At 61.2% G+C, this 230,686-nt stretch carries 190 protein-coding genes, 1 pseudogene and 1 riboswitch (2 of these 192 only partly in view); of the genes and pseudogenes, 110 read left to right on the top strand and 81 right to left on the bottom strand.

Annotated elements, in window-relative coordinates; all coding sequences use genetic code 11:
* The 3 genes from K8B33_RS08005 to prlC all read right to left on the bottom strand — a co-directional run.
* A protein-coding gene (locus tag K8B33_RS08005; protein ID WP_223425402.1) for a hypothetical protein crosses the window boundary here: on the bottom strand, window positions 1-120 show its start. It extends 342 nt beyond the left edge of the window; only the first 120 of its 462 coding nucleotides appear in the window; it begins with the start codon at window positions 118-120; the stop codon falls past the left edge of the window.
* A gap of 500 nt (window positions 121-620) precedes the next feature.
* Window positions 621-839 (bottom strand): YheV family putative metal-binding protein, encoded by a 219-nt coding sequence (locus K8B33_RS08000; RefSeq protein WP_223425400.1) that lies wholly within the window; start codon window positions 837-839, stop codon window positions 621-623.
* Entirely contained in the window at window positions 836-2,899 is a 2,064-nt protein-coding gene (gene prlC, locus K8B33_RS07995; RefSeq protein WP_223425398.1) for an oligopeptidase A, read from the bottom strand. Before prlC ends, K8B33_RS08000 begins: the two co-directional genes overlap by 4 nt.
* 118 nt (window positions 2,900-3,017) lie before the next feature.
* Between prlC and K8B33_RS07990 the strand changes: the two genes are divergently transcribed.
* The 3 genes from K8B33_RS07990 to K8B33_RS07980 are packed head-to-tail and all read left to right on the top strand — an operon-like array spanning window position 3,018 to window position 4,698.
* Window positions 3,018-3,548, top strand: coding sequence for a gamma carbonic anhydrase family protein (locus K8B33_RS07990; protein WP_223425396.1), 531 nt, complete (start codon window positions 3,018-3,020; stop codon window positions 3,546-3,548).
* Window positions 3,549-3,575: 27 nt separating this feature from the next.
* Window positions 3,576-4,109: a mobile mystery protein A gene (locus K8B33_RS07985; protein ID WP_317846208.1), complete on the top strand. Its 534-nt coding sequence runs from the start codon at window positions 3,576-3,578 to the stop codon at window positions 4,107-4,109.
* Window positions 4,096-4,698: a mobile mystery protein B gene (locus K8B33_RS07980; protein ID WP_223425391.1), complete on the top strand. Its 603-nt coding sequence runs from the start codon at window positions 4,096-4,098 to the stop codon at window positions 4,696-4,698. Before K8B33_RS07985 ends, K8B33_RS07980 begins: the two co-directional genes overlap by 14 nt.
* A gap of 4 nt (window positions 4,699-4,702) precedes the next feature.
* On the opposite strand, the gene K8B33_RS07975 is transcribed toward K8B33_RS07980, so the two are convergent.
* From K8B33_RS07975 to K8B33_RS07950, 6 genes are all read right to left on the bottom strand, one after another.
* On the bottom strand, window positions 4,703-5,665 hold the full coding sequence (locus K8B33_RS07975; protein ID WP_223425389.1) for a lipid A deacylase LpxR family protein: 963 nt from the start codon (window positions 5,663-5,665) through the stop codon (window positions 4,703-4,705).
* 176 nt (window positions 5,666-5,841) lie between these two features.
* Window positions 5,842-6,675: a shikimate dehydrogenase gene (aroE, locus tag K8B33_RS07970; RefSeq protein WP_223425387.1), complete on the bottom strand. Its 834-nt coding sequence runs from the start codon at window positions 6,673-6,675 to the stop codon at window positions 5,842-5,844.
* Window positions 6,675-7,598 carry an oxygen-dependent coproporphyrinogen oxidase gene (hemF, locus tag K8B33_RS07965; RefSeq protein ID WP_223425385.1) on the bottom strand — a complete coding sequence of 308 codons (924 nt, stop codon included), beginning with the start codon at window positions 7,596-7,598 and terminating at the stop codon, window positions 6,675-6,677. The genes aroE and hemF overlap by 1 nt, the downstream gene beginning before the upstream one ends.
* Window positions 7,599-7,687: 89 nt before the next feature.
* Window positions 7,688-8,311, bottom strand: a complete 624-nt coding sequence (locus K8B33_RS07960; RefSeq protein ID WP_223425382.1) for an L-threonylcarbamoyladenylate synthase — start codon at window positions 8,309-8,311, stop codon at window positions 7,688-7,690.
* Between the two features lie 100 nt (window positions 8,312-8,411).
* Entirely contained in the window at window positions 8,412-9,581 is a 1,170-nt protein-coding gene (gene dprA, locus K8B33_RS07955; RefSeq protein ID WP_223425380.1) for a DNA-processing protein DprA, read from the bottom strand.
* A gap of 88 nt (window positions 9,582-9,669) precedes the next feature.
* Entirely contained in the window at window positions 9,670-10,737 is a 1,068-nt protein-coding gene (locus tag K8B33_RS07950; RefSeq protein WP_223425377.1) for a LysM peptidoglycan-binding domain-containing protein, read from the bottom strand.
* A gap of 181 nt (window positions 10,738-10,918) precedes the next feature.
* On the opposite strand from K8B33_RS07950, the gene def reads away from it, so the two are divergent.
* The 5 genes from def to K8B33_RS07925 are packed head-to-tail and all read left to right on the top strand — an operon-like array spanning window position 10,919 to window position 16,596.
* A complete protein-coding gene (def, locus tag K8B33_RS07945; protein WP_223425375.1) occupies window positions 10,919-11,425 on the top strand; it encodes a peptide deformylase in 507 nt (168 codons plus the stop codon).
* Window positions 11,425-12,387, top strand: coding sequence for a methionyl-tRNA formyltransferase (fmt, locus tag K8B33_RS07940; RefSeq protein WP_223425373.1), 963 nt, complete (start codon window positions 11,425-11,427; stop codon window positions 12,385-12,387). The genes def and fmt overlap by 1 nt, the downstream gene beginning before the upstream one ends.
* Entirely contained in the window at window positions 12,384-13,727 is a 1,344-nt protein-coding gene (gene rsmB, locus K8B33_RS07935; RefSeq protein ID WP_223425370.1) for a 16S rRNA (cytosine(967)-C(5))-methyltransferase RsmB, read from the top strand. Before fmt ends, rsmB begins: the two co-directional genes overlap by 4 nt.
* Window positions 13,728-13,742: 15 nt before the next feature.
* Window positions 13,743-15,116 carry a Trk system potassium transporter TrkA gene (trkA, locus tag K8B33_RS07930; RefSeq protein ID WP_223425368.1) on the top strand — a complete coding sequence of 458 codons (1,374 nt, stop codon included), beginning with the start codon at window positions 13,743-13,745 and terminating at the stop codon, window positions 15,114-15,116.
* A 25-nt stretch (window positions 15,117-15,141) separates the two neighbouring features.
* Window positions 15,142-16,596, top strand: coding sequence for a TrkH family potassium uptake protein (locus K8B33_RS07925; RefSeq protein ID WP_223425366.1), 1,455 nt, complete (start codon window positions 15,142-15,144; stop codon window positions 16,594-16,596).
* A gap of 112 nt (window positions 16,597-16,708) precedes the next feature.
* Here the strand turns inward: K8B33_RS07925 and K8B33_RS07920 are convergent, their stop codons facing one another.
* The 4 genes from K8B33_RS07920 to K8B33_RS07905 all read right to left on the bottom strand — a co-directional run bounded on the left by K8B33_RS07920 (window position 16,709) and on the right by K8B33_RS07905 (window position 28,287).
* Complete coding sequence (locus tag K8B33_RS07920; RefSeq protein ID WP_223425364.1) at window positions 16,709-16,969, bottom strand: hypothetical protein; 261 nt, start codon at window positions 16,967-16,969, stop codon at window positions 16,709-16,711.
* Window positions 16,962-20,072, bottom strand: a complete 3,111-nt coding sequence (locus K8B33_RS07915) for a transglutaminase-like domain-containing protein (protein ID WP_223425362.1) — start codon at window positions 20,070-20,072, stop codon at window positions 16,962-16,964. The genes K8B33_RS07920 and K8B33_RS07915 overlap by 8 nt, the downstream gene beginning before the upstream one ends.
* A gap of 77 nt (window positions 20,073-20,149) precedes the next feature.
* A complete protein-coding gene (locus K8B33_RS07910; protein WP_223425359.1) occupies window positions 20,150-26,470 on the bottom strand; it encodes a carboxypeptidase regulatory-like domain-containing protein in 6,321 nt (2,106 codons plus the stop codon).
* A 665-nt stretch (window positions 26,471-27,135) separates the two neighbouring features.
* On the bottom strand, window positions 27,136-28,287 hold the full coding sequence (locus tag K8B33_RS07905; protein WP_223425357.1) for an alkane 1-monooxygenase: 1,152 nt from the start codon (window positions 28,285-28,287) through the stop codon (window positions 27,136-27,138).
* 143 nt (window positions 28,288-28,430) lie between these two features.
* Here K8B33_RS07905 and K8B33_RS07900 point away from each other — a divergent pair, with 143 nt between their 5' ends.
* Complete coding sequence (locus tag K8B33_RS07900; RefSeq protein WP_223425355.1) at window positions 28,431-29,096, top strand: GntR family transcriptional regulator; 666 nt, start codon at window positions 28,431-28,433, stop codon at window positions 29,094-29,096.
* Window positions 29,097-29,231: 135 nt separating this feature from the next.
* Here the strand turns inward: K8B33_RS07900 and K8B33_RS07895 are convergent, their stop codons facing one another.
* From K8B33_RS07895 to K8B33_RS07845, 11 genes are all read right to left on the bottom strand, one after another.
* Window positions 29,232-30,374 carry an acyl-CoA dehydrogenase family protein gene (locus K8B33_RS07895; protein ID WP_223425353.1) on the bottom strand — a complete coding sequence of 381 codons (1,143 nt, stop codon included), beginning with the start codon at window positions 30,372-30,374 and terminating at the stop codon, window positions 29,232-29,234.
* Between the two features lie 187 nt (window positions 30,375-30,561).
* A complete protein-coding gene (locus tag K8B33_RS07890) occupies window positions 30,562-31,056 on the bottom strand; it encodes an OsmC family protein (protein WP_223425351.1) in 495 nt (164 codons plus the stop codon).
* A gap of 92 nt (window positions 31,057-31,148) precedes the next feature.
* Window positions 31,149-32,051: an esterase/lipase family protein gene (locus K8B33_RS07885; RefSeq protein WP_223425349.1), complete on the bottom strand. Its 903-nt coding sequence runs from the start codon at window positions 32,049-32,051 to the stop codon at window positions 31,149-31,151.
* Window positions 32,052-32,069: 18 nt separating this feature from the next.
* Window positions 32,070-33,227, bottom strand: a complete 1,158-nt coding sequence (locus K8B33_RS07880; protein WP_223425347.1) for an alpha/beta hydrolase — start codon at window positions 33,225-33,227, stop codon at window positions 32,070-32,072.
* Window positions 33,224-33,838: a VOC family protein gene (locus K8B33_RS07875; protein ID WP_223425344.1), complete on the bottom strand. Its 615-nt coding sequence runs from the start codon at window positions 33,836-33,838 to the stop codon at window positions 33,224-33,226. Before K8B33_RS07875 ends, K8B33_RS07880 begins: the two co-directional genes overlap by 4 nt.
* Window positions 33,839-33,952: 114 nt before the next feature.
* The gene (gene uca, locus K8B33_RS07870) at window positions 33,953-37,579 is read right to left on the bottom strand and encodes an urea carboxylase (protein WP_223425342.1); all 3,627 of its coding nucleotides are present in this window, start codon (window positions 37,577-37,579) and stop codon (window positions 33,953-33,955) included.
* A 76-nt stretch (window positions 37,580-37,655) separates the two neighbouring features.
* Window positions 37,656-38,297, bottom strand: coding sequence for an urea amidolyase associated protein UAAP2 (locus K8B33_RS07865; protein ID WP_223425340.1), 642 nt, complete (start codon window positions 38,295-38,297; stop codon window positions 37,656-37,658).
* Window positions 38,281-39,042 carry an urea amidolyase associated protein UAAP1 gene (locus K8B33_RS07860; RefSeq protein ID WP_223425337.1) on the bottom strand — a complete coding sequence of 254 codons (762 nt, stop codon included), beginning with the start codon at window positions 39,040-39,042 and terminating at the stop codon, window positions 38,281-38,283. The genes K8B33_RS07865 and K8B33_RS07860 overlap by 17 nt, the downstream gene beginning before the upstream one ends.
* A gap of 24 nt (window positions 39,043-39,066) precedes the next feature.
* A complete protein-coding gene (locus tag K8B33_RS07855; protein ID WP_223425334.1) occupies window positions 39,067-39,849 on the bottom strand; it encodes an ABC transporter ATP-binding protein in 783 nt (260 codons plus the stop codon).
* Window positions 39,850-39,862: 13 nt separating this feature from the next.
* Complete coding sequence (locus tag K8B33_RS07850) at window positions 39,863-40,681, bottom strand: ABC transporter permease (RefSeq protein ID WP_223425332.1); 819 nt, start codon at window positions 40,679-40,681, stop codon at window positions 39,863-39,865.
* 5 nt (window positions 40,682-40,686) lie between these two features.
* On the bottom strand, window positions 40,687-41,745 hold the full coding sequence (locus tag K8B33_RS07845; RefSeq protein WP_223425330.1) for a putative urea ABC transporter substrate-binding protein: 1,059 nt from the start codon (window positions 41,743-41,745) through the stop codon (window positions 40,687-40,689).
* 61 nt (window positions 41,746-41,806) lie between these two features.
* A riboswitch (guanidine-I (ykkC/yxkD leader) is annotated at window positions 41,807-41,906 on the bottom strand.
* Window positions 41,907-42,184: 278 nt separating this feature from the next.
* Here K8B33_RS07845 and K8B33_RS07840 point away from each other — a divergent pair.
* A complete protein-coding gene (locus K8B33_RS07840) occupies window positions 42,185-43,120 on the top strand; it encodes a hydroxymethylglutaryl-CoA lyase (RefSeq protein WP_223425327.1) in 936 nt (311 codons plus the stop codon).
* Between the two features lie 113 nt (window positions 43,121-43,233).
* Entirely contained in the window at window positions 43,234-44,109 is an 876-nt protein-coding gene (locus tag K8B33_RS07835) for a helix-turn-helix domain-containing protein (RefSeq protein ID WP_223425325.1), read from the top strand.
* Between the two features lie 16 nt (window positions 44,110-44,125).
* Here K8B33_RS07835 and K8B33_RS07830 read toward each other — a convergent pair whose 3' ends face one another.
* The 4 genes from K8B33_RS07830 to K8B33_RS07815 all read right to left on the bottom strand — a co-directional run bounded on the left by K8B33_RS07830 (window position 44,126) and on the right by K8B33_RS07815 (window position 47,678).
* Entirely contained in the window at window positions 44,126-44,560 is a 435-nt protein-coding gene (locus tag K8B33_RS07830) for a hypothetical protein (RefSeq protein ID WP_223425323.1), read from the bottom strand.
* A gap of 94 nt (window positions 44,561-44,654) precedes the next feature.
* The gene (locus K8B33_RS07825) at window positions 44,655-45,086 is read right to left on the bottom strand and encodes a VanZ family protein (protein ID WP_223425320.1); all 432 of its coding nucleotides are present in this window, start codon (window positions 45,084-45,086) and stop codon (window positions 44,655-44,657) included.
* Window positions 45,087-45,159: 73 nt separating this feature from the next.
* Window positions 45,160-47,052, bottom strand: coding sequence for an MFS transporter (locus tag K8B33_RS07820; protein WP_223425318.1), 1,893 nt, complete (start codon window positions 47,050-47,052; stop codon window positions 45,160-45,162).
* Window positions 47,049-47,678 (bottom strand): TetR/AcrR family transcriptional regulator, encoded by a 630-nt coding sequence (locus tag K8B33_RS07815; protein WP_223425315.1) that lies wholly within the window; start codon window positions 47,676-47,678, stop codon window positions 47,049-47,051. Before K8B33_RS07815 ends, K8B33_RS07820 begins: the two co-directional genes overlap by 4 nt.
* Window positions 47,679-47,875: 197 nt before the next feature.
* On the opposite strand from K8B33_RS07815, the gene K8B33_RS07810 reads away from it, so the two are divergent.
* Entirely contained in the window at window positions 47,876-48,589 is a 714-nt protein-coding gene (locus tag K8B33_RS07810) for a DUF4197 domain-containing protein (protein WP_223425313.1), read from the top strand.
* Window positions 48,590-48,620: 31 nt separating this feature from the next.
* On the opposite strand, the gene K8B33_RS07805 is transcribed toward K8B33_RS07810, so the two are convergent.
* Entirely contained in the window at window positions 48,621-49,193 is a 573-nt protein-coding gene (locus K8B33_RS07805; protein ID WP_223426074.1) for a DNA-3-methyladenine glycosylase I, read from the bottom strand.
* 194 nt (window positions 49,194-49,387) lie between these two features.
* On the opposite strand from K8B33_RS07805, the gene glyQ reads away from it, so the two are divergent.
* The 4 genes from glyQ (at window position 49,388) to K8B33_RS07785 (ending at window position 53,678) form a co-directional block, all read left to right on the top strand.
* Entirely contained in the window at window positions 49,388-50,380 is a 993-nt protein-coding gene (gene glyQ / locus K8B33_RS07800; protein ID WP_223425311.1) for a glycine--tRNA ligase subunit alpha, read from the top strand.
* Window positions 50,377-52,461, top strand: coding sequence for a glycine--tRNA ligase subunit beta (gene glyS / locus K8B33_RS07795; protein ID WP_223425308.1), 2,085 nt, complete (start codon window positions 50,377-50,379; stop codon window positions 52,459-52,461). Before glyQ ends, glyS begins: the two co-directional genes overlap by 4 nt.
* Window positions 52,462-52,471: 10 nt before the next feature.
* The gene (locus tag K8B33_RS07790; protein ID WP_223425306.1) at window positions 52,472-53,206 is read left to right on the top strand and encodes a lysophospholipid acyltransferase family protein; all 735 of its coding nucleotides are present in this window, start codon (window positions 52,472-52,474) and stop codon (window positions 53,204-53,206) included.
* 139 nt (window positions 53,207-53,345) lie between these two features.
* Window positions 53,346-53,678 (top strand): H-NS histone family protein, encoded by a 333-nt coding sequence (locus K8B33_RS07785; RefSeq protein ID WP_223425304.1) that lies wholly within the window; start codon window positions 53,346-53,348, stop codon window positions 53,676-53,678.
* A 24-nt stretch (window positions 53,679-53,702) separates the two neighbouring features.
* On the opposite strand, the gene K8B33_RS07780 is transcribed toward K8B33_RS07785, so the two are convergent.
* The 3 genes from K8B33_RS07780 to K8B33_RS07770 form a co-directional block, all read right to left on the bottom strand.
* Window positions 53,703-54,842: a hypothetical protein gene (locus K8B33_RS07780; RefSeq protein ID WP_223425301.1), complete on the bottom strand. Its 1,140-nt coding sequence runs from the start codon at window positions 54,840-54,842 to the stop codon at window positions 53,703-53,705.
* Window positions 54,843-54,867: 25 nt separating this feature from the next.
* Window positions 54,868-55,836 carry a hypothetical protein gene (locus K8B33_RS07775; RefSeq protein ID WP_223425299.1) on the bottom strand — a complete coding sequence of 323 codons (969 nt, stop codon included), beginning with the start codon at window positions 55,834-55,836 and terminating at the stop codon, window positions 54,868-54,870.
* A gap of 120 nt (window positions 55,837-55,956) precedes the next feature.
* Window positions 55,957-56,577: a hypothetical protein gene (locus K8B33_RS07770; RefSeq protein ID WP_223425296.1), complete on the bottom strand. Its 621-nt coding sequence runs from the start codon at window positions 56,575-56,577 to the stop codon at window positions 55,957-55,959.
* 208 nt (window positions 56,578-56,785) lie between these two features.
* Between K8B33_RS07770 and K8B33_RS07765 the strand changes: the two genes are divergently transcribed.
* Window positions 56,786-59,080: an ATP-binding response regulator gene (locus K8B33_RS07765; RefSeq protein ID WP_223425293.1), complete on the top strand. Its 2,295-nt coding sequence runs from the start codon at window positions 56,786-56,788 to the stop codon at window positions 59,078-59,080.
* Window positions 59,081-59,091: 11 nt separating this feature from the next.
* Here the strand turns inward: K8B33_RS07765 and K8B33_RS07760 are convergent, their stop codons facing one another.
* The 11 genes from K8B33_RS07760 to dnaA form a co-directional block, all read right to left on the bottom strand.
* Window positions 59,092-59,745, bottom strand: a complete 654-nt coding sequence (locus tag K8B33_RS07760; RefSeq protein WP_223425291.1) for a response regulator — start codon at window positions 59,743-59,745, stop codon at window positions 59,092-59,094.
* A gap of 237 nt (window positions 59,746-59,982) precedes the next feature.
* The gene (locus K8B33_RS07755) at window positions 59,983-61,479 is read right to left on the bottom strand and encodes a hypothetical protein (RefSeq protein WP_223425288.1); all 1,497 of its coding nucleotides are present in this window, start codon (window positions 61,477-61,479) and stop codon (window positions 59,983-59,985) included.
* Window positions 61,472-66,910, bottom strand: a complete 5,439-nt coding sequence (locus K8B33_RS07750) for an OmpA family protein (RefSeq protein ID WP_223425286.1) — start codon at window positions 66,908-66,910, stop codon at window positions 61,472-61,474. The genes K8B33_RS07755 and K8B33_RS07750 overlap by 8 nt, the downstream gene beginning before the upstream one ends.
* A gap of 7 nt (window positions 66,911-66,917) precedes the next feature.
* Window positions 66,918-68,045, bottom strand: coding sequence for a hypothetical protein (locus tag K8B33_RS07745; protein ID WP_223425284.1), 1,128 nt, complete (start codon window positions 68,043-68,045; stop codon window positions 66,918-66,920).
* A 59-nt stretch (window positions 68,046-68,104) separates the two neighbouring features.
* Complete coding sequence (locus tag K8B33_RS07740) at window positions 68,105-69,343, bottom strand: hypothetical protein (protein ID WP_223425282.1); 1,239 nt, start codon at window positions 69,341-69,343, stop codon at window positions 68,105-68,107.
* Between the two features lie 99 nt (window positions 69,344-69,442).
* Window positions 69,443-69,862 carry a DUF11 domain-containing protein gene (locus tag K8B33_RS07735; protein ID WP_223425280.1) on the bottom strand — a complete coding sequence of 140 codons (420 nt, stop codon included), beginning with the start codon at window positions 69,860-69,862 and terminating at the stop codon, window positions 69,443-69,445.
* Between the two features lie 206 nt (window positions 69,863-70,068).
* Window positions 70,069-70,779 (bottom strand): response regulator transcription factor, encoded by a 711-nt coding sequence (locus K8B33_RS07730; protein ID WP_223425278.1) that lies wholly within the window; start codon window positions 70,777-70,779, stop codon window positions 70,069-70,071.
* Between the two features lie 366 nt (window positions 70,780-71,145).
* Entirely contained in the window at window positions 71,146-73,560 is a 2,415-nt protein-coding gene (gene gyrB / locus K8B33_RS07725; protein ID WP_223425275.1) for a DNA topoisomerase (ATP-hydrolyzing) subunit B, read from the bottom strand.
* A gap of 69 nt (window positions 73,561-73,629) precedes the next feature.
* Entirely contained in the window at window positions 73,630-74,712 is a 1,083-nt protein-coding gene (gene recF / locus K8B33_RS07720; protein WP_223425273.1) for a DNA replication/repair protein RecF, read from the bottom strand.
* A 91-nt stretch (window positions 74,713-74,803) separates the two neighbouring features.
* Window positions 74,804-75,904 (bottom strand): DNA polymerase III subunit beta, encoded by a 1,101-nt coding sequence (gene dnaN, locus K8B33_RS07715; RefSeq protein ID WP_223425271.1) that lies wholly within the window; start codon window positions 75,902-75,904, stop codon window positions 74,804-74,806.
* Between the two features lie 28 nt (window positions 75,905-75,932).
* On the bottom strand, window positions 75,933-77,426 hold the full coding sequence (gene dnaA, locus K8B33_RS07710; protein WP_223425269.1) for a chromosomal replication initiator protein DnaA: 1,494 nt from the start codon (window positions 77,424-77,426) through the stop codon (window positions 75,933-75,935).
* A gap of 494 nt (window positions 77,427-77,920) precedes the next feature.
* Here dnaA and rpmH point away from each other — a divergent pair, with 494 nt between their 5' ends.
* The 19 genes from rpmH (at window position 77,921) to htpG (ending at window position 99,903) form a co-directional block, all read left to right on the top strand.
* The gene (gene rpmH, locus K8B33_RS07705) at window positions 77,921-78,055 is read left to right on the top strand and encodes a 50S ribosomal protein L34 (RefSeq protein WP_223425267.1); all 135 of its coding nucleotides are present in this window, start codon (window positions 77,921-77,923) and stop codon (window positions 78,053-78,055) included.
* A 52-nt stretch (window positions 78,056-78,107) separates the two neighbouring features.
* The gene (gene rnpA, locus K8B33_RS07700; RefSeq protein WP_223425265.1) at window positions 78,108-78,539 is read left to right on the top strand and encodes a ribonuclease P protein component; all 432 of its coding nucleotides are present in this window, start codon (window positions 78,108-78,110) and stop codon (window positions 78,537-78,539) included.
* A gap of 42 nt (window positions 78,540-78,581) precedes the next feature.
* The gene (gene yidC / locus K8B33_RS07695; protein ID WP_223425263.1) at window positions 78,582-80,372 is read left to right on the top strand and encodes a membrane protein insertase YidC; all 1,791 of its coding nucleotides are present in this window, start codon (window positions 78,582-78,584) and stop codon (window positions 80,370-80,372) included.
* 33 nt (window positions 80,373-80,405) lie between these two features.
* Window positions 80,406-81,788 (top strand): tRNA uridine-5-carboxymethylaminomethyl(34) synthesis GTPase MnmE, encoded by a 1,383-nt coding sequence (gene mnmE / locus K8B33_RS07690; protein WP_396020976.1) that lies wholly within the window; start codon window positions 80,406-80,408, stop codon window positions 81,786-81,788.
* A 58-nt stretch (window positions 81,789-81,846) separates the two neighbouring features.
* Entirely contained in the window at window positions 81,847-82,452 is a 606-nt protein-coding gene (locus K8B33_RS07685; protein ID WP_223425259.1) for an RNA polymerase sigma factor, read from the top strand.
* The gene (locus K8B33_RS07680; RefSeq protein ID WP_223425257.1) at window positions 82,439-83,140 is read left to right on the top strand and encodes an anti-sigma factor family protein; all 702 of its coding nucleotides are present in this window, start codon (window positions 82,439-82,441) and stop codon (window positions 83,138-83,140) included. The genes K8B33_RS07685 and K8B33_RS07680 overlap by 14 nt, the downstream gene beginning before the upstream one ends.
* Window positions 83,141-83,169: 29 nt before the next feature.
* On the top strand, window positions 83,170-83,496 hold the full coding sequence (locus K8B33_RS07675) for a hypothetical protein (RefSeq protein ID WP_223425255.1): 327 nt from the start codon (window positions 83,170-83,172) through the stop codon (window positions 83,494-83,496).
* Window positions 83,497-83,532: 36 nt separating this feature from the next.
* Window positions 83,533-84,804 carry a tetratricopeptide repeat protein gene (locus K8B33_RS07670; protein ID WP_223425253.1) on the top strand — a complete coding sequence of 424 codons (1,272 nt, stop codon included), beginning with the start codon at window positions 83,533-83,535 and terminating at the stop codon, window positions 84,802-84,804.
* A 130-nt stretch (window positions 84,805-84,934) separates the two neighbouring features.
* Complete coding sequence (locus tag K8B33_RS07665; RefSeq protein ID WP_223425250.1) at window positions 84,935-85,297, top strand: hypothetical protein; 363 nt, start codon at window positions 84,935-84,937, stop codon at window positions 85,295-85,297.
* 334 nt (window positions 85,298-85,631) lie between these two features.
* Window positions 85,632-87,011, top strand: coding sequence for a class II fumarate hydratase (locus K8B33_RS07660; RefSeq protein WP_223425248.1), 1,380 nt, complete (start codon window positions 85,632-85,634; stop codon window positions 87,009-87,011).
* A gap of 33 nt (window positions 87,012-87,044) precedes the next feature.
* Window positions 87,045-88,688 carry a fatty acid--CoA ligase gene (locus K8B33_RS07655; protein ID WP_223425246.1) on the top strand — a complete coding sequence of 548 codons (1,644 nt, stop codon included), beginning with the start codon at window positions 87,045-87,047 and terminating at the stop codon, window positions 88,686-88,688.
* A 253-nt stretch (window positions 88,689-88,941) separates the two neighbouring features.
* Window positions 88,942-90,324: a sensor histidine kinase gene (locus tag K8B33_RS16205; RefSeq protein ID WP_223425243.1), complete on the top strand. Its 1,383-nt coding sequence runs from the start codon at window positions 88,942-88,944 to the stop codon at window positions 90,322-90,324.
* Window positions 90,293-91,198: a response regulator gene (locus K8B33_RS07645; RefSeq protein ID WP_223425241.1), complete on the top strand. Its 906-nt coding sequence runs from the start codon at window positions 90,293-90,295 to the stop codon at window positions 91,196-91,198. The genes K8B33_RS16205 and K8B33_RS07645 overlap by 32 nt, the downstream gene beginning before the upstream one ends.
* 107 nt (window positions 91,199-91,305) lie before the next feature.
* Window positions 91,306-92,004 carry a M48 family metallopeptidase gene (locus K8B33_RS07640; protein ID WP_223425239.1) on the top strand — a complete coding sequence of 233 codons (699 nt, stop codon included), beginning with the start codon at window positions 91,306-91,308 and terminating at the stop codon, window positions 92,002-92,004.
* A 67-nt stretch (window positions 92,005-92,071) separates the two neighbouring features.
* Window positions 92,072-92,812 carry an ABC transporter ATP-binding protein gene (locus tag K8B33_RS07635; RefSeq protein WP_223425237.1) on the top strand — a complete coding sequence of 247 codons (741 nt, stop codon included), beginning with the start codon at window positions 92,072-92,074 and terminating at the stop codon, window positions 92,810-92,812.
* A 4-nt stretch (window positions 92,813-92,816) separates the two neighbouring features.
* Window positions 92,817-95,177 carry an ABC transporter permease gene (locus tag K8B33_RS07630; RefSeq protein ID WP_223425235.1) on the top strand — a complete coding sequence of 787 codons (2,361 nt, stop codon included), beginning with the start codon at window positions 92,817-92,819 and terminating at the stop codon, window positions 95,175-95,177.
* Window positions 95,178-95,181: 4 nt separating this feature from the next.
* On the top strand, window positions 95,182-96,381 hold the full coding sequence (locus tag K8B33_RS07625; RefSeq protein WP_223425233.1) for an efflux RND transporter periplasmic adaptor subunit: 1,200 nt from the start codon (window positions 95,182-95,184) through the stop codon (window positions 96,379-96,381).
* Window positions 96,382-96,467: 86 nt separating this feature from the next.
* Window positions 96,468-97,808, top strand: a complete 1,341-nt coding sequence (gene gdhA, locus K8B33_RS07620) for an NADP-specific glutamate dehydrogenase (RefSeq protein ID WP_223425231.1) — start codon at window positions 96,468-96,470, stop codon at window positions 97,806-97,808.
* 169 nt (window positions 97,809-97,977) lie between these two features.
* Window positions 97,978-99,903 carry a molecular chaperone HtpG gene (gene htpG, locus K8B33_RS07615; protein WP_223425229.1) on the top strand — a complete coding sequence of 642 codons (1,926 nt, stop codon included), beginning with the start codon at window positions 97,978-97,980 and terminating at the stop codon, window positions 99,901-99,903.
* An 88-nt stretch (window positions 99,904-99,991) separates the two neighbouring features.
* On the opposite strand, the gene pdxH is transcribed toward htpG, so the two are convergent.
* Complete coding sequence (gene pdxH / locus K8B33_RS07610; protein WP_223425227.1) at window positions 99,992-100,627, bottom strand: pyridoxamine 5'-phosphate oxidase; 636 nt, start codon at window positions 100,625-100,627, stop codon at window positions 99,992-99,994.
* Between the two features lie 97 nt (window positions 100,628-100,724).
* Between pdxH and K8B33_RS07605 the strand changes: the two genes are divergently transcribed.
* Window positions 100,725-101,210 (top strand): hypothetical protein, encoded by a 486-nt coding sequence (locus K8B33_RS07605; RefSeq protein ID WP_223425225.1) that lies wholly within the window; start codon window positions 100,725-100,727, stop codon window positions 101,208-101,210.
* Window positions 101,211-101,234: 24 nt separating this feature from the next.
* Here K8B33_RS07605 and K8B33_RS07600 read toward each other — a convergent pair whose 3' ends face one another.
* Window positions 101,235-102,674, bottom strand: a complete 1,440-nt coding sequence (locus K8B33_RS07600) for an AsmA family protein (protein ID WP_223425223.1) — start codon at window positions 102,672-102,674, stop codon at window positions 101,235-101,237.
* 190 nt (window positions 102,675-102,864) lie between these two features.
* On the opposite strand from K8B33_RS07600, the gene K8B33_RS07595 reads away from it, so the two are divergent.
* Window positions 102,865-103,269, top strand: a complete 405-nt coding sequence (locus K8B33_RS07595; protein ID WP_223425221.1) for a DUF2750 domain-containing protein — start codon at window positions 102,865-102,867, stop codon at window positions 103,267-103,269.
* 212 nt (window positions 103,270-103,481) lie between these two features.
* Complete coding sequence (locus tag K8B33_RS07590) at window positions 103,482-104,027, top strand: acyl-CoA thioesterase (RefSeq protein ID WP_223425219.1); 546 nt, start codon at window positions 103,482-103,484, stop codon at window positions 104,025-104,027.
* Window positions 104,028-104,158: 131 nt separating this feature from the next.
* Here K8B33_RS07590 and K8B33_RS07585 read toward each other — a convergent pair whose 3' ends face one another.
* The 7 genes from K8B33_RS07585 to K8B33_RS07555 all read right to left on the bottom strand — a co-directional run bounded on the left by K8B33_RS07585 (window position 104,159) and on the right by K8B33_RS07555 (window position 113,229).
* Window positions 104,159-105,328: a sensor histidine kinase gene (locus K8B33_RS07585; protein ID WP_223425217.1), complete on the bottom strand. Its 1,170-nt coding sequence runs from the start codon at window positions 105,326-105,328 to the stop codon at window positions 104,159-104,161.
* On the bottom strand, window positions 105,325-107,391 hold the full coding sequence (locus tag K8B33_RS07580) for an ATP-binding protein (RefSeq protein ID WP_223425215.1): 2,067 nt from the start codon (window positions 107,389-107,391) through the stop codon (window positions 105,325-105,327). The genes K8B33_RS07585 and K8B33_RS07580 overlap by 4 nt, the downstream gene beginning before the upstream one ends.
* A 168-nt stretch (window positions 107,392-107,559) precedes the next feature.
* Entirely contained in the window at window positions 107,560-108,906 is a 1,347-nt protein-coding gene (locus tag K8B33_RS07575) for a hypothetical protein (protein ID WP_223425213.1), read from the bottom strand.
* Window positions 108,907-109,023: 117 nt separating this feature from the next.
* Window positions 109,024-109,317, bottom strand: coding sequence for a hypothetical protein (locus K8B33_RS07570; RefSeq protein ID WP_223425211.1), 294 nt, complete (start codon window positions 109,315-109,317; stop codon window positions 109,024-109,026).
* Between the two features lie 67 nt (window positions 109,318-109,384).
* A complete protein-coding gene (rapA, locus tag K8B33_RS07565) occupies window positions 109,385-112,288 on the bottom strand; it encodes an RNA polymerase-associated protein RapA (RefSeq protein WP_223425208.1) in 2,904 nt (967 codons plus the stop codon).
* A 120-nt stretch (window positions 112,289-112,408) separates the two neighbouring features.
* A complete protein-coding gene (locus K8B33_RS07560) occupies window positions 112,409-112,834 on the bottom strand; it encodes a HopJ type III effector protein (protein WP_223425206.1) in 426 nt (141 codons plus the stop codon).
* 2 nt (window positions 112,835-112,836) lie between these two features.
* The gene (locus K8B33_RS07555; RefSeq protein WP_223425204.1) at window positions 112,837-113,229 is read right to left on the bottom strand and encodes a hypothetical protein; all 393 of its coding nucleotides are present in this window, start codon (window positions 113,227-113,229) and stop codon (window positions 112,837-112,839) included.
* An 18-nt stretch (window positions 113,230-113,247) separates the two neighbouring features.
* Here K8B33_RS07555 and K8B33_RS07550 point away from each other — a divergent pair, with 18 nt between their 5' ends.
* Window positions 113,248-113,610 carry a GIY-YIG nuclease family protein gene (locus tag K8B33_RS07550; RefSeq protein WP_223425202.1) on the top strand — a complete coding sequence of 121 codons (363 nt, stop codon included), beginning with the start codon at window positions 113,248-113,250 and terminating at the stop codon, window positions 113,608-113,610.
* A 77-nt stretch (window positions 113,611-113,687) separates the two neighbouring features.
* Here K8B33_RS07550 and cspE read toward each other — a convergent pair whose 3' ends face one another.
* Window positions 113,688-113,891, bottom strand: a complete 204-nt coding sequence (gene cspE / locus K8B33_RS07545; protein ID WP_223425199.1) for a transcription antiterminator/RNA stability regulator CspE — start codon at window positions 113,889-113,891, stop codon at window positions 113,688-113,690.
* Between the two features lie 332 nt (window positions 113,892-114,223).
* On the opposite strand from cspE, the gene K8B33_RS07540 reads away from it, so the two are divergent.
* Together K8B33_RS07540 and K8B33_RS07535 are read left to right on the top strand one after the other, a co-directional pair.
* Window positions 114,224-115,654, top strand: coding sequence for an NfeD family protein (locus K8B33_RS07540; protein ID WP_223425197.1), 1,431 nt, complete (start codon window positions 114,224-114,226; stop codon window positions 115,652-115,654).
* Between the two features lie 14 nt (window positions 115,655-115,668).
* On the top strand, window positions 115,669-116,412 hold the full coding sequence (locus tag K8B33_RS07535) for a slipin family protein (RefSeq protein ID WP_223425195.1): 744 nt from the start codon (window positions 115,669-115,671) through the stop codon (window positions 116,410-116,412).
* Window positions 116,413-116,449: 37 nt separating this feature from the next.
* On the opposite strand, the gene K8B33_RS07530 is transcribed toward K8B33_RS07535, so the two are convergent.
* Together K8B33_RS07530 and K8B33_RS07525 are read right to left on the bottom strand one after the other, a co-directional pair.
* Entirely contained in the window at window positions 116,450-117,826 is a 1,377-nt protein-coding gene (locus K8B33_RS07530; RefSeq protein ID WP_223425193.1) for a WS/DGAT/MGAT family O-acyltransferase, read from the bottom strand.
* Window positions 117,827-117,868: 42 nt separating this feature from the next.
* Complete coding sequence (locus tag K8B33_RS07525; protein ID WP_223425190.1) at window positions 117,869-118,675, bottom strand: SDR family NAD(P)-dependent oxidoreductase; 807 nt, start codon at window positions 118,673-118,675, stop codon at window positions 117,869-117,871.
* 252 nt (window positions 118,676-118,927) lie between these two features.
* Between K8B33_RS07525 and K8B33_RS07520 the strand changes: the two genes are divergently transcribed.
* Window positions 118,928-121,309, top strand: a complete 2,382-nt coding sequence (locus K8B33_RS07520) for a hybrid sensor histidine kinase/response regulator (RefSeq protein ID WP_223425187.1) — start codon at window positions 118,928-118,930, stop codon at window positions 121,307-121,309.
* Window positions 121,310-121,333: 24 nt separating this feature from the next.
* On the opposite strand, the gene K8B33_RS07515 is transcribed toward K8B33_RS07520, so the two are convergent.
* A complete protein-coding gene (locus K8B33_RS07515) occupies window positions 121,334-123,151 on the bottom strand; it encodes an acyl-CoA dehydrogenase C-terminal domain-containing protein (RefSeq protein ID WP_223425185.1) in 1,818 nt (605 codons plus the stop codon).
* Window positions 123,152-123,355: 204 nt separating this feature from the next.
* Here K8B33_RS07515 and K8B33_RS16100 point away from each other — a divergent pair.
* Window positions 123,356-124,413, top strand: a pseudogene (locus tag K8B33_RS16100) (linear amide C-N hydrolase).
* Between the two features lie 12 nt (window positions 124,414-124,425).
* Here the strand turns inward: K8B33_RS16100 and K8B33_RS07505 are convergent.
* Together K8B33_RS07505 and K8B33_RS07500 are read right to left on the bottom strand one after the other, a co-directional pair.
* Window positions 124,426-126,129: a potassium/proton antiporter gene (locus tag K8B33_RS07505; RefSeq protein WP_223425183.1), complete on the bottom strand. Its 1,704-nt coding sequence runs from the start codon at window positions 126,127-126,129 to the stop codon at window positions 124,426-124,428.
* 84 nt (window positions 126,130-126,213) lie between these two features.
* The gene (locus K8B33_RS07500; RefSeq protein ID WP_223425181.1) at window positions 126,214-127,116 is read right to left on the bottom strand and encodes a LysR family transcriptional regulator; all 903 of its coding nucleotides are present in this window, start codon (window positions 127,114-127,116) and stop codon (window positions 126,214-126,216) included.
* 104 nt (window positions 127,117-127,220) lie between these two features.
* Here K8B33_RS07500 and K8B33_RS07495 point away from each other — a divergent pair, with 104 nt between their 5' ends.
* The 18 genes from K8B33_RS07495 (at window position 127,221) to mgtE (ending at window position 145,894) form a co-directional block, all read left to right on the top strand.
* The gene (locus K8B33_RS07495; protein WP_223425179.1) at window positions 127,221-128,090 is read left to right on the top strand and encodes a sterol desaturase family protein; all 870 of its coding nucleotides are present in this window, start codon (window positions 127,221-127,223) and stop codon (window positions 128,088-128,090) included.
* A gap of 153 nt (window positions 128,091-128,243) precedes the next feature.
* Window positions 128,244-130,154 carry a tRNA uridine-5-carboxymethylaminomethyl(34) synthesis enzyme MnmG gene (mnmG, locus tag K8B33_RS07490; protein ID WP_223425177.1) on the top strand — a complete coding sequence of 637 codons (1,911 nt, stop codon included), beginning with the start codon at window positions 128,244-128,246 and terminating at the stop codon, window positions 130,152-130,154.
* Window positions 130,151-130,822, top strand: a complete 672-nt coding sequence (rsmG, locus tag K8B33_RS07485; protein ID WP_223425175.1) for a 16S rRNA (guanine(527)-N(7))-methyltransferase RsmG — start codon at window positions 130,151-130,153, stop codon at window positions 130,820-130,822. Before mnmG ends, rsmG begins: the two co-directional genes overlap by 4 nt.
* Window positions 130,819-131,628 carry a ParA family protein gene (locus K8B33_RS07480; RefSeq protein WP_223425173.1) on the top strand — a complete coding sequence of 270 codons (810 nt, stop codon included), beginning with the start codon at window positions 130,819-130,821 and terminating at the stop codon, window positions 131,626-131,628. Before rsmG ends, K8B33_RS07480 begins: the two co-directional genes overlap by 4 nt.
* A gap of 3 nt (window positions 131,629-131,631) precedes the next feature.
* Window positions 131,632-132,546, top strand: a complete 915-nt coding sequence (locus K8B33_RS07475) for a ParB/RepB/Spo0J family partition protein (protein ID WP_223425171.1) — start codon at window positions 131,632-131,634, stop codon at window positions 132,544-132,546.
* A 281-nt stretch (window positions 132,547-132,827) separates the two neighbouring features.
* Window positions 132,828-133,217, top strand: a complete 390-nt coding sequence (locus K8B33_RS07470; protein ID WP_223425169.1) for an ATP synthase subunit I — start codon at window positions 132,828-132,830, stop codon at window positions 133,215-133,217.
* A gap of 16 nt (window positions 133,218-133,233) precedes the next feature.
* Window positions 133,234-134,124 (top strand): F0F1 ATP synthase subunit A, encoded by an 891-nt coding sequence (gene atpB, locus K8B33_RS07465; protein ID WP_223425167.1) that lies wholly within the window; start codon window positions 133,234-133,236, stop codon window positions 134,122-134,124.
* 41 nt (window positions 134,125-134,165) lie between these two features.
* Window positions 134,166-134,384: a F0F1 ATP synthase subunit C gene (atpE, locus tag K8B33_RS07460; protein ID WP_223425165.1), complete on the top strand. Its 219-nt coding sequence runs from the start codon at window positions 134,166-134,168 to the stop codon at window positions 134,382-134,384.
* Window positions 134,385-134,439: 55 nt separating this feature from the next.
* Window positions 134,440-134,910 carry a F0F1 ATP synthase subunit B gene (locus tag K8B33_RS07455; protein ID WP_223425163.1) on the top strand — a complete coding sequence of 157 codons (471 nt, stop codon included), beginning with the start codon at window positions 134,440-134,442 and terminating at the stop codon, window positions 134,908-134,910.
* Window positions 134,911-134,925: 15 nt separating this feature from the next.
* Entirely contained in the window at window positions 134,926-135,465 is a 540-nt protein-coding gene (locus K8B33_RS07450; protein WP_223425161.1) for a F0F1 ATP synthase subunit delta, read from the top strand.
* A gap of 17 nt (window positions 135,466-135,482) precedes the next feature.
* A complete protein-coding gene (atpA, locus tag K8B33_RS07445; RefSeq protein ID WP_223425158.1) occupies window positions 135,483-137,027 on the top strand; it encodes a F0F1 ATP synthase subunit alpha in 1,545 nt (514 codons plus the stop codon).
* A gap of 23 nt (window positions 137,028-137,050) precedes the next feature.
* Window positions 137,051-137,926 (top strand): F0F1 ATP synthase subunit gamma, encoded by an 876-nt coding sequence (gene atpG / locus K8B33_RS07440; RefSeq protein WP_223425156.1) that lies wholly within the window; start codon window positions 137,051-137,053, stop codon window positions 137,924-137,926.
* Window positions 137,927-137,960: 34 nt separating this feature from the next.
* Window positions 137,961-139,346: a F0F1 ATP synthase subunit beta gene (gene atpD / locus K8B33_RS07435; RefSeq protein WP_223425154.1), complete on the top strand. Its 1,386-nt coding sequence runs from the start codon at window positions 137,961-137,963 to the stop codon at window positions 139,344-139,346.
* A gap of 24 nt (window positions 139,347-139,370) precedes the next feature.
* Window positions 139,371-139,805 carry a F0F1 ATP synthase subunit epsilon gene (locus K8B33_RS07430; protein WP_223425152.1) on the top strand — a complete coding sequence of 145 codons (435 nt, stop codon included), beginning with the start codon at window positions 139,371-139,373 and terminating at the stop codon, window positions 139,803-139,805.
* 155 nt (window positions 139,806-139,960) lie between these two features.
* Window positions 139,961-141,406, top strand: a complete 1,446-nt coding sequence (gene glmU / locus K8B33_RS07425) for a bifunctional UDP-N-acetylglucosamine diphosphorylase/glucosamine-1-phosphate N-acetyltransferase GlmU (protein WP_223425150.1) — start codon at window positions 139,961-139,963, stop codon at window positions 141,404-141,406.
* 2 nt (window positions 141,407-141,408) lie between these two features.
* Window positions 141,409-143,235: a glutamine--fructose-6-phosphate transaminase (isomerizing) gene (gene glmS, locus K8B33_RS07420; protein WP_223425147.1), complete on the top strand. Its 1,827-nt coding sequence runs from the start codon at window positions 141,409-141,411 to the stop codon at window positions 143,233-143,235.
* Window positions 143,236-143,398: 163 nt separating this feature from the next.
* Window positions 143,399-144,268: a DNA ligase gene (locus tag K8B33_RS07415; protein WP_223425144.1), complete on the top strand. Its 870-nt coding sequence runs from the start codon at window positions 143,399-143,401 to the stop codon at window positions 144,266-144,268.
* A 276-nt stretch (window positions 144,269-144,544) separates the two neighbouring features.
* Window positions 144,545-145,894 carry a magnesium transporter gene (mgtE, locus tag K8B33_RS07410; RefSeq protein WP_223425142.1) on the top strand — a complete coding sequence of 450 codons (1,350 nt, stop codon included), beginning with the start codon at window positions 144,545-144,547 and terminating at the stop codon, window positions 145,892-145,894.
* 1 nt (window position 145,895) lies between these two features.
* On the opposite strand, the gene K8B33_RS07405 is transcribed toward mgtE, so the two are convergent.
* Window positions 145,896-148,778, bottom strand: a complete 2,883-nt coding sequence (locus K8B33_RS07405; protein WP_223425139.1) for a putative bifunctional diguanylate cyclase/phosphodiesterase — start codon at window positions 148,776-148,778, stop codon at window positions 145,896-145,898.
* Between the two features lie 188 nt (window positions 148,779-148,966).
* Here K8B33_RS07405 and uvrD point away from each other — a divergent pair, with 188 nt between their 5' ends.
* Both uvrD and K8B33_RS07395 read left to right on the top strand, forming a co-directional pair.
* On the top strand, window positions 148,967-151,153 hold the full coding sequence (uvrD, locus tag K8B33_RS07400) for a DNA helicase II (RefSeq protein ID WP_223425136.1): 2,187 nt from the start codon (window positions 148,967-148,969) through the stop codon (window positions 151,151-151,153).
* 20 nt (window positions 151,154-151,173) lie between these two features.
* The gene (locus K8B33_RS07395) at window positions 151,174-152,283 is read left to right on the top strand and encodes a TRAP transporter substrate-binding protein (protein ID WP_223425134.1); all 1,110 of its coding nucleotides are present in this window, start codon (window positions 151,174-151,176) and stop codon (window positions 152,281-152,283) included.
* A gap of 8 nt (window positions 152,284-152,291) precedes the next feature.
* Here K8B33_RS07395 and K8B33_RS07390 read toward each other — a convergent pair whose 3' ends face one another.
* The 3 genes from K8B33_RS07390 to K8B33_RS07380 form a co-directional block, all read right to left on the bottom strand.
* A complete protein-coding gene (locus K8B33_RS07390) occupies window positions 152,292-152,831 on the bottom strand; it encodes a YggT family protein (RefSeq protein WP_223425132.1) in 540 nt (179 codons plus the stop codon).
* A 137-nt stretch (window positions 152,832-152,968) separates the two neighbouring features.
* Entirely contained in the window at window positions 152,969-153,781 is an 813-nt protein-coding gene (gene proC, locus K8B33_RS07385) for a pyrroline-5-carboxylate reductase (protein WP_223425130.1), read from the bottom strand.
* Between the two features lie 14 nt (window positions 153,782-153,795).
* Entirely contained in the window at window positions 153,796-154,497 is a 702-nt protein-coding gene (locus tag K8B33_RS07380) for a YggS family pyridoxal phosphate-dependent enzyme (RefSeq protein WP_223425127.1), read from the bottom strand.
* A gap of 166 nt (window positions 154,498-154,663) precedes the next feature.
* On the opposite strand from K8B33_RS07380, the gene K8B33_RS07375 reads away from it, so the two are divergent.
* Together K8B33_RS07375 and K8B33_RS07370 are read left to right on the top strand one after the other, a co-directional pair.
* A complete protein-coding gene (locus K8B33_RS07375; RefSeq protein WP_223425124.1) occupies window positions 154,664-155,698 on the top strand; it encodes a type IV pilus twitching motility protein PilT in 1,035 nt (344 codons plus the stop codon).
* A gap of 14 nt (window positions 155,699-155,712) precedes the next feature.
* Window positions 155,713-156,834, top strand: a complete 1,122-nt coding sequence (locus tag K8B33_RS07370) for a PilT/PilU family type 4a pilus ATPase (RefSeq protein WP_223425122.1) — start codon at window positions 155,713-155,715, stop codon at window positions 156,832-156,834.
* 45 nt (window positions 156,835-156,879) lie between these two features.
* On the opposite strand, the gene K8B33_RS07365 is transcribed toward K8B33_RS07370, so the two are convergent.
* Window positions 156,880-157,761, bottom strand: coding sequence for a pirin family protein (locus tag K8B33_RS07365; protein ID WP_223425119.1), 882 nt, complete (start codon window positions 157,759-157,761; stop codon window positions 156,880-156,882).
* A 30-nt stretch (window positions 157,762-157,791) separates the two neighbouring features.
* The gene (locus tag K8B33_RS07360; RefSeq protein ID WP_223425116.1) at window positions 157,792-158,784 is read right to left on the bottom strand and encodes a glutathione S-transferase family protein; all 993 of its coding nucleotides are present in this window, start codon (window positions 158,782-158,784) and stop codon (window positions 157,792-157,794) included.
* A gap of 135 nt (window positions 158,785-158,919) precedes the next feature.
* Between K8B33_RS07360 and K8B33_RS07355 the strand changes: the two genes are divergently transcribed.
* The 3 genes from K8B33_RS07355 (at window position 158,920) to K8B33_RS07345 (ending at window position 160,824) form a co-directional block, all read left to right on the top strand.
* Entirely contained in the window at window positions 158,920-159,849 is a 930-nt protein-coding gene (locus K8B33_RS07355) for a LysR family transcriptional regulator (protein WP_223425114.1), read from the top strand.
* Window positions 159,846-160,106, top strand: a complete 261-nt coding sequence (locus K8B33_RS07350; protein ID WP_223425112.1) for a DUF1653 domain-containing protein — start codon at window positions 159,846-159,848, stop codon at window positions 160,104-160,106. Before K8B33_RS07355 ends, K8B33_RS07350 begins: the two co-directional genes overlap by 4 nt.
* A gap of 223 nt (window positions 160,107-160,329) precedes the next feature.
* A complete protein-coding gene (locus K8B33_RS07345; RefSeq protein WP_223425110.1) occupies window positions 160,330-160,824 on the top strand; it encodes a DUF4136 domain-containing protein in 495 nt (164 codons plus the stop codon).
* Here the strand turns inward: K8B33_RS07345 and K8B33_RS07340 are convergent.
* Window positions 160,805-163,711, bottom strand: coding sequence for a PAS domain-containing protein (locus K8B33_RS07340; protein ID WP_223425107.1), 2,907 nt, complete (start codon window positions 163,709-163,711; stop codon window positions 160,805-160,807). The two genes, K8B33_RS07345 and K8B33_RS07340, sit on opposite strands and share 20 nt — an antisense overlap.
* 137 nt (window positions 163,712-163,848) lie before the next feature.
* Window positions 163,849-165,837 carry a metallophosphoesterase family protein gene (locus K8B33_RS07335; protein WP_223425105.1) on the bottom strand — a complete coding sequence of 663 codons (1,989 nt, stop codon included), beginning with the start codon at window positions 165,835-165,837 and terminating at the stop codon, window positions 163,849-163,851.
* A gap of 161 nt (window positions 165,838-165,998) precedes the next feature.
* Here K8B33_RS07335 and K8B33_RS07330 point away from each other — a divergent pair, with 161 nt between their 5' ends.
* Window positions 165,999-167,042, top strand: a complete 1,044-nt coding sequence (locus K8B33_RS07330) for an NAD(P)H-dependent flavin oxidoreductase (RefSeq protein WP_223425102.1) — start codon at window positions 165,999-166,001, stop codon at window positions 167,040-167,042.
* 10 nt (window positions 167,043-167,052) lie between these two features.
* Here K8B33_RS07330 and K8B33_RS07325 read toward each other — a convergent pair whose 3' ends face one another.
* From K8B33_RS07325 to gshB, 7 genes are all read right to left on the bottom strand, one after another.
* A complete protein-coding gene (locus tag K8B33_RS07325) occupies window positions 167,053-168,336 on the bottom strand; it encodes a dihydroorotase (protein ID WP_223425100.1) in 1,284 nt (427 codons plus the stop codon).
* Window positions 168,320-169,345, bottom strand: coding sequence for an aspartate carbamoyltransferase catalytic subunit (locus K8B33_RS07320; RefSeq protein WP_223425098.1), 1,026 nt, complete (start codon window positions 169,343-169,345; stop codon window positions 168,320-168,322). The genes K8B33_RS07325 and K8B33_RS07320 overlap by 17 nt, the downstream gene beginning before the upstream one ends.
* Window positions 169,342-169,875, bottom strand: coding sequence for a bifunctional pyr operon transcriptional regulator/uracil phosphoribosyltransferase PyrR (pyrR, locus tag K8B33_RS07315; protein ID WP_223425096.1), 534 nt, complete (start codon window positions 169,873-169,875; stop codon window positions 169,342-169,344). The genes K8B33_RS07320 and pyrR overlap by 4 nt, the downstream gene beginning before the upstream one ends.
* The gene (gene ruvX / locus K8B33_RS07310; RefSeq protein ID WP_223425094.1) at window positions 169,872-170,324 is read right to left on the bottom strand and encodes a Holliday junction resolvase RuvX; all 453 of its coding nucleotides are present in this window, start codon (window positions 170,322-170,324) and stop codon (window positions 169,872-169,874) included. Before ruvX ends, pyrR begins: the two co-directional genes overlap by 4 nt.
* Complete coding sequence (locus tag K8B33_RS07305; RefSeq protein WP_223425092.1) at window positions 170,317-170,874, bottom strand: YqgE/AlgH family protein; 558 nt, start codon at window positions 170,872-170,874, stop codon at window positions 170,317-170,319. Before K8B33_RS07305 ends, ruvX begins: the two co-directional genes overlap by 8 nt.
* Before the next feature lie 65 nt (window positions 170,875-170,939).
* The gene (locus K8B33_RS07300) at window positions 170,940-171,818 is read right to left on the bottom strand and encodes an energy transducer TonB (RefSeq protein ID WP_223425090.1); all 879 of its coding nucleotides are present in this window, start codon (window positions 171,816-171,818) and stop codon (window positions 170,940-170,942) included.
* A gap of 2 nt (window positions 171,819-171,820) precedes the next feature.
* Window positions 171,821-172,777 (bottom strand): glutathione synthase, encoded by a 957-nt coding sequence (gene gshB / locus K8B33_RS07295; protein ID WP_223425088.1) that lies wholly within the window; start codon window positions 172,775-172,777, stop codon window positions 171,821-171,823.
* A gap of 338 nt (window positions 172,778-173,115) precedes the next feature.
* Here gshB and pilG point away from each other — a divergent pair, with 338 nt between their 5' ends.
* The 11 genes from pilG (at window position 173,116) to K8B33_RS07240 (ending at window position 188,533) form a co-directional block, all read left to right on the top strand.
* Entirely contained in the window at window positions 173,116-173,499 is a 384-nt protein-coding gene (gene pilG / locus K8B33_RS07290; RefSeq protein WP_111657897.1) for a twitching motility response regulator PilG, read from the top strand.
* A gap of 43 nt (window positions 173,500-173,542) precedes the next feature.
* Window positions 173,543-173,911: a twitching motility response regulator PilH gene (gene pilH, locus K8B33_RS07285; RefSeq protein ID WP_223425086.1), complete on the top strand. Its 369-nt coding sequence runs from the start codon at window positions 173,543-173,545 to the stop codon at window positions 173,909-173,911.
* Window positions 173,912-173,937: 26 nt separating this feature from the next.
* Window positions 173,938-174,483, top strand: coding sequence for a chemotaxis protein CheW (locus K8B33_RS07280; RefSeq protein ID WP_223425084.1), 546 nt, complete (start codon window positions 173,938-173,940; stop codon window positions 174,481-174,483).
* A gap of 49 nt (window positions 174,484-174,532) precedes the next feature.
* The gene (locus K8B33_RS07275; RefSeq protein ID WP_223425082.1) at window positions 174,533-176,557 is read left to right on the top strand and encodes a methyl-accepting chemotaxis protein; all 2,025 of its coding nucleotides are present in this window, start codon (window positions 174,533-174,535) and stop codon (window positions 176,555-176,557) included.
* A gap of 32 nt (window positions 176,558-176,589) precedes the next feature.
* Complete coding sequence (locus K8B33_RS07270) at window positions 176,590-177,480, top strand: CheR family methyltransferase (protein ID WP_223425079.1); 891 nt, start codon at window positions 176,590-176,592, stop codon at window positions 177,478-177,480.
* A 23-nt stretch (window positions 177,481-177,503) separates the two neighbouring features.
* Window positions 177,504-184,364: an Hpt domain-containing protein gene (locus tag K8B33_RS07265; RefSeq protein WP_223425077.1), complete on the top strand. Its 6,861-nt coding sequence runs from the start codon at window positions 177,504-177,506 to the stop codon at window positions 184,362-184,364.
* A 39-nt stretch (window positions 184,365-184,403) separates the two neighbouring features.
* On the top strand, window positions 184,404-185,441 hold the full coding sequence (locus tag K8B33_RS07260) for a chemotaxis protein CheB (protein ID WP_223425075.1): 1,038 nt from the start codon (window positions 184,404-184,406) through the stop codon (window positions 185,439-185,441).
* Window positions 185,442-185,454: 13 nt separating this feature from the next.
* On the top strand, window positions 185,455-185,907 hold the full coding sequence (locus K8B33_RS07255) for a chemotaxis protein CheW (RefSeq protein WP_223425073.1): 453 nt from the start codon (window positions 185,455-185,457) through the stop codon (window positions 185,905-185,907).
* A complete protein-coding gene (locus K8B33_RS07250) occupies window positions 185,904-186,899 on the top strand; it encodes an MBL fold metallo-hydrolase (protein WP_223425071.1) in 996 nt (331 codons plus the stop codon). Before K8B33_RS07255 ends, K8B33_RS07250 begins: the two co-directional genes overlap by 4 nt.
* Window positions 186,900-186,926: 27 nt before the next feature.
* On the top strand, window positions 186,927-187,910 hold the full coding sequence (locus K8B33_RS07245) for a lysophospholipid acyltransferase family protein (RefSeq protein ID WP_223425069.1): 984 nt from the start codon (window positions 186,927-186,929) through the stop codon (window positions 187,908-187,910).
* Window positions 187,911-187,993: 83 nt separating this feature from the next.
* Complete coding sequence (locus K8B33_RS07240; protein WP_223425067.1) at window positions 187,994-188,533, top strand: cytochrome b; 540 nt, start codon at window positions 187,994-187,996, stop codon at window positions 188,531-188,533.
* Window positions 188,534-188,540: 7 nt separating this feature from the next.
* Here the strand turns inward: K8B33_RS07240 and K8B33_RS07235 are convergent, their stop codons facing one another.
* Entirely contained in the window at window positions 188,541-188,801 is a 261-nt protein-coding gene (locus K8B33_RS07235; protein WP_223425064.1) for a YebG family protein, read from the bottom strand.
* A gap of 149 nt (window positions 188,802-188,950) precedes the next feature.
* Between K8B33_RS07235 and K8B33_RS07230 the strand changes: the two genes are divergently transcribed.
* The 12 genes from K8B33_RS07230 (at window position 188,951) to K8B33_RS07175 (ending at window position 195,764) form a co-directional block, all read left to right on the top strand.
* Entirely contained in the window at window positions 188,951-189,520 is a 570-nt protein-coding gene (locus K8B33_RS07230; protein WP_223425062.1) for a dihydrofolate reductase family protein, read from the top strand.
* Window positions 189,517-190,239 (top strand): alpha/beta fold hydrolase, encoded by a 723-nt coding sequence (locus K8B33_RS07225; RefSeq protein ID WP_223425059.1) that lies wholly within the window; start codon window positions 189,517-189,519, stop codon window positions 190,237-190,239. The genes K8B33_RS07230 and K8B33_RS07225 overlap by 4 nt, the downstream gene beginning before the upstream one ends.
* Window positions 190,240-190,317: 78 nt before the next feature.
* Complete coding sequence (locus tag K8B33_RS07220; RefSeq protein WP_223425057.1) at window positions 190,318-190,710, top strand: DUF1801 domain-containing protein; 393 nt, start codon at window positions 190,318-190,320, stop codon at window positions 190,708-190,710.
* A gap of 24 nt (window positions 190,711-190,734) precedes the next feature.
* Window positions 190,735-191,376 (top strand): glutathione S-transferase family protein, encoded by a 642-nt coding sequence (locus K8B33_RS07215; RefSeq protein WP_223425054.1) that lies wholly within the window; start codon window positions 190,735-190,737, stop codon window positions 191,374-191,376.
* 117 nt (window positions 191,377-191,493) lie between these two features.
* The gene (locus K8B33_RS07210) at window positions 191,494-191,946 is read left to right on the top strand and encodes a DoxX family protein (RefSeq protein ID WP_223425051.1); all 453 of its coding nucleotides are present in this window, start codon (window positions 191,494-191,496) and stop codon (window positions 191,944-191,946) included.
* Window positions 191,947-191,990: 44 nt separating this feature from the next.
* Window positions 191,991-192,905 carry a pirin family protein gene (locus K8B33_RS07205; RefSeq protein ID WP_223425049.1) on the top strand — a complete coding sequence of 305 codons (915 nt, stop codon included), beginning with the start codon at window positions 191,991-191,993 and terminating at the stop codon, window positions 192,903-192,905.
* A gap of 196 nt (window positions 192,906-193,101) precedes the next feature.
* Complete coding sequence (locus K8B33_RS07200; RefSeq protein WP_223425047.1) at window positions 193,102-193,521, top strand: hypothetical protein; 420 nt, start codon at window positions 193,102-193,104, stop codon at window positions 193,519-193,521.
* Window positions 193,522-193,536: 15 nt separating this feature from the next.
* A complete protein-coding gene (locus K8B33_RS07195; protein ID WP_223425044.1) occupies window positions 193,537-193,899 on the top strand; it encodes a cupin domain-containing protein in 363 nt (120 codons plus the stop codon).
* A gap of 6 nt (window positions 193,900-193,905) precedes the next feature.
* Entirely contained in the window at window positions 193,906-194,457 is a 552-nt protein-coding gene (locus K8B33_RS07190; RefSeq protein ID WP_223425042.1) for a DUF6624 domain-containing protein, read from the top strand.
* A 292-nt stretch (window positions 194,458-194,749) separates the two neighbouring features.
* The gene (locus K8B33_RS07185; RefSeq protein WP_223425039.1) at window positions 194,750-195,178 is read left to right on the top strand and encodes a VOC family protein; all 429 of its coding nucleotides are present in this window, start codon (window positions 194,750-194,752) and stop codon (window positions 195,176-195,178) included.
* A 68-nt stretch (window positions 195,179-195,246) separates the two neighbouring features.
* Window positions 195,247-195,489, top strand: a complete 243-nt coding sequence (locus tag K8B33_RS07180) for a type II toxin-antitoxin system Phd/YefM family antitoxin (RefSeq protein WP_223425037.1) — start codon at window positions 195,247-195,249, stop codon at window positions 195,487-195,489.
* Window positions 195,486-195,764 carry a Txe/YoeB family addiction module toxin gene (locus K8B33_RS07175; RefSeq protein WP_223425035.1) on the top strand — a complete coding sequence of 93 codons (279 nt, stop codon included), beginning with the start codon at window positions 195,486-195,488 and terminating at the stop codon, window positions 195,762-195,764. The genes K8B33_RS07180 and K8B33_RS07175 overlap by 4 nt, the downstream gene beginning before the upstream one ends.
* Before the next feature lie 23 nt (window positions 195,765-195,787).
* On the opposite strand, the gene trmY is transcribed toward K8B33_RS07175, so the two are convergent.
* The gene (trmY, locus tag K8B33_RS07170; RefSeq protein WP_223425032.1) at window positions 195,788-196,384 is read right to left on the bottom strand and encodes a tRNA (pseudouridine(54)-N(1))-methyltransferase TrmY; all 597 of its coding nucleotides are present in this window, start codon (window positions 196,382-196,384) and stop codon (window positions 195,788-195,790) included.
* Window positions 196,385-196,623: 239 nt separating this feature from the next.
* Here trmY and K8B33_RS07165 point away from each other — a divergent pair, with 239 nt between their 5' ends.
* Together K8B33_RS07165 and K8B33_RS07160 are read left to right on the top strand one after the other, a co-directional pair.
* On the top strand, window positions 196,624-199,254 hold the full coding sequence (locus K8B33_RS07165; protein ID WP_223425030.1) for a LuxR C-terminal-related transcriptional regulator: 2,631 nt from the start codon (window positions 196,624-196,626) through the stop codon (window positions 199,252-199,254).
* 155 nt (window positions 199,255-199,409) lie between these two features.
* Window positions 199,410-202,157 carry a peroxidase family protein gene (locus K8B33_RS07160; protein ID WP_223425027.1) on the top strand — a complete coding sequence of 916 codons (2,748 nt, stop codon included), beginning with the start codon at window positions 199,410-199,412 and terminating at the stop codon, window positions 202,155-202,157.
* Between the two features lie 67 nt (window positions 202,158-202,224).
* Here K8B33_RS07160 and K8B33_RS07155 read toward each other — a convergent pair whose 3' ends face one another.
* Together K8B33_RS07155 and K8B33_RS07150 are read right to left on the bottom strand one after the other, a co-directional pair.
* Window positions 202,225-203,316, bottom strand: a complete 1,092-nt coding sequence (locus K8B33_RS07155) for an MBL fold metallo-hydrolase (RefSeq protein ID WP_223425024.1) — start codon at window positions 203,314-203,316, stop codon at window positions 202,225-202,227.
* Between the two features lie 25 nt (window positions 203,317-203,341).
* Window positions 203,342-204,253 (bottom strand): fumarylacetoacetate hydrolase family protein, encoded by a 912-nt coding sequence (locus K8B33_RS07150; RefSeq protein ID WP_223425022.1) that lies wholly within the window; start codon window positions 204,251-204,253, stop codon window positions 203,342-203,344.
* A gap of 100 nt (window positions 204,254-204,353) precedes the next feature.
* Between K8B33_RS07150 and K8B33_RS07145 the strand changes: the two genes are divergently transcribed.
* On the top strand, window positions 204,354-204,965 hold the full coding sequence (locus K8B33_RS07145; protein ID WP_223425019.1) for a TetR/AcrR family transcriptional regulator: 612 nt from the start codon (window positions 204,354-204,356) through the stop codon (window positions 204,963-204,965).
* 14 nt (window positions 204,966-204,979) lie between these two features.
* Here the strand turns inward: K8B33_RS07145 and K8B33_RS07140 are convergent, their stop codons facing one another.
* Window positions 204,980-205,861 carry a LysR family transcriptional regulator gene (locus tag K8B33_RS07140; protein WP_223425016.1) on the bottom strand — a complete coding sequence of 294 codons (882 nt, stop codon included), beginning with the start codon at window positions 205,859-205,861 and terminating at the stop codon, window positions 204,980-204,982.
* A 97-nt stretch (window positions 205,862-205,958) separates the two neighbouring features.
* Here K8B33_RS07140 and K8B33_RS07135 point away from each other — a divergent pair, with 97 nt between their 5' ends.
* Window positions 205,959-206,681: an SDR family oxidoreductase gene (locus K8B33_RS07135; RefSeq protein ID WP_223425014.1), complete on the top strand. Its 723-nt coding sequence runs from the start codon at window positions 205,959-205,961 to the stop codon at window positions 206,679-206,681.
* 153 nt (window positions 206,682-206,834) lie between these two features.
* Window positions 206,835-207,050 carry a DUF4287 domain-containing protein gene (locus K8B33_RS07130; protein WP_223425011.1) on the top strand — a complete coding sequence of 72 codons (216 nt, stop codon included), beginning with the start codon at window positions 206,835-206,837 and terminating at the stop codon, window positions 207,048-207,050.
* A 23-nt stretch (window positions 207,051-207,073) separates the two neighbouring features.
* Here K8B33_RS07130 and K8B33_RS07125 read toward each other — a convergent pair whose 3' ends face one another.
* Together K8B33_RS07125 and K8B33_RS07120 are read right to left on the bottom strand one after the other, a co-directional pair.
* Entirely contained in the window at window positions 207,074-209,296 is a 2,223-nt protein-coding gene (locus K8B33_RS07125; RefSeq protein WP_223425009.1) for a TonB-dependent receptor, read from the bottom strand.
* Between the two features lie 51 nt (window positions 209,297-209,347).
* Window positions 209,348-211,435, bottom strand: a complete 2,088-nt coding sequence (locus K8B33_RS07120; RefSeq protein ID WP_223425007.1) for a sensor histidine kinase — start codon at window positions 211,433-211,435, stop codon at window positions 209,348-209,350.
* 114 nt (window positions 211,436-211,549) lie between these two features.
* Between K8B33_RS07120 and K8B33_RS07115 the strand changes: the two genes are divergently transcribed.
* The 11 genes from K8B33_RS07115 to K8B33_RS07065 all read left to right on the top strand — a co-directional run bounded on the left by K8B33_RS07115 (window position 211,550) and on the right by K8B33_RS07065 (window position 230,137).
* Window positions 211,550-212,239, top strand: coding sequence for a response regulator transcription factor (locus K8B33_RS07115; protein WP_223425004.1), 690 nt, complete (start codon window positions 211,550-211,552; stop codon window positions 212,237-212,239).
* A gap of 216 nt (window positions 212,240-212,455) precedes the next feature.
* Window positions 212,456-220,888: an Ig-like domain-containing protein gene (locus K8B33_RS07110; RefSeq protein WP_223425001.1), complete on the top strand. Its 8,433-nt coding sequence runs from the start codon at window positions 212,456-212,458 to the stop codon at window positions 220,886-220,888.
* A gap of 76 nt (window positions 220,889-220,964) precedes the next feature.
* Window positions 220,965-221,240, top strand: coding sequence for a transposase (locus K8B33_RS07105; RefSeq protein ID WP_223424999.1), 276 nt, complete (start codon window positions 220,965-220,967; stop codon window positions 221,238-221,240).
* 214 nt (window positions 221,241-221,454) lie between these two features.
* Window positions 221,455-224,070: a DUF6351 family protein gene (locus K8B33_RS07100; RefSeq protein WP_223424997.1), complete on the top strand. Its 2,616-nt coding sequence runs from the start codon at window positions 221,455-221,457 to the stop codon at window positions 224,068-224,070.
* Window positions 224,071-224,166: 96 nt separating this feature from the next.
* On the top strand, window positions 224,167-224,568 hold the full coding sequence (locus tag K8B33_RS07095) for a PadR family transcriptional regulator (protein WP_223424995.1): 402 nt from the start codon (window positions 224,167-224,169) through the stop codon (window positions 224,566-224,568).
* 115 nt (window positions 224,569-224,683) lie between these two features.
* Window positions 224,684-225,871, top strand: coding sequence for an MFS transporter (locus tag K8B33_RS07090; protein ID WP_223424992.1), 1,188 nt, complete (start codon window positions 224,684-224,686; stop codon window positions 225,869-225,871).
* Window positions 225,871-226,638, top strand: coding sequence for a phosphodiesterase (locus K8B33_RS07085; RefSeq protein ID WP_223424990.1), 768 nt, complete (start codon window positions 225,871-225,873; stop codon window positions 226,636-226,638). Before K8B33_RS07090 ends, K8B33_RS07085 begins: the two co-directional genes overlap by 1 nt.
* A gap of 88 nt (window positions 226,639-226,726) precedes the next feature.
* A complete protein-coding gene (locus tag K8B33_RS07080) occupies window positions 226,727-227,050 on the top strand; it encodes an ArsR/SmtB family transcription factor (RefSeq protein ID WP_111657921.1) in 324 nt (107 codons plus the stop codon).
* Entirely contained in the window at window positions 227,047-227,493 is a 447-nt protein-coding gene (locus tag K8B33_RS07075) for an SRPBCC family protein (protein ID WP_223424987.1), read from the top strand. Before K8B33_RS07080 ends, K8B33_RS07075 begins: the two co-directional genes overlap by 4 nt.
* Complete coding sequence (locus tag K8B33_RS07070) at window positions 227,490-227,855, top strand: DoxX family protein (protein WP_223424985.1); 366 nt, start codon at window positions 227,490-227,492, stop codon at window positions 227,853-227,855. Before K8B33_RS07075 ends, K8B33_RS07070 begins: the two co-directional genes overlap by 4 nt.
* A 98-nt stretch (window positions 227,856-227,953) precedes the next feature.
* Complete coding sequence (locus K8B33_RS07065; RefSeq protein ID WP_223424984.1) at window positions 227,954-230,137, top strand: OsmC domain/YcaO domain-containing protein; 2,184 nt, start codon at window positions 227,954-227,956, stop codon at window positions 230,135-230,137.
* Between the two features lie 158 nt (window positions 230,138-230,295).
* Here the strand turns inward: K8B33_RS07065 and K8B33_RS07060 are convergent, their stop codons facing one another.
* On the bottom strand, window positions 230,296-230,460 hold the full coding sequence (locus K8B33_RS07060; protein WP_223424982.1) for a hypothetical protein: 165 nt from the start codon (window positions 230,458-230,460) through the stop codon (window positions 230,296-230,298).
* Between the two features lie 198 nt (window positions 230,461-230,658).
* Here K8B33_RS07060 and K8B33_RS07055 point away from each other — a divergent pair, with 198 nt between their 5' ends.
* Window positions 230,659-230,686: the 5' portion of an HNH endonuclease gene (locus K8B33_RS07055; RefSeq protein WP_223424980.1), read on the top strand. 1,115 nt of this gene lie beyond the right edge of the window; 28 of the gene's 1,143 nt are visible here — the first part of the coding sequence; its start codon is at window positions 230,659-230,661; its stop codon lies off the right edge, out of view.

The following is a 230,686-nucleotide window of genomic DNA, read 5'->3' as shown; positions in this document are numbered from 1 at the left end:
ATCTTTTCTTGTGCTCTTTCGCAATCTTCGGATGTAGCTGGCTACATTAAGCCATTTTTCTCTCATAAAGAGATTTCTATCACCTAGATAATCTTTTATGAAGATCGATTCCCAATTCACTTTCTTTGCTCCACTCCGGAAACATAACGCCCGCAATAAACGGCGCAAGGAAGGAGCGTCCGGCGGCCGTAGAGAGCGAATTTAATTGCTTGGTTATGGTGCTAGCTTGTATGACATGCATTAGCACAGTAGTAGCAGCCGTTTATTCTCTTTCCCGGCCAGCGGCGCTTTGCGTCAGAAACGGCCCCATGACATGAACTGTGATAGCCCAAATCAACTTGGTTTTCAGGATTTGGCATATATGAACATCCCGCAGACACGTTGTGAACTTCATGATCTCCATTCGACTGCTGATTCTTATTCACAATGAATCTTTGCATCTTAGTCTCCTTATCTCAATTAGCTGGCTGGGCCAGCGCCATAAATCGCACTCCCCAGCACAATCAGCCCCCATACACGAGCACCACGCCCCAACGTGACGCCCGTCTCATTTCTTATGTGATGTAAGTAATACCGGAAGGAATATTTATTTCAAGTGATAGCACTTTGCCATCATCGGCCTACTTGCCCGATTTCCACACCACCGGGCTGCCCCCTCCGCCTTCACCGCCTTCAGGCGGCGCCGGGGCAGGAGCCGGTTCAGCATCCAGATCCTTCCGCATATCGCAGGCCACACACTCCATCCACAGGCTGTCGCCGTCCTGGACACGCACGATCTTGTCCAGGGCGCCGCACTCGGGGCAGGTGGCGCCGGCAATAAAGCGGCGTAGCACGCTCATGCGGCGATGCCGCAGTGGCGCAGCAGGGGTTCTACGCTGGGTTCGCGGCCGCGGAAGGCCTTGAACAGCTCCATGGGTTCCTTGCTGCCGCCCATGGCCAGGATGTGTTCGCGGAAGGCGCGGCCGGTGTCGGGGTTGAACACACCTTCTTCTTCGAAGCGGGCGTAGGCATCGGCAGAGAGCACTTCGGCCCATTTGTAGCTGTAGTAGCCTGCGGCGTAGCCGCCCGCAAAGATGTGGCCGAAGCCGTTCTGGAAGCGGTTGAAGGCGGGGGGCTTGATCACGGCGACTTCGTCGCGCACTTCGTCGAGCACCTGCTGGATACTCAGGGGGTTGCCGTCGCGGCCATCGGTGTATTCGGCGTGGATGCGCATGTCGAACAGGGAGAATTCGATCTGGCGCAGCATGCCCATGCCGCTCTGGAAGTTCTTGGCGGCGAGCATTTTCTGCAGTTCTTCGGCGGGCAGGGGTTCGCCGGTTTCGTAGTGGCCGGAGATCAGGCGGATGCCTTCTTCGGTCCAGCACCAGTTCTCCATGAACTGGCTGGGCAGCTCCACGGCGTCCCAGGCAACGCCGTTGATGCCGGAGATGCCGCTGACTTCCTGTTCGGTCAGCATGTGGTGCAGGCCGTGGCCGAATTCGTGGAACAGGGTGGTCACTTCGTCGTGGGTCAGCAGGCCGGGCTTGCCGCCGGCAGGCGGGGCAAAGTTGCAGGACAGGTACGCCACGGGCAGTTGCAGGTCGCCGTCGGTGCGGCGGCGGCGTACCAGGCAGTCGTCCATCCAGGCGCCGCCGCGTTTGCCGGTGCGGGCGTACATGTCCAGGTAGAAGCCGGCCATCAGGGTGCCGCTGTCGTCGAACACATCGTAGTAGCGCACGTCGGGGTGCCAGGTATCGACGCCGTCGCGGGCCTTGATGCGGATGGCGAACAGCTTTTCCACCACGGCGAACATGCCGTTGATGACTTTCTCGGCGGGAAACCAGGGGCGCAGGGCTTCTTCGGAGGTGCTGTAGCGGGCTTCGCGCAGGCGTTCGCTCCAGAAGCCGATATCCCAGGGTTGCAGGTCGGCGTCTTCGCCGGCTGCGCCCTGTTCGGCCATGAAGGCTTTCAGCTCGGCCAGTTCTTTCTCGGCCTGGGGCTTGGCGCGGCGGGCGAGGTCGCGCAGGAAGGTCAGCACTTCGTCCACGTCGCGAGCCATTTTGGTGGCGAGGGACTTTTCAGCGTAGCTGTTGAAGCCCAGCAGGCGGGCCTGGGTGTGGCGCAGGCGCAGGATCTCGTCCATCAGGGGGCTGTTGTCGAACTTGCCCTCATCTGGGCCCTGATCGGAGGCACGGGTGCAGTGGGCGCGGTACATTTCTTCGCGCAGGGCGCGATTGGTAGCGTGGCACAGCACCGCGTAGTAGCACGGAAAATCCAGGGTCAGCAGCCAGCCTTCCAGGCCTTCTTCGGCGGCCTTGTCGGCGGCGCCGGCTTTGGCAACGTCGGGCAGGCCGGCCAGTTCGCTCTCGTCGGTGATGTGTTTGCGCCAGCTCTGGGTGGCATCGAGCACATTGTCGGAGAAGCGCGAGGTCAGTTCAGACAGGCGTTTGCTGTTGGCCATGTACTCGGCCTTGCGCTCGGCGGGCAGGTCCACGCCGGAGAGGCGGAAGTCGCGCAGGGTGTCGTCCAGGTCTTTTTGCTGGGCGGGGGTCAGGGTGGCGAATTCGTCGCCGTCGCGCACGCTCTGGTAGGCGGCAAACAACTCGGCGTTCTGGCCCACTTCGGTGCCGTATTCAGACAGCTTGGGCAGGCAGGCGTTGTAGGCGTTGCGCAGGGCGTCGTTCTGGGCCACGGCATTGAGGTGGCCGGCGGGGCCGAAGGCTTTGCCCAGGCGGTCGTCTTCTTCGTCCATGGCCTGCACGAGGTTGGCCCAGGTGTAGGGGCCGCCGCTGGCGAGCAGGGCCTTGATGCGTTCGCGCCCGGCCTCGATCAGGGCTTCCACGGCGGGCTCCACATGCTCGGGCTTGATGGCGGAGAAGGGGGGCAGGCCGGGGTAGTCGATCAGGGGATTGGTGCTCATGAATGCTCCTGGTGTGCGATCGCCGTATAGTGACGGACAGTGTAGTACATGAGATTGGGACGGACGGCGTTCGTTCAAGGTGAATTGATCCGGCAGGGGCCGCAGGGGATACAACGATATGGCAGTTCGGTCGTTTTCAGGCAAGGCGCCGCAGTGTGGGGCAGGGGTATGGGTGGACCCGTCGGCGCAGGTGATCGGCGATGTGACGTTGGGGGCAGATTGTTCGGTGTGGCCAGGGGCGGTGATCCGTGGCGACATGCACTTTATCGAGCTGGGCGCGCGCTGCAGCGTGCAGGACAACGCGGTGCTGCACATCACCCATGACTCCCGGTTCTATCCCGGTGGGTTTGCGCTCACTATCGGGGATGACGTGACGATTGCTCACCAGGCCATGCTGCACGGCTGCCATATCGGCGACCGGGTCATGATCGGCATGCAGGCCATGGTGATGGACGGGGCAAAGATCGGCGACGACGTGATCCTGGCCGCCGGCTCGCTGGTGCCGCCCGGCAAGTCCCTGCGCTCCGGCTACCTGTACCGGGGCCGGCCGGCCCACTCGGTGCGTCCGCTGACGCAGGAGGAGCTGGAGTTCCTGCCGTACGTGGCAGGTAACTATGTGAAGCTGAAAGATCAGTATCTGGCTGAATAGTATCTTTATATATAAACTTTAGGCTGTATGAGTTTGCTCATATGCATACTTTATGGTTTATTAGTTTATATATTTACATACGAAGGGCGTCTCATGGCTTTCCGTCAGGTTGTTCGGGAGCAGGCACAGGAAATGGCCAACCAGGCCATGGGCCTGCAAATCGTCCAACCCAAAGCAGGGTGGATTCATACGTTGCGCACCGCTCTGGGCATGACAGGGCCACAGCTGGGCGCTCGGCTGGGGGTCAAAAAGGCGCGCATCTCCCAAATGGAGAGCATGGAGGCCGAGGGTCGCATTACGGTTCAGCAACTTCGCAAGGCGGCGCATGCCATGGGCTGTGATCTTGTTATCGCCTTCCGGCCCAGAGCGCCTGTAGAGACAATGATAGCCGACCAGGCGCGCAGGAAAGCGTCGCAACTGGTCGCCGAGACCGACCTGCATATGCGCCTGGAGCAACAGGGTCTCGATGAGATACATCTGAAGAAGGAACTTGAGCGATTGACCGATGAGTTCATTCGCGACATGCCAAGGGATTTGTGGGACAAGGATGAGCCATTTTGATACCCCTTATGGGGCAACCCCGCTGGACCCCTCGGAAATCGAGGGCCTGAAAATAAAGAACGTGACAACTCGAGGGCAGCTCGATCAGCTGGAGGCGGCTGGCGTATCCGCCGGGCTGCTCTGGCTGAAGAGGCGAAAGCATCTGGATACTCTCTCGGATGACTTCCTTCGAGAGCTTCATCGGCGACTGTTCGCCAAGGTTTGGGCGTGGGCGGGCACCTATCGCACCACCGAAAAGAACATCGGCATAGATCCTTCTCACATCGCGGTACAGGTCCGGGAACTGGTGGACAACGCACGCTTCTGGATCGACCACAGCACCTATGGCCGGATCGAATTTGCTGCCCGATTTCATCATCAGCTGGTGAAAATACATCCCTTCCCCAACGGCAATGGCAGGCTTGCGCGCATCGCCACTAACGGCATTCTCTCGAATGCAATGGGAATGCCGCCAGTGGTGTGGGCGCGCGGCAAGGCCCATGCAATAGAAGACAACGCGCAACGCCGCGCCTATATCAACGCACTACGCAGTGCAGATGGCCGGGATATCCGTCCACTTATCCATTATCTGGAATCGAACGAGCCATGATCCCTCACAACCGCCAGGTAAACGACAGGGTGCCGAAGCTCATCGGGTCCTTGTTGGTTTCCTGTTGTGAGGAGGTGGCGCGCAGGGTCAGGGCGAACTGGAAGCCCTCGGTGTGGAGGGAGCCGCCGAGGCTGAGGCCGCCGACGAAGTGCCGTTGGCGGAAGGCGTAGTCGCTGCCGCGATCTTCGATGTAGTTGTAGGCAATGCCCTCACCCAGCAGGCCGGCGAAGATGGACCAGCCGCGGCCGGGAATATCCAGCAGGCCGGGCATGCCGATGGTGGAGGACAGGCCGGCGTACTGGGGTACGAAGTTGCCCGGCAGGTTGTGGCCCATGCGCCAGAAGAGGCCGGTTTCGGCGCTGGTGATAAAGTTGCTCAGGCGCGTGCCCGCTGACCACACGAATTCACTCTGCAGACCATTTGCGCCGCTGGCATAGAAGCGGTTGGCATAGAGCGCATGCACGCCACCCACCACGTCCGGACCCAGCTGGTTGTCCCAGCCTTTGGGGTCTGTGCTGCCAGTCACCTTGTGGACCCACTCCTGGCTGCGCTGGGCACCGGAGTCCGGGCCGGTGTGGCCGACCATCAGGCCATAGCCCACCAGATGCTGGCGGTCCCAGGAAAACAGGGTGGTTTCAATGGCGGCCAGGCCGACATAGGGGATGTCATCAAACTGCGGCGCGTCGGCTTCGATGTCTTCCGGGGTCACCATCAGTTGAATCAGCGACATGCTCAGGGCGTGATCGCGGCCGGGATCGCCGATGCCGGGCAGCCAGCCAAAGCTGTCGCGGGCGCGCCGGGGCAGGCATAGGCGGCAGGTGTCGTGCCGCTCGGCAACGTTGCTCAGGTAGGAGATGCGCACGCCGTTGGTGTAGCCCTTGTCTTCGCCGGTGAGCAGGTCATTGTCCCAGGCGATGTTGAGCAAGCTGGCGGGGGTGGGGGCCGAGAGGAGAAAAAGTGCCAGCATGGGGACAAGTAAGGGGGCGAAAACGGCGACAAGGGGTCGTCGGCAGCGGGGGGGAGGGGGAGGCGCTGCGGGCATTTTTTGTGTCTCCTGGGCTGGGTGCCAGCGTGATGGTTCGGGGGTGGCGGTGCGCTTCGCCATGCTCAGCGCACCCTACGCACACCGCAGGCACATCCTTCCTACGCAGGCTCTTGGCGGAGGGTGGTGATGACGGGGGCGGTGGTGGGGCGCCAGCCGTGCCAGCGGGCGAAGGCTTCGGCGGCTTGCTCTACCAGCATGCCCAGTCCGTCGGCGGTGGCGGCGCCGCGTTCGGCGGCCCAGCGCATGAATACGGTGGGCTCGCTGCCATATACCATGTCATAGGCCTGGCCAGCGGCTGTCAGCAGCGTGCCGGGCAGGTCGGGCATGGCGCCGCTGAGGCCGGCGGATGTGCCGTTGATCACCAGATCAAACTCACCCTGCAAAAGATCATAGCCGCAACCGTGAATCGGCGGGGGGGTGCTGCCGGCAGTTTTTGATTTTTTTGCAAGTGCGGCCAGCGTCTCGGCCTTGGCGGCGGTGCGGTTGGCGATGACCAGGCTGGCCGGGCCTTCCGCCAGCAGGGGGCCGAGCACACCGCGCACGGCGCCACCGGCACCGAGAATCAGCACGCGCCGGCCGGCCACAGGCCAGCCGAGATTGTCGCGGATGTCCGCCAGCAAGCCGGCGCCGTCGGTGTTGTCGCCGTGCAGTTGGCCATCCTGTTGCCACAGGGTATTCACGGCGCCCGCCAGTTCGGCGCGGTCCGTGCGCACCGCGCACAGGGCAAAGGCCTGTTCCTTGAAGGGCACGGTGACGTTGGCGCCCGCGCCGTCCTGCGCAAAGAAATCCGCCACGGCGTCAGCGAAGCCATCCAGCGGGGCAGCGATGCGCTCATACACCAGTTCACCGCCACGCTGGGCCGCAAAGGCCTGGTGGATCTGCGGCGATTTCGAGTGGGCAATCGGGTTGCCGAAGACAGCATAGCGGGCCATCAGAGCCACTCCCGGTGAATCAGAAACTGCTCATACAGTGCCGCTTCCGGCGTGCCCGGCTCGGGGTGCCAGTCGTATTCCCAGCGCACCAGCGGCGGCAGGGACATCAGAATGGATTCTGTGCGGCCACCGGATTGCAGGCCGAACAAGGTGCCGCGATCGTAGACCAGATTGAATTCCACATAGCGGCCCCGGCGGTACAGTTGAAAGTCGCGCTCGCGTTCGCCGAAGGGATGATCCTTGCGACGCGCCATGATCGGGCGATAGGCCGGTACGAAAGCATCGCCGACGCTACGCATCAGCGCGAAGCTGTCGTCGTAATTCATGGCGTGCTCGCCATGATCGTTGAGGTCGTCGAAGAACAGGCCGCCAACGCCACGGGGTTCATCGCGGTGTTTGAGATAAAAATACTCGTCACACCATTGTTTGAAGCGCGGGTAGATCTGCTCGCCGAACGGGGCGCAGGCATCGCGGGCCGTGGCGTGCCAGGCGCGCACATCTTCCTCGAAGCCGTAATAGGGTGTCAGGTCGAAGCCGCCGCCGAACCACCACACCGGGGCTTCGCCGGGTTTTTCCGCAATAAAGAAACGTACGTTGGCGTGGCTGGTGGGCACATAGGGATTTTTCGGGTGGATCACCAGGGAGACGCCCATGGCCTGAAAGCTGCGCCCGGCCAGTTCGGGGCGTGCAGCGGTGGCAGACGGCGGCAGGCGCGTGCCGAACACGTGGGAAAAATTGACGCCACCTTTCTCGATGACGGCGCCGTCGGTCAGCACCCGTGAGCGACCACCGCCGCCCTCTTCCCGCTGCCAGCTGTCTTCGACAAACTCCGCGCCGCCATCTTCTGCCGCCAGTTCGGCGCAGATGCGATCCTGCAGATCCAGCAGGTAGGCTTTGACGGCATCAGGGGAAATCTCTGTCATCGGGGGCGGGTCCTTTCTTGGGGGTCGGGCTTTCATCAAGTCCGGCTTTAAAGTCCGGCTTTCAAATCCGGGCTATGCGGAAGCATGCATCAACTGCGCAGCTGGCGGCCGCTGGCGAGGTCGATGATAACAGATGGGCGGCGGGCAATATTGCACTCGCCGCTCACGATCATGTCCAGTTGATCCCCCAGCTGACGCGCCACCTGAAACGCATTGCGCGCCGCGGGGCGGCCGCTGAGGTTCGCGCTGGTGGAAATGATCGGCGTGCCCGCCTGGCGCGCCAGGGCGCGGGCCAGGGGATGTTGGCTGACGCGCACCGCCACCGTGCTGTGGGCGCCGCGCACCCAGGCGGGCACGCGGGCACTGACAGGCACGACCCAGGTGGTCGGCGGCGAGGTGGTTGCTGCGGCATCGGCGGGGGCTTTTTGTGCTGTGCCGGTTTCTGTTTCTGCCTCAGCCGGCCAGCTTGCCTGCATGCGGGCCAGCTCCTCATCGGTGACGTTGATCCAGGGGCGCAGTTGGGCGGTATCGGCCGCCAGCAGGATCAGCCCCTTGGCCACGGGGCGCTGCTTGATCGCCAGCAGGCGCAGCACCGCCTGTTCATTGGCAGGGTCGCAGCCCAGGCCGTACACGGCCTCGGTGGGATAGGCGATAACGCCGCCGGCATGAAGGATGCGCGCGGCAGTGTGCAGGGGCCCGGCGGGTGTGGCCATGGGTCAGATTCCGGTGCTGGACAGTCAGGTGGGGACGGTAGCCAAAGCGCGGGGTACAGGCAAGCGGCATGCGCGTTTGCCGCGCTGTTCATCGCGCTCTTCATCGCAACATGTAGCCCCCCGGCAGCCGCTGCACCCGGCCTTCGATTTCCAGCCGGGCCAGCTCGGCGGCCAGCGCCGGCACGGGCATGCCGGTGGACGCCTGCAAGGTATCCAGGGTGTTGATGCCATCGCGCATGGCGGTCAGCACGGGCGAGACAGGCCGGGACTGTTGCGCGTTTTTTGCCCCGTCCTGTGCCCTGCCCTGTGCCGGATCGCTCTCCGCCTCGCAGCCGTCCACCAGGGCGGTAAATTCATCGAAATGCGCCAGTATGTCGTCCAGGGTTTCCAGCCAGTGGGCGCCGTCGCGCAGCAAGCGGTGGCAGCCACGGCTGAGGGGATTGCGCAGGGAACCGGGCATGGCGAACACGGCGCGGCCCTGTTCAGCCGCCAGCCGGGCGGTAATCAGGGAGCCCGAGCGCAGGGCAGCTTCCACCACAATCGTCCCCAGGGACAGGCCGCTGATAATGCGATTGCGTAGCGGAAAATGCTCCTTGCACGGCGCGGTGCCGGGCGGGTATTCCGTGACCAGTGCGCCGCCGGCGTTGACGATGCGCTCTGCCAGGGCCTTGTTACGCGGCGGGTAGAGCCGGTCCGGGCCGCTGGCCATAACGGCGAGGGTGGTGGCCTGGATGGTGGCTTGAGTGCTGGCATGAGTGGCGTTTTTTGCGGCACTGAGCGCGCCTTCGTGGGCGGCGGCGTCGATACCCAGTGCCAGGCCACTGGTAATCACGAAGCCTTTGCATGCCAATGCGTGGGAAAACGCCCGCGCCTGGTCCAGCCCTTCCGGGGAGGCGCTGCGCGCGCCGACAATCGCCAGCTGGGGCGCCTGCAGCAGTGCCACATCGCCGCGCACGTAAAGCATGCCCGGGGCGTCGGATAGCGTTTCAAGCAAGGGCGGGTAGGCGGGGTCGCCCAGCGCGATCAGTTGCCAGCCATGGGCCGGCAGCCAGGCTGCCCAGCGGGCGACATCCGCCGGCGCGGGCAGGGGCCGCTGGCGCAATCCGGGCGGCAGGGCACGCTGCAATCGTGGCGGATCGGCGGCCAGTTGCTCCACGGATTGCTTGCTGTCACGCAACAGGCGGCCGAGTGCCGGGGCGGCGGTACCGAAATACAGGGATAAAACGAGACGCGCCTGCAGCGACTGCAGGCCGGGGCGGTGTCCGTCCATGGCGATTACCTTCCTTGGTCATTGCCGTTGATCTGGCGTAAACGCCGGCAACGTATCCTTACGTTGCCGGGGAGCGCTACAGCACTTGTTACAGCACTGAGGGATTCTTGACGACGTCATCCATAAAGATCGGGCCGGTGGATTCGATGATCAGGCCGTAGGAGACCTTCTCGAAGACCCGGAACAGGATCATGGTGCCGGACTTGCTGTCTGGCAGGCGGATCATTTCATTGCGGTCCTGATCGCGAACGCGCTCGCCGCGCTGGAACACATCCAGCACATTACCTTCTTTCAGGCCTTCGCGGGCGCCGCGGTTGATCACGACAACATCATTGCGGGCCACGCTGTTCAGACGGCCGAAGAAGCGAATGATGTTGGCGCCGACTTCGGTTTCCGGTGCGGAGGGATAGAAGGTGGACTGCAGCCGACGCTCGGGGCTGGGCAGTACGCGGTCCTGGGCGCGCAGCTCTTCTCTGGAGCTCTGCACGCGCAGGGTCAGCATTTCGCCGTCGTGGGCGGAGACGCGGCCGCTGCCGATATGCAGGGCCTCATAGCCCAGCACTTCGTTGCTTTCCGGGTCCACATAGCGCTCGCCGATGCGGTAGAAGCCGTAATCCTGGATCAGGTTTTCCCACTGGGTGGCCACATCGCGGGCGTAAATGGTATCGCCCTGGCCGTAGATCACACGCCGGTCGGCACCGCCGACGACATAGGGGGAGGCCGCCACTTCGTCGCGGCTGAGCACCAGCCCCTCACGCAGGAAGGTCTGGATGTTGCCCAGCGGAATAGCCGGAATGGCAGTGGCCAGGGGCAGCACGCGGGCCTGGGGCGAGAGGCGCACCACGCCGTCGTCGTCCGGGGCGATGCGCACCGCGCGCTCGACATGGATCTGCGGGCGGCCATCGACCATACGCAGGCGAATCACGTCACCGGGATAAATAAGATGCGGATTATCGATTTCTTCGTTACCGTGCCACAGCTCTGGCCACTGCCACGGGTTGCTCAGAAAGGTGCTGGAGATGTCCCACAGGGTATCCCCGGGCTTCACGTAATAGACCTCGGGGTGGCCGTTCCTGAGTTCCACCTGGGCACTGACTGATCCACACACGGCAAGCAAGACGCCAGCGGACAGAACGCGCAGCAGCGATTTCATCATTGCCTGATTCCTTTTATCATTATCGGACTACTCGCACGCGGATGCAGATGCTGAGGTCGTCCCCCACAGGTTGGCCTGTTGTTTGTAAGACGGCTAGTACGAATTTCAACCGATATTAGCAACCTGATCATAGATTTAGCAACCGTAATTCGAGTAATACTGCAAGAGTTGGATGCACACTATGGCTGTACTGGACATTCTGGAATTTCCTGATCCCCGATTACGCACGGTAGCAAAACCGGTGGCGGTCGTGGATGACGGGCTTCGCAAACTGATCGACGACATGATCGAAACCATGTACGCCGCCTCCGGTATCGGCCTCGCTGCGTCCCAGGTCAACGTACATCAGCGCCTGCTGGTGCTTGATGTGTCGGAAGAGCACAACCAGCCCATGGTGTTCGTCAATCCGGAGATCACGCCGCTGACCGACCAGACCCAGCCCTATGACGAAGGCTGCCTGTCGGTGCCCGGCTTCTATGAAACCGTGGAGCGCCCGGAGCGCATCCGCGTCAAGGCCCAGGACCGGGACGGCAAGCCGTTCGAGATGGAATGCGAGGGCCTGCTGGCCATCTGCCTGCAACACGAGATGGACCACCTCAACGGCAAGCTGTTCGTTGACCATATCTCGCGCCTGAAGCGGGACCGCATCAAGAAGAAGATGGAAAAGCTCCACCGGCAGCAGGCCTGATGCGGATTATTTTTGCAGGGACCCCTGATTTTGCCGCCACCAGCCTGGCCGCCTTGCTGGCCTCCAGCCATGACGTGGTCGCCGTGCTGACCCAGCCCGACCGTCCCGCCGGCCGGGGCCGCAAGCTGGTGGCCAGCGACGTGAAAGCCCTGGCCGAAGCCCATGCGCTGCCGGTGCTCCAGCCTGAACGATTGAAAGACCCCGCCATCCACGATCAGCTGCGCGCCTTCGAGGCCGATGTGATGGTGGTGGTGGCCTATGGCCTGATCATTCCCGCTGCGGTGCTGGACCTGCCCCGTTATGGCTGCATCAATGTACATGGCTCGCTGCTGCCACGCTGGCGCGGTGCGGCGCCGGTGCACCGCGCCATTGCCGCCGGAGACGCAGAAAGCGGCGTCACCATCATGCAGATGGATGTCGGCCTGGATACCGGGCCCATGCTGCACAAGGTCGCCACGCCGATTACCGCCGAGGATACTGGCGGCAGCCTGTACCAGCGCATTGCCACCCTGGGCGCCGAGGCGCTGGTGACGGTGCTGGATGACCTGCCCGCGTATCTGGCCCGGGCGACAGTGCAGCCTGAGGCTGGCGTCACCTATGCCCACAAGCTGACCAAAGATGAAGGCCAGCTGGACTGGTCGCGCCCGGCAGCGGCGCTGCATGATCAGGTGCGCGCCTTCAATCCCTGGCCCGTGGCCTGGAGCCGTATGGACGAGCAGGTGATCCGCGTGTGGGCCAGCGCGCCATTGAGTTCGCCGTTAAAAGACTCTTCGAAACACTCTCCCGGCACCGTCATCGCCGTCAGCCCGGCGGGCATTGATGTCGCCTGCGGCGAAGGCGCCTTGCGCCTGACCACCCTCCAGCTACCGGGCAAGAAAGCCCTGCCGGTCGCCGACCTGTTACGCGGCCGGCCCGACCTGTTCCAACCGGGGCAGCATTTTGACAAGGCCAATCCTTCATGACAGCAGATCCGCGGTGGCAAGCCGTGAAAGCACTCCGGGAAATCCTTCCGGCCAACGGCCAGGGCCACAGCTTGCGTGAAGCCCTGAAGATGCATCGCCAGCCCCTGGAGGGCAGCGCGCGCGGACTCATGGCCGACCTGTGTTTCGGCGTTTGCCGGCATCGCGCCTTGCTGGAGCACTGGCTCAACCAGCAATTGCAGAAGCCGCTCAAGGCCAGCGCCCTGGATGTGCGGCTGGCCTTGCTGTGCGGCATCTATGAACGCTGGTTTACCGACCGCCCGGCCCATGCGGTGGTCAATGCCTACCCGGATTTGTGCCGCACCCTGAAAGCCCCCTGGGCCGCCGGCCTGACCAATGCCGTGTTGCGCAAGGCCGGCAATGTGGACCCGGTGGCCTATGCCGCCGACCTGCCAGTGGAGCTGGCCTGCTCGCTACCGCGCTGGCTCTGGCAGCAGTGGCAAGCCGACTGGCCCGAACAGGCCGAGGCCATCGCTCGCGCCAGCATCACCGAAGCGCCCATGACGCTGCGTGCCAATCGCCGCTACGGCGATCGCGACGGTATGATCACGGCGCTGGCGGCCCAGGACATCAGCGCGCAGCCCGGCACCCGGGCGCCGTTTGCCCTGTATCTGGATCAGGCCGTGTCCGTGGAGCAGTTGCCGGGTTTCCGGGATGGCGTGCTGTCGGTGCAGGACGAAGCCGCCCAGTTGCCCGCAGAGCTGATCGAGGCGCCGGAGCAGGGGCGCATTCTGGATGCCTGCGCCGCGCCCGGCGGCAAGACCGGCCAGTTGGCGGAGCGTTTTCCGCTGGCCACACTGGTGGCGCTGGACCAGGACACCCGCCGTCTGGCGCGGGTCCGGGAGACGCTCAAACGTCTCGGCGCCGAAGCGACCGTGGTCGCGGGCGATGCCGCTGCACCAGACAGCTGGTGGGATGGCGAGCAATTCGATGCCATTCTGCTGGACGCGCCCTGTTCCGCCACCGGCATCCTGCGCCGCCAGCCAGATGTGAAGTGGCATCGCCGCGCCGACGACATCCCGGCACTGGTTGGTTTACAGGCCCGGATGCTGGATGCATTATGGCCGCTGATCAGCCCCGGGGGCATGCTGGTCTACGCCACCTGTTCGACCCTGAAGGCCGAGAACGCGGATCAGGTCAGCGCGTTTCTGGCCCGCCAGGCCGATGCACGGGACGACACACCAGACATACTCGGGCCAGACACACTCGAGCAAGCCACGCTCGGAGATCTGCCGGTCAACGCCGGCGCTCAGTTACTGCCACAGGAAGGCCGGCATGATGGCTTTTATGTTGCCCGTTTGCGCAAGACTGCCATTGCCTGACACAGGCGGCTGCGCATGAAGATCATTATTCTCGGTGCCGGGCAGGTCGGCGGCACGCTGGCGGAAAATCTGGCCGGCGAACGCAACGACATCACCATCATCGACACCGATGCCGCGCGCCTGCGCGAGTTGAGCGACCGCATTGATATCCGCACCGTAGCCGGGCGCGGTTCTTACCCCAGCGTCCTGCGCCAGGCCGGTGCCGAAGATGCCGACATGCTGATTGCCGTCACCAACAGTGACGAGGTCAACATGATTGCCTGCCAGGTGGCCTATTCCCTGTTCCGCACGCCCACCAAGATTGCCCGCATCCGTGCCGCCAGTTACGTACACAAGGAAAAGCTGTTTCGTAACGACGCGATTCCCATTGATGTGATCATCAGCCCGGAACAGGTGGTGACGGACTATATTCGCCGCCTGATCGATCTGCCCGGCGCGCTGCAAGTGGTGAACTTTGCCGGCGGGCGGGTGCAGCTGGTGGCGGTGCGCGCTTATTACGGCGGGCCATTGGTGGGCCACGAGCTGCGCGAACTGCGCAAGCATATGCCCAATGTGGATACCCGCGTGGCGGCCATCTTCCGCGAGAACCGACCGATCCTGCCGGAAGGCGATACCGTGATCGAGGCCGACGACGAGGTGTTCTTCGTCGCCGCGCGCAATGACATTCGCGCGGTGATGAGCGAACTGCGGCGGCTGGAGCATAGCTACAAGCGCATCGTTATCGCTGGCGGAGGCAATATCGGCTACCGCTTGGCGCGGGGCATGGAACACCGCTACAACGTCAAGCTGATCGAACGCTTCCCGGAACGCTGCGCCTGGTTGTCGGAAAACCTGCAACGCTCGGTGGTGCTGCAAGGGCAGGCCACAGACCGCGATCAGTTGCTGAAAGCGAATATCGAAAACACCGATGTGTTCTGTGCGCTGACCAATGATGACGAAGCCAACATCATGTCCTCGCTGCTGGCCAAGCGCCTGGGCGCCCGCAAAGTGATGACCCTGATCAGCAATCCCGCCTACGTGGATCTGGTGCAGGGCCATGACATCGACATCGCCATTTCGCCCCAGCAGGCCACCATCGGCAACCTGTTGACCCATGTGCGCCGCGGCGATGTGGTCAGCGTGCATTCCCTGCGCCGGGGTGCCGCCGAAGCCATCGAGGCGATTGCCCATGGCGATGCGCGCAGCTCGAAAGTGGTAGGGCGCATGATCGAGGATATCGATCTGCCGGAGGGCACCACCATCGGCGCCATCGTGCGCGGTGAGAAAGTGCTGATCGCCCACGACGATATCGTGATCGAGCCCAATGACCATGTGATTCTGTTCCTGATGGATCGCCGCCGCATCATTGATGTGGAAAAACTGTTCCAGGTTGGCTTCACTTTCTTCTGACAAGCTTCTGACGAGCGGGCATTCCATGCATTTTGCACTGATCACCAAAATTCTCGGCATCCTGCTGATGGTGTTCAGCTTTTCCATGGTGCCGCCGGTCGTCGTGGCCTGGTATTTTCAGGACGGCAGCGAGCTGGCGTTTCTCGGCAGCTTCGGCATTATTTTTGTCCTCGGGCTGGCCCTGTGGCTGCCGGTCTGGCGGCAAAAAGCCGAGCTGCAAACCCGTGACGGCTTTCTGGTGGTCACCCTGTTCTGGGCCGTGCTGGGCAGCATCGGCGCCTTGCCCCTGCTATTGAGCCCGGCGCTGGATCTCAGCGTGACGGATGCGGTGTTTGAAGCAATATCCGGGCTGACCACCACGGGCGCCACCGTGCTCACCGGCATCGAAGACCTGCCTAACGCCCTGCGTTACTACCGCCAGCAACTGCAATGGTTTGGCGGCATGGGCATCATCGTACTGGCCATCGCCATTCTGCCCATGCTCGGCGTCGGCGGCATGCAGTTGTTCAAAGCGGAAATTCCCGGCCCCATGAAGGAGGCCAAGCTCACGCCTCGCATTGCCGAAACGGCCAAGGCCCTGTGGATCATCTATGTGGCCTTCACCATCGCCTGCGCCGCGCTGTATCGCTGGGCGGGCATGAGCTGGTTCGACGCCATCGGCCACAGCTTCAGCACCGTGTCCACCGGCGGCTTCGGCATGTACGACGACAGCATGGCGTATTTCGACAGCGGCCTGATCGACATGATTGCCTGCCTGTTCATCTTTCTCGGCGCGGTCAGTTTTGCACTGCACTTTGCGGTATGGCGCGGCAAAAGCCTAGCCGCCTATATCATGGACCCGGAGTTCCGTTTTTTTGCCGGCCTGATCTGCTTGTATGTGATCGTCATCGCCGGCGGCTTGTGGGTCCATAATGTCTTTCAGGGCGATGCCCTGACCACACTGCGGCACTCCCTGTTTCAGGCGCTGTCATTCAGCACCGGGACCGGCCTGACCAGCACCACGGCCTCCGCCTGGCCCAGCTATATTCCCTACCTGCTGGTACTGACCAGCTTCCTCGGCGGCTGCGCCGGCTCCACCGGCGGCGGCATGAAAATCATCCGCTCCGCGCTGGTGTTCCACCACAGCCTGCGCGAACTGCGCCGCCTGATTTACCCCACCGGCGTCTTCGCCGTTCGCTTCGGCCGCCGCGCCGCCGACGACCGCGTCTTGCAGGCCGTGTGGGGATTTGTCGGCGTCTACATCACCCTCGCCGTCATCATCACCATGCTGTTCATGATGACCGGCCTGGATGCCGGCACCGCACTCTCCGCCACCACCGCTTCCCTCAACAACCTCGGCGTCGGCATCGACGGCGTATCCAGCGGCTTCAGCGAAATAAGCACCTTCGCCAAATGGCTGATGTGCTTTGCCATGCTGCTGGGCCGCCTGGAAGTCTTTACCATGCTGGTGCTGTTTATGCCGTTGTTCTGGCGGCAATAAAACGAGGCATTCAGAAGTAATGCTCTGGCTGTACATACTTCATATTTCTTATTCGAAGGCCAAAAAAATAGAGGAAAGTCGACGCGTTTTGTCGCAACATCGGCCGACAGCGTCAAGCATTTGTCAGGCCGCCCATATAAAGAAGAAAAAGCACTAACGCCAATCCTGGCCCTACAATCCACCAGTATACTGCTACCCTGCCTTTCTTTTTGAAATCTGGATAAGCGATGCATACTCCACCAAGCACTGTGGCAGGCAGACAAATCTGGAACTCAGATGAGGCCGCAGAACCTGCCGCCACCATCCAGAAGAAAATAATGAGAATAATTCTTCCAGTGGCTTCAGCTTTTCCCAAAACATGATAATCACTCATTCCTACACGACCATTGAGCACCAAAATAAGAACTGGCAACAGAACCCACAAATAACGCAGACCATAAAGCCAGATGCAAAGACACTATTAATGCAATGAAAGGCAGCAACATAAAGGCAACCCCAATAACAACAAGTATCCCAGCAAAGAATTTGGCCAAGCCATAAGCATAGCCACAACTGCTGATATCCTTAAAGAGATTTACTGCTGTAATTAGTTCACTTAACAAGCCGCCAAACTTTTTCAGCAAGGGGTTTCTACCAAATTCATCCAAAATGCTAAGCAGCCATGATATAATATCCGTTCCTCCTGGCGTTGATAATTCACCTCCATTCTCACCACTCCCAATAAGATAAGCCCCCGCACCTGTCTCCGGGTTAAGCACAATATACCCTGTGGATTCTTTACCAAAGAAATTTACGGGTTTCTCATGTGCCGTCACTTCCATCCCCGCCAACACAGAATTGCGAATATCAGTTTGGGCCTTGCCAGGAAGTTGACTCGCAGCCAGTGCTTCGTTCAAGTTGTCTCGGGTAATGGTCCAGATGCGCTGCCCTTCCACCACCGCAAGTTGAATCGCTTTAACAGCACTGATCCCATGCGCTGGCGCCTCTTCCGTAGAAAACATTTCCTCAGGCACCAGATGCTCCATCGCCGACATCTGTGAACCCATAGCCCGATTGAAGGCCACCCATTGATCGTGATCGTTATTTTCATGCACTCGGTAGCTCTGGTAACGGTCAACATCCATGGTCAGGCCGTTGATTCTCACATTTCGTGGAAGACCAAACCAGTACAAGGGTGCCAGACTGGTCTTGAACAAGCCATAACTCGGCGCACGGTAGTCAATGATGCCAGCCTGCCTTGCAGCAATTTCATTCTGGATATTATTTACCGCAAAGTAGCTCAGAATGGTGCTGTAAAGGACATTGCCCGCAAGGTGCTTCTTGGTCAGACCGGTATACTCCTCGGCCTCTAGCCGCAGCCGGGTCGTTTCCAGCTCCGCTTGCACTGCAGCGGCTTGCTGCGCGCTGATACCTTGCAGATCCAGCGCGACAGCCCGATACTCGCCCGCCACAGGCTGATTTCGAGACATCTGCCAACCTCGGCCAGGTTGCCAATAGCCCTTTTCTGTTATCAGTTCCGTGCCCATAGTCGTATTGCCACTGGCCGTGGCCACGGTTTCACCACCGATGCTGAATTCTCCCGTCAGCCGGACCAGGTAGCCCGGTAGAGTTCTTGGAATATCCTGCGGATCAATCTCCCCGTTTTCATCCGCTTCAGGCAGGAAGCTGGCAAGGGTCTGCTCATCCGCTTCCGTGGCAGGTCGGAAAGACAACGCCAGCGGCTGTCCCACCAAGGAGACCGTCGGCTCGGCAACCCTCAACAAGGTGCTGCCAGGCTGACCATACAGGCTTGTGCTAAGCTGATAGGAGAATTTCCAGCGCAGATTATCCGGCAGTTCGGCGGTCACCAATTGGCGGGTGACCAATTCATAAGGGAGAGAAGCTGCCAGGGTTTCCCGGATAACCGTCTTGATATCCCGCATACCCAGTACATCACCAACACTGGCATCCTCATGCTGGTCATCAAGATACTGTTCCAGCTCCTGACGGTAGTCTTCCAGAGCTTGTTCTACTTCCGCCTGAGGCACGCCCTGTACCCAACCTTGCTGCTCGTTAATAGTGCTTTGCTGCTCGATAATATGTACCAGACCTTCCGCATCAAAAGGCACCGCATCGTCCAGCCCAATGCCTTCGCTATACTCGTACTGCTTGAAACTCGCATCCATCGGCACCCAGGTGTCACCCGCCACATGCGAGGCGCCACGGCTGGGGTGGTAATCTATCCAGGCTTCCACCCAGACATGCTCCAGCTTGAAATGGGAAATATTGCCCCCCGTGGCCAGAGCCACATTGGGGATGCCACCTTGGCCCATCAGATTGCCGGCGGCCTCTGGCACGTTGACACCACCGACCCAGTTCATTACCTGATCAGCGGGAATCTGTACCGTACCGAACGCGTAACGGGCCGGGATATTGGAGGCGCGCAGCAGGGAAATTAGCAAAGAGGCGGTATCGAATGCATTCCCTTTGCCGTTTTGCAGGGTGTAGTCCGAGCCCTGGATGGAGCCGTAGCTGGGGATGAATTCGATGTTGTTACGCACCCACTGATAAATGGCCGCCGGCTCATGGTTCAACTCCTCCGCCAGTGCGATGATGGCGGGCGTAATCTGGGCATCCAGCGTTTCGTCCAGGTCCGCTTGCGTTGGGCCGCCAGGCTGGCCGAGCATGCCGGGGAGGATGACATGGGTGGCTAGCTGCTCGCCTTGCTCAAACAAGGGCAGCCCGGTGCGCGCGCTGAGTTCGGCGGCGGAAAGCGCCGGCTCCGGTGTGAGGCTCGGGTCGGGGGTGCCCCAGGGCAGGTTATTGGGGTCAAACGGGTCACGCGGTTTTTCCTGGGTGAAGCCTTCCATCTGCTGACGCAGCGCATCGGATGCGGAAGACTGCTCTGTTAACGAACGGGCACTGCGCAGCGCTTCCAGACGATGTTGCATGCCATCAAATGCCGCGCTGAAATCGGCCGCTGCCTGGTCGTGTCGGGCCAGGATTTCTTCTGGCAGGCCTTTACCCAGTATATGCTGGCGTGTGGCATTCAGTTCCCGTTCCGCCTTCCCGCGCAGATCACCGGCACGCTCCGCCAGGCGCTGGAGTTCATCGGTCCTCTCCAGTGCCAGCCGACTCAGACCAAACAAGCCAAGTGCGCGTTCCATCAGGCCAGACTCATCGCTGAGGCGCGCCTGTATGATCTCCGCTTTTCCCCTGGCTTCCTGCTGGATATGCAGAAGCACCTGATCCAGATCCCGGTTCTTTGCTTCCCATATTTGCTGTGCCTGCTCTGTGCGCAGGCGGTCAATCTCAATGGCTACCGCCCACGAAGGCCAGATCATCGCATTGAGAAACAGCAACAAGGTCGCGGAAATGGTGATGCGCATCGGGCGCCCGGCGCGGCGCAGGCGCGTCATCACGGGTGGGGGATTATCGTTCAACCCGCCGGGCTGTGTTACGGAAATTGCTGCCTTGTCTTGCGTCATGTCACGCATCGTGTCGTCCCTGTTATGAAGCCTGTTCCCCATGCCCTGCCCGGAATGGGCAGGGGTTCCCTTGTCGTCTGTCATTGTCAGCGGTTGTGCTGCCAGATCAGCCAGCCGACGCGCTCGCGTATTGCAGGGGCATCCGGATGCGAGGCACGCGCCAGCTCCGAGGTCGCCATCAGCGCCGCACGAGTGCCCAGGCGGTTTGCGCCCAGGTGCCATTTCGCCTTGGCATCCAGCATCCAGACAGAGGCGGCCTTCAGGTGCAGGTCATAAGGCCGGCTGGCTATCATTGCGGCGAGGTCATGAATTATCTGGTGGATATCTTCGCTTTCCTGGCCCCCAAGCAGCGTCAGCGTCGCGGTTCTTTCCAATACACCCATGCCGTCCTGCGCACTGCCCCATACTTCCGCGCTGCCATCGACGTAATGCGGTCGCAGCCAGGCCTGCAGCGTCAGCAAGTCGCCTTCATCCATATGCAGTTGCCACTGTGCCAGTGCATCGTTGATATCCGCCTCAGGCATGGCGGACTCGATAACGCCACCCGCAGGCAACACTATCTGGGCAGACAGAGGTGTGGCATTACCTTTATTGTCGATGGTCAACTGTACGGGCACAGCTTCGGCTTCATGGCGCAAACGCGCTTCGTCGGGCAGGGTGTGCGCCAGGCTGTTTTTGAACAACACAGCAAACGGCGATGTATCTGTGCCAGCTTCTGTTGCTTCTGCAAGCAGATCAAATGCGGCATAGACCGCCCGGCCTTTTCCGTAGTCGTGGTAAGAAATCGCCGGGTAATCACCGTTCAGATCGTTATTGAAACCAAACAGCCCGAAGAACAATGGATGCCGGTCAACGCGACGCGGTGCGACAAACATACCAGCGGGCTCTGCCTGGTAGGGCGGCAGTACCGGCACGATGCGATCCAGCCCGAAATCCACCAGCGCATGATCCGGATAAAGCGGTGAAGGCGTCAGGCTGATGCCGTCACTGGTGCCGTAACCCCGGAAGTGATCCCTGCCAAAGAGGTGCCAGTCGAGTAAGTCGGCGCCTCCCCAGCGCAGAGGATGATGACGCAGATAGCTTAGCCCCAGCACTTCGAACAGCGGTTTTTCATCCGGCAATGCGCCGGTAGCATAAACCAGCCCATCGCCACGGAAGACGGCTTCACGCAGTGCCTTGGCGGTCCAGTGATCCAACCGCACTCGCTGCGAGAGCAGCAGGTATTGCTGGTACTGGCCACTGCGAAAGGCGTGGACAAAGTCTGCATAGTTGTCCACCACCGTGGCATCCTGGTCGGCCAGTGCCTGCTGCAGCCATGCGCGTTGCTGCGTCATATCCGGCCTTTCCACCAGCGGCCCGCCATGCGGCCCGGTACGCTGCAACCAGGGGTACGGCCAGTGGGTGCCGGCTACCGGCAGTGCCCGTTCCTCAATTTCCACATCTACGACTGTGAAGTCGCCCAGGGTATCGCCCACAACAGGCGGGTTGCCGCATTCAAACTGCACATAGCCAGTGCGCAGGCTGCCCTGGAAGATGTACAGCAACGGGTATTCCACAACAAAGTTGAATTTTTCGCTGTCCATCTGGGCACCAGTCAGCGTGAGGCGTATCTGCTCACGGTCCAGATGACTGATGGCGATATCCACTTTGTGCCCGCTGTTGTTATTGACGTCGCCATTGAATGTGCCGGGCCTTGCATGCTCCATGTCGTGCAGGAACAGGATATGGCTCAGCGCCTTGGCGTAAATATTGGCGCTATTGGACTGGGTGGACGGGAAATCGCCTTCCAGTGTTACCGAGCGGGTTGCCGCGCAGGTGTCCTGTATTTTATCCACCAGCACCAGGGTGCGTGCCGTGCGCGGTTGCGTGAGCGCAATATCAAATGCCACTGGCGGTTCTTCTACGCGGAAAATGTCACTCGCCAGTACCACGAACGCATCGTTGATTTCGGCTTCAAGCACACAAGCATGGCTGCCGATAGACAGCGTCGCGGTGGATAACGGCTGCTCGAAATCATGCTGTGCATTTTGTGGAAGTGACAAGTTATCCGACCAGACGCCAGAAACCGACTCGGCGTCAATGTCCACCAGCTGCCAGCGCAGCGGCAGGTGCGTGATGCTGTCGTGGCCGGTGTTGGTCAGGGAGAAGGCGCAGCGCTGTGGCTCGCCGCGGAACAATACCGGCGTGGCGGCACTGACGTCGGCGCGCAGTGAAACGGCCAGATTGTTTTCCACCATGAAACTGGTGCTGTCGGAGGCCAGCACAGCGCCGGTATCGGACAACAGTTGACCGGTGATGTCATACAGGCCCGGCTGAACGGCATCCAGCGCGACATCTTGTGGCAATGTGATGGTCTGACCCGCGTACAACATGTACAGCGGTATCTCCATAGTATAGACCGGCACGCTCTGGGCGCTGTGTATTGTCACCTGGTAGACCGCATCCTGCACCAACGTGGTCACCGACAGATTGCGCACCAGATTTTCCAGCCTCACCACATCCGTGGTGTGATACACAGCGCGATCAGTACCCACACGCACATGGGTGATCAGGCCACCGCTGCCATCGCCTTCGCCGATACGGAAAACGGCTGTCGCAGTGTCCAGCAACTGATCGTCGCGGTCGTACAGCTCGGCGACAGCGTGGTAATGACCCGCCAGCACCGCACCGGTATGCCAGGACGCACTGATATCCAGCGACGTGCCGCCAGCAAGCTCGATATCGTCGCGCTCGTGCACCAGAGCAACGATATTGCCTGCGTTGTCTTCGATGCGCAGTGTCGCCCGGTATTCGCCGGCCAACGCACCCGTGTTAGTCACCCGTGCCAGTAGTGGCATGTCGTGGAACGGCGGGTACAGCGTGTCATCCAGATGCAGCGTGATATGACCACGGCGTGCATCCACATCCACTTTCGCGCTGTTATTGTTGTAGTTGCATTCAGAGACTCCGCCATCGATCACCGCTACGGCATGCAAACTGCCATGGCTCAGTGTCGCGGTGTCCACGTCCGCCAGCGTCAGCACTACATGTTCACCAGACACCAGCCCGTCTTCATACAGCAGCGTGCCAATCAGCGTGCCACCCTCCGCCGGGTCGCCGTCATGGAACTGGATTTCAATGCTTTCCGAGATATTCGCCGAACCTGCATTACCCAGTGTTAGGGAGACGGTGGCGGGTGATCCACTACCCTGGTCCGTGAGCACCATCGCGCCCAGGGTCAGATCCGGTACGCGAGTTTCCAATGCAATTTTGCCGGCTATGCCCTCGATATATTCCTCGAAATTGCTGACGGTGATGACAAAGCCACGTTCGCCACCGGGCGGTTGCGGGAACACGATCTGATTCAGCAGGTTCAGGTTGATGCCAGAACCAATGCCGATGGCATTCAGCACATCGATGCCCGCGTTCTGTGCCGCTTGTGAGGCGTTCACCGCAGCCGACAGCGAAGACTGCCCGTCCGTGGATACATCGATCACCTGCAGTGCGGCGGCAGGCTCCGCGTTGCTCAGCAGTCCTGTGGCCTGATTGATGCAAGCGTGAATGGAAGTGCCACCACCACGCCGTCGGATACTGCGAATGGCATCACCAATGTCCGCGACATTATCCTCTTCGATGATGACCGGCTCGATCTCTACAAAGGAGTTGCTGTTAAACTGCAACAGCGACATGCGCACACTGCCGTCACGCGGCACGATATCGGGGTTTTCGATCGCACGGGCCGTGCCCTCCAGTTGCAGCCCGAACTGCGCCACGCTGACGCTGCCCGAGCCATCCAGACACAACCCGAGATCAAGATACGGTTTCTGGGTGCCTCCACACAAACCCGCCGTGCTCTGCAGATTATTGGCGCGGGACAGCTCCACCAACGCCTGCTCCGCATCCAGCAGCACACTGACTGGCGCATCCCGGAAGGATTGCCGGCCCGCCACCGGCACACTGAAGCTGTGACGGCCATCAACCTCAATAATGACGCGCACCCGATGCTCACCGAGCAAGGTATCCACCGCCGGATCAAACATGCCGTCACGGTCAAGGTCTTCAAAGGCAATCACGGTAAAGGGTGTGCTGACCGCTGCATTGCCACGATTCACCACGGTGACACCGATAGCCCCTTCCAGCTCGAACGTGCGCGCATCGGAATGCATTGCGGCAACATCCAGTTGCTGCACCGCGATGTCCGGCAGCAATGCATCAAGCCCCGGCAGACGCAGGCGCACATCACCCAGCGCCAGACGATCACCGGAATAGGCCACCAGCGCGAACTCACTGCTCTGGTAACCCGGTGCGCTGACGCTGACTGCATGCTCGCCAGCGGCCAGCCCGGTCAGCGCAAAGAAGCCATCGATATCCGTCAGCGCTTCACGCAGGACCTGGGACGGTTGATGCCGCGCCCGCACCAGCGCGCCGACAATCACTTCGCCAGTGCGCACATTGATCACTCGGCCGCTGGCGCTGGCGTCGCTGGCCTGGGCCACAGGCATGAGATCCACCTGACCAATGTCGCCCAGAAAACCGGCCTGGATGGTCAGTGCGCCCGTGAGAGGTTCGTATTCATCCGCGCTGATCAGCAGGCTCGCCGGCCCGGGCACCAACGCCTCGAACAGGAACCCTCCATCTTCATCCGTCTGTGTCTGATAAGCCGTGCTGCCATTGCCGTAGTCCAGGCTGACCAGAGCGCCCTGCAGGCCGCGCCCGGAGACCGCGTCCACCACAACGCCACGCAGGCCGCCCAGCACTGGCCCGCCCGGCTCTTCGTCCAACCCGAGCAGGGCCGGGGAGAAGGCGATCCGCACACCCGCCGGTGCGTCGGCGGTGGCCGTGGCCGACTGAAACCCATCGGCCTCTATCACAATGCTCAGTGCGCCCGGCGAAAGATCCGTCAGTGCATAGTGGCCGGCCGCGTCAGTCTGCGTGCTCCACTGATGCGCATCCTGTGTAACGGTGACTGCGGCACCAACCACCGCCGCACCCGTGGCCTGCGCGCTCACCGTGCCGGAGAGGACCACCTTCTCCTCAATGGCTTCAGGGAGCGACGGGGAGAACAGCAGCGTCTGTCCGGCAAGCAGCGTGGCCGTGCCTGTGACGCTGCGATAGCCAGGCGCCGAAACCACCAGACTGAGTGCCCCCGGTTCCACACCGGTCAGCAGATAGGAGCCATCGCTGGCAGAGAGGGCGCCGGGGCCGATACCGGCGATACTGATGGTAGCCCCGGCAACCGGCTCACCGGTACGCTGGTTGGTGATATGCCCACGCACCGTGCCCGTGGTGACAGGCTCGCCAGTATCCGGGTCCGTGCCCAGCGCGGCGAGCAACACATTGCCCAGATCGCGCTTGTCACCCTGTTGCAGCAAGGTGCTCAGCAACAACGCGCCATACCCCTCGCGTGCAATACGGATCTGATACAGACCCGGCGCCAAGTCATTGAACTGGAAACGGCCGTCGGCATCGGTGCCCACGTTGACACTGGCGGCACCAGACAGGGTGATCTCCACATCGGGCAACCCCTGACCGGACGACTCGTCCAGTATCCGCCCGAACAACCGGGTTTCATCAGCGTTTGGCAGCGCGCTGAGTGCAAACACTCGCAACGCCAGCGCGGTAAGGTAGGCATCCTGGCCCATATCACCCGCTGGCGACTGGCGCGCACGCAGCGCCGCGACCGAGGCCAACAGCGGTGTGCGATCCAGCATGTCATCCAACAGTGCGATCAACGCCAGGCTGCTGCGTTCATCATCGCCCCAGAGATCATCCGTATCGCGGCTGGCGAGCAGATAATCCCGTGCCGAGGCCAGCGCCGCGTCTACCGCGAAATGACGCCGGTATTGCCAGAGTGCGTGCATGGCAAGGGCCGTGGTCTGCACCTGTGACAGATTCTCGCCCGGCCCCCAGCCCCCATCGGCCTGTTGCCGTGACAGCAGAAATTGCAACGTACTGCCGGCGCGCTCATCGACAATGCCGTGCGCAGCCAGCGCCTGCAGGGCGAAGGCACTGGAGAGCACATCACTGTCGTAACCCGGGAAGGGCGCGAAACCGGCAAATCGGCGATGGCGCTGCAACAATGCCTGAAGCGTCGCGTTCTGGGCGCCGCCCAGCGCTCGGCTGGCCAGCAGCCGTCGGGCCAGATTTTCCGTGCTGGCATCCGCGTCGGCCTGGTTCAGATAGTCCAGCGCCTCGACCAACACTGACTGCGGCACCTGGCCAACCAGCGCCAGCACGGCCTCTGACGTGGCCTGTAGTGGTGTCGCCCGGGTGCCATCGGTGGTAATCCGCCCGTCACTCGCCTGCTGCGCGGCAAGCCAGCCAGCGCCAGGTTCGCTGGCCCAGCCACCAGAAGGAAAGAAAGAAAAAAGACACAGGAATAAAAACAAAACAGGCCAGACAGAATGTCTGGCAAACGGCTGATCCATGCCGATATCCCCCAGAGATAAAAGTCCCCGATTGGACTCCCTTTGGGGGAAAGATTATGTGCGTCCGTGAAATTGTCAATAATGGCAAAATGCCAGTGTTCATGTTTGTCTGGCATCCCGCTATGCGTTTTCTAACGGGAGCCGGATCTATGGACGAACATCATCGCTCTCGCAAACGAAAGCCGCCATCGCTGATCCACTTATTCGTACTTCCGTCTCATCAGGCGGCACATATCTCGCCCCTGACGCCGCGCATATTTCCCCGTAGACATCCGCCGCCAGATCTTCAGGCTCAAGACGGACAATGGTGTAGGAACCATCATCATTCTCTCTGAGCGTTTGGGTGATGATGGCTTCGCCGCCACTGGGGCGTTCGATGGACACTGTTTGCTCGACTGTATCGCCTGCGTGTAGCAACCCTGCACAGATAAGACCGGGTAACAGAACCCACGCGCGAGCCTTTGGAGTATATGCCGCCATAACGGAATCCTTGCCGTAGAGGTGGAAAAGCAAGCGTAGCAGCCTTTCCGGGCAGGGCAAAAAAAAGCCGGCATAAGCCGGCTTTGACGGAGGGCACCAAAAGGACATCCCTCAATGTCCTGCGGTGCCGAGTACTACAGGCGGAGAGCCTGCCAGTTGTAGTGCTGTGTTCCTTAAACAGAAAATCAGGAAGCAGAAATATTGTTGACGCGACGCCCTTCGCGGAAGAGCTGATCCAGCTCGCCCTGGTAGTAGGCTTCGACGCGCGGGTTCATGACTTTTTTCCACAGCGGCGGCACCAGTGCCAGAACAAACATGGCCGCGTAGCCACCCGGCAATTGCGGACTTTCTTCATAGTGACGCAGTACCTGATACCGACGCTTGGCGTAGGCGTGGTGATCGCTGTGACGCTGCAGGTGGAACAGGAACATGTTGGTCAGCAGGTAGTTGCTGTTCCAGCTGTGGGCTGGAGTGACGCGCTCAAAGCGGCCGTTTTCCAGTTCGCGGCGGTGCAGGCCGTAATGTTCGATGTAGTTGATCACTTCCAGTGTGGCGGAGGCGAAGAAGCTCTGGCCGACGAAGAACAGCAGGCCCATCCAGCCGAACACGGCAAAGAAGGTCAGGGCGAACAGGCCGGAGATGCTGTACCACCAGATCAGCTCGTTATAGACGCTCAGGGGGGATTTGCCCTTGCGCTTCAGGCGCTCGGCTTCCAGGCGCCAGGCGTTGGTGAAGTTGTGCAGGAATGCCTTGGGCAGGAAGTCGTAAACGCTTTGGTTGTAGCGTGACGAGCTGGCGTCGTTCGGGGTGGACACATGCACATGGTGGCCACGCACATGCTCCACCTTGAAGCCGGCATAGGTTACGGAGGCCAGGAACAGGCCGCCCGCCCAGTTCTCGATTTTCGGGTCTTTATGAATCAGTTCGTGGCCGATGTTGATGGCGATGATGCCCCCCATCACGCCCACGGACATGAGCCAGCCCAACTGCGCAAACAGGGACAGCTCGGCATTGACGAAGGCCCAACCGGCGTAGGCCATGACGCCCAGGTGCAGCGGCAGGCACATCAGGGTCAGCACGCGGTAGTAGATTTCGCTGCTCATGGCCGGCACCTGGACTTCCTCGTCCGGGTTGGCGGGGTCCTTGCCGACGATGTAGTCCAGGATCGGCACCAGGCCGAAGGTAAAGAGAATCGGGAAGAAGGCCCAGAAATTGGCGTTCGGTGAGTTCACCAGCAGCCAGGAACAGGCCACGCCCACAGCCGGCACAACCACTACCAGCAGATAACCAAAACGCTTGAAGAGGATCATCAGATCCGAACTCATACGCTCAAACATAATCAGTCTCCCGGCAGGGCCCATCCCTGCCATCACTCACTGTCGAACTCGAGACTAACCATGAAGAATTGAGTTGTCAAACAATTCATGTAATGCGAAAGTAACGGGATACGGCTATACTGCGCACACCTTGAGGAGGACCCATGCCGTTGAAAGCCACCAGCCTGAGTGAACAGATCGCAGAACATCTGGGTGACCGCATTATCCGTGGTGAGCTGGCGCCTGGCGCGAAGCTGCCGGAGAGTGAGCTGGCCAAACAGCTGAATGTAAGCACTAACTCACTCCGAGAGGCTTTCAGGGTGCTGGAAGGGCGCCACCTGATCGAAATTCAGCCACGGCGTGGCGCGCGCGTCTGTGACGTCAATGAAGAACAGGTGCGGGAGTTGTATGACTTCCTGTTTCTGCTGTTGTCGCAGCTCGCAGCCCGCGCCGCCGAGACGTGGCAAGCCGGCGAGGTGGAGGATCTGGCCAAACTGGTGCCGCAGCTGGAGGAGCGTCATGAGAATGGCGATCTGGCGGGCGCCCACCAGCTGGTGTTCCAGTGGTTGCCGGATATGCTGCGCTTTGCGCGCAATACCTACATGGCACGCACCATCAGCGACATGATTCCGTTGTTGCAGCGTTATTCCTTTATCGCGCTGACGGAAGAGACCACCGAGTTTGATGTATCGATCACCATCTTCCAGCGACTGTTGGGCAATGTGCTGATGCGCAAGGCGGACGACGCGGCGGCGGCGATTCAGGAGTATGGGGATAATCAGTGCCGGATTGTGTTGCGGGCGATTGCGAAGCGGTCTGCGGCGGCGTGAAATTTGGGGGGTGTCGGCGGGGTTGGGTTGGTGCGCTTCGCTGCGCTCAGCACACCCTACGTTCTACGAAGCTCCCGTAGGGTGTGCTGAGCATGGCGAAGCGCACCATCTCCCCAATATCACACCACAGCCAAATTACCCACGCCCCAACAAATCGCGGGCAATAATTTCCTTCATCACTTCACTGGTACCGCCATAGATCCGCTGGATGCGGGCATCCACGTAATCGCGGGAAATCGGGTATTCCTGCATATAGCCGTACCCCCCGAACAACTGCAGACACTGATCGGCCACCACGCCTTGCAGCTCAGTGGTGGTGAGCTTGGCAATGGAAGCATTGACGGCGGTCAGTTCGCCGCGGTCCAGTTGATCCGCGCACTGAGCCACAAAGGCCTTGTTCACGGCCACCTGGGCTTGCAGGTCCGCCAGCGTGAAGCGGGTGTTCTGGAACTGGGCGATGGATTTGCCGAACGCCTTGCGCTCCTGCACATATTCCACGGTACGCGCGATCATGCCTTCGCAGGCGCCGATGGCACCCACAGCCAGGATCAGGCGTTCCCGGGGCAGCTCGTTCATCAGATTGGCAAAGCCCTTGCCTTCGCCACCCAGGATCTGGTCGGCGCCCACCTTGACGTTTTCAAAGAACAGCTCGGAGGTATCCGCGCAATGGTGGCCCATCTTTTCCAGGTTACGGCCACGGGCGAAGCCCGGCAGGGACGTGTCCACGGTGAACAGGGTCATGCCTTTGGCGCCGGCGTTCGGGTCGGTCTTGGTCGCCAGCACGATGACGTTGCTGTGCTGGCCATTGGTGATAAAGGTCTTCTGGCCGTTGATGACGAACTGATCGCCGTCGCGCTCAGCGCGGGTCTTCATGCCCTGCAGGTCAGAACCGGCGCCGGGTTCGGTCATGCCGATGGCGCCGATGGCCTCACCGCTCACCATCTTCGGCAACCAGGTCTGTTTCTGCTCTTCGGTGCCCAGATTGAGGATGTAGGGCGCCACGATGTCGGAGTGCACGGAGATGTTCGAGGCCAGGCCGCCAAAGCCCATGCGCGAGGCTTCCTCGACAATGATGGCAGACAGGCGGAACGAGGCGCCGTAGCCGCCGTAGGCCTCCGGCACATCAACGCACAGGAAGCCGTTCTCGCCCAGCCCGGTCCAGACTTCACGGGGCAGGATCTCTTCCTTTTCCCATTTGGCGTAGTGCGGCAGGATCTCTTTTTCCAGATATTTGCGGAAAGTGTCCCGAAAAAGGTCGATTTCGCTCTGATCAAGCATGGTTGGCAGCCCTGAAAGAAGAATGACGGGTGCCGATTGTAGGGAAAAGCGCGCCGCTGGGCGAATTTTCGGACGCACCAGGGGCGGGCGCGCTTATGGCGCGTGATGACAAGGGCGCAGCCGGCATACCGCGCGGGGCGGGGGGCCGTTCCGTCCGCCAGCTGACGCCAGCGGACAAAGCAGCGTGTCAGAGCTGCGGGATTTCCGGCTCCAGGGTCATGCGGGCATTGAGAGTATTGGCGATAAAGCAACGATCATGCGCCTCCTCGTGGAGCGCCTTGAGGGTGGGCTCGTCCGGGCAGGCATCATCGTCAAATACGACGCGCGGCCGCAGGGTGATATCGGTGATCGCCATGCGGCCTTTCTCGTTCTTGCCAAGCACGGCGGTGGCACGGTCCAGGTAGCTGACCACGCGGAACTGCTTCTTTGCCGCCAGCGCGAGGAAGGTCAGCATGTGGCAGCTGGCCAGGGAGGCAATCACGGCCTCTTCCGGGTTCACCCGGCTGGCAGTGCCGTGGTAATGCGGTGAAGAGGATGCAGGCACCACTTCGCCACCGGGGAAGGTCCATTCATGATCCTGGTTGTAATGCTGGGCCGAGAATTCTGCGCGCGGTGCCAGATGCCAGGTCACGGTAGCACCGTGCTGGGCGGCCTGGGGTTGTGCGGTCTTCGGTTCTGACATAGTGGCTCTCCTGCCTGCCATGAGCGTGAGCTTTTATCATCGCCTTATGGGCGCAGATGCTCAAGCACACTACGACTATGGTTTGATCTGCATCAGTCTGTTTCTGCGTCTGTCAGGGCCTGTTCCGCCGTAGCCTCATCCGGACGCTGGGGCTGATGTCTGAGGCAATGCTCTATTTCCCGCAGCACGGCGCCGCTGTAGAGCAGGGCGCAGTGGCCGTGGTAGGGCACATGAATATTGGTGGCGTTGCCCCCCAGCACCGCCGTGCTGCTCGGCAATACAAAATCATCGAAGTTGGAATAGATCGAATAATAGGTCGCGCCGCCCGGTGTCGGGTCCAGCGCATTGAGCTCCTCGATGAACTGGCTGCGATAGCGCATCTGCCCGGCGGCGCCGAACGCGGGGAACAGATTGGCAATACGGGAGCCGGCATGGGGTGAGCCCAGCGTCACCACCTTGTCCAGCTTGTCCGCCAGCCCCAGGTGGTGCACGGCATAGCGGGTCAGAGGACCACCCATGCTGTGACACACCAGATGCGCCTTGCGCGCGCCGGTCACCTGCAACACTTTCTCCACATGGTCGCGCACCTGCGCTGCCAGCTTGCGCGCATCAATGGTGGGCGGCGTGTAGCTGACCGCGTAAACGTTGCGCCAGCCGCGCCGCTTGAGCCGCCATTGCAGCCACAGAAAGTTGGCGCTGTCGCCACCATAACCGTGTACCAGAATCACCGGCGTGGTGCCCGGCGCCCGATCTTTTACCGGCGAGGCATCGTGTAGCAAGCGCAGCGGGTAGCTGAGCACCAGAATCGTCATGGCGGCCCATTCCGCCAGCATGCCGATAAACCCGGGCAGCTTGCGCACTGGCGTCTCGCCAGGCACCACCGCCAACTCGGGAGAGATGCGGCGCTCGTAATACCAGATGGCGTAGAACGCCAGTGTCTGCAGGCCGGTGACCGTGAACAGCAAGGTCAACAGCAGCACAATCAGTTCCATCATCCGTAGTATTCCCCGCGATCAGCCGAAGTCGTGGGCGCGGAGCCAGGCATCACACCGGTCCGCCGCCTGCGCCAGCTTGTCGGGCTGGCCGAAGTAATAGTGGTTGGCCCCGGCGACTTCATGCAACTGTTTGTTGTCATGGCCGATGGCCGCGAACAGCCGTTGGGTGTGCGACGGCGTGCAGGCATCATCAGCGCCGTTGCCGATCACCAGCACCGGCACACTCAACCGTGCCGCGCAGGTCAGCCCGTTGGCGTTGCTCAGGTCATAGCTCCACTGGCTCAACCAGCCGCGCAATGTGTTGAAGCGCGCCAATGCCACCGGGCCGTTGTTGACCTGGCGGGGTTCGCCCAGATAGCACCAGTTCGGGCGTCGTTCGTTGGCGTCCTGTGTGGGGTCGAGCCAGCGCACATCGCACATGGTGCGGTGCGTGATGAAAGCAAATTCTTCCTGATGCAAACCGTCGGCGCGCAATGCGGCCAGCCGATCCTGCACCCAGTGGGTGATGCGGCGGTTGCGCGCAATCTGCGCAGCGCGGAAGCGCTGCACAAAGGCATCGTCGTAAGGCGGCTGGGCGGGGCAGTCCGGGCTGTAGATATCCAGTGCCGGATCGCGCTGTGACGGATCACGCTCATCCAGCACCGACGGGTCCAGCCATTCGGTCAAGGTACCTGCGCGGGAAATATGCGCCGCGAGCAGCATGACACCGTCTGCAGGAATCAGGCCGCGCGCCACCAGATCACAGGGATCGCCTGCTGGCGTGTGGGTGATGCGCGGGTCTTCGGCTTCGGCCTGATAGAACAGGCTCAGCGAGCCACCGCCGGACCAGCCCGCCAGCACCACTTTTTTATAGCCCAGGCGTTCGCGGGCATCGCGGATACATTCGCCCAGATCCGCCACCACCTTTTCCATGATCAGCGCACTGTCGACACCGCGATAGCGGCTGTTGCAATAAATCACGTGATGCCCGGCGCGGGCCATGGCCGAGACCATGGGCAGGTAAGCGCCGCCGCCAATGGGATGCATGAACACGATCACGGTGTCACTGGCACGCTCGGGCTTGAGCAGGTGTGCCTCCAGCGCCACATGATTCATCGGCCCGGCATAGGTGTCCTTGAAGTCGTTCTTTTCGGCAAAGCTGATCAGGTAAGGAATCCGTGTATAGCCGCTGCTCATGAGCCCGCCTTCATCTTGCTGAAATCGGCCTTGCTGGTGTCGATGCCGCGCATATCCAGCGCGTCAGCACCGCAGGCCGCCTCTTTGCGGGCGCGGGTTTTTTCGGTCCAGGCGCGCAGCACCTCGTGGGCCTGCGCGCGGTCGTGCGCGACGAATTCGTCATAGCTTTTATCACGAATGGTGATTTCCACCTGGATGCCGTTGGGGTCGTACATATAGATGGAGTGCAGCAACTCGTGATCAATGGGCCCGAAGCAGGGGCGACCGGCCTGGTTGATGCGCTTGCGCCAGGCTTTCAGTTCTTCGACCGTGTCCACTTCAAACGCCAGATGCAGATCGAAACCATGCTTCGGGCGGAACAGGCTTTCATCCACGTCGTCGGGGGCGTCAAAGAAGGCGATGAAGTTGCCGTCTTCCATCTGGAAGAACAGATGCATGTAATCCACGGGCCGACCGCTGCCGGGTTCCTTGTCGAAGACCATCGCCAATGTCAGCGGCAGGCCGAGAATGTCCTCGTAGAACCAGCGCGTCTGCTCGGCATCGCGGCAACGAAATGCCATGTGGTGAATGTGTTTGAGCGGACGCAGCCCGCCTGTCGCTGATCCATTCATATCCGTGCTCCGGTATAAGCCTGATCTTCCCGAGTCTAGGAAGCCCGGCGGCCGCTCACAAGGACATAACTGTTCAGCGGCCGACGCACCGCCGATCAGGAAACAGTTTCTTTGTTATTGGCTACTTTCCAGCACCATCATGACCTGCCCCGCACTGACCGGATCGCTGGCGGCCCGTGCCAGATGGATGACCCGGCCTGCTTCCGGCGCCATGACTTCAATTTCCATTTTCATGCACTCCAGGATGGCCACCGGCTGACCCGCCGCCACCTGATCCCCTTCCGAGACCAGCAGTTTCCAGATGCTGCCACCAGCAGGGGACTCCACCGGCACACCGTCGGGCAGGGTGCTGTCATCCCGCTCCGTCGACGTTTGCTCGACGGCAAAGTTGATCTGACCACTAGCCTGCCAGCGCGCCAGCTCTTCCTCGAACGCTGTATTGCGTGCGTCGGTGAAAGCCGAAATGCTGTCAGCGTTCTCCCGCAGAAATCCTTCGTAGTCACTGAGGGAAAAGCGGGTCTCCTCGATACGCAGCGGGTAGCCACCACGGGGGAATACGCGCCGTATGTGTTGCAGCTCCTCAGCGCTGACTTCATAGAAGCGGATCTGATCAAAGAATCGCAGCAGATACGGTTCGCTGAACTCAGCAGTACGATGGTAGCGATTCCACATCTGCAAGGTGCGGCCGACGAACTGATAGCCGCCGGGGCCTTCCATACCGTACACACAAAGATAGGCGCCGCCGATGCCGACGGAATTTTCCGCCGTCCAGGTGCGCGCCGGATTGTACTTGGTGGTGACCAGCCGGTGCCGTGGGTCCATAGGGGTGGCCACCGGCGCGCCCAGATAAACATCCCCCAGGCCCATCACCACATAGCTGGCGTCGAAGACAATCCGCTTCACGTCTTCCACACTGTCAAGCCCGTTGATGCGGCGAATAAATTCGATATTGCTCGGGCACCAGGGCGCATCTCGACGCACCGATTGCATGTATTTTTCAATCGCTTCACGGCAGGCCGCATCATCCCAGGACAGCGGCAGCCAGACCACACGGGCGGGCACTTCCGCATCAGCCTGTTGCTGCAGGTGATGTTCCACTTCTTCCAGCAGACTCAAGAGGGTGCAACGGGGCAGGCGCCGGGGATCAAAATGTACCTGCAAGGACCGCACCCCGGGGGTCAGTTCCAGCACGCCATCCAGGTCCTGTTCCTGCAACCACAGCATCAAGGCATGGGCGCGAAAGCGCAGCCGCAGATCCAGCACCTGGGGGCCGTATTCCACCAGCAGATAACGGTCGCCCGCGCTGCGGTACACCACCTCGACGCCGGCCTGCGCGGCGCTGAGCCGTTTCAGCACGGCGTCACCCGGTTTGATCGTCGGCACTTGCAGAGAGAGCGATTCGCTCGCCGCCATCCCGTCGGCATCGGCTTCAAAGGCGGTTTCCTGCGCCAGCGCCAGCTGATCGGCATCCCCCAGCGTCACGCATTCAAAGCGCAGCGTGTCACCGGCCTTGAGCTGACCGAGCTTCCAGCGGTCAGCACGGATCACGGTGACCGGGCAGACAAAGCCGCCCAGGGAGGGACCGTCCGGGCCGAGAATGACCGGCATGTCGCCGGTGAAATCCACACTGCCGACCGCATAGGCATTGTCATGAATATTCGACGGGTGCATGCCCGCTTCGCCGCCATCGCGGCGGGCCCAGTCCGGTTTGGGTCCGATCAGGCGGATGCCGGTGCGGCTGGAGTTGTAATGCACCTGCCACGCACTGGCGAAAAAGGTCTCGATATCCTGACGCGTGAAAAAATCCGGCGCACCGTGAGGCCCATAGGTCACGCGCAAGGTCTGGCATGCTGGCAACGGCGGAGGGATTATCGGGCATTCCGGTACGGTCAGTGCCGATGTAGCGCGTGCCAGGTGCAGCACGTCCCCGGCACGCAGGGCACGGCCGCCGTGGCCGCCGAACTGTCCTAACGTGAAGGTGCTGCGCGAGCCCAGATAAGGCGTGCACTGGATGCCGCCTGCCACCGCCACATAGGTGCGTGCCCCGGCGCCGGACACCTTGCCCAGCTTCAGTGTCTGGCCTGCCGCTACCGGCAACGCCTGGTACGCGGGCACACTTTCACCGTCGAGGGTAGCCGCCATATCGGCGCCGGCAATGGCCACCGTGGTATCGATATTGAAACGCAATGTCGGACCATTGAGGGTGCACTCCAGCGCCGCACAGTCCGGCGCATTACCCAGCAGTCGGTTGGCGAGGCGGAAGCTCACATCATCGAACGGGCCTGACGGTGGAATGCCCACCGGCCAGTAGCCGCCACGCCCGGGGAAATCCTGCACCGTGGTCAAGGTGCCGCCGGACAAGACATCCAGTGTGCAGGGTTGCCACGGCAGCGCATCGAGGCTGCGCGTGGTCATGGCGCCCTCGCGAAACGTCGGGGCGGCCAGCAGTGCGCGAAGCCAGGCACGATTGGTCTCGATGCCTTCCAGTACCGTATCGGTCAGCGCACGATCCAGGGCCTCGCGCGCCGCCTCGCGCGTGTCGGCGTGGACAATCACCTTGGCCAGCATGGGGTCAAACAGAGCTGGCACCTCGAGCCCGGCCTCCACCCAATGGTCGATGCGCAGCGCGGTGCCCTGCTCAGAAGACGCCGAAGGGAAAGAGACCGTGGTCAGCAGCCCGGCGCAGGGACGGAAATCCTTGTTCGGGTCCTCGGCGTACAACCTGGCCTGTATGGCATGACCGCGAGGCACGAGGGCGGCGGCCAGTTCCTTTAACGGCGGCAGGGTTCCCGCTGCCAACTGCACCATCCAGGCGACCAGATCGACGCCATACACCTGCTCCGTCACACCGTGCTCCACCTGGAGGCGCGTATTCACTTCCAGAAAATAGAAGGCATGGGTGTCCTGATCGACAATAAATTCCACGGTGCCCGCATTGCGATAGTTGACGGCTTCCATCAGGCGTCGTGCCGTGTCGTGCAAGGTGTGCCGCACTGTCTCCGGCAGGTTGGGGGCGGGCGCTTCTTCCACGACTTTCTGATGCCGGCGTTGCGCCGAGCAATCGCGTTCGCCCAGCGTCACGGCGTTGCCCTGGCCATCGCCGAACACCTGGACTTCGATGTGCCGGGCCCGGGCGATGTATTTTTCCAGGAAGACGCCGTCGTTGGAAAAATTGTTGGCGCTCAGGCGGCGCACACTGTCCCAGGCCCGCGTCAGCGCCGCCTGGTCAGCACACACCTGCATGCCAATGCCGCCGCCCCCTGCGGTGCTTTTCAGCATCACCGGATAGCCGATCCCGGCGGCGGCGCGGCACGCCTCGTCCCGCGTGGCCAGCAGGCCGGTGCCCGGCAGCAGCGGAACGCCGGTCCGGGTGGCGATGTCTCGCGCCGTATGCTTGAGACCAAATTCCCGCATTTGCGCCGGCGTCGGGCCAATAAAAGCAATCCCTTCGCGCTCGCAGCGTTGAACAAAGTCCGGGTTTTCGCTGAGAAACCCGTAGCCGGGGTGCACCGCTTCAACCCCGGCCTCGTGCATGATGGCAAACAGGGCGTCCTGGTTCAGATACGTGTCCGCAGCGCCCCCTTCACCCAGGGGCCAGCGTTCATCGGCGTGGCGCACATGCAGCGAGTCGGCATCCGCCTCGGCATACACGGCCACGGAGGTCACGCCCAGGGTCTTGAGCGTACGCATGATGCGGCAGGCAATGGCGCCGCGATTGGCAATCAGGATTTTCTGGAACATCGCGCTACCCGAGTGGGCCGTCCCACGGTGTCGGCTTCCCGGCAGGGTCGTCCCTGCGGTGCTGTGGATCGGAAGATCAGTGTGCCCACACCGTCAGTTGAACCGGTGTGGGGTTGTAGCCATTGCAGGGATTGTTGAGCTGCGGACAATTGGACATCAGCACGATGACATCCATGCAGGCGGTCAGCTCCACATACTTGCCCGGTGCAGAAATGCCGTCGGCAAATTGCAGCCCGCCTTCCGCCGTAATCGGCACGTTCATGAAGAAATTGATGTTGTGGGTGATGTCGCGTTTGTCCAGGCCATATTCCTCGTGCTCAGCGATGGCCAGCATCCAGCTGTCTCGGCAGGAGTGCATGCAGCGCCGTGCCAGGTCATAACGCACTGTATTGCTTTCCGATGCACAAGCGCCCCCCACGGTGTCATGACGGCCGCAGGTATCAGCGACGATTTCCAGCATGGCGTTGCCGCGATTGGACATCAGCTTGCTGCCGGCGCCCAGGTAGATGTTGCCCTGTTCGCGGATCGTATCCGTGGCGCTGTAACGCTCGGCCGGATCATCCGCACGGTAGAACAGGGTGTCAGCGGCCTGGTTGCCTTCCAGATCGGTGATGCGCATGGTTTCACCGGCACGCAGGATACCGATGTAATAATCCCCGGCATCCAGGACCTGGCGCAGATGCGCTTCATCGGGTTGACGTTCACTCTGCCTGATCATGTTGGGCTCCCTGGGCAATAAAGGACGGACGCAGGTCCTGGTAATAAAGCCGGTTGTTCTCCAGCGCGCGACGATTTTCTGGACGATAATTCAGGCACACGTCGTCATCGCTGAGCGGGTCACCCGTCAGCAGCTCCACACGCACCCGGCGACGCGGATATTCCTGTGCAGGATTCAGCGGGTGCGGGCAGGTGTGCAGCAACACCAGCGCTTCCATGTCAAAACGCAATGTCACCTGAGCACCGGCCTTGCAGGCACTGTCGTCGTAATGCAGACGGCCACTGTCATCCGTGACCACCTTGCTGAAAAAATTCACGTTGGCGGCCATATCGCGCTCACCCAGCCCGTACTTGCCCAGCTCCACCAGAAAACTTTCTTCGCCGGACAGCGTCCAGCCGTTGCGGTGCGCCTGATAGCTGTTGTGCCCATACTGTGCCCGGCACTGACGCTTGCTCAGGTTGCCGCACACGGTGTCGTGCCAGCCGTGACTGTCTTCGATGATCGACGCAAAGCTGCGGCCCATGTCCGAGTAAAGGCAATTGCCGCGCCCCAGGCGAAAAGTATGCTGGGCTTTCAGCGTATCGGGTGCGTTATAGCGCTCGAGCAAGTTTTCGGGGTTATAGAAAAGCATGCCCACATTGGCGCCACCGGCGACATCGGTGAGCCGCAGCACATTGCCGCGACGCATGCGCAGCGACCAGTGATGCCCCCCCGGCATGGTGTATTCATAAATCAGTGTCTGCATTGTGTTCTCCCTGATCGTGATGCTTCAGCCGCTCAGCACGCGCGCGGTATCCGCCAGTTGCGCGCTGAGCGACGGCAGCATCGGCGGACATTCGCCCACGGCGAGATCGTAGGTAATACGGGCGCCATAGGCGCCGGGCGCCTGCACATCCAGACGCGCCTTGTCGAACACCCAGAGCCGGGTGCCCAGATAGAAACCTTCTTCCAGATCGTGAGTAATCATGAAGACGGTGAGCTTCTGGCTGCGCCACAGCGACAGCACCAGGTCGTGCATATCCCGGCGAATGCCCGGGTCCAGCGCACCGAAAGGCTCATCCAGCAACAGGATGCGCGGCTTCTTGATCAGCGCCTGAGCCAGTGCGAGCCGCTGCTGCATGCCCCCCGACAGCTCATGGGGATACTTGTCGCCCGCCTCACCCAGCCCGACACGCGCCAGCATCGTCTGTGCTTCCTCACGCAGTGCGCGCCGGCGGGCACCGAAGGCCCTTCCCAGAAAGCGGTTGGCCGACAGTTCGCCCGCCAGCATCACGTTCCGTTCTGCCGTCAGGTGCGGCATCACGGAGTAACGCTGAAAGACAATGCCACGCGCCCCGTCCGGCTCTGCCGGCATGGCGGCACCGTCCAGCAGAAGATCACCCCGGGACGCCTGTTCGGTGCCCAGCAGCATTTTCAGAAAGGTGGTCTTGCCACACCCTGAAGCGCCGACGATGGTGACGAATTCGCCCTCCTCAACGCGCACATTGAGGCGCTCCAGTACGACTTCCTTGCCGTATTCCTTCCAGACATTCTTGAGTTCGATAATCGGCATGGTCATCTTCTGCCTATCGCTGTTGGGCGTGGAACCAGGGGTAACGCCAGGTGGAGAATCGTCGCAGCGCCAGGTCCATCAGGAAGGCGAGCAGGGTAATCCAGACGACGTAGGGCAGAATCACATCCATGGACAGGTAACGCCGCACCAGGAAGATGCGATAACCCAGCCCCTCGGTGGCCGCAATCGCTTCGGCGGCAATCAGGAACAGCCACGCAGGGCCCAGCGACAGGCGCACGGCACTGATCAACCGGGGCATCAACTGGGGCAAGCTCAGACGCACAATGATTTGCCAGGTGTTGGCCCCCAGCGTCTGCAATTTGATGATCTGCTCATCCGGGATTTCCAGCGCGCGCGCCTGCAAATCGCGAATAATGAACGGCGTGATACCGATCAGGATCAGCATGACCTTGGCCAGCTCCTCCAGGCCGAACGCAATAAACAGGATCGGTAACAACGCCATGGGCGGCACCAGGGACAGGCCGGTGACCAGCGGCGACAGGGTGGCGCGGATATAGGGCACGGTGCCCGTGGCCACCCCGAACACCAGACCGATCAGCGCCGCCAGCCCCACGCCGATACCGAGCCGTTGCAGGCTCGCTCGCGTATCGGTCCACAGCAAATATTCGCCCGTGCGTCGATTCGGCTCGAACGCCATCCGCTCGAACGCCTCCGCCATGGTGCTGAAGGCAGGCAGCAGACGATCGTCCGGATTTTCCGCCAGCCGCGCCCCCGAGGCCGACAGGTACAGCAGCAGAAACAGTGCGAAGGGCAGCAACCCCAGCAGCACGGCTGTCAGTCTCGACGGTTGGCGGTTGATGAACTTTTTCATCGGAATTACAGCTCGCCCTGCGCGGCCATGTTCATGAAAGCCGGATCAAAGCGCAGACGTACGTTGGCCGCATTGCCGAACACACCGGCCGGCGTTTCGATGCCGACAAAGCCGGCATGGGGTGCACCGTCACCCAGCAGACCGTGGGTGAACGAGAACTCGGCGACACGCTGCATGGTGCTGAGCAGGTCTTCACTGCGGGTAAAGGCCACGGCATCGGCGGCCGCATAGAACAGGCGTGTGCTGTCGAGCTGTGCTTCGTAACCGGCGCGGTCCGTGCCCGAGGCTTCGGCCATCATGTCGCGGGCATTTTTCGCCGCAGCATCATCGCCCTGCATGCGCGCCATGATTTCATACCAGGCGCCGGTCAACGCCTTGCCGAAATCCGGGTAGTCCTTCAGCACCTGGGTATCCACAACCATCAGGTCGATGATCTCGCCGGGAATTTTCGAGGAGTCGAACACCAGTTGCGCGCCGGGCATCTCCAGCATGGTGCTGAGCAAGGGGTTCCAGGTGGCCACCGCCTGCACACGGGGGGTGGCGAACACGGACACCAGATCCGCATCGGAGGTATTCACCACGGTGATATCCCGCTCGCTCAGGCCGACCGTTTCCAGGCCGCGTGCCAGCATGTAATGGGACACCGACAGTTCGACCAGATTGACGCGCTTGCCCTTGATGTCCGCCAGCTTGTCGGTGCCCTTGAGCACCACGCCGTCGTTGCCGTCGGAAAAATCACCGACGATCAGCGCGGTGGAGTCCTTGCCACTGGCCGCCGGAATGGTCAGCGCGTCCATGTTGGTCATGGTGCAGCCGTCGTAGCGGCCTGCGGTGTACTGGTTGATGGATTCGATGTAGTCGTTGATCTGAACGACGTCGATCTCGATGCCGTACTTGTCGGCCCATTTGCTGACAATGCCGGCCTCGTCGCCATAGCCCCAGGGCATCCAGCCGACATAGATCGACCAGCAGACGCTGAACTGTGTGCGCGCCATGGCGGAACCGGGGAATAACAGGGTGAGACTGAGCAGGAACAGGCAACATGCTGTGAGAGAGCGCTTCATGGTCTACCTCCAGATACCAGGATCATCGGTTGAGGAATCAGCTGACGCATGTCAGTGATTGACCTCCCGGGCTTTTATCCCGCCGTGTAACCTTGGATAAGGTCGACCGCTCTCGGACCAGACATCAGCTGACGCTGACCGGAACCCTAGCTGTCCATTTGCCAAATTGTCGGGGTGAGGCGCTACGTCCTCTGACTCCTCGATGAAGATCACCTGCAAGGACGGTGCCAGCCTGCCAAGTCACTGATTCAAGGCGATTGCCAGCGCCCCGGCGAAGCTGGAGGGCGCCCGGCTGCGCCATGGTGGTGCGGATAACGCACCGCGTCAGGGCAGCACACCGGATGCAAAGCCTGCCCGGCGGTGGCAGACTTGATCGCCAGACGCCACTCTCGCCAGGGGCGGCCCGCAGCGACAATACCCAACCGGTAACGAGCACACCATGAGCGACCAGATCATCATCAACGAAGTCGGCCTGCGCGACGGCCTGCAGAACCAGCCGAAGCACGTCAGCACCGAGGACAAGGCACGCATGGCCGAAGCCCTGGTGGCGGCCGGGGTGCGCTATCTGGAGCCGGTGAGCTTCGTGCACCCGAAAGCCGTGCCGCAGATGGCCGATGCCGCCGCCCTGACAGACAGGCTGCCACAGCGCGACGATCTGCATTACACCGCGCTGGTGCCAAATCTGCGGGGCTATGAGATGGCCCGCGACAAGGGTTACCCCACGGTCGGGCTGGTGCTGTCGACAACGGATACCTTTAACCAGCGCAATCTGAACATGTCGCTGGAGCAGGCCAGTGAAAGCTGCGAGCGCATTATTGCGGCGGCCCGTGCTGATGGCGTTGCGACCCGCACCTATATTTCCGGCGCCTTTGCGTGCCCCTATGACGGCACCACCCCTGTGGATGTGACGCTGGCGCTGACCCGGCGCATGATCGAGGCGGGCAGCGATGAAATCGCCATTGCCGACACCATTGGCGGCGGCAATCCGCAGCAAATGAAGGACATCATGGCGCCGTTGGTACAAACCTACGGCGCCGAGCGCTTTTACGTGCACCTGCACGATACCCGGGGGCTGGCCGGTGCCATGGCCTGGGCCGCGTGCGAGCTGGGCATTCGCCGCTTTGATGCCTCCGTAGGCGGGCTGGGCGGCTGCCCGTTTGCGCCGGGCGCCACCGGCAACGTGGCGACGGAAGATCTGGCCTATCTGTTTTCCTCGGCGGGCTTTGATACCGGCATTGATATTCAGGCATTGCGCGCAGTCGTCGCCATCGCCGAAACGGCAACCGGACAGACCCTTGGCGGTCGCATTCTGCGCTGGATGGCCTCCCAGGAAGAGCGAGAGCGCGCCCGGGGCGGGGCCGTCTGCGCCCCCTGAACGTGCGCTAATCAGTCAAACTCTGGCGTACCCGGCTGTCAGGGAGTAACCTGCTGACATCACGTTTTTTGGCCAATGCCATGTTCCATACCTTCAGGGTGCCGGGGCCCCCTTTGTCCCGTTACATCAGCGAACTGTGGATCGCTTCTTCACCCGGCCTGCCGTTCTGCCGTGAGCGCCTGCTGCCCGACGGGCGCATCACGCTGGTGATCCCCCTGACGGCCAACCCGGCAACCCTGTACGAGGGGCCTTACGGGGCGCAGAAGCAGCACTTCAATGGGCCTTTCGTGTGCGGCATCCAGACCCGGGACATCACCATTGATACGGCGACCCAGAAGCATGTCATGGGCGCCAGTTTCCTGCCCGGCGGCAGCCTGCCATTTCTGGGCGGGTCTGCCCGTGTGCTGCATAACGAGACGCTTGATCTCGATGCCTTCTGGGGGGCGCGCAGCCACCAGTTGCACGAGCAGCTGCTGAGCGCCTCGGACGATGCACAGCGCTTCAGCCTGCTGGAATCCGCGCTGCTGCAACAATTGATCGCCAGCCCGCACCCGGCCGTGACCGAAGCCGTGGCGCGGCTCAGTCTGAATCCGGCGCAACGCATTTCACCGCTGGCCAACGAGCTGGGGCTTGGCCAGCGACGCTTCCAGCAGATATTCACCGAAACCGTGGGCGTGCCACCCAAGGTATTCGCACGGATTCAACGCTTCTCGAACCTGCTGTATCGGACCACCAACCTGCAGGAAGCGGACTGGTCATTGCTGGCACTGGATAACGGCTACTACGACCAGGCCCATCTGATCCGGGAGTTCCGGGCCCTGTCCGGGATGACGCCTGAAGCCTACTTACGCAGCGAGCGGCGCATGATCAATCATATGCCGATCCTCCCACCAGTCGGCTGTGCTGCGGCAAAGCAGGCAGAGGCGAAAAGCGATACCCGCGAGGGCACCATCGAGGCAACAAAGTCTTCCGGCAGCAAAGCAGCCTGACGCAAGCCCGGCTTGCTTATTGCTGCCGCCGCTCCAGTTCACCAATCTCTCGATTCACCTGAGTCAGCCGTTGTCGCGCCCGGCTGCGAGACGCTGTTGAGCTGTGCCGCTTGCGCAGATCTCGCTCCAGCCCGTCACGCTCTATTTCCAGCCCACGCAACCTGGCGCGCTCGCCAAAAGACAGTCGCTGCGGGCGCGGTGGTCGGGCGGCGGATGGCGCGGTGGGTGTAGCGCGTGGCGCTGGCGGGGACGCAGTGCGCGGCGGCGCGTTCTTGCCACGGTCGTCCATGCCACTAATGATGCCAATGGCGCCCTCCTGCCGGGCTTCATCGCAGGGCAGATCGCTGAACAGGGTGGCTTCGTCGGTGTCGCTCGGGCAAACGTAGACGGGCTGGGCCGCCAGCGGATTCGCCAACAACAGCAAGCCCGTCAGTAATAACGTGGTGCGCATCCTTGTGCTCCTTACGGCCTGAACGCGGCATGACATCAGGTTTCAGGCCATCTGTCTGTCAGCCATTGCCGTCGATGTCTGTCAGCCCGTGCTCTCAATCCATACGCGTGATGTAGCGCCATAACGGAATCGCAATCAGCACGCCCAGCAGGGCGCCCGAGCCGTTGGCCAGCATATCCAGCCAAGAGAATGTGCGTGTTGGTGCAAAGGACTGGGCAATTTCTATTGCCACACCGCAGCTGAAGGCCACGGTCCATACCAGCCAGCCCGGCAGTCGCGGCCAGCCCCAGCTGAGCAACCAGGCCAGTGCCATATAACCGATGAAGTGCCCGACCTTGTCGTTGACGTAGCGCGCGCCAAGACGCAGCAGGTCATCCGCAGGCCACAGACTCATCACCCATAACGCCAACGCGCAAAGAATCGCCAGCGTCCGCCAGACGGGCATGCCTTTCATCAGGCTATGGAGCAAGCCATGGGAGCCGCTATTGGAGCCATCGGCAGAGCGCTGCTGCGGGTCATCTTTCATCCGTGTTCCTCTGTTTCTGCTGCCGCCCGGCAGGCGACAACGACTGCGCGATGCCAGTATCCACGGTGCGGTGTCAGGCGTGCTCGCCGCGCAACGCTTGTACGGCATCACGCAAACCCACCGCCGTAACCGTTTCCGGCGCCCGGGGCTTGCCTGCCACCAGTGCCACCCGGGCACGCATGCGCCGGGGTATCTTGGCGAGCGCCTTGCCGTCCTTGTGGCTGAAGAAGCTGCCCCACAGACCTTGCAATGCCATAGGTATCACCGGCACCGGGTTACGGGCAATGATTTTCTCGATGCCCGCACGAAATTCAGCGATTTCACCGTCCCGGGTGAGACGACCTTCCGGGAAGATGCATACCACATGGCCCGCATTCAGTTCTTCCTGCACGCGCTCGAACGCCGCATCGTAAATTTGCGGGTTACGTTCGCGGCTATCAATCGGGATGGTTCTGCCGGTACGGAAAATGTAGTTCAGCACCGGCATATCATAGATCTGCTTCTGCATCACGAAACGCACCGGGCGCTGCACGGACCCGGCGATCAACAGCGCGTCCACATAGCTCACATGGTTACAGACCAGCACACAGGCCCCTTGTTCCGGAATATGCACCAGCCCTTCACGTTTGACCCGATACATCACCTTGGTCATCACCCAGATCATGAACCGCATCATGAACTCCGGCACGATGCTGTACACGATCGCGGCCACCACCAGATTCGCCATCGCCAGAATCAGGAAGAAACCGGGAATGCTGATATCCAGCATCCCCACCACCACGATGCCGGCCACGGCGGAGAGCACCATCAACAACGCATTGAGAATATTGCAGGCGGCAATAACCCGGGCCAGGTGAGAACTGCGAGTGCGCTGCTGGATGAAGGAAAACAGCGGCACGATATAGAAACCACCAAACACGCCGATACCAAACAGATCCAGCAGAATGCGTAGCCCGGCCGGTTCTGACAGGAAAGCACCAACCCCCATGAGGCCGTTGACGTTCGCCATCTGATCCGGCAAACCCTGATAGGAAAAGAACAGATCAATGCTGAACAGCGACAGACCGAGCGACCCGATCGGCACCAGCCCCAGCTCCACTTTCTTGCCGGAAAGTTTTTCGCACAGCACCGAGCCCACACCGATGGCAATGGAGAAGGTGGCCAGCAGCAGGGCATACACCATCTCGGTGCCCTGGATATAATCGTCGACATACACTTTCAACTGGGTGGTGTAAGCCGCGCCAAGAAACCAGAACCAGGAAATGGCCAGCACCGAGTACCAGACCGATTTCACCTCGCGGGCGTAACCGATGATGCGGACCGTTTCAGAAAAGATATTCCAGTTGATCTTCAGTGACGGGTCCGCCGGCGGCGCTGCCGGAATCTGCCGTGCGGCAAGCCAGCCCAGCACCGCAATCGTGATCACGCCCGCCGGTGCCCACCAGGCACCGGAGCCTTCCATATTCAGCACGATGCCGGAAATCGAGCCCAGCAGAATCGCGATATAGGTGCCTTGCTGCACCAGCGCATTGCCGCCCACCAATTCAGTGTTTTTCAGGTGCTGGGGCATGATCGAATATTTCAGCGGGCCGAAGCAGGTGGACTGAAACCCCATGCAGAACAACAAAGCCAGCAAGAACCACAGGGCATTGAAGTAAAAGCCGACCGCTGCCACCAGCATGATGACGATCTCGGCCAGTTTGATACGGCGGATCAACAGGGCCTTGTCGAATTTGTCGGCGAATTGACCCGCCAGGGCAGAGAACAGAAAGAAGGGCAGAATGAACAACATCAGGCCGATATTGTTCAGGGTGTTGGGCGCCACGGCTGTGGCCACCACACCGGAAGTGATCAGCAGAATCAGCGCCTGCCGGTACACGTTATCGTTGAACGCGCCGAGAAACTGCGTCATGAAATAGGGCGCGAACCGACGGCTGCCCAGCAGTGACAATAGACCTTCTTTCATGCATCTTCTCCGTGGACACGTTCCTGGTCCCGATCCCGGGCCCAACTGGTCAGATAATGATGTATCAGCGATTGCAGCATCGCCGTTTCATCTACATCGCCTGCAATCGTCAGTTTGTTTTCCACCGCCAGCACACTGATGCCATGCACACTGCTCCAGAGCGTGCGCGCCGCCAGGTGCACTGCCGCCGCATCCCGCTGCGCTGACAAGCGCGCCATCTGCTCCTCCACCAGCCTGAACAGCTGCCCCGTGCGCTGCTGATACCAGGCCGGCACCGCTACCGCCTGCGGCATGCGGTGCATGAACACCAGTTGCCAGAGATGCGGCTCCTCGCGGGCCATGGCCAGGTATTGCCCGGCCATGGCCTGCAGGGCCTCCGCCGGCGGCAGTGCAGACGCTGCCTGCATCCGCTGCAGCAACCCATCCAGCGTCTCGGCATTGGCATGCAGAATCAGCTCATCCAGGCAGGCAAACACATGGTAGAGCATGCCCGGGGTATAGCCGATACGCTCAGCCACTTTACGCACACTGAGCTTTTCCGGCCCGTGCTCAGCGACGATCGCGCGCACCGCCGCTATGGCGAGTGTACGGAGCTGTGCCTTGCTGTGCTCATTGCGACGTGCCATATCCTGCGGCCTCTGTTAAACAGTGTTCAGCATGTTCCACTACAGCTGAACATCGTTCAACAGAGAGGATGTAACCGAATATGTCGCGGCTATGCCACGGCATGTGGCGTCCCAAGATAACGCACACACATCGTCTACAGCGTAGGCAACAGCCTGGCGCTACATTAGGATGCAGACACACAAGGAGGATCACCCCCATGCATCATCGCGCTCTCAAACCCGTTATTAGCCTGTTTGCGGCTTTGTCCCTGCTGACCGCCGTGGGCTGCGCCGGTCTCACTGAATTTCTCGATAACAGCGGGCTGGGGAGTGAACAGCCTCAACTGGTGGCTGGCATCAAGCAGACGCTGGAACTGAGCAGCACACGGGCAGCGGACACCCTTTCCACGCCTGGCGGCTATGCCAACGATCCGCTGCTGCGCATCACCATGCCGGAACAGGCTCAGGCCATTACCAGCACGTTACGTCAGTTCGGCATGGGGCGTTATGTCGACCGGGTGGAGTCGCTGATGAACCAGGGCGCAGAGCAGGCGGCCAGCGAGGCGAAGGACATGTTCATCACCGCCGTGCGCAATATGACCGTAACCGACGCGCTGGATATCGTGCGTGGCGACGACACCGCGGCCACCCGCTATTTCCGCACACAGACAGAAAGCGGGCTGCGTCAGCGCTATCAACCGATCATTCGCAGCAACCTGGAGCAGGTGGGCTTCTATGATCAGTACCGTCTGATGCTGGATGTGTACAACACGCTGCCAGTCCGCAATCGCCCGAATCTGGATCTGGAAGACTATGTGCTCAACCAGAGCCTGGACGGCCTGTTTACCCGCGTTGCCAGCGAGGAAGCCCTGATCCGCCAGGACCCGATCGGCCGCGGCAGCCAACTGATCGGCAGCGTCTTCAACCGCTGATCATCGCACTTGTCATCTCAGGCAGGACAAGTCAGGAGAGCCCGGTGCAGGCCTTGTGCCGGGGGCAGCTGACCAGGTGATCGTTGACCATGCCCACCGCCTGCATGAAGGCGTACATGATGGTGGGGCCGACAAAGTTGAACCCCCGCTTTTTCAGATCCTTGCTCAGCGCCTCCGCCTGGGGGGTCACCGTCGGGCACTCCTTCAGCGTGTGGAAGTGGTTGACGATGGGTTTGCCATCGACAAAGGCCCACAGATAGCGGTCAAAGCTGCCGAACTCCTGCTGCACCGCCAGAAAGGCGTTGGCATTGCGAATGGCTGAGACGATCTTCAGCCGATTGCGAATGATGCCCGGGTCCGCCAGCAGCTTTTCCACCCGTTTGCCGGTGTAGCGCGCCACCTTTGCCGGGTCGAAGCCGTCAAAGACCTCCCGGTAGCGCTCGCGCTTGCGCAGCACCGTGATCCAGCTGAGCCCGGCCTGGGCCCCTTCCAGAATCAGGAATTCGAACAGGGTGTTGTCATCGTGCACCGGCACGCCCCATTCCTCGTCGTGGTAGCGCTGGTAGAGCGGGTCGTCGCTGCACCAGGGGCAGCGGGGCTCCATTGCTGAGTCGATGACGGATGTGCCGGTGGCGGATGTGCTCAGGGTTGTACTCATAGTGCCTCCTTGCGTGATGAACCCGCTTATTTAACTGTCCATAAGGACAGTGTGTCAACAACCCCGGCCTCGCCGGGCCAGCGGTATCACCCGTCCCGCCGGGACGTTATACTTGGCCGCTGTTTTTTTCAGGATTTCTCATGGCTGCAAAATCTCACGTAGACGTCAGCACGTTTCAGGGCCTGATTCTCGCTCTCCAGCAATACTGGGCAGAACAGGGCTGTGTCATTGTTCAGCCGCTGGACATGGAAGTGGGCGCGGGCACCTTTCACCCGGCCACGTTTTTGCGCGCCATTGGCCCGGAAAACTGGAACAGCGCCTACGTGCAACCGTCACGCCGCCCCACCGACGGCCGCTATGGTGAGAACCCCAACCGCCTGCAGCATTACTATCAATTCCAGGTAGTACTCAAGCCGTCCCCGGACAACATCCAGGACCTGTACCTCGGCTCCCTGAAGATGCTGGGCTTCGACACTCTGGTGCATGACATCCGCTTTGTGGAAGACAACTGGGAATCCCCGACGCTGGGGGCCTGGGGCCTGGGCTGGGAGGTCTGGCTCAACGGCATGGAAGTGACCCAGTTCACCTACTTCCAGCAAGTCGGTGGCATCGACTGTTACCCGGTCACCGGCGAGATCACCTACGGCCTGGAGCGCCTGGCCATGTACCTGCAGGGCGTCGACTCGGTCTACGATCTGGTCTGGTCTGACGGCCCCTTCGGCAAGGTCACCTACGGTGATGTGTTTCTGCAGAATGAAGTGGAGATGTCCACCTTCAACTTCGAACATGCCAACGTGCCGGCCCTGTTCGAGCAGTTCGACCTGTTCGAGGCCGAAAGCCAGAAGCTGATCGAAGCCGGGCTGCCGCTGCCGGCTTACGAATATGTTCTCAAGGCGTCCCACACCTTCAATCTGCTGGATGCCCGCAAGGCCATTTCGGTGACAGAGCGCCAGCGCTTTATCCTGCGGGTGCGCGCCCTGGCCCGTGCGGTGGCGGAGGCTTATTTTGCTGCCCGCCAGGCGCTGGGCTTCCCGATGGCCGATGCCGCCCTCCGCGATGAAGTGCTGGCACAGCTGGACCGCAAGGCAAAGAAATCGCAAAGCACGAAATCGAAAGGAACCCGGTCATCATGAGCAGTGCGCCCACCGAATATCAGGATCTGCTGATCGAGCTCGGCACCGAAGAACTGCCACCCAAGTCACTGCAATCGCTGTCTGAGGCGTTCGCTGGCGAAGTGCTGCGGCAGATCGACGACGCGGGCCTGGCCCACGGCGCGCTGACCGTGTTCGCTGCACCGCGTCGGCTGGCGTTCCGCATCGAAGCACTGCAGCTGGCACAGCCGGATCGGGAAACCGAGCGCCGTGGCCCGGCCGTGGCGGCCGCGTTTGACACCGACGGTCAGCCCACCAAAGCCGCCCAGGGTTTCGCCAGTTCTGTCGGCCTGCGTGTGGACCAGTTGCAGACACTGGACACCGACAAGGGCGCCTGGCTGGTAGCGCGGGTGACGGAGCAGGGCAAGCAGGCACAAGCACTGTTGCCGGAATTCCTGGCGCAGTCCGTGCAGCGGCTGCCGATTCCCAAGCGCATGCGCTGGGGCGCGCGCACGGAACAGTTCGTGCGGCCGGTGCACTGGCTGGTGGCCCTGCTCGGCGAAGACGTGCTGCCGTTGTCATTGCTGGGCCTGGAAGCCGGGCGACAGACCCATGGCCATCGCTTCCACGCACCGGCGCCACTGGTGCTGAACACCCCGAAAGAATACGAACAGCGCCTGGAAAGCGAAGGCTTTGTCATTGCCGACTTCGCTCGCCGCCGCGCCATGGTCAATGAGCAGGCAACCGCTGCAGGCACACAGGCCGGTGGTACCGCCGTGATCGACGACGACCTGCTCAATGAAGTCACGGCACTGGTGGAATGGCCGGTCGCCCTGATGGGACGCTTCGATGTCGACTTTCTGCGCGTGCCCCAGGAAGCGCTGATCACCGCCATGCAGGAACATCAGAAATATTTTCCGGTCGTGGATGACAACGGCAAGCTGATGAATGCCTTCATCACCATCAGCAATATCGACAGCACGGACAAGACTGCCGTCATCAGTGGTAACGAAAAAGTCATTCGTCCACGTCTGGCGGATGCGGCTTTTTTCTACGACAACGACTGCCGCAAGACGCTGGCGCAGCATGCCGAACCGTTGCGGCAGGTGGTGTTCCAGCAGCAGCTGGGGACGACCTTCGAGAAGTGCGAACGGGTTGCGCGTCTGGCGGGCATCATTGCGGACAAGATCGGCGGCGACGTCGCTCTGGCAACCCAGGCAGGCCATCTGTGCAAGGCCGATCTGACCTCCGAAATGGTCGGCGAGTTTGACACCATGCAGGGCGTGATGGGCTATTACCTGGCCCGTCACGAGGGCTTGCCGGAGGAGCTGGCGCAGGCGCTGCATGAACAGTATCTGCCGCGCTTTGCCGGTGACACCTTGCCCGCCACACGCACCGGTCAGGCCGTGGCGCTGGCCGACAAGCTGGATACGCTGGTGGGCATTTTCGGCATCGGCCAGAAACCCACCGGTGACAAAGATCCTTACGCATTGCGTCGCGCCACGTTGGGCATTCTGCGCATCATCATCGGCAATGAGCTGCCGCTGGATATCGCTCGTCTGGTAAAAGAAGCGGCGGCCGGGCTGGGCACGCGCATCACCGATGACGCTGCCGGGCAAGCACTGGATTTCATCAACGGACGCTACCGTGCCATGTATCAGGAACTCGGCATCGACACCCAGGTGATCCGTGCGGTGCAGGCCGTGGCGCCAACGCAACCGCTGGACTTCGACCGCCGGGTGCGCGCGGTTGCCGCGTTCCGCGAGCGTCCCGAAGCCGCCGCGCTGGCTGCGGCCAACAAGCGGGTTGCCAATATTCTTGCCAAGCTGGAGAAGGCGCCGGGCGACGAAATCGACGGCGCGCTGCTGGATGGCCCGGCGGAACATGCCCTGACAGATGCCGTGGTCAATGCCTACGCCCAGTCCGAGCCATTGGTGGAGCAGGGCGACTATGTTGCCATCCTGGCGCTGCTGGCCGATCTGCGTGAGCCGGTGGATGCCTTTTTTGATCAGGTCATGGTGATGGCCGACGACCCGGCGGTGCGCGATAACCGCCTGGCGCTGTTGTCCTTCCTGCGCGATCTGTTCCTGCAGGTGGCCGACATCTCGGAGCTCGGTGGCTGAGGGGCGCGTCATGAAACCGGCCTCTGTGTCCGTGTACCTGCGCAGCCTGCTGTTTTTTGTGGCCTATCATCTGATAGGCATCGTCCACAGCATGCTGTGCCTGGCCGCCGCGCCTTTCCTGTCCTTTGAACAGCGTTTCCGTTTCGTCAACCTGTGGACCCACGCCACCATGTGGTTGCTACGCCACCTGAATGGCATCCGGGTCGTGGTGGAAGGGCGGGAAAACCTGCCCGAAGGCGAAGCTGTCGTGGTGGTGGCCAATCATCAGAGCCAGTGGGAAACCTTTTATCTGCAACTACTGATTGCCCCTCAGGCCACGGTGCTCAAACGCGAATTGCTGTGGGTGCCGTTTTTTGGCTGGGGCGTGGCGCTGCTGAAGCCGATTGCCATCAACCGCAGCAAGCCCGGCGGCGCCTTGAAAGCTATCCTGAGGATCGGCAAGGCCCGGCTGAAAGACGGCATCAGCGTCGTCATCTATCCGGAAGGCACGCGGCAAGCGCCAGGTGTGGTGGGGCGCTTCAACCCCGGTGGCGCGATGCTCGCCTGCCATGCCGGCGTGCGGCTGGTGCCCATTGCCCACAACGCGGGGCAATGCTGGCCGGCCCGTTCCATGCTGCGCCACAGCGGCGTTATCACGCTGGTCATCGGCCCGCCCATTGAAACCGTGGGCAAAGCCCCCAAGATCGTAGCTGTTGAAGCGGAAACCTGGATTCGTGAGCAGGCCGCCCGGTTACCCGCAGGCTGATGCCCGACCTTTTGAAACGCAGCCTGAACCGTTATGCACTGGCGCTTTCACCGCGAAGTGGTAGAGTTAGCCCCGTTTTCCATTATCTCCGCGAGCTCCTCTGAGCTCGGCGCGACACTGACACCCTGAAGGACATTGCATGAATATCAATCTCGCCCCCCTGTCGATCCGAGAGCTCGAGCAGCTGATCACCGATGCCACCACTCTGATCGAAAAGAAAAAGGCGGAATCCATCAAGAATGCCAAGGCCGAAGTGGAAAAGATTGCCGCTGATGCCGGTGTGTCCATCGAAGAACTGCTTGGCCTGACCACCAGTGGCAGCGGCGCAGGCGGCAAGGTGCGCAAACCCGCCGCCATCAAGTTCCGCCACCCGGATGATGCATCACTGACCTGGACCGGCCGCGGCAAGCGCCCGAACTGGCTGCAGGCCGAGCTGGCCAAAGGCAAGCAGTTGGAAGATTTCGCGATCTGACATGATGCCGACGCCCCGTCGGCATCAGTTCAACCGACAGCCGCTCCCCGAGAAGGTGCCGCTGATACCGAACACGGTGTTTTGCCAGGTACCATTGAGTGCGCCCGTGTCCCGGTTCAGCGTGCCGCTGATATTGCCCTCGGAATAGGTGGCACTGAGGGTGGTGCCGGTTACGCTGCCGGAGAGGGTGACCAGTTCGTCTTCAAGGATGCTGTAACCCACGCCCTGCACCATTCCGCTCTCGCTGACGTCGAAACTGAACAGGCCCTCGTCATCCCCGGTGAAGGCGCCGGTAAAGCGGAAATCAGCGTTGCTCAAACCGCCTATGCGACGGCCACTGAAAGACCCCCCGGTACTGCCGTCGGCAGCCCACCCACCGGATACACTGTTGGCGTCAGGAAAGCGCCCGTTGAAAAACACATCAGACGAGGTCCTGCTGACAAAAGCAGACTCCTGACTGTACTCAATATTATTGAAGGCACTGAGAATATACTCACCGCCATCGATATCGCTGAATGCCACACCGGAAACACCGCCGGACAGCGCATCCACCAGGAAACCAAAGGTGCCGCGATCGCTGCCCTGGTAGGTGCCTTGATACGCACCCGCACGGACGCAGCGAATGGTGCCCTGAAGATGATCAATCGCCACAGCAGCACTGGGCAGTGAAGCCCCGGGATGCACGGATGCGACGTCGCTGATGATGTCCGCAATATCCCCGGCGAGGTTGCCGCTGGCAAACTCCGGCTGCGTCCAGTCCATGGCCAGGGTGCGCACCTCCTCCGAGATGCTGATGCCATTATCCGGATCACCATCTTCATCCAGCATCAGCATGAAACGCACACGTCCTGTTACGCCGGGTTCAATACTGATGCCGGCTTCTACCATATCGACCGGGAGCACGACGGCTGCGCCCGGTGCACTGCCAATCTCGACATTGCCGACGCGGAAGGTCACCACGTCATTCTTGCGATAACGAAACTCGCCGCGCTCGTTGGTGGTGCCGGTCATGCCGGAAGACGTGCGGTAATCGATCCCGATGACATTACTGTCCTTGAATACGCCTGTGCGTTCACCGCCACCACCACTTCCTCCCCCGCCGCCGCAGGCAACGAGCAAGGCGCTGGAAATCAACAACGGGGTGAGTGCTCTGATACGAAACATGGCGGTGCTCCTTTGGCGTACCGCTTCAGCGAGTACGCGGATTGCAAGGTGACTGTGCGCCGGCGCCGGATGACAGGCTGCACTGGGACAAGGTGCCCGGTGCAAAATTGCCACCGGTGAGTGTCTCGCCGGGAGGATTGCTTTGCGGTACGACAATGACGCCAGACGTTTCCGGCAGGAAATCGAAATTGCCGGACGGCGCAAAGGCAATCTGATGCCGTTCTGTCGGGATCTCACCGCCAGCCGGAATGCAGATCGTCTCTGAGGTAGGCCCGTAACCAGATGCCCAGCAGGTTTCTGCCACGCTCGGACAGCTGCTCACATCACAAACCGTGCCCGATGCGGAGAGCACGGTCATAGAAGGGTCATTATCCGGCCCATGGGTATAGAAGAGGCGCACATACTCCTCCTCGGAGCGAGCAACATCACTCTCACCCGGCCCTATAACGCCGACATTGACCGCAATCGAGCATTGCAGTGCAGCGCTTTCCTGCGCCTCAAAGGTTGACAGGGTGCCACTGCAACTGCGGATGCACGACGCGGCGCGCCAGCAACGCTCCGAGCACCCTGTGCCTTGAACGCTGGCCAGCACATCACACGCATCAATGCTGAATTCGGGACCGGCTTGCGCGCGGGTTGGCGACACAAAGTGCTCGCCCTCGATATCGATATGCAACCGCGTGATCGGGTAAAGACTTTCGATGATAAACTCCATCACCAGCATGCCATCCGGAGACTCAAAGGTTTCTACCCCGCGAATCACCGGTTCCTCTCCGACGGCGGTGCTAACCGGGAAGCCACCACTGCCACGAACGACCTCGGTGATCGCCAGGTCTTCAATCGGCGTATCGAACGTGGCGGTTGCCGCCGGGTCGCCGCCATTGCCGCCACCTCCGCCACCACAAGCCGTCAGCGTAATGGCACTCATCAGCAACGACAGCAGCAGACCAAGGCGCCATACCTGTCGGGGCAGGGGAGAAGATAAAGCTGACATGCGAGGCCTCCATGACCAAGTGTGATAGCGACGTTCAAGTGGTACTACCAAAGCTATTGCCTCGCTGCGGCAGTGGCTATCGACCACATGGACGAGCCAGATGGCCACCGGCCCGCCGGATCACATTTCAAAGGTATAGCCAAGCTGGATACGGTTGGCGCCATCGTCCAGAAAACGTGTCATCGAAAGATAGAAGCGCTTGTAGGCGCCACCGATACGCAAGCTGGGCTGATCAATGAAATCATTCGTGTCGATGCGGAAGATGGCCTCCCCGAGCAGGTCCGGATTAAGCGCGGCCCGCAGCCCCACTTCCAGGCCCAGAGCGATATCCGAATCGCTGTCGCCGCCATCAACATTGAAGGCACGGTAGTTGATGTCGGCGCCGATAAAGCCGAATGCCAGGTCCTGGTCGGGAATGCCCATCTGATAGCCAAGCCCCATAAGCGCACCGCTGGTCAACAGGCCACTGGTATCGAAGCCGCCGAGCTCGAGTTCACCATAGATATAACTACCTTCCCCGGGATTGCTGTTGCTGCTGTGCCTGTTCGAGCCCCAGAAACGCATGAACAGGCCATCAAAACGGTTATCGTCATTGGTGTAGACACCGATAATCATCAGCTCATCCAGCCAGCCAGGGTGGTAACTTGCTTCCTCTGTCGCGTGGCTTTCATTGATGGCAAACAGATTCACAGCAAACAGGCTGCATGCGGCGAGCAGCCCGACAGTGGTGTTCTTCTTCATCCCCGGGATTCCTTTAATCATTGCAAAGCAAGCAAACGCCGGACGCTGCCGGCTAATGTGTTATAACCCTCTGTAGCCTAACTGTGCCCGTATCGGTAAACCATGGGACCTATGGCCGGGCCAAATAGCCGGGCGCATTGCGCGAGGCGACCCGGGCATCATGTTTGCGTACAGTCTGGGTCAGTGCGTGTCAGGGAAGGGAAATGCTATGGGTCGTTGGGGTCTCGGTATTGCTGCGCTGCTGTGGCTGTGTGTCTCACCCCTCAGCATGGCAAACACAGTAGCACTGGCCAACGGCGAGATGACCTGGGCCGACCAGCCGTATGCGCCACACGCCACGAACGTCTGGCAGAGCGTTACCCTGCGTGACATAGGCAGAACCTTCCCGCCCGACGGCGCGCAATATGCCTGGTACCGCTTCGAATTCGATATTCAGGACCCCGGCGCATTGGTCTATGCATTGCGGATGGATCGCATTGGCCGAATCTCGGCCATCTATCTCAATGATGCGCTGATCTATGACCAGGGTAGCCATGCCCGATATTTTCATGTGCGGCACTTTGTTTCCCGCTTTGTGGAGGTGCCCCCGGCACTTGTGCTGGCCGGTCGCAATGCGTTGCTGATCGAGCAGGTGTTCGAACCTGGCACAAAGCCCGGCATGGCGGGCCTGGTCTTCGGACCTGCTGCAGACGTCAGGCCGGGTTATGGCCGGTACGTGTTTCTTACATCCGGCATTCGCGCGGCGCTGAACGTAGCGGCAATGGTGTTCGGGCTGCTGATGCTGCAGATATGGCTGGCCCGTCGCTCCGAAAAAGCGATAGGCGTCTTCGGCCTGCTTTGCGTGCTCAGCTCGATGCGCACGGAACTTTATTTCAGTGAGTACGCGTTGATAGCACGGCCTTTCTTCGACTGGTTCTTTTTCTCGGTCAATGCCGTTACGCCCCTGCTGCTGGCCTTGTTTTCCATGTTGTTCTCCGGACGCCATCGCGCCACCTATCTTGCCGTTACCGTCGGTGTGGCGCTGTTTCTGCCGACCGTCGCCGCCGTATCGCTGTTAACGGGCTATATGGATTATGTCCGGCTTGCTGGATACCCGATCATCATCGCCGCCAGTGTTCCCGCTATATGGCTGATGCTCGATGAAGCCAGGCGGCGTAGCAGCTATACGTTATGGGCATTGGGTTTGTCATTGGCGTTTACCGTCATTGCGGCAGTACATGACTATCTGCTGTCCCGAGGCATGATGCCCATCAAGGATGTCTACTGGTTAGCGTATGCGCTACCGATGGTATTCCTGTCCTATGGCGCCCATCTGATTGGTCATCTGGTGCGTGCCACCAACCAGGTTGAAGAATTGAACCTGTCGCTTGAGAAGCGGGTTCAGGACCGCACCCGCAAACTTGAAGCCGCCAATATGGCCAAGACACGCTTTCTCGCCTCAGCAAGCCATGACCTGCGTCAGCCGATTCACACCGTAAGCCTTCTGGTCGGGTTATTACGCGACAAGGCATCCGAACCGGCATTGCTCGATCTCGTGGGCCGGATTCGCCGCGCGGTGGCCGCAATGGAGGACCTCCTCAAAGGACTGCTGGATATTTCCCGCCTCGATGCCGGCGCCGTGGAGCCGGAGTTTCACGCGGTGCGTATCGAGAGTGTCTTTCAGTCGTTGCGCGTCCACCTCGAGCCGGAGGCAGAAAGCCGTGGGCTTGAGCTCCGCATTCGACATTCTCCGGCCATTGTCAGTACTGACCCGGTCATCTTTGAACGTGTGCTGAGAAACCTGGTCGCCAATGCCCTCAAGTACACCCGCAAGGGTGGCGTTGTCGTAGGCGTGCGCCGGGCCGGCCAGGGGTTTTTGCGCGTCGCCGTCTGTGATACCGGCATTGGTATTCCTGCAGACAAGCAGGAAGAAATTTTTCAGGAGTTCTACCAGATTGATAATGTCCAGCGTGACCGCAGCAAAGGGCTGGGACTGGGCTTGTCGATTGTGCAGCGCTCCGTCGATCTGCTGGGTCACCGCGTGACGCTGTCATCTCGTCCTGGCAAAGGCTCCTGCTTCAGCATCATATTGCCGGGGTTGTCCCACCAGAACACGCGCGAGACGGATTCCTGGTTGCCTGACAAAGTCTTCAGCCTTTCCGGCATGCGGGTAGCTCTCGTGGAAGATGAGGCTGCCGTGCGCGAGAGCATGGCGCAGGTGCTACACCATTTTGGTGCCGAGGTGGTGGCGGCGCCCGGACTTCAGGCGTTGCAGGCGGCGCTCGAGGAAGCGCGTGTCGTGCCCGACCTGTTGATCAGCGACTTTCGTCTCGAGAAGGACAATGGCCTTGCCGTCATCCGTGCGGCCAAGGCCCGCTACGACAATGCCTTACCTTGCCTTCTGGTCACCGGCGATACCGCGCCGGAAGATGTGGAAGATATCCGGCGAGCAAACGTGCCGGTGTTGTTCAAGCCTTTCGGCGCCACAGAATTGCGCGCCGCACTGGAGGCGCTTTTGCGCTGAGCCGTGCCCGCTCACTCCATTGCCGGGTCGTCCCCGGGGAAGCGGATGCCCAGCCGAGCTGCCGCCACCAGGGCCTGCGTGCGGGACGACACGTTAAGCGCCCGGAACACCGCAGACACATGGTTCTTGACCGTCGACGGCGACAGATCAAGCTCTCGGCAGATTTCCTTGTTGCTGTTGCCGCGCAACAGGTGCTCCAGCACCATCGCCTGTCGCGCTGACAGGCCAATGCTCTGCGCTGTCGCTGCCACCGGCGCCGTATCCGCAACCGTAGCAAGCACCAGGGGCGGCAGGTAAACGCCCCCGGCGAGCACCAGGTTCAGGGCTGCCAGCATGACCTGTGTCGTGGACGACTTCGGGATGAATCCCATGGCCCCGGCATCCATCACGGCGGTAACGTTGCTGACCGATTCGTGAGCGGAAACCACAATGACCGGTATATCGGGGTGCTCATGCCGTATCCGCTGCAAGCCCGCCACACCATCAATGCCGGGCAGCTCCAGATCAAGCAGTATCAGGCCGATGTCGGGATGGGCGTTGAGCAGTTCACAGCCTGACGCACACTCTCCCGCTTCCAGAACCGTGGGCTGTACCGGTAATTCAGCAAGCAGTAGCGCCACACCATCGCGGAACAAGGCGTGATCATCGATAAGCAGTATCTTCATTGCTGTCGCGGGTCTCCTCTCCGATCCCACTTCAGTATAACCGGGCAGGGCATGATGTAACGGCCCACGCCCGGTCTCCGACCGGATTAGATGTACAGAAACGGTAAACCGGACGTGACTGACCCCCACATTCGAAGCTTCCGCTGGATGTAAGCACTTACGCACAGTGGCAGCCTGTGCCAGCATTCAGACTCTGCCCGGCGCATGCGGTGGCGCCGCCGGGATGGCATATCATACTCAGTGCCTGATTCTCACGTAGTAGGAAAACGTGAAGCCCCGCCCCGGCAACAACACACCTGGCATCTCGAGCAGGAAATGGGTCACCGCCGGATCTTCCTCCTGCTGCAGCACATAGTCATAGGTCAGGCCATTGTTGTCTGAATAGCTTATTGCGCCAGGCGCCAGGCCCGAGACAGGCTCTCCATCGACAAAGTGAATCGGTGCGCCAGCGCCGTAGCCATCCTCTTTCAACAGAGCGTATCTGGATATCGCGGTATTCAGATAAAGATCTGTTACCTCTACGGTGCCAATATTCTCGACGTGAACCGTGTAGCGTACCAGTTCCCCCGGGTCGGCATTGGGCACTGAAGCCTGTTTGGACACCGCAATCTGTGGCCCGGGAATAACCAGCACCTGGCCCAAGTCCTGGTTGTTATCAGCATTGCTGTCGCGTCCGGTAAAGTCGGCGAACTCAACGAACAGTGTTGCCAGTTGCTCTGCGGTGACGCTGTTTGCCCGTAGCACCAGTTGCAGGACTCTTTCATCTCCCTCCTGCAATAAGGGGATCAACCAGCGATCCGGAACGCCATCACCGTTGCTATCTGTCAACGTAGTACCCGGGGGGGCGGTATGCGCCACATATTCAAGCAGCGGACTCGGTGCTATCTGTACCGCGATATCACTGAAATCATCAAAGTGGATATGCCGCAATTGCACGTCTACCGTAAAGGTGTTGCCCGCGGTGACAGTCGGCGGCATCTGCTCGATGGAAAGCGCCATGTCCGGTGGAAACAGGCCTCCACCACTCTCCCCACCCGGGCCGTCCATGTTGTCTTCGATCTGAGAGGGCAAGTTCATGCCTCGGGAGGAGGAAATGTGAAAACGAAGATTGCGCGGCCCGGACATGCCTAGCTGGGCCCATGCCAGACGCGCCTCCATTTCTGTACCCGTTTGAGCGCCACCCACGACATTGCTGTAAAGCTGTGTGCAATCGCCATTGGAGGAGGTGCCGGGCAGGGTGTAACCATCGCCCGCCCCGGATACAGGGCTCACCAGAGGGTCGCCCGCCGGGTCGTCGGGGTAGTAGGGGCACAGGTAGGCGTTCGTGCGGCGGTTGGAGCCGCTCCAGTCGACTCGCAAGATACGTTCGCCCGCCTCCATGCGGCCATTACTGTTTTCGTCCAGGTAAAAAAGCCAGTTGACGGTATTCGTCGCACTGGCCCAGCGCTCCACATAGAAGTAGAGATACTGCTCGTCCCAGGTATACGAAAACTTGCGCAAATCGCGCCCGGTGCTTCCGACCGGATAATCAAGGTCACAGGATGGAGCGCTGTCTCCCTGACAATCTTCGCTGAACTGTCCCGGGTGCGTGGTGATGTTGGTCGGCGCGTACCAATCCGACATGTTGCCATCAATATTGATAGTGCGCGAAATCAGGGGACTGGCTGACACCTGTATGGGGATCAGCAGCGCACACACCAGCAATGCGATACGGGATAGCATGTGCTCAAACATCAGGGACCTCACGACGCATGCCCTGCGCACGGGTCTGATCGAACTTGATACGGAAATCCAGTACCACCCCCTGCATGCGACCCGCAGCGCCATCAAAATCGTCATCGTAGAAGCCCCGGAAGTTGTAGCCCAGGCTCAACCAGACATCCCGCACCGGGCTGTAGCCTGCCATCACCCCCACACTCTCACGACGAATGCCGCTGTTCCAGCTGTGGCTGTGGCTGCCCCGTGTACCCAGGTCCCAGCGCTCGGTGATGTCGTAGCGGTATTCGTAGCCCACCAGGTCGGTGTAGCCACGGTAACGTGCCTCATCAATGGTATCGACCACGTAACGGGCGCCATACTGCAGCGAAAGCTGGTGCCGCCTCAGCGGACGGAAGTTGGCCACCGTATTATTGGTGATGCGTGTGCCGCGTTGTTCACCAAAGGCGTCCAGCTGCTCGTCCAGCGTCAATCGGGTCCGGTTCAGTACAAACCAGTCGGCATCCATGGGGCGCCGCACGTAGCTGCCTTCGATAGCAGATTCGGTGCGACGCTCGCCGGTCGCGGTGCGCGTGTAGAAGTGCAGCAGCCGACCGGCCAGCGTGTCCGCATCATCCAGACGATGGTGGAAACCACTGATAAAATTCCATCTTTCATCGATATCTGAATCACGATGCTCCAGGCGGCTGGTCACTTGCCAGGCTTCCGTGCGATAGCCCAGGCCAGTGAAGACGGCGGTGTAGTCGCCGGCGCGGGCGGTGCCGCTCGCCGTGGGGCGCTCGTCATCGAAACGTGTTTCTGTGGCGCCACTGTCGCGCACCGTCTGCGCGCGATCAAAGCCGAAATCCGTGCTCCAGCCCGCCCCCAGGTCCAGTACCTGATAGAGCCCGGAGTGGGCAAACAGGCGGGGGCCAAATTCGTCATGGGTCTGCCGCAGTTCCGACGAAATAGTACCGCCTTGCCAGGGAGAAGCACGCAGTCCGGCACGAGTATCGCTGGTGCGGCGCTCCTCATTCCAACTGAACTCCTGGGCACTGAACAGACTGACGCGGCTGGTCAGCCGGTAGTCGGCACCCAGACCCAGACGGGACGGATAATCCGTATTGTCGCCGGCGTCATTGATATTGGTTTCGCCACGAATGCTCAGGCGCAGACGTTGTTCCATCAGATCACGATAGGCGCCAGCCAGCAGTTGATCCGAACGCAGGGTGTCATTGTCGCGGTGGTCTTCCGCGCGCCGGACACCGCCGAACATGCCCCAGAGCTGGCTGTCATATTCAGCACGCGTTTCCAGCAAATCCCGGCGATTGTCGGTACCCAGCACTTCCTGCCGGCTCAGTTCCGTCGCCAGGGAAAGCTGTTCGGTAATCCGGTAACGCACGTCACCGCCACTGATACGTCGGGCATCCTGTGTTGCGGATTGCTGGCCAAGCCCGAAACCCTCGGTTTGTTCGCGACTGTGCAGGCGGGTATCCACCCGTTCAGACGTGTACAGATGCTCCATCAGCCAGGCATCGCCGTCATCGCGACCACCCGGCTGGTCCTGACGTGTCATGGCCCGCTCTGCCCGCAATGTGTGATGGTCATTGGGCTTCCAGGTCAGGTCGGCGCCGGCAAGGCTGCCACGTGCGCCGGTGGTGTCGTCATGCACACCGCTGATGCCCAGCTCGATGCGACGCTCGCTGTCATGCACCGCCACACGCCCACCGGTGATCAGGCTCTGTTCGGACTGGTCGGTTTCATACTCGACAACGATCCGCACCGGATTGAAAGCGCCATCCTGCACCGGCACCGGCTGCCGGAAGAATACCGTGCCGCTCTGGTAGTCGATGCTGTAATCGATAAAACGCGTCTGGCCCTGTTCGTTGAGCAGCTCTGCGGTAAAGCGGTCACGGACTTCAATGGTAATGCGCTCGGAACCGGGAATGATATTGCTGCGTGACAAACGGTACAGGCCCGAGGTGCCATCGCCCGCCATCTCATCGCGGATAAAGCCTTGCCGATTTTCGCTGGCGAAGCCCAGCGCGCTCACATGTCGGCCCTGGTACTCGGTCTTGGCGCCGGTGACTGTACGGCTGTAGCGAGACAACTCTGTCACCGTCATCCCCGTATCAAAATCGCCGTAAAGGGCGTAAAAATCCCGGCGCTCCATGCGCACATAAAGCCGATCGCTGGTTGGCGCATCATGGCGACGAAACGCCTCATCCCCGTACAGGACATACCAGGCTTCCGGATCAATGGACTGCCCCAGAGGCGTATCGCCACGACGGCGGCGGCTGTCGTAGGACGCCGTCAACAACCATTCCCCACTGACGCGCCCTCGCGCAAAGAAGGCCATATCACCGTCGGTGTAGAGGTGCTCTTCTCCTGCGTTCAATTCGGACTGATTGCCGGAAAGCGTGTTGTATCCCACACTGCCTTCTGCAAAACCCACCAGAATCCAGTCGCGCAGATGCGGATCTACCCGCACTTCTATTTCATCCGATATGAACTCACCGGACGCCAGACGAATGCGGTAGGTGCCGGCATTGCCCACCGGCTCGAACCACGCATAGCCATTGGCGTCCACCTCGACAATATCCTGCCGCTGGGTCAACGGATTGTCCTGCTGTCGCTTGCGCAGCGGTACCAGCCCCGAGGATTGTGCCAGGCGCAGTTCGGTCCCCGTTTCTATGGGCCGGTTGCGCTCGTCACTCAATGCCAGTTTTACGCCGACCGGCGTGATGCCGTCGGCGCTATTGGGCGAATGTGCGGCGAAGCGAATATGCCGAACCAGACCGGTCAACGTCACCGTCGCCGTATCGCTGAAGCGAACATTGCCAAAGGTATCCAGGCCTTGCAGCTCGAAGCGGTAGTCGCCCTCGTTGAACAACTGAACGCCGACCCAGACGTAGCGATGGGTGCCGGTTTCCTTGTCTGCCATCTTCATGCCGATGCGGCTGTCCGGCACCGGCTCACCATTGAGCAGCAGGCGTGGCTTGAGACGCGCATCCATCACCGCATTGACGCTGAGCACGGGCTGCGCCAGTGTCATGCCATCGCGGAGGTTGATCATGCCGCGCTGTTTGCCTTCATGGCTTGCGGTATCTCCGGCGTCGCTGCGGGTCATACCACTGTCGCCTTCGACAACCGTGTATTCCGGACCGGACACCCGGCGACTGACGTCGGCATGGATCTCTACCCGGCGGTTCAGCGCGCGGCCTTCGGCGGTCGCATTATCGGCCACCGGCTCATCTTCACCGACACTGCGTATATGAATGTCGGACAGCGGTATGCCCATCTGTGCCGCAATATACTCCGCCACGGATTGCGCGCGCGCGTAACCCAGCGCGCGATTATCCGTCAGCGTGCGACCTGCCCGCGGGCGAATGGGCACGTTATCACTGTGCCCGGTGACGGTAATTTTTAACTGTTCGTATTCCATCAGCGCGGCAATGGTGTCATCCAGTTCCGCCTGATCGCTTACCGGCAGGCGCCAGTCCATCACACCAAACTGTGGCCGCAATACAAACTGGCGACTTTCTGCACGCGGCGGCGCAACGGATACCCGATTGCGAGTCTGCAGCACGACCTGCTCGCCACCGGGCAAGGTGCCTCGAGTGATCACCGTCAATGTCTTCTCAGCCTCGGTGACCGCTTCTCGCACGGCTGTAATCGGCAGCGTCAGCTGGTGTCGCCAGTAGCTGCCACGTACCGGAATCCGGAACACAAAATGGTTGGCGTGCTGCATGGGATCGGCAATCAGCTCGCCATCCAGGCGCGCACGGCCTGGCAGCGGCGCCAGGTCCGCAGACAGATAGACTTCCGTGGTGACACTGTCAAAGCGGGTATCTCCTGTGGCGAGATCCAGTGTCATGATGTAGCTGTTCTCACCCGCAACGTCGTCCGTGCGAAGGCGTTGCTGCAGGCGGTCTTTGACTTCCGGTTTGGCATCCAGATAAAAATCTTCGCGCCACAGGGTGCCGCCTTGCACGTTCACAAAGCGCGATATGTCATTGCCCGCAGTGCGACTCGTTCCCGGGCAGGCACGCAGGGTATAGCGCTCGCTCAATGTCTCGGTGTCCAGCTGCAATACATGGGTGCCCGGGCGCACGCCTTCCAGGTGCCAGCGGCCCTGGCTGTCTGTCACCACGTTGGTGCCATCTTGCAGATACAAGCGCACACCGGCCACGCCCTGACCAGCGCGCTCATTGCACTCACCGGCGATCACGCGACCCATGAGAAAAGCACTGTCGTCAAAGAATGCGCGCGCCACCGAGGCGGTCGCTTCAGCCCGATTCGATGACAGGGCACCCGCGCGCGCAACGGCGCTGTTGACCGCAAGGCCGGGGCGAGCCGCGACCGTCACTTCGGTGACATAACGCACGCTACGCGAAGCGCCATCCGGTAGCGGGCCGAGTTCGATACGCAGGTTGCGACCGCCCGGGCCGATGGCCGGGTCCGGGGCGTTTACGCCATCAACGTAGAGTGATCCGCGTTGATAGCGGAAGCCTGGCGGCAGATCATCCTCGATGGTGACTGCCGGCATCAGGGCACCGGAGGCATTTTCTGCGCGCACTCGGTAGGCAACAAAGTCGCCGACCATCACATTGGGGCGCAGGATCTCCTTGGTCAGGAACAAGCCACTTTCCGGCACCACCGCAGCCTGGCCGATAACGGCTGTCTTGCGCGCCTCGCGCTGCGCCAGCTCCGCCATGCTGACGCGCGCTGGCGCCTGGGCAGTCAGTGAGTCCGGCATATCGCCGTAGTCGTCATAGCGTAGCGTCAGGCGCGTCAGATCAGGCAGCGGGGTATCCGCTGACGGTGTCAGATAGCCGATATATCGCTCGCTGGTCGGGGATTCCTGGATCAAGGTGATAATGAACGTATTGGTATTGCCCGCAGCATCTTCGGTATCGACGGTGACAGCCATGAAACGCCGGCCATCTTGCCGCGTGCCGCGTGCCGGCACGCGCGATGGCGCCGTCAGCGGGGGCACCTCCAGCACGACGAACAGGGTTTCGCCCGCTGAAACATTTTCCGCTGGTAGCAGCGGCACCAGCGCACCCGCAGGAATCACCTCGCCGCCCGGGCGGCGTGCCGGGGGCAATGCAGCAAGCGCTTGCGGTGGCAGACCACTGAGGCTGTCCGGGGATGCCGCATTTCCGGGCCATATCCGGTAGGTCGTCGTGGCTTCCGGCGCATAGCGATAGAAGCCGATTTGTTCAAACCGCGTGACAACCGTATTGGCACGCGCACTTGTTGCAGCGCCTTGCCATTGCAGCTGTGCTGCATCACCTGTCACGAGATAGGCACTGCGCGCCACGCCGGGCAGCAGTGCCAGCACCAGAAATATCACTGACAGAAGCAGCGCACAGACACACAACCACGCGGCAACATTGCCCACCGGCCGGTTCACCGGCTGGCGGGCAATTGTTGCTGCCGCATGGCTGTACATTGGCGCTGTCATGTCGGTGTTACTCGACCGTCACACGGAAGAGTACTACCGCACTTTCACCATCCAGAATCTGACCCGTCGCGCCACCGGGGCTGTTGATCGCCGCACCGGTTCCCGCAAACGGGAAGGTGCCGCTGTCCGGTGCGCCAAACGCAGTGCCATTCAGGTTAGTGCTGTCTTCGACATAGCGACTGTATTGCGGGATCTGATCCGTCAGCACCGCACCCGTGACATCTTCGCCGGGAATGGTCGACGCGGTAATGCGGTACTCCAGCACGTCACCCGGGCGAGCTGTTACTCCACTGGTGGCGAAGGCACCGCCCAATGTGACGTTGCGGACTTCCTTGGTCAGCGTGGCTTCGCCAGATAGTACGGCGACACTACCCGAGGTGTCGGTGAATACCACCACGTCACCCGGGCCGCCCGGGCCTGGTGCGGTAGTGCTGCCCTGAACTTCAATCTCGTGGCTGCCGCCGGTACCCGGCACGGTGATTGCCCCTGCATCCAGCGTTACCGTGAAGCTGCCCACTTCGCCGATCTGCGTGCCTACCGGAATGTTCCCGGCGATGATGGCGGGCGCACTGCCGACCGGCGCCAGTTGTAGCGCCGTCGCTACTTCCGGTGTCGTCGTGTTGCCGGACGTCGTCGCCGGCGTGCCGGGTGTGACACTGCTCAAAGTGTAGAAGTAATCCGTACCGCCGATGTTCAGGCGTACGCGATCTCCCGGTGCCAGATGTGTTTCCGACCCGGCTGGAATGAATACCGTGCCGGCCGAGGAGGGCAGGGAGGTGATAGAAGCACCCAGTACCAGGGATGCCGGTGCAACAGCCAGATTGGCTGGCGCGGCAACGCCTGTGTCATTGGTGGAAACCTGAAGATCAAACGTATCTGCGCCGTTACTGGTGTTGGTGACGCTGTAGGTCACAACAACGGTATCGCCGGAGAAGGCTTGTTCAGAAGTGGAAACGATCGTCGGTGTGGACCCGACGGTCAGCACCTGCACATTGACATGCGCCGAGATCTGGCCGCCGTCAAAGTTCATGGTCGCGACATTATGAATCGTGGCGCCGCCGCCAACCGATGCAAGCACCGGCCCGGCAACAACTGACAGGGCCAACCCCGCCAGACAGCGTTTGAAGTAAGACATTTGTATCCCCCTGACAGATCGGAGCATGGCGTGCCATGCCCCGATCTTTTTTCTTATTGTCAGTTATCGATCCGGACCTGGAATTTCACAAAGCTGAATTCGTCCGCATCCAGGGAACCACCTTCGGCGGTTGCGTCATCACCACCGGCACCGGCATAGAAAATGACGGTTTCGTTAGCGCTGTCGTAGGTCCCCGCATCATTGTCACTGCTGCCGTCTGCAACGACCTGCCAGGTCCCCGAACCATTGGCATCCGCCGTCGCGGGGTCGATACGCAAGGAGCCCGACTCATAGGTGATGAACTGCGGGATCGGATCCGTGATGATAATGTCCGTGGCTTCGACCGCACCGGCGGCGGTGTTGTCGACCACAATCAGATACTCCATCAGGTCACCCGGGTTGCCACCCACACCGGCGGTGTAATAGGTCGCGCTGTTGACCGTCCGTGCGCCCGTTCCCGTCACGGCGTTGTCGACGTTGCGGACATACTTGAGAACCGTCAGCACAGGACGCACTACCGTTATCGTGGTCTCGTCACCGTCCACCGTTACAGCACCATCTTCCTGGGAGGTAAAGGTTGTGGTGACAACGTGTGTACCGCTGGTTGCCGGCAACGTCGTGGAGGCTGTCAGTACCGTTACGGTTACCGTACGTTGCTGCCCGATGATCGACCCGATTGCGTGTGACTCATTAAGGGCCGTCTCCAGTGTCAGCGTAACGACGTTGGTGCTTGCGCCGGTGCTTTCATCAATGCCGCCCGCTGCAATAACAACGGATTCTTCGTTCGGCATGCCAGGGTTAAGGATGATGGTGTCACCGGCAGCCAGGCCATTGACGGAACCGTCGGCAATCGCGTCAAAGGGTACTTCGATGGTGGTGTCACCTGCAGAAGCCGGATTGGCAACCGTGGTAGCACCCAGCGCAACAGATGCCGCACCGCTAAAGGCGGGCGCGCCGTTCATATCGGTATTGACTGACGCAGATGAGATCAGATACAGGTCCGGGCCATTGGCGGTTGCCGTTACCGTGTAATCGATATCATAGGAGGTGTTACCGGTTGCCGGATTGATGCTGGTCGGATCCACGCTAACCAGGGGCGCAGAGGCGACCAGGTTGACGGTGATACTGACACTGGCGGTGACGTCCGGTTGCGCATTGTTTGCCGCATCGCTGAAGCTGACCGTGACACTGTTCTGAATCACTGTGTTTGCTGCGGTACTGGCCAGTGCTGGTGTCGCCATGAACGCCACCCCCGCCAGCAACACCGTCGCAATCTGACGATGGATCAATGTTTTCATCTTGCTTCCCCTGTACTTGGTACGCCTTTTTTTATAACTAAAGCCCGCCTGGCGTGATCAACGGGCAGTTCCGTAAGCCAGCAGATGCCGGGGCCGGAATTACTCAACCATCACTGAAAAGCCCACAGAACCGGAGCGGCCCGCAGGGATTTCCGACACCTGCCACCGAACAGCCGTCAGCTGACCTGTCTCAGTGTTGGTGTCGAGAGATATTTCTGTGCCATCGCCCCATGCACTGTCCGGGACGTAGCGCGTGCCGGCGGGCACAGGATTATCGAGGCGGATATCGCGGGCATCGGATGTGCCGTCGTTGCGGTAGGTCAGTGTGTAGAAGATTTCATCGCCTGGCAGTGCATCTTCAGCGACAACGCGCTGAACGGTTTCGGCACCTTGCTCGTCTGTCACAATGATTTCTTTCTCTGCCACCATTTGTACTGACATGTTCGGTGCAGCATGAAGCCCTGCGGACAACAGACTGCTCAGCAATGCCATCGCGAAGATCAGATTGCGATTGATCATTGGTTTCTCCCGTAAACATCATCGCTGGACCCCCCGCATGCGGGAGTTCCCCCAACCTATGATTGTTTACGAGCAGGCATGGATATGTACTGAACCGCGGATGAACAGCCTATGAACAGGATCGTGATAATGGAGGGTGAAGCGAGGAAAGCAGGGGAAAATACGTCGCGTACAGCCGTATGGGCGTAATGATATTAACGGGTCGTTCAGGCAGGTGACTGAACGACCTCTGGACCCAGGCGATAACCGATGCCGGGTACTGTGACGATGACTTGCTCACCGTCCAGGTCGCTGGTCAGCTTTTTACGCATCCGGTAAATCAGCACGGTGACCGTCTCGGGATTGCTGCCATTGATATTGCGGGACAGCACATCGGCCAACTGCTCGCGGGTCAGCGCAGCGCCCTTGGCTTTGACCAGGGCCAGCAGAATATCCAGCTCCCCGCGGGTCAGCGTCAGCCGATGCCCGTGTTCATCATGCAGGCTCCACTGGTCCGGGAGCAGTGTCCAGGAGCCGAAGCTGATGCGCTGCACTTCTTCTGACGTCCGGTTACGATTACGTTGCCGGGCCAGGAAGTTACGCACGCGCAGCTCGAGCTCGCGGACATTGAAGGGTTTGATAACGTAATCATCCGCACCCAGCTCCAGCGCCGTCAGCCTGCTTTCGTGATCTGCTCTGCCCGACACAACAAACACCGGCACATCAGAGGTCGCACGCAGGCGGCGTAGCAGTACCAGGCCATCCTCGTCCGGTAAATTGAGATCCAGCAGAACAAGATCATGGGCCGGATTAGGCACCTGCTCGAGAAAAGTGGCGCCGCAAGCCGCCTCCGTGACCTCATATCCCTTGAGATTGAATACCTCACGGATTGCGGCACGCAGCATGTCATCGTCTTCCACCATCAGTAGGCGATCCATTCAATTCCCTCAACACAGATTGGTCATCGGAAGGCTGCTGCCAGGCAACAGTGTCCAGCCGGAAGGTGATCGTGGGGGGTCATTCTGCAAGTTCCACGCCACCCGATTGCCAATGCAGGGCTTTCACTCTGCGCAAAAGATGGTACATCGCCGTGCGTCTTATTATAACGCATTGATATATATGATTATTTTTAATTCTGATTCGGCGGTTTATCATGCCGGGGCAGCGCCGACCGTGCCCTGCGCTTTGCGCAGGGCGACGGTCATCGCAGCCTGAAGCTCGTTGTTCAGGCACCCAGTTTGGCAAAAGCCAACAAATTTTGGCGCCTCATACTGCCAACTGTGTCACTAAATCCATAATGCTGCTTAAACGTCCAGGTTCGAGACCTGCAAGGCGTTGGATTCAATGAACTGTCGACGGGGGTCGACGTCATCGCCCATCAATGTAGTGAAGATCTGATCTGCGCCGATCGCATCCTCGATGGTCACCTGGAGCATGCGACGGCTGCCCGGGTCCATGGTCGTTTCCCACAGCTGGTCCGGGTTCATTTCACCCAGCCCTTTGTAGCGCTGAATGCTGGTGCCCTTGCGCGCTTGCACCATAAGCCACTCCAGCGCTTCGGCGAAATGGCGGATCGGACGGCGGCTCTCACCGCGCTCAACCGCTGCATCCTCGGCCAGCAAACCTTCCAGCTTTTCGCCCAACGTGCGGATACGGGCGTAGTCCGGTGAGGCGATAAAATCCGAAGAGATGCGGTATTCGCGGGACACACCGTGAGCAAGTACTTGCACACTTGGTAGCAGCCAGCCACGCTCGGTATCTTTCACCGGCGTGATGACAACGCGCTGGGTCTCGTCACTGTTGCGATTCGAGCGTACGGCCAGGTTTTCACACCACTCTGCCATGAAGCTTTCATCTCTCATGCGGTCTTCATTGAGAGACGGCACGTAGATCAGCTGCTCCAGCACATACGAGGGGAAAATCCGGGATTGGCGGGCAACCACTTTCATGACGCCACGGTACTCGCGAATCAGGCTTTCCAGGCGCTCGCCGGTAATAGGCGGTGCGCCGTTACCCGGAAGCAGGGCACCTTTATCCAGCGCGATATTGGTGAGGTACTCCTCCAGGGCGACATCGTCCTTGAGGTAGTTTTCCTGCTTGCCCTTCTTGATCTTGTACAACGGCGGCTGGGCAATATAGATGTAGCCGCGCTCGATCAGCTCGGGCAACTGGCGGAAGAAGAACGTCAGCAGCAGGGTACGAATATGGGAGCCATCCACGTCAGCATCGGTCATGATGATGATGCGGTGATAACGCAGCTTGTCCACATTGTACTCGTCCCGACCAATGCCGCAGCCCAATGCCGTGATCAGGGTGCCCACTTCCTGGGAAGAAATCATCTTGTCGAAGCGTGCTTTCTCCACATTCAGGATTTTGCCTTTCAGCGGCAGAATCGCCTGGCTCCGGCGATCACGGCCCTGTTTGGCTGAGCCGCCCGCAGAATCACCCTCCACAATGTAGAGTTCGGACAGGGCAGGGTCTTTTTCCTGGCAATCTGCCAGTTTGCCGGGCAGGCCCGCGATATCCAGCGCGCCCTTGCGGCGAGTCATTTCACGCGCTTTACGGGCGGCATCCCGTGCCCGGGCCGCATCAATGATCTTCTGTACGATGATTTTCGCTTCGGACGGGTGCTCCAGCAGGTAATCCTGGAAACGTTCCGCCATGGTCTGTTCGACGGCAGTCTTCACTTCCGAGGACACCAGTTTGTCCTTGGTCTGGCTGGAGAATTTCGGATCCGGCACTTTCACGGAGATCACGGCGGTCAGGCCTTCCCGGGCATCGTCACCGGAGGTCGCCACCTTCTCTTTCTTGAGGAAGCCTTCCGCGTCCATATAGCTGTTCAGGGTACGCGTCAGCGCCGCCCGGAAGCCCGCGAGGTGTGTGCCACCATCCCGCTGGGGGATGTTGTTGGTGAAACAGAACAGGTTTTCGTTGTAGGACTCATTCCACTGGAGCGCCACTTCAACGCCGATGCCGTCTTCGCGGTCTACCTGGAAGTGGAAAACCTTGTTCAGCGGCGTTTTCACGCCATTGAGGTAGGTCACAAAGGCAGCCAGGCCACCCTCGTATTCAAAGATATCTTCGTGGTCTGAACGCTCATCCCGCAGGCGAATACGCACGCCAGAGTTGAGGAAGCTCAGTTCCCGCAGGCGTTTTGCCAGAATATCGAAGTGGAAATTGATGTCGGTGAAGGTTTCCGGGCTGGGGCGGAAGCGCACGGTTGTGCCGGTGCCGTCGGTGTCACCCACCATTTTCAGGGGTTCTGTCGGCACCCCGTGACGATAGATCTGCTCATAGAGCTTGCCGTCACGCCGAATAGACAGCTTGAGTTCTTCTGACAGGGCATTTACCACGGAAACGCCCACGCCATGCAGGCCGCCGGATACTTTGTAGGAGTTGTCATCGAATTTGCCGCCGGCATGCAGCACGGTCATGATCACCTCGGCAGCCGATACCCCTTCTTCTTCGTGGATATCAACCGGGATACCACGGCCATTATCAGAGCAAGTGACGCTTTCATCCGGGTGGATGATGACCTGAATTTCAGAGCAGTGGCCTGCGAGCGCCTCATCGATGGAATTGTCCACCAGCTCGAACACCATGTGGTGCAAGCCAGTGCCGTCGTCCGTATCCCCGATATACATGCCGGGGCGCTTGCGCACCGCATCCAGGCCTTTGAGCACCTTGATATTCGAGGAATCGTACTTTTTCTCGGTCATCGTTTTCCCTTTGCGGTTTGCCGCTCTTTCCGTTCAACGCATCCACCCAGAGGCCATGGTTCCTGGCAATCAGGGCACTTGATCAAGCCTGCCATGTTCCACGTGGAACACTTTGACATCATCTTCCGCTGCCAGATCGGGCAGGGCGTCGGCAGACAATGCCGTAATAATCAGTTGCTGCTTCAAGGCCCTTAGGGCCTTGAGCACCGCGCCGCTGTGGGCGTTATCCAGTTCTGAGGCCAAATCATCCACCAGAATCAGGCATTTTCCCTGACGTCCACGAATCAGAAGATTCAGCTGGGCCAGCAGCAGGGCATAACTCAGGGTCTTCAGCTGGCCGCGGGAAAACACATCCCGAACCGGCCCGGCTACACTACCAAGCCGCAGTTCGGCCCGATGTGCACCCTTGCCGGTATGACCTCGCTCGCAATCCCGAGCAAGGTCGGCACGGAGAAGGTCCGCAAGATCCTCACCTTCTGCCCAGCCCTGATAGAGCGACATGGTCACTTCCGGCAGCTCGCCGATATCAACCAGTACCTCATCCAGGTAGGGCCTGAGAGCCTCCAGGTACCCACTACGCAACTGACTGATTCTAGCAGATGACAACGCAACTTGCTGGTCCCATGGCGCTATTTCTCGGGCATCAGGGCGCCCGTTGCGCAGCAGTCGGTTTCGCTGCTGGAGCGCCACATTGAGGGCACGCCAATCACCGAGGAAAGATTGTTCCACGTGGAACAATCCCCAGTCGAGAAAGCGCCTTCGACCGGATGATGGACCCTCCACGATATCCACCGTACCGGGGTGAAACACCTGAACTGGCAGTAATCGGGCCAGATCACTCAGCCCGCGCACACTGGCGCCATCCAGCTTCAAGCCAGAAAACTGCTGTCTCGTGCGTGCCATACCCAGACGATGCTGCCGCTCATCAGACAGCACTTCCGCATAGAGCACCGTTTCCTGCGCCGCTTCATTCACCAACCGCTGTAATCGACCACTGCGGAAACTCCGGCCTGAACCGAGCAGGTATACCGCCTCGAGCAAGCTGCTCTTGCCCGAACCGTTATCGCCAAACACCAGGTTCACACCAGGGCCGGGTTCGAATTCAACACGGGAATAGTTGCGGAACGCTGTCAGTACGAGGCGCTGCAGCATAGGGGGGAGTATCGAAAGTCAGGGAGGAGGGGGAGGGCACCACAGCCCGACCGGCTAGCCAGCCGAGCTGCGGAACAACACGCTTTCACGATCAGAGGCGCATCGGCATGACGACGTAGAGTGTCGCTGCCACATTAGGATCTGTGACAACAGCGCTGCTGTTGCTGTCGCCCAGCTGTATCTGTACCTCGGTACCGTGCAGGGTGTTCAGCACATCCAGCAGATAGCTCACGTTGAAACCGATCTCGAGCTCGGTGCCCTGGTAGTCCACGGACACTTCTTCTTCTGCTTCTTCCTGCTCGGGGTTATTGGCCTGCAGCTTGAGGCTGGCCTCGGACAACTGGATACGCACGCCCCGATACTTTTCGTTGGACAGAATGGCCACCCGGCTCAGGGCATGTCGCAGGGTTTCCCGATCTGCCAGTATCCGGCGCTGTCCTTCCCGCGGCACCACACGGTCGTACTCGGGGAACTTGCCGTCCACCAGCTTGGAGGTAAACGTCACATCACCGGCGATAACGCGCACATGGTTATTGCCCACGGTCAGTTTGACCGGCTGGCTCACATCACCCAGCAGGCGGGCCAGCTCCATGATGCCTTTGCGCGGCACGATAACCTGACTCTCTGTCGTGATGCCCTCGATCTCCGCATCGGCCATCGCCAGACGGTGACCGTCTGTGGCCACGGTGCGCAGACGTCCTTTACGCAATTCCACCAGCATGCCGTTGAGGTAGTAACGGACATCCTGCTGGGCCATGGAAAAGGCCGTGCTGTCGATCAGCCTGCGCAGCTGGTCCGGCGCCACATCCAGGGCAGCACCGCCGATATCGTCTTCCAGATTCGGGAACTCTGATGCCGGCAGGGTAGACAGGGTGAACCGACTGCGGCCAGAGCGGACGATCATGCGCTCGCCATCCACCTCAAAACGAAGGTCTGCTTCTGCGGGCAGGCTCTTGCAGATATCCAGCAGCTTGCGCGCCGGCACCGTCGTTTCACCACCGAGGACTTCGCCTTCCAGCCCCAGCCGGGCAACCAGTTCCAGTTCCAGATCTGTGCCGGTGATGGCCAGCTGCGAGTCCGTGACTTCAAGCAGGACATTAGAGAGCACCGGCAAAGTCTGGCGCCGCTCGACCACCCCGGCCACCTGTTGCAAGGGCTTCAGCAGCAGCTCGCGGTTGATGGTGAATTTCATATTATTCCCCTACATTCCATATGGTTAATCAGGAGGTCAGACTGCGCAGCAGGTTCTGATAATCTTCTTCGATCTCGGTGCTCCCTTCCCGCAGCTCTTTCATCTTCCGGCAAGCATGCAACACAGTAGTATGATCACGGCCACCAAACGCCGCGCCAATCTCCGGCAGGCTGTGGCTGGTCAACTCTTTCGACAACGCCATGGCCATCTGTCGCGGCCTGGCCACAGACCGACTGCGACGGGGTGACAGCAAGTCCGCTATCTTGATCTTGTAGTACTCCGCCACGGTACGCTGGATGTTGTCCACGCTCACCTGGCGTGCCTGTATGGCCAGCAAATCCCGCAGCGCATCCTTCACCAGGGCGATGTCCAGCTGTGCCCCTGTGAAGCGCACATGGGCGATCACCCGCTTCAACGCACCTTCCAGTTCACGCACATTAGACCGGATACGTTGCGCAATAAAGAAGGCCGCATCGTTGGGCAGCTCGATACGGGCTTCCTCTGCCTTCTTCTTCAGAATCGCGACGCGAGTCTCCAGCTCCGGCGGCTCCATGGGCTGGGACAAGCCCCAGCCGAACCGGCTCTTGAGCCGTTCCTCCAGCCCGTCGATCTCCTTGGGAAACTTGTCGCAGGTCAGGATGATCTGCTGGCCGTTCTCAAGCAAGGCATTGAAGGTATGGAAAAACTCCTCCTGGGATTGCTCCTTGCCGGCAAAGAACTGGATATCATCGATCAGCAGGGCATCTACGGTCCGGTAGAACCGCTTGAACTCATTGATCGTCTTGTTCCGCAGTGCGGAGATCATGTCGGCGACAAAGCGTTCGCTGTGAAGGTAGACCACCTTGGCGTTGGGGTTACGGCGCAGCAGGCCATTGCCCACGGCATGCATCAGGTGCGTCTTGCCCAGGCCCACGCCCCCGTAAAGCAGCAGGGGGTTATAGCCGTGGGTGCCCGGATTCTCAGCCACTTGCTGCGCGGCGGCTGCGGCCATCCGGTTGGACTTGCCTTCCACAAAGTTATCAAACAGAAAGGCACTATTGAGGTTGCTGCGATGTTTGGGCGCTGTGGCTGCCTGGCTGCCCCCCTGCGCCGCTTCCCGGGTGGGCGTCACCGTGGGGGCGCTGGACTGCGAGTAGCTCCCTGGCAACGACGCAACCTGCCCCACGGGGCTACCGGACGGGTTGCTGGCTGCACTGCCCTGTGAACTGCCCGCTGTATTGCCACCGCCAGCGCCTTCTCCGGCAGACAGCACAGACGATACGACCTGCGGCCGCGAAGCGCCGACCTTCATGTTGATGCTGGGCACAGGCCCGGTCTGCAGTTCCCCCATCAGCTCGCCGATACGGTCCAGGTACTTGTCCCGTACCCAGTCGACAATAAAACGGTTCGGGGCAAACAGGATCAGCTCGCCGCCGTCCGCAGACGCGACAACCTGCAGGGGCCGGATCCACATACTGTATTGCTGCGCGGGAAGCTCGTCTTCAAGACGGGCCAGACACCGGTTCCAGAGTTCTTCGGACACGTCCCTGCCTTTCGCTGGTACATACATCTGGTACATACGTAAATGAAGCAGGCATTCTAACCCTGCAGGCAGCCGTTATCCACAGCCATTCCACACCCGGACTGTGCCCCCCGCACCCTCTTTTTTCTGTGGATAACCTTGGGCGCGACAGGGCGCACAAGGTCGGTACAACACTGTGCATGGAACGGTGGACTGTTTTCATCCACCGCCATCCACCGGTTCTCCCCAGCTTCCCGGCCCTTGCCGCACCGGGATACCAACCGTTTACACACAGGTTAACTGTATGTTTTATATTGACTTTTCAAACTTATCCACTGAAATCCGTTTGCCTATTACTATCACTATTACCTTAAAAGACTTAAATATATAAAAGATATAATAATAAGCAGTCCGCACTCCGTAGGCCGCCCGGAAATCGCCGTTTGACACCGGGGAACCGCTCCCCTAGAATTGCCGCCCTTCTCAAGACCAGCTGATCCCGTGGGGATGATGCAATGAAACGTACATTTCAACCGAGCAATCTGAAGCGCAAGCGCACCCATGGTTTCCGTGCCCGCATGGCAACCAAGAACGGCCGTGCGGTCATCAATCGTCGTCGTGCCAAAGGCCGCAAGCGGCTGACTGTCTGACCTCTGTCTGCGTTCTTTTGCCCCGCTTGCTGATCTCCTCGACGCTGCGCTCATGACCGGTATAACTGGCGAGCCCGGCGCAGGTGATCATGAAGCGGGGACGCACGAACTCGACAAACCGCGCCAGGGCTATCGATTTCTTCGTGCCAATCGTCTCCTCCAGCCTGCCGCCTTCCAGCGTGTATTCAACCAGCCTGATTACAAGGTCGGTGGACGCCACTTCCTGTTTCTAGCCCGTGAAAACCAGACCGATCTGCATCGGCTCGGCATGGTCATTGGCCGTAAGCGCGCCAAACGTGCTGTAGACCGTGCGCTGGCCAAACGCCAGCTGCGGGAAAGGTTTCGTCAGCGCCCCGAGCAGCTGGCCGGCCTTGATATCGTAGTTATCCTGCGTGGCAATCTGAAGCATCCTGATGCCGCAATCCTGCGGGCCGAGATCGATAGCCTCTGGGACAAGCTGCTTGCCAAGCGCCATCAGGCTTGAGACACTGCCCGCCGATTTTCTCGCCGCCAAAAAGCCCGAATTATGGAAATCCAGCGCGCTCTGATTCTTACCGCGATTGCCGTGGTCACCTACCTGATGATTCTTGCCTGGCAGGAAGATTACGGCAGGGCTCCGGAAGTCGACCATGCTACCGTTACCCGGGATCAGGGCTCTGTGCCCGGTGATACCCTCGGCGACAGCTTCGACGAAGGGGGCGACCGTCCTGCGGCGGTTGCGGCCAATGCGAATGGTGATGATGACATCCCTTCTGCAGAGGAAGCGCCGCGCGCTTCGTCCGCTGCCGCGGACGAAGCCATCCCTGCCACGGCGAACCAGGCACCCAGTGCCACAGCCGAACGGCTGATTACTGTACGCACCGATATCCTGGAACTGGAAATTGATCGGCTGGGTGGCGATATCGTTCGCATTTCCCTGCTTGATTATCCGCGCCAGGTCGATACGCCTGATGAACCCTTTGTGTTGCTGGAACGCTCCAGCGCCCGGACCTATGTGGCCCAGAGCGGTATTGTTGGGGCTAATGGCACCGACAGTGCAGAAGGTCGCCCTACCTGGCAGGCCGAACAGGCACGCTACACACTCAGCGAGAACGAGCATGAGCTGAATGTCGACCTGTACTATCGCCAGGACAGCGGCGCTGAAATTATCAAGCGATTTACCTTCGAGCGTGGCAGCTACCTCATCCGTCATTCTCACATTGTGCGTAACAACACCAATGAGATCTGGCAGGGCGCGCTTTATGGTCAGATCAAGCGGGACGGTTCCGACGATCCGGGTAAGTCTTCCGCTGGCTTTATTCCCATGCCGACGTATCTGGGCGGTGCATACTGGAGCAGCGATAAGCCCTACAACAAACTGACGCTCTCCAATATGCGCGATGAGAATCTGCGCACCACCCAGGAAGCGGGCTGGGTGGCCATGATCCAGCACTATTTCCTGTCCGCCTGGATTCCTGATCCGAGTGAGCGTCATACCTTCAGTAGCGTCTATCGTAAGAACCAGGATGAATACATCCTGCGCTTCATGTCGCCGACAACGACGGTCGCCCCGAACAGCGAAGGCGTGCTTTATACCGAGTTTTATGCCGGCCCCAAGCAACAGGATAATCTGAGAGCCATCAGTCCCGGTCTGCACATGACGGTGGATTATGGTTGGCTGTGGTTCATCTCCCAGCCGATCTTCGCAGTGCTGGTGTTCCTGCAAAGCGGCCAGATCAGTATTTTCGGTAACCAGTTCGACGTGGGCTTTGGTGTCGGCAACTGGGGTATCGCGATCATTCTGCTGACCCTGCTGATCAAGCTGGCGTTCTTCAAACTGTCCGCAGCCAGCTACCGGTCCATGGCGCGTATGCGCAAGGTGGCGCCGGAGATGCAGCGCATTCGTGAGCAGCACAAGAGCGATCGGCAGAAGCAGTCCCAGGAGCTGATGAAGCTCTACCAGAAAGAGAAGATCAATCCGCTGGGCGGGTGTTTGCCGATCCTGGTGCAGATGCCGGTGTTCATCGCGCTCTACTATGTGTTGCTGGAATCTGTCGAGCTGCGCCAGGCGCCTTTCTTTGGCTGGATTCAGGATCTGTCGCTGATGGACCCCTGGTTTATCCTGCCGTTGTTGATGGGCGCCTCCATGTGGTTCCAGATGCGTCTGAACCCGACCCCGCCGGACCCGACCCAGGCTCAGGTGATGAAATGGATGCCGGTCATCTTCACGGTGTTCTTCCTGTGGTTCCCGGCAGGTCTGGTGCTGTACTGGTTGACCAACAACCTCCTCTCCATCGCGCAGCAGTGGGTCATCACTCGCCGGATCGAGAACGAGTAAGGTGGGCCCTCGGCCCACCTCATGTAATATCTGCTGATGCAGCCGGATCAGGACACCATCGTCGCTATCGCCACCGCCCCGGGTCGGGGCGGTATCGGCGTGGTACGTCTTTCCGGTTCTGACGCACAACGCATCGCCGCGCGCTTGATTCGCCCCGGTCTGTCTCTCAAACCCCGCTTCGCCCACTTCACAGAATTCCACGCGCCGGATGGCGTCGTCATCGATGAGGGCCTGGTGCTCAGCTTTCCGGGGCCACATTCTTTTACCGGAGAGGATGTGGTGGAATTGCAGGGGCACGGTGGCCCGGTGCTGCTGGATCAAGTGGTGCAAACCTGCCTTCATCACGGCGCGCGACAGGCCCGGCCGGGTGAATTTTCCCTGCGCGCCTTTCTCAATGATCGGCTGGACCTGGCACAGGCTGAGGCCATCGCTGATCTGATTGATGCCGGCACGGTCAGTGCTGCCCGGGCAGCCGCAGGGTCCTTGCGGGGCGTATTCTCCCTGGAGGTGAATGCGCTGGTGGAGCAATTGATCCAGCTGCGGATCTATGTTGAAGCAGCGATTGATTTCCCCGAGGAAGAGATCGACTTTCTCAGTGATGGCAAGGTGGCCGGTGATCTGGCGGCACTGATTGCAGCGACGCAACAGGTTCTGGCGAATGCGCGCCAGGGTAGCCTGCTACGGGATGGCATGACGCTGGTGATTGTCGGGCGCCCCAACGCGGGTAAGTCCTCACTTCTCAATGCACTGGCAGGCAATGAGGTAGCGATTGTTACCGACATAGCCGGTACAACCCGGGATCTGTTGCGGGAGACCATCCAGATTGACGGCATGCCGTTGAACATCATCGACACGGCTGGTCTGCGGGAATCTCCAGACCAGGTGGAGCAGGAAGGTATCCGGCGGGCCTGGGCAGCGCTGGAACAGGCAGATCGCATCCTGTTGGTCGTGGATTCCCAGACTGTCACACCGGGCCAGCTGGCGAACACCGATCAATTGTTGCCAGATCAGGAGAAGCGCCTCTCGTCACTGGGTATCCCGATCACGGTGATTCTCAACAAGGCCGATCTTTCCGGACTTGCGCCCGGTATACAGACAGTCGACCACGCCACCCTGGCGATCTCCGCCACCTCGGGCGACGGCCTTCAGGCGCTGCGCCAACATCTCACTCAGGCCGCAGGATTCCACAGCGACGCGGCCAGTCCTTACTCGGCACGGCGGCGCCACCTGGTGGCGCTGGAGCAGGCCCTTGCGGCCATGCATCATGGTACGGCCCAGCTTCACGGTCAGGCGGCCGGAGAGCTGCTGGCAGAGGATTTGCGCGCCGCACAGCAGGCTCTGGAGGGGATCACCGGGGCTTTCAGTGCCGATGACCTGCTGGGCCGCATTTTTTCAAGCTTCTGTATCGGAAAGTAGCCACAATACAGAAAGTGCGCGATGGAACCTTTTCACTGCCCGGGGCGTGTATTTCACTATGGCACTATCTCCAGATGATCTGGCGAGACAGAAGCAGTTCGAGATGCTGCTGGGCCCCTGCCTGCCTGGCTTGTATCGCGTCGCCCGTCGCTTCACGGAAAACAGCCATGATGCGGAAGACCTGCTGCAGACGGTGCTGTTGAAGCTCTACCCGAGACTGGACGAGCTGGCAGGCATTGAAAAGCTGATGCCCTGGCTGACCAAGGTGCTGTTGCGGGAGTTCATAGACGACCAGCGTCGGCAGAACCGCTGGTTGCGTGTCGTGCAGCCGGAGCACGAGATCGAGAACACCCTCAGCTTCCAGACAGCCCTGGAAACAGTCCAGGAAGCACCCGATCAGCTGCTGGATGAATCCCGGACAGCACGCAAGGTCAGAACCGCTCTGGACAGTCTTTCCACCGATCATCGGGTATTGGTCATCATGCACGACATGGAGGGGTATGCTCTGGAGGAGCTCAGCGGAATACTCGATCTGCCGATGGGCACCGTGAAGTCCCGGTTGCACCGAGCCCGGGCCCGCTTGAGAGAATTGCTGGAAAAGGACGCCGCCCCGCCCGGTCCGCGTGTCAAGGTATGGAGGTATTTCCACAATGAAATGCGATGAGCTGAACGATCAGCTCGATGATTACATCGATCATCGGCTCTCGGACAATGCCCGTGCTGAATTCGAAGCGCATATGGAAAGCTGCGCGGCGTGCTGCGGCCGGGTTGCCCGGGCACTGTCATTGCAGAATACCTTGCGCAGTCTGGAAACGCCGCCGATGCCGCAGGACATGGCTGAGCGCCTGTTCCGGCGTGTGGCAGAAGAAGACATGGCCCGGCGAGCTGCCGAAAAACAACCGGACTCGCGGGTGAACCGACTGTTAAAGCCTGGCCTGGCGGCTGCGGTCATGCTGGGGCTGCTGCTGGGCTGGGGGCTTTTCAGCCCCGGGCCGGAGCGCGCTGGGCTGACCGAGTGGGTGCTACTGGATCTGAATGACGTGCGAGAGGTCCAGTTCGCCGTCAATGCACGGGATGCCCTGGAGGGCGTCACGCTGACGCTGCGGATTCCCGACAATACGGAACTGGTAGGGTATCCGGATCAACGGGAGCTTACCTGGACCACGGATCTGCGCCAGGGGCCCAACCTGTTGTCCCTGCCGCTGCGCGGTGCCCGTGCCGGGCAGGGGGAAGTCGTGGTCATGATTGACACCCCATCCGGACGGCAAACCCAGAAAGTGTTGTGGGTGGATACCGCACATCACCAGCGTTCCGATGGCATACCCATGACATTGGAGACACCGGCAACGTGAGCAAGAGCATGCCGGGTGAGGAGAGAAAGATGGCGCTTAGAGCATACCTGGCCGGGTTGGCGATGCTACTGCTTCTGCCGGTAGCGCCGGTTGCATTCGCCCAGGATGTCGAGATCACAATCGATATCATTGATGATCCGACAGGTTCCGCGTCTGCGATCAGCAGTCGCATCGAATTGCCGCGCAATGAAAATACTCCCGCCGGGCGGCAGGGTGGTGATGCAGCACGGCAAGCGTCCGAGCGAGCTCGGGATCGGCAGGACAATCATGGCAGATCCAGGGCAGATGAAGTCCGTGAGCAATTGAATTTGCCGGAGCCGCCCCGTCGGCCCGTTGACCCTCCGGGAAGGCCCTGATTCTTCCCTGCATTTCCTGCTGATTAGTGGAACACTATGCGTACAGTCATCTCACCAGCCTTGTTGTTGCTGGTGCTTTTCGTGGCAGGCATCTCTGACGCGATCGCTCGGGACGATGCAAATACATCCTTTCAGCAAGGTGTAGAGGCATTCCGCAATGATGACTTTCTCGGTGCCAGGGACTATTTTCTGCGTGCCAGAAATCTGGGCATGGAAAGCCCCGGTCTTTACTACAATCTCGGTGTGGCTAGTTACCGGTTGCGTGATTATGCCACGGCGGAGGATGCCTTCCTTTCCCTGCAGGATAACCAGGCCTGGCGTGGGCTTGCGTTCTATAACATTGCGTTGATTGCGGAACGGCAGGCAGATCCGCAGCGCGCGCGCGAATTCTACAGAAACGCCTGGCACACGGGAGACAGCCGTGTCAGCTATCTGGCCGAGCAAGCCCTTGATCGATTGGGTGACAAGCCGCCAGGCTATGCGGTGTTCCTCAGCCTGTCACTGGGCCACGACAGCAATGTGACGTTCTCGCCTGAACAGAGCAGTGCGGATGATGCCGATCAGTTTGCCAATGCCTACGTCAATGCCCGTTATGATCTGAACCCTGACTGGCACCTTGAAGGCAGCGCCTACGGCCGGCGCAATGCGAGCATCAATGAGTTCGATACCTCATTCTATGATGCGGCAATCCGTCGCTCGAAACGTTTCGGCGAGTGGCACGGTGCCGTGGGAGCGAAAGTAACGACGCAGTTTCTCGACGGCGAAAAGTACCAGACCGCGTACGGCAGCGATGCCTTTTTCCTGAGATCCGTTTCCGATAGCACCTTTGTTGGTGCGGGGCTGGATGTTGATCGCGTCCAGGCTGGCAGCAACTTTGAATATCTGGATGGATGGCGCGTGCGGGGGCATATGCGCTGGAGTACCCCGGTGCAGGCGGGCCGGCTTCAGAGTGCCTACCGTATTGAAGCCAACGACCGCAGCGATCTTCGCAGCGAAGATGATTTTGCCAGCTTCTCCCCGCTGCGACACCGGTTACGACTGTCTCTGCGCTACCCCATCAACCTATGGACGGTCACCTCAACGCTCGGCTATGAACACAGCCATTATCAGAGACGCTATCGCATCGGTGATGAGCGCGTGCAGCGCCTGGATGACATGTTGACGGTCAGCCTGCGAGCCGATCGGTATATCCGTACCAACTGGGTGCTGTTTGGCCAGATAGATTACACGGATAACGACAGCACTATCGCGAACAATCGTTACCAACGTCACGAATTTCAGCTCGGCCTGGAAATTCTTGTTCCGTAAGGTGCTCCGGAAAGGAACCTTTCAGGGTTCACAGTCGTGTCACAGATAACAGCATGCTGAATGACAGCGGGTTGCCGCTATGCCGGCATGGCATGAGATCCGGCATCTTTCACCATACGGAGACGTGATGATGGATATGCTCAGAAAGCTGATGATTGGCATACTGCCTTTTGGCATTGTCGCGATGCCGCTCGTGGCCAGTGCTGCAGATGAAGAGGCCACTATCGAAGTGGTTGTCGAGGCGGAAGCCGAGCCGGACATGATTGCAGAGCAACTGTCACTGCCGGAAACGGCCAGCGAAGAAGCGAAGCAGCGTTCAGCGGCTGGCCTGGAAACAGCAAACCAGGCGCGCGAAAGACGGGAAGAGACCGGCCGCGAGACGGCGCGTGGCGCCCGTGAGCGTCGCCAGCTTGGCGCCGGATTTGGTGCAGGTGGAGGCAAGCCTGACGGCACGCCGGGCGGTCCGGATAGCACGCCGCCGGCAGCACCGTAATGGAGCGCTCCTCCGACAACATATCGACGATATAGAAGCTTTCCCTTCACCGGCGTCTGGCCGGTGTTCCCCCCCAGCGGCACCTCCCATTTCCGGTGCCGCTTTTTTATTTGCGCTGCTTGTGCCTGACCCGGTTTCGCCATCACCGCTGCCAGCGGATTCTCCCCCTGCGTCCAGGTCCCATGCGCGTCCGGCGTCGACCCCGAAGCCGTAACGTTGCTGTCGTTCCGTTGCAGCCGTTCTATCTCGGTCGTTGCATCTCAGTCTTTCCATGGCAGGCCTTGAGCCCGGCCTGTGATACCGTTACAACTGTGGGTCGTCAGGGAGATATGTCATGGCTGGAACACGTACAGAAAAGGACTCCATGGGAGAAATGACCCTGCCGGCGCATGCGCTGTGGGGCGCGCAGACGCAGCGGGCGGTGGAGAATTTTCCGGTCTTTGGACCGTTGCCCGCCTCGTTTATTCATGCTGTGACACAGATCAAATGGTGTGCGGCCGAGGCCAATCGAGAGCTGGGTCTGCTGGATGAGCCGCGCGCGGCAGCTATCCGGGCGGCGGCGGACCAGGTGCTCAACGGGGATCATGACGACCAGTTCCCGGTGGATATCTTCCAGACGGGTTCAGGCACCAGCACCAACATGAACGTGAATGAAGTGCTCAGCCACCTCTGCGAAAGAGAGGGCACGCCGGTGCACCCCAATGATCACGTCAATCTGGGTCAGAGCAGTAACGATACGATCCCCACCGCCATTCACCTGTCAGCGACCATGGCGTTGACCGGTGAGCTGCTGCCCGCGATATCGGAACTGGATGACACGCTGGCACGTCGCGCCGAAGAACTGGACCAGGTCGTGAAAACCGGCCGTACTCACCTGATGGATGCCATGCCGGTGACTTTCGGCCAGGAGCTGGGGGGGTGGCGTGCCCAACTGGCTTTTGCTGGCGAAACATTGCGGCAAGCCCGTGACGGTCTGTTATTGATACCCCAGGGGGGCACCGCGGTCGGCAACGGCGTCAATACGCATCCGGATTTTGCGACAGTGTTTGCCCGGCATCTCAGTGAGCGCAGTGGCCATGCCTTCACCCCGCTGGCGAGCGCTTTTGCAGGGCAGAGTGCGATTGATCGGCCACTGGCCCTGTCCGGCGCATTGCGCGGTTATGCTGTGGTGCTGATGAAGCTGGCCAATGATCTGCGCTGGATGAATGCGGGCCCGATTGATGGCCTTTCCGAGATTCGGTTGCCCGCTGTACAGCCGGGCTCCTCCATCATGCCGGGTAAGGTCAATCCGGTTATTTGCGAATCGGCCTGCATGGTGTCCGCGCAAGTCATGGGGCTTGATCAGGCCAACACCATTGCCGCCCAGAGCGGCAACTTCCAGCTGAATGTCATGTTGCCACTGGTGGCAGCAAATCTACTCAATATGACCGGTATGCTGGCCAATGTGACGGGTATCATGGCGAGCAAGGCAGTGGCCGGCTTTACCGTCAACACCGATCGTCTTGCCGATGCGGTAGGACGGAACCCGATTCTGGTAACGGCCCTGAATCCGGTGATCGGTTATGAAAAGGCGGCGGAAATTGCCAAGCAGGCGTACCAGAGCGGGCGGCCGGTTATCGATGTGGCCGAGGAAATGACAGATCTTTCCCGCGAGGCACTGACACGTTACCTTGATCCGTCGCGCTTGACCCGCGGCGGGTTACAGGACAGTTGATTCAACTCTGACAATAAAGAAACGGAGCTTTCCATGACAGCAAAACTGATTGAACGCACGCCGTCTGCGGTTGACCAGCCTCTGGTGATCCACAGCATTCTCGAGGCAGGCGTGCGCAATGCCCCGGAACAAGAGATCGTTTATGCAGACAAGAAGCGCATGAGCTATCGCGAGTTCGGGGAGCGGATACATCGTCTGGCATCGGCGCTGAACAAGGCGGGTGTGAAACCGGGCGATACCGTTGCGGTCATGGATTGGGATAGCCACCGTTACCTGGAATGTTTTTTTGCCGTGCCGATGATGGGGGCGATCCTGCATACCATCAATGTGCGCCTGTCACCGGAACAGATCCTGTACACCATCAATCATGCCGAAGATGACGTGATTCTGGTGAACCGTGAATTCCTGCCGCTGCTGGACGCCATCAAGAATCGCATCGAAACGGTGAAAACCTTTGTGCTGCTGGACGATGGCGAAGGCCCGGAAAGCAGCAAGATCGACACGGCGGGTGAATACGAGGCGCTGCTGGCAGACGCTGACGCCAGCTTTGAATTTCCGCTGCTGGATGAAAACACCCGCGCGACAACCTTCTATACAACCGGTACCACCGGTTTGCCGAAAGGCGTTTACTTCAGCCATCGCCAGCTGGTGCTGCACACCTTTGCTGCCCGTGCAGCGCTGGGCGGCGACGGCCATGGCCGCTTCAACCAGAACGATGTCTACATGCCGATCACGCCGATGTTCCATGTACACGCCTGGGGCATCCCGTTCCTGGCGGTGCTGCTCGGCGTGAAGCAAGTCTATCCTGGCCGCTATCTGCCGGAAGTGCTGCTGAAGCTGTTGATCACGGAAAAAGTCACCTTCTCCCATTGTGTACCGACCATCATGCAGATGCTGTTGGCCAGTGAGGCGGTGAAGAAAGTCGATCTGACAAAGTGGAAGGTGATCATTGGCGGTTCGGCATTGCCGAAACCCATGGCCCGTGCCGCGCTGGATCTGGGCATTGATATCTACACCGGTTACGGCATGAGCGAAACCTGCCCCTTGCTGACATTGAGCCACATGATGCCGCACATGGCGGAATGGGATCTGGATCGCCAGGCAGAAGTGCGCAGCCGCACCGGCCGCGCCGTACCCATGGTCACCCTGCGCATTGTTGACGAAAACATGCAGGACGTTCCCCATGACGGCAAGAGCCAGGGTGAAGTGGTCGCACGCGCGCCCTGGTTGACCCAGGGCTACCTCAAGGATGAAAAGAATTCCGAACAACTGTGGCGGGGCGGTTGGCTGCACACCGGCGATATCGGTGTCATGGATGCGGACGGCTACCTGAAGATCACCGATCGCATCAAGGACGTGATCAAGACCGGCGGCGAGTGGATTTCATCACTGGATCTGGAAGGTCTGGTGCTGCAGCACAGCGGCGTGGCCGAGTGTGCGGTCATCGGCATGCCGGATGCAAAATGGGGCGAGCGCCCGCTGGCGCTGGTAGTGAAGAAGCCGGATAGCACGGCCACCGAAGACGAGATTCGCGAGCTGGTTGCCGGCTATGCCGAGAACGGCGTGATTTCGAAGTACGGCATTCCGGAAAACATCAAGTTTGTCGATGAGCTGCCACGTACCAGTGTGGGCAAACTCGACAAGAAAGCCATGCGTGCCGAACACCTTCCTGCCTGATCACTGAGTGATCCCGCACGTCCCCGCAGGCATCTGCTGCAGCGGGGACGTGTTTCTCGCGCGCATTAATGCGCTTGTCATACTCCCGCTTCATCCTTTGCTTCCCTGACCCGGTACCGGGCGCCGCGACGCTTGCCGACGGCCGATACAGCCCAGATGCGTGCCAGGTACGTGAGTGTACGGGCCGGGACAGGACCAATCATTCAGGGTGGGCCGGTCAGGGATGGACCCGCCGCAGGGGGAGACAGCGATCGTGGAGATTGCAGCAACGCGAGCACGCATCAGCGATCTGGTCATGCGCGTGCACCCGATACCGCCGAGTATGCTTATGGCGGATGTCGCAGATCTGTTTCTGGCAGACGCCTGCCGCGACCTGCTGTGCCTGCCCATCGTGCGCGATGGCGTGCCGCTGGGCACCATCTCGCGCTATGCCATCATGAAAATATTCCTGCGCCAGTTCGGCCGTGAAATATTTGGCACGCGTCCGATTGAACGCTTCATGAACAGCACGCCATTGCTGGTCAACGTGGATGCAGACGTGGAAGCGGCCAGTGCCTATGTGCGCGAGAACATGATTCTGCCGGTGACCGAAGACTTCATTATTGTCGAGCAGGGCATGTACCGTGGCATGGGGATGGTGACGTCACTGCTGGCATTGATGGAGCAGCGTGTCGCCCAGCGCGGTCACGCACTGGTGCAGGCCAATCAGCGTATCAAGGCCTCGCAGGCACACCTGGTGCAGTCAGAAAAAATGGCATCGCTGGGGCAAATGGTGGCCGGTGTGGCCCACGAGATCAACACACCACTGGGCTATGTGCGCAGTAATGTGGAACTGGCCCGGGACTTTGTTGGCCAGACCAGCAGCGCGTTGGTCGCCGCCAGCAATCTGATCCGTTCGTTGCTCGATGACCGCGCCACCGATGACGAAATCGGCGCGCACCTGGCCACCGCTGCCAGCGCGACGGAATCCGTGGCGGAAACCGGCATTCTTGAAGACATCGCCCCGTTATTCGACGACACGCTGCATGGTATCGAGCAGATCAGTGAGCTGGTGGTCAATCTGCGCAACTTCAGCCGACTTGACCGCGCCCGCGTGGACCGGATCAATCTGAACGAAGCACTGGAGAGTGCGCTGACCATCGGCCGCAACCTGATCAAGCACAAGGCCGATGTGATCAGTGATTATGGCGAGTTGCCGCCGGTGGAATGTGCGGCGTCGCAGATCAATCAGGTGTTCCTCAATATTCTCACCAATGCAGCGCAGGCCATCAGTGATTATGGCCAGATTGTCATCACCACGCGCCCGCCCGACGCCATGAGTGATGGGCCGGTAGAAATCCGGATTCGTGACAACGGCTGTGGCATGCCCGAGACAGTGCGCGCGCGGATCTTCGACCCGTTCTTTACCACCAAGCCGGTGGGCGAGGGCACTGGCCTGGGGCTGTCCATCTGCTACCAGATCATAGAACAGCATCATGGCAGCATTGATGTCAGCTCCGTGCCGGGTGAGGGCACCGAATTCGTTATCCGTCTGCCGGTGCATCAGCGCGCTGGCGTGACAGAACCTACCGCCGAATCCGACACCGCTGTATCGGGAGCCAGGCATGAACAGCAAGCCAATACTGCTATTTGTTGATGATGAAGAGCGCATTCTGCGGACGCTGGTGATGGCGTTCCGCAGCCGCTACCGGGTGCTGTCGGCAAGCAGTGGCGAACAGGCACTCGCGCTGCTGCGCGAACATCCGGTGGATGTGGTGATCAGTGACCAGAGAATGCCGCACATGACCGGTGTCGAAGTGCTGCGCCAGGCCCGGGAGATTGCCCCCCGAGCCATGCGCATCCTGCTGACCGGCTATGCCGAGCTGGCGAGCATCGTCGGCTCTATCAATGAAGGCGAAATTTTTCGCTACGTGCAAAAGCCCTGGCGCCTGGACGAACTGCGCGACACGATTGCCGAAGCCGTCGATATCGCCAGAGTGGCGCCGGACACTACCGCTGCACCGGCAACGGCGCCGGCCACCGGCGGCATCATGGTGCTGGATGGTGACCCGGCGCTCCACCAGCTGATTCGCCAGGCGCACCCCGATCTGCATGTGGAACTGGCCGACAACCTGGATCTGGCCCTGACGCGCATGGCGCAACAGGCCCCCGCGGTGCTGGTCACGGATCTGCAATTGCCCGAGGGCGACATTTCCGATGCGCTGCGTCTGCTCAAGGCGAGCCAGCCCGAGCTGGTGACGTTGGTCGTCACGGCGTTTCGTGACACCGGTCATCTGATCCGGTTGATCAATCAGGCGCAGGTGTACCGCGTGCTGCCCCGCCCGGTAAGCCGGAACATGTTGCTGCGCAGTGTGGAAAGCGCGTTGCGGCACCACCAGCTGCTGCAGAATCGGCCGGCCCTGATGCGCCGCCACACCGTAGAGGCAACGCCGGTGGCGGCGGACAATGACGTGGGCCGCCGGGTGCGTGGCTACCTGGATCGTTTGCGGGGACGTACTACACCTGCCTGAGCGGTTCACTTGTCTGTCCCCTTTCTGTCCCTTTTCTGTCCAAGGAACAGCGCCCATGGCACACTGAGCGGCCGTTTATGTGTCGTTCAGTCCGGGGCTTTTTTGTCATGGCAGATCTGCCTTACACCCTCATTCGCAGTCGGCGCCGCTCGCTGGAGTTGCGTGTGCTGGCCGATCAGCGCCTGGAAGTGCGGGCGCCGGAGCGCGCCAGTGAACGGGACATCCGCGCGTTCGTCGAGAGCCGCCGGGGCTGGATTGAGCGCACATTGGCGCGCATGGCCGAGCGGCCCGCGCCGCTGGTGCTGGCGCTGGAACAGGGTGCGCGCCATCCCCTGCTGGGCCAGCCGATACAGCTGGCCATCAGGCCCGGGCCCCGGCGCGCGCCGGAACTCCGGCAGGACCAACTGCACATCCAGATCCCGGATGCCGCACCAGCAAGGGTGGCGACGGTGCTGGACAGCTGGTACCGCGAGCAGGCGCGCACCCATTTCAATGCAGAAATCGATCGCCAGTTTCCCTTTTTTGCAGACCGGGGCCACGCCCGCCCCCTGTTACGCATCAAGCGCATGAAAAGCCGCTGGGGCTCCCTGTCCTCGCGCGGCTATATCAATCTCAATCTGGCCCTGATCCAATTGCCCCGTTCCTGCCTGGAATACGTGGTGGCCCATGAACTCTGCCATCTGGAACACATGGACCACGGCCCTGGCTTTCACCGGCTGATGGATCAGCGCCTGCCGGACTGGCGGGCGCGCAAGGCGCTGCTTAACCGGCTGCCGCTGATTACCCATGCTGATGATCCATCCTGATTAAACTTGATCTGGCGCAACGCGCAGGGATGTACCCTGATGCAGGGTAAAGGCCGGGAGAGTAGCGATGGTTGGCACGGTGGACAGGGCAGCAGATCCCGACAAGACAGTGGTTTTTCGCACCCGGGGGGTCACCCGGGTGTTTGGCGATGGCCCGGCAAAGGTCCAGGCCCTGCGCGGCGTGGACATGGACCTGTATGCCGGCGAATTCGTGGTGTTGCTGGGCGCCTCCGGCAGTGGCAAGTCGACCCTGCTGAATATTCTCGGCGGGCTCGATACGGCCACCGAGGGCGAGGTCTGGTACCGCGACCAGAATCTCAGCCAGGCCAACGAGCGGGCACTGACCCGTTTTCGACGCCACCATGTCGGCTTCGTCTTCCAGTTCTACAACCTGATCCCCAGCCTGACCGCGCGCGAAAATGTGGCCATCGTCACCGAGATCGCCGACGCGCCCATGACCCCGGAAGAGGCGCTGGACCTGGTGGGCCTGACACCGCGCATGGATCATTTTCCCTCCCAGCTTTCCGGTGGCGAACAGCAGCGCGTGGCCATTGCCCGGGCCATCGCCAAGAACCCGGCCGTGTTGCTGTGCGACGAGCCCACGGGCGCGCTGGATTCAAAGACCGGCATTCGTGTGCTGGAGGTGTTGCAGGACATCAACCAACGCCTGGGCACCACCACGGCGGTGATTACCCACAATGCGGTGATTGCCGACATGGCGGACCGCATGATCCGGCTCACCGATGGCCGCGTCAGCGAGGTGCACGAGAATACCCGCCGACTCAGCCCCGCCGAGCTGCACTGGTAGCCCCGTGCGCACCCTGCATATCAAGCTGCGCCGGAACCTGTGGACGCTGCGCGAGCAGGGGCTGGCGATTGCCCTGGTGATTGCCGCCGGGGTGGCCACCTTTGTCATGTCGCTGGCAACCCTGGATTCCCTGCGGCTGACCCAGCAGAGCGTTTATGCCAGCCAGCATTTCGCCAGCGTCTTTGCCGAGCTCAAGCGCGCGCCGGAGGTGACGGCGGACCGGTTGGCAGAGATCCCTGGCGTGGCCCAGGTGGCCACCCGGGTGCAGGCGCCGGTCACGGTGCGCGTGGCGGACTTTCCCGATCCGGTGACCGGGCTGATGATCTCGGTGCCGGATGGCCGCCAACCGGCGCTGAATCGCCTGTTCCTGCGCGCCGGGCAATGGCCGGAGGCTGGCCGCGATGATGAGGTGCTGCTGGCCGAGGCCTTTGCCGACGCCCACGGTCTGGTGGTGGGGGATCGCCTCGCGGTGGTCATCAATGGCCGCTACCAGCGGCTGCGTATCAGCGGCATCGCCCTGTCGCCGGAATACATCTACCAGATTCGCCCCGGCGAGCTGTTTCCGGATTTCGAACGCTTCGCCGTCATGTGGATGAATCGCAGCGCGCTTGGCGCGGCCTTCGGCATGGAGGGCGCCTTCAACAGTGTGGTGCTCAGCCTGGCCCCGGGGCAGGGCACCGCGAGTGTTATCGAGCAGGTGGATGCCTTGCTGGCGCCCTGGGGCGGGCTTGGCGCCCATGATCGCGAAGACCAGATTTCGCACCGTTATCTTGAGGACGAGCTGCAACAGTTGTCCGCCATGGCCCGCTTCATTCCGCTGGTGCTGATCGGCGTCGCCGCCTTTCTGCTCAATGTGGTGGCGGCGCGGCTGATCCGCACCCAGCGCGAGCAGATTGCCGTGCTCAAGGCGTTCGGCTACGACAGCCGCACCGTGGCGCTGCACTACCTGATGCTGGTGATGGTGGTCGTGTTGCTGGGCAGTGTGGCCGGTGTGCTGCTGGGCGTCTGGCTGGCCTCGGGCCTGGCCAGTCTGTATCAGGATTTCTTTCGCTTCCCGTGGCTGGAATTCCGGCTGCGGCCGTCGGTGGCGGTGGCCGCTGTGCTGATTGCCGGGGGCGCTACCGTGCTGGGGACGTTCAGTGCCGTGCGCGCCGCATTGAAGCTGCCGCCGGCGGAGGCCATGCGCCCGGCGCCACCGGCGCGCTATCGGCGCACCGTGATCGAAAGGCTTGGCCTGCAGCGGTTGTCGCAACCCAGCCGCATGATTCTGCGCAATCTGGAACGGCAGCCGGTCAAGGCCGGGCTGTCCATGCTGGGTATCGCCTTTGCGGTGTCGATCCTGATGCTGACCGGTTTTTCCCGGGGCGCCATCAACCACATGGTGGATGTGCAGTACCGCCTGGCGCAGAAACAGGACGTGACCGTGATCTTCAACGAGCCGGTGTCCTGGCGTGCCGTGCATGAGCTGCGCAGCCTGCCCGGCGTGCAGCATGCCGAAGCGTTTCGCGTGGTGCCGGGCATCCTGCGCAACGGCCACCGCAGCTATCGCGGCGCCGTGCACGGCTATCGGGCGGACAGCGCGCTGTTTCATGTCCTGGATCGTGACCTGCAACCCCTGGTTTTGCCGGAGGAAGGCGCGGTCATCACCGATCATCTGGCGCGGCTGCTGGATATCCGCCCGGGCGACACCCTGTATGTGTCCGTGCAGGAAGGCCGTCGCCCGACCCTCGCCATTCCGGTGGCCGGGCTGGTGACCGAGTACATCGGGGTGGGGGTCTATATGCAGCAGCCTGCGCTGGAGCGTTTGTTGCGCGAAGGCGGCTCTGCCAGTGGCGCCTTTCTGGCCGTGGACCCCACGTACCTGGCGGCGCTGCAGCAGGCGCTGGAAGACCGGCCCACCGTGGCGGCCATCAGTCTGCGGGAAACGCTGATCCGCGCCTTTCGCGATCTGATGGAAGACAACATCCTGCTGTTCACGCTGTTCAGCCTGTTCCTGGCGGGGACCATTGCCTTTGCCGTGGTCTACAACAATGCGCGCATCGCCTTTGCCGAGCGCAACCGGGAACTGGCGAGCCTGCGCGTGCTCGGTTTCACGCGCGCGGAAATTACCTTCATTCTGCTTGGCGAACTGGTGCTGCTGACCCTGCTTGCCCTGCCGTTGGGCTTTGCCCTGGGCGCGGGCCTGTGTGCCCTGATGACCATCGCCATGCAGACGGACCTGTACCGCATCCCGCTGGTGCTGACCCCGGCCACCTACGCCTGGGCCGCCGCCGTGGTGCTGGGCGCCACCCTGTTATCGTCACTGATGATCGGCCGGCTGTTGCGCCGCCTGGATATGGTGACGGCATTGAAAGGCATGGAGTGACACGATGAAAAAAATCAACAAGAGCACCCGTCGCACGCTGCTGCTGGCAGCACTGGCTGTGGCGATTGTCGCCGGCCTGCTGCTCGGCTTCCGGGAGCCACCGGCGCTGGTGGATACCGCCGAGGCGCACTGCGATACGTTCCGGGTCACGGTGGAAGAGGAGGGGCGCACCCGGCTGGCGGATCGCTATGAGGTGTCCGCGCCGGTCAGTGGCCACCTGAGTCGCGTGCGGCTGGAGCCGGGCGACACGGTGCAGCGTGGCGACCCCTTGTTCCTCGTGCAGCCGCTGTATTCCGCGCCGCTGGATGCGCGCAGCCGCGCCCAGGCGGAGGCCAGCCTGGGCCGGGCCGAAGCCATGCTGGCGGTGACCCGCAGCCATGTGGAGGCAGAAGAGGCGCGCGCCGAACTGGCCCGCAAGGAACTCGAGCGCGTGCGTCCCCTGGCCCGCGCCGGGCACCTGTCCGCCGAGGTGCTGGATCGCGCGGAAACCGAAGTCCGCCGAGCGGACGCCGCGCTGCGCTCCACCCGCTTTGCCGTCGATGTGGCGCGCCATGAACGGGACAATGCCCGTGCCACCCTGGCGGTCAGTGGCGGTGCCGACGACGTCGCGCCCCTGACCGTACGCGCGCCCCTGGATGCGACGGTGCTGCGGCGCCCGCGACAGAGCGAAGGCGCGGTCCAGGCGGGCGAACCGGTCATGGTGCTGGGTGATCTGAACAGCCTGGAAGTGGAAGTCGATGTGCTGTCCCGCGATGCCGTGCGCATCCGCCCGGGCATGCCGGTGCTGCTGACGCGCTGGGGCGGCGACGGTGAACTCGCGGGCACCGTTCGGCGTGTGGAGCCCGCCGGTTTCACCCGGGTGTCCGCGCTGGGCGTCGAAGAGCAACGCGTCTGGGTGCTGGTGGATATCGACCTCGACCATGCGCTGTCCGCCGGCCTGGGGGACGGCTACCGGGTGGAGGCGGCATTTCTGCTGCGCCACAGCGACGACGTGCTGCAGATTCCGGTCAGCGCGGTGTTCCGCGATGACACCGGCTGGGCGACCTATGTGGCCGATAACGGCCGTGCGCGCCTGCGTCGCCTGGACATCGGTGAGCGCAGCGGCCTGCGTGCCGAAGTGACGGCGGGCCTGGACGCGGGGGAGCGCGTCATTCTGCATCCCGGGCAGGATATTCACGAGGGGCGCCGTCTTCGCACGCGCTGAGTTTGCCTTGCCCCGCAGCAGGTGAAACCGCCATCATGCCCTCATATTTTTCTGACACCGCATACCTCACAGGATAGACGCGCACCATGCAGACTCTTCACGATTTTCTGGATCGCCTGACCCACAGAGATCCCCACGAGAAGGAATTTCATCAGGCCGTGGGCACCGTCTTCACCAGCCTGTGGCCCTATATCGAACAGCACGATGTGTATGTGAAGCAGGCGCTGCTGGAACGCATGACCGAGCCCGAGCGGGTCATCATGTTCCGCGTGCCCTGGACCGACGACAAGGGCCAGGTCCACGTCAACCGGGGCTATCGCGTGCAGATGAACAGCGCCATCGGCCCTTACAAGGGCGGCCTGCGTTTCCACCCCAGCGTCAATCTGGGCGTGCTCAAGTTTCTCGCCTTTGAGCAGACCTTCAAGAATGCCCTGACCACCCTGCCTATGGGCGGCGGCAAGGGCGGCGCCGATTTCAACCCGCGCGGCCGCAGCGATGACGAAGTAATGCGTTTCTGCCAGTCGTTCATGAACGAACTCTATCGCCACATCGGCCCCGATCTGGATGTCCCGGCGGGCGATATCGGCGTTGGCGCCCGCGAGGTCGGCTACCTGTTCGGTCAGTACAAGCGCCTGAAGAACGAATTCACCGGCGTCTTTACCGGCAAGGGCTACAGCTGGGGTGGCAGCCTGCTGCGCCCGGAAGCCACCGGCTACGGCCTGGTCTACTTTCTGGAAGAAATGCTGCGCGCCCGCGCCTGTGGCACCGAAGGCCAGCGCATTGCCATCTCCGGTTCCGGCAATGTTGCCCAGTTTGCGGCGAAGATCCTCATCGTCCAGGGCGCCAAAGTGGTCACCCTGTCCGACTCCGGCGGCACGGTGCATAACCCTGACGGCTTCACCCGCGAGCAGTGGGACTACCTCAGCGACCTGAAGAACAACCGCCGCGGCCGTATCACTGAACTCGCCGAGGAATACTCTCTCGATTACGCCGAAGGCAAGACGCCCTGGCACTTCCCCTGCGATATCGCTTTGCCGTGTGCCACCCAGAACGAACTCGATGAAAAGGCTGCCCACACCCTGATCAACAACGGCTGCTTCGCCGTGGCCGAAGGCTCGAATATGGGCTGTACGCCGCAGGCAGTAAAAACCTTCCGCGACGCGAAAATCCTCTACGCGCCCAGCAAGGCCGCCAACGCCGGCGGCGTCTCCGTGTCCGGCCTGGAAATGAGCCAGAACGCCCTGCGCATTCACTGGAGCGAGGGCGAAGTCGATGAAAAGCTGCACAGCATCATGCGCGCCATCCACACCAACTGCTGCCAGCACGGCCGCGATGGTGACAGTGGCCACATCGACTATGTCCGCGGCGCCAACGTCGCCGGCTTCCTGAAAGTGGCCGACGCCATGCTGGCTCAGGGCGTGGTGTAACAGGCTGCCGAACGCTGAATCTCGCTCCGGCGTTGAGCCGGGGTGACCCACTCCGAGTCACCGCGCTCTTGAATTTTCACACCTGACCCCCAACCTCTGACCCCATAACGCGCCCCTGTACCGGGGCCGAAACCGTTTCTGCAAGACCCCGTAACAGAGGAAGCCCGACATGTCCCAGGCCGCCCAGACGACCGAAAAGCGCGAATTCCAGACCGAAGTCAAACAGCTCCTGCACCTGATGGTGCACTCGCTCTACAGCAACAAGGAAATCTTCCTGCGCGAGCTGATCTCCAATGCCTCGGATGCCGCCGACAAGCTGGCATTTGTGGCCCTGCAGAACAACGACCTGTACGAAGGTGACGGCGACTTGCGCATCACCATCAGCGCCGACAAGGACGCCGGCACCCTGACGATCCGTGATAACGGCGTGGGCATGAACCGCGATGACGTCGTCGCCAATCTGGGCACCATCGCCCGCTCCGGCACCGCAGAGTTTCTCAAGGAAATGAGCGGTGACCAGAAAAAGGATTCCCGCCTGATCGGCCAGTTCGGTGTGGGTTTCTACAGTGCCTTCATTGTTGCCGACCGCGTTGAAGTGCTGACCCGCAAGGCAGGCACCGCCGCCGAAGAGGGCGTCTACTGGGCGAGCGAGGGCACCGGCGAGTTCGAGCTGGGCCAGGTACAACGGCCGGAGCGCGGTACCGAGATCATCCTGCACCTGCGTGACGAGGAAAAAGAGTTCCTTGATCCCTGGCGGCTGAAATCCCTGGTGCGCAAATACTCGGATCATATTTCCGTGCCGGTGATGATGGCCGCAGAAAAGCCCGCCTCCGATGATACCGACGAAGACACCAGCGACAAGAGTGAAACGCCGGCACTGGAGCAGATCAACAGCGCCACCGCCCTCTGGACGCGCAACAAATCCGACGTCTCCGACGAGGAATATCAGGACTTCTATCGGCATGTCTCCCACGATTATGGTGATGCGCTGACCTGGAGCCACAACCGGGTAGAAGGCAAGCTGGATTACACCTCACTGATCTATGTGCCGGAAAAGCCGCCGTTCGATCTGTATCAGCGGGAAGCGCCCCGCGGTCTGAAGCTGTATGTGCAGCGCGTCTTCATCATGGACGATGCCGAGCAGTTCCTGCCGTTGTACCTGCGCTTTATCAAAGGCGTTATCGACACCAATGATCTGTCCCTGAACGTCTCCCGGGAAATTCTTCAGAACGACCGCACAGTGGCGTCGCTGAAGCAGGCACTGACCAAGCGCGCGCTGAGCATGCTGGAAAAGCTGGCTGACAACGATGCGGAAAAGTACCAGACGTTCTGGGATGCCTTCGGCAGCGTATTGAAGGAAGGCCCGGCGGAGGATCACGGGAATCGGGAAATCGTGGCGAAGCTGCTGCGTTTTGCCAGTACGCAGAGCGGCGAAGCCGCGCAAACAGTGGGCTTTGCTGACTATATCGCGCGCATGAAAGAAGGCCAGAAAGCCATCTACTATGTGGTGGCCGATGGCCATCAGAACGCCGCGGGCAGCCCGCATCTCGAGGTGTTCCGCAAGAAAGGCATTGAAGTGCTGCTGTTGTCGGATCGCATAGATGAGTGGCTGATGAGCCACCTGAACGAGTTCGATGGCACGCCGTTGCAGGATATTGCCCGTGGCCAGCTGGATCTGGGCGACCTGGAAGATGCAGAAGAAAAGCAGCAGCAGGAAGAAGCTGACAAGACCTACAGCGATCTCACGGCGCAGATTGCCACCATCCTGAAAGCGGATGTGGCCAGCGTGCGGACCACGCATCGGTTGACGGATTCACCGGCGTGTCTGGTGGTTGCCGAGCATGATATGGGTGCGCAGATGCGCCGGTTGCTCGAGGCCGCCGGGCAACCGGTGCCGGACAGCAAACCGGTGCTCGAGATCAATCCGCAGCATCCGCTGGTGCAGCGGTTGCACCAGGGCGGCAGTGATGCCCACACGGAAGATCTGGTGTCGGTGATCTATGAACAGGCACGTCTGGCTGGCGGCGACAGCCTGCAGGATGCGGCGGGGTATGTCCGCCGTATCAACAAGCTGCTGCTGGAACTGCGTGCCTGAGTTGCGCGCTGGGTTGCGTGCTTGGGTTGCCGCCGGGAAAGCCTGCCGTGGCACAGGCAGATTGTTCACATCTGTGCCACGGTGTTGATCAGGGTTGCAGGCGGTGGACCACCCAGTGGTTGTCGCTGCGCTGGTAGGCCAGCCGGTCATGCAGGCGATTCGGGCGACCCTGCCAGAACTCGATGCGTTCCGGCATCAGCCGGAAGCCGCCCCAAAAGGGCGGCAGCGGTATCGGGCCATCGCCAAAGCGTGCACTGACGTCTGCCAGTTGCTGCTCCAGCGTGTCGCGGGAGTCGATTTCGGCACTCTGCCGTGACGCCCAGGCGCTCAGCTGGCTGCCCCGGGGACGGCTGCTGAAGTAGGCGGCGGATTCTGCCTCCGACACCTGCTGGACCCGACCCTCGACGATGACCTGACGATTGAGCTCGCGCCAGTGAAACAGCATGGTGGCTTGCGGGTGCGCCTGCAGTGCGCGGCCCTTGTTGCTGTCGTAGTTGGTGAAAAACACAAAGCCGCCGTTGCTGACGTCCTTGAGCAGCACGGTGCGCAAGCCGGGCTGGCCATCGGGGCCAACGCTGGCCAGGGCCAGGGCGTTCGCGTCCGCCACACCGGCAGAGTGTGCTTCGTCGAACCAGGTTTCAAATTGCACCAGCGGGTCGGCATGCAGATCCGACCGCCGCAGGCCGCTGCTCTCGTAGTCCCGCCGCATATCACTGATTTTCATAGGCTGATCTTCGCTGGCTGGTGTGCGCTGAACATGCTGTCACGCTTATACTCGAACAGAGTACGCGAAAAGCACGACAAACTGCAGGGAGCGAAGCATGAAGACACTGACACGAATCAATATGCGGGCATTTACGCCCGGTGTAATGCTGGGCATGACGCTGGGCTTGTTGGCGGCATGCGGCGAACCACAGCCTCCGCAGCCTGTGGCGGAGGTCCCCGAAGCATCTTCGGGCCCCTGGGTTGCCGCGCGGGAGCGGGGTGTGGCCTTCCGCGCCATCGGCCAGGAGCCCGGCTGGTATCTGGATATCTATCCCGAAGAGCGCCTGCATCTGGTGCTGGCTTATGGCGAGCGGGAGGTCATTGCACCAGAGCCCGGGGGTGAAGAAACCCGCATCGGCGATGTGTCGGTGGTGACCTACGAGACGGAGGCGACGGAAACCGGCGTTGGCACGGCTGCCCTGAACATCGAAGCGCGACAAACGCCCTGTCAGGACATCATGTCCGGGGAAGCGTTCGATTATCAGGTTGCCGTGCAGTGGGGCGAGGAGCGCTTCGAAGGCTGTGGCCGCGCGCTGCGGTGATGGGTCCGGGTCTGTTTTTTCGGGTCAGTCGTCTGCCGGGGGCGACACTTCGCCGTTGTAGAAGCTGTCGCAATCCTCACGTTTGATGGACAGAGCGTCCAACCCCCGTTGCAGCAATGCCAGTGGTGCGCCTAACAGTGCATCGACGATGGCGGGCTCATCGATATCAGGTGCATCAAAGCTGCCACGGATGCGCTGTTGTATTACCGCACAGCCATCCTGGTTGATGACAGCAACAGCCGCGTCCTGAATGCTGCGAGCGGACAAATCCAGATCAGCCCTGAGCGCAATGCGATTGCGCTCGGTGGCCATGGCCACATCCCGGGCGTGGGCAACGCCGTCTTCTACCGTCCAGTCGGAGAGCAAGTGCGTAATGCGGGTGTCGCCATCAGCGCGATCCAGCAAACGAGCAAACTCGGAACCCTTGGTTGCCGCGAGCCCGATCGGGCCGGCGAAGATGAACGCGCCAGCGTCCACCAGACTGAAGCGCTGGGTGCGCTGGAACCGGGCAAGCTCCTGGTCCAGATCCATACCGTGTAACACCATATCCCGCCCGCTGAGGCGAATGGCGCCATCAAGATGCCGCAGTATGGCATCCGTCTCATTGCCCTGGCTGGTGAGTGACAGGGTGAGTGCGGCACTGCCGGTGGCACCATCGCCGGGCAGCCATGCCTCCGGCAGGGCGGCGGCCTGCAGGGCATCAAACTGCAACGCCAGTGCCCAGCTTGCCGGGCTGCTGCTGAAGTCCATATCGGCTTCGGCGGTGCCCGCGCTGTCGAGGAAGGACATCTGCCAGTCGCTGCTGCGCAGCGCACCGTCGCGCACGGACAGGCCCAGTGAAATATCTGCCAGCGCCAGCGTGTTGTAATGCAGCGTCTCGGCGCGGGCCTCGGCGGACAGATTGAGGCGCGACAGTGGATGGTCGCCGTCCCTGGCCCGGCGCCAGCGCAATGCGGGCAGGGACAGATACAGCGCCGTTACCGATGCACGTTGATCACGCGCCTGGTCATGCCAGTGCAGGGTGCCCTGGCGAATGTGCAAATCGAAAACCGCGGCAGTCTGTGCCGGGGTGGCATCGTCGTCCCGGGGATCAATATTCAGCACGCCGTTTTCATCGCGCACCAGATTCAGTACCGGGGTATCCAGGTAAACAGAGGCGGGAACGAATTGCCCGCGCAGCAGCGGAAGCCAGCGCAGGCTGATGCGTCCTGCCGCCAGGCTGCCATCATCCAGTGACACATCATTGATGCGCAGCGCCGGTCTCGGCCAGAGCCGCACCTGCGCGTCGCCGTCGATGGTCACCGGCACACCCAGGCGGTCGCTTGCCAGATCGGCCAGGCTGCTGCGCAGATGCACTGTCGGCCAGAACAGGGTCAGCGCGGTGGCCAGCAACAATACGGCAACCAGCAAGGCGCACAGCAGGAGCGCTGTGATGCGGAACGGGTGGCGGCTGGCTGGTGGCATGGCGGGGGCCCTTTGGTTTGCGCGCCTGATGGCGCTGTGTGATCTGTCGGCAGTGTACCAGCGCGGTACGGACAGCGTCAGCCGTGCCCCGGGCGCTGTCGCCGGCGTCCCGGCGACCGGATTCACTGTATGGAGACCCCGGGTTTGTGTCATGCTGGTCGGCCCTCTGAGTAAGCCGGGAGGCTGCCCAATGACGTATTCCCTTGATTCCACCCAACTGCGCAAAGCGATGTCGCTGCCTGCAGATGAACGTTACGACTACTTTGTAAAACAGGCAGTCACGCACAATGAAATCTGGAGCCTGGCTCAGGGTGATGACTGGGTGGCGCTGCGCGCGGAAGATGAAGAGTGCCTGCCGGTCTGGCCGCATCCTGATATGGCGGCGGCCTGGGCCGGAGATGACTGGGCGGGGTACAGCCCCGCGGTCATTCATCTGGATGTATGGCTGGAGCGTTGGCTGCCCGGGATGACGGATGACGAAACGTCGGTTGCCATCATGCCGGGGGATGACGACGAAAGCGTGGTCGTGTCACCGGGTGAGCTGCAGCAATCGCTGGTCGCGGCAATGCTGGAGATCAAACCGAAAAAAGGCTGACAGCACTTTTATGAAAACCAGCCGTTAGCAAAATGACTGCTGGCGGCTGAAAACTCATGCCATAGAATGATGGCACTTTGCCATCATTGCCAATATTTTTCGGTTCGTGGCGATTCATTGGCATCAGATGTGCCTGCTTGGACTAACGTTAATGACGGAATTTTCCACATCCGGAATCTTCCGTCATTAATCAATCCAACAGGAGATTCATCATGAACCATCATGTCGCTATTCCTGCCTCATCCTGGCAGCCCGGTACGCGAGAAGATTCGCTGGAGAACTGGCGGGCATTACCCTTCGAGGAAGCGGAAAATACGTATACGCATACGCTGGAAACCTGGCTCAAGGATTCCAATGCGTACGCCAATACCTACTTTTCACGTTACTTTGAATGGCAGGGTATGTGTCGGGAGTCCTGGTTTTTCAAATGCATTTCTGCGGATATGCTGCAGGACCAGGGCGTGTTCATTACCAAGCTGGCACACAACGATTATGTCAATGAAACCTTTCCGTTCCAGAAAATCCGTTGTGAGATGAACGCAGCCTGCGTAAAGCAGGCATCGTTCTATCTGGTGTTTCGTTTTTACAACGCCGAAACGGGTGATCTGGTCTCCGGCGGGTATCAGCAGATCGTGTTCGCCAATCACCAGCGTCGTATCAGCCGGTTGCCGGCATCGATACTGGAAAAAATCCGTGCCTATGAAGTGCCCACCGGCGCTTCTGTAGAACCGGTTCGCGTGATGGAGGCAGCGCGATAAGACCGTGCATCAATGACGACGCGTATCAGCAGGAAAGTCGTCAATAAGTAAGGGTCGTACTTGTCCAGGGAAAGGATTGGTCCGTCCGGGCGTGGGGGCGCTCAGGACAACGGGCGCTCCCGCGTTTTACGTCATTGATCATCAGCCTGGCACACCGGCCAGCGTAGACGAAAGGCCGTATAATGGCCGTGACGTGAACGACATCGAATTTCACCGCCCATCGCGAGCATCGCTCTGCGGCAGAACACCAGGCCGACGCCGGTGCCGACAGCGCGAGTGGTAAAAAAATCATCAAAAATACGTGGCAGGGTTTCGAGTGCAATGCCCGAGCCGCTATCACTGATGGTCAATGCAGCACCGGTGCGGGTTTGCAAGATGTGAATATGAATGCGCCCTTTTCCGGCAGCCTGTATGGCCTGGCAGGCATTCTTGATCAGATTGTAGAGCACAAAGGTCAGCAGCACATCAGAGCCATAGAAGCGTGCGTCGCCATGACGGCAGAAGGTGACCCGCTCGGCCAGGCCAAGGGGGAATGGAAAGTGCGCCAGCGCTTCATCCACGCATTCACGTGCACTGTGTATCGCAAAGGTTGCGGTATCGAACTTCTCCGCGTTCGCTGACGCCAGCAGCATATCAATTACCAGATTCGAGTGATCGACCTCCTGCTGAATGACATCCAGACTGCTTCGCAAGGCATCAAGACGGCGCGCCCGTGGCAAGGGCCCGGACAGGTGCCCACTGCGCAGCGCATCCTGGTACAGCCCCATGAGCGTGGGCCAATGCTCGGCAATGGCTTCTGCGCGCATGCGGATCGAGGCGAGCGGTGTGCGCATCTCGTGGGCAATGCTGGAGGCCAGCGTCATCAGAGTGCTGCGCTTGCCTTCCAGTAAAGTGAGTTCCTGCTGGCGGCTGACAAATGCGCGCAGCGCCTCGTCCAGGCGTTGACGTAAATCCTCGAGTTGCCAGGGTTTGAGAATATAGCCCGCGATGCCGCCATCGTTCACCGCCGCCATGGCTTGCGACAAATGTGCATGGGAGGTTGTCAGCAGGCGCACGGTTTGCGGCGCTTTTTGTCGGGCCCAGGCAAGCACGTCTACGCCGGTGCCGTCCGGTAGATAGTGGTCTGCCAGCAGCACACCAATGCCATGTTCCGGTTCTTGCAGCAGTGCGATGGCCTCCTCAACGGAGCTTGCCGTCATGAGGTCAAATTCGTCATAAGTATGACGAAACAGACGCCGAATGGCGGGTTCATCTTCGACCAGCAGGATGCGGCCTCGCGGGCCGGGCGTTACATGATTCATCCGGCCTCCGATTGCCGTAATGAAGCCAGAGACGGGAAACGGATCTCGACCCGGGTGCCTGTTTCGGCGGGGCTGTCCAGTCGCACCTGGCCAAGATGTTCGGCGGCAACGCGGCGAATCACTTTCAGGCCCAGGCCGCTCCCCCCGGCTTTCGTCGACGCCAGCGGCGCGGTTTGTTCACGCAGCTGTGCCGGTGACATGCCCGCGCCGGTGTCGGCTACGGTCAGGCTCACGGCCCTGCCGCCGTTGAGGCTGCGCGTTGTCACCGTAATCAGATTGGGCTTTTCCGGTACGCTTGCTTCGGCCGCATTCTTCAGCAGGTTGATGCAGAGAATCAGCAGATCATCGGCATCGCCCAGCAACATGGGCTGAGCCGGATCCAGCGCCAGGGAGATCTGGGCCTGACGTGGCGGAAACAGGCGCAGTGCCGTTTGCACTACGGCGTTGAGCGGCACCGGTTTCTCATCGCGCGCGCGATCATCCTGCAAGACACGCAGCATCTGTTCGAGCAACCCGAGCAAACGGTGGCATTGCGTCATGACTTCTTCGCGGAGAATGCCCTCACCCATATCCGATTGCGCATACATGTGCATGATGCTGACCGGTGCTTTCAGTTCATGCTGATACTCGTTCATCAGCGTCATCAGGGATGCGGTCTTGCCCGCGCGTGCAAGACCGGCGCTGACGCGAGCGTAGGCGTGCACCTTGTCGAGCGCCAGCGCCAGTTGTCCTGGCAGCAATTCCAGCAGATTCAGATCTTCGTGGGTGTAGTGTACAAAACCGGCCTGTTTGCCCAGCAGCAGAACAGCCAGGGGCTCACCTTCCAGGCGCACCACGATGGCACACATCGCATCATGCTGTCGCAGTATCGTGCGCGACGCGGCGCTCAGCTCGCGATAATGCCCGATCGGCTGATCAGCGGTCACTTCCTGGAACAACGTGTGGTCTTGTTGCAGCGCGGGTGTTTCCTCCAGCGCGCAGGCGCGCGTGTCCCACAGGAAAAAGCCGGCACGGCCCAGTTCGGTATGGCCCCCGGCGATGCCTTCGCGCACCAGTAGTCGGACGGGTGATATATGCGCTTGTTCCGCCATCACCCGCTCCAGCGTCTCTGCCAGTTGCGAGAGCGTGATATGTCGGCTGAGTCCTTCGGTCAGTGCCTGCACGACATCGCTGTAGCGGTAGCGCTGACGGCTGCCTTGCAGCAGTCGGTCCGGCAAACCCTGCAGCGCGCGCCGCAAGGGTGCGTAGCTTTCGGAGACCAGGATCAGCCACAACACGCCGATAATGGCATCCGCTGCGAAGGGGGCGCCGGGGAACTGCGCGTGTAGCAGGATCAGGCTGCCCAGATACAACAGCGCAAACAGTGACAGGGTCATCAACCGTGCCAACCCCTGACTGACCACAACGGAGACGTCCATCAATTGATGGCGCACTGTCGCCAGCGTCAGTATTCCGAGACTGATGAAGATCAGAAATACGCCGGGCGGATAGAATTCCATGCCGTAGTTGCACAGATAATCCACCGCCGCAAAAAGATAGATCAGCAGGCTGGCGACGCAATAGCGCAAGCGTATGCGTTGGCGCGGCGCGGCGTCTGCCTGGGCGCGCCAGGTAATGTACAGACCGCGCAGTACCACGACGCAGGTTTGCAGCACATGCAACGGATGCAAGAGACCTGCTTTCGGGTAGGGGCCAAAGAAATAATCGTACGTGCCGGACACGATCCAGGGTGTGGTGAACAGCAGCAGCGCCAGCACAGCGGCAACCGCATAGGACAGATAGACCAGGCGGTATTCCTGCTCACGACCGGTAATCGAAACCAGAAAATGATAAAGGCTGGTGGGCAGAAACAGGATCATCAGATAGCCGACATGGGCGAGGCGCAGTGCGATATCAGGATCTGTCACCTGAAACAGCACCGCCCAGGTGGCTTGCCACATGAAGGTGGTAAAGCAGAGGACAAAAAAGCTGCGCGTTACCGGTGTGCTGCCTCGTTGTTTCAACACATAGAGGCCGTAACCGAGAAACAGCACCGCAATGATGGCCGGAAAAAACGAATACACGATCCAGTGACTCCCCGGAGCATTAATGCCGGCGTTGAGGATAGACGTTTCATTCGCTGAAAAACACAGGCTGGAGTAGTGGCAGAATGCCATGTCACTGTGAAATAACGTTATTTTTATAGCGAAGCGGCCGCGCAGGCGGCCGCTTCACGGGTGCTTTCAGGCAGGTCAGTCGTGGTCGAGGGGAATTGGCTCCGGGTTGCGGTCCCAGCCCACCAATAGCAGCGTCGCGGCAATACCCACCAGCAAGCCGATCCAGGGTTCGAAGAATGCCAGCGCTGCACCGATCAGCACCACGGTGCCCCGGGAAATATTTTCTGTGGGAATCGACATGGCGATATAGGCGCAGGCGAAACCGGTAAGCACCAGCGTCAGGGCGAGGGCAACCGGCAGCAGTGGTTGCAGCGCGGTGAGCAGTGGTAGCGTGAAGAAAATGAACGGGATGCCCATGAGATAGTAGGAGTGCAGACCGCTGTGCAAACTGTTCATGGATTTCGGCCCCAGCTTCCAGCGCTGCACGATGATCACATGAACCCCGGTCCAGACAGACCCCTGGGTCGGAAAGAACGGCGCCACGACGCCCATGATCCCGTTGCGGATAGCCAGTGACAGGTGAGAGCGGCCCGGGTTGATGTCGATCTTTTCATCCTTGCGGAACTTGAGGCCGTCACGCAGCACTTCGTTGCCGGTCACCAGATCACCAAACAGTATGATGTAGGCAATCAGCGCCAGCGGTATCCCCTGGATGAACATCTGCGCATCAGGCCAGCCGATGCTGAAGGGCGATACCAGCGCAAAGGTTTCCATGACCGGCGGGATCATGAAACCCCAGCGAATGTCATAGGTGACTTCACCAAAAAACGGGCCAATCAATCCCGCTGCAATAAACCCGGGCAGCAAGCCCAGCGCACCAAGCATGAAGAAGAAGCGATTGCGTGCCTTGAGCTTCTGCATGGGCAGCGAAAATGTGAAGATCAGGCAGACGGCGCACGCCACGCTGATGGCCACGGGCTGGGCGAGAAAGCTGGCAATATCATCGACAAATACCCGCTTCAGTGCGGCCAGTGCCGCGCCGAGAATAATGCCGGCCTTGAGCGTGTTCGGCAGCCAGACGATCAATTGTCGGCCCAACCCGGTAATACCCAGCAAAAAAACCAGCAAGGCGAAATTCAACGATAGCGCGGTCATCGCCTGGAATCGCGCCACCGGTTCGTCGAACCCCGCCACGTAAGCCAGCACCAGCGCCAACGCTGGCGTGATCCAGCCTGCGGCGTAGGGCTCGCCAAATACGATGACGGCGGAGGCGATCAGCACGGTATGGATGAAGGACAGCGCGATGGCCTGCTCGAACGTCAGCCCGAACAGCGCCGTCATGACCGGCACCAGCGCCAGGCCGGTCGCCGCCGCGACGAAGATGCCCTGGAGGAATTCAGGCCAGTACAGCTTGGTGTGGTAGAACGGGAGGCGGAAGGTGAAAGGGCCCCAGCGCCAGCCGGGCAATTCCTGGTGTGACATCAGCAGTTCCTCGTTGTCGTGCGCATTTTGTCGTTATGGTGGCCCTGACAGTGGCACATCCGGACAAGGCTTACATGAATGCAGATGCTACGGTTGAGTCTGATGGTCTTACCGGGCTCAGCGCAGGCGCAGCCAGCGTAGCCAGGGCAGGCGCGCCTGCCGACGGCTGCGTGAGCGATCGAATTCCGCCTCGCCGAGGGCTTTCTGCAATTGTCCGGGGGTGGGGGCAAAGCCGTGCTTCAGGCGCCAGGTGCGTTCGGCTTCGCGGATCAGCCGGGCACACAGAAAGTCATAGGGGTTCATGGCGTCATAGCTGTAGGGCTGGCGCTCCCAGTCAGCATCGGCGCCGGCGGCGTCCAGCTCGCGCTTGAACCAGTTGATCAGCGTGATTTCGCTATAGGGGTTATCCATCATCCCATCATAGCGCGGATCAGCGTCAGTGGCCGGTGACGGCGATCACTGACGCCCGCTGTGCGCGCTACTCGCCGGCCACGATGATCCGGACAGCGGCCAGCTGGCAGCTGGCCTCGTCCAGATGACGCTCAAGCTGCCGGGTCTGCTCGTCGATAAAGTCGATTTCCTCCGGCCGGATGGCGGGGTTTTTCTCCCGCAGCCGGGCCAGCCGATTGCGGGCATGGGCCTGTTCGCGCTGCATGGCCGCCCGGGCCTCGGCAATCACTGTTTCGGCCTGCGCATTGACGCGGGTCTGTTCTGCGGCCAGCAGCTTTTCCAGCAGTGGCTGCTGGCTGTCGACGATCTTGCGCGCCAGCGGCTTGTCGAGCTTGTGGCATTGCTTGCTCAGCCCCTCGTGGCTGATGGCCTGGCTCAGATCCCGGCCCTGGGCGTCGATCAGTGTGCGCAGCACCGTGGTGGGCAGGAACCGGTTGACCTGCAAGGCGCGCGGGGCGACGCAGCTTATGGTGTACACGGCTTCCACCAACAGTGTGCCGGGCTTCACCTTGCGGTTGCGCAGCAGTGTTACGCAGGCTTTGCCGCGATCCTCCGCCAGCACCATGTCGATGGCACCGGTGACCATGGGGTGCTCCCAGGTCAGGAACTGGATGTCATCCCGGGCCAGCGCGGTACGCCGATGACTGGTGACGGTGACACCTTCCTCCGGCAACTGCGGGAAGGGGCCCTCCATATGGGCGCCGGGTTTGAGAATCAGCGCCTCGGCAGAGTGCTCTTCCACCTCGACACCGAAACGTTCAAAGGTGGCTTCCATAAAGTCTGTCGGCGGGGCGTCGTCCGCCGCGTTCAGGGCGGCGATCAGCTTCTCGGCCCGGACCGGGTCGTGGGAGCCCAGCTCCAGCAGCCGATCACGGCCGGCCTCCATGCGGGCATGCAGCTCGGCGGTGACGGCCTGGGTCTGGGCGATCAGGGCATCCACCCGGGCGTCATCGCCGGGGTGGTCGAGCGCCTGTTCCAGTGCGTCGCGGGTCCGGGCCAGAATCTGGGGCCCGGCAGCGTTGGTGTGAGTGAATGCTTGCATACCCTCATCGTACCAACGGAACAGCACTTCCTGTGCGTGCCCGGCGAAATAGGGCACATGAATGCGGATCTCTTCCTGCTGGCCAATGCGATCCAGACGGCCGATGCGCTGCTCCAGCAGATCCGGGTTGCGCGGCAGATCCAGCAGGACCAGATGGTGGGCAAACTGGAAATTGCGCCCCTCACTGCCGATCTCCGAACAGATCAGCGCCTGGGCGCCGTCTTCCTCGTCGGCAAAATAGGCGGCCGCCCGGTCGCGGCTGATCAGGTCCATGTCTTCATGGAAGACCGCCACATTCATGCCCAGCTTGTAGCCACACCAGGCGTGCAGGTCGATGGCGGTTTCCCGCCGTGCGCAGATCACCAGCACTTTCTGGTCCCGGTTCTGGCGCAGGAAATCGGCCAGCCAGACGACGCGGCTGTCTTCAGAGCACCAGCTGTCATCGGCGTAGCCGCTTTCCGGGTGCAGCAGTTGATCCGGGTCGTTGGGGTCCGCCGGGGCATCCCGAGGGCCGTACTGATCCGGCCACATCATCGGTTCGCCATAAACGTGCCGTGCCGGGAAGCCGCTGACATGCTTGCGGGTATTGCGAAATACCGCGCGCCCGGTGCCGCTGCGATCCAGCAGTTCCCGCAGGATCTCGTCCCGGGCGCTCTCGGTGATGGCCATTTCCGGCAAATGGGCGGCGGCCTGTGCCTTGAGTGCGTCATCCCAGACCGCCTCGTCGTGCAGCCGTGCCGCCAGGGTGGCCACGGATTGGTAGGCATCCTGCTCGGCCAGGAAATCCGGCAATGAATGAAAACGATCCGGGTCCAGCAGGCGCAAGCGGGCGAAATGGCTCTCGATACCCAGCTGTTCCGGGGTGGCGGTCAGCAGCAGCAAGCCGCGGGCGGCGGCGGCCAGTTGTTCCACCCGCTGGTAGGCTTCACTGGCTCCGGTCTCGGACCAGGTCAGATGGTGGGCTTCGTCCACCACCAGCAGGTCCCAGTCCGCGTCGGCGAGCTGCGCCATGTCGCAATGTTCCAGAAACTCCGTGCTGCAGAGAATCAGCTGCTCGCTCATGAACGGGTTGCCGGAGGCCGGTGCGGGCTCGGTGTCGCTGCTGTCGCCCTCCTCCTCACCGGCAATGATGTTGGCCAGCATGTCGCGAATGCTGGTTTCCGGTTGCAGGGCAAGCAGGCGTTCACGGTCGAAGATGCTGAAATGCAGGTTGAAGCGCCGCACCATCTCCACAAACCACTGGTGAACCAGGGGCGCAGGCACCACGACCAGGACGCGTCTGGCCCGGTGGGTGTGCAACTGCTGGTGGATGATGAGGCCCGCTTCAATGGTCTTGCCCAGGCCCACTTCGTCGGCCAGCAGAACGCGGGGCGCATAACGCTGCGCGACGTCGTCAGCGATGGCCAGCTGGTGGCCGATCAGGTCGATTCTCGGGCCGCGCAGGCCCTGTACCGGTGACTGTTCGGAGCGCGCCAGCGCGTTGAGTGCGGCCACGCGCATGGTGAACCAGCCCTTGCTGTCGAGCTGTTTGGAGAACAGCCGGTCGGTCACCGCGCTCAGTTCCACCAGGTAGCCCAACTGGCTCTCCGGGACGGTGCGCAGATCCTGCCCGGAGGAGGCCTGCTCCGGGGCGGCACGATAGATCATCAGCTGATCCACCTCTTCCACGGCCTCAACGATCAGGGTGTCGCCCTCGTTGGTCTGGATGGTGTCGCCGGGGCCGAATGTCATGCGCGAGAGGGGCGCGTTGTTCTTGGCGTAGGTACGCTCTTCTTCACAGGCGGGGTAGAAGACCGTCACCAGACGGTAGTCGAGATTGACGACGATACCGAGTCCCAGCTCGGTTTCGGTTTCGCTGAGCCAGCGCTGGCCTATGGCAAATTCGGTCATGGAGTCGGATTGTGTCCCGTCGGTGGCCGCCGGTGCTGTGTGCCGGCGGTCTGGGTGCGGTGATGGTGCCCGAAGCGAGCAGCTTCGGGCCTGATGTGGCTGGCATTATACGTGTTTCGGTCAGGTCTCTGAACCGCTGCGTCCACGGGGGCGCAAGGGCTCGCCGTGAAAGTGAACACCAGACCACCCATGGCGCATGAATGCACGGAGGTTGGGGTGGCTGGTGCCTTCGTAATCGCTGACGATGTCATCGCGATAGTAATGGCCAAAACAGGCCAGTGTGCGCGACGGGCGCAGCTGGTGAATTCTGGCAAAGGCAAAGATACGGCAGGCGATCTCGTTCTTGCCTGCCGGGTTATCCATCAGGTCATCCCAGGCGCCGATGCTGAAGCGGGTGGGGGTATAGACGTAGTGCTCGTCGATAATGGCGAGCACGTGATCGACCTCGACCTTGAACGGGTTGTGCTCCAGCAGCGCCAGCAGCGCTGCCTCGGAGGTCATCGTGGTCTCGGTGCCTGTTTCTGTGCCGGTGCTGGTCTCGGACATGGTCAGTTCGCGCGCTCTGATGCGTCGGGCTGCCGGGTGGGCAGCAGCGGATTGCAGTTGCGGATAACCACGCGGCCTTCCAGCAGGTTGCCGCGGGCATACTCGCTGAAAATACAGGTGTTGGTGTCCGGGTCGTAGTTCTGGATCCACAGGTTGTCTTCTTTCCAGGTGGCGCCCATATGCACCTGCCCGGCAGGCACGCTGATGCTCATGCTGCCGCCCCAGCGCTTGACGAACATCTGCTCCAGATAGAAGTAGTACAGCAGCGTGCCGCTGATCAGTACGATGGCACTGACAATGACGGCGGGCTTCCAGCGGTTGAGTCGCGCGCCAAGGCCGAACAGAATAAGGAACAACAGTGCGATCAGCACAAACCAGTACAGGTACGAAATCATGTCAGCAGTCCCTCAGGCATGATGGAGCAACGAGTCACTGCCATGCCGAAAGATGATGCAGCAGACAGCGCGGCGATTGCCGTGAGCATAACAGAGGCACCCGGTGGTAACACGGGTGACACAGCGCTCTGGTATGTCTATATGGTGCGGTGCGCGGACGGCACCTATTACACGGGCATTACCACAGACCCGGCGCGGCGCATCGACGAGCACAACGGCGCAGGGCCCAGTGCGCAACGTGGCGCCCGGTATACACGTGCCAGACGGCCGGTCGAGCTGGTCTACACCGAGCAGGCGGCGTCCCGCAGCGAGGCCGCCCGACGGGAGTGGGCCGTCAAGCGTCTCAGCAGGCCGCAGAAGAGCGCGCTGCGTAACCATTGACCCGGCAATCGCAACAAAAAAGCCCCACCCGAAGGGTGAGGCTTTTCGTCATTCTGCCATGTTAACAGCGGCCCTGTTCAGCCGGGGTTTACGTTGGCAGCTTGAGGGCCTTTGGGGCCCTGTTGAATTTCGTAGGAGACCTTCTGACCTTCAGCGAGGGTCTTGAAGCCGGAACCCTGAATCGCACTGAAGTGAACAAATACGTCTGCACCGCCGTCGTCCTGAGTAATGAAACCAAAACCTTTGGACTCGTTGAACCATTTCACTGTGCCGGTAGCCATTGAATCTATACCTCAGAAAAACAAATAATTTCGTGTGTTGCATACAGCATTTTACTGCCTGAATGCTGCAGCTGATTTAACCTTACCCCCTTTTCTGGGCCCTCGCCACTTTTTTTGCAGGCACTTGTCAAGCCCTCATATGCGTCTGGCTTGAGTTTGTTTTGTTTCCTCTATACCTTTGTTGAACAAGGAAAAAATCCGGGGCGCCCGCCTGGCGCCCGGCATGCGATGTCGTTGACGAGCGGCTCATGGGGCAGGATGGATCATGGCCGATATTGCGAAGGTGTCGTGAGGGCGTCGCGAGGGCAATGCCCATTACAGAGGTATCCATAATGCGTTTCAGGCAGCAGATGTTTTCCTGGCAGCGGCGGTTCCGTGCTGCCGCAGTGGTGTGTCTCGGATTGGGAATACTGCTCAGCCTCGGGTCGCTGGCGCAGGACAGCCGCCGGGCGGCGGTGGTGCTGGATATCAATGGTCCGATCGGTCCGGCAACCAGCGACTACGTCCTGCGCGGCATGCAGCAAGCCCGGGACGCTGGCGCGGAAGTCATCGTCCTGCGCATGGACACGCCGGGCGGCCTCGACAGCGCCATGCGACAGATGATCAAGGAAATTCTGGCGTCACCGATTCCGGTTGTCGGTTACGTCGGCCCCTCCGGTTCCCGCGCAGCGAGTGCGGGCACTTACCTGCTTTACGCCAGCCATGTTGCCGCGATGGCGCCTTCCACCAATCTTGGCTCTGCGACCCCGGTACAGATGGGGGGCATGCCCGGTGCGCCGGAGGAGCCGCAGCAACCGGCGCCGAAAGAGGATGAGGCCAGTGGCGCAGAGGGCGACGGCGAGGTAGCGACCAAACGTCGCGGCGGTACGGCCATGGAGCGCAAGGTACTGGAAGATGCTGTGGCCTATATAAGAGGGCTGGCAGAACTGCGCGGGCGTAATGCGGACTGGGCCGAGGAAGCCGTGCGCGAAGCCGTCAACCTCACCGCCAGCGATGCGCTCGAACAGAATGTCATCAATATCGTTGCGGAAAACATTGATGACCTGCTGGCGCAGATAGATGGCATGGAAGTGCGCATGGAACGCGGTACTTACACACTGGCTACTGCTGATCTGCAAATCATCGAGATGGAGCCGGACTGGCGTAATAATTTTCTGGCCGTGATCACCAATCCGAACATCGCATACTTTCTGATGCTGGTCGGCTTCTACGGCATCATCTTCGAGCTCTCGAGCCCGGGCAATATCTATCCCGGTGTGATCGGTGCCATCTGTCTGATCCTGGCGTTGTATGCCTTCCAGGTGTTGCCCATCAACTATGCCGGGCTGGCTTTGATTATTCTGGGGTTGGCATTCATGGTGGGGGAGGCCTTCATGCCAAGTTTCGGCATACTCGGACTGGGGGGGATCATCGCCTTCGTGTTCGGGTCCATCATCCTGATGGATGATGCCAACCTGCATATTTCGATTCCGCTGATTGGCGGCACGGCATTGGTGTCGGCCGGGTTGATGACCTGGGGCATCACGCGCATGGTACGGTTACGACGTACGCCAGCGATCACCGGCGTAGAGGGTCTGATCGGTGCTGAAGCGGTGGCTCTGAATGACTTTCAGGCCGGTGAAGGCCGAGTAAGAGTGTTCGGGGAGTCCTGGCGCGCGAGCGCGGCGGTGGAAGTGCGCCGCGGTCAGAAGCTGCGGGTGACTGCCGTCAAGGGGTTGAGTGTGGATGTTGAACCTGCCGGGGATTTCCCCCCGGCATCATAGCAAGGAGATAGTTCATGATTGCTTATCTGACACCGGTGCTGCTTGTTCTGGGCCTGGTCGCAATGTCGGTGCGTATTCTGCCGGAGTATCAGCGCGGCGTGGTCTTCTTTCTGGGGCGTTTCCAGGCGGTGAAAGGCCCAGGTCTGATTATCGTCATCCCCGGCGTTCAGCAGATGGTGCGGGTGGACCTGCGTATCATCACGCTGGATGTGCCCAGCCAGGATGTTATTTCCCGCGATAACGTAACGGTGCGTGTGAATGCCGTGTTGTATTTCCGGGTTGTGGATCCCAACAAGGCCATCATCCAGGTCGAGGATTATTACTCAGCGACCAGTCAGCTCGCGCAAACCACACTGCGGTCTGTGCTGGGCAAACACGACCTGGACGAGATGCTCTCTGAGCGCGACAAGCTCAATGAAGATATCCAGTCGATCATCGACTCCCAGACCGACAGCTGGGGCATCAAGGTGACCAACGTGGAAATCAAGCACGTTGATCTGAACGAAAACATGATTCGCGCCATTGCCCGCCAGGCGGAAGCCGAACGGGAGCGTCGTGCGAAAGTGATTCATGCGGAAGGTGAGCAGCAGGCGGCGGAAAAGCTGGTGGAAGCGGCGCAGATCATGACGCAGGATCCCGGCGCCATGCAGTTGCGTTACCTGCAGACCATGAGCGACATGTCGCAGAAGAACTCTTCGACTATCTTCTTCCCGCTGCCGTTTGACGTCATGGAAGTGTTCAAGAAGATGAATAAGTAAGACCGTAAAGCAAAATGAAATAAGCCCCGAAAGGGGCTTATTTTATGCCTGCCGCAACTTCCAGTTCCCGGATACCGTGTTCCAGATAATCCAGCAGACGCTGCATGGACGGCAAGGTCCGGCGGCAGCCGATGATGCCGAACTCAAGCTGGTCCACATAACTGGTCAGCGTGATATTCAGCGCGATCTGGTTGAGCGCGATGGAGACCGGGTACATACCTTCCAGTTTTGCACCATTCCAGTACAGCGGCTCTTTCGGGCCGGGTACGTTGGAAATGATCACATTGAATGCCCGCCACTCCGGCGCCAGGCCGGTAATCAGGTTGAGCCCGGTGGGCGCCATCATCAGCGCGGTGAGGTTGAGAATTTCTTCGGGCGTCATCTGTTTGTAGCGCTGCTTGGCTTCTTCGACTGAGGCCTTGATGACACGCAGACGGTTGGCCGGGTCGGCAATATGCGTACCCAGGTTTGCCAGAATGGTCGCGATCTGGTTGCCGCCCGCGCTGTCGTCCGTGCGCAGGCTCATCGGCACCATGGCGATCAGTGGCTTGTCCGGCAAGGCGTTCTGGCTGATCAGGTAATCCCGCAGCGCGCTGCCGCAAACCGCCAGCACAATATCGTTCATGGTGCAGTTGAATGCCTTGCTGATGGCCTTGAAGCGGCTGGTGCTGTAGGACTGCGCCGCAAACCGTCGGCTGCCGGTAATGCGTTGATTGATGATGCTCTGCGGTGCCTGGAAGATGGACACATGGTCCGGGTCCTTGCTGGCCTTCTGGGTGATCTGATAGACCTCCCGCGCCAGCGCCGGCACGGTTGCGATCTGCTTGCTGAGCCCGGCGGTCAATCGCGCCAGGCCACTCACGGCGGCCACCGGGTTGGCGGTGAGTTGCATGCGTTCACGCCGTTTCGGTGTACTGGCCCAGACCGGTGACAGGTCGCGTTCATTCGGGTCCGTCGACAGGGCGCGCATGCCCATGCGCATCGCAGAAATACCGTCTACCACTGAGTGGTGCACCTTGGTATACAGCGCAAAGCGGCGACCACGAATGCCTTCGATCAGATGTGATTCCCACAGGGGGCGCTCCCGATCCAGCAGGTTGGAATGCTCTGCGGATACCAGCGACAGCAGTTCCCGGATACGACCGGGCTTGGGCAGCGCTTCATGGCGGAAATGATGATCAATGTCGAACTGCTTGTCCTCGACCCAGAAGGCCTGGCCGAAGCGGGTCTGCAGGCGCTGGTTGAAGGGCGCCACCGGGCAGCAGTAGTCGCGCATGGATTGCGCCAGTTCGCTGACATACTTCGGGCCGGCGTCGTCGGGAAAGCTGAACAGTTGAAGACCAGCGACGTGCATGGGCTGCTGGCGTCGTTCCAGCCACAGAAAAAGCTGGTCCACCGGACTCAAGGGCTTCATCAGAGATCCTTCTTCCTTTATGTGTGTATCGTGTGTTGCGCGCTATTTACCTTGCCAGTGTTTCATGGATGTGGATATGCCGGTGCGTTTTGCGACTTCGTCCCACACGCGCCCCGGCAACACCCCTTTGAGCAGATCAATATTCTTCACCATACGCGGTTCGGCGACCATGGCTTCTTTGTCACGAATGCCGCGCATGATGGACTTGACGACTTTCTCCGGCCGCAGCATGGGCGAGAGCAGTGGGCTGCGCACGCCATCGAACATGCCGGTATTGATGTAGCTGGGGCAAACCGTGGTCACGGCGACATTGTTGATGCCCCGTTCACGCAGCTCCAGCCGCAGGGATTCGGAGAAACCCAGCACCGCCCATTTGCTGGCGGCGTAGGTACTGCCCCAGGGCAGGCCGATGTAGGCACTGGCGCTGGCGATGTTGACCAGATGCCCCTGGTCGGCTTCGCGCAGATCGTCCAGGAACGCGTGGCTCATGGCGATCAGGCCAAGGGTGTTGATTTGCAGTGTGTTCAGGTGTTCCGCCAGGCTGACGCGCTCGAACTCACCGCCAAACACCACGCCGGCGTTGTTGATCAGCACATCGATCGGGCCCACTTGCGCGTGGACCTCATCCCTGAATGCCGGAATGCGCTCGAGATCACTCACGTCCAGTAGCATGGCATGGCCGCGGCCGCCGGCGGCCTGCACCCGTTTGCAGACGTCTTCGGCGGGCTTGCGGCGTCTGGCCGTCACGATCACTTCTGCACCCTGGCGGGCAAACTGCTCCGCCATGAGCGCGCCGAGGCCCGTGCCGGCGCCGGTGATGAGGATGCGTTTTCCCTGAAAGTAAGGCATGAAGATTCCTTTGGGTCAGATTGCCAAGACTAAACAAATATCGGCGGCGGCGCATCAGCTGCGGGCACTCGTTTGTCGCTCATTTGTTTATCCGCGATCAGGCTTGCCCGTGAGTCAGCATGTGTAAACACAAGGGCGTTCCCTGCTGTGCCCTGATTGGGATAAAGTGGTCTTGAAACAGGATCGTCTTCACCCGGGGAATGGCGCCGCCACATGGCTGCCAGCAGAAAAAACGGGGGGCGGGATACAGGGATGAATACAATCGGGCGTGTCGGCAGGCTGGCCTGCCGGACACTGCTGGTCATGGTCACGGTCCTTGTTATGGGCCACGCGCTGCCGTCCCACGCCGGCACCCCCCTGCTGTTGTCTGCGCCCGTTGAGCATACCCGTCTGGCACCGCACCTGAGTTACTGGTGCGATGGTGACGCGCAAAGCGCTCTGGCACAGGCTCGCACGGCAACCTTCACGCCACTGCAATCCCGGCAGGTCACCTTCGGCTATCGCGCTGATGCATGCTGGTTTCGTGCCAGCCTGGTGAACACCGAGAGTGATGCGCTGCGCGTCTGGCTGCTGGTGGATTACGCCCTGCTGGACGAGCTGGATATCTTCCTGCTGGATGACAGGGGCGCGCTGTTGCCCGATCAGCAGTGGCTGTTGGGGGATAGCCGGCCATTTGCCGAGCGGCCGATTCCGGCACGGTTTTTCGTCGTGCCACTGGCATTGCCCGCCGACGCCGCTGCGCAGCTTTATGTCCGGGTGCGGACGCACAGCTCCATGACGGTGCCGCTGGTGGTCAGCGGGCACGCTGCTTTCATGGTGCGGTATCTGAAGAACGACTGGCTCCAGGGGTTGTTCTACGGCATCGGATTCGGCTTGCTCATCTATCATCTGGTGCTCTGGCTTGGTGCACGGGAGAAGGTCAACCGTTTCTATGTGGCCCATGTGGGCTTCGCCATGGTGTATGTGGCCTGCCTGCAGGGTGTGGTGGTGCGTCTGTGGCCGGGGAACGAGGCCTGGCTGGATAACCTGCCTTTTGTTGCCGCGTATCTGGCTCTGTTGACCGGGATGTTGTTCGCCCGCGACTTCCTTGAGACCCGTGAGTTGCCGAGGCTGGACAGGCCGCTGCGCTGGATGAGCTGGGCGCTGCTGGGGGTCACCCTGGCCCAGCTGGCGCTGCCTGCCGGCAGCATCAACCATCTGCAGGGCGCGTTTGCTATCGCGACCTTCGCGGTGCTGATTCCGGTCGGTATCATTTGCCTGGCGATGCGGCGGCCCCAGGCCTGGATATTCGTCATTGCCTGGAGCTCCTTTCTGGTCATGGTGCTGGCACTGGCGCTCAACACCTATGGGTTGCTGGGCAATTTCCCGGTATTGCTCAATGTCCATGGCCTGCAGATGGCGCTGGTGTTGCAGCAGGTTCTGTTGTCGCTGGGGCTGGCTACCCGTCTCAATACGCTCAAGCGAGAAAGTCTGGTGCGCGCCCGTGAAAGTGCCCATGCGCAGGCGGACAGCGCGGCGAAGAGTGACTTTCTTGCCCGCATGAGCCATGAAATACGCACCCCGATGAATGCGGTGCTGGGCATCACCGAACTGATGCGGGACACCACCCTGGATCAGACCCAGCGCAACTATATGGACACCCTGTATGCCGCCGGGGAGAGCCTGCTGACGATCATCAACGACGTGCTGGATTACTCGAAGATTGCCGCAGGCAAGCTGGAACTGGAGCGGGAAGATTTCAACTTGCCCGCCTTGCTGGAAGATAGCCTGACCATCTTCCAGGGGGTCGCTGAACAGCAGGGCCTGACCTTGCGCAGTGACTGGCCCGATGACATACCGCAATGGGTGCGTGGTGATGGTCCGCGTCTGCGCCAGGTGTTGCTTAACCTGATCAGTAATGCCATCAAGTTTACTCCGAGGGGCACTGTGACGCTCAGCGCGCGCAGCCAGCGCATTGGTGACTGGTTGTGGTTGCAGTGTGTGGTGGCGGATGAAGGGATCGGCATGACACCGGCGCAGGTGGAGCAGCTGTTTGAACCCTTCCAACAGGCGGACAGCTCCACCACCCGTCGCTACGGCGGCACCGGTCTGGGGTTGGCCATATCCCGGCAGTTGATTGAGCTGATGGGCGGTCACATCGACGTTGAAAGCGAACCGGAAAAGGGCTCCCGGTTCAGTTTCCGGGTGCGATTGATGCCCGGCCAGGTGCCGCTGCGTACGGCGGAGATCGGGCACGAAAGCTGGTTCCCGGACCTGTCGGTGCTGCTGGTGGAAGACAATGCCGTCAACCAGATGGTGGTCAAGGCATTGCTGAACAAACTGGAGGTGCGCGTCAGCATTGCCTCAGGCGGGGAAGAGGCGCTGCGCCGCCTGCAGGGCGGTGAGCGCTTTGATCTGGTGCTGATGGATTGCGAGATGCCGGATCTGGATGGCTATGAGACAACCCGGCGCATTCGTCGCTGGGAAGAGGAGCTGGCTTACCCGCGCATGCCGATTATTGCACTGACGGCCCATGCCCTGGGGGAGCATCGGCGTCGCTGCCTGGCGGCGGGAATGGATGATCATCTGTCCAAGCCGTTGACGCTGAAACAGATGATCATCGCGTTGCGGCGCTGGGCGCCGCGTCACCACTGACTCGCCGAGAGACCGGCGTGGCGCTTACTCGTAGTCGAACGAGAAGTGCTCGGCCTTCAGCTGCATCATGCTCTTGGTCGGCTTGAGCATGGCTTCCGCGTGACCCTTGGCCTGGGGCAGCAGATGGTCGAAGTAGAACTCCGCCGTGGCCAGTTTGGCCTCGTAGAATTCCTTCGGTTGCTCACCGTCGCCCTTGTTCAGCTTTTCCTGCGCCTTGGCCGCCATGACCGCCCAGAAGTACGCCATCATGGCGTAGCCGGAATACATCAGGAAGTCATTGCTGGCGGTGCTGACCACGTCGCGGTCTTTTGATGCGGTGAGCATCACGCGCGTGGTGAGGTAGTTCCACTGGGCTGCGATTTTCAGCAGTTTCCAGGCAAACGGGCGCAAGGTGTTGTTGGTCATGTTGCGGGTGCCGAAATCCACCAGCTTCTGGCTGAACTCGCGCACACACTTGCCGCGGGTCATCAGCAGTACTTTGCGGCCCAGCAGATCCAGTGCCTGAATGCCGGTGGTGCCTTCGTACAGGGTGCTGATGCGCGCGTCGCGGGCAATCTGCTCCATGCCGTGCTCACGGATATAACCGTGGCCACCGAAAACCTGCATGCCCAGGTTGGCGCAATCCAGACCTTTTTCGGTCAGGAAGCCTTTCAGGATCGGGGTCAGGAAGCCGAGCTGGCCGTCCCAGTATTCCTGCTTCTGCTTGTCGCCTTCCAGAATGCCGCTGATCATCTTGTCAGCATACTGGCCGGTGAAGTACAGCATGGCGCGACCGCCTTCCGCGATGGCCTTCTGGGTCAGCAGCATGCGGCGCACATCACCGTGGTGAATGATGGCATCCGCACTGTGTTCGGGATCTTTCTTGCCGGACAGGGCGCGCATGGAACGGCGTTCCTTGGCGTAGGGCAGTGCGCCCTGCAGGGACCGCTCGGCGTGGCAGATGCCCTGCATGGCGGTGCCGACCCGGGCAGAGTTCATGAAGGTGAACATGCACTCCAGGCCTTCGTTCTCCGGGCCCAGCAGGAAGCCGGTGGCACCGTCGAAGTTCATCACGCAGGTGGCGGAGGCCTTGATGCCCATTTTCTTTTCCAGCGCGCCGGCGGTGACACCGTTGCTCTCGCCGATCTTGCCGGGCAGATACTTGGGCACGATAAACAGGGAAATGCCCTTGGTGCCCGGAGGTGCGTCCGGCAGGCGTGCCAGCACGATGTGCACGATGTTTTCGGTCAGGTCATGGTCACCGGACGAAATGAAGATCTTGGTGCCGGTAATCTTGTAGCTGCCGTCTGCCTGGGGCTCGGCCTTGCTCTTCATCTGGCCCAGATCCGTGCCGCACTGGGGCTCGGTCAGGCACATGGTGCCCGCCCAGACGCCTTCCGTCAGCGGCGTCAGGTAGGCCTGCTTCTGCTCTTCGGTGCCGTGCAGCATGATGGTGTTCATGGCGCCCAGGGACAGGCCCGGGTACATGGCAAAGGACCAGTTGGCCGTGCCCATCATTTCCTGCTTGAGCATGCCCAGCGACATGGGCAGGCCCTGACCGCCGTATTCCACCGGATGGGAGAGACCCTGCCAGCCGCCCGCCATGTATTCGGCATAGGCTTCCTTGTAGCCTGCGGGCGTGGAGACCTGCCCGTCCGCCAGCTTGCAGCCTTCCTCATCGCCGGACTGATACAACGGCGCAATGGTGTTTTCACACAGGCGCGCGCACTCGCTCAGAATCGCGTCCACCATATCCGGGGTCGCTTCGCCGCCGTTGGGCAGGCTCTGGTAGTGGCTGTTGTAATCAAATACTTCGTTGAGCAGGAAGCGCATATCGCGCATCGGCACCTTGAACTGGGGCATGTCGGCCTCTCTCTGATCCGGGGCCGCGACGATGCGCGGCGCTGAATATGACGAAACGGGGCGCAGTTATAACGAAAGTCGCGCCAAACACGGTTGACCGCAGATTCCCGGAGGACTGTCTCCGGGGGCAGTCCTGCTTCACAGTGCCTTCCCGCCATGCTTCTATGATAAGTGATAAATCCAAGCACACAGCGGAGATGTGAGATGAAGCGATACGGACATCTGGCCCTGGTTTGCCTGATTGCACTGGCGAGTGGATTGAGTGCCCTGCACGCGCAGGCGTGCACTCGCGTGGTGTATCTCGGCCCGGAGGGACGCATCCTCACGGCCCGTTCCATGGACTGGAAAACGGACATCGGTACCAATCTCTGGGTGCTGCCCCGTGGCGTGGCACGCAATGGCCAGGCGGGTGAAACATCGTTGGCCTGGGAGGCAACGTACGGCAGCGTTGTGGCCACCGCCTACGACATCGCCTCCAGCGACGGGGTCAACGAAGCGGGCCTGATGGCCAATTTGCTGTGGTTGCCGGAGTCCGAATACCCCACGCTCGATGGCGAAACCCCGGCGCTGGCGATCTCGCTCTGGGCCCAGTTCATGCTCGACAATTTTGCCACGGTCTCGGAGGCCGTGACCTATGTGCGCGAGCAGCCGTTTCTGGTGATCACCGACAAGATGCCCGGCGAAGAGCGGCTGGCGGCGTTGCATCTGTCCCTGTCTGACGCGCTGGGCGACAGCGCCATCATGGAATATGTCGGCGGCGAGCTGATCATTCATCACAGCCCGGATTACCAGGTCATGACCAATCAGCCCACCTTCGAGCGGCAACTGGTGCTGGCGGAATACTGGGACGAGATCGGTGGCACCACCATGTTGCCGGGCACCAACCGGCCGGCAGATCGTTTCGTGCGCGCCATTTCTATATCAATGCCATTCCGAAGGTTGAAGATGCCGAACTGGCGGTGGCCAGTGTGTTCAGCGTGATTCGCAACGCGTCGGTGCCGCTGGGTATTTCCACCCCGGACAGCCCGCACATCTCCTCGACCCGCTGGCGTACCGTGATGGACCACAAGGCGCGTCGTTACTACTTCGAATCAGCAATGATGCCGAACACCTTCTGGGTGGATCTGCGCAAACTGAACTTTGCCCCTCGTGCTGGCGCACGGGTGCTGACGCTCGGCCCGGATCAGCGTGAAATGTATGCGGGAGATGTGTCCGGGAAGTTTCGTCGCAGCGCGCCGTTCGCGTTTCTCGGACTGCAATAAGCGCGTAGCCGGTCAGATCTTCGGCAGGCGGATGCCCACCTGATGAACCTGGCCGCGCTCCAGCGAGCGTACCCGCAGACGAATGCCGCCGAGTTCGATGGTGTCGCCGACCACCGGCGTGCCCTTGTGGCGCTGGTGGAACAGCTCTTCCAGCGTCATGCCCATCAACGCCGGTGACAGATCGGTCAGGCCATAACTCATGGCCACATCGCTGACGCGGGCCGAAGCACGCACCGTAAAGTCGCCATAAAAGCGACGCAGGGTCGCCGTGGTGGCCAGGAACCACTCGCCCAGTTGTTCCTGTTCTGCGTGGCTGGTCAGCCAGGTCAGCAAGTCATTGGCTTCCAGTACCGGGTTGTCCGCCAGGTTCAGCGCCACGCCGCCGCGCACCAGCGCGACCGGCTGTACACCCGGAGAGGCCACCTGGTCCATGGTTTTGCCCTCCGCACGGGAACCGCCCTGAATCCGGAACTGCACCAGAAACTGGTCCTCGGCGCCTTCCAGTGCGACGGCGGCCAGCGGACTGGCAGCGGGTGGCAGGGCGACGCGCATGCGCCGGGCCATCAGGCCGATGGACGTACCTTGCAAGAGCAGCGAGGTGAGCACCACCACAAAGGTGATATCGAACAGCAGCCGGTTCTCCGGCACGCCCGCCAGCAGCGGAAACACCGCCAGCACAATGGGCACGGCGCCGCGCAGCCCGGTCCAGGCAATGAAGGTCTTCTCCCGGTTGCTGAAGGCAAACGGCAGCAGCGACATCCAGACCGCCACCGGACGGGCGATAAACGTCAGAAACAGTGCGATCAGCAAGCCCGGTACGAGTGAGGTGATCAAGCCTGTCGGCGTGACCAGCAGCCCCAGCAGCAGGAACATGCCGGATTGCGCCAGCCAGGCCATGGAGTCCATGGAGCGCAGCACGTTGTCGCTGGTGCCGGCGCGACGGTTGCCGGCAATCAGACCGACCAGATAGACCGCCAGGAAGCCGGAACCGCCGACCATATTGGTCAGGCTGAAAATCGCCGCGCCGCCGGTACACAGCAGCAAGGCATGCAGCCCTTCGTTGCTGCGCACCCGCAGCAGCAGCTCTGCCAGCCCGGCGCCCAGCGCGACACCGAGCAGTGCCCCGAGCCCGAATTGCTGAACCAGCACGACCAGGGTTTCCAGCCCCCACTTCGCATCCGGCAGGGTCAGCAGATCGATCAGCAGCACCGTGATGAAAATGGCCATCGGGTCGTTCAGGCCAGATTCGATTTCCAGCGTGCTTTCCACCCGCTCGTTGAGTCGCAGCCCGGCGCCCTTGATGACATTGAATACCGCCGCCGCGTCGGTGGAGCCGATGATCCCGCCGAGCAGCAGGCCCAGGCGCCAGTCGATACCCAGCAGCCAGGTCGCGAAAGCACCCACCGACATGGCGGTCAGCAAGACCCCGAGCGTGGCAAGGGTGAGGGCAGGTTTGAGCCCGGCCCGGAAAGTGCTCAGCCGGGTGCGCAGGCCGCCATCCAGCAGAATGATCGCCAGCGCCAGATTACTGACCAGAAAACCCAGTTCGAAATCCTGGAACTGGATGCCGCCGATCCCGTCCTCGCCGGCCAGCATGCCCACCACCAGAAACACCAGCAGCGACGGCACGCCCACCCGCGTGGAGAGGGTGCCGAGCAGCAGCCCGATAAAGAGCAGGGCCGCGCCAACAAAAAGTGCCAGATGCAGGCTTTGCACGAATGAGTTGTCCTGCTGGTGGATGGCGCCCCGCCTGTCGCATCAAGGGCAGCGGAGGGTATCAACACGCAGTATAACGCAGATCTAGCGCGAAAAAGCCCGGGTGATGGATTGCCGCATCCAGATATGCGCGGGGTCCCGCTCCAGTGTGGCGGGCCAGATCAGGCACACCGGCACCGCCGGCAGTGCCGTCGGAAACGGCAGCACCTGTATCGGCCAGGTCCCGGAAAAAAGGCGTGCGATGCTGGCGGGTACGGTTGCGATAAGGTTGCTGGCAGCACAGACACTGATCTGGCTGACAAACTGACTGACCTGAACAGCGATCTGCCGTTGCCAACCGGGCTGATTCAGAATCATGTCCAGCGGCAGTCGGCGCCCGCGTTCCTGCAAGACCACATGGCGCTCCTCGAGAAACTGCGCCACGTTGATGTGGCCATCCAGACGGGGGTGTCCCCTGCGCGCTATCACCACGACTTCCTCCTCGCCGATGACCGCATGGTGCAAGCGGGGGTCATCCGGCGGGAAACTGTCGATGGCAACATCGGCCTGCGCGTGCGCCAGGCGTTCATGCCAGCCGTCGGACACCGGCTGCATCGAGAAGCAGGTGTGCGGAGCTTCCTGTGCGGCCAGGTCCAGCAGACGGGGCAGGTGAACCTGCTCGATATAGTCCGTGCCGATAATGACGAATCGCCGCTCGCTGCTGGCGGCGTCAAACCGCCGACTCTCCTCAAAGGCCTCCCGGACGGCCTCCACCCCCGGTTGCAACTGCTGCCACAGGGCGATGGCCCGCGGCGTGGGCTTCAGGCCCTGGCGCGTGCGCACGAACAGCTCCTCCCCCACCGTGTCGCGCAATCGCTGGACGGCCGCACTGAAAGCGGGCTGGCTCATGCCCAGTTGTTCGGCGGCGCGGCTGAGCTGGCCAGCCTGCATCAGCGCCTCGAACACCGGCAGCAGGTTTAGGTCGATACTGCGTAAATTCAGCTTCATGGATATTTTATATCATGATTATCGACTTCATGGATGTATGCAATCTGGCCAATACTCGGGGTGTGTGATGACTGATGCACAGTGATAACAATATCGGAGGCTCCATGGACAGCACCCTGACGACAACCGTGATCGTCTTTATCTCGCTCGCCGCCCTGTGGGAAATCGTGGTTGGCCGCACCCGCGACGGCCGCAAGACCAAGCAGGACTGGCACGCCGCCTTCCTCAGCACCCTGATGATGGTGGTCGTGCAGCGCCCGCTGGTGCTGCTGCTCATCACCCTGGGGCTGGGTACCCTGTTACCGGGCAGCGCGGGTTCGCTGGCCTGGCTGGAGAAGGAATACTTCTGGCTGACGCTGGTCGTGTTCTTCTGCATAGAAGAACTGCTGCACGGCGCCGCCCACCTGTTTGCTCATGCCCGGCGCCCGAAGAATCGCCGCCTGCAATGGGTGCAGGCCTTCTTCAAGATGAGCCATCGCCCGCATCACCTGTCCGGCGGCCAGGACAACAAGGGCCAGCTGAGCGTGACCCAGACCTTCGTCAACGGCTGGGCCTGGTGGCTGATCCTGCCCAACTACTGGTTCCAGCTGCTGTGCCTGTACCTGGGCCTGGTCGAAGTCTTCCTCTACGCCACCGCGTTCAAGGGCCTGTGGGCAGCGCACACCCACGTCAACTGGAACTATGACCTCTATTTCCACAACCACCGCTGGGCCTGGGTGCGCAAGACCATGTGGGCCCTGTCACATCTGCTGGTCTTCCCCACCCAGCACCACCACCATCACGCACGCGGCCCCAACTCGGCCCGCAACGTGACCTCGACCCTGGCGATCTACGACTGGCTGATTTTCGGCACCCTGGCGATCGAGAAAGAGAAGCCGAAGATGTACGGCTGGCGGCAGAAAGACGATGAGGCCAACAGCGTGCTGAAGCGCTACTTCAACTACGACGTGCGCCAGTACATGCCGAAAGGGTGAAGTCCCGCCCTCGGGCGGTCATCCGACAGAAACAGGTAGCTTCCCTCCCCGCCGTTGCGCCCTGCAGCGGCGGCCCTTTATTTTAGTCTGCCAACCTTTATACTACGCGCCCTTTCTGCTCATATTTTGAACAGGCCTTCGGGCTGAGGTGTCATGGAGTATGCAACGCGTTTCGGCGTGATCGTGATCGGTGGTGGCCATGCGGGTACCGAGGCCGCGCTGGCGGCTGCGCGCATGGGCGTATCGACGCTGCTGCTCACCCATAATATCGAGACCCTGGGCCAGATGAGCTGTAACCCGGCCATTGGCGGTATCGGCAAGAGCCATCTGGTGCGCGAGATCGATGCCCTCGGCGGCGCCATGGCGCGCGCGACCGACCGTGCCGGTATCCAGTTTCGCGTGCTCAATGCGCGCAAGGGGCCGGCCGTTCGCGCGACGCGGGCCCAGGCGGACCGCATCCTTTATAAGGCGGCCATCCGCGACATGCTGGAGAGCCAGCCCAATCTGACCATTTTCCAGCAACCGGTGGACGACCTGATTGTCGAGCAGGGTCGCTGCGTGGGCGTGGTGACCAATATGGGGCTGCGCTTTCATGCGGATGCGGTGGTGCTTACCGCCGGCACTTTCCTGGGTGGCGTGATTCATGTGGGGCTGGACAAGCAGTCCGGTGGCCGTGCGGGCGATCCGCCCAGTATTGCCCTGGCGGACCGTCTGCGCGAATTGCCGTTCCGTGTGGATCGGCTGAAAACCGGCACGCCGCCCCGCATTGACGGCAAGACCGTGGATTTCTCGGTCATGGAAGAACAATGGGGCGATACGCCGACTCCGGTGATGAGCTATATGGGGCAGGTGGAAGAGCATCCGCGCCAGGTGTGCTGCTATATCACCCACACCTCCGAACAGACCCACGACATCATCCGCAGTGGCTTTGACCGCTCGCCGATGTTCACCGGTGTCATCGAGGGCGTGGGGCCGCGTTATTGCCCGAGCATCGAAGACAAGGTCAATCGTTACCCGGACAAGAACAGCCATCAGATTTTTGTCGAGCCCGAGGGGCTGACCACCCATGAGCTGTATCCCAACGGCATCTCCACCAGCCTGCCGTTTGATATCCAGCTGGCGGCGGTCCGCTCGATCCGTGGTTTCGAGCAGGCGCATATTACCCGGCCCGGCTACGCTATCGAGTACGACTATTTCAATCCCCAGGATCTCAGGCATTCGCTGGAAACCCGGCATATGCCGGGGCTGTTCTTTGCCGGCCAGATCAATGGCACCACCGGCTATGAAGAAGCGGGTGCGCAGGGGTTGCTGGCAGGTATCAATGCGGCATTGTTGTCACGCGGCGAAGAGGCCTGGCATCCGCAGCGGGATGAAGCCTATCTGGGCGTGCTGGTGGATGACCTGATTACGCTGGGCACGCGTGAGCCCTATCGCATGTTCACCAGCCGCGCCGAGTACCGGTTATTGCTGCGCGAAGACAACGCCGACCTGCGCCTGACCGAAAAGGGCCGCGCGCTGGGTCTCGTGGATGACGCGCGCTGGGCGACCTATTGCGCCAAGCGCGATGGCGCCGAGCGTGAAGTGTTGCGGCTTGGCAGCACCTGGGTGCGGCCGGGCAGTGCGCGCTGTGAACAGGTCAATGCCTTGCTGGACAAGCCACTGACCCACGAATACAACCTGATGGATCTGCTGCGCCGTCCGGAGCTGGATTACAGCACCTTGCTGGCGGCGGCCGGGCTGGCGCCCGAGCAGCCGGCCGTGGCCGAGCAGGTGGAAATCCGTGCCAAGTACGCCGGCTATATCGAACGCCAGGCTGACGAGGTGGCACGATTACGCGCCAGCGAGAACACGGCACTGCCAGCGACGCTGGACTACGGCCAGGTCAGCGGGCTGTCCAATGAAGTACGCCAGAAGCTGGAAAACGCCCGGCCCGCCACGCTGGGTCAGGCGGGACGTATTCCCGGGGTGACGCCGGCGGCGATCTCGCTGCTGCTGATTCACCTGAAGAAGCAAAGCCTGGCTCGCCGGCAGACCGAAAAAGACGCCGCAGGAAATGCTTTGTGACGGCTGCTGATCTATCGGTAAACCCGCACCTCGCTGACCGTCTGGCGGCCGGTATCGCTGAGCTGGGCTTGGGCGACACCGTGGATGCGGCGCAACAGCAGTTGCTGCTGCGCTACGTGGCCTTGCTGCACAAATGGAACCGGGCCTTCAATCTCACGGCGGTGCGCGAGCCGCAGGAGATGGTCACCCGGCATCTGCTGGACGCGCTGTCGGTGCTGCCGCATCTGGCGCCGGTGGCGACGCTGGACGTGGGCACCGGCGCCGGTGTGCCCGGCATCCCGCTGGCCATCGTCCGGCCGGATATCGCCTTTACCCTGCTGGACAGCAACGGCAAGAAGACGCGGTTTGTGCGTCAGGCCGCACTGGAGCTGGGGCTGACGAATGTCGAGGTTGTGCAGGCCCGCGTGGAACAGTACCGTAAGGCGTCGCCTCAGGTGATTTCCCGTGCTTTCGCGTCACTGCCGGACATGCTCCGTCTGCTGGGCCATTTGCTCCCCGATGAGGGACGTTTGCTGGCCATGAAGGCGGCCGCTGCCGATGATGACGTGGCGGCGCTGGCACAGCTGCCCGGTCGACAATGGCAGGTGGATATTCGCAGACTTGTTGTGCCCGGCCTGGACGGTACGCGCCAGCTGGTGATGATTCAGCCGCAAGGAGAAACACAGTGACCACGGTATTCGCAATCGCCAATCAGAAGGGCGGGGTGGGCAAGACCACCTCCAGCGTCAACCTGGCGGCGTCGCTGGCGGCAACCCGCAAGAAAGTCCTGCTGGTGGATATCGACCCCCAGGGCAATGCCACCTCCGGCTCCGGGGTCGACAAGCACGGCTGTGAAAACACCATTTATGAAGTGCTGCTGGAAGAAGTCTCCATTGAAGAGGCGATCGTCAAGACGCCGGAGGCCTCTGGCTATGATCTGCTGGTAGCCAATGGCGACCTGACTGCGGCAGAAGTGCAGCTGCTGGATCTCAAGCTTAAGGAATTCCGTCTGCGCAACGCCCTGGCGCGGGTGCGCAACCGCTACGATTACATCCTGATCGACTGCCCGCCGTCGCTGAACATGCTCACCATCAATGCGCTGACGGCGGCGGATTCCGTGATCGTGCCGATCCAGTGCGAGTACTATGCCCTGGAAGGGCTGACCTCCCTGCTCAACACGATCGAGAAGATCAGCAGTGTACTGAATCCGAAACTGCATATCGGCGGCTTGCTGCGGACCATGTATGATCCGCGCAACAGTTTGTCCAACGATGTTTCCAATCAGTTGATCAATCACTTCGGTGACAAGGTCTACCGGACCATCATTCCGCGTAACGTGCGACTGGCCGAGGCGCCCAGCCATGGCGCGCCGGTCATCAGTTACGACGCCAAGTCCCGTGGTGCGATCAGTTATCTGGCGCTGGCGGGGGAAATCCTGCGCCGGGAACAGGCGATAAATCAGGCCAGACAGGCCGACACAGCAAAGGTGGAATAAGGCATGGCGGCCAAGCGTAAAGGCGGACTGAGCAAAGGGCTGGATGCACTGCTGAGTCACAACAATGCACCCCGGGAAGCGGTGGATATCAGCGGCGATGCAGCCGCAGCCGAGGCAGCGCTGGCTGATTCCACGCCGCGTGATGGTGATTTGCGCAAGCTGCCGGTGGATACCATGGAGCGCGGGCGCTACCAGCCGCGCCGTGATATGTCCCCGGAGGCGCTGGAAGAGCTGGCGGAGTCGATTCGTGCCCAGGGCGTGATGCAGCCGATTGTGGTGCGCCCGATCGGTAACAAGCGCTACGAGATCATTGCCGGTGAGCGCCGTTGGCGTGCGGCGCAACTGGCCGGGCTGGATACCATCCCTGCCGTCATCCGTGACGTACCGGATGAAGCGGCCATTGCCATGGCGCTGATCGAGAACATCCAGCGTGAAGACCTCAACCCGATGGAAGAGGCGCTGGCGCTGGCGCGCCTGAAAGACGAATTCAAGCTGACCCATCAGCAGGTGGCCGATGCGGTGGGCAAGTCCCGCGCCATGATTACCAACCTGCTGCGCCTGATCAGCCTGGAAGAAGATGTCCGCAAGCTGCTGGAGCACGGTGATCTGGAAATGGGCCACGCCCGGGCCTTGCTGGCGCTGACGGGCCAGAATCAGATCGAAGCGGCGCGCATGGTCGTGGCGCGCGGGCTCAATGTGCGGCAGACCGAAGCGCTGGTGCGGGATTTCGACAAGGTGCGCGCCACGCCGCAGCCGCCGGAGCGTGAAGATCCGAATGTGCGCCAACTGCTCAACGACCTGTCTGACCGGCTCGGTGCGCCGGTGGCGATTCGCCAGGGCGGCGGCGGCAAGGGCAAGCTGGTGATCAGCTACAACAGTCTCGACGAGCTCGACGGCATATTGGCACACATCAAATAGCGTCTCGGGCGCTGCCTTGACGCAGGGCGGACGAAACTGCCCTACAATCCGCGGCTAATACTTGGGTCGCGGTTGATACCTGCGCCCCTTATCCCTATACTCTGCGCGCCTGAGATCGGGGCTCACCGACACGTTCTGTGAGTGCTTTCCGCGAAAGCTGCCCGGCAATGTCAGCGTGCCTCATTCGCCTTGTCTGCAGTGATTGCCGCAGACAGGATCGTGACCGGGGACAGTGTGTGGCTAAAACGTCTTACACGGGCGCCGCAATGTTTCGGGGCCTGATGACAGCTCAGGCAGCAGCGATAGCTGTATGCAGCATCCTCGCCGGCCTTCTTGGCGGTGCCCCGGTGGCCATTGCCGCAGCCTGGGGTGGCGGGATCTGCTTGCTGGCCCACGCCTGGGCGGGCTTTCAGTTATGGTTGCATCCCGGCAACCGTCGCTCCGAGCGACGCCAGGCCGGCGCCGCGATCCGGGCAGAGATGGGCAAGATTGTCATTATGTTGCTGCTATTCTGGCTCACCTTCAGGGAGATGCCGGACATGCGCAGCAGAGAAACAGCGGCAGCGCTGTTCGCCGGATTCTTTCTGACGCAGGTTGCAGGATGGATCTGGCTGGCACGCTACGGGGATGCACCGCTGGCACAGCGGCACACCCCTCACCACGACAGATAATGGTTGGATTGAGCAGATGGCCTACGAAACTCCGCAGGAGTATATCAAGCACCACCTGACTAACCTCACCTATGGCAAGGTGCCTGCTGGCACTCCTGTCTGCGACTCAAACGCCAACCTGACTGGCGAAACGTACCAGGAGACCTCCTGGATCGTTGCTACCTGTTACGAAGAACTGGAAGCCATGGGCTTCTGGGCATTCCATATCGACAGCCTGGGCTGGTCCGGTTTTCTGGGTGCCGTCTTTATCCTGTTGTTCTGGCTGGCCGCCCGCAAGGCGCAGGCTGGCGTGCCCACCGGCTTCGTCAACTTCATCGAGATCATCGTTGATTTCGTCGACAGCCAGGTGCGTGACACTTTCCACGGCAAGAGCAAGATGATCGCCCCGCTGGCGCTGACCATCTTCTGCTGGGTGTTCCTGATGAACTCCGTGAAGCTGATCCCGGTGGACTTTGTTCCCGGCGCGGCGCACTGGCTGGGCCTGGAATACTTCAAGATCGTACCCACGGTTGATCCCAACATTACTCTGTCGATGTCATTCTGCGTATTGCTGCTGATCATCGGCTTCAGTATCAAGGCGAAGGGTGTGGGCGGCTTCATTGCCGAGCTGACCCTGCAGCCGTTCTCCTCCAGCAACATCGTGCTGAAAATTATCCTGATCCCCCTGAACCTGGTGCTCGAACTCGCGGCCTTGCTGGCCAAGCCGGTCTCGCTCGGCTTGCGACTCTTCGGGAACATGTACGCGGGTGAGTTCGTGTTCATTCTGGCAGCTGCCCTGATGGGTGCCTGGCAGGTGGCAGTGGCGTGGCCCTGGGCAGTGTTCCATCTGCTCGTCATCACGTTGCAGGCGTTTATCTTCATGATGTTGACCATTGTTTATCTGAGCCTGGCCTCGGAAAAGCATTAATAGCGTTTCACAAGCAACCTAAATCGTAACGGGAGTGAAAAATGGAACTGAATCTGATTGCAGCTGCAATTGTAGCCGGCCTCGCGGCCATCGGTGCTGGCCTGGGTTTTGGCATGATGGGCAGCCGTTTTCTGGAAAGCCTGGCGCGTCAGCCTGAACTGGCTCCGATGCTGCAGACACGCATGTTCATCGTCGCAGGTCTGCTGGATGCTGTGCCGATCATGTGTATCGCTCTCGCGTTCCTGATGGTATTCCAGTAACAGATAGCCGTCCCGTAATGGGTTATTCACAGATAATGTGGTTTGAGGTGTTCGCATGAGTATGAATGCAACACTGTTGGGTCAGGCGATCTGGTTTGCGCTGTTCGTCCTGTTCTGCATGAAGCTCGTCTGGCCGCCGCTCGTCAAGGCGCTGGAAGAGCGGAAGCAGAAAATCGCCGAAGGTCTCAACGCCGCTGACCGCGCTGAGCGTGATCTCGAGCAGGCCCAGCAAAAAGTGTCTGAGAATCTGACCGAGGCCAAGGCCAAGGCAGCCGAGATTATCGAGCAGGCCAATAAACGGGCCAGCCAGATTCTCGAGGAAGCCAAGGTCAACGCGCGCACCGAAGGTGAGCGCCTGATTGCCAAGGCCCAGGGCGAGATCGAACAGGAAATCAACCAGGCGCGCGAGCAACTGCGTAAAGAGGTGTCAGTACTGGCACTTTCCGGTGCGGAAAAAGTACTGGGCGCAGAAGTAAACCGCGACGCGCACAAGCAGCTGCTCGAGCAGCTTGCGGCTGAACTCTGACAGAACGGATAAACCATGGCTGAACTGACCACCATCGCTCGTCCGTACGCCAAGGCAGCCTTCCAGTTCGCCCAGGCCGCCTCTGGCCTGGCGCAGTGGGAAAAAATGCTGGGTGTCGCCGCTGTTGTGGCGGAAGACCCGGCCATGCGTGCCTTTCTGGCGCAGCCTGCGCTGAGTCATCAGCGCAAGGCCGAGTCGTTCGCTGAAGTGTGTGGCGACGATCTGCTGGACGAAAGCGGCCGTAATTTTATTGCGCTGCTGGCGCAGAACGAACGTCTGGCGCTTTTGCCGGCGATCTTCAGCATGTTCCATGCCTTTGTGGCGGAGCAGGAAGCATTTGTCGATGCAGAAATCGTGTCGGCCCATGCGCTGGAAGCGGATGAAACAGAGCGACTGGTCGCGGCGCTGACAAAGCGTCTTGGTCGGGAAGTGCGAGCCACCAGCAGTGTTGACGACAGCCTTATTGGCGGCGTCGTGATCCGGGCCGGTGATACCGTGATTGATGGCAGCGTGCGCGGCAGATTGTCCCGCCTGGCCGAGCAACTGAACTCTTGAGTTTGAGGGATTGAAGCATGCAGCAACTCAACCCGTCTGAAATCAGCGAGATTATCAAGCAGCGCATTGGCAAGCTTGATACCTCCACCCAGGCGCGCAATGAAGGTACCGTGGTATCCGTATCTGACGGTATCGTGCGCATCCATGGTCTGGCCGACGTCATGTACGGTGAAATGATCGAGTTTGAAGGCGGCGTGTTCGGCATGGCCCTCAACCTTGAGCGTGACTCCGTAGGCGCGGTGGTCCTTGGTGACTACGTCGGCATTGCCGAAGGTCAGAAGGTCAAGTGCACCAGCCGCATTCTGGAAGTGCCGGTCGGTCCGGAACTTCTCGGTCGCGTTGTGGATGCCCTGGGCAACCCCATCGATGGCAAAGGCCCCCTGAACGCCAAGATTACCGAACCGGTCGAGAAAGTCGCTCCCGGCGTAATCTGGCGTCAGTCGGTAGACGAGCCGGTACAAACCGGTCTGAAGGCGATTGATGCGATGACACCGGTTGGCCGTGGCCAGCGCGAGCTGATCATCGGTGACCGCCAGATCGGTAAGACCGCCATTGCCGTCGATACCATCATCAACCAGAAAAATTCCGGCATTAAGTGTATCTACGTCGCGATCGGTCAGAAGCAGTCGACCATTGCCAACGTGGTGCGCAAGCTGGAAGAGCATGGTGCGCTGGAAAACACCATCATCGTTGCCGCATCGGCGTCTGATCCTGCTGCCATGCAGTATCTGGCCCCGTTCGCCGGTTGCGCCATGGGCGAATACTTCCGCGACCGTGGTGAAGATGCGCTGGTGGTTTACGATGATCTGACCAAGCAGGCCTGGGCTTACCGCCAGATTTCCCTGCTGCTGCGTCGTCCGCCGGGTCGTGAAGCGTACCCGGGCGATGTGTTCTATCTGCACTCCCGTCTGCTGGAACGCGCCGCCCGCGTCAACGTCGAGTACGTCGAGAAGTTCACCAACGGTGAAGTGAAAGGCAAAACCGGCTCCCTGACCGCGCTGCCGATCATCGAAACCCAGGCCGGTGACGTGTCTGCGTTCGTACCGACCAACGTGATCTCGATCACCGATGGCCAGATCTTCGTCGAAACTGACCTGTTTAACTCCGGCGTCCGTCCGGCGATGAACGCCGGTATCTCCGTATCCCGGGTTGGTGGTGCAGCACAGACCAAGATCATCAAGAAGCTCGGTGGTGGTATTCGTCTGGCCCTGGCGCAGTATCGTGAACTGGCGGCATTTGCCCAGTTTGCGTCCGACCTGGACGAAGCGACCCGTTCGCAGCTGGAGCACGGTCAGCGTGCTACCGAACTGATGAAACAGAAGCAGTACAGCCCGCAGTCCGTCGCCGAAATGGGCGTCATGCTGTATGCCGTCAACGAAGGCTTCCTGAAAGACGTGGCCCTCGACAAGATCGGCAAGTTCGAGGCTTCGCTGCTGGATTACATGAACAGCGAAAACAAGGCGTTGATGGACAAGATCAACGAGAAGGGCGACTTCAACGGCGAGATCGAGTCCGGCATCAAGGAAGCGATCGAGAAGTTCAAGGCTACCCAGACCTGGTAATCGTTGCTTAAAAGGATAGTCCTATGGCCGGCGCGAAAGAGGTACGTACCAAAATCGCCAGCGTCCAGAGCACGCGGAAAATCACCCGTGCGATGGAGATGGTGGCCGCCAGCAAGATGCGTAGAGCACAGGAGCGGATGTCGGCGACCAAGCCGTACGCCAGCCGTATCCGCAATGTGATCGCGCATCTGGCCAACGCCGATGTGGAATACCAGCATTCTTTCCTCGTGGATCGTGAGGTAAAGAAAGTCGCCTACATCGTTGTCTCGTCAGACCGCGGTCTGTGCGGTGGTCTCAACGTGAATCTGTTCAAGCAGATGCTGCGTGAAGCCCGCGACTGGTCTGACAAAGGTGTTGCAGTGCAGTACTGCGCCATCGGCAACAAGGCGATGAGCTTCTTCCGCAGCTTCGGCGGCGACGTTGTCGCCTCCGTTAACGGCTTGGGTGACGCGCCACATCTGTCAGATCTGATCGGCACCATCAAGGCGATGATCGACAGCTTTGAAAATGGCGACATTGATCGGATTTACCTGGTGTACAACGAGTTCGTCAACACCATGACACAGCAGCCGTTCGTGCAGCAGGTTCTGCCGCTGCCCGCCGGTGAGGTGGCTGAGTTTCGTGATGAGGGCAGCGAGCACCGCTGGGACTACATCTACGAGCCAGCACCGAGAGAGCTGATCGAAGGCCTGTTGTTGCGGTTTATCGAGACTCAGGTGTACCAGGCGGTCGTGGAAAACAACGCCTGCGAACAGGCTGCGCGGATGGTTGCCATGAAGGCGGCGACCGATAACGCGGGTGATCTGATTCGTGATCTGGAGCTTCTGTATAACAAGGCCCGTCAGGCTGCGATTACACAGGAAATCTCCGAAATTGTTAGTGGTGCTGCCGCGGTCTGACCGGGGCGGACAAGCAAGCTGAGAGGATGCAAGCATGAGTAGCGGTCGTATTGTTCAGATTATCGGCGCTGTAATCGACGTGGAATTTGCGCGCGATCAGATCCCCAACGTGTATGACGCGCTGACGGTGAGTGGTGCCGACACCGTTCTGGAAGTACAACAGCAGCTCGGCGACGGCGTTGTCCGGACTATCGCGATGGGTTCCACCGAAGGCCTCAAGCGTGGCCTGGATGTGGAAAACACTCACGCGCCGATCCAGGTGCCGGTGGGGAAAGAAACCCTCGGCCGCATCATGGACGTTCTGGGTCGCCCGATTGACGAAGCTGGCCCGATTGGCGAGCAGGAGCGCATGCCGATTCACCGCAAGGCGCCCTCTTACGCGGATCAGGCTTCCGGCAACGAACTGCTGGAAACCGGCATCAAGGTAATCGATCTGATCTGTCCGTTCGCCAAAGGCGGCAAGGTCGGTCTGTTCGGTGGTGCGGGTGTAGGCAAAACCGTAAACATGATGGAGCTGATCCGGAACATCGCGATCGAGCACTCCGGCTACTCGGTATTCGCCGGCGTGGGTGAGCGTACTCGTGAGGGTAACGACTTCTACCACGAGATGAAGGATTCCAACGTACTGGACAAGGTATCGCTGGTATACGGCCAGATGAATGAGCCTCCCGGAAACCGTCTGCGCGTCGCGCTGACCGGCCTGACCATGGCTGAAAAATTCCGTGACGAAGGCCGCGACGTACTGCTGTTCGTCGATAACATCTACCGTTACACCCTGGCGGGTACCGAAGTATCGGCCCTGCTGGGCCGGATGCCGTCTGCGGTAGGTTACCAGCCGACACTGGCGGAAGAGATGGGCGTGCTGCAGGAACGGATCACCTCCACCAAGACCGGTTCCATCACCTCCGTACAGGCCGTATACGTCCCGGCGGATGACTTGACTGACCCGTCTCCGGCAACCACCTTTGCCCACCTTGACGCCACCGTGGTACTGAGCCGTGACATCGCCGCCAAGGGTATCTACCCGGCGATTGACCCGCTGGATTCCACCTCCCGTCAGCTGGATCCGCTGGTGATTGGCGAAGAGCATTACGAAGCCGCCCGTGGCGTACAGACTGTACTGCAGCGCTATAAAGAGCTGAAGGACATCATCGCCATTCTGGGTATGGACGAGCTCTCCGAAGAAGACAAGACCACGGTAATGCGTGCACGTAAGATCGAGCGTTACCTGTCCCAGCCGTTCTTCGTGGCGGAAGTCTTCACCGGCTCCCCGGGCAAGTACGTGTCCCTGAAAGACACCATCCGCGGGTTCCAGGGCATTCTGACCGGTGAATACGATCACATCCCGGAACAGGACTTCTACATGAAGGGTTCCATCGACGAAGTGGTCGAGGCCTACAACAAGCGTCAGGCCAAGTAATTCGCCCGAGCGGGAGAGAAGCACATGCCAGCAAAAGTGCATTGCGACATCGTCAGCGCTGAACGTCAGCTGTTTGCCGGTCTGGTGGAAATGGTTGTGGCCGCCGGCAGCGAAGGTGACCTGGGCATTCTGCCCGGCCACGCGCCGCTGCTGACCGCGCTCAAGCCGGGCCCGGTACGCATCATCAAGGAAGGTGGTGAGGAAGAAGTGTTTTACGTCAACGGCGGCTTCCTCGAAGTGCAGCCCAAGGTCGTGACCATTCTTGCTGACAGTGCCGAGCGCGCCCATGATATGGACGAAGCCGCAGCAGAAGAAGCCAAACAGCGTGCCAAAGAAGCGCTGGAAGGCAAGAGCTCCGAGATGGATTACTCCGCTGCCTCCGCGCAGCTGGCCGAATCTGTCGCGCAGCTGCGGGCCATTCAGCAGATGAAAAAGAAATTCGGCGGCTCCAGCAAGTAATTGCCGGCAAGTCGTTGTCAGAAAAGGGGTGGCTGAGAAGCCGCCCCTTTTTTGTTCAGCCGCATGCCTGCTGGTGCCTGTGCCGTGCTCCCTCGCCGGCCATGGGGTAACATCGGGCTTGGCAAGAACAGGCTCTGCAAGCAGAAGGAAGTGCAATGGAACTGGCAATCGTGATTCTCGCAGCGGGCAAGGGCACGCGCATGCGTTCCGACCTGCCCAAAGTGGCGCACCCACTGGCGGGCAAGCCGATGCTCGGGCATGTCATCGACACCGCGCGCGCGCTGTCGCCGGGCAGCATCTGTGTGGTGTATGGCCACGGTGGCGACCGCGTGCGCCGCGAGGTGACGGCCACGGATGTGATCTGGGCCGAGCAGGCCGAGCAATTGGGTACCGGCCACGCCGTGGCCCAGGCCATGCCGCATATTGCTGAAGACGTGGTGCTGATTCTGTATGGCGATGTGCCGCTGATTCGCGCCGAGACGTTGCGCGAATTTGTCGCCCGCGTACAGCCGGACCGGCTGGCGTTGATGACGCTGGAGATGGCCGACCCCGGTGCTTACGGCCGCATTGTGCGCAATGCGGATGGCGCCGTGCAGGCGATTGTGGAATACAAGGACGCCGACGACACCCAGAAGGCGATTCGCGAAATCAACACCGGCATTCTGGCCTGCCCTCGGGCATTTCTGGACCAGGCGCTGCCAAGGCTTTCCAGCAACAATGCCCAGGGCGAGTATTACCTCACCGACGTCATTGCCATGGCGGTGGCGGACGGGCTGAGTATCGAGGCCGTGCAGCCGTCATTTCCGTGGGAAGTGGACGGCGTGAACGACCGCGTCCAATTAGCGCGCCTTGAGCGTGTTTACCAGCAAGTACAGGCAGAGGCGCTGATGCGCGCCGGCGTTACCGTGCTGGATCCGGCACGCCTGGATATTCGCGGCAATGTGCGCTGTGGCCAGGATGTCGTACTGGATATCAACACGGTACTGGTGGGCGATGTGGATATCGCAGCCCGCGTCACCATTGGCCCGAACTGCCTGATCCGCAATGCCCGTATTGGCGAGGGCTCTCATATCGAGGCGAACTCTGTCGTCGATGGCGCCGTGGTGGGTAATGACTGCCACGTCGGCCCGTTCGCGCGTCTGCGGCCGGGCACGGAGCTGGCTGCGGGTGCCCGGGTGGGTAACTTTGTCGAGACAAAAAAGACACTGATCGGCGCGGGCAGCAAGGTTAATCATCTGACCTATCTGGGTGACACGACCCTGGGCCAGGGCGTCAACGTTGGCGCAGGCACCATCACCTGCAACTACGATGGCGTGAACAAGTTCGAGACACATATCGGCGACGGCGCCTTCATTGGCTCCAACAGTTCACTGGTCGCCCCGGTGTCCGTCGGCCCCGGCGCAACAGTCGGCGCGGGCAGCGTCGTGACCAAAGATGTCCCCGACAATGAACTGGCGGTGGCGCGATCGAAGCAGCGCAATCTCAGCGGCTGGCAACGGCCGGGCAAGGTGTCTCAAGACAATGTGTCTCAAAACAAGGCATCTCAGGATGCAGCGGCTGCAGCACAGCGCGGTGATACATCTCAGCAAGGAGAGCAGTAACTATGTGCGGAATCGTAGGCGCCATCGGTGAGCGTAATGTGACCGGCATCCTGATCACCGGGCTCAAACGTCTGGAGTATCGCGGATATGATTCCGCCGGTCTGGCAGTGGTCGCAGAAGGTCTGCTGCACCGCGTGCGGCGTGCGGGCAAAGTCGCGGGCCTGGAAATGGCAGCAGACGAGGCGGCCACGCAGGGCACGCTGGGCATTGCTCACACCCGCTGGGCCACCCACGGCAAACCCACCGAAACCAATGCCCACCCGCATATGTCCGGGGATGATCTGGCCGTGGTCCACAACGGCATTATCGAAAACTACCAGAGCCTGCGCGAGCAGCTCATTGCCGACGGCTACCGCTTCACGTCCGAAACGGACACCGAAGTGATTGTGCATCTGCTGCATCAGGCGCTCGCCGCAGGCAGGGATTTGCTGCAGGCCGTCTCGGAAGTTGTGCCGAAACTCCACGGCGCTTATGCGCTGGGCGTTGTCAGTGCCGACGAACCCGACCGTTTGATCGCCGTCCGTTCCGGCAGCCCGCTGGTCGTGGGGCTGGGTATCGGTGAGAACTATATTGCGTCGGATCAGCTTGCCTTGCTGCCGGTGACCACGCGCTTCATTTTCTTGCAGGAAGGCGATGTGGCGGAAGTACGCCGCGACGGTGTACAGATTATTGATGCGAAGGGCGTTGCCGTTGAGCGCAAGGTGCATGAGTTTGATGGCACCCACGAAGACGTGGAGAAAGGCGAATATCGCCACTTCATGCTGAAGGAAATTTTTGAACAACCTGCTGCGCTGCAGCGCACACTTGAAGGGCGCATTAACGGCCCTGAAAGCCTGGCCCACTTGCTGGGTGAGCGCACCGAACTGCTGCAACGAGTGCGTAATGTGCAAATCATTGCCTGTGGTACCAGCTACCACGCGGGCATGGTGGCGCGGTACTGGCTGGAAGATCTGGCCGGTGTCTCTTGCCAGGTGGAAGTGGCCAGCGAATTCCGTTATCGCCAGCACGTTGTGCCGGAAAATACCCTGCTGGTGACTATCTCCCAGAGCGGTGAAACCGCTGACACGCTGGCCGCCCTGCGTGGCGCGACCAGCGCGCACTATATCGGCCGCCTGGCGGTCTGCAATGTGGACAGCTCATCGCTGGTGCGCGAATCCGAAATGGCATTGCTGACGCGCGCCGGCCCGGAAATCGGCGTGGCGTCGACCAAGGCCTTTACTACGCAGCTGGCGGCCTTGTTGTTGCTGGTGTTGGCCACGGCACGCGCCCATGGCGTCCGCGATGAGCTCCTTGCCGACATCCTGACGGACATGCGACAACTGCCGTCACTGACGGAGCAGGCCTTGCGCCTTGATGGCGCCATCCATGAGCTGAGCAAAGATTTCGTGGAAAAACATCACACCCTGTTCCTGGGGCGTGGCACCCAGTATCCGGTGGCCATGGAAGGTGCGCTCAAACTGAAAGAAATTTCCTATATTCATGCGGAAGCCTACCCGGCCGGTGAACTCAAGCACGGTCCGTTGGCGCTGGTGGACAAGGACATGCCGGTCGTCGCCGTGGCGCCGAATGACGAACTGCTGGAAAAACTGAAATCCAATCTTCAGGAAGTGCGTGCGCGTGGCGGTGAGCTGTACCTGTTTGCCGATCACCACGCAGAACTCAGTGACGCAGACGGCTTCACCGTACTGACCATGCCCAAGGTGCCTGAATATCTGGCGCCGATCATCTACACCATCCCGCTGCAACTGCTCAGCTACCATGTGGCCGTGATGCGTGGCACCGATGTGGATCAGCCCCGCAATCTGGCCAAGTCGGTGACGGTGGAATAGCCTTCGCACATCAGCGCACATCAGCGCACGTCAGCCATCCACTATGATCGCCGTAAGAGATCCCTGACCCGACACGGAATTGTGCAGCAGTTCCGGTGTCGGGCGAGGTGGCGATGGTCTGAGCCGTCTATATTCCTCCTGTCACTTTCAGGGAGGAATGACAATGGTGTATCTACTGCTTGTTCTGGTGCTGGCACTGTCCGGCGTGGGTCTGGCTTCCATTGCGCACGCCGCGCCGCCGCCGGTGCAATTGGCCAGTGTCTATGACGACACTGTCTACGACGACAGTACGGATCTCGCACAATTCTGGATCAGCGAAAAACTCGATGGCGTGCGCGCCTATTGGAATGGCACCCGGTTGATATCCCGCCAGGGTAATGTGTTTGCTGCCCCGGACTGGTTCATCCGGGATTTTCCTGACAGGCCTCTGGATGGGGAATTGTGGATGGGGCGGGGCACCTTTGACCGCCTCTCGGGCACCGTGCGGCGCCAGACGCCGGATGAGTCAGCCTGGGCAGACGTGCGCTTTATGGTGTTTGATGCGCCGGACATGGCGACGCCGTTCGATGAGCGGGTGCTGCGACTGCGTGCGTTGCTGCAGCCCCCGCCGTCGGCCTACATTGCCACGGTGCCGCAGTTTCGTGTCAGCAGCCAGGCCGCGTTGATACGGCACCTGGATGATGTGGTGGCTGGCGGTGGTGAGGGGTTGATGCTGCATCGGGGCAGCGCCCGGCATCTGGTCGGTCGCTCGCCCCATCTGCTCAAGCTCAAGCCCTGGCAGGATGCCGAGGCCGAAGTGGTGATGCACCTGCCGGGAGAAGGCCGCAACAGTGATGTCATGGGTGCCATGCTGGTCAGAACAGAGGCCGGTCAATACTTCCGTCTGGGCACGGGCTTTACCGATGCGGAGCGCGCTGACCCACCGCCGGTGGGCAGTATCGTGACCTACAAGTACAGCGGTATGACGCCCAACGGCATTCCGCGCTTCGCCAGCTTCCTGCGTATGCGTGAGCCCGATGTCCTGACAGACTGAGAGCGCCTTCCATGCAGCCCGGCGCCCCGCCTCACAGGCGGGGCGATTCATTGACCGTAGGTCATGATTTCCGATATTGTTGCGCCGCCATAAGCTGGTAAGACAACTACGATATATATGGAACCTTCCAGTACCAGTGCCGACGCGAACGGCACCCACGAGAACGCTGTCCGCGACACCCTCGCTGGCACGCCCCCCCGGCCTCAGCTCCGCCCCTGAGGCTCGCCGGCGCGTCATGCGATATGATGCGTCTGACGCGTAAGGAGAGGCGAGCGAATGACCTACGAGACTCTGGCCGCTGCCCTGCAGGCCGCCATCGCCGAGGATGATCGTGCCGCGATCCCTGGCCTGGTGGCCGAACTGAATTCCGCTGACCTTGCCGATGTGATCGGTGAGAGCAATGAACCTGAAAAAGGCATCATGGTCCTGCAGACCATGGCGCTTGAGCAGCGTGCCGAGACCTTCGGTTATTTGCCCATGGCGCTTCAGCAGGCCATCGCCGAGCGCCTGTCGCCCGGCGACCTCGCCGAGCTGGTGACCGCCATGTCCGCCGATGAGCGGGCCGACCTTTTCAACGTGCTGGATGACAACATCCGCTATCTGCTGTTCAAGCGCCTGGCGCGGGAAGAGCGGGAAGATTTGCGCCGTCTCGCCAGCTACGAAGAGGGCACCGCCGGGGCCATCATGACCTCCGATTATGCGGTGGTGCAGTCCGGCATGAGTGTGGGCCAGGCACTGGAAAGCCTGCGCCGTACCGCCCCGGACAAGGAAACCATTTACCAGGCTTTTGTGGTGGATCAGGACCACCGCCTGTTGGGCGCCCTGTCGCTGCGGCAGCTGATCGTCGCCACGCCGAATCTGCGCGTGGATGACCTGATGGCTCGCGAGGTGGTCACGGCGACCACCGATACTGCGCAGGAAGAGATTGCCAAGCAGATCTCCCGCTATGACTTGCTCGCGCTGCCGATCCTCAACGGCAGCGACAAGCTGGTGGGCATCGTGACCTACGATGACGCGATGGATGTCGCCGAGGCGGAAGCCACGGAAGACATGCACAAGGGGGCGACGGTCGGCAAGCTGGACACCAGTTTGCGGGAGGCTTCCCCTTATGCACTGTATCGCTCACGGGTGCACTGGCTGGTGATTCTGGTGTTCGCCAATATCTTTACGGGTGCCGGCATCGCCTATTTCGAGGACACGATTGCCGCGCATATTGCATTGCTGTTCTTCATGCCATTGCTGGTCGCCAGCGCCGGTAACGCCGGTGCGCAGTCAGCGACCCTGATGGTGCGCGGTATTGCCACCGGCGATGTGACCGGCAGCGACTGGGCCAGGCTGTTTGTGAAGGACATCATGGTGGCCTCGGCGCTGGGCCTGACCATGGCGGCGGCGGTGCTGTTTGTGGGTTTCTTCCGGGCCGGTATTGATATCGCGATCGTTGTCGCCCTGACGATGATCATCGTCGTGCTGGTGGGTAGCCTGATTGGCATGGGTTTGCCGTTCATTCTCAACAAGCTCAACTTTGACCCCGCCACGGCGAGCACGCCCCTGATCACGACCATCGCGGACGTCAGCGGTGTCATGATCTATTTCGGGATTGCCACGGCCATGCTCGGGTTGGGCTGAATCAGGCGCGCGCCTGCTGCTGTGCCCGAAGCAGTTGCAACAGCTCGGCTTCAGGGACCGGCTTGCTGATCAGGTAACCCTGGATGCTGTCGCAACCCATGCTGCGCAGGATGCGCAGGTGGGAATCGGTTTCCACGCCCTCGGCGACCACGCGCAGGTTCAGGCTGTGGGCCATGTCGATGATGGCGCGGGTGATGGCGGCATCGTCCGGGCTCTGGTCCAGCTCGGTGATGAAAGAGCGGTCGATCTTCAGCGTATCAATGGGGAAGCGCTTGAGGTAGCTCAGGGACGAGTAACCCGTGCCAAAGTCATCCAGCGACAGCTCCACGCCGCGTTTGCGCAGTGACTGCAGCAGCGCAATATTCTTGTCCAGATCTTCCATGATCAGGCTTTCCGTCAGCTCCAGTTCCAGCAGGTGTGCGGGCAGCTCCGTGGTCTGCAGTACCCGGTCGACGATTTCCAGAACGTTGCCCTTGCGGAACTGGTGGGCGGACAGGTTCACGGAAATGCAGACATCAGCAAAACCCTGCCGGTGCCATTGCACTGCCTGGCGGCAGGAACGTTCCAGTACCAGCTCGCCGATCGCGCTGATCAGCCCGGTTTCTTCCGCCAGCGGAATGAAGTCCTTGGGGGGCAGCAGGCCCATGGTCGGGTGCTGCCAGCGCACCAGCGCCTCCACCGAAGTGATGCGGTCCGTGGCCAGGTCCATCTTCGGTTGGTAGTGCACCACGAACTCATTCTTGAAGATCGCCTTGCGCAGGCTGGTCTCCAGCGCCAGCTGTTCCACGGAAGCCACGCGCATGTCACTGGAATAGAACTGGAAGGTGTTGCCGCCAGCACGCTTGGCCTGGTGCATGGCCAGGTCGGCCTGATTGATCAGCGTCTGCACATCCTTGGCGGTGTCCGGGAATACGCTGACGCCCAGGCTGGCGCCCAGCAACAGCTCATGCTGATCAAAATGGAAGGGACGGCGCATGGCGCCGATCAGTCGCTGACAGACCTGCTCGAGCTCGGCGCGGTTGGTGTAGTTCTCCACCATCAGGGTGAATTCGTCACCGCCCACGCGGGCCAGATTCTCCTCGGCGAAACCGCAGCCACGCAGCCGCTCGGCGGCCAGCTTCAGCAGGCGGTCACCGACCTCATGGCCCAGGGAATCATTGATCGGCCGGAAGCGATCCAGGTCGAGGAAAACCAGAGCGGTGCGTTCCCGATTGAGACGCGCCAGGGTCAGCGTTTTCTGCAGGCGTTCGCGGAACTGATTGCGGTTGGCGAAACCGGTGAGGCGATCAAAGTTGGACAGGAACTGTACGCGTTCTTCTGCTTCCTTGCGTGCCGTGAGGTCGGAAAACATGCCGACATAGTGGGTCAGGCTGCCGTTCTCATCATAGACCGCGCTGATCTGCAGCCACTCCGGATACTCTTCGCCGGTCTTGCGGCGTTCCAGCAGCTCGCCTTCCCAGAACCCCTCACTTTTCAATGCCTGAACAATGGTCTGATACACGGGGCGATTACCGGGCAGGTTGCCAACCCCGCCGACGGCATGCCCGATGACCTCCCGCTCGTGATAGCCGGTGATGCGCGTAAAGCAGTCGTTGACGGTCAGAAAGCGGAACTCGGGGTCGAAAATGAAAATTGCCTCCGAGGCGTTCTCGAAGACGGTGGCCGCCAGCCGTAACTGCTCACGGGCTTCCTTGTCCTCGGTAATGTCGCGACGGGTGCCGATCATGCGCGTGGCCCGGCCCTGCTGGTTCCAGGCCACCACACGCCCCTCATCCTGAATCCAGTGCCATTGGCCGTCGGCATGTTGCAGGCGATAGATCACCTGATACTGGCTGCTGCGACCTTTGAAATGATCCACCATGGCGGTGCGGATACGCGGAAAGTCACTGGTGTGCACCAGACGCTGCAAATCCTCCATGAAATTACCCAGCGCCTCGGGCTGGTAGCCCAGCAACCGCTCGAAATTCGAGTGGAAGGTTTCGCCGCTGACCAGATTCCAGTCCCACAGGCAGATGTTGCTGGCATCCAGCGCCAGTTGCAGCCGTTGGCCGGTAGCCGCCAGTTCAGTATTGATCTGTTCCAGTGCCCGGGTGCGGTCGCGCACCGTGCTCTCGAGGCGATCACGGGAGTCCTGCAGGCGCTGGCGGGCTTCCTTGCGCTCACAGATTTCCTGGGAGAGCTTTTCGTTCAGTGCCTCGGCATTGGCGCGGGTGCGGTTGAGGTAGGCGATCAGGGATTCATTGCGCGCCTGCAACGCGAGGGTGTCCCGGCTGCTGCTGTGAATACGACGCGCCGCCAGCATGCCGAACACCATGAAGATCAGCAGCCCCCCGGTGAAGGGGTAATAGTCCGGCGAGGCCAGCGCCATATGCACGGCCAGCGGGACCAGGGAGACCACGGGGTAGAGCATGCCGGCGATGAAGTGCACGCTGCAGATTGTCAGCGCTACGACCGTCAGGCCCAGGATCAGGGTCAGAATCAGGGCCTGTAGCGTGACATGCTCTGGCTGGAGGAGCTCTGCGACGGGGTTGAACCAGACCACCGCAATCCCGAACAGTGCGCCGTTGGCCAGGATGCAGGCGGTGAGGCCGAGCCGCCAGCTGCGCAGGGACGCGGCGTCGCCGTCGAACTGGCGTAACAGCTGGCCTGCGACCACACGCAGGAAGACGATGCCCAGCACCATGGCGGTCCAGGTCAACAGTTGCCAGGACGGCACGCTGCTGGCCCGGTAACCCACGAGCAGCACCAGCGCTGCCAGGGCCTCCACCAGATTCAGTACGGGCAAGCCGCGCGCCAGCACGCGGGTCTGGGCATCAGACAAGGAGGTGCCGGACAGCGCGGTAGCAGGTATTTCCGGGATTTCTGATGCTTGCGGTGCTGGCAAAATTCCTCTCCCGCCCTGCTTGTCGGAAAACGAGCTGTGTTTTTGAGTTTCAGTGTAGCCGGGGCCGGGCAACAGTAAAACAGGCTTTACACATTTCCGCAGGGCAATCACCGCTTTGCGGTACACAGGCGGCTTTTTCGGCCCGGATCAGGCCCCGCCGGACACGGATTCAGGTAGAATCCCCCGCCATGGATGATGTGACCTCTCTGATCGATGGCCTGAATGCCGCCCAACGCGATGCGGTGGCAGCGGATGACCCCCATATGCTGGTACTGGCGGGGGCCGGCTCCGGGAAAACCCGGGTGCTGGTGCACCGTATTGCCTGGCTGGTAGCCACCGAACAGCTGTCGCCCTACGGCATCCTGGCGGTGACTTTTACCAACAAGGCCGCCGCCGAGATGCGTCACCGTATCGAGGCACTGCTGGGCATCCCTACCTCCGGCATGTGGGTGGGTACCTTTCACGGGATTGCCCACCGGCTGCTGCGGGCGCACTGGCAGGAAGCGGGCCTGCCACAGAACTTCGAGATTCTGGATTCCGACGACCAGCAGCGCATCATCAAGCGCGTGCTGCGGGAGCTGGAGCTGGACGAGCAGCGCTGGCCATCGCGACAGGCCCAGTGGTTCATCAACAGCCAGAAAGACGAAGGCCTGCGCGCCGCTCATATGGAGCCCGGCCATGACCTGTTCCTGCAGACCATGCAGCGCATCTACGCCGCCTATGAGGCCGCCTGCGCCCGGGGCGGGCTGGTGGACTTCAATGAGCTGCTGCTGCGGGCGCTGGAGCTGATTCGCGACAACGACGAGCTGCGCGGCCACTACCAGCGCCGCTTCCGGCACATCCTGGTGGATGAGTTCCAGGATACCAACGCCATTCAGTACGCCTGGCTGCGGCTGCTGTCCGCCGGGGGCAGCGGCATCACCATCGTGGGCGATGACGACCAGGCCATCTACGGCTGGCGCGGTGCCAAGATCGAGAATATCCAGCGGCTGAACCGCGACTATGACGGTCTGCGCATCATCCGCCTGGAACAGAACTACCGCTCCACCGGCACCATTCTGCAGGCGGCCAATGCGGTCATCGCGCAGAACAGCGATCGCCTGGGCAAGGAGCTGTGGACGGAAATCAGCGAGGGCGAGCCGATCCGCCTGTACGCGGGCTTCAATGAGGTGGACGAGGCGCGCTTTATCGCCGCTCGCATCCAGAAGCTGCAGGAAGAAGGCCTTGGCCGGAACGAGATGGCCGTGCTGTATCGCTCCAATGCCCAGTCCCGGGTACTGGAAGAGGCGTTTCTGCAAGCGGGCATTCCCTACCGGATCTACGGCGGCCAGCGCTTCTTCGAGCGCGCTGAAATCAAGAATGCACTGGGTTACCTGCGCTTGCTGGTGAATCGCGATGCCGACCCGGCGTTCGAGCGGGTGGTGAATACGCCAACCCGGGGCATCGGCGCCAAGACGGTGGAATCCCTGCGTGAGCAGGCGCGGATGCGCGGTACCAGCCTGTGGCAGGCTGCCGTGGCGATGATCAGCGAGGGGCTGTTGCCGGGGCGTGCGGCCTCCGCGCTCGGCAGCTTCATCGACCTGATCAACCGCCTGGCCCGGGATACGGAAACGCTGGCCCTGGGCGAGCGCACCGAGCATGTGCTGGCCGCCTCGACCCTGCTGGAATTCCACGCCAACGAAAAAGGCGAGAAGGGTCAGCAGCGCGTGGAGAACCTGCGCGAGCTGATTACCGCCACCCGTCAGTTTGATGATGAAGGTGCTGGCCACGAGGACGACGAAGGCCAGGAAGGCGGCGCGGACGCACTGACCGCCTTTCTGGATCATGCCGCGCTGGAATCCGGCGAGCGCCAGGCCGGTGAGCACGATGAAGCCGTGCAGATGATGACGCTGCATTCCGCCAAGGGGTTGGAGTTCCCGGTGGTGTTCATGTCCGGTATGGAAGAGGGCCTGTTCCCGCATCAGATGTCCGCGGACGAGCCCGGACGGCTGGCGGAAGAGCGCCGGCTTTGCTACGTCGGCATCACCCGCGCCATGCGTCAACTCTATCTGACCTATGCGGAAAGTCGCCGCCTGTACGGCAGCGAGCAATTGAACGCGCCGTCACGCTTCCTGCGGGAAATCCCGCCGCAGCTGCTGGAAGAAGTCCGCCTGCGTGGTGGTATGTCGCGGCCTGTGGCACCGGTGACTCGGGGTACCCAGGACGAGGTGGTGCAGGGCTATCAGCTGGGCATGCGCGTACTGCACCCCAAGTTTGGTGAAGGCACGATCCTGCATTTCGAGGGGCAGGGCCCGAATGCGCGGTTGCAGATCAATTTTGATGATGTGGGCAGCAAATGGCTGGTCAGCCAGTATGCCCGGCTCGAGGTTATCTAGTGGTCCGAGGAGAATAACAAATGGATCGACGGAAATTTGTTGCGGCGCTGGGCCTGGGCTCGGCGGCGACGCTGGCCGGATGTGGCCCACAGGAAGACTGCGTGCCCGGCGTGGCGGAGGGCGAGCAGACCTACCGCTGGCGCATGGTGACCAGCTGGCCGAAGAACTACCCCGGCGTGGGCACCGGCCCCGAGCGGTTTGCCGAACTGGTCGAAAAGATGTCCGGCGGGCAGATGCGCATCCGGGTCTACGGTGCCGGGGAGCTGGTCCCGGCGTTCGAGACCTTCGATGCCGTGTCCCAGGGCAATGCGGAAATGGGGCATGGCGCGTCCTACTACTGGCGCGGCAAGCATCCGGCGACCCCCTTCTTCACGGCCGTACCCTTCGGGCTCAATGCCCAGGAGATGAATGCCTGGATCAGCCGGGGCGGCGGCCAGGAATTGTGGGACAGCCTCTATGAAGGCTTCAATCTGAAGCCGTTCCGGGCCGGTTGCACCGGCACGCAGATGGCCGGCTGGTATAACAAGGAAATCAACACACTGGCGGACCTGCGCGGTTTGCGCATCCGCATTCCGGGGCTGGGCGGCGAGGTGATGCGTCGGGTCGGCGCCAATCCGGTGCAGTTGCCCGGGGCAGAGGTGTACACCGCAATGCAGACCGGCGCCATTGATGCGGCGGAGTGGGTCGGGCCCTACAACGACATCACCTTCGGCTTTCAGCGCATCGCGCGCTACTACTATTACCCGGGTTGGCAGGAGCCGGGCCCGCTGCTGGAGTTGCTGATCAATCTGGACAAGTGGCGGGCGCTGCCACCAAGGCTGCAGACGATTATCGAAACAGCGGCGCTCGCAGTGAATCAGGAAGTGTATGACGAATACACCGAGCGCAATGCGGCGGCGCTGGAAGAGCTGATAAAACAGCACAGGGTGCAGCTGCGTCGCTTGCCCGACGACGTCATCGTGGCGTTAAAGCAGGCCAGCGACGCGGTGCTGGCGGAACTGGTCGCTGGTAATGCCGAGGCCGAAGCGGTTCATGCTTCTTACCGCGCCTTCGAAAAACGGGCTGTGCCGTACCACGCCATCGCCGAAGAGGCCTACTACCAGGTCCGTACGCTGACGCTTGCTGAGTAACCGGCTGTTCAGATAGCGAACAGCACCATCAGGAATTGCAGCCCCAGCAGCACCACCAGCGGGCTCAGGTCCAGCCCGCCCATGGCGGGCATGACGCGCCGCACCGGTGCCATGACCGGTTCGGTAATCTGCGTCATGATCGCGGTGAAGGGGTTGTACGGATCGGGTGCCACCCAGCTGAGAATGACCCGGATCAGCACGGCAAAGAACAGGTAGTTGATCATCAGCGATGCCAGCGAGCGCAGCGCAAAGATCACCATGGCGGGCACCGGCGGCACGCCCTGGCCATTCAGGCTCACCAGCATCACCACCTTCAGAATAATCAGTATCACCACCGCCACCAGCGACGCCACATCCACCAGGCTGGTGCCCGGGACGATTTTGCGCAGCGGGGTCAGTACCGGGTTGGTGGCCTTGACGACAAACTGTGACAGCGGATTGTAGAAGTCAGCCCGGACCAGCTGCAGGATGAAGCGCGTCAGCAGCAGGAAGATAAACAGATTGATGACAACATCGATCAGAAAGGTCATCGCACCCTGGGGGTTCATCGGCAACTCCTGTTATGGCAGACCGCGCCGGAAGCGGGCGGACGATAGCGGTGCGGGCGCGCCCGGCATCGTGGGATGTGCGTTCGAGTAGTTGTGTAGTATCGGGGCGCGGGCGCATTTTGCAAGTCGGCGCGACGTTACGCGGCGCCGAGCGCTTCCGCGCGATCCCGTGCTGCCTGCAATGCCTTGCCGACCAGCTCGCCGAACCCGGCCTCCTCAAATACCGCCAGCGCTGCTGCGGTGGTGCCGCCGGGCGACGTGACCTGTCGTCGCAGGCTGGCCGGGGGCTGTTCGCTGGTGATTGCCAGCTGTGCCGCCCCCCAGGCGGTCTGCAACACCAGTTGTCGCGCGGTGTCCGGGGCCAGGCCCATCTGCTCGCCAGCCTGGATCATGGATTCCATCAGCAGGAAGAAATAGGCCGGCCCGGAACCGGAGACGGCGGTGACCGCGTCCAGTTCCTGCTCCTGTTCGAACCAGAAGCTCAGCCCGACACTGCCCATGATCTGGTTGGTCAGCGCCTTGTGCTCATCGGTTACGCCGGGGCCGGCAAACAGCCCGGTGGCACCGGCCTGTACCAGCGCCGGGGTGTTGGGCATGGTGCGCACCAGCGGCAGATCGCCCAGCCATTTGCGCAGCTGGCTTACGGTGACACCGGCGGCAATGGAGATGATCAGCGGGCGCCGCGCGCCCAGTTGCTGGCGCAGCTCGGCACAGATGTCTGCCATGACCTGTGGCTTCACGGCCAGTACCAGCACATCGCAGCGTTCCGCCAGCTCGCTGTTGCGCGTACTGACGTGAACGCGATGCTGGCGGTTGAGCTCGTCCAGCCGTTCGCTGCTGATATCGCTCATCCAGATCCGCGCCGGGCGAATGCCCTTGGCGATCATGCCGCCCACCAGGCTGGTGGCCATATTTCCGGCGCCGATAAAACCGATGGTTTGCTGTGCCATACCCATTTTCCTTGTTACTTGTCTGGCCGGGGGCCGAACAACGCCGTGCCGATGCGCACGATGGTGGCGCCTTCGGCAATGGCGGTCTCGAAGTCATCGCTCATACCCATGGACAGCGTGTCCAGGGACTGGGCGCTCTGTGCGGCCATGGTATGACGCAATTGTGACAGTGTCATGGCGAGTGTGCGGAATGCCGCCTGGTTGCCGTCGGTGGCGTCGGCACGGGGAATCGCCATCAGCCCACGCAAACGCAGGTTGGGCAGCCCGGCAATGGCCGCCGCCAGCGGCGGGACCTCGGCCAGGCTGACGCCGCTTTTGCTGGCTTCATCATCCACGTTGACCTGAATGCACAGATTCAGCGGGGGCAGGTCGGCCGGCCGCTGTTCGCTCAGTCGGCGGGCGATCTTCAGCCGGTCCACCGTATGCACCCAGTCGAAATGGTGGGCGATATCCCGGGTCTTGTTGGACTGGATCGGGCCGATGAAATGCCAGGTCAGGTCCAGGTCTGTCAGTGCCGATTGCTTGGCCAGTGCCTCCTGGAGGTAATTCTCGCCGAAATCCGCGACGCCTTGCGCATGCAGCGCACGAATGGCCTCGGCGTCCCGCGTCTTGCTCACTGCCAGCAGCGTGACCGCCGCCGCAGCACGTCCGGCCTGCCGGCAACTGTGATCAATTCGATGCTGCAGTGTTTTCAGGGGGGTTGGCTGTTGCGTCATGATTGAACCACGCTGGGTGACAGGTTAACGTTGTAGCCTACGAGGATATTCTGACTGGTCCACAGAAGACGGCCACCAAAACCCGTGCTCAGGGGTCCACAGGCTGCCAGCCCCGCAGCCTGACAACCAGAAAGGCCCTGCTAACCTGTAAGGTATCGTATCGCCCATGGATATTACCGAATTGCTTGCCTTCAGTGCCAAAAATGGCGCGTCTGATTTGCATCTCTCTGCTGGCCTGCCACCGATGATTCGGGTGGATGGTGATGTGCGACGTATCAACCTGCCCGCCATGGAGCACAAGGAAGTCCACGCGCTGATCTACGACATCATGAATGACAAGCAGCGCAAGGACTATGAAGAGTTCCTGGAGACTGACTTCTCCTTCGAGGTGCCCGGGGTAGCCCGTTTCCGGGTCAACGCCTTCAACCAGAACCGCGGTGCTGGCGCCGTGTTCCGGACCATTCCCTCGAAAGTGCTGTCCATGGAAGATCTGGGCATGGGCAAGGTGTTCCAGAAAATCTCTGACACGCCGCGAGGCATCGTGCTGGTCACCGGGCCGACCGGCTCGGGCAAGTCCACCACGCTGGCGGCCATGATCGACTACATCAACAACTCCCGCTACGAGCACATCCTCACCATTGAGGACCCGATCGAATTCGTGCATGAATCGAAGAAATGCCTGATGAATCAACGGGAAGTGCATCGCGATACGCTCGGGTTCGCCGAGGCGCTGCGTTCAGCGCTGCGGGAGGATCCCGACATCATTCTGGTAGGTGAGATGCGAGATCTGGAAACGATCCGCCTGGCACTGACTGCCGCAGAGACCGGGCACCTTGTGTTTGGCACACTGCACACCACCTCTGCCGCGAAAACCATCGACCGGGTGGTGGATGTATTCCCGGCGGAAGAAAAATCCATGGTGCGTTCCATGCTGTCGGAATCCCTGCAGGCGGTGATTTCACAAACCCTGATGAAAAAGAACGGCGGCGGTCGCGTGGCGGCCCATGAAATCATGATTGGTACACCGGCGATCCGGAACCTGATCCGCGAAGACAAGGTGGCGCAGATGTACTCGGCGATTCAGACCGGCGCGGGCATCGGCATGCAGACACTGGACCAGTGCCTGCAGAATCTGTTGCAGAAAGGTGTTATCACCCGTGAAGCAGCGCGCGAGAAAGCCAAAACGCCGGACTCATTCTGAGGGAGTGACGCATAATGGAATTTGAAGAACTCCTGAAAATCATGGTGCAAAAGGGCGGCTCTGACCTGTTCATTACGGCCGGTGTACCGCCATCCATGAAAGTCCACGGAAAAGTGTTGCCGGTGACCAAGACGGCGCTGACGCCGGACATGACCCGGGATATCGTCTTTGGCGTCATGACAGAGCGTCAGCGCAAGGAATTTATTGATACCAAAGAATGCAACTTTGCCATTTCCGCCCGGGGCATCGGTCGTTTCCGGGTGAGCGCCTTTTACCAGCGCAACCTTGTCGGGATGGTGCTTCGACGCATTGAAGTGAAAATTCCCACGGTCGATGAACTGCGCCTGCCGCCGGCGATCAAGGACCTGGCCATGACCAAGCGTGGTCTGGTTATCTTTGTCGGCGCCACCGGCACCGGTAAATCGACTTCACTGGCGTCCATGATTGGTCACCGCAACAAGAACTCGAAAGGCCACATCATTTCCATCGAAGACCCGATCGAATTCATTCATCAACATCAAGGCTGTATCGTCACGCAGCGCGAGGTGGGCCTGGATACGGATTCCTTCGAGGTGGCGTTGAAGAACACCCTGCGTCAGGCGCCGGACGTCATTCTGATCGGTGAGATTCGCTCCCGCGAAGTGATGGATTACGCGATCGCCTTCGCGGAAACCGGCCACCTGTGTCTGGCCACGCTGCATGCCAACAATGCCAACCAGGCGCTGGACCGCATCATTCACTTTTTCCCGGCGGATCGTCACGGTCAGTTGTTCATGGACTTGTCATTGAACCTGCGCGGTATCGTGGCGCAACAGCTGATCCCGACACCGGACGGCAAAGGCCGCCGCGCGGTCATTGAAGTGCTGTTGAATACACCGCTGATGGCAGATCATATCCGCAAGGGCGAAGTGCATCTGCTGAAAGAGCTGATGAAAAAATCCCGCGATCTGGGCATGCAGACTTTCGATCAGGCGCTCTACGATCTGTACACCCAGGGCGAGATCACCTACGAGGACGCCATGGCGCACGCGGATGCGCCCAACGACTTGCGTCTGATGATCAAGCTGGGCGCGGAAACCAGTTCCAGCGAAATGGACAGCGCCACACGTGGGCTGTCCATCGAAGATACGGACTAGTCTTCTGACCGGGTAGCGTGACCCGCTGCCCGCTCAGAAAGATTTTTACGCCGGGGCTGCGAGCGTGCCCTGACGGTAATCCCGCAGTGCCTGCTCGATTTCCTCGACCGAGTTCATCACGAAGGGGCCGTATTGCACGATGGGCTCGCCGATCGGCTTGCCGGCCAGCAACAGCAAGCGGGCATCGCGACTGCCTGCACGGACCACCAGGCTGTCACCGTCGCCGAGTACCGCCGCATGATGCGTCGGCACCTTGCGATCTTCACCTTCGCCGTCACTGAGCATCACGTCACCCTCGAAGACATAAACGAAGGCATTATGCGTTGCCGGTATCGGCAATGTTGCCGTGGCGCCGCTGCGCAGGCTGATATCCCAGTATTGCGGGTCGGTGCTGATCTTTTGCGTCGGACCATGGATGGGGCCGTTGACCGGCCCGTTTGCTGTCGTGACGCTGCCCGCAATCACCTTGACGACCACGCCGCCCGGGAAGGTTGCCTCCGGAATTTCCTCAGCCTGAATATCACGATAACCCGCCGGCTTCATTTTTTCTTTCGCGGGCAGGTTCAGCCATAACTGAAAACCGCGCATGCGGCCTTCTTTCTGCTGTGGCATTTCCGAATGGATGATGCCGCGCCCGGCGGTCATCCACTGCACGCCGCCGGACTTGAGATCGCCCCGGTTGCCCAGGTGGTCTTCATGCAGCATGTGGCCGTCGAGCATGTAGGTGACGGTCTCGAAGCCGCGATGCGGATGGGACGGAAAGCCGGCGATATAATCAGCGGCTTCGTCGGAGGAAAACTCATCCAGCATCAGGAACGGGTCCAGGCGCGCCTGAGCGGATTGCCCCAGACTGCGCTTGAGTTTGACGCCGGCGCCGTCGCTGGTGTCGTGCCCGGGGATCAGGAAACGTACATCACGTGCTGCCATGTTGCTCTCCTTATGTTTGCCCGCCTGCATTCAGGCCCGCGGCCCGAGTCGCTCACGATCGTGGGGCTGGTCGTAGGTCAGTGCCGGGCCCTTGGATACGATGCCGTACTTGTTGATGGTCGGGTGGCTGCGGAAATAGTGGTGGCGGATATGTGCGATATTCACCGTTTCTGCCACGCCGGGTGTCTGATACAGGTCACGCACGTAGTTGATCAGATTCGGATAATCCGCAATGCGCCGGTGATCGCACTTGAAGTGGGTGACGTACACCGGATCAAAACGCACCAGTGTCGTGAACAATCGCCAGTCCGCCTCGGTGATCGTGTTGCCGACCAGGAAGCGTTGCGTCGCCAGTCGTTTTTCCAGACGGTCGAGCCCGGCAAACAGTGTGTTCACGGCGTCGTCGTAAGCGTCCTGGCTGCTGGCAAAGCCGGCCTTGTAGACACCGTTATTCACCTCGTCGTATATCCAGCTGTTGACCTCATCAATGTCGTGCCGCAACGCTTCGGGGTAATAGTCCCCGGGTGCTGCGCCCACCTCATCAAAGGCACTGTTGAACATGCGAATGATGTCCGCCGATTCATTGCTGGCGATGGTCTGCTGCTGCGTGTCCCAGAGCACCGGCACGGTCACACGGCCGGAATACTGGCTGTCAGCACGCAGATAGATGTCGTACATGCGCCGCAGGTCATACAGGCCGTCACCGGTCGCATCCGGAAAGTCTTTGTCGAAGGTCCAGCCTTCGCCAAGCATCAGCGGGTGGACAACGGACACATCAATCATCTTCTCCAGGCCCTTGAGCTTGCGGAAAATGAGCGTGCGGTGCGCCCAGGGGCAGGCCAGCGAGACGTACAGGTGATAACGACCGGCTTCGGCCCGGAAGCCGGCGTTGCCATCAGGCCCGGCGCTCCCGTCTGCGGTGACCCAGTGACGAAACTGGCTTTCGCTGCGCTCGAAGCGCCCGCCAGTCTTGTCGGTGTCATACCACTTGTCGTGCCATACGCCGTCGACGAGAAGTCCCATGTCGCTGCTCCTTGATAGGTGTGCGATAAATGCTGGGTACAGGATACATCTGTGATTCAAATTAAAAACCGGATAAATTAGGGCCGTTCTATCGCATTTACTGATCTGATTGACGGATAGAGGCAAACTGCTGCTGTGAGCGAACCGAAGATCACCCTGGAACAATGGCGTGCCCTGATGGCCGTGGTGGATGCCGGCGGCTACGCCCAGGCGGCGGAAGCGCTGGGCAAGAGTCAGTCTGCCGTGAGCTACGCCATCCAGAAGCTGGAAAGTACGCTGGATCTGCGTGCCTTCACGCTCAAGGGCCGCAAGGCCGCGTTGACCCCCGCAGGCGAGCTGCTTTACCGCCGCGCCCGCGCGCTGCTCAGCGAGGCAGAAGCGCTGGAGCAGGCCGCGGCGCATCTGAGTTTGCGGCATGAGGCGGCGATCAACGTGGCGATGGAAGCCCTGTACCCGAACTGGCTGATGCTGGACTGCCTGGCGGAACTGGGAGAAACCTTTCCGGACACCCGCGTCGACATGTTCGAGACAGTGCTTTCCGGCACCGAAGAGGCATTGTTGGAACGCCGCGTCGATCTGGCCGTCGCCGGGCGCATCCCCCCGGGCTTTCTGGGGGATCACCTGATGCGGGTGCGGTTTGTCCCGGTGGCTCACCCGGAACACCCGCTGCACGCCCTGGGCCGGACGCTGGACTTCCATGACCTGCGCCGCCATCGCCAGCTGGTGGTGCGAGACTCGGGCCAGCGTCGCAGTGATGCCGGCTGGCTGGGCGCCGAGCAGCGCTGGACCGTCAGCCACGTTTCCACCTCGATCCAGGCGGCCTGCCGTGGGCAGGGGTTTGCCTGGTATCCGGAAGAGAAGATTCGCCGGGAATTGGCAGCGGGCGCGCTGCGCGTCCTGCCGCTGAGCGAGGGCGCGGAGCGCTTTGCCGATCTGTATCTGGTGTACGGTGATCGCGACTATGCGGGGCCCGCGACGCGGCAGCTGGGGGAGATCCTGGCCCGCCGGACCCGCGCCCTGTGTGAAGACAACAACCCCGAACATCCACGAGAGACCACACCATGAGCGATCGCGATCTGCCCCCGCTGCCGACCCTGGCGCCGGGTATTTACCGTCATTTCAAAGGCAATCTGTATGACGTCATCGGCGTGGCGCGTCATAGCGAGAGTCTTGAGCCGCAAGTGGTCTATCGCGCCCTGTATGGCGCGCGGGGGCTCTGGGTGCGGCCGCTGGCCATGTTTGTCGAGCAGATCGAGCGTGAGGGCCGTATGCAGCCGCGCTTTGCCCCGGTCGCAGCGGCGGATGCTGACGAGGGCGCGTGAACGCTCACTCACGGCACATTGCCCCGATAAAGCGTCAAATTGCAAAATAGAGTATTGGATGACGGGCGCAAATGCCGGGTCTGGTACTCTTGGATGAATATCCTGCCGCCAAGGCATCTCGATGAGGTACTTCGCTATGTTCCGGTCCCGATACAGCCAAGTCCGGCACCCAGCCGGCACTCACCCTTCCTCCGCGGGCTTGCGAGCGCTGCTGGCAAGTCTGTTGTTGCTCGTTGTCGCCGGTTGCACCACGGTCACCGTGGACCATGATCGTGGCGCATCTTTCGATGGCCAGAATACCTATGCATTCATGGCACACACGGATGAGCAGTCCTACCTGAGTCTGGATGCCGGCCGCATTGAGCGCAGCCTGGCGCGCGAACTGGACGCGCGTGGTATGCGCAAGGTCCCCATCGACGATGCCGACATACTCGTGCGCTATGACATCGTTGAGGAAATTCGTAATCAGTCCAGCGGATTCAGTTACGGGCTGGGCTTTGGTCGCAATAATCTCGGCCTGGGGCTGGCCACCGCGCCGGATTCCCGTGAGGTCAAGGAAGGCAAGCTGGTGGTGGAATTTGTCACTCCGCAAGAGCGCCGGGCGATCTGGCGCGGCGCAGGCCGGCGCAATCTCACCGAAAGCATGTCGACAGAGCGCCGGGAAAATCTGATCGACAGCCTGATTACGGAAATGCTGTCTAAGTATCCGCCGGGCTGATGGCCAGCGGCAGGGCAACATAAAAGGTGGTGCCCTGCCCGACGTTACTCTCAAACCATATGCGGCCGTGCATCTTGTCCACCAGTTCCCGCGAAATGGCGAGGCCGAGACCGGTCCCGCCTTTTTTCTTGATATCAGAGCTGTCTGCCTGGCTGAACTTCTCGAAAACCTTGTGATGGAACGCGGTGGGAATGCCCTCGCCGGTGTCGGCAATGGCAATCACGCCCTTGTCGCCGTCGCGGGTGAGGGACAGGGTCACGCTGCCACCTGTGTGGGAAAATTTGGCCGCATTGGAAAGCAGGTTGGCCAACACCTGCTGCAGCTTTGATTTGTCCGCCATCAGTGTCAGCGGCGCGGCATCGGCGAGGGAGAAGCGGACGCCGTACTGTTCCCCGTAGCCGGTATTGGCCTCTATCGCGTCTTTCAGGGCAGCCACCCCGTCGACGCCGCTGATCTGGATGTCGACGCTGCCTGAAATCAGCTTTTCCATATCCAGCAAATCGTTGATCAGCGCAATAAGCCGTTCTGCATTCTTGTAGGCAATGCCCAGAATCTTGCTGATCTGTGGTGACAGTTCGCCCAGTGCCCCCTGGGTGACCAGCCCCAGCGAGCCGAAGATGGCCGTCAGCGGCGTGCGCAGTTCATGACTGACCGTGGAGACAAAATTGCGCTTGAGAATATCGGTGCGCATCTCTTCGGAAATATCCTGGACGATGGCAATCATGTAGCTGGGCTTGTCGTCGGCATCGTAGACCAGCGACACGCTTTCCAGTACCCAGATTTCGTGTCCCTGTTTGTGCAGCATGCGTTTTCTCAGCTGGAATGCACTGGTCCGACCGGCCAGCAGCGCATCGACGTGGCCCTGCTCCAGGTCCTTGTCGTCCGGGTGTGTCAGGTCGTCATGTTGGCCGCCGAGCAGATCGCCCCGGTTGTGACCGAGCATGTCGCACAGAGCCGTATTCATATCCAGCCAACGGCCGTCGTGCCGAATGATGGCCATGCCCTGGGGCGCTGTTTCAAATGCACCTTCAAAGCGCTGTTCGCTTTCGGCGAGTTGCTCCGTCAGGATCCTGCGGTCAGTAATATCCCACATGAAACCATCAAGCCATTGCGTGCGGCGTTTGCTGTCGTAGCTCAGGGAGCCCTTGTCCTGAATCCAGACAATGGAGCCATCCTTGTGCCGCAGGCGATAGAATATTTCGTAAGGCCTTTTGCTGCTCAGTGCATCGCTGATGCCTTCAAGTTGTGGCAGATCCTCCGGGAGGATCAAGGTGTTCAGTGAGGCCTGTTTGTCGTCAAGCAGCTCTTCCGCAGTGTAGCCGGTCAGATCGCTGATGCGCTCACTGACATAGTGAATGCTGCGTTTGTCATCGTGGCGACATCGATAGACCGTGCCCGGCAGGCTCGAGAGAATGCTGCGAAAGCGCGAATCGCTTTCCGTCAGTGCTTCCTGGGTTTCCACGCTGACGGTGATGTCCGCGTGGGTGCCGAACATCAGCAATGGCTGGCCGGTATCGGACCACGACATGATCTGGCCGCGATCATGTACCCACAGCCAGTGGCCGGCCTTGTGCCGTATACGATAACGAAAATCGAAACGCGACGTGGTGCCTTTGACGTGATCGTTCATTGCGCTTTCGCAAGCGCGCCGGTCATCGGGGTGGATCAGTGACAGCCAGTTGGCCAGCGTCGTGGGTGCCAGTTCTTCCAGCGAATAGCCGATCATGGCCGCCCAGCGGGCATTGAAAATCGTGATGCCGGTGGCGATGTTCCATTCCCAGGTGCCGATGGCGGTGCCATCGATGATGCTCTGCAGACGCGTTTTCTCGCCTTTCAGGTTCAGCTCCATGCGTTTGCGGGCTGAAATATCCGTGATGACGCCGTGCCACAGCACCGAACCATTGTGCAAGCGCTCCGGATTGGCGTGACCTTCAAGCCAGATCAGTCCCTTGCGTGAGTGAAAATAGCGATACTCACAGTGCCAGACGGTCAGCGTATCAGCGGACAGGGAAATGGACGTCATGACTTTGTCCAGATCAGCCGGATGAATGTTGCGTATCACGGTCTGGTCATCGAAGCGCAGCGCGTCCGGATCCGCGTTGTAGATATCGCGCACCACGGCGCTCACATAGGGAAAGAAGCCTTTGCCATCAGTATCCCGCACATACTGATAGACCATGCCCGGTGCATGATTGGTCAGCTTCTCCAGCTTGGCGCTGGACTGCAGTTCTTTCTCCTCTGCGAGTTTCAATTCGATGGAAGAGGACACCCAATTGGCCATCAGTGTCACAAATTCCCGATCCTGTTCGGTAAATGGCGTTTTGCGACGTTGCCGGGAAAAGAATGCCAGGGTGCCGTAGATGCGCTCTCCCACTTTCAATGGCACGCCGATGTAAGACTCGAAGTTGAATTCTCGATAGCAGGGGTGTTGCGCATACTCGGAGGCAGCCATATGGCTGATGGCGGTAATGCCCGCATTCTTCAGCGTGATCGCGCAGTAGGTCTCACCCAGCGAGAAGATCTTGCCGCGCGGGATGGGGGTAGCAGATGAAACGTGAGAAATGACCCGATAGTCCTGTCGGTGCACGCTGCTGATGATGCCATTGTCGAGCTGCAGATACTCTCGCCCCAGGTTCAGCGCTTCGGTCAAACGGTCATCAATATTGCGGGTGGTCAGGCTGTTGATGTTATTGAGCGTCAGCAGTGCTTCGTGCTGCGCTTGTCGGGCCTGCGCCAGCGGCAATCGTCGGGCGCGACTGACCATACGGTACAGCAGCATGCCCAGCAGGAAGATGACCAGAAGCAGGCCGGGCCCGGTGATGTCCGCCAGCAATACGAGTATCTCCTGGGAAGGATGGTGCAAGGGCGACGGCTCTGAGGCCTGCATAACGGGGGCTTCCGGTAAATCGGGATACGACCGGACCCATGTAAGCAGATTCATCCCCCCGGAAACAAGCGGCCTGATGCGTCAATCTGTAAGTGAAGAGATACAGCCCCCGCCAGTGAGCGGAGGCTGCGTGCCGGTCAGCGCGGCAAGAGCGCCACCTCCAGGTCGCGGTCAGCCACCATCCACCAGAGGACGTTGCCGGTGCTGGCATCGAAACCGACCAGGGTTTCACCGTCACAGGCCGGGTCGCGCGGCGCGCCACCATTGAGCCAGGCCTCGTGAAAAGCCGCCTCGATGATGCAGTCTGCCGAGGCAGCGGGCTGCCAGCCCTCATCGGTCAGCAGCCCCAGCGTCAGGGCCGTGCCAGCGAGCGTATCCGGGACGCTGAAGCTGAGCGCGTAGTAGTCGGTGGTGGCGCCTTGCAGGTCCCAGTCACGGCTGGCCTGGCTTGGCAGGGTGTGCGGTGCCTTGGCGGAGCCGTCTGGCTGACTGCCCGGCAGCCCGGTATCCGTTTCGATGTTCTTGATGCCACCCCAGGCGTTGGTATAGATGCCGTTCTGACCGCCCGTACCGCTGACCAGCAACACGCTGGAAGCGGTGTCCGGCTGTGCCGGCATCCAGCTGAGCGTTACGTGCTTCTTGGTATCAATGGTGGTTTCGGGGACGCGGACCTGCTCGCCATCGGGAAAGGCGCGCTGATTGCCATTGAGATTGGGCGTCCACGCCTGATGGTACTGATACAGGTACTGGTAGGTCAGCCGCAGCAGATCCATCGTTGACTCAGCGCGGCTCCAGTCGGGCGTATAGCCCATGGTGCGGGTGGTGGATTCAATGCGATTGAACATGTTGTTGGTGCCGGCTTCCAGGCGTGCGATGGCGCCGTCCGGGCCACGACATTCCGCCGTCCGATAGGTGGGATCGTGGTCCAGCACCGGGCGCGTGCCCGCCGGGATGCTGTTGGGGTAAACGATCTTCTCGCAGCGATCGGTGGTGCGGCTGAAGCGGTCGAACAGCGTCCATGCCGGATCGGCAAGTTCGCCAGGGCCGGACAGATCATTCTGCACCGTGTGCTCGGCATACCAGGACTGGTAGTCGACCCGTGGCCCATTGAAGGTCAGCATGCCGGCGTTCACGTCATAGGCGGGGGAGCCGTTACTCATGGAATTGGACTTGTGCAGAATAATGCGTTGCACCAGTTCGCTCTCACCCCAGCGCAACTCATAACCCTTGTAGGAAGCATTGCCGGTCATGATCTGGGTGTAATACGGCAGGCGATAGTTGCCGCCGGTTTCCGTCCAGGATCTGCTGGCCGGGCCCGTCGCCGCCGTTTCTGCAACAGGCATGGCGGTATCCAGTGACTTGTTCACCGCCGTAAACGGGCCGCGCACCACACTGCGCTGGTACTGATGCTCATGCCCCTGAAGCCAGATCACATCGTTATCGACAAACAGACGGCGAATCTCGTCGTACTGGTCGAGCAGACCGTTCTCGCCCTTCTGGCCAGTGACGATCTGCTCGCGCACCTGACCATACTTGGCGCCGATCAGCCCGTCGTGGCTGGAGATGATGATGTGGTCGACCTCGTCGCGATGGCGCGCCACCGTGTCACGAATCCACGGGAAGGCGCCAGCCAGACCCCAGTAGCGAATATTGATGATCAACACATTGCTGCGCACCACCGAATAGTTGAGAAACTCGGCATAGGGCATGTGTATGGCGTCTGCCGGAATATACGGGCGCATGGCATCAATCCAGCGCGTGGTATGTGCCCAGCTGTCTTCGTGGTTGCCCATCAGCGGCAGGATTTCCATGCCCGCCTCGCGGTATTTGTCGGCCACCGACAGCCACTGGGCAAATTCCTCCGGCGTGCCATTGTTGGTGAGATCCCCCACGGCGATGACCACGTCGGCGCCCATGTCATGCTGTCGTTTGAGCACGGCGTCCATGGCGTAAACGGCCACATTGGGTCCGTCGCCCTGGGTGTCTGGTAACATGCCGACGCGCAGCGGCGTGACGGTGGGCGTTTCGGTGCCGGGTGTGTTGCTGGAGTTGCTACTGCCGCCGCAGCCCGTGAGCCCGAGCGTCAGCAGCAAAGCCGCAACGCCCGGTAGCTTGACGTTGTTCATGGTGATCCCCGTAGTGAGTGTTTGGGCGAGCTTGCCCGACGGCGCTGACGGCGTGATGACCGCGTGATGAAGAGTGCATGGCGTTCAGGGGTATGCTCATGTGACAGTCTTATGTGCCAGTCTGTCGCTGAGCCCCGTTGTTGAACCAGAGGTGTTCAAGAATGACGTACGCAGGATTTGCAGGTTGTGAGCTGCCGATTATTCAGGCCCCCATGGCGGGTTCCCAGGATGTGCGCCTGGCCCAGGCGGTCATGCGTGCAGGCGGACTGGGCTCGCTGCCTGCTGCAATGCTGTCACCCGATGCCCTCGGCACCGCGCTGGCCCAGCTGCGCGATACCGCGCCGGGCCGCTTCAATGTCAATTTCTTCTGCCATACCCCGCCACCCAGCGGGGACGAAAGCGACTGGCGTGCGGCGCTGGCGCCCTATTACACCGAGCTCGGTCTGGATGTTACAGCCATACCGGAGCAACCCCTGCGGCAGCCGTTTACGGATGCCATCGCGGATGTTGTCGAGCCGTTCGCGCCGCCGGTAGTGAGCTTTCACTTCGGATTACCCGCAGCGCCATTGCTGGCGCGAGTGAAGCGCTGGGGCAGCCTGGTGTTGTCCACGGCAACCACGGTGGACGAGGCGCGCTGGCTTCAGGCGCACGGTGCCGACGCGGTGATCGCCCAGGGCCTGGAGGCCGGTGGGCATCGCGGCATGTTCCTGACCGATGACCTGGGTACGCAGATGCGCACCCTGGCCCTGGTGGCGCAGGTTGTGGGCGCCGTGAATATACCGGTGATTGCTGCAGGGGGAATTGCGGATGCCGCCGGCGTGCGCGCAGCCATGGCGCAGGGCGCCAGTGCGGTGCAGGTGGGGACCGCCTATCTGCGCTGCCCGGAGGCGACCACCAGCGCGGTGCACCGCGCGGCGCTGGACAGCGTTGCCGCCGGCAACCCGGCAGCACAGCACACGGCCATCACCAATCTGTTCAGCGGCCGCCCCGCGCGCGGCATCGTCAACCGGCTGATGCGGGAGTTGGGCCCGATGAGTCCTTTGCCGCCTGCCTTTCCTCTCGCCAGCACCGCAATTGCCCCGCTCCGCAAAGCCGCCGAGGCCGCCGGACAAGGTGATTTCTCGCCCTTGTGGGCCGGTGAAAATGTGCTGGAGGGTCCTGTTGTGTCGGCAGGTGATCTGACCAGGCGCCTGGCCGCGATCTGACCGTCATCAATCAGTCAGATAACCAGGTGACCTTGCCTTCGCACACGGTCAGACGCACCACGCCGGGTAGTTCGGTATCCAGCCAGGGGGAATTGCGTCCGGCGGACAGCCAGTCTTCGCCGGGCAGACGGCTGGCGGCCGGATCGACCACGCAGAGGCTGGCCAGCCGGCCGTCTTCGAGGCGCCCGGCGTTGAGGCCCAGGCAGCGTGCCGGGGCGGCCGTCAGGGCATCAATGGCGCGGCGCAGGGGCAATTGATCCCGCTGCACCAACTCCAGGGTCAGTGACAGCAGCGTATCCAGCCCGGAAATGCCGGGCCGGGTGGAGGGGAAGGGCGCCAGTTTGGCGGACGAGCCCAGCGGTGTGTGCTGGGAACTGATGGCGTCCAGCGTGCCGTCGATGACGCCCTGGATCAGCGCATCCCGATCCGCGCGGCTGCGCAAGGGCGGGCTGATATGGCAGAAGCTGTTGAAGCCCTCGATGGCGCTCTCATCCAGCAGCAGATGGTGAATGCTCACATCGGCAGTCACCGGCAGGCCCTGGGCGCGTGCGTGGCGCAGCAGGGCAACGCTGGCGGCGCAGCTGATCTGATGGAAGTGAGCGCGCACGCCGGTGGCTTCGACCAGCAACAAGGCGCGGGCCAGATCCACCGTCTCTGCCACGGCGGGGATGCCCGGCAGCCCAAGGCGTGCCGCCACCGGGCCCTCGTGGACGCAGCCGCCGGCGCTCAGGGCCGCATCCTGGGGCCGGAAGATGACCGGCAGATCAAAGGTGGCGGCATACTCCAGGCTGCGCTTGAGGACCAGGGCATCCTGCACCCGATGGCCGGCATTGCTTACGGCGATGCAGCCGACGTCCTTGAGCGTGGCCATTTCTGCCAGCTGGCTGCCTTCCAGACCCTGGGTCAGGGCGGCAATGGGCAGCACCCGGGCGAAGCCGGCGCGCATGGCGCGGTCGCGAATCAGGCGTACCACGGCGGCGCTGTCGATGACGGGGTCGGTGTCCGGCGCGGCGCAGAGATGGGTAATGCCACCGCTGGCGGCCGCCCGGGTTTCTGTATGCAGGCTGCCCCGGCGGTGGTTGCCGGGTTCCGGTAGGCGCACGCAGCTATCCACCAGGCCGGGCAGCAGCCACAGGCCCTCGGCGTCGAACAACTCCGCGCCGGGCGCGTCCAGGCTGGCACCCATGCGGGTCAGGCGGCCACTCTCGATCAGCAGATCAGCCACTTCGTCGCGGCCGGTGGCCGGGTCGATGACCCGCGCTTTGCGAATCAGCAGGTCAGCGCGGGGTTGCATGGGAACCTCCGTGATCTGCGCGCCCGCCCGGTTGTTCCGTTTCCCGGCCGCTCATGCACATGGACATCACGGCCATGCGCACGGCAATACCGAAGGTCACCTGATGCAAAATGACGGAGCGCTCGCCGTCGGCCACTTCCGAGGCAATTTCCACGCCCCGGTTGATCGGGCCTGGATGCATGACGATGGCGTCGGGGTGGGCGTGGCGCAGCCGCTCTTCCGTGAGGCCGTAGAGGTGGAAGAATTCGGTTTCCGAGGGCAGCAGTGCGGAATCCATGCGTTCTTTCTGCAGGCGCAGGGCAATCACCACATCCACGTCCTGCAGGCCCTGCTCGAGATCGGTAAAGACGCGCACACCCAGGCTGTCGATGTCCGCAGGCAGCAGGGTTTTCGGCCCGATCAGGCGGACTTCTTCGGCGCCCAGGATGTTCAGGGCATGAATCTGCGAACGCGCCACCCGGGAATGCAGAATGTCGCCGATGATGGCGACTTTCAGACCGGCGAAGCGGCCCTTGTAGTGGCGAATCGTGTACATATCCAGCATCGCCTGGGTCGGGTGCTCGTGGCGACCGTCCCCGGCGTTGATGATGGCGACGTCCGGCGTGGCGTGCCGGGCAATGTAGTGCGCGGCCCCGGAATCGGCATGGCGCACCACGAACATGTCACTGGCCATGGCTTCCAGGTTGCGCAGCATGTCCATCAGCGACTCGCCCTTGCTGGTGGCGGAGCGTGCGATGTCGATGTTCAACACGTCGGCGGACAGGCGTTTTGCGGCGAGCTCGAAGGTGGTGCGGGTGCGGGTGCTGGCTTCGAAGAACAGATTGACCACGGTCTTGCCGCGCAGCAGGGGGACTTTCTTGATGGCACGATCGCCCACATCCACGAAGGAGGCGGCGTTATCCAGAATCTGTTCGAGAACGGAGCGGGGCAGGCCTTCGATGGAAATAAAATTCCTCAACTGACCGTCGCGGGTGAGTTGCAGGGGATCCGATGATGGCGCTGCGATCATTGTGGCCCTTTTTCGATGACGTCCGCGGTAAGCGGTGTGGGTCCGCGTAATTCTACCCGGTGTCCGGGGGGCAATGCCACGCGCTGGCCACAAATATCCGCACTGATGGGCAGCTCGCGCTGGCCGATATCGAACAACACGGCCAGCGTCACGCTGGCAGGGCGCCCGTAGTCGAACAATTCGTTCAGCGCGGCACGCGCCGTGCGTCCGCTCATCAGGGCGTCATCCACCAGAATCAGATGTGCGCCGTCGACGTCAAAGGGCAGCGCCGTCGGTCGTACCTGCGAGCGCATGCCCCGGTGCGAAAAATCGTCGCGATAGAAACTGATATCCAGCGTGCCCAGCGCCACCTTGTGGCCCAGCTGCTCCAGTCGCGTGTGCAGCGCCTGAGCGACCCAGGCTCCGCCGGAATGAATGCCCACCAGCGCGTACTCGTTGAGATCGTGGTCGCGCACATGGGCCAGCAGTTGCTGGACCATGTCGTCCAGCAAGCCCTCGATATGCGGGCTGTCAAACTGTTCTGCACTCACAGCACGTCTCCTGCGCCATCGGTGAAATAGGCTTCGATCAGTATGGCAGCGGCCATACTGTCCACTCTGGGGTCGGCGCCACCGCGATAGGCCTCCCCCAGGCGATCACGGGCTTCGCGGGTAGACAGGCGCTCGTCCACCAGCGCCACAGGCTTGCCGAAACGGCCCTTGAGGCGCCCGGCAAACTTGCGTGTGCGCCGACTCAGGTCACTTTCGGTGGCGTCCATATTCAATGGCAATCCTACCACCAGCACATCGGGTTGCCATTCTGCGATCAGCTGCGCCACGGCGGCCCAGTCCGGGATGCCGTCCCGGGCGCGCAGTGCGGACAGGGGTGTGGCGGTGCCGGTAACGGATTGGCCCGTCGCCACGCCGATCTTGCCGGTGCCGAAATCAAAGCCCAGTACGGTTTGTGGAACGATGGTCGCGCCCGACACGGCCTCAGGCATGACCAGCCTGCGTAGACAGCAAATGCACGTCGATGCCCAGCTGCCGCGCTGCGGCTTGCCAGCGATCAGCAAACGGCACTTCGAACAGCAGCGATTCGGTGGCCGGGGTGGTCAGCCAGGCATTCTCGGCCACTTCGGCTTCCAGTTGCCCGGCGTCCCACCCCGCGTAGCCCAACGCAATCAGTGCGCGCGCCGGGCCAGTGCCGGTGGCAATGGCCTCCAGCACATCCTTCGAGGTGGTCATGCTCAGACCGTCCGGCAACATGAGGGAGGCGTTCCAGGCGCGTTCGGTGGCCGGGTGCAATACAAAACCGGTATCGGTCTGCACGGGCCCGCCGCAGACCACGGCGTGTGCCGCATCGATATTGACGCGGGGTGTGATGTTCAGATCGTCGAACAGCTGCGCTAACGACATGCTCAGGGGCTGATTGATGATCAGCCCCATGGCGCCGTCGTCGGTGTGCTCAACGACATAGGTCACGGTCCGGTAGAAGGCAGGGTCCGCCATTTGGGGCATGGCGATCAGCAGCTGGTTGGCAAAAGATGACATGAGCGCAGTATCAGTGTGTGGCGGTCCCTGAGCAAGCGTGCTGTGACGCCTGCCGGGAAGGGCCGTCAGTGGCTGGTGACGATCTGTCTGGGGTCAAAACGCCAGGTGCGGATGATCTCCAGAATGTCGGCCCGCTCGCGCATCTCGCCGGTGAAGGGCGCAAACGGCGCCGCCAGCCGCACGCTCTGCACGGCCGCCTGATCCAGGAAGCCATGGCCGGAGGATTGCAGGATTTCCACATCACGGACACTGCCATCGGCGTTGATCGCGACCATCAACCGCACATTGCCGAAGGTCTGCTGGCTCAGTGCGCGGCTGGGGAAGTTGCGGGTGCCGGCTTCTTCCACATCACGGCGAAAGGCATCGATGTACAGCGCCTCGAAATGCGCCTTGGCGGATACCGACGTCACGCGGTGCACGCGGGGGCGTTTGGCGTAGGCCTGGCGCTGGCTGTCCAGCCGTGCCTGCAGGCTGGCGATTTCCTGGCTCATGGCGTCCAGGGATTCCCTGTCGGCCTCCGGGAGTGGCACCGGGGGTTCTTCCTGTTCGGGCCGTGAATTGACCTGTCGGGATGACATGCCCTCGGTGGTGATGACCAACTGCTGGGCCACGCGCTCGCGACGCTCCAGTACGCTGGGGGTGTCCAGTTGTACCCGTTCGATCTTGCTGTCGGCAAAGTCACTCAGCTCGGTGGTCGTGAGCTCGGCCTTGTCGGCCAGGTCGCCGGAGCCGACCTGATTGGCCTGGGCGATGAAGTCCGCATCCTCCGGCGCCTGCTCGCTGCGGTGCTGGGTCAGGGTGACTTCCAGCGTGCGCGCGCCAGCCGCCGGGCGCTCCGGTGCAAAGCCGACACCGAATATCAGCGTGGCATGGATGGCCGCCGCCAGAAACAGCGTGAAGCTGAGGCGGTCTCCGGGTGAAACGGGTGCGCTGGTTTGAGCCACGTTCAGCCCTTGCCCTGCTTCAGGGTCAGCAGCGAATCAAACAGATCGCCGGCGATGTTGATGCCGAACTGCTTGTCCAACTCGCGGATGCAGGTGGGGCTGGTGACGTTGATCTCGGTGAGGTAGTCGCCGATCACGTCCAGGCCGACGAAGTACAGGCCCTTGCGCTTCAGCGTGGGCCCGACCTGCTCGCAGATCCAGCGGTCGCGGTCGGTCAGCTCGCGACCCTCGCCCGTGCCACCGGCGGCCAGGTTGCCGCGGAACTCGCCTTTCTGCGGGATGCGCGCCAGGGCATAGGGCACCGGTTCGCCGTTGATCATCAGGATGCGTTTGTCGCCCTGGGTAATCTCGGGGATGTAGCGCTGCACCATGATCGGCGTGCGACCGTGCTGGGTCAGGACTTCGATCACCACGCTGATATTGGGGCTGTCGCGCTGCACCCGGAAGATGTTGCTGCCGCCCATGCCGTCCAGGGGTTTCATCACGGTGTCACCGAATTCCCGCACAAAATCCTTGAGCAGGTCGGCGCGGCTGGTCACCAGGGTTGGTACGCAGCACTGGGGGAATTCGGTGGCAAACAGCTTCTCGTTGCAGTCCCGCACGCTGCCGGGCCGGTTGACCACCAGCACGCCCTCGCGCTCTGCCTTTTCAAGCAGATAGGTGGTGTAAACGTATTCGGTGTTGAACGGCGGGTCCTGGCGCATCAGCACGATATCCAGATCGGCGAGGTCCAGATTGCGGGACTCGCCCAGGCTGAAGAACTGCTCCAGCTGGTCGGTGACGGTGAGGGGGCGGGCGCCGGCGAACGTGCGGCCATCGCGCACGTACAGGTCGCCCGGCTCCATGTACAGCACGGGCCAGCCACGGCGCTGGGCCTCCAGCAGCATGGCAAAGGTGCTGTCTTTCCAGGGTTTGATCTTGGCAATGGGGTCCATCACGACCCCGACGGTGACGGACATGGCAGACCCCGCTCGGATACCCGCTATTGTAATGAAAACGGGTGATCGATGAATATGTGGCAATGTGCCCTGGCAATGTACCCGCAGGCCAGTGCTCGTGTCGGCGCGTTGCGGTGCTCGAGAGGTGTATCGCGAGCATCGGGATAGTAGCAATGCCCGCGCCCCGATGGGAGCCTTTTCTCAATGCTGCCAGGGTTTTATAGATTGAATGTGGAAACTATGTTAAAAAACTCAGCCAGGGGCACGGAACCAGGCGATGGCGCCTGACAGCAGAATAAAAGGCATATAAAACAATATGTTACGCCTTCCACTTCGGTTCACGGTTAAAGGCAGTTTCCATGACTGACAATTTTCAGGATCTCAAGGTAATGGTGATCGACGACTCCAAGACGATTCGTCGCACCGCAGAAACCTTGTTGCAGAAGGCCGGATGCACCGTCATTACAGCGACTGACGGCTTCGATGCCCTGGCCAAGATTGCTGATACCCGGCCCAATATCATCTTCGTTGATATCATGATGCCCCGGCTGGATGGCTATCAGACTTGCGCGCTGATCAAGAACAACAGCGCCTTCAAAAGCACCCCGGTAATCATGCTGTCGAGCAAAGACGGGCTGTTTGATAAGGCGAAAGGGCGTATCGTGGGCTCCGACGAATACCTGACCAAGCCGTTTTCGAAAGAAGAGTTGCTTGGCGCGATTCGCGCGCATATGGCTAACTAGAGGCTTCCTGCCTGACGGGTCGGCAGCAGAGTAAGAGGATACTATGGCACGCATTCTGATCGTGGATGATTCTCCGACGGAAACATACAAGTTCCGGGAGATCCTCGAGAAACACGGGCACGAAGTGCTCGAAGCAGCAAACGGTGCCGACGGCGTGGCCGTGGCCCGGGCGGAACATCCGGATCTGGTACTGATGGACGTGGTCATGCCGGGTCTGAACGGATTCCAGGCCACCCGTCAGCTGACCAAGGGCGCCGACACAGCGGAAATCCCGATTGTGATCGTCACGACCAAGGATCAGGAGACGGACCGCGTCTGGGGCAAGCGTCAGGGGGCCAAAGACTACCTGACCAAGCCGGTGGATGAAGCGGTGCTGATCAGCACGGTCGACAGACTGCTGGCCGGCGGCTGATGAGCACATTTAGGGGGTAAGCGGGGATGAGCGCAGCATCAGCAGCCTACATCAAGCTGGCAGAGTATTATTTTCGCTGCCGCGACAAGGCTGCGGAGCTGCCCTCCAAGCAGGATCTGGTCCGTTACTGGAGCGGGATCGGCTTTATTCTGGACGGTGTGCGCTATGTGGCGCCACTGGACGAAGTCTCTGAAATTCTCAAGGTGCCACCCTACACCCGGGTGCCGGGCGTGCTGAGCTGGATGAAAGGAGTGGCCAACGTGCGTGGCCGCCTGATGACGGTGATGGATCTCACCGGCTTCCTCGACAAAATGTCCACCTTGCAGGAGCGTCGTCGGCGCCTGCTGGTGATCGACGAGGGCGATCTCTACACCGGCCTGGCCGTGGATGAGGTGCTGGGGATGCAACATTTTCCGGTGGACGGCTTCATGGCCGAGCCGCCAGCGGCAGACGCTGCCGTGACGCCCTATACCCGGGGCGCCTACATGCGTGATGGCGAGTTATGGGCAGTATTCAGTCTGTTCCAGCTTGCCGATGATCCAAGATTTCTACAGGTTGCCCGCACCGGGTGATCGGGGACGCTAATAAAACGAGCGAAAAGCCAGGCCGGGAGCCAGAGTTATGAAGTTCAATTCGGGAGAACTGTTTGCCAAGCTGCGCGGCGGCGCGGGCGCTGGCCCGTTGAGCCTGGGCCTTGTTTTTGGCGCGGTGCTGGCGACAGTCGCGGCAGTATTCACGTTCGCCTTGCTGGCGTATCAGGCCGGCGTGGCGAAGGAGCAGGTAACCTCTGCGTCGGACATGCGAGTCATTTCTCAGCAGATTGCGAAGAGCGCACTGGAAGCGGCGGCGGGTAACGCCGAAGCGTTTGAGCTGCTCAGCGATGCCCGTAACCAGTTTCAGAGAGCCTGGGACGAGGTCAGCGACGCGGGCTCGGCGGATGCCGCGCTGCGAGAGCGCCTGAACGCGACCTGGCTTGATGTGCGTCGCAACGCAGAGATTATTCTTAACGGGGAAGATACCGTTATCGATCTGCACGAAGAGGCAGACACCCTGGCCCAGACCATTCCCGCCCTGCAGGCTGAATACGAAGCGGTTGTTGAAATCATGATCGGCTATGGCGCCGCATCGGATCAGGTCGCTTACGCCCAGCGCCAGTCCTGGCTGGCCGAGCGTATTGTACGTTCCATTGCCCGTGTTCTGGACGGCGGTGACGGTTCTGTCGTGGCTGCCGATGCGTTCGGTCGTGATGCCGCCCTGTTCGAGCGCGTGCTCAACGGTATGATCGAAGGCGACGCCGCCCAGGGCATCACCCAGGTCGACGATCCCGAAGCGCTGGACTTCCTCGCAGAAATTGCTGATCTGTTCGATGAATTCGTCAACCAGTCTGTCGACCAGATTCTGGAGACTGCCCCGGAGCTGTTCGAGGTTCGGGCGGCCGCCGACAATATTTTCCGCCGTACTCAGGATCTGCTGGCGGAAGCCACCGAGCTGAACAACCAGTTCGAAGCCTCCACTGGTGGCGTATTCCCGTCGGTGACGGTCGGCCTGCTGTTCAGTGCTCTGGCTCTGTTCCTGATCGGCATCATCGTTGCCTTCCGCCAGCGTTTCGCGCAGACGCAGCGGGACGAGCTGGAAGCCGAGAACCAACGGAACCAGGCGGCGATTCTGCGTCTGCTGGATGAGCTGGGTGACCTGGCTGATGGTGACCTTACCGTTCAGGCGACGGTAACCGAGGACTTCACCGGGGCCATCGCCGACTCCATCAACTACTCCATTGACCAGCTGCGCTCTCTGGTACAAACCATTAACCAGACAGCGGTGCAGGTGGCCTCGGCGGCCCAGGAAACCCAGTCGACCGCAATGCACCTTGCGGAAGCATCCGAGCACCAGGCGCAGGAAATTGCCGGCGCCTCGGCGGCGGTGAACGAAATGGCGGTGTCCATTGACCAGGTATCTGCCAACGCCGCCGAATCGGCCGCGGTAGCGGAACGCGCGGTAGCCATCGCCAACAAGGGCGCCGAAGTGGTACAGGCGACCATCCACGGTATGGATACCATCCGTGAGCAGATTCAGGAAACCTCGAAACGGATCAAGCGTCTGGGTGAATCGTCCCAGGAGATTGGTGACATCGTATCGTTGATTAACGACATTGCCGATCAGACCAACATTCTGGCGTTGAACGCGGCGATTCAGGCGTCCATGGCGGGCGAGGCAGGCCGGGGCTTTGCGGTGGTTGCGGACGAAGTACAGCGCCTCGCGGAACGTTCTGCTGCGGCCACCAAGCAGATTGAAACCCTGGTAAAAACCATTCAGACGGATACCAACGAAGCCGTTATTTCCATGGAACACACCACGGCAGAAGTGGTGAAGGGGGCGCGCCTGGCACAGGATGCGGGTGTGGCTCTGGAAGAAATCGAATCGGTATCCAAGAACCTGGCGGACCTGATTCAGAACATCTCCAACGCCGCGCGCCAGCAGGCAGCATCTGCTGGTCATATTTCCAACACCATGAACGTTATTCAGGAGATTACCTCGCAGACCTCTGCCGGTACCACGGCAACGGCGCGCTCCATTGGTAACCTTGCTGAGATGGCTCAGGAAATGCGTAACTCGGTGGCAGGCTTCCGCCTGCCCGAACACAGCTGATGCCGGTGTAAGCCGGTTCCGGAGACGGGACCATGAGACCGAGCCCCGCAGTGACGAACGTGACGAATAGCTGGTCCATTCGCAGCACCCCGGAAATGAGCTCGGAACAGTTCGAGCTCTGGAAAACGCTCCTTGAGGAGCGTACCGGGATGACACTTCATCCGGAGCGCAAGCCGTTTCTGGAAAACAGTCTCGCCGTGCGTATGCGCGAACTGGCGCTGGACGACTACGACCACTACTACCAGCAGCTGGTTGCCGGTTCCACCGGCGCCAAGGCCATGGAGTGGTCGGTGCTGGTGGATCGCCTGACCGTGCAGGAAACCAGTTTCTTCCGGCACCCGGGTTCCTATGCACTGGTAGAAGAATACGTGCAGCGCTTTATTGATGAGCGGCCGCCGAAATCGTCGCTGGATGTCTGGAGTGTCGGTTGCTCCACCGGCGAAGAGCCGTATTCACTGGCCATGGTGATCAGCGAGCAGTTCCAGGCGCGCAAGTCCTCGGACTACTACGGCATCACGGCAACGGATATCAGCCTGCCCACGCTGGCCAAGGCGCGCAAAGCGATATACGGCTCGCGCAAAGTGGAGCGCATAGATCCGGCACTGCGCGAACGCTACTTTCGCCAGCTCAACGAGCGCGAATACCAGGTGCAGGACGCGTTGCGTGACAGAGTGTGTTTCGCACGATTGAATGTGCTGGATCTGCAACAGGCGCCGATCCGGGATATGGACATCATTTTTTGCCAGAACATGCTGATTTATTTTCGTCGTTGGCGGAAACGGCAAATCGTCACGCGACTTGCAGAAAAGCTTGCCCCGGGCGGCATGCTGGTACTGGGTGCGGGCGAAATTACTGACTGGCATCACCCGGATCTTGAGCGGGTGCATTTTGCCGACGCGCTGGCGTTCCGGCGCTGCCGGTAACCGGATAACTCTCAGGAGAGTTCATGTCTGACCGCCACGACTATCTGGCTCTGGACTGGGTCAAGGGCGAGATTCAGGAAACCCTGAATCAGGCCCAGCAGGCCCTGGAAGCCTACGTGGAGAATCCCGAAGATTCTTCGCGCATGCGCTTTTGCCAGACCTATCTGCACCAGGTGTACGGCACCTTGCAGATGGTGGAGTTCTATGGCGCCGCGCTGCTTGCTGAAGAAATGGAAAAGCTGGCGGAAGCCCTGCTGGAAGAACGGGTAGGCGCCGGGCAGCTCAACGACGCGCTGGAAACCCTGATGCGCGCCATCTTGCAACTGCCGCCGTATCTCGCCCGTATCCAGTCCAGCCGTCGTGATCTGCCGTTGGTGCTGTTGCCCCTGCTGAATGATCTGCGCGCCGCGCGCGGCGAATCACTGCTATCGGAAACCGCACTGTTCAAACCGGATATCGCCGGCGGTGCGACGCGCACCGGCGCGCCGTCGGCCGCTGCGGCTGATCCGAATTTCGGCCAGCTGGTGCGCAAGATCCGACAGATGTATCAGATCGCGTTGCTCGGTGTCCTGCGCAATGACGACTTGCCACGTAATCTCGATTACATGAGCAAAGTATTCAGCAAGCTGGAACAGGTGTCCGGTGATGCCCCGCAGACACCGCTGTGGCAGGCCGCCAATGCGCTGGTCGAAGGCCTGATTCATGACACCATCGAGATCGGCACCTCGGTAAAAATGGTGCTGGGTCATCTCGACCGGCAACTGCGTGACCTGGTGGCGGAGGGCGCGCCCCGCCTGTCCAGTGCACCGCCCCAGGACCTGCTGAAAAACCTGCTGTATTACATTGCGCGCAGTAACGCCGACAGCCCGCGCATCAGCGCTCTGCGAGAAAGCTTCCGTCTGGATGACGCCTTGCCGTCAGAAGAGCTGGTCAACGCCGAGCGCGAGCGCATGAGTGGCCCGGACCAGGAAGCCATGGGCTCGGTAGTGACGGCGCTGTCCGAAGAGCTGAACAAAGTCAAAGAAGCGCTGGAACGCTACGTGCTGGAAGAGCAAAGCGACCCGGCGGTGCTGCAGCCTCAGAGCCAGACCCTGAAACAGATCGCTGATACGGTCGCCGTGCTCGGGCTGGGCCAGCCGCGCAAACTGGTAGAAGAGCAGCTGACGGTGCTGGATGCCATGGTGGCCGGCGAACGGCCCACCACCCGCGATGGGTTGATGGATGTTGCCGGCGCGTTGCTGTTTGTGGAAGCGACGCTGGCGGGCCTGTCTGGCAAAGGCTATGGCCGTACGGGTGAACTTGCGCAGATTCCCGATCACGTCAGCAAGGCACAAGAGGCGGTGATACGTGAATGCCGCGCCGGTCTGGAAGAAGCCAAAGACGGCATCGTGGAATTTATTGCCTCGCAGTGGCAGCAATCACACCTGGAAAAAGTACCGGCGCGGCTGGATGCCGTGCGCGGCGGTCTGCAGCTGATTCAGTTGCAGCGTCCGGCGCTGATCCTGCGTCAGTGCGTGACCTATGTCAGCGAACGACTGCTTGGCGCCGAGGCGGTAACGCCGGACTGGCGCAGCATGGACACGCTGGCCGACGCGATTACCAGCGTGGAATATTTCCTGGAACGACTGACGGATGATCCTGATACCAGCGACAGTATTCTCGATCTTGCCCGTGACAGCGTCGCGGCGCTGGGTTATCCCCTCGACGATGCGGAATTTGGTCGTAATGACGAGGTGGACTACGGGGATGCTGCGGCCGACGAGGAAGACGGCGACTACAGCATCACACTGGAATCTGCCCCGGAACAATCTGACGAGCAATTTGATGCGCCAGTCGATGAGCTCCTGGAAGATGAGTTCCTGGACGATGCGCCCTCGGAAGATGAGCCCCCGGAAGATGAACTCCTGGACGATGCGCCCGTTGATGAGGAGCCTGCCGAAGAGGCCATCACGCTCAGTACCGTCGAGCTTGCACCTGCGGTGGCAGCGCCAGCGAGCAGTCGTGGTGAGGATGATCTGATCGACGATGAGATCATCGAGATCTTTGTCGAGGAAGCCAGCGAAGTGCTGGAAGCCCTGAATACCTATTTCCCGCGCTGGGCAGCCAATCAGCAGGATCAGGAAGCGCTGGTGGAATTCCGCCGCGCCTTCCACACCTTGAAAGGGTCCGGCCGGATGGTCGGGGCTACCACGGTTGGCGAACTGGCCTGGTCCATTGAAAACATGACCAACCGCGTCATCGACCAGACCATTCAGCCAACGCCGATCCTGGTGGAGCTGGTGCGCACGGTGCACGGCCTGGTGCCAGCGTTGGTCGAGGCTTTCGCTGCCCAGAAGCCCGACCCCTACGACGTCACGCCGCTCAGCGATGCTGCGGATGCGCTGGCTGCCGGTGGCAGCATTAGCGTAATACCGGATGTGACGGGCGCCGGGGCAGCTCACGCTGATGCAGACGTCAATTCAGACGCCAATCCAGACGACAGTGCTGATACAGACAGCGATGCGGCGCCGGACTGGCTGACTGACGATGCGGAAGAAATTACGTTCGACGACAGCCCGCTGCCGGGCAACGACGCATCCCTCGACATGCCCCTCGACGTGCCGGACATGACCGTCACGGAAGTGGATGATGCAGACCCGGTGTTGCTGGAGATTTTCCGTAACGAAAGCGATGCCAATATTGCGCTCGTGCATGCCTGGCTGGATGGCCTGGATCAGCATATTTCCGAACACCCGGTGGATGACAGCGTTCACCGTGCGTTGCACACCCTCAAGGGCAGCGCCCGCATGGCAGAAATCGAAGCCGTGGCGGAAGTGGCCGAGCCGGCAGAGAAATTCGTCAAGGAAATGATCAACAACGGCGTGCGCGCCGACCGCGAAGTGATCACCCTGCTGCAGGATGTGGTCAGCGTTATCGAACAGGGGATCGGCAATGCGCACCCGGGCATGCCGTCACTGCAGGGCAGTGAAGCGCTCGCGGCACGTATTGCGATGGCCCATGAGCTGCTGAGCCATCTCGGTGAGCAGAAAGGGGACCAACACATTCTTTCCGTGTTCCTGTCGGAAGGTATGGACCTGATTGTCGATGCGGACCGTCTGCTGGATCAGTGGATGGTGGACCAGGACAGTGCCGGTACACTCCAGCCCCTGCGTGACGAGTTGTCGCTGTTGGGCGGTAGTGCCGATACGGCAGGCCTGAGCGAAATCAGCACGCTGGCCAATGTGCTGGCGGAAGGCTACACCGCCATCATCGAAGATCGCCTGGTGTGTGACGATCACTTTGTGGAGCTGGCCCAACAGGCCCACGAAGCGTTGATGACGATGATGGATTTCCTCGCCGCCGGACAGACCGTGCGCGCCGAGCCTGTATTGGTGCAGGCACTGCGTGATCTGCTGGATAATATTTCTGACGACGATCCTGACACTGACCCGGACAATGATCCAGATGGTGGCCCTGGCGGCACAGCCATGCCGGACGGCGACGGGAATTCTGCCGAGGGCGGGCGCGCTTCCTTCGATGCCGCGCCTGGTGACCAGAACACGCATGAACAGAGAACCTTCGACCAGAATGCCGGGAGCGAGATAGACCCGGAGTTGGCGGCCCTGTTTCTGGAAGAAGCCGGTGAGATTCTGGAAGCCGCCGGCGAGAGCCTTGATGGCTGGGAGCAGGGCGGCGACATCAGTCACGTCGCTGTATTGCAGCGCGAACTGCATACCCTGAAAGGCGGCGCTCTGATGTCTGGCGTGACGCCAGTGGGTGATCTGGCCCATGAGCTGGAAAATCTCTACGAAGCCGTGACGCAGGACAAGCTCGATGGCAGCCCCGCGTTGTTTGCACTGTTGCATCGTTGCCATGATCGGCTTGCCGATATGGTGGACGCGCTGCGTGAAGCACGTGCCGTGCAACCGGCCCCGGATCTGGTCGCCGCGATTCTCGCTTTTCCGGGAGACGCCGATGCCATCGCGCCGTCACAAGCCGATTTGCCAGAAAGCGACGTGTCGGAGACAGAATTTGCCAGGCCCCTGTCGCCAGCGTCCGATGCACACAGCGACGACATGCCCGCGCAAGAGCGCGACATGGAGCTGGTGGAAATCTTCCTCGAGGAAGCGGACGAAATTCTGGAAGCCATTACCGGGCGGCTGGAAGCCTGGATGGCTGCCCCGGATAACCTGATTGAAGTGCAATCGCTGCAGCGGGATTTGCATACGCTGAAAGGCGGCGCACGCATGGCCGAAATTCCCGAACTGGGTGATCTGGGCCATGAACTGGAAAACCTTTATGAAGGCCTGGCCCAGGGCCGCCTGCGCGCTGAGCCGGTATTGTTTGATTTGTTGCACCGCTGCCACGACCGACTCGCCGAGATGGTGGAAGCGGTCAAGGAACAGCGGGCACTGGCGCCAGCCAACGAGCTGATGGCCGGTATCAGCGATTACATGTCGGACCCGGCCAGCTTCAGTCTGGCAGACCTGGGCGAGACGAGCGTGACCGAGCCGGTGTACACACCGCCACCCGCCCCCGAGCCAGTCAGCACCGATCTGATCGCCGCCGATGCCGATGTGGAAATCCTGCAGATATTTATCGAGGAATCCGCCGAGCTGGCCGAGCTGATCGAGGAACATATTGGCGCCTGGCGCGAGACGCCCCAGGTCAGCATCCATAACGACGAAATCAAACGCGCGCTGCATACCCTCAAGGGTGGTGCCCGCCTGGCGGGCCTGAAATCCCTCGGCGATGCCAGCCATGAATTCGAACAGTTTCTGCTGGATACCCCGCGTGGCCATGTGGCGGACGAGGCCTACTTCAATACGCTGAGTGGCTGGCTGACCCGTCTTACCGTGCTGATGGCGCAGATCAGCGCCGCCGTGCCCAAGCCCCCTGTCCGGCCGGCTGCACCGGAAGCGCCCGTTGAGCAGAGCGCGGGCACCGAACTGGCAAAACCGGACGCCCAGGTCATCCGCGAAGAACGCCTGCGCCGCCAGCAGCAGCCCCAGGAAATGGTGCGCGTCGCCTCCGAACTGCTGGAATCCCTGGTGAACCTCGCCGGTGAAACCAGTATCAACCGGGGTCGTGTCGAGCAGGGTATTACCGAATTCAACGCCCACGTAGAAGAGATGGGCAATACGGTAGAACGGCTTTATGAACAGTTGCGCCGGCTCGATTCGGAGACCGAAGCGCAGATCATGTCCAACTACAAGCAGGGCGTGGAAGCAGGGCAGTACTCCGAAGATTTCGATCCGCTGGAAATGGACCAGTATTCCGAACTGCACCAGATCACCAAACAGCTGTCGGAATCCGCCTCGGATTTGCTCGACCTGAAAAGCACCCTGCTGGATCGCACCAAAGACACCGAAACCCTGCTGCTGCAGCAGGCACGCATCAACACCGAATTGCAGGAAAAGCTCATGCGCACGCGCATGGTGCCCTTCGCACGTCTGGTGCCGCGCCTGCGCCGCGTGGTACGGCAGGTATCCGGCGAGATCGGCAAGCGTGTCGAGTTTGACGTGCTCAACCCGGAAGGCGAACTCGACCGTACCTTGCTGGAACGCGTGGTCGCGCCGCTGGAGCACATGCTGCGTAACGCCGTGGACCACGGTATCGAAAGCCCCGATGCGCGCGTGGCCGGCGGCAAGTCAGACAGCGGTCGCGTGACCCTGGAACTGGGCCGCGAAGGTGGCGAGGTGGTGATGATCCTGTCCGATGACGGCAAGGGCATCGACACCGACGCGGTGCGTAGAAAAGCGGTCGAGCGCGGTCTGATTGACGACGATTCCCTGCTGACGGATCAGGAAATCCAGCAATTCATTTTTAATGCCGGTTTCTCTACCGCCGCACAGGTGACGCAGATTTCCGGGCGCGGCGTCGGCATGGACGTGGTGGCGTCCGAGATCAAACAGATGGGCGGCTCGGTCACCATTGATTCCCGGCGCGGCGAAGGCACCCGCTTCGTGATTCGCCTGCCGTTCACCCTGGCAATGAACCGCGCCCTGATGGTGCGGGTGGGCGATGACACTTACGCCATACCGCTGAACCAGATCGAAGGTATCGTGCGCATCAGCCCCTACGAGCTGGAAGATTATTTCAATACCGAAGAAATGCCCTTTACCTACGCCGGGCAGCAATACGATTTCGAATACCTTGGCAGTTTCGTGCATGGTTCATTGAAGCCACAGAATCTGGATGCCCAGGTCATGCCCATGCCGGTACTGCTGGTGCGCAGTTCCGAACATACCGTGGCGGTGCTGGTGGATTCCCTGGTGGGGTCACGGGAAGTCGTGGTGAAATCGGTGGGGCCGCAGCTGGCCACCGTGGCCGGCATCAGTGGTGCGACCATCCTGGGTGACGGTTCCGTGGTCATCATTCTGGATATTCATTCGCTGATCCGTGCTGCGCACATGCAGCGTCAGCACTATGCTGCCGAAGAACGTCGCGCGGCCCAGGCGCTCGAGCACGAGCGCCAGAAGCTGGTGGAAGCAGAGCGCGCAGCGGCGAATCCGTTGATCATGGTTACCGATGATTCCGTCACGGTGCGCAAGGTGACCACGCGTCTGCTCGAGCGCAGCGGTTATGAAGTCATCACCGCCAAGGACGGCATGGATGCCATCGCCACCCTGGAAGAACACAAGCCGGACCTGATGCTGCTGGATATTGAAATGCCGCGCATGGACGGCTTTGAAGTGGCGACCCATGTGCGGCACGACGAACGCCTGAAAGATGTACCGATCATCATGATTACCTCGCGTACCGGCGAGAAGCATCGCGACCGGGCGTTCGACATCGGCGTCAACGCCTACATGGGCAAGCCGTTCCAGGAAAGCGAACTGCTGGCGACCATTTCCGAACTGCTGGCCCAGGCGCGGGAGACCGCCAGTGCGCCCAGCGACTGACCGGCGACACCGCTGTGCCAGGCACCGCCGGAGCCTCCCGTGACGCCCGCTAACCCGCGCATCGGTATCATCGCCGACACCCGATTACAGGCCCACCTGCTGGCGTCTGCCGTGAAAGGGCAGGGTTACGAAGTGGTGCTGCTGAATACTGATCCGGCCAACCTCGAGCCGGACTGGCTGACGCAGGCGCCGGACCTCTGGGTGGTGGACCTGTCCCAGGAGGATCGCTGGCAACAGTTTCTGGATCACCTGCTGGAAAGCGCCCAGGCGCCTATTCTGTTCTGTGACGGCCAGGCGCCCGCCCGCATTGCCCCTGAATACCCGCGCTGGGAACGCCGTCTGCTGGCCAAGCTGCTGGATTACGTGGGTAAGCCCCGCATTCGCGAAGAGCTGGAGACTCTGACGCCCGCCGCAACGCCCGCCAGACCCATCGCTGCCCCTCGTGAGTTCCAGGGCCTGGCGGCGGGCCAGGTGCCGGAGCAGGTGTGGGTGCTGGGGGCGTCCCTCGGTGGGCCGGCGGCGGTAAAACAGTTCCTGGATTGTCTGCCGGCCACGCTACCGGTGGCGTTCTTTCTGGCCCAGCATATCGACGGCGGCTTTCTTGATACTCTGGCCAAGGTGCTGTGCCGCGATAACAGCTTCCACTGTGATGTCGGCCACGACGGTATGGTGCTGCATGCGGGCCAGGTGCTGCTGGCGCCGGTGGATTATGAAGTCACCTTTACCGAGACTGGCCAGCTGCGCTCATCTGGCAAGCCGTGGGAGGGGCCCTATTCACCCTCCATTGATCAGGCCATCCAGAATGCCAGTACGGCCTTCGGCGCGCGCGCCGGTGCTATCCTGTTTTCCGGCATGGGCAATGACGGCGCCATTGCCGCTCCGGCCATGGCCGCCACCGGCGCCCCGGTATGGGCGCAGTCTGCGGACAGTTGCGCGGTCAGTAGCCAGCCCGATGCCAGCCGCGACACCGGCTGTGTCAGTTACAGTGGTGATCCGGAACAACTGGCCCGTCAGCTGGTGGAGCACGTGCGCCGCGCCCTGAACCCGGCCACCGGCCACACCACCCAGACGCTTTAACGAGGAAGACACCATGGCGGAACTGCCCAACGAAGTCTCCAGCCTGCTGATCCCGATGCAGGGCAGGCCCTGGCTGATTCCCAACATCATCGTCGCGGAAGTAATTCCCTTGCGCCAACCGGACCGCCCCGGCCATGGCTCGGAATGGCTGCTGGGCTGGATCAATTGGCGCGATGCCGACATTCCGTTGCTGTCTTTCGAGCGCCTCAACGAGTCGAGCCAGGTGGTGATTGGTGAAGACGCCCACATTGCCGTGCTCAATACCGTTACCGGCAACACCGGCTTTTATGCCGTGATCATCCAGGGCATTCCCCGCCAGATGAAGATCAATCGCCAGGACTTGGTGGAAGAGCCCGTGGATACCGGTCCGGCAGAAGCCATGTATATCCAGCTGGGGGGCGATCTGGCGGTGATCCCGGATCTCGATGCCATGGAGCAGGCAGTGGCCGGCCTGCAACAGCGATGAACGAGGTGGACCGCGCTCTGCTGGCGCGGCTGGCAGAGCGCCCGGCGTTTCACAAAGGGCGCTACCGCAACCCGGACCGCACACCGCGTCACGGCTTGCGCTCTTTTTTGCGTTGGCAACGGGAGACCGGCGGCCGCTTTCCGCCGGGCCAGACATTCCCACTGCTGACACCGACACCGCAGCAGTTGCTCGCGCCGGTCGACCAACCGCGAATGACCTGGATCGGCCACGCCAGTTTCCTGTGCCAGTTCCGTGACATCAATCTGCTGACCGATCCGGTATTTGCCAAGCGGGCCAGCCCGGTGCAATGGGCCGGCCCGCGCCGTTTCACGCCGCCGGCGTTGCAGGTGGACGACCTGCCCCCGATACACAAAGTGCTGATCTCCCATAACCACTACGATCACCTGGACCGGGACACCGTACTCGCCCTGCATCGGCGATTCGGCGAGCAGATCACCTGGTATGTGCCGCAGGGCGTGGGCCAGTGGTTTCGCCGTCGCGGCATTCACGCCCTGGTCGAGCTGGCGTGGTGGCAAAGCAGCCCGTTCCCCGGCGGCGAGGCATTTTTCGTGCCGGCGCAGCATTTCAGCGGGCGCGGCCCCCACGACAGCAATCGCACCCTGTGGGGCGGCTGGGTTGTGGAAATCGACGATGTTCGCTTATATTTCGCCGGGGATACCGGCTATGGCAGCTGTTTTTCAGATATTGGCGACGTGTTTGGCGGCGTCGATATCGCCTTGCTGCCGATCGGCGCCTACGCGCCACGCTGGTTCATGGCGCCGGTGCACGTCGATCCGGCAGATGCCGTGCGCATCCATCAGGATGTGCGGGCCCGGCAATCCATCGCCATGCACTGGGGCACCTTTGTACTTACTGATGAGCCGATGGATGAGCCCCCGCGCGCGCTGCGACTGGCGTTGGCGGAGGCCGGTCTTGCCGACAGTGACTTCCGCACCTTGCAGCATGGTGAAACCCTCACGCTCAATACCTGACTCTCTGACTACGCAGGAACAGATTCAATGGCAGACAAGCGCCCCGCCAGCGCGGAAGAATATTTCATTCTCGCAGGCCTCTGGCTGTTGAGCCGATTACCGCTGAGCATCGCCACCGGCCTGGGCGGCGCAGTCGCCTGGTTGATGACCTGGCTGCCGCTGCGCATGACCAGCGCCTACCGCGTGTCGCTGGTCAATATCATGCTCTGCTATCCAGAGCTCAGCTATCAACAGGCTGCCCGGCGCGCGCGCCAGGCGGTGACCGAAACCGGTCGCACCCTGGCTGAGTTTGCCCACGTCTGGGTACGCCCGCCGGAGCAAAGCCTCGCGCGCATTACCTCCGTGCGGGGCATGGAGGCGCTGCGGGCGGCTTACGCCAGCGACCGCCCGGTGCTGCTGCTGACCCTGCACCAGTCGAGCTGGGAACTGCCCAACCTGTTGCTGGGCCCGGAAGGCCCCATGCAGGTGTTTTATCAGAAAGGCAAAAGCCAGGCGCTGACCGACATCGTCACCCGTGCCCGCGAAAGCACCGGCAGCACGCTGGTGACCGCCGACGCTCGCGGTATCAAGGCTGCCGTCAGCGCCATGGGTCGGGGTGAAGCCGTGGCCATCCTGTCCGATCACACGCCCAAAGGGCGCAACAATCCCATCGTGCCGCTATTCGGCTACCCTGTGCGCACCTCCAACCTGCCGCACAAGCTGATCAAGCGCTACCAGCCGCACATCTTCTTCGTCGGTTGCCACCGCAAGACCGGCCCCCACGACATCGAGGTCTACATCGATCCGGCCCCGGCAGACTGCTACAGTGAAGACGAAAGCACCTGCCTGACTGCCATCAACGGCAGCCTCGCCACCCTGATCAGCCGCTACCCGACGCAGTACCACTGGGTCTACAAACGCCTGCGGTATATGGGCTCCGGCAAGCAGCGGATCTACAAGACAGATGTGGTACCTTATTTGCGAAAGGCGCGCCGCGAAGGCCGCGGCCTGCGGCTGAGCGACCTGTCGTGACAGACCTGTCGTGACAGACGTTGCCGGATCAATAACAATCCAGTGAATAGCACGTTTGGAAAGCACTGTAAGGGGAGTACGCCATGGGTTTGCGCAGCACGGATACACAATGGGGCAGCCTGAATAAACTGCTCCACTGGAGCCTGTTTCTGGCCGTTCTGATGACGTTTATTGCGGTGAATGTCGCCGGCACTTACGAGCGCGGCGCCGACGAACGCACCTGGTGGATGATGTTGCACCGCAGCTTCGGGCTGACCGCCATGTTGCTGATGGGCATCTGGCTTGTCCTGCGTCCCTGGACCGGTCGCCCGCTGCAGTACGGCGCCCTGTGGCAGGCCCAGTTGTCTCGCGTTGTGCACTGGGGGCTTGTGTTGCTGGTCATCGGCATGCCGGTTGCCGGCCTGCTCATGTCACAGTTTGGCCAGCGCGAAGTCAGCGTGTTCGGGCTGTTTGTCATTCCGGTGCTGCTGGCCGAAAACAAGGACCTGTCCAGCCTGATCTACAACGCCCACACCAACATCGCGGCACCACTGATTTTCGTACTGATTCTGGTGCACATCGGCGGCAGCCTCTGGCACCACATCTTCGACAAGGACGAAACCCTGACGCGGATGATCAAGTAACGGCGGCTCACTCTGCGCTGGGCGAATCCAGTTCGCTCAGCGCATCTGCCTGGCTCTTGAAGGCCTTGGCGAAGATGGCCCGGTGCCGCGCCATGAAAATCCCCAGATTCTCCCCCTGCTGCTCACTCAGAGACGGCTCTGCCTTTTGCAGCACACTGGTCAGCATCTCTGCCAACTCCAGCATCTTGTCATGGCGGTCGGCTTCGGCTTTATCCATGAATAGTTGCTCCAGATCCCGGCTGCTGCGATATACCACTTCGACGGCCATGCATTACCTCTGCGCCTTGTTGCTGAAAGGGCTGTCCATATGGACAGTGCCGAAAGAATAGACCAATGCCCGGCTTTTGAACAGGCCATTCGTGTCGAAATCTGCATCGCCTGAACGACAGGCCTTGTTGAACCCCCGGGAGATCCGATATGGCCCATGTGATTCACTCCATCAACGCAACCCTGAGTGGCCGCTGCCACCACCTGGAGAGTCTCGTTGACGATGCCCATCACCAGTACGCGATCGACCTGGTCACTGCCGCTGACGCCCTGATCCTTGGCGCACACACCTTTGCCCTGTTCGACGCATTCTGGCCCGCCGCAGTAAACAGACAGGACCTGCCAGCCAATACCGTCGCGCTGGCGCGGGCCTTTGCGCGCACGCCGAAATACGTGGTGTCCGCAAAACCTGTAGAGACGGCCTGGGAGAATACGGTGCACCTGCCCGGCCCGGATCTCACCCTGCTCGCGAACACACTGCGCACCATAGCGGGATCAGCCGTGCTCTTCGGCAGCCCCGGCCTGGCCAGCGCAATGATGAATGCTGCGCTGATCAACGAAGTGCATCTGCTGTCTCAGCCGATCATTGGCACCGAAGGCCCGCAGGCCTATGCCGGTTTGCACGAGCGGGTCGATCTGGCACTCGTCGAGGCAAGACCCTTTCCTTCAGGTGTGGTCCTGCTGACATACAGCGTTATCGAGAAGAGGAGCGCGCAATGATTTACGTACTGGTGCCCGGCGCATGGGCAGGCAGTTGGGCCTGGGACGATGTTGCCGACAGACTGCGTGAGTCCGGGCATACCGTACATCAACTCACGCTTCCTGGCCTGGGTGATGGCGAGGGTGGTGATAAACGCGCGATTCGGTTGAGCACGCATGTTGGCGCCGTAATGGACTACCTTGCGTCCCGCGCACTGCAGGATGTCGTGCTGGTGGGCCACAGCTACTCCGGCCTGGTTGTTGGCCAGGTGGCCGTCAAATGCCCGCAACGCGTGCGTCATGGCGTTTTCGTCGAGGCCTTCTTGCCGGTGCACGGCGCGTCCCTGCTCGAGGTGTCGGGACTCGACGTGGCGTATGAAAAACAGGCCATCAGCGAGAACGGGGGCCTGTGGCCCGCGCCAACCCTGGAAGAGCTCAGGCACCAACCTCACCTGACAGAAGAACAGGTCAATCTGTTGGCCTCAAAGCAGCAGAGCCACCCGGGAAGCACCGTCACTGATCCCGCTGAGATGGCTGCCCCGCTGAGTGAGCTCAGTGCGACCTTTGTCTCGTCAAGAGGCTGGCTCAGTACATCAGGAGAGGCGGACCTTGTCGAAGCGTTGCGCGGCAACGATAGTTGGCACTTCAAGGAAATCGAGGGCGGCCATTGGCCCATGCTGTCCAGGCCTGACGCGCTTTCGGTACTTTTGCAGGATGTGCAGGATGTGCGCGTCCTGTAATTGAGTGCCGCGGGCGGTGGTAGCAGGGAGCGTGTTGGGGTGTCTGGCTCGAGGTGATAGGCAAAAGGAGGCATCAAAATGCATCCGGAGATTGTGAAGTACAACGAAAACCAGGGAGCGAACCTCAAGGCAGTATGCGACGTGCTGGCAGAGGAAATAGATAGCAACCTTCCAGAAGCTGAAAGCAGGATATGGCATGCTCACCCTGTCTGGTTTCTGGATGGGAACCCGACTGTTGGCTATAGCAGACAGAAGCCGGGTATAAGGCTGATGTTCTGGAGCGGGGCAGATTTTGAAGAAGCGGGATTGAATGTGGTGGGAAGAAAATTCAAGGATGCATCCGTTTTCTTCAATGAGGCCCTGGAAATAGAGAGGAATGATTTGCGGCGCTGGCTCAGAAAGTCCAGAGAGATTCAATGGGACTACAGGAATATTGCGAGTCGGAAAGGCCGTTTGGAGAGGCTGAAGTAACGTACAAAGGTAAGGAGAGGCAGTGTGTCCGAGTTTATCATTACCACATTCGATTGGGTGCCCGAGACGCCCCGTGGGTATGTGCGAGACATACGCTTGCGCTGGGCAATGGAGGAGGCGGGGCTGCCTTATCGTGTGGAGAGCACGTCATTCACGAGCCGAAGTGATGCGCATTTTGCCAGGCAGCCTTTTGGCCAGGTGCCGTGGTTGACCCATGGTGACACGTCCATCTTTGAGAGCGGTGCAGCACTGCTGTATCTGGCTGAGCAAAGTGGCGTTCTGATGCCGCAGGATGCGATGGGCCGCTATAAAGTCATCGAATGGCTTTTTGCCGGGCTTAATTCTGTCGAAATGGCAACGGTGCCCTGGTCCCTTTTCATGTTTTCAGACGATACCCAAAAGACGCCCGGGCGCAAAACCCTGGATGCCTTCCTGGCGAGCCGTCTCCACCATATGGAGCAAGTGCTCGCAGGGCGCGAATGGTTGGCCGATGCCTTCTCGGTGGCTGATATTGTCATGTCTGATGCTTTGCGCCTTGTCGATAGATTCAACGGCCTTGAGCAGCATGCAGCGAGCCGTGACTATATTGCGCGAGCGACTGCGCGCCCGGCGTTTTTGAAAGCGCACGCAGATCAGATGGCTTTCTATGCCGCAGCCGATGCGTGATCGATCGCCAATCAAGCAATAAATTAGATGGATTGGCGCTAATTTTCCCCGTTTATATCGAATCAATGGGCCCGCACAATGGTCATCCCTTGTTTACACACAGATGGAGACCTGACCATGAATACTGCCCTGATCAATCGCGTTGTCGGCACGGACGCCAGCCTCGCCAGCCTGGCACTGCGCATCCCGACCGGCATCATCTTTATCGCCCATGGCGCACAGAAGCTGTTTGGCAGTTTTGGTGGCCACGGATTGGAAGGCACCGGGCAGTGGATGGCCTCCATCGGCCTGCAGCCGGGCTACCTGATGGCCCTGGCAGCAGGCAGTGCCGAGTTCTTCGGCGGTATCGCCCTCCTGTTGGGATTGCTGACTCGTCCGGCGGCGGCAGTGCTGGCCTTCACCATGCTGGTGGCGATTTTCGCGGTACACATCGGCAACGGCCTCTTTATGAGCAACAATGGCTATGAGTTCGGCCTGGCGTTGCTTGCCATCTCGGTGGCACTGTTCATTAGCGGTGGCGGCCGAGCTTCGGTTGACCGGCTGATCGGTCAGCGTCTTGCAGGTGCCTGATGGCAGGCTGAGGTTCTGAAACCGATCCGAAAAGGGGGTGCGCGATGAGCAATGTTCTTGACCATGTTGAGCAGCACTGTGACAGCCTTGCCGCGCCCTGTGGCGCGGTACAGCTGATCCTGACGCCAAAAGAGACGGATCTTGGTGGCTTCTCTGTGCGGCGCCTGCTGCCAACAGCAAAACGTCGCATGGTGGGGCCGTGGATCTTCTTTGATCACATGGGCCCGGCACATTTTCCTGCCGGCAGTGGCATCAATGTTCGCCCGCATCCTCATATTGGTATCGCGACCGTCACCTACCTGTTTGACGGCGAAATCCTGCACCGGGATTCGGTCGGCAGTTTGCAGGCGATTCGCCCGGGTGACGTTAATCTGATGGTGGCTGGCCGCGGTATCGTACATTCGGAGCGTGAGCGCCCGGAAGTGACCGCTGTCGATCACCGCCTGAACGGCCTGCAGCTGTGGCTGGCGCTCCCGGCTGAGCACGAGGAAACAGCACCGGCGTTCTACCACCATCCCGGTAACGACATACCGCAAGTGGATGTCGACGGTGTGACGGTACGCGTCATCATGGGCAGCGCATACGGCGTCACCTCGCCGGTCGAGGTGTTTTCGGAGACGCTTTATTTCGAAGCCCATCTGCGTGCGGGGCAGAGCCTGCTGTTGCCGGATGCGCCAGAACGGGCCGTTTACGTGGCCAGCGGCAGCTTGCAGACGGAGGCAACCACGTTGCCGGAATGGTCGATGACGGTCTTTGCCGAACAGTCGGGAATTCGCATTACTGCCAATACGGATGCGCGTATTGCACTGATTGGCGGTGCGCCAGTGGGCGACCGTTTTATCGACTGGAATTTTGTTTCCAGTCGCCGTGAGCGCATCGCGCAGGCCAGGGAGGACTGGCGCGAGCGACGTTTCCCGTTGGTGGCTGGCGACGAAGAGGAATTTATTCCGTTGCCGTAACCGTGGCGCCGGTGTCTCGCCGAACCTCAAACCGAAGCGCCACCTTATTTCCGTGAAGCGAAGTGATAATGTTATGGAAGGGTGATGCTCGGGAGTGTAAGTTCTCCGGAGAGAGAATTTGCATGTTTTTCTCTCGTCACAGATAAAGCCCTTATCAAAATATGAACGCGGATCATAGCGTGAAAAAGGAGCTTCAATGAAGCTGGCGATGTTTGAACCAACGAGTGAAAGCAAGAAAGAAATTGACGATTGGTTTGTCGCGTATGACGAGCTGACCAGATATTTCAAATTTGAAGAGATGGCGGATCGGGGCCTGTTCCCCATGTATGTGATCACGGACGACTCTACAGGAAATGGCGTAACGCGAACCTGGTCGCGGGAAGATTTTATCACGTCCATGAAAAGCGCCATGGAGAATACGCCGGATGACATCCAGTACAACACCGTGCGAAAGCCGTATATGATCAATGCCAATGTCGCCATCGTACTTACTGAGTGGCGTCCGAATAAGGATAGCGATGAGGGCGCCTTGAAGTACGCGGACGTACTGCTGAAGAAAGATGGTGAGTGGCGTTTTCAGACGATGATCCAGGGCGGGTGGGGAGACTTCCTGTAGAAAAAGGAGAGCGTGTTGGAGTTTCTGACAAACAAGGACTTTCGCAGCCTCTCGAATCCGGGCGTCACCTCATTGCAGCTGGTGTCACCGCACAACTCGGGATCACAGCAAGTCACCATTACACAGGTCACTGTTTCACCCGGCGCCCGGCAGGCGCGCCACGCTCATCAGGCATCCGAGCAGATATGGATCGTCACATCGGGGGAGGGCACGTTGCTTCTGGCCGATGGCGAAACGCGGGTTATCCGGTCGGGTGAGGTGGTGCGGTTTGAAAAAGGCGATGTCCACGGAGTGGAAGTTGGCGAGGACCAGGCGTTCGTATATCTGGCGGTTACCTCGCCCCCTATAGATTTCACCTCAATCTATGGACGAGGATAATCCCGCATGCATAAAGCGCCGATAAATCTGAATCTTGCAGATGAATTGATCCAAATGATGAAAGAGGATCAGCAGGTGTTGCAGGCGCTCTTTAATGCCGGGGAGTTGCCCAGCGAGTCATACCATCCCCGGATGAAAGCGCTGCACGAGCGGAATGCCTCGCGCTTGAAGACGATTATTGGTCGTCATGGCTGGCCTGGCATGTCGTTGGTGGGGGAAGAGGCGTCCAGGGCGGCGTGGCTTGTCGCCCAGCATGCAGTGTCTGACCCCGAATTCATGGCGGAATGTGTTGGCTTGTTGGAAGACGCTGTCGCCAGGCAAGATGTGGCGGGTTGGCAGTTGGCGTTCCTTCAGGATCGGGTGCGTACATTGGCGGGTAAGCTTCAGTACTATGGCACCCAGTTTGATGTTGATGAAAAGGGGTGGCCGACACCGTTTCCCATCGAAGAGCCTGATACGGTTAATGAGCGCCGTGCCCGTCTGGGGCTGAATTCCCTTGAGGAGCGCCTGGAGCAGATGATTGAGCAGGAGCGCAAGCGCCGCGCCGATATTGAATGAACCCGTTAGGAACCTCTGAATAACTCCCTGCGCTCTCTGCGTGGCCTGAAGCGCGCAGATGCAAGGCGCGTCGCGCAGGGAATGGCCGTAGCCCTTTTCAAGCGGCGCAACGCGGCAGATGTACGCTTCAGGCCGCGCCCTTCGGGGCTTTCAGGCTGGCGCGCACTCCGCGTTGCACTTTCTCGACATAGCGCCACTATGCCTTCGAAAGTACGCCTTGATTGCGCGCCAGCCTGAAAGCCAGAGAGCGCAGGGAGTTATTCAGAGGTTCCTTAGTCGAAGCGGAGGAATCATGAAGCCACGAATCAGTATGATCACGTTGGGTGTGCAGGATCTGAAGCGTTCCATCGCGTTCTACGAAGCGGGTCTCGGCCTGCCGCGCATGGACTCCCCGCCGGAGGTGGCCTTCTTTACGTTGAATGGCACCTGGCTGGGGCTGTACGGGCGTGATGCGCTTGCGGCGGATGCGCAGGTAGACGGTGCTTCCGGCGGGTTTGCCGGATTCAGTCTTGCGCACAATGTCAGCACTGAACAGGAAGTGGATGAGGTGATGGCGCAGGCTGTTTCGGCGGGCGCTGTCATCACCAAGTCCGCGCGGAAGACAGAGTGGGGTGGCTACGCGGGTTACTTCTCTGACCCCGATGGGTATCTGTGGGAAGTCGCGCACAATCCATTGTTCTGGGTCGGGCCCTCTGATGGGGCTCCCGGCGATGCGGCATGACGTTCGTATTGACGTACGTACCTGAAGGCGTACAATTGGTCAAAATATGAACATACCGAAGGTGCGTCATGACCGGGATAACTGCCACTGAGGCGCGCAGCAACCTTTATCGATTAATTGATGAAACGGCCGAATCCCACCAGCCGATCGTTATCATGGGCAAGCGAAATAAAGCTGTCCTGGTGTCTGAAGAAGACTGGTCAGCCATTCAGGAAACACTGCACCTGCTTTCTGTGCCAGGTATGCGAGAGTCTATTCGTGAGGGGATGGATACCCCTGTGGATGAATGCGATAAGGAGCTGGATTGGTGACATGGACGTTGGTTTACACCAGGCAAGCCCAGAAAGATGCAAGGAAGGTGGCCGCCAGCGGCCTGAAGACAAAAGCGCAGGAATTGCTGGCCCTGATTGCAGAAGATCCGTATCGGAAGCCGCCTCCGTATGAAAAGCTGATCGGTGATCTCGCGGGGGCGCTTTCGCGCCGGATCAATATTCAGCATCGTCTGGTATATCAAGTGTTGGAAGGCCAAGTGTTGGAAGGCGAGCGGGTGGTGAAGGTTCTCCGGCTTTGGAGCCACTACGAATAACGTCTTTCCTGGACGCGATCTGATTATTCCGCCAGATCCAGCTCATTATGAATCAGCACCACACACTGTGACGCAAACAGCATGGTTGGCCCCAGGCTGATTTTTTCTGCGCCCAGTCGTTTCAGGCTGTTGAACGTCTTCTTTGGCATGGGGATATGGTCGGTCAGCAGGAAGCAAGGGTTGCTGGCAAACGTCATCGTGCGAACCGGTGTGCCTTTTTTGTCCATCATGTAAAGCGGATGATCTTCCGCCAGATCCTTCACCAACCGTTCAAAGCTCAGCGTGCGTACGCGGATGCCTGGCTCCACGGCGCGCTCCTCTTCCTTGCCCAGTCCCTGTGATGCGTCCAGCGCCTTGGCTACCTTGGCCAGCAGCGCTTGCTCATGGAAGCCACCGATATGCTGCATGTCAGCGGCAGTAAAGGTGATGGTGCGGGAAAAGTCCCGAGTGCTTTCCAGCACCAGGTGCACGACCACATCGTCCCGATGCGACTGGGCCACAAACAGGCTGTTCATCAGCGTGTGGGCAAGAATTTCCGTATGGGCATCGCCGCCGACATGGGCCAGCAGAGCCTGGCTGTCGGTGGGGGCGGCGCGGGCGCGGAGCACGAAGGTGCGCATGAAAATAACTCATTGAAAGGTCAGGCGATTGTAGCGTACTTCCGTCGCGCATTTCAGTGATGGGACGGCTGTAGCGCAGTTTGTGATTTACCGCCACGGCGCTACCGTATTGCCCGGATTGTGATCAAATGCCGGAACTGCTCCGCCAGTATCCGTTAGTTTGCTAATCGGCACGAGCGTTCCGGTCGGCTGACAGGAACACGCAGACAATAATAACAAGTGCGCCAGGCAGACCAGAAATGAGTACGACTGATGCGTCCCGGCTGCCACCGGGCCGGTACTACCGGAAGGAATTGGTGGCATTGCTGGACCACTGCACCCAGGTCCCCCTTACCCTGTTGCTGGCCCCGGCCGGGGCGGGCAAATCCACTTTGCTCAGCCAGTGGCAGGCGCGGCCGGACATCGGCGCGGTGATCTCACTGAGCCTGCGGCCTGCGGATGATGACCCGGTGCGCTTCTTGCGCCGTTTCGCCGAAGGGACGCGCGCGGTGGTGCCCGCCTTTGATACCTCCTGGTTCATGCCTTTCGATGTGGCCGAGTTGCCGCCGGCGTCGATTGCCGACGCCCTCTTTGATGCGCTGGAGCAGGTGGACGAGCCGCTGTTCATTGTCTTTGATGACTTCCAGCATATTCGCAGCCCGGAAACCCTCAGTGTTATCAGCACGTTGCTGGCCCAGCCGCCGGGGAATGTGCATCTGATCATCGCCAGCCGCACGCAGCCGGCCTTCGATGTGAGCCGGTTGCGGCTGGAAGATCGTCTGCTGGAAATCAATGCTGCCGATCTGAAGATTCGTCGCGAAGAAGTGACCGCGCTGAACGCAGGCCTGGGCGGCGAGGCGCTGGATGACGCCGACATGACACACCTGCTGAGCATCACCGAAGGCTGGATGGCCGGGGTCAAGATTGCGCTGCTGGCGGCTATTCGCTCGGGCATGCAGACGCTACAGGATTTTGATGCGAGCCAGCCGGAGCTGATGGCGTACTTCGGCCATGCGGTGCTCAAGGGCCTGCCGGATACCGCCCGCACGCTGTTCATGCAGAGCGCCTTGCTGGACAGCTTCAATGCCGCACTGTGCGACGAGGTGTTGCAGAGCGATCGCTCCGCGCGCCTGATAGAGGAACTGAGCTCCCGCGAGTTGTTTCTGATACCGGTGGCGGGCCAGCCGGGCTGGTATCGCTACCATGCCTTGCTACGGGATTTCCTGCGTGCTCGGGTGGCCATTGATATGCCCGACTGCATCACTGCCATCCATCGTCGCGCCACCCGTTTTTTTGTGCGCCATCAGAATTTTCGCCAGGCCGTGTGGCATGCGAAACGGGCAGGGGATGACGGCCTGTTTATCCATTCGCTGGAGCAGGCTTTCGACTACTGGCTGCGCGAAGGCTACGCCGCACATATTCTGGATTGGGCGGAGACGCTGCCGGATGACGTCATTCTTGGTCGCGACGAACTGGCCGCGCCATTGATCAGCACGCTGACGCTGTCGCGTCGCTTCTTTCGTGCTCGCTATTACCTGGATGCCTTGAAGGAAGCCCCGCGCAGTGGCGAAGCTGCCCGGGACAACCATGCCCGGGTGATCGATTTTCTGGAAATGCACCTGCAGCTTTTTCAGCACGACACCGACTTCATGGAAGGGGCCAATCTGTCACTGCTGATGGAAAGCTGCGGCCACCGGGATATCCGCGCCTTCTCCCTGGCCATGGTGGCTTATCACCATCTGCAACATGGCCGGCTGGAATCGGCGCTGGCGTTTTCCTGCCAGGCGCGGGAAGTGCTGTTGCGTCTGGGGCACCGCTTCACCGCCGGGTATGCGGGGTTGATTACCGCCCTGGCCAATCACCAGCTCGGTCACATCGGCGAGGCGGTAGCCTTTATCAACGAGCACTTTCATAACACAACGCGGGACTGCCCCACCTGGTCCCTGTGGGCCACCGGCATGGTGGTGGTGCTCTATGACCAGAGCCGCCTGACCGAGGCGCAGCAGCTCTGCGAAGATTTACTGCCCATGGTCTCCAGCGCGTCCGCCACGGAAGTGATCTCCACGGTCTATCTGACCCTGTCGCGCCTGCAGCATTTGCAGGGCAAGCACCAACCTGCAGAGCGCATGCTGGAAAAGCTGCTCGGCATTCTGCAGCTCGGCAACTACGAGCGCTTTGTCAGCATGACGGTGCTGGAAATGGTGCGCCAGGCCTTCACCGCCGGCCACTGGGCCCGGCTGGACGCAGTGGCCGAGCGCTTTGACCTGGCCGGTTGGGTGGCGGACAACGGCGCGCATACCCCGCACACCTACAGCCAGAGCTGGGAACGAAAAGGCCTGGCGGCGGCGTATTGGCTGATCGCCAATGGCCGCCTGGCCGAGGCGGAAGCCGTGTTGCAGCGATTGCTCGCGGTAGTCAAGACGGCAGGCATCAAGACCCGCGCCTCCATCATGGAAGCCAACCTGCTGGTGATCGCCAGCAAACAGCAGCCTGCCGCAGAACAGGCCAAACAGGTGGATGCGCTGATCACCCGTCACGGGCTGCTCAACATCAATCGCTCGGTGTTCGATGAGGCCCCCGGCCTGGCCAGCCTGATGAATCGGCTATGGCGCGGCGGCGCGCTGATGCTGCCGGCCTGCTACACCGAATTGTTCCCCGCCGTCTTCGACGTCGCCCCGGGCAATGACCCGCTGGAAGTCGACCCGGATTCGGTACTGACCCCCAAAGAGCTGGAGATATTTGAACTGCTGCAAGGCGGCCTGAGCAATGCCCTGATCAGCGAGAAGACCGGCACCTCCATCACCACCACCAAATGGCACCTGAAAAACATCTACAGCAAGTTGGGCCTCTCCAATCGCACGGAAGCCGTTCTGCGTGCGGCGCCACGGTAGCGGCGCGGCCTTTCTTCTACCCCGGTAAACCATGATCTGGTTGGCGATTCCTGCCCAGCCCCTCCCGCAGGAGGGGGTGGAGGGGTTGGCCCCGTTGCTAGAGTCCCGGTGTTGTCATCTGACATACCCCGAGAACAAGAAGACGGAGACCTATCATGCCTATAACCCCCTGGGTTACCTGGCCTATCCTGACCAAATTCGGCACCCTGGGCGTTATGGGTGCGTTGCTGGTCCTGGCCGCGCAGCGGGAAAACCTGCTGAATAACAATATGTTCGACCAGGAAAACTGGGCCGACAAGAATGCGCCCATCGTGTGTGACGAGCGTAGCCTCACCGCGCGGACGGAAGACGGCACCTGCAACATCCTGGAAAATCCGGCGGAAGGCTCCGCCCATGTGCGCTTCGGCCGTAACGTCAATCCGGACGTGGCCCAGCCGGAAACCCTCAACGACACCCTGTTGATCCCCAACCCCCGTGAAGTGAGTAATCTGCTCATGTCCCGGGACGGCGACTTCAAGCCGGCCACCACACTGAACTTTATCGCTACCGCGTGGATTCAGTTCATGGTGCATGACTGGTTTGATCATGGGCCAAACAGCGAAGCGGACCCGATCGAATTCCCGTTGCCGGCCGGTGATGTGTTGGGCAGCGGCACCATGTCTGTCAAACGGACCCGTCCGGACCCCAACGCGACCGGCGATGAAACCACCATCACCTACGAGAACATCAACACCCACTGGTGGGATGGTTCGCAGCTCTATGGCAGCGACAAGGAAACCAACGATGCCGTGCGTGCGTTTGTGGACGGCAAGCTGAAAGTCGACAGCAACGGCCGCCTGCCCACGGAGTTCTTCAGTGGCAAGCCGGTTACCGGCTTCAATGAAAACTGGTGGGTCGGGCTGAGCCTGCTGCACCACCTGTTCACACTGGAGCACAACAAGATCGCCGAGATGCTCAAGGCCAACAACCCGGGCATGTCTGATCAATGGCTGTTCGACAAGGCGCGTCTGATCAATTCCGCCCTGATGGCCAAGATCCACACCGTGGAATGGACCCCCGCCATCCTCGCCAATCCGGTACTGGAACGGGCGATGTACGCCAACTGGTGGGGCCTGGGCGGCGACCGGGACACCCGCGACAAATTCCAGGACGACCTGAACGTGCTCAACAACAACCTGAGCCAGTTGGGTAACCTGTTCAATCTGGTGGGTATCGACACCGGTCTGGGCAACAGCCCCACCGGCTCCATCGAACATGCGCTGGCGGGCCTGGTGGGTTCGCGCACACCGAACAACTACGGTGTGCCATACACGCTCACCGAAGAGTTCGTGTCGGTGTACCGTATGCACCCGTTGCTGCGTGACGAGATCAAGGTCTTTGATATCGGCTCCAATATCGTCGACCGGGAGATTCCTATTCAGTATACCCGCGATGGCAATGCGGAAGCGCTGCTCAGCGCGGAAGGCCAGGACCGCCTGTGGTATTCCTTCGGTATCACCCATCCCGGCGCCCTGACGCTGAGGAACTACCCGGATTTCATGCGTAACCTGTCCGTGCCCTTTGCCGGCGATATCGACATGGCGGCCATCGACGTGCTGCGTGATCGCGAACGGGGCGTGCCGCGCTACAATGAGTTCCGTCGCCAGATCGGCCTCAAGCCGATCACGCAGTTCGAAGACCTGACCAGCGATCCCCAACTGCTGGCGGATCTGAAGGCGCTCTACAACAACGACATTGAAATGATTGATACCCTGGTCGGGCAGCTGGCGGAAGAAACCCGCCCCGAAGGTTTCGGCTTCGGCGAGACCTCCTTCCAGATTTTCATTCTCAATGCCTCACGTCGCCTGATGACGGACCGCTTCTTCACCACCGATTACACCAACGAGGTTTACACCGTCGCTGGCATCGACTGGGTGGAGGAGAACACGATGGTGGACGTGCTGCGTCGTCATTTCCCCTCGCTGAACACCAGCCTGGTGGGCATGGATAACGCCTTCAAGCCCTGGGGTCTGAACATGCCCGACGACTACCAGAACTGGTCCGCGCAGGCCAAACAGGATCACCTGTGGGTCAACGGCGCACTGCGCACCAGCTATAACGAAGGTGAAGTGCCGGACATCGAGCCCATCGACATCGGCGGCCTGATCAACGCGGTACTGTGGAAAAAAGTACAAGACGTCACCGACGTTGCGCCGCCGGGTTACAGCAAACCGATTCACCCGCGCGGTGCGTTGGCCAAGGTGCAGTTCCAGTCCACCGGCAATCACAATTACACCGGATTGTTCGAGGGCGCGGATCATGGCCTGTTGCGCCTGTCCGTCACTGGCGACCCGTCCGATCGCGGTTTTGCGCCCGGCCTGGCGCTGAAGTTCCTGGTGGATGGCAAGCGTTCCGAGAATGTGTCGGCGCTCTATACTCTGAGCGGGCAGGGCGACAACCACAATATCTTCGCCAACGAACTGTCCAACTATGTTCAGGCGGAAGTGAACGAAACCCTGGGTACCACTGTGCTGTTCTCACTGGTCTCCACCAAGCCCACGCTGCTGGTCATGAGCGATATGGCGAAAGTGAACCAGGACGGCAGTGCGGCGAGCAGCGTCAAAACGCCAACGCAGATCTACTTCGTGCCCAACCAGGGCCTGACCAACAGCATCAGCACGGCGCCGCATGATTTCCGTGATGATCTGACAGCCATTCCGGCGGGTACCAGAGTGTATGATATTTACGGTACTGATATGGAGATTCGCACCTCCATCTGGCCATGGATCACCGCACGCTACGCCCGCGAACGTCGCGACAGCGCAGTGAAAATCGGTGAGCTGGTCACCCAGTCCGAGTTCACCCTGTCCCAATTCGGCGATACCGGCATCTTCTTCAAGCACCAACGCTATGAAGATCGGTAGGGAAGCACAGTAGTCACACCGCCACAAAGAAACCCGGGCAGCCAACACTGCCCGGGTTTTTCTTTGGCTATCGCCGGTGACGGCAGTGCATGATCGCCGGCGACGCCTCAGGCATGTCCATGGCCAGGCTGGCCTGATGCCTGAGCACATTCAGGATGCCCAGTTTTCCGGGTAAAGGACTCGGCGGTGCTCCCCAATGGCGGTACAGGGTAAAGGCGCTGCTGATGGCCCGCTCCGGTGAGCCCCAACGGGCGAACGGCGTGCTGCGGAAACGGGAAGACAGCAGTAACTCACGGGCCGCGTCTTGCGGTGGCACGCCGCGAAGGCAGGCCGTGTACAGCTGCGCTTGCAAGAATTCCCAGTAGTCGATTTGTTGGCGCACCATCTTGCGCGTGGCCAGCGGCCCGTGGCCCGGTACCAGCACATCCGCATCCAGTTGCAGCAACCGTTGCAGTGCACTAACAAGATTCTCCACCGGCCCGGCCCAGGCAACAGGCGTCGAATCGGCGAATACGATATCGCCGGTATAAGCCACCCGCCGCTCCGGCACAAATACGATGATATCGCCATCGGTATGGCCCGGGCCCACCTGGGTCAGTAGCAGTTCCACACCATTGATGCGCAGCGCCGTCTCTTGCACAAAGGTTTGCGTGGCGGCTTTTACCCGCACACCCCGAAAATCATAGGGTGACAACATCTCGCCCATGTAGCAGCCAAAGTCAGAGACGGTGCGCATGGGAAAATGCCGCGACACCGATGCCGCGTGTTTGAGCGCGGTCATGGCGCGGGGGCTGGTGTGGTGCATCTGATCGACGCAGGCTTGCGACGCAATAATGGTCTGCTCCGCAAACAACTGGTTGCCCCAGCAATGGTCACCATCGGCGTGTGTATTGATGACATGGCTGATGGGCGAATCCGCCGTAACGGTCTGCATCGCGTCCAGCATTTCGGTGGTATGGCCCAGGTCCCAGCAGGTATCAATCAGGACGCTCTGGCCCTTGCAATCCAGCAAGCCGATATTGGTTTCGCCCCAGGCGCCGTTGGGCACCATCCAAGCATAGCTGTCTTGTGCGACGCGATACAGCCCCTCACGAAACAGTGGCCGCTCACCGAAGCGTGTCAGCAACCTTCCGGGACCCGTCAGCCATGTTGCACCCATGCCGTCTCTCCGTTACAGCTCTCTGTTACAGGATGGTATGCGTGATCTCGCCGACGCCTTCGATAGCAAGGCGCAAGGTGTCGCCGCGTTCGAGCAAGCGGCCCGCTTCCATCCCGCAGCCGCCGGGCAGTGTGCCGGTGCCGATCAACTCGCCGGGAAAAAGAGGCTCGTTGTGTGACAGAAAAGACAGTAGCTCACCCGGCGAGTAACGCATGCCGGCCGTAGAGGTGCGTGTCACCAGATCGCCGTTGAGATGAACGGTGCCCGCCAGTGCGTCAATGCGCGGCAGCACCTCGTCGGCGGTGACCAGCTGCTGCGAGATCGACGACATGAAATGTTTGCATTTTTGCGGACCGAAACCGGATTGCATTTCTGCGCGCTGAATGTCCCGGGCTGAAAAATCATTCAACACGACGAAGCCGCCAATGGCGTCCAGCGCCTGCTCGGGTGAGGCGTTATGCAGCGGTTTGCCGAGCACGATGCCGAGCTCCAGCTCATAGTCGAAAGCGCGGGTGTGATCGGGATAGGCGACGGCGGTATCACCGGCAACGATGCTCAGATGATTGCCGAAGTAATAGATCGGCTGGCGCTGCCACAGGGCGGGTGGCCGGAAGGCCGGGAAGGGCCGACGCATCACGGTTTCGTAGAGCCGCGTCAGGGGATACACCGACGGCATGAAGCGGCGCACATAGCCGCGCGAGGATTGAATCCAGTGACGCTCGAACAACATGCCGTCGCGAAACGAGCGCGGCTGAAACGGCAGCAGTGCCGCTTCCCCGGCCTCGGTAGCCGCCCCGGTCATGTCAGGTAGTGGCCCCGCAATGGCAGGCGCGAGCGGCAACAACCAGTCCGGTGGCTGTGCGCCAGGCGGACCATCGATGACCACCAGGCGTGAGCCTTCCGGGGCAGCTGCGTCGCGCAGGCGTTTGATTTTCATCCACAAGCCCTCCGTGATGCGCTAGCATGTATCCAACTGGATACCTGGGATATGCCGTAAAGTATCCAGTTGGATACCCCCTGTCAAACGGAGCAACGGGATGGCAAAGGCGTCAGGCATCGTTATGCCGGAAGGCAAACGGCTGCTGCTGAACGCTGCGGCACGATTGGCCGCACGTCGCGGCAGCGCGCACGGACTGGTGTTGCGAGAAGTCGCGCGGGAAGCCGGGCTGAACCACAACACCTTCTATCGCCACTTTGATGATATGGACGCGATGCTGCAGGCCATCGCGGAAGACTTCGCCACCCAGCTGCGCCAGGGCATTCGTGCGGCACGGGCGAACGCGGCACCCGGCGCGCCGCCTTCCCTCGACGTGGTCGGCTGGCTGTTCGATCACGCGCAACAGTATGCGGATGTCTTCACCGTGGCCCTGCGTGAACTGCACGGCCCACCGGGGCCGCTGCGTGATGTCGTGCGCCAGACCCTGGCGGATATTGCCCAGGACATGCACGAGGACCTGTGCCGGTTTCCCGGACTTAGCGCGATCGACCCGGTTCTTCTGCGTCAGGCCGTCGACCTGCTGGTGCGCCATAGCGTCTGGCTGTGCCTGGATTTCCTGGAGCAACCCGAGCGCCGCGAGGCGTTGCTGGATAACGCCCGGGAAGCCTTTACCACCCTCACCCTCGGCGTCCTGGCCCGCAGCAAGCCCTGAGCGATCTTCATCTTTCAGTGACGCACGTGGTCGATCAACGCCCGCAACTTTGGCGCCAGGTTTTTGCGCTGCGGGTAATAGAGATAAAACCCGGGGAATGGCGGCAGGAAGTCCTCAAGTAACCAGACCAGCTCGCCGCGTTCCACGTAGGGCCGGAAGGTCTCGCGCGTCGCAAAAGTGATACCGGCACCACACAGCGCTGAACGCAGCATCAGGCGCAGGTCGTTGGTGGTGATTTGCGGTGCCACGGCAACGTCAAAGGCAACGTTGTTTTCTTCAAACTCCCACCGATAAGGCGCAACACCCGGCGCCCGGCGCCAGCCGATGCAGCGGTGGTGAATCAGATCGCGGGGATGGGTGGGCGCACCATACGTGGCCACGTAGGCCGGTGCGGCCACAACGGCTTCTCGTTGGGGGCCGGTAACGGGCACGGCAATCATGTCCTGTTCAATCACCTCTCCCAGTCGGACGCCCGCGTCGAAACCGGCCGCAACGATATCGCACTCCTCATCGGTGACTGTCACATCAAGGGTGATCGCCGGGTGGGCCTCGGCGAAAGCGGCGAGCAAGGGACCGGATAGAAACTGCTCGGCGATCGAGGTCACGGCGAGCTTCAACAGGCCGCGCGGCTGATCTTCTGCCGCCAGGCTTTCCAGCACTCCGGAAATGTCGGACAGCGGTCGCGCCAGCGCCGCTGACAACCTCTCACCGGCTTCGGTCAGCCTGACCGAGCGCGTGGTACGCGTGACCAGCGCAGTGCCGATGCTGTCTTCCAGGCGCCGCATGCCCTGGCTTACGGCGGAGCGGGTCACACCGAGTCGGTCCGCCGCAGCGCGGAAGTTATCTGCTTCCGCCACCGCCTGAAACAAAGAGAGCAAATTCAGATCGATATTCATTGTCAAGCACCGCTAACCGCCGAGTCCAGAAGTGAAGGGATACCGGCTACAACGGGAAATGTCTACCTTTCCTTCATCCACACAGAAGGAGAGCACAATGAACAAGATTGTCCTGGTAACCGGCGCGTCCGGCGGCATTGGTGAAGGCATCGCCCGGGAGCTCGCTGCCCACGGCGCCAAGGTGTTGCTCGGGGCGCGCCGAGGCGACCGTATTGACGCCATCGCCCAGGAAATTCGCGCAGCCGGCGGCACGGCAGAGGCTCGGATACTGGACGTCACGGATCGCAGCGCCATGGCAGCGTTCGCCCAGGCGGCCCTGGACCTTTGGGGGCGCATCGACGTTTTGGTGAACAATGCCGGTGTCATGCCTCTGTCCCCCCTTGCCGCCGGGAAACTGGATGAGTGGGAGCGCATGGTCGACGTGAACATCAAGGGTGTGCTCTGGGGCATCGGTGCCGTGCTGCCGATCATGACGCGGCAGGAGAGCGGTCAGATCATCAACATCGGCTCGATTGGCGCATTGCAGGTTGTGCCCACTGCCGCCGTTTATTGCGCCACGAAATTTGCGGTGCGCGCGATTTCCGATGGGCTGCGACAGGAAAGCAGTGCCATCCGCGTGACCTGTGTGAACCCCGGCGTGGTGGAAAGCGATCTGGCGTCGACCATTACGCATGAAGACACCAGGGCGGTAATGGATCAGTACCGTGCCATTGCGTTGCAGCCAGAGGATATCGCCCGGGCGGTACGTCAGGTAATCGAAGCACCGGATAGCGTGGATACCACCGAAATCACCCTCCGACCCACGGCCTCCCCGCAGTGAAGCGCGGGCATGACATGTTGCGAGACAGCCGTGATCCCTGGCGTCCGGTTGTGGAGAGGATGTCGAATTGCCACCGCGCCTTTCGACTAACGGCGACCAATCCGGTCAGCCTCATGTGCACAGTGCTTGTGCGGAGCGTTTGTGGAGAGCGTTATGGCAGAAGAGAAAAAGGTGCAGGGCCCGGCGTCATACTTCCCGTCTATCGAGAAGCGCTACGGATTCGCCATCAACCACTGGCTTGAGCTGCTGGAAGCACAAAAAGAACTCAAGCACATGGAGATGGTGGCGCTACTGAAGAATGATCACGGGCTTGGCCATGGGCATGCCAATGCGTTGGTCGCTTATTTTCGCAGCCAACGCGGCATGTAAAGCGCGGGCAATGATGCAGGTTGTCAGCGCGTGCGCAGCACCAGGCTGGCGCCCACCGTGCGCGGTGCGCCTGCCAGTGCGCCGTAGTCGCCGCCGCCGTTCAGTGCAAAGACGGCGGTCATGTAATCTTCATCCGTGAGATTGCGCGCCCACAGCGCGGCGTCCCAGCGCGCATGGCGCAAGCCGATGCGCGCATCCAGCAGTCCCCGGCTGCTGACGTAGCTGCCGGTGCCGCGCTCGGTGGTGCCGTGATAGCCGCTGCGCCAGTGGTAGTGCAGGCCGCTGTAAAGCTGGCGCCCGTCGCCGAGTTGATAGTTGTGTTGCACGTCCGCAAAGGCTGTCCAGCGGGGGGCATTGGCCATACGTTTGCCGCTGAGATCACAAAACAGTACGCCGGATTCCGGCGGGCAGGGGGCGTCGGGAAAATCGATATAGCGGGCGTCGTTGTAGCCCGCGCCGGTCGCCAGATGCAACGCGGCGGGCAGCGGGATCTGCATTTCCGTTTCCACGCCCCGGGAGCGCACCCGCTCGACATTGATGATGTTGTTCATCTGCGGAATCAGCGGTGACGAATCCGGGTTGTAGGTCAGTGCCTGATAATCGCGGATGTCCAACTGGTAGAGCGTGACGCGCACCTCGGCCTGACCGGGCAGCGGGGCGATGACGCTGGTTTCCACACTGCGGCTGTGTTCGGCCTCGAAGGTGGGCGGCACATTGCCGGAGACGGTTTCACCATTGATGCCGCCGGGTTTGAAGCCGGTGCTGACACCTGCCTCGTAGCGCATGCCTGACGCGGCGGCATAGCGGGCATAAAGGCTGCCATCCAGGCTGTCGTCATGCACCTGATGCCGGGCATCGCTGTCCTGGCCCAGCAGTGCCGCGCGCAGCCCCAGAAACTCCGGTATCGGCGGGATGGCTTGCAAGCCGCTGACCCGTCGCCCGGTGCGGCCGCGTGCGCGCTCATGGCTCTGGCGCAGGATCGCGCTCACTGCCAGATCGGGCAGGGGCGTCCAGTCCAGCTGGCCATACAGCGCACGGTGCCGTGCGGATTCCGTACCGGGGGATACCACCGTGCCGCCATCCAGCACGCTGGCCAGCAGCGCGTCATCCATCGGCGGCAATCCCAGGCCGGCCGTGAACCAGCGGGCGGCATCCGGGCCGTATTGCAGGCTGCGCGTGCGCTCGTGGGATTGCGCCAGATACAAGGCGCCCAGGCGATAATCCAGCGACGTGCCCAGCGCACCTTGCAGGCGCAGCTCCTGGCTCCATTGCTGATGCTGCATGGAGGCGCCGCCGCGCGGGGCAATGGCCAGCGCAATGCTGTCCAGGTCTTGCCAGGAATCCATGTCCCAATCGCGCCAGCCGGTCACGCTGACCAACTGCAGGGCGGGTGACACCCAGGCATTCAGATGCAGGGTGGCAGCGTCCTGATCCACCAGCCGACGGTTCTCCGTGTCCTGGGCGACCTGGCGCGAAAAAGGATCGGCGGGCAACAGTGTATGGCCCAGCGCCGCGGCCCGTGCCCGGGAGGCCTGGCTGTAATGGGCAACGGAGTAAGCGCAACAGTTTTCATCCAGATGGGTGCGTTCGAGCAACAAACGCGCCTGGATATCCGGCAACGGTTGCCACAACAACTGCACCCGGGCGCCATCGTGATGTGCATTGTTGAGCTTGCGGTCGTTGAAGCGATTTTCGACCAGGCCATCGCGCCGATGGCGGTAGGCGGAGACCCGTGCCGCCAGTTGTCCCGGCAGCATTTCACCATTGGCCACCAGTTGGTGCTGTATCAAACCCTGGCTGCCAAGCGTGCTCTGCAGGGCGGCGCCGGTGCGCCATTCGGGCTGCTGGTGGCGCACATGCAGCGCGCCAACACTGGTAGCCGGGCCCGGACCGTTGAGCACCGGGGTGCGCGCTACGTCGACGCCTGCCAGGTCATACAGATGCGCGGGAAACATGGCCTGGCGGCCGAGATACACATCGTCCACGGTCACGCCGACGCTGCCGCGCATGCCGTCGTTGAACGCGGTGGTGCCCAGACCCCGCAGGAAAATACCGGTGTTGCGATTGTCCGGCTGTGTCATCTGCAGCGACACCGTGCGCAAAGCGATCTGTTCCGCATTGACGGGCGCGCCGCTGGCCAGGCGCTCGGCATCAATATGACTGTCGGCATACCGCTGGGTGGTGTCGGCGGATTCCTCCGCCACCACGCGCACCGCAGGCAACTCTGCAGCGTGAGTGGCTGACATGCCCAGCACGCAGCAATAAACAAAAAATCGCATCCCCGAACGTCCTTTTTCTTATTGGCGCGGGCTGCTCGCTATGGGCAACCGCAAGCGCGCTACTGTGCCGCCGCCTTCACCGGCGGGCAACAGCGCGATATCACCCCCATGCAAACGCACAATTTCCCGGCATACATACAAACCCAACCCGGAACCCCTGATGCTCCGCTCATCGGCGGCGCGGTAGTACTTCTCGAACACTTTCTCTGCTTCTTCTGGCGGCACGCCCGGGCCCCTGTCGCGCACGGTAATGACAGCATGATCCTCGCCAGCATCGCCTGGTTCGCGGTGCAGGCTCAGATCAACGGGCGTATCTGCCGGTGAGTATTTCAGCGCATTATCCACCAGATTGGCCACCACCACCCCGATCAGATCCGGATCAACGTGTACCGGAAGCGTCTCTGCAGGTGGCGGAAAATGCAAGCGCCCATCTGCGTTTGACGCAATACGTTCATGCAAAATATGGCTCATATCACAATGCCGCAGCCGCAGTTGTGAGGGCGAGGCAATCCGGTCGTCCGCCAACAGATTCTCGATCACGCCGATGAGTCGCGCCACCGCCCGGCGAATGCGCGATACCCGGCGGTGCACCGACTCATCCTCAATGGTTGCCTCCGCCGCCACGCCTTGTGCGGCGGTATCAATCACCGCCAGCGGCGTGCGCAACTCATGGGATAGCATGGCAACGAACTGACGTTGGGCTTGCAGTGCGCGCCGTTCGCTCTCCAGCGCTTCCCGCAGGCGCCCCTGGGCATCGGTGCGTTCGGCCACTTCCACGCGCAGGCGGTTGTTGGCCACATCCAGATCCCGGGTGCGCTCCTGCACGCGGGCTTCCAGTGCCCGTTCGGCAGCCCGGGCGGCCTGCAACGCGGCGTCCTGAGCACGGCGTCGCTTCTGCTCTGTGCGCCCGGCGCGCCGGGCCAGCACCAGATTGAGCAGCACCAGGTGCACCAGCGCACCAATATTTGGCAGATGGTCCACCAGCGGTAGTGCATCCACCAGATTGAAAGCCCGGGCTGCCACGGCCAGCAATCCCGCTACCAGCGGCATGAAGGCAATGGCATAGACCCGTATGCTGCGATGCCGGATCAATGCGTGCAGCATCATGCCGCCGAAGCTGAGGATGGCGATGAGCGTCAGCAGCCTGAAGGCGCGCACCGGATCAAAGCCGGGTTGCACGCCCGATGCCCCGAGGGCGCCGAGCACGATGAAGCCGAGAATCAGCAGGCGCCCGATCTGATAAAGGCGCGGATAGTAAAGTCGCGTCCTGAACGCCAGCAGGACAAAAGACGTCATGAACACCGCACTGGCGGCATACAGGGTCCGCGAGGTCGGGTAATACCAGGCCGCGAAGGCGGGCACCATCTGTTGCAGATAGCCGCCGACCACCAGCGAAAACAGCGCCGTGGACAACAGCGCGAGGGCGTAGCGCAGGTAAAGTGGGTCTTTCAAACCGCGCCAGAAAAACAGATTGATCACCACGACCAGCAACATCATGCCGAAATAAAGCCCGAAGCCGGCATATTCCGCAGCGACGAAGCGCGGCATGGCCGTGTGCTCGAACAGCAGCAGATCAATGGCCAGACGAGGCGTGGTAATTTCCAGATAATGCACCGTGACGCTGTCCACGGCAGGCGACAGCAAAAACGCCGCGCCGCGATAGGAGATGTCGCTGTCATTGCGCGCCGCCGCCAGGGTACGCACTCGTGCCGGATAGCCGTCTTCCTGGACATCATAGAGCGCGATATGACCGATATAGGCGGGTAGTAACGTCAGTACCCAGTCCCGTCTGGCAGTGTCGCTGCGTTGCAGACAAAGCCGCAGCCATACGGTCTCGTGATTGTCCACATGCACGCCGGCGCGGGGGAGTGGGACAAACGCACTTTCCGGCAACGCGGCGACCTCTTCCACGGAAGCGGGCGACAGCTCGGCGGACACCCGGGTTAGCCCGTGTCCCAGCTCGGCTACACCGAACTGGCCGGCCTGTGTCAGCTGCGCCGGCGTACAGGTGGTCGCGGCACTGGCCGGCAGGGCCCATGTCAGCATCGCCATCGCGAGACACAGCCATAGCCACCCGCGTCGGCGCGTCAGCCTGGCGGTGATCATAAACGCGGCCCCGGAACAGCTGGGCTGCGGAGGCCAGGCAAGCTGGCTATACTGACCCCTTGCCGGTATGTGGCCTGGGATGTGGCTGGGGTGGGAAACATCAGAAGGTGATACATGATAGGCAAGGGAATCCGTGTCTGTGTCGTCGAGGATGACGACGATCTGCGAGAAGAACTGGCCTGCGCACTGTCGCGGGACGGCTTCGATGTAAGAGCATTTTCAGGTTCACTGGACCTTTATGCCGCACTGCTGCACCAGCCCGCAGACCTGTTGCTGCTGGATCTGGGCCTGCCAGGTGAAGATGGCCATACCATCATGCGCCGCCTCAAGGATGCCATGCCGCTCGGCATTGTCATTTGTTCCGCACGCAGTGCCATGGATGAACGTGTCAGCACCATGATGACCGGCGCGGATGCGTACCTGGTCAAACCGGTCGACATGCGTGAACTGGTGGCGACACTGGTCAGTGTGCACCGCCGCCTCAGCAAGACCATTGCTATATCCTCCCCCGAGCCCCCCGGCTGGTCCCTGATTGATGATGGCTGGAGCCTGCGTACCCCCGAAGGCGCCACCCTGCCGCTGACTGCCTCGGAAGGTGCAGTGCTGCGATTATTGTTTACCGCGCCCGGCCAGCCTGTTTCCCGCGACAGCATCGTTCAGGCGTTGGGCCACAGCAGTGATTATTATCTGGATCATCGTCTGGATATGTTGCTCAGTCGCCTGCGTCGCAAGGTGCGCGAGCTCAGCGGCCTGCGCTTGCCGTTGCGTGCGGTGCGTGGCGTGGGTTTTATTCTCCACCCCTGAACAGACCTTTCGCAATGCCTCTCGTCACGATGTGAGTTTGTGGTGAGTTTCGCGATGATTCGTGAGTGTCCCCGTCTTCCCCGGCGTCTAGATTTACCCGCTTGTAACGTGCTGTAGCTGAATCGCGCCAAAGCGTCGCTGCACCGTAACAGGCCGGGCCAGGCGTTGTGCCTGCAGCCAGGCCAATAACAAACGCTCCTTGGGGGAGATTATCCAATGTATTTGCCTGCTAGCGGCCTTCGCGCCCGCCTGGCCTTGCTGATGCTGGTCCTGCTGACCACGCTGTCCAGCGTGGCCGGGGCCGACATCATTCGCGCTTTTGATACCCGTGCCAGCTTTGATCAGCGCGGTGACATCCAGCTGATCGGCAACACCCTGCTGACCTGCACAGGTACCGGGTGTGCCAATATCCAGAACGGGACGGACACCGGCGGCAGCGCCCATAACGGCAATCGCAACATGGTGTACGTCAATGTCGACGCCATGGCGGGATTCCCCAATTCTTCCTCTGCCGATCTCGCACTGCCCGCCGGGGCCACGGTGCAGTTCGCCGGCCTTTACTGGGGCGCTCGCGCGGCGGAGACCTCCCTGACCCGGGGCGATATCCGCTTCCGCGTTCCCGGCACCCCCGGTTATCACCAGATCAGTGCCGCGGTAGTCGACACCGTGCCCAATCAGTGGACCAACGCCTCCTCCCATCCTTACCAGGCGATGGCTGATGTCACCGCACTGGTCGCGGCGGCCGGCTCCGGCACCTACACCGTGGCTGACCTCACCGCCAACAACGGTAACGGCGGCACGCTGGGCAACTACGGCGGCTGGGGCCTGGTGATCATCTACCAGGATAATGACGAACCCTTCCGCCGCCTGATGGTGTATGACGGTGCCGCAGAGGTGGACAACAGCAACAACGTCAACATCACCGTCGAAGGCCTGCTGACGCCCCTGACCGGCGCGTTCAGCACCTATCTTGGCGCCCTGGTGTGGGAAGGCGACCTGAGCTACGCCGGCGACCAGTTCCGCCTCAATGGCACCGCATTGAGTGATGCCCGCAACCCGGCCAACAATTTCTGGAACAGCACCATCACCCGGCTGGGCCAACACATCACCACCAAGAATCCGCATTACGTCAACCAGCTTGCGGTGGACATCAACTATGTGGATGCCTCCGGCATTCTGGGCAACGGTGCCGATAGCGCCACACTGACCTTCTCCACCACCATGGATGCCTACGCGCCCCACGCTGTGGCGTTCGTGGTAGAGCTGCACGCCCCCGACCTGATTACCTCGCTGGATATCGACGGTGTGGATGTGAACGGCGGGTTGCTGCTGCCGGGGGATGAAATCGAGTACACCATCGCCTTCAACAACACCGGCGCCGACGACGCCACCAATGTGCTGCTGCAAACACCGCTGCCCGCCGGGGTCACCTTCGTGCCCGGCAGCCTGGAGATTCTCACCAATGCCAGCGGCGCCCCGATTGGTCCGCAAACCGATGCCGTAGGCGATGATCTCGCCGAGTTCGACGGTAACAACGTGATTTTCCGGGCAGGCACCGGCGCTTCGGCCTCCCAGGGCGGCAACATGCCCGTGAGCGAAGGCGCCAGCTTGCGCTTCCGGGTTCTGGTGGATGAAACACCGGCCGTTGTCGGAGAAACCCTCTCCAGTGAAGTGTTCGTCATCTACAACTCCGCCACGCTGGGTACGGAATACAATGCCTCCGGCAGCGTCACCCTCAACCTCAGCGTCGCCAGCGAAGCCGAGATCGAGGACGAACTCGAACTGACCCTGCTGGACATCACGGCCGGCACGCCCACCAGCGTCACGGTCGGTGGTCAGCTGACCTACACCTTTACCGTCGCCAACAGCGGCAACCTGAGCCTCAGCAATCTGAGCCTGGATATCGACCTGCCGGTGACCGGTGTGAGCTGCACCAACGCCAGCCTGGCGCCCTCGGCGCAGACGACCTGCCAGGCCACCGTGACCCTGACCCAGGACATGCTGGACAACGAAGAAGTCAGCTTCAGCGCCAGCGCCACGGCCACCGGGCCACTCGGGACGTTCAGTTCGGTGTCGGTCAGCGAAACCACGCCGCTGGATCTGTTGCCGGAACTGGTCAGCATCGCCCGCTTTGCGCCCATTGATGCGCTCACCAATGCCGACCCGGTCGGCTTCCTGGTGACCTTCAGCAAGGAGGTCACCAACGTCGATGTCACCGACTTCATGCCTGTCGGCGCTGCCGCAGGGACCGCGTCGATTCTGAGTGTCGCCACGCAAGGCGGCGCGCACAGCTATCTGGTCACCGTCACGGGCATCGCCGAGGCCAACGGCACACTGGGGCTGGCCCTGTCCCCGGCCAATGACATCGAGGACAACGCTGGCGCGGCGTTGGCAGACCTCGCGCCCACCGGCCTCAACCAGACCTATACGCTGGACAACACGCCACCGCCGGTTCCTGTAGTGAGCGGCATCAGCGATGACACCGGCGTCAGCGACAGTGACGGTATTACCCAGGACAACACCCTGCTGTTCCAGGGCACCGGTGAAGCAGGCAGCCTGATCACCGTCTACCTGGACGGCACACCGCTGGGCACCACCCTGGTCGACGGCACTGGCGTCTGGACCTTCGACCACAGCGGCACCACGCTGCCCGACGGGACCTACGCCATCACGGCCACCGCCGAAGACAGCCTGGGCAATACCTCTGCACTGTCCGGCGCACTGACCGTAGTCATCGACACGCAAGCCCCTGTCCCGACACTGGATCAGGACGGCGCTCAACTGAACGACAGCACCCCGACCCTGACCGGCACCACGGAACCGGGCGCCTCGGTGGTCGTGGTGGTGGACGGCGAGACCTACACCACCACCGCTGATGCCACCACCGGTCAGTGGAGTGTCACCGTTACCGAGGAACTGGCGGACGGCCAGCACCCCGTCGAGATCACCATTACCGACCTCGCCGGCAACAGCGGCAACGGCACCTTCAACCTGGACATCGATGGCGAGCCGCCTGCGCTGGAAAGTATTCAGCGTCATGCCCCCACCGAAGAGATCACCAGCGCCGACACCGTGACCTTCCTGGTGAGTTTCGATGAAGCCGTTTACGGCGTGGATGCCACCGACTTTGCACTGACCGGCGATGCTGCCACAGGCGCCATCATCAGCGATGTCGTGGCCCAGCCCGGCGGCCAGCAGTTCCTGCTGGAAATCACCGGCATCGACAATGCCGACGGCGCGCTCGGCCTGGCCATCAGCGCTACCGCCGACATTCTCGACAGCCACGGCAACGTGCTGGTACCCGCCGTGCCGCCGGTCAATGAAGGCTACATTCTCGATAACACAGCGCCAGCGCTGGACGGGGCCACTGTCGACGAGGACACCCTGACCCTGGGCTTCGACGAAACACTGGATGACGCCAGCGTGCCCGCACCCGGCGATTTCACGGTGGTTGTCGATGGCAACCCCGTCACAGTGACCGGCGTGAGCGTGGTCGGATCAGACGTGATACTGACACTGGAAAACAGCGTGTCCAGCACCGCCGACGTTACCGTCAGCCACACCCCCGGCACCAATCCGATTCAGGATCTCGCTGGCAACCCGGCGACCGGATTCAGTGGCGAACCGGTGACCAACGACACCGCCGACAACGTGCCGCCGCAACTGGACAGCATCACCCGCCACGATCCGGCGGACGAACTGACCAACGCCGACACGGTGATCTTCCAGGTGAGCTTTGACGAAGACGTTGCCAATGTGAATGCCAGCGATTTCATCGCCACCGGCGCTGCGGCGCTGGATGCTGAAATCGTCACGGTGACCGGCAGCGGCAGCGTCTGGTTCGTCACGGTCAGCGGTATTGCTGAGGCCGACGGTGAACTGGGTCTGGCGCTGAGCCCGAGCCAGAACATCGAAGATCTGGCGGGCAACGCCCTGGTCATGCTGACACCTGTTGGCAGCAACCAGACCTACACGCTGGATAACACGCCCCCCGCCGTGCCGAGCATCACCGGCATCAGCGAAGACACCGGCGTCAGCGACAGCGACGGCATTACCAGCGACAACACCTTGCTGTTCCAGGGTGAGGGCGAGCCGGGCAGTACCGTCATCGTCAGCCTCAACGGCGACGTGATCGGCACCACCGTCGTGGCCGGCAACGGCACCTGGACCTTCGACCACAGCGGCACCCCGCTGGCGGATGGCAGCTACACCGTGACCACCGTGGCCGAAGATGCGCTGGGCAACACCTCGGACGCCTCGGAGCCCTTTACTGTCGTGGTGGATACTGACACCGCTGACCCGACACTGAACCAGGACGGCGCCCTGCTCAACGACAGCACGCCAACCCTGACCGGCACCGCCGAGCCAGGCGCGACCGTGGTGGTTGAAGTGGATGGCCACAGCTACACCACCACCGCTGACGGCACGGGCCAGTGGACGCTGACCGTGACCGATGAACTGGCGGACGACGAGCACCCGGTGGTCGTTACCGTGACCGATGTGGCAGGCAACACCGCCACCGAGACCTTCACGATCAGCATTGATGGCGAGCCGCCCGCGCTGGAAAGCATCCAGCGGCATACGCCCACGGATGCCATCACCAATGCGAACACCGTGACCTTCCTCGTGAGCTTCGACGAAGAAGTGGTGAACGTGGACGCTACCGACTTCGTCCTGACCGGCGCCGCCGCAGGCGATGCCATGATCAGCAACCTGGTGCCGCAAGCCGGTGGCCTGCAGTACCTGGTCGAAGTCTCCGGCATCGACAGCGCTGACGGCCTGCTGGGTCTCGCGATTTCCGCGACCGCTGACATTCTCGACAGCCACGGCAATGCACTGGTCCCCGCCGTGCCGCCGATCAATGAAGGCTACCTGCTGGACAACACGGCGCCCACGCTGGATAACGCCGTGATCAACGACGACACCCTGACGCTGCACTTCGATGAGGAACTGGATGGCGGCAACGTGCCCGCCCCGGCTGACTTCATCGTGCTGGTGGACGGCAACCCGGCCACGGTGACAGGCGTCGCTATTGTCGACGAGACGGTGGTGTTGACCCTGGACGAAGGCATATCCAGCAACGCCACCGTGACCGTCAGCTACACGCAGGACGCCACGCCGCTGCGCGATCTGGCTGGCAACCCGGTGGACAGCTTCAGCGACGAACCGGTCGCCAACAACACGGACGACAATGTGCCGCCGCAGCTGGACAGCATCACCCGTCATGACCCGACGGATGAACTGACCAACGCCGATACGCTGATCTTCCAGGTGACCTTTGACGAAGACGTTGCCAATGTGGACGCCGGTGATTTCATCGCTACCGGCGCTGCGGCAATTGATGCGCAAATCACCACGGTGACCGGCAGCGGCAGCGTCTGGTTCGTCACGGTCAATGGTATTGCTGATGCCGACGGTGAACTGGGCCTGGCGCTGAGCCCGAGCCAGAACATCGAAGATCTGGCAGGCAACGCGCTGGTTATGCTGACACCGATTGGCAGCAACCAGACCTACACGCTGGATAATACGCCGCCCGCCGTGCCGAGCATCACCGGCATCAGCGAAGACACCGGCATCAGCGACAGCGATGGCATCACCAGCGACAACACCCTGCTGTTCCACGGCGAAGGCGAGCCGGGCAGCACCGTGATCGTGAGCCTGGATGGCGACGTGATCGGCACCACCGTCGTGGCCGGTGATGGCACCTGGACCTTCGACCACAGCGGCACCCCGCTCACCGATGGCGAATATATCGTGACCGCCGTGGCCGAAGATGCACTGGGCAACACCTCCGATGCCGCCGAGTCCTTTACCGTCATCGTGGTCACGCAGATCGACCCGCCGACCCTGGACCAGGACGGCAGCACGCTGGATAGCGGCACCCTCACCGGCACCACCACCCCCGGCGCCAGTGTGGAGATCGAAATCGATGGCCATACCTGGACCGTCATCGCTGACGAAAACGGCGACTGGTCTGTGGATCTGGACGAGCTTGGTGAAGGCAGCCATGACGTGGTCATTACCGTGACCGACGAGGCCGGCAACAGCGACACCCACACCGGCACCGTCACCGTGCAGGCACCGACGGTGCCCGTGATCAGCGGTATCAGTGACGACACCGGCGTCAGCAACAGCGACGGCATCACTGCCGACAATACCCCGGCCATTCATGGCAGTGGTGCGCCGGGGCAGCTGATGGTGGTCTCCCGCGATGGTACTGAAATCGGCACGGCGCTGGTCGACATGGATGGTCTCTGGTCGCTGCCGCACAGCGGGCTCGCGCTGGGCGACGGCGCCTATGTCATCACGGCGGTGGCCGAAGACACCCTGGGTAATACCTCGGCGATCTCGCAGCCCTTCGCGCTGGTCATCGATACGACCACGGCGATCCCCACGCTGGATCAGGACGGCGAGACCCACGACGCCACCCCGACCCTGACCGGGGACGCGGAGCCGGGCGCCACCATCACCCTGACTGTGGGCGGTGACACCTGGACCACCACCGCTGACGCCAGCGGTCACTGGAGCGTGGAGATCGTGGACGGCCTGCCCAACGGCGATTACACCGTCACCGTGGAAGCCACCGACACGGCGGGCAACACCGCCTCGGGCGATTACACCTTGAGCATCGACATCGATCTGAGTGTGTTGCGCCGCATCGAACGCGATGACCCGCAGCAGCGCGAAACCAACGCGACCCAGGTGCACTTCCTGCTCAGCTTCAGCACGCCGGTTGCCGGTGTCGACGCGACCGATCTGGTCCTGACCGGCCCGGTGGCGAGCGACGCCATGATCAGCCTGGTGACCCCGCTGGGTATGAACACGGACGGCGAGGACATCTACCGTGTCACCGTCATCGTGAGCAACGCCCCCGACGGCGAACTGGGGCTGGCGCTGGACAGCGGTCAGACCATTGTGGACCAGTACGGCAACCCGCTGGGCACGACTACTCCTGGCCAGAACCAGAACTACCTGCTGGATAACCGCGCGCCAGAGCTGGCGGCAGACAACGGCGCCACCGTGAACGGGCCGACCCTGCTGCTTGAGTATGACGAGCTGCTGGACGAAAGCGCCGTGCCCGACGCGAGCGACTTCACCGTGCTCGTGAACGGCACTCCGGTCGCCGTGACCGGCGTCAGCATCAACGGCCCGACCGTTGCGTTGACGCTGGAGACCCCGGTGTCTCCGGGTGCCCAGGTATCGCTGAGCTACACCCCCGGCACCACGCCGATCAGCGATCTGGCGGGCAACCATGCAGACGGCCTGACGGACCAGATTGTCAGCAACCGCACCCTGCGCGAGGTCGAAACCGGCCTGCGCGGTGTGGGCAACGGCGGCCTCGGTCTGCTGTTGCTGCTGGGCCTGGCGGCGGGACGGCGGCGCAAGGCCACCTGGCGCGCCGCCGTCGCCGGGCTGGGCCTGCTTGCCACCAGCCTGTTCTCAACCAGTGCACTGGCTGCCAATGATGCCGCGAACGGCCACTACCCTTATGTGGGCGGCGGTATCGGCCAGTCGCGCCTGGCGCCCGACACCAAGAACACCGGCTACCGCGTCGATGACAAATACGACACCGCTTTTGACCTGTTCGTCGGCTACCAGTGGCACGCACACTGGAGCGCCGAACTGTCCTGGCATGATCTGGGCGCCGCCGAACTGGCGCCCACCATGCCGGGCCTGGACCCGTTGGAGGTGGACTACCGCTTCCTCGGCCTGTCCGGGATCGGCTACCTGAACGGCTTCGACTGGGACGCCCGCGGCTGGGACCTGTTTGGCCGCCTCGGCGTGGGCACCCTGGATACCTCCGGCAACGGCGGTGTCAGCGTGGATCAGGACAAGGACTGGCAGGTGTTCTTCGGCGCTGGCGTGGAATACCGCTTCGCCCGTGGCTGGGCCACTCGCTTGCAGGCGGTCTCCTTCGACAAGGATGCCGCAGTGGTGACACTGGATATCCTCAAGCGCTTCGGACGCAGCCCGCCACCGCCACCCGCACCACGGGACAGTGATGGCGATGGCGTGATTGATGAACTGGATCAGTGCCCCGATACCCCGCCAGGTGTGGAGGTCGACGAGGTTGGCTGCCCGCTGGACAGCGACCGTGACGGCGTGCCCGATTATCTGGATCAGTGCCCCGGCACCCCCAAAGGGGTTGAGGTGGACGAGGCCGGTTGCCCGCTGGACAGCGATGGCGACGGTGTACCTGATTATCGCGACGCCTGCCCCGGCACACCGGCGGGTGCCACCGTGGATGCCCAGGGGTGCGAGGAAGCCTTTGCACTGGAAGTGAGAAATATTCTGTTCGCCAGCAACTCCGCCGCCCTGACCGCGTCGGGCCAGGCTGCGGTAGCGCGGGTCGCAGAATATCTCGGCCAGAGCAACACCCGGCTGATGATTGTCGCCCACACAGACAGCCAGGGTGCTGCGGCCTACAACCAGCAGTTGTCCGAACGGCGCGCCGAGAGCGTGGTGGAAGAACTGGTGCGCCAGGGCATCGACCCGGCCCGCCTGAGCTCAAAAGGCATGGGTGAAAGCCAGCCCGTGGCCGACAACAGCACAGCGGAAGGCCGCCAGTTGAACCGGCGCGTGGAGTTCATCGTGCTTGACGACGCTCAGGACGGCACGCAAGACCACACGCTGGAAAGCAACGACTGAACGCAGAACTGAACGGAGAGTGCGGGGCGTGCGCGACACGCCCCGCATGATGCCGCCCCGCAAGGAGCCAACCCGCATGTATCTCAGACGCAAAAGGCACTATTCCCCGACCTTTAAAGCCCTGGTGGCCCTGAGCGCCATCAAGGACCATGCCGCTGTCACCGAACTGGCCCGCCAGCTCGGCCTCCCGGCAAAGCAGATCGAAACCTGGCGCGCCCAGCTGGTGACCCGCGCCTGCGAGATCTTCGACGCACCGCCCGCCATGCCCCAATCCTCCGCTATACAGCGAGCGCCGCAAAACAACCGGCTCCGCGAGCTCAAGGTCTTCGATGACTTCCAGGCAGGATGCTGACAGCGCCTCCCTGAACTGATACACGCCGCAAACACTGTTGGCACGCCCGTAACGATTCTCCTACCGCACATCTACTGTATCGCCGCCACTCCTCTCCCAGAATTCAGGATGCGTTACTGCATTTTCCATGGGCTGCTGTTTGCGGCCCGGTGTGCGACACAGACCGGCACAAGCCGGCGGCAGGCCTTTGACAGGCCTTCGAAAGGAGAGCCCCATGACAACAACAAAGCTGCTTATTACGGCAGGAACCCTTTGCATGCTCGCCGCTTGCGGCGGCTCGTCGTCCATCAGCGGCCCTGGCCCCGGCAATCCCCCGGGCGGGCCCGGCGGCCCCGGTGAGCCCGGCGCCGGGCAGGGCGAGATTCGCGTGCTGTCCAACCGCGCCGACCTGGTCAGCGGCGGTGATGTGCTGGTGGAGATCGTGCCGGAGACGCCGGCCCAGCTGGATGGCGCCCGCGTGCTGCTGGGCAACACCGACATCTCCGATCAGCTGATCCGCACTGACGAGGGCACCCTCAAGGGTCTGGTGGAAGGCCTGGCGCTGGGCCCCAACACCCTGCGAGCGGTACTGGGCGGCAACACGGTGCTGGAACAGCAGATCATCAACCACCCCCACGGCGGCCCCGTCTTCTCCGGCCCACAGATCCAGCCCTGGCAATGCACCAACGCCAATGCGGTGGACGCGCAGTGCAATCAACCGCCGGAATACAGCTTCAAGTATGTGCCGGCCGACCGGCTGCAAGCGCTGCTCACGGATTTTGATCCGCAGAACCCCGGCTTGCCCGCCGCCTTCCGGCCCTTTGATCCCGAAAACCCGCCCGCCGACGGCGACATTGCCCGGATCACCACAGACCAGGGCGTCGAGGTGCCGTTCATCGTGCGCCGGGAGCGCGGCGTGCAGAACCGTGACCGCTACCTGATCATGACCCTGTTCCAGCCCGGCGAGCCCTGGAGCGCCCTGGCGCCGCAGCCGCAATGGAACCGCAAACTGCTGATCCACCACGGTGGCAACGTCGGCGTGAGCTATGGCATGGGCAATCCGCCTGAAGGCGATATCGCGGGCACCGCCCCCGACGGCGCCGAGGTGCTGCTGGGCGACAGCATCACTACGGCCCTGGCCCGTGGCTTCATGACCCTGTCCACCGCCCAGGGCAATCTGGGCCACAACGCCAACCTGGTGACGGCGGCCGAATCACTGATGATGGCCAAGGAACGCATCATCGAGCAGTACGGCGAAATCCGTTACACCATCGGCACCGGCTGCTCCGGCGGCTCCATCACCCAGCAGCATGTGGCCAACGCCTATCCGGGCATCTACCAGGGCCTGATCGTGCAGTGCTCCTACCCGGACGTCTGGACCACCGCGACCCAGTTCGCCGACTACCACCTGCTCAGCAACTACTTCGGCCTGCAAGTGCCGGAAGGCCCCGAGGGTGTACCCGATCTGCTGGCTTCAGCGCTGACGGGCGACGTGTTGCTGCTCCAATGGGCTGCTTTCTATGGCCATCTGCCCCTCAACCCGGTGGTGTCTGATCTGGCTTTCTTCCCCTCGGCCGCGCCGGATCAGGCGAGCTGCCCCCGCTTGCAGGACGGCGTCCAGGTGTATGACCCGGATACCGCCCCGGACGGCCTGCGCTGTGGCTTGCTGGATTACATGATCAATCAGTTCGGCCCGCGTCCCTCGGAAGTCTGGACCCCGAACGAAGCACTGCTGTCGCGCGGCTTTGCCGGCATTCCGCTGGACAATATCGGTGTGCAGTACGGCCTGGGTGCGCTCAACCAGGGCCTGATCACCGCAGACCAGTTTCTGGCCGTGAACCGCGACATCGGCGGCCTGAGCCTGGACATTCGCCCGCAACCGGAACGCACCCGCGCCGACATGGCGACGCTGCGCAACGTCTACCGCACCGGCGGTATCAACACCGCCGAACATCTGGCCAACGTGCCGATTATCGACCTGCGCGGCCCCGACCCCGGCATTGCCCACGATGCCTTCCATTCCTGGCAGATGCGCGCCCGCCTGGAAGCCACCCAGGGCCACGCGGATAACCATGTCATCTGGTACGGCCCCGCGCCCCTGTTCGGTGATTCGGTCTTCACCACCGAAGCCCTGCTGGTGATGGACCTGTGGCTTTCGGAAATCGAACAGGACGACCGCGAAGTGAGCATCGCCCAGCGCGTGGTGGACAACAAACCCACCTTCGCCCGCGACCGCTGCCTGTCGTTGTCCGGCCTGCTCGGTGGCCCGGATGGCCCCATCGTGCCGCTCACCGGCAACCTGCTGTACCCCGATCCCCTGTTGCCACTGCTGGACCTGTCGCTGCTGCCCTCGGCCCCGGCAGAACTCGGCGTGATCGCCGACGCCCTGACCGGCCAGGTGTGCGGCCTCGACCCGCAGACCCTGCCAGTGGTGAATGACCTGCCGGTAATCGGCGACTTGCTGGGCATTATCACGGGCATCCTCAACCCGATCCTCGAGCCCATCGTGACCCTGCAGCAGACCGTGGTGCAGACCCGCTTTGGCACCCCGCGCACCGTGGCGGGGGACGACATCCGCACGCTGACCAACAAGTGCCAACTCAAACCCGTGGACCCGGCGGATTATCCCGCACTGGTGGCCAACGCCAGCTTCCTGCAACAGGTGGAAGAGATCTTTCCCGAAGGCGTCTGCGACTACAGCCAACCGGGCGAGGGCGTAATGCCAACAGAAACCTGGCTGCATTATGGTGACAGCGAGCAGGTGATCTTCGGCGGTGAGCCGCTGGACGAACGCCGTGCCCGCGGCTCTCGCCAGGGCTGGGCGTCACCGGCATTCGACGTCGCCCTCTGATCCGCGCGCCTGAACGCGCAAGGCTGCTTCGGTGGTCTTGCGCGGGATGGCCGTTCGGCTTGACGCATCGACCATCGAGGCATAAAGTCCGACACCATGAGCCCATCGGACAAACAAACACGCACCCGGCAGACACCGGATTACAGTGATCCCCGCTACTGGCAGGGGACCATCAAGATGTCGTTGTCCAAGTTTTTTGTGCTCAGTGTGCTGCACCGCAAGCCCATGCATGGCTATGAAGTGGTGCAGGCCGTGGAGAAAAGCACCAACGGCTGCTGCAGCCCGTCCGAGGGCACGGTGTACCCGGTGCTGAATGAGTTTGAAGCCGGGGGCTATCTGTCTTCCGCCCCCGAGGTGGTGCAGGGCCGCACCAGAAAAGTCTACACGCTGACCGACAAAGGCCGCGAAGCCTTCCAGGTGGCCGTTGAGGCCTGGCTGGATGCGACGGATTGCATTGTCGCGAGCAAGCTGGCGGCGGAAGAGGGGCAGGGGACATGACTTTCGTTGTGTCGTTTTTTTTGGCCAAAAGCCTCGATGTTCGATGCCTTGACCATGGATGCCTTCGCCGGTGCATCCTCCCGCCCGCGCGGCGCGCATCAAGGGTGTGCCGCGGATGAGCGCACGCCGACGAGTCGTAGTGACATTGGGTCTGACGCAAACCCTGGCCTGGGGCTCTACCTACTATCTGCCCGCCATTCTTGCCGAGCCCATGGCGCGGGACCTCGGCGTTTCCACGGGCAATGTCTTTGGCGCCTTCTCCCTGGCGCTGATCCTGACCGCGATCCTCGGCCCCCCGGCGGGGCATCGTATTGATACCCACGGCGGCCGTGGTGTGCTGGCGAGTTCCAGCCTGCTGTTTGCGGCGGGGCTTCTCTCCTTGGCGCTGGCTCAGGGGCCGGTCTCCCTCTGGTGCGCGTGGGCGATCATCGGCGTCGGCATGGCCGTGGGTCTCTATGACGCCGCCTTTGCCACCCTGACAGCGCTTTATGGTCACCAGGCGCGCCGCGCCATTGCCGGCATTACATTGATGGCCGGATTTGCCAGCACCGTATGTTGGCCGATCACCGGCTGGCTGGAGGCAGAGTTCGGCTGGCGGACGGCCTGCATTATCTGGGGCGCTGCGCACCTGCTTATCGGCCTGCCGCTGAACCGCGTGCTGCTCCCCGGGGGCATCCGGGCTGCAACACCTCACAGCATAGCCCCGCCTGCCCGGGCGGCATCGGTACGCTTCGCCATGCCGCTGCTGGCGCTTGTTTTCGCCATCACCTGGATACTCAGTACCGCCATGGCGGCGCATCTGCCGCGCCTGCTGCAAGAAGCCGGGCACACCGCCACGACCGCCATTGCGCTGGCCGCATTGGTCGGCCCGGCGCAGGTGGCGGCCCGGTTTCTGGAATTTTCCCTGCTGCGGCGTTTTCACCCCCTGGTCTCCGCCCGGCTGGCCAGCGCCGCCCATCCTCTGGGCGCCATGGCCATGCTGCTCTTCGGTGCACCGGCGGCAGCGCTGTTCACCCTGCTGCACGGCGCCGGCAACGGCATTCTCACCATTGCCAAAGGCACCTTGCCGCTGGCCATTTTCGGCCCCCGGGGCTATGGCCGGCGTCAGGGCTGGCTGATGGCACCGGCGCGCTTTGGCCAGGCGTTTTCACCGTTTCTGTTTGCCCTGCTGATCGAACGTCTTGGCAGCGGGGCGCTCGCTGTGTCCGCCGCGCTCGGGCTGGTGGCCCTGGGCGCACTCACCTTGCTGCACTATTTGATGAGGCAAGCCCTCGCCACTGATTTGCCACAGGGAGCGCAATGATGAGCACACACAAACTGCTCTGGATCACCGACCTGCATTTGGTAGAACCCGGGCACCCCTGGCCACAGCAGGTCGATCCCTTACCGCGATTCCACGCAGTATTAAATGAACTGCGAGATCAGCACGGGGATGCAGACCGCCTGATTCTGACCGGCGATCTGGTGCAATCCGGCAGTGTGCAAAGCTATCAGGTGCTGCGGGACGCGCTGCAGGATTTCCCGATTCCCTGGCGCTTGCTGGTGGGCAATCACGACAAGCGCGACAACCTTCGGGAAGTGTTCCCCCGGGTGCCTGTTACCGAAGGCTTCCTGCAATCCGCCGAGGAACTGGATGGCACCCACCTCATCTACCTGGATACTCAGGCAGAGGCTGGCCACCACGGCGAACTTTGCCCGGCCCGACTGGCGTGGCTGGCGGCGCAATTGCAACGCGCCGGAGCAAGCCCGGTGTTGATCTTCATGCACCATCCCCCTGTTGCCATCGGCATGCCGCCTCTGGACCGGTTGCGCCTGCGCGATCCGGATAAGGCGCTTTACCAGCTACTGCGCGCCCGCACCGCACCGACCCAGCTGCTGTGCGGCCACCTGCATCGCAATGTCAGCGGACACTGGGCGGGCCACCCCTTCACGGTGCTGGACAGCACCCATCTGCCGTTGCGCTTCGATATGGTCAGCGACCGTTTGACGCGTTATCCGGGCGCGCCGACGTACGGCGTTATCCTGCTGGACGGCGACAGCGTGGTGATCAACGCGGTCCAGCAGCTTTGATGAGCAATGCCGGACACAGATGACTTGACCAATTCATAACCCGCTGATTATTATTAAACCCATAACTTCATGGTTATGGGTTTCCGCAATGCTGCAAGCTCACGAAACACTCTTCAAGGCCCTGGCTGACCCGACCCGGCGCGCCATTTTTGAGCGATTGTGTCGTCACGGCGACCTGACTGTCGGCGCGCTGACCGCCGAGGCCGGCGTGTCGCAACCGGCGGTGTCAAAGCACCTCGGGATACTGAAGCAGGCCGGGCTGGTCAGCGATCGCCATGAGGGACGGCAAACGCACTACCGCGCCCAGCCAGCCGCGCTGAACCCGCTGAAAGAGTGGACCCAGCAGATGACCGCGTTCTGGCTGGCGCGCTTTGACGACCTCGAACGGGTGCTACAGGGGATGGACCAATGAGTAAACGTGCTGAAGACACCCAGTCCGTGGTGGTCGAGCGAGAGCTGCTGCATCCGCCGGAAAAAGTCTGGCGCGCGCTGACCCAGCCCCACCTGATGGAGGCCTGGCTGACCAAGACAGACTTCAGCGCGGCAGTGGGGCACTGCTTCGCATTGCAGTTTGATTGGGGCGCCGTCGAGTGCCGCGTTCTGGAGCTCGCGCAACACCAGGCGCTGTCGTACACCTGGGAGTCGGGCGCGCTGAAGAGCGTGGTCCACTGGACCCTGACGCCTACCGCCAAAGGCACCCTGCTGCGCATGGAGCAAGCGGGTTTTGCATCGGCGGATTCACCGGACTACCCGCAGCAGGCGCGGTACTACATGGGCGCCAAGGCCGGGTGGCCGCGATTCATGGCGGCACTGGAGCGAGTTCTGAAAAACGAGGATGAGGGCGTACAACAGTGAATATCACACTTTGGGTCTTGCAAGGTCTGCTCGCGTTTCACACCGTGATGGGCGCCGTCTGGAAATTCTCCAACTCGGCGCAAACCGTGCCCTCATTACAGGCCATTCCGCAAGGCGCCTGGCTCGGGCTGGGCGTATTCGAACTGTTTCTGAGCGTGGCGCTGATTCTGCCAGCCCTGTACAAACCGGCAGCGCTGCTGGCGCCCGTGGCGGCGCTCTGCATCGCCGCAGTCATGTTGCTGTACTGCGGCCTGCACCTGGCCTCCGGTGATGCGAATCACGGTCAGATGATCTACTGGCTGGTGGTGGCCGCCGTGTGCGCGTTCATTGCCTATGGCAGGTTTGTGCTCAAGCCGCTTTAACAGAAGGGCAGCAGCAGGGCAGCAGCAGGGGCAGGGGGCAAGACGGCAGCACCTAAAACCCGGATAATGTGCGGCCCTGAAATACCCGGTGCCCGCTCATGGAAATCAAGGTCAATTATCTCGACAACCTCCGCCTGGAGGCCCTGTTCGACGACTTCAAGGTGATTTCCGACCAGCCGATTCGCTACAAGGGCGACGGCTCGGCGCCCGGGCCGTTCGATTATTTCCTCGCGTCCTCGGCGCTGTGCGCGGCCTATTTCGTCAAGGTGTACTGCAACACGCGCGATATCCCCACCGACAATATCCGCCTGTCGCAGAACAACATCGTCGACCCGGAAAATCGCTACAAGCAGATCTTCCGCATTCAGGTGGAGCTGCCGGAAGGCCTTTCCGACAAAGACCGCCAGGGCATCCTGCGCGCCATTGACCGCTGCACCGTCAAGAAAGTGGTGCAGGCCGGGCCCGATTTCCAGATCGAAACCGTCGAGAATATCGACGAAGACGCCCAGGCCCTGCTGATGGCCGTGCCCGACCCGTCGCAACAGACCTGGATCGAAGGCAAGGACCTGCCCCTGGAGCAGACCATCGCCAACATGACCGCGATGCTGGCCGACCTCGGCATGAAGATCGAGATCGCCTCCTGGCGCAATATCGTGCCGCACGTCTGGTCACTGCATATCCGCGATGCCGCCTCACCCATGTGCTTTACCAACGGCAAGGGCGCCACCAAAGAGAGCGCCCTGTGCTCCGCGTTGGGCGAGTTTATCGAACGCCTGAGCTGCAACTTTTTCTACAACGACCAGTTCTTCGGCCCCGAGATCGCCAACAGCACATTCGTCCACTACCCGAATGAAAAATGGTTCCAGCCCGGCCCGGACGACGCCCTGCCCGACGGCCTGCTGGACGACTACTGCCGCGACATCTATGACCCCGACGGCGAACTGCGCGCCTCGAACCTGATCGACACCAACTCCGGGAACAGCCAGCGCGGCATCGTGGCGCTACCGTTCGAGCGTCGGTCTGACGGCGACACCGTCTATTTCCCCTCGAACTTGATTGAAAATCTCTACCTGAGCAACGGCATGAGCGCCGGCAACACCCTGCAGGAAGCCCAGGTGCAATGCCTCTCCGAAATTTTCGAGCGCGCCGTGAAGCGCCAGATCATCGAAGAGGAAATCACCCTGCCGGATGTACCGCAGAGCGTGCTGGAACAATACCCCGCCATTTTTGAGGGCGTGCAGGCCCTGGAAGCCCAGGGCTTCCCCGTGCTGGTGAAAGACGCCTCCCTGGGCGGCCAATACCCGGTGATGTGCGTGACCCTGATGAACCCCCGCACCGGCGGCGTGTTTGCCTCCTTCGGCGCCCACCCCAGCTTTGAAGTAGCGCTGGAGCGCAGCCTGACCGAACTGCTGCAAGGCCGCAGCTTCGAAGGTTTGAACGACTTCATGGCGCCGACATTCAACAGCCTGGCCGTGACCGAGCCGAACAACTTTGTTGAACACTTTATCGACTCCTCCGGCCTGATTTCCTGGCGCTTTTTCAGCAGCAAGGCCGATGTCGACTTCGTGCACTGGAACTTTGCCGGCAGCACCGAGGAAGAAGCCGCCACCCTGTTCGGCTTGCTGGAAGAACAGGACCTGGAATGCTACATGGCCGTGCACACCGATCTGGGCGCCCCCGTGTGCCGCATCCTGGTGCCCGGCTATTCCGAGGTCTATCCGGTGGAAGACCTGGTGTGGGACAACACCAACAAGGCCCTGCTGTTCCGCGAAGACATCCTGAACCTGCACAGCCTGAACAAACGGCAACTCACCGCACTGCTCGACCGTCTGGAAGAAAGCCAGCTCGACGAACACATGGATATCATCACCCTGATCGGTATCGAGTTTGACGAAAACACCGTATGGGGCCAGCTCACCATCCTGGAGCTGAAACTCCTCATTCACCTGGCACTGGGCGACCACGACGCAGCGCTGGAACACGTCGAAATGTTCCTGCAATACAACGACAACACCGTGGAACGCGGCCGCTTCTACCAGGCCATGCAGGCCGTGCTCACCATCCTCCTGGACGACGAGCTGGCGCTGGACGACTACCTGCACAACCTGACCCGCATGTTCGGCCAGGAGACCATGGATGCCGTGGTCGGCTCCACCGAGGGCACCGTACGCTTCCACGGGCTGACCCCCACCAACATGCAGCTGGATGGCCTGGAGAAACACCAGCGCCTGATCGAGAGTTACAAGAAGCTGCATGCGCACCGCGCAGCCCACGCGGGTTAGCAGCGCCTCACGTCATAAGGGCCTGGCGAAACAGGCCCGACTAGCGGCGCGCATATCGCCTATCGAGGTTGCCATCACCCCGGGAGCGGGGCAGTATCGAAGCAGGGTTACTGGCGTGGCGGGCAAGCACTCAAGAGAAGCGCTGCTCGCGGGCCATATCAAAACAACGGAATAAACGGATGCTCGCCGCAGCACGGACAGTGCACGGAATGTCGGGCAGGGCGGTAGCGTGCCGGTTCGGCGCCTACCCTGTAATGACGAACGCGAATTGCGTTGCGCGCCTGATCACGCAACTGTGGCTGCCTGCCGCTGTCCTTGCGCATGGTGATATCCTTGATTGAAATGGAAATAGGCCAAACGAATGGGTCTGACATTCGACGGGGCGCTGCTAAGTCGTTTAGTTTTATGATCGATCTATCAATATATAAATTTACTAATTGTGATAGGCCGCCGGCGTCATTATTAGATATATGCGCCGGCGTCCTAATACCTGTTAGAGGTGTCTGAGCCTGGAGATTGGTGTGTCGAAAATATGCATTTATTGTAATA

The organism is Alcanivorax limicola, assembly GCF_019931215.1.
Classification (GTDB): Bacteria; Pseudomonadota; Gammaproteobacteria; order Pseudomonadales; family Alcanivoracaceae; genus Isoalcanivorax; species Isoalcanivorax limicola.
This window is presented reverse-complemented; position numbering and strand designations above follow the sequence as displayed.

Bases quoted from the DNA above. Each gene is read 5' to 3' on its own strand.
- K8B33_RS08000 (WP_223425400.1), bottom strand. From the start codon at position 839: ATGAGCGTGCTACGCCGCTTTATTGCCGGCGCCACCTGCCCCGAGTGC.
- prlC (WP_223425398.1), bottom strand. From the start codon at position 2,899: ATGAGCACCAATCCCCTGATCGACTACCCCGGCCTGCCCCCCTTCTCC.
- K8B33_RS07990 (WP_223425396.1), top strand. From the start codon at position 3,018: ATGGCAGTTCGGTCGTTTTCAGGCAAGGCGCCGCAGTGTGGGGCAGGG.
- K8B33_RS07985 (WP_317846208.1), top strand. From the start codon at position 3,576: ATGAGTTTGCTCATATGCATACTTTATGGTTTATTAGTTTATATATTT.
- K8B33_RS07980 (WP_223425391.1), top strand. From the start codon at position 4,096: ATGAGCCATTTTGATACCCCTTATGGGGCAACCCCGCTGGACCCCTCG.
- K8B33_RS07975 (WP_223425389.1), bottom strand. From the start codon at position 5,665: ATGCTGGCACTTTTTCTCCTCTCGGCCCCCACCCCCGCCAGCTTGCTC.
- aroE (WP_223425387.1), bottom strand. From the start codon at position 6,675: ATGGCCCGCTATGCTGTCTTCGGCAACCCGATTGCCCACTCGAAATCG.
- hemF (WP_223425385.1), bottom strand. From the start codon at position 7,598: ATGACAGAGATTTCCCCTGATGCCGTCAAAGCCTACCTGCTGGATCTG.
- K8B33_RS07960 (WP_223425382.1), bottom strand. From the start codon at position 8,311: ATGGCCACACCCGCCGGGCCCCTGCACACTGCCGCGCGCATCCTTCAT.
- dprA (WP_223425380.1), bottom strand. From the start codon at position 9,581: ATGGACGGACACCGCCCCGGCCTGCAGTCGCTGCAGGCGCGTCTCGTT.
- K8B33_RS07950 (WP_223425377.1), bottom strand. From the start codon at position 10,737: ATGATGAAATCGCTGCTGCGCGTTCTGTCCGCTGGCGTCTTGCTTGCC.
- def (WP_223425375.1), top strand. From the start codon at position 10,919: ATGGCTGTACTGGACATTCTGGAATTTCCTGATCCCCGATTACGCACG.
- fmt (WP_223425373.1), top strand. From the start codon at position 11,425: ATGCGGATTATTTTTGCAGGGACCCCTGATTTTGCCGCCACCAGCCTG.
- rsmB (WP_223425370.1), top strand. From the start codon at position 12,384: ATGACAGCAGATCCGCGGTGGCAAGCCGTGAAAGCACTCCGGGAAATC.
- trkA (WP_223425368.1), top strand. From the start codon at position 13,743: ATGAAGATCATTATTCTCGGTGCCGGGCAGGTCGGCGGCACGCTGGCG.
- K8B33_RS07925 (WP_223425366.1), top strand. From the start codon at position 15,142: ATGCATTTTGCACTGATCACCAAAATTCTCGGCATCCTGCTGATGGTG.
- K8B33_RS07920 (WP_223425364.1), bottom strand. From the start codon at position 16,969: ATGAGTGATTATCATGTTTTGGGAAAAGCTGAAGCCACTGGAAGAATT.
- K8B33_RS07915 (WP_223425362.1), bottom strand. From the start codon at position 20,072: ATGCGTGACATGACGCAAGACAAGGCAGCAATTTCCGTAACACAGCCC.
- K8B33_RS07910 (WP_223425359.1), bottom strand. From the start codon at position 26,470: ATGGATCAGCCGTTTGCCAGACATTCTGTCTGGCCTGTTTTGTTTTTA.
- K8B33_RS07905 (WP_223425357.1), bottom strand. From the start codon at position 28,287: ATGTTTGAGCGTATGAGTTCGGATCTGATGATCCTCTTCAAGCGTTTT.
- K8B33_RS07900 (WP_223425355.1), top strand. From the start codon at position 28,431: ATGCCGTTGAAAGCCACCAGCCTGAGTGAACAGATCGCAGAACATCTG.
- K8B33_RS07895 (WP_223425353.1), bottom strand. From the start codon at position 30,374: ATGCTTGATCAGAGCGAAATCGACCTTTTTCGGGACACTTTCCGCAAA.
- K8B33_RS07890 (WP_223425351.1), bottom strand. From the start codon at position 31,056: ATGTCAGAACCGAAGACCGCACAACCCCAGGCCGCCCAGCACGGTGCT.
- K8B33_RS07885 (WP_223425349.1), bottom strand. From the start codon at position 32,051: ATGATGGAACTGATTGTGCTGCTGTTGACCTTGCTGTTCACGGTCACC.
- K8B33_RS07880 (WP_223425347.1), bottom strand. From the start codon at position 33,227: ATGAGCAGCGGCTATACACGGATTCCTTACCTGATCAGCTTTGCCGAA.
- K8B33_RS07875 (WP_223425344.1), bottom strand. From the start codon at position 33,838: ATGAATGGATCAGCGACAGGCGGGCTGCGTCCGCTCAAACACATTCAC.
- uca (WP_223425342.1), bottom strand. From the start codon at position 37,579: ATGTTCCAGAAAATCCTGATTGCCAATCGCGGCGCCATTGCCTGCCGC.
- K8B33_RS07865 (WP_223425340.1), bottom strand. From the start codon at position 38,297: ATGATCAGGCAGAGTGAACGTCAACCCGATGAAGCGCATCTGCGCCAG.
- K8B33_RS07860 (WP_223425337.1), bottom strand. From the start codon at position 39,042: ATGCAGACACTGATTTATGAATACACCATGCCGGGGGGGCATCACTGG.
- K8B33_RS07855 (WP_223425334.1), bottom strand. From the start codon at position 39,849: ATGCCGATTATCGAACTCAAGAATGTCTGGAAGGAATACGGCAAGGAA.
- K8B33_RS07850 (WP_223425332.1), bottom strand. From the start codon at position 40,681: ATGAAAAAGTTCATCAACCGCCAACCGTCGAGACTGACAGCCGTGCTG.
- K8B33_RS07845 (WP_223425330.1), bottom strand. From the start codon at position 41,745: ATGAAGCGCTCTCTCACAGCATGTTGCCTGTTCCTGCTCAGTCTCACC.
- K8B33_RS07840 (WP_223425327.1), top strand. From the start codon at position 42,185: ATGAGCGACCAGATCATCATCAACGAAGTCGGCCTGCGCGACGGCCTG.
- K8B33_RS07830 (WP_223425323.1), bottom strand. From the start codon at position 44,560: ATGCGCACCACGTTATTACTGACGGGCTTGCTGTTGTTGGCGAATCCG.
- K8B33_RS07825 (WP_223425320.1), bottom strand. From the start codon at position 45,086: ATGAAAGATGACCCGCAGCAGCGCTCTGCCGATGGCTCCAATAGCGGC.
- K8B33_RS07820 (WP_223425318.1), bottom strand. From the start codon at position 47,052: ATGAAAGAAGGTCTATTGTCACTGCTGGGCAGCCGTCGGTTCGCGCCC.
- K8B33_RS07815 (WP_223425315.1), bottom strand. From the start codon at position 47,678: ATGGCACGTCGCAATGAGCACAGCAAGGCACAGCTCCGTACACTCGCC.
- K8B33_RS07810 (WP_223425313.1), top strand. From the start codon at position 47,876: ATGCATCATCGCGCTCTCAAACCCGTTATTAGCCTGTTTGCGGCTTTG.
- K8B33_RS07805 (WP_223426074.1), bottom strand. From the start codon at position 49,193: ATGGAGCCCCGCTGCCCCTGGTGCAGCGACGACCCGCTCTACCAGCGC.
- glyQ (WP_223425311.1), top strand. From the start codon at position 49,388: ATGGCTGCAAAATCTCACGTAGACGTCAGCACGTTTCAGGGCCTGATT.
- glyS (WP_223425308.1), top strand. From the start codon at position 50,377: ATGAGCAGTGCGCCCACCGAATATCAGGATCTGCTGATCGAGCTCGGC.
- K8B33_RS07790 (WP_223425306.1), top strand. From the start codon at position 52,472: ATGAAACCGGCCTCTGTGTCCGTGTACCTGCGCAGCCTGCTGTTTTTT.
- K8B33_RS07785 (WP_223425304.1), top strand. From the start codon at position 53,346: ATGAATATCAATCTCGCCCCCCTGTCGATCCGAGAGCTCGAGCAGCTG.
- K8B33_RS07780 (WP_223425301.1), bottom strand. From the start codon at position 54,842: ATGTTTCGTATCAGAGCACTCACCCCGTTGTTGATTTCCAGCGCCTTG.
- K8B33_RS07775 (WP_223425299.1), bottom strand. From the start codon at position 55,836: ATGTCAGCTTTATCTTCTCCCCTGCCCCGACAGGTATGGCGCCTTGGT.
- K8B33_RS07770 (WP_223425296.1), bottom strand. From the start codon at position 56,577: ATGAAGAAGAACACCACTGTCGGGCTGCTCGCCGCATGCAGCCTGTTT.
- K8B33_RS07765 (WP_223425293.1), top strand. From the start codon at position 56,786: ATGGGTCGTTGGGGTCTCGGTATTGCTGCGCTGCTGTGGCTGTGTGTC.
- K8B33_RS07760 (WP_223425291.1), bottom strand. From the start codon at position 59,745: ATGAAGATACTGCTTATCGATGATCACGCCTTGTTCCGCGATGGTGTG.
- K8B33_RS07755 (WP_223425288.1), bottom strand. From the start codon at position 61,479: ATGTTTGAGCACATGCTATCCCGTATCGCATTGCTGGTGTGTGCGCTG.
- K8B33_RS07750 (WP_223425286.1), bottom strand. From the start codon at position 66,910: ATGACAGCGCCAATGTACAGCCATGCGGCAGCAACAATTGCCCGCCAG.
- K8B33_RS07745 (WP_223425284.1), bottom strand. From the start codon at position 68,045: ATGTCTTACTTCAAACGCTGTCTGGCGGGGTTGGCCCTGTCAGTTGTT.
- K8B33_RS07740 (WP_223425282.1), bottom strand. From the start codon at position 69,343: ATGAAAACATTGATCCATCGTCAGATTGCGACGGTGTTGCTGGCGGGG.
- K8B33_RS07735 (WP_223425280.1), bottom strand. From the start codon at position 69,862: ATGATCAATCGCAATCTGATCTTCGCGATGGCATTGCTGAGCAGTCTG.
- K8B33_RS07730 (WP_223425278.1), bottom strand. From the start codon at position 70,779: ATGGATCGCCTACTGATGGTGGAAGACGATGACATGCTGCGTGCCGCA.
- gyrB (WP_223425275.1), bottom strand. From the start codon at position 73,560: ATGACCGAGAAAAAGTACGATTCCTCGAATATCAAGGTGCTCAAAGGC.
- recF (WP_223425273.1), bottom strand. From the start codon at position 74,712: ATGCTGCAGCGCCTCGTACTGACAGCGTTCCGCAACTATTCCCGTGTT.
- dnaN (WP_223425271.1), bottom strand. From the start codon at position 75,904: ATGAAATTCACCATCAACCGCGAGCTGCTGCTGAAGCCCTTGCAACAG.
- rpmH (WP_223425267.1), top strand. From the start codon at position 77,921: ATGAAACGTACATTTCAACCGAGCAATCTGAAGCGCAAGCGCACCCAT.
- rnpA (WP_223425265.1), top strand. From the start codon at position 78,108: ATGACCGGTATAACTGGCGAGCCCGGCGCAGGTGATCATGAAGCGGGG.
- yidC (WP_223425263.1), top strand. From the start codon at position 78,582: ATGGAAATCCAGCGCGCTCTGATTCTTACCGCGATTGCCGTGGTCACC.
- K8B33_RS07685 (WP_223425259.1), top strand. From the start codon at position 81,847: ATGGCACTATCTCCAGATGATCTGGCGAGACAGAAGCAGTTCGAGATG.
- K8B33_RS07680 (WP_223425257.1), top strand. From the start codon at position 82,439: ATGAAATGCGATGAGCTGAACGATCAGCTCGATGATTACATCGATCAT.
- K8B33_RS07675 (WP_223425255.1), top strand. From the start codon at position 83,170: ATGGCGCTTAGAGCATACCTGGCCGGGTTGGCGATGCTACTGCTTCTG.
- K8B33_RS07670 (WP_223425253.1), top strand. From the start codon at position 83,533: ATGCGTACAGTCATCTCACCAGCCTTGTTGTTGCTGGTGCTTTTCGTG.
- K8B33_RS07665 (WP_223425250.1), top strand. From the start codon at position 84,935: ATGGATATGCTCAGAAAGCTGATGATTGGCATACTGCCTTTTGGCATT.
- K8B33_RS07660 (WP_223425248.1), top strand. From the start codon at position 85,632: ATGGCTGGAACACGTACAGAAAAGGACTCCATGGGAGAAATGACCCTG.
- K8B33_RS07655 (WP_223425246.1), top strand. From the start codon at position 87,045: ATGACAGCAAAACTGATTGAACGCACGCCGTCTGCGGTTGACCAGCCT.
- K8B33_RS07645 (WP_223425241.1), top strand. From the start codon at position 90,293: ATGAACAGCAAGCCAATACTGCTATTTGTTGATGATGAAGAGCGCATT.
- K8B33_RS07640 (WP_223425239.1), top strand. From the start codon at position 91,306: ATGGCAGATCTGCCTTACACCCTCATTCGCAGTCGGCGCCGCTCGCTG.
- K8B33_RS07635 (WP_223425237.1), top strand. From the start codon at position 92,072: ATGGTTGGCACGGTGGACAGGGCAGCAGATCCCGACAAGACAGTGGTT.
- K8B33_RS07625 (WP_223425233.1), top strand. From the start codon at position 95,182: ATGAAAAAAATCAACAAGAGCACCCGTCGCACGCTGCTGCTGGCAGCA.
- gdhA (WP_223425231.1), top strand. From the start codon at position 96,468: ATGCAGACTCTTCACGATTTTCTGGATCGCCTGACCCACAGAGATCCC.
- htpG (WP_223425229.1), top strand. From the start codon at position 97,978: ATGTCCCAGGCCGCCCAGACGACCGAAAAGCGCGAATTCCAGACCGAA.
- pdxH (WP_223425227.1), bottom strand. From the start codon at position 100,627: ATGAAAATCAGTGATATGCGGCGGGACTACGAGAGCAGCGGCCTGCGG.
- K8B33_RS07605 (WP_223425225.1), top strand. From the start codon at position 100,725: ATGAAGACACTGACACGAATCAATATGCGGGCATTTACGCCCGGTGTA.
- K8B33_RS07600 (WP_223425223.1), bottom strand. From the start codon at position 102,674: ATGCCACCAGCCAGCCGCCACCCGTTCCGCATCACAGCGCTCCTGCTG.
- K8B33_RS07595 (WP_223425221.1), top strand. From the start codon at position 102,865: ATGACGTATTCCCTTGATTCCACCCAACTGCGCAAAGCGATGTCGCTG.
- K8B33_RS07590 (WP_223425219.1), top strand. From the start codon at position 103,482: ATGAACCATCATGTCGCTATTCCTGCCTCATCCTGGCAGCCCGGTACG.
- K8B33_RS07585 (WP_223425217.1), bottom strand. From the start codon at position 105,328: ATGAATCATGTAACGCCCGGCCCGCGAGGCCGCATCCTGCTGGTCGAA.
- K8B33_RS07575 (WP_223425213.1), bottom strand. From the start codon at position 108,906: ATGTCACACCAGGAATTGCCCGGCTGGCGCTGGGGCCCTTTCACCTTC.
- K8B33_RS07570 (WP_223425211.1), bottom strand. From the start codon at position 109,317: ATGGATAACCCCTATAGCGAAATCACGCTGATCAACTGGTTCAAGCGC.
- rapA (WP_223425208.1), bottom strand. From the start codon at position 112,288: ATGACCGAATTTGCCATAGGCCAGCGCTGGCTCAGCGAAACCGAAACC.
- K8B33_RS07560 (WP_223425206.1), bottom strand. From the start codon at position 112,834: ATGTCCGAGACCAGCACCGGCACAGAAACAGGCACCGAGACCACGATG.
- K8B33_RS07555 (WP_223425204.1), bottom strand. From the start codon at position 113,229: ATGATTTCGTACCTGTACTGGTTTGTGCTGATCGCACTGTTGTTCCTT.
- K8B33_RS07550 (WP_223425202.1), top strand. From the start codon at position 113,248: ATGATGGAGCAACGAGTCACTGCCATGCCGAAAGATGATGCAGCAGAC.
- cspE (WP_223425199.1), bottom strand. From the start codon at position 113,891: ATGGCTACCGGCACAGTGAAATGGTTCAACGAGTCCAAAGGTTTTGGT.
- K8B33_RS07540 (WP_223425197.1), top strand. From the start codon at position 114,224: ATGCGTTTCAGGCAGCAGATGTTTTCCTGGCAGCGGCGGTTCCGTGCT.
- K8B33_RS07535 (WP_223425195.1), top strand. From the start codon at position 115,669: ATGATTGCTTATCTGACACCGGTGCTGCTTGTTCTGGGCCTGGTCGCA.
- K8B33_RS07530 (WP_223425193.1), bottom strand. From the start codon at position 117,826: ATGAAGCCCTTGAGTCCGGTGGACCAGCTTTTTCTGTGGCTGGAACGA.
- K8B33_RS07525 (WP_223425190.1), bottom strand. From the start codon at position 118,675: ATGCCTTACTTTCAGGGAAAACGCATCCTCATCACCGGCGCCGGCACG.
- K8B33_RS07520 (WP_223425187.1), top strand. From the start codon at position 118,928: ATGAATACAATCGGGCGTGTCGGCAGGCTGGCCTGCCGGACACTGCTG.
- K8B33_RS07515 (WP_223425185.1), bottom strand. From the start codon at position 123,151: ATGCCCCAGTTCAAGGTGCCGATGCGCGATATGCGCTTCCTGCTCAAC.
- K8B33_RS07500 (WP_223425181.1), bottom strand. From the start codon at position 127,116: ATGAAGCTGAATTTACGCAGTATCGACCTAAACCTGCTGCCGGTGTTC.
- K8B33_RS07495 (WP_223425179.1), top strand. From the start codon at position 127,221: ATGGACAGCACCCTGACGACAACCGTGATCGTCTTTATCTCGCTCGCC.
- mnmG (WP_223425177.1), top strand. From the start codon at position 128,244: ATGGAGTATGCAACGCGTTTCGGCGTGATCGTGATCGGTGGTGGCCAT.
- K8B33_RS07475 (WP_223425171.1), top strand. From the start codon at position 131,632: ATGGCGGCCAAGCGTAAAGGCGGACTGAGCAAAGGGCTGGATGCACTG.
- K8B33_RS07470 (WP_223425169.1), top strand. From the start codon at position 132,828: ATGACAGCTCAGGCAGCAGCGATAGCTGTATGCAGCATCCTCGCCGGC.
- atpB (WP_223425167.1), top strand. From the start codon at position 133,234: ATGGCCTACGAAACTCCGCAGGAGTATATCAAGCACCACCTGACTAAC.
- atpE (WP_223425165.1), top strand. From the start codon at position 134,166: ATGGAACTGAATCTGATTGCAGCTGCAATTGTAGCCGGCCTCGCGGCC.
- K8B33_RS07455 (WP_223425163.1), top strand. From the start codon at position 134,440: ATGAGTATGAATGCAACACTGTTGGGTCAGGCGATCTGGTTTGCGCTG.
- K8B33_RS07450 (WP_223425161.1), top strand. From the start codon at position 134,926: ATGGCTGAACTGACCACCATCGCTCGTCCGTACGCCAAGGCAGCCTTC.
- atpA (WP_223425158.1), top strand. From the start codon at position 135,483: ATGCAGCAACTCAACCCGTCTGAAATCAGCGAGATTATCAAGCAGCGC.
- atpG (WP_223425156.1), top strand. From the start codon at position 137,051: ATGGCCGGCGCGAAAGAGGTACGTACCAAAATCGCCAGCGTCCAGAGC.
- atpD (WP_223425154.1), top strand. From the start codon at position 137,961: ATGAGTAGCGGTCGTATTGTTCAGATTATCGGCGCTGTAATCGACGTG.
- K8B33_RS07430 (WP_223425152.1), top strand. From the start codon at position 139,371: ATGCCAGCAAAAGTGCATTGCGACATCGTCAGCGCTGAACGTCAGCTG.
- glmU (WP_223425150.1), top strand. From the start codon at position 139,961: ATGGAACTGGCAATCGTGATTCTCGCAGCGGGCAAGGGCACGCGCATG.
- glmS (WP_223425147.1), top strand. From the start codon at position 141,409: ATGTGCGGAATCGTAGGCGCCATCGGTGAGCGTAATGTGACCGGCATC.
- K8B33_RS07415 (WP_223425144.1), top strand. From the start codon at position 143,399: ATGGTGTATCTACTGCTTGTTCTGGTGCTGGCACTGTCCGGCGTGGGT.
- mgtE (WP_223425142.1), top strand. From the start codon at position 144,545: ATGACCTACGAGACTCTGGCCGCTGCCCTGCAGGCCGCCATCGCCGAG.
- uvrD (WP_223425136.1), top strand. From the start codon at position 148,967: ATGGATGATGTGACCTCTCTGATCGATGGCCTGAATGCCGCCCAACGC.
- K8B33_RS07395 (WP_223425134.1), top strand. From the start codon at position 151,174: ATGGATCGACGGAAATTTGTTGCGGCGCTGGGCCTGGGCTCGGCGGCG.
- K8B33_RS07390 (WP_223425132.1), bottom strand. From the start codon at position 152,831: ATGAACCCCCAGGGTGCGATGACCTTTCTGATCGATGTTGTCATCAAT.
- proC (WP_223425130.1), bottom strand. From the start codon at position 153,781: ATGGCACAGCAAACCATCGGTTTTATCGGCGCCGGAAATATGGCCACC.
- K8B33_RS07380 (WP_223425127.1), bottom strand. From the start codon at position 154,497: ATGACGCAACAGCCAACCCCCCTGAAAACACTGCAGCATCGAATTGAT.
- K8B33_RS07375 (WP_223425124.1), top strand. From the start codon at position 154,664: ATGGATATTACCGAATTGCTTGCCTTCAGTGCCAAAAATGGCGCGTCT.
- K8B33_RS07370 (WP_223425122.1), top strand. From the start codon at position 155,713: ATGGAATTTGAAGAACTCCTGAAAATCATGGTGCAAAAGGGCGGCTCT.
- K8B33_RS07365 (WP_223425119.1), bottom strand. From the start codon at position 157,761: ATGGCAGCACGTGATGTACGTTTCCTGATCCCCGGGCACGACACCAGC.
- K8B33_RS07360 (WP_223425116.1), bottom strand. From the start codon at position 158,784: ATGGGACTTCTCGTCGACGGCGTATGGCACGACAAGTGGTATGACACC.
- K8B33_RS07350 (WP_223425112.1), top strand. From the start codon at position 159,846: ATGAGCGATCGCGATCTGCCCCCGCTGCCGACCCTGGCGCCGGGTATT.
- K8B33_RS07340 (WP_223425107.1), bottom strand. From the start codon at position 163,711: ATGCAGGCCTCAGAGCCGTCGCCCTTGCACCATCCTTCCCAGGAGATA.
- K8B33_RS07335 (WP_223425105.1), bottom strand. From the start codon at position 165,837: ATGAACAACGTCAAGCTACCGGGCGTTGCGGCTTTGCTGCTGACGCTC.
- K8B33_RS07330 (WP_223425102.1), top strand. From the start codon at position 165,999: ATGACGTACGCAGGATTTGCAGGTTGTGAGCTGCCGATTATTCAGGCC.
- K8B33_RS07325 (WP_223425100.1), bottom strand. From the start codon at position 168,336: ATGCAACCCCGCGCTGACCTGCTGATTCGCAAAGCGCGGGTCATCGAC.
- K8B33_RS07320 (WP_223425098.1), bottom strand. From the start codon at position 169,345: ATGATCGCAGCGCCATCATCGGATCCCCTGCAACTCACCCGCGACGGT.
- ruvX (WP_223425094.1), bottom strand. From the start codon at position 170,324: ATGCCTGAGGCCGTGTCGGGCGCGACCATCGTTCCACAAACCGTACTG.
- K8B33_RS07305 (WP_223425092.1), bottom strand. From the start codon at position 170,874: ATGTCATCTTTTGCCAACCAGCTGCTGATCGCCATGCCCCAAATGGCG.
- gshB (WP_223425088.1), bottom strand. From the start codon at position 172,777: ATGTCCGTCACCGTCGGGGTCGTGATGGACCCCATTGCCAAGATCAAA.
- pilG (WP_111657897.1), top strand. From the start codon at position 173,116: ATGACTGACAATTTTCAGGATCTCAAGGTAATGGTGATCGACGACTCC.
- pilH (WP_223425086.1), top strand. From the start codon at position 173,543: ATGGCACGCATTCTGATCGTGGATGATTCTCCGACGGAAACATACAAG.
- K8B33_RS07280 (WP_223425084.1), top strand. From the start codon at position 173,938: ATGAGCGCAGCATCAGCAGCCTACATCAAGCTGGCAGAGTATTATTTT.
- K8B33_RS07275 (WP_223425082.1), top strand. From the start codon at position 174,533: ATGAAGTTCAATTCGGGAGAACTGTTTGCCAAGCTGCGCGGCGGCGCG.
- K8B33_RS07270 (WP_223425079.1), top strand. From the start codon at position 176,590: ATGAGACCGAGCCCCGCAGTGACGAACGTGACGAATAGCTGGTCCATT.
- K8B33_RS07265 (WP_223425077.1), top strand. From the start codon at position 177,504: ATGTCTGACCGCCACGACTATCTGGCTCTGGACTGGGTCAAGGGCGAG.
- K8B33_RS07255 (WP_223425073.1), top strand. From the start codon at position 185,455: ATGGCGGAACTGCCCAACGAAGTCTCCAGCCTGCTGATCCCGATGCAG.
- K8B33_RS07250 (WP_223425071.1), top strand. From the start codon at position 185,904: ATGAACGAGGTGGACCGCGCTCTGCTGGCGCGGCTGGCAGAGCGCCCG.
- K8B33_RS07245 (WP_223425069.1), top strand. From the start codon at position 186,927: ATGGCAGACAAGCGCCCCGCCAGCGCGGAAGAATATTTCATTCTCGCA.
- K8B33_RS07240 (WP_223425067.1), top strand. From the start codon at position 187,994: ATGGGTTTGCGCAGCACGGATACACAATGGGGCAGCCTGAATAAACTG.
- K8B33_RS07235 (WP_223425064.1), bottom strand. From the start codon at position 188,801: ATGGCCGTCGAAGTGGTATATCGCAGCAGCCGGGATCTGGAGCAACTA.
- K8B33_RS07230 (WP_223425062.1), top strand. From the start codon at position 188,951: ATGGCCCATGTGATTCACTCCATCAACGCAACCCTGAGTGGCCGCTGC.
- K8B33_RS07225 (WP_223425059.1), top strand. From the start codon at position 189,517: ATGATTTACGTACTGGTGCCCGGCGCATGGGCAGGCAGTTGGGCCTGG.
- K8B33_RS07220 (WP_223425057.1), top strand. From the start codon at position 190,318: ATGCATCCGGAGATTGTGAAGTACAACGAAAACCAGGGAGCGAACCTC.
- K8B33_RS07210 (WP_223425051.1), top strand. From the start codon at position 191,494: ATGAATACTGCCCTGATCAATCGCGTTGTCGGCACGGACGCCAGCCTC.
- K8B33_RS07205 (WP_223425049.1), top strand. From the start codon at position 191,991: ATGAGCAATGTTCTTGACCATGTTGAGCAGCACTGTGACAGCCTTGCC.
- K8B33_RS07200 (WP_223425047.1), top strand. From the start codon at position 193,102: ATGAAGCTGGCGATGTTTGAACCAACGAGTGAAAGCAAGAAAGAAATT.
- K8B33_RS07190 (WP_223425042.1), top strand. From the start codon at position 193,906: ATGCATAAAGCGCCGATAAATCTGAATCTTGCAGATGAATTGATCCAA.
- K8B33_RS07185 (WP_223425039.1), top strand. From the start codon at position 194,750: ATGAAGCCACGAATCAGTATGATCACGTTGGGTGTGCAGGATCTGAAG.
- K8B33_RS07180 (WP_223425037.1), top strand. From the start codon at position 195,247: ATGACCGGGATAACTGCCACTGAGGCGCGCAGCAACCTTTATCGATTA.
- trmY (WP_223425032.1), bottom strand. From the start codon at position 196,384: ATGCGCACCTTCGTGCTCCGCGCCCGCGCCGCCCCCACCGACAGCCAG.
- K8B33_RS07165 (WP_223425030.1), top strand. From the start codon at position 196,624: ATGAGTACGACTGATGCGTCCCGGCTGCCACCGGGCCGGTACTACCGG.
- K8B33_RS07160 (WP_223425027.1), top strand. From the start codon at position 199,410: ATGCCTATAACCCCCTGGGTTACCTGGCCTATCCTGACCAAATTCGGC.
- K8B33_RS07155 (WP_223425024.1), bottom strand. From the start codon at position 203,316: ATGGGTGCAACATGGCTGACGGGTCCCGGAAGGTTGCTGACACGCTTC.
- K8B33_RS07150 (WP_223425022.1), bottom strand. From the start codon at position 204,253: ATGAAAATCAAACGCCTGCGCGACGCAGCTGCCCCGGAAGGCTCACGC.
- K8B33_RS07145 (WP_223425019.1), top strand. From the start codon at position 204,354: ATGGCAAAGGCGTCAGGCATCGTTATGCCGGAAGGCAAACGGCTGCTG.
- K8B33_RS07140 (WP_223425016.1), bottom strand. From the start codon at position 205,861: ATGAATATCGATCTGAATTTGCTCTCTTTGTTTCAGGCGGTGGCGGAA.
- K8B33_RS07135 (WP_223425014.1), top strand. From the start codon at position 205,959: ATGAACAAGATTGTCCTGGTAACCGGCGCGTCCGGCGGCATTGGTGAA.
- K8B33_RS07130 (WP_223425011.1), top strand. From the start codon at position 206,835: ATGGCAGAAGAGAAAAAGGTGCAGGGCCCGGCGTCATACTTCCCGTCT.
- K8B33_RS07125 (WP_223425009.1), bottom strand. From the start codon at position 209,296: ATGTCAGCCACTCACGCTGCAGAGTTGCCTGCGGTGCGCGTGGTGGCG.
- K8B33_RS07120 (WP_223425007.1), bottom strand. From the start codon at position 211,435: ATGATCACCGCCAGGCTGACGCGCCGACGCGGGTGGCTATGGCTGTGT.
- K8B33_RS07115 (WP_223425004.1), top strand. From the start codon at position 211,550: ATGATAGGCAAGGGAATCCGTGTCTGTGTCGTCGAGGATGACGACGAT.
- K8B33_RS07110 (WP_223425001.1), top strand. From the start codon at position 212,456: ATGTATTTGCCTGCTAGCGGCCTTCGCGCCCGCCTGGCCTTGCTGATG.
- K8B33_RS07105 (WP_223424999.1), top strand. From the start codon at position 220,965: ATGTATCTCAGACGCAAAAGGCACTATTCCCCGACCTTTAAAGCCCTG.
- K8B33_RS07100 (WP_223424997.1), top strand. From the start codon at position 221,455: ATGACAACAACAAAGCTGCTTATTACGGCAGGAACCCTTTGCATGCTC.
- K8B33_RS07095 (WP_223424995.1), top strand. From the start codon at position 224,167: ATGAGCCCATCGGACAAACAAACACGCACCCGGCAGACACCGGATTAC.
- K8B33_RS07090 (WP_223424992.1), top strand. From the start codon at position 224,684: ATGAGCGCACGCCGACGAGTCGTAGTGACATTGGGTCTGACGCAAACC.
- K8B33_RS07085 (WP_223424990.1), top strand. From the start codon at position 225,871: ATGAGCACACACAAACTGCTCTGGATCACCGACCTGCATTTGGTAGAA.
- K8B33_RS07080 (WP_111657921.1), top strand. From the start codon at position 226,727: ATGCTGCAAGCTCACGAAACACTCTTCAAGGCCCTGGCTGACCCGACC.
- K8B33_RS07075 (WP_223424987.1), top strand. From the start codon at position 227,047: ATGAGTAAACGTGCTGAAGACACCCAGTCCGTGGTGGTCGAGCGAGAG.
- K8B33_RS07065 (WP_223424984.1), top strand. From the start codon at position 227,954: ATGGAAATCAAGGTCAATTATCTCGACAACCTCCGCCTGGAGGCCCTG.
- K8B33_RS07060 (WP_223424982.1), bottom strand. From the start codon at position 230,460: ATGCGCAAGGACAGCGGCAGGCAGCCACAGTTGCGTGATCAGGCGCGC.